Here is a 230686-nt window from a genome sequence, read left to right as displayed (position 1 = left end):
TTATTTTGTATTCGGCGTGTTTTTCGGCATGTTCATGTCCATCACACATCATCTGGAGTACGGTTCGGTTCACGCACACATCAATCTGGTAGGCTGGGTGTCGCTCTGTTTGGCCGGCTTGATTTACAGCGTATACCCGCAATCGGGAGAAACGAAGCTGGCCAAGACGCATTTTTGGCTGCATAACATCGGTTTGCCGATCATGATGATCGGGCTGGCTCTGCTCGTGAGCGGGGTGGCCGGAACGGAGCCGATTATTGCGGTAGGCGGCACTTTGACGGCGATCGGTGTTCTGCTGTTCGTCATCAATATTTTCAAGACGGTGAACGCGGCGGCTTTCATCGGCAAGACACAAGGCCAAAACAAAACGACATCGCTGTAAGGAAACGTTCAGCAGCGGAAATTGATCGGATGCCCCGGACATCCGATTTTTTTTTTTGCGCGAGAGGAGGGAATGAAAAGGCTTTCTTGCCAACTTCGTCGCTGCATTATAAAATAGGGCTACTTCATAGAATCCGTTATGAACGACATTGTAAGAGGAGAGGTCGCCGGAACACGATGCGCAAATTGATCATGGTATATGTGCTGCTTTTGGCTTGCTTTGCAAGCTATGTCTATTTCGAGTACGTGCGGGTCGCTTCGCCTGGAGCGTGGAACGAACCCAGCCAGGGACTGAAGGGGACCCATAACGAAAAATATGTCCTCGTCACATTTCAGTCGGGCATCGATTATTGGAAAAACGTCCTCAAGGGCTTCGAAGATGCGGCGGAAGCGTTGGACGTATCGGTGGAGTACCGGGGTGCCACGCAATACGACGTACACGAAGAAATTACGGTGCTGGAGCAGGTTATCGCCAAAAAACCGGCCGGCATCGCCGTGACGGCGATCAATCCCGACGAGCTGACGAGTACGATCAACAAGGCGGTCGAGGCGGGGATCCCGGTCGTCCTGTTCGATTCGGGCGCTTCCAAAAGCAAGGCGTATTCGTTCCTCGCGACCGACAATTACAGCGCGGGGGTCACGGCGGCGCGGAAGATGGCGGAGCTGACGGAGCAGCAGGGCAAGATCGCGATCATTACGTCGCCGGGTCAACTGAACCATAAGGAAAGAACGTCCGGTTTCACGGATACGATCCGTTCGGAATTCCCGAACATGCAGGTCGTGGGCGTCGAAAACGGCCAAGGGGATTCCATCGTGTCCGACCAGGCGGCGCGCAAGCTGATGGGCATGTATCCGGATTTGGCGGGTATATTCGTAACGGAAGCCAACGGCGGGGTGGGGGTGGCCGCCGCCGTCAGCGATGCGGGAAAAACCGGAAAACTTAAGATCATCGGCTTCGATACCGACAAAGGCACTCTCGATCTGGTCAAAAAAGGAGCGATCTCCGCCACTTTGGCGCAGGGCACCTGGAATATGGGATATTGGTCGCTGATGCATTTATTCCATTTGAACCATAACAAATCGCAGCAAATCCCGGTTCCGCCCCATGTCGATACAGGCATAACGGTCGTGACGCAAAGCAATGTCGATCAATTTTACGCCAAATGAATTTGAAATCGCCGGGGAGGACGGGGGACGTAAACGATGGCCAGGCTAAAGCTGCCGCTCAGACTGCCGAACATGAACAATTGGCCGATCCGGTACAAGCTGATCGCTCATTTTTTGCTGATCAGCATCTTGCCGTCGATCGGGCTCGGATTTTTGATCGGTTTATCGGTGGAGCGGGTTGTGGAGCGGAATGTCAACGACAATACGCTGCAGCTCATCGATAAAGTGAATAAATCGCTTGATTTTTACGTAAGCAATATGCAAAATATTTCCTACCTGATCTCGGCAAATCCGGAATTCAGGCAGTTTTTGGGCTCGTCCGCGCGGATTCCCGAGAGCGGGCAAGTCCCGATCAGCGAGCTGGACCGCTATAATATGGGCAAGCTGCTGCAGAGCATTTCGTCGCTTTATCCCGAGGTGGCGGGCATTTTGGTCGCCAAAAGCAACGGGGATTATTTCAGCAACGACATGTACGCGCGCACGGATCGGCCGCTGACGGAGGAGTTCTGGTATGCGGAAGCGGTGGCCAACCGCGGCATCTTTAAAAATATCGGCCATCCCGAAGGGCGTAACGTGGCCAGCCATGCGAATTACCAGAAGGACGAGGTCGTCTCGATGGTCCGCGCGATCCTCGATCCGAACACGCAAGGCGTGCTCGGCGTCGTTTTGATCGACCTGAAGCTGCGCGTCATTGCGGAAACCGTCAAAGATGTGCGTCTCGGTAAATCCGGATATTTGATGATCGTCGATAAGTACGGGGAAAAAATATATTCGCCGAGCCATCCGCTGATCGATCAGCTGCCCCGGCAGTGGTTTTCCGACGACGGCGGCAGCGGGGGTATGTTTTTGAAAAAGGTGGGCGGCGAAGAGCTGCAGTTTATTTACCGCAAATCCCCCTTTACCGACTGGACGACGGTAGGCGTATTTCCGGCAAAGGAAACGGTTGCGGAAATCCGGGAAATCCGCCTGTATGTGATCGTGTTCGTCTTTATCGCTTGCGTGCTGGGCATTGCGGCCTCCCATTATTTGTCCTATTCGATCTCGAGGCCGATTCTCAAGCTGACCGATCTGATGCGCAAAGCCGAATCCGGGGACCTCGCCATCCGCAGCGCGGACCGCCGTACCGATGAAATCGGAATGCTCGGCCGCGGGCTCAACCATATGCTCGTTCAGATCCATAAATTGCTGACGCTGACCGAGCAGCAGGAGAAGCAGAAGCGGGAGGCCGAGCTGAAAAGCCTGCAGGCACATATCAAGCCGCATTTTTTATACAATACGCTGGATACGATCCATTGGCTTTCCCGCAAGCGGGGTGCGGACGATGTGGCGGAAATGGTCGCATCGCTGTCGAAGCTGTTCAGGATCGCCTTAAGCCGGGGGAACGAAATGATTCCGCTGGCCGACGAGATCGAACACATCCGCAGCTATTTGAAAATTCAGCAAACCCGTTACCGCGAGAAGCTGCATTACGAGATCGATATGCCCGGCGAGCTCGCGCACCTGCCGGTGCTCAAAATCATTTTGCAGCCGATTATCGAAAATGCGATTTACCACGGTATCAAGGAAAGGCGCGGACCGGGACATATTTACGTTCAGGTGCGGGAAAACGAAGGCCATTTGGAGATTCGCATCGAAGACGACGGCCGCGGCATGACCGCGGACCAGCTGGCGGAGCTCAGCAAGGGGCTCGGCGCGTCATACGCCCGGCTGGAAAAGCAGGACGAGGCGCGCGCACCGGTCGGGTACGGAATTATGAACGTGCAGGACCGGATCGTTCTGTCGTTTGGCGCACCTTACGGGTTAAGCATCGTCAGCGAACCGGGCAATGGAACGGTCGTGACGGTGACGCACCCGATCATTCGCGTTTTTGGAAAGGAGGCCGGCCATGAAGCCGCTGTGGAAAGTGCTCATCACGGATGACGAGCCGATCATCCGCGAAGGGATTCGCGAATCGGTCGATTGGGAGGCGCTCGGCATGCAGGTTGCCGCCGAAGCGGAGGACGGCGAGGAAGCGCTCGAGCTGGCGCTGAAGCACGAGGTGCACCTCGTGCTTGCCGACCTCAATATGCCGATTATGGACGGAATCACCTTCATCAAGGAGATGCGGAACCGGCGTCCCGAGTGCAAGGTGATCATCGTTACAGGCCATGACGAATTTACTTATGCCCAGGAGGCGATTCGTCTCCATGTCGCCGAATACATCCTGAAGCCGGCCGAACCCGAGCAGCTTCGCAAAGTGCTGGAGAAGGTCGGAAAGGAGCTGGAGGACGAATACGCTCAGGAGCAGCATCTGCAGCTGGCATCAAGGCAAATTACGCGGAACTTTCCGCTGCTTCGCGAAAGATTTTGCCTGGAATGGGTGGAAGACCAGTTGGCATCGGAAGAAATTGCGGAACAGCTGCAGTTCCTGCAGCTGCCCGCCGAAAGTCCGCACACCCTCGGCATGATCCGCTGGGCCGAGCCGGGAATGTCGTCGCGGATGATGCCGGAGAAAGATCGGCAGCTTTTTTTGTTTGCGGTGGAAAATATCGCCACCGAATATTTGCTGCCCTGGCGCCATGTTACGTTTCGCGATTCGGTCGATTTGCTGGTATTCCTGATTTGGGGAGACGTGCCTGCGGAAGTATTTTCCCAGATTGACCAATCGATCAAGCGGTATTTGAAAATTCATACGACGCAGCATTTTGAGCCCGTCCGGGGCGGGTTAACCGGCGTTCCCGAAGCTTACCGGCAGGCGAAGTCCGAGCTGTACAAGCAGGCGGTCATCTCTCCGATCGCGCGGAGGGCGAAACAGATCATTCTGGAGCAATACGGCGATAAGGAGCTTTCTCTGGAGCGGACGGCGCAGATGCTGCAGGTGTCGCCCGTCTATTTGAGCCGCGTGCTGAAGCAGGAGCTCGGCTCGACCTTTGTGGCGCTGCTGACCGAAACACGGATCAAAAAGGCGATTCAGCTGCTCAACGCAAGCGATCTGCCGATCCACGAAATCGCCGAACGCGTCGGCTACGATACGCAGCATTATTTCAGCACCGCCTTCAAAAAAGCGACGGGCGTATCGCCCCTCCAGTACCGGCGCGGCGGCTTGGAACCGCAGCCGACCGGCGAGTAGCGCGCCTTCCCTGACATCCCGCATCCGCCCGTGAGCGAATGCGGGATGTTTCCTTTGTCATCCGTTATAGGCGGAGCGCCACCAACAAATCCACCGTTCGTAAAATAAAAAGCGCCGGTTTAACTTTTACACGTTAAACTAGCGCTTTTTTTGCCTTCGTGAGCCTAACGTCGACCAATAAATTGTGCTATGTCGATAATGAACTCATTTATGTCAATAGATGTCATATTAACCCGTCTATAATGGGCGTATCTGTAAATAGCCGCAGATCATAAGGAGACTCGGTCCGCATTCGGCCGGTTCTGCCGGAAGAGCTTTAAACACCGTTACCAAGGAGGAACTCAAGAGATGTTTAAGCGTCATGTAAACGTTCGTATGAAGGTGCTTGGTCTTGTCTTAACCGGAGGTTTAGCCTTTTCTCAGCTAGCATTCGGTTTCGGAGAATCCAAGCCGCCGGGGGTGGAGATTAAGGAATTCAGCCTGCTGGACACGGCTTCCGATCTTGTCGGATCGGATTTTTTCAAGCCGGAGGGCTATAAGGACGGCCATTTCCAATTAAAGCTCCAATTGCAAAACAAAACGGTGATCCGTTCCGTCGTCCTGCGCACGACGAACGAATACGGCAAGGATGCATCCAAGGGGATATGGCGAACGAACCGCCTTACGGCCGGCTGGCTGCTCGGAATCGTGCAGAACAAGACCGTTACGACCGAAACCGGTACTAAGGTGGAAAGCGAAATCATTAATCCCGGCTTTCGGGACGATGTAAATGAGCCGGTCGGCGAATTCGAAGGTGATCTTGTGTTCGATCTATATGCCAGCAATAACGGACACAAAGGCTCCATCACAGAGTCGCAATACTTCGTTCTCGAGATCGAAACCCCGGAAGGGACGGTTGCCTCCAAGCCGATCAAATACAAGAAGCCGATGATCGCCGAAGGCGCCTCAAACGCGCCGACAACACCTAGTGCGCCGAGCCCGAGCACGCCGTCCACACCAAGTGCGCCGGCCCCAAGCACTCCGTCCGCACCAAGTACGCCGGTCCCAAGCACGCCGAGCCCAAGCACGCCGACGGTGCCCAGCAGCCCAAGCACGCCGCCTCCGGGCTCAGGGCCGGCTGTGCCGCCGCCTTCGTCTCAACCGACGACCCCGGTACCTTCGGAGGGACCGGAGATTCGCGTTTATATCAAAGGGCAAAAGGTTCAGTTTGACGAAGCGCAGCCGCTGCTGAAGGACGGTTCGACGCTCGTCCCTTTCCGCAAGCTGTTCGAAGCGCTGGGTTTTACTGTGACGTGGAAGGAAAATGAAGGGGTTCGACAAGCGATCGGAACGAAAGACGGCCTTACCATCGAACTGACGATCGACAGCCAGACCGCCAAAGTGAACGGCCAAGAGACGGCATTAAGCGTACCGGCCCAAATCATTTCCGGACATACGATGGTTCCTTTGCGCTTTGTGGCCGAGAACAGCGGTCATAATGTGACGTACTCGAGCGCGAACGGCATTGTGACGATTCGGGTCGAAGAGGCGGCGCAAGCCCCGAGACCGGCCCCCGGAACGCCTCAGCCGACGACTCCGCAGCCAACACAGGATATGACTGTCGAGCCCTATGTAGTGAAGGGCTATGTGCGCGACTCCGAAGGGAACCCTATAGCCGGAGCCAGAGTACAAGTGGATAATACATTTACGCCCGACAGTAATATCCTCGGCGTGACCGATGAAGCCGGATACTATCGTCTCGAGCTGCCGCAGGTTGCCACGACTTGGCGGTTAAATGTCAACTTTACGAAGGTTGTTGGCAGCAGCAGCTTCAGCTACAATTTGTATGCGGACGGAGATGTGCCCTTCGCCGGGAATACCGGAGCGGTCCGTCACGTCACCTGGCAAAATAAAGACGGGTACTTATATGTATATCCTCATTACTTCTCTTTTAAAGACGATCAGCCCGAGTTTCATGTTGAGGATGTGGAGCTTACGCTCATCCCGTTGGATGGAAGCTACTCCAAGCCGATCGTCAAGCGCCTCGGTCGGATTAACGATGTAATCGGGGTGGATCAACTGCCGCTTGCACGCTACAAAGCTTCCGTCCGCTGGCTGCCGCCCGGTCATGACCCGATCCCGATGCTGATCCGGCTCAACAAAACGGGTGCCTTTGCCGAATCCGTCGAGTTTGAATTCGGGGGACAACAAAACGTGCCCGATCCCGTCAATTATAAAAAAGAGTTTGAAATCCGTGTTTAACCAAAGTGGAAAAAAGAACAAGACCTTACCGGACAGCCGGTTAAGGTCTTGTTGCCACACCGTGTAACTTAGAGATGTTACAGTGGAATCCTATGGGTGCTGAACCTGAAGCTCCATCATATAGTCATGGCTAAGGATTCCTCTGCGTTTGCTGAAATCAAATTCAACCGACTCCGCAAATTTCCCCTCGCCTTCGATTTTGATCAGCATAGGGATAGGCTTGCTGCCGCTCGGCAGCCATCTTGCAGTAGCCTTATAACGGCCGAGCGGGATTTTGTCTATCCCTTCCCCTGCAACCTCCATCGGTCCGCAGCGTTTTACGATCTTTTGACCGGCACTGCCGCCAATCATCGGGCCAACAGGCTCCAACGTCAATTCCAAATCGGTCAGATTGAACTGCGGCAGGCCGTCTTCGAAGGAAAAGTGATCGGGGTAGACGTAAATGTACCCGAGATCGTTTTTCCATGTAAAATTTCGAATCGCCCCTGTATTTCCCGCAAACGGCCGGTCCCCGTCAGCGATCAAATCGAAATCATAGGTTTTGCCGCCAACTTCCATCGAGAATTCGCCGGTCATCCTCCAAGTCGTGGCTATGGCCGGCAGCTCCAGCCGGTAGTATCCGTTATCGTCCGTGACCCCCAAAATGCTGCTGTCGTAAAGTAAGGTATTGTCGGCATAGACCGAAACGCCGGATAGCGGATTGCCCGCTGCGTCACGCACATATCCTTTGACGACGTAAGGCTCTGCCGCTTCTTGGGCCTGAGGCTGCTTCGGAGGCTGAGCCGATCCTGCAACGCCTTGTTCAATCCGGATCGTTGCCGTATGGTTTGCCTGCTCAAACGATACCTGATACCCGCTGTTCTCCGCCACAAAGCGCAGCGGGACCATCGTATGTCCTTCAATCATTTGAGCGGGAACTTCCAATGGCACACTCTTATCATTTACGGCTGCGGTAGTGCTGTTAATCGTCAATTGGATGTTCAGACCATCCTTGGTACCAACCGCCTGCCGAGCGTCGTCTTTCCAGCTTACCGAGAAGCCGAGCGTTTCAAACAGCTTCCGGAAAGGTACCAGCGTGGAGCCGTCTTTTAAAACAGGCTGGACCTCATCAAATTGCAGCTCTTGACCGTTGAACAGGACGCGAATAACGGGACCTTCCGCGTTGGATTCCGGCAATAAGACGGGGGCCGGCTGGCCTGAAGGGATGATCGTACCTAACCCCGGAGCGGCGGCTTCCACAACCGGCGTTGTTCCGGAAATGGCGAGGCCGCCCGCCAATACCAAGCTTGTAACCCGACGAAATGCGATAGAGCTTACATGGTTCATTTGCATTACCCTCTCCTCTTGATTCTTTTTGGGCCGAATGTTTCGGATCATTAGACATGACAGGTTGATTATAGATAGGGTAATACGACATCTTCTGCCATATATAGAGTCGTTATCGAAGGAAATATCGTGAAGTCGGTTGTCCGGTTGACCATAATAGAGGGGCTTCCCGATTTTAGTTGTTTTTTTATAAAAAAGGTTAAACCGTTAAAAAGACGGCCCGAGCGGGCGGGTGATATATTCATCTTGTCAAAACGAACAACACTTTGAAGGAAACGAGAGGGGAAGCGGAAATGAAAAAAGCGGTAACGATGCTGCTTGCACTTGCATTTGCCGTCGGCGTAACGGCCTGCGGCGGCGGTGCGACGAAAAACGAGGCTCAGGGCGGCGCAGCGACGGAGAACAAAACGGAGGCGAAAACCGAAACGAAGTCGGACGGCAAAAAGGTAGGCATCTCGATGCCGACCAAATCGTCGGAACGCTGGGTAAGCGACGGCTCGAACATGGTCAAAGAGTTCGAAAAGCTCGGGTACAAGACAGATCTTCAGTACGCCGAGGACGTCATCGAAAACCAGGTGTCGCAAATCGAGAACATGATCACGAAGGGCGCTAACGTGCTCGTCATCGCTCCGATCGACGGGGAGTCGCTGACGGATGTGCTGAAAAAAGCGGCCGCCGCGAAAATTCCGGTCATCGCCTATGACCGGCTTATCAAAAAAACGGAAAACGTCAGCTACTATGCGACGTTCGATAACTTCAAGGTCGGCGTGCTGCAGGCCTCCTATATCGAAAAGGCGCTCGGCCTGAAGGACGGCAAAGGCCCGTTCAACATCGAGCTGTTCGCCGGCTCCCCGGACGACAATAACGCTTATTTCTTCTTCGACGGCGCCATGTCGGTCCTGAAGCCTTACATCGACAGCGGCAAGCTGGTCGTCCGCAGCAAGCAGACGAAGATGGAGCAGGTCGCCACGCTGCGCTGGGACGGAGCCACCGCTCAGGCGAGAATGGACAATCTGCTGAGCGCGAACTATGCGAAGGATAAGGTGGATGCGGTTCTGTCGCCTTACGACGGAATCAGCATCGGCATCCTGTCCTCGCTGAAGGGAGTCGGCTACGGCAAAGACCCGAGCAAGCCTCTTCCGGTCATTACCGGCCAAGATGCGGAGCTGGCCTCCGTCAAATCGATCATCGCCGGCGAGCAGACGCAAACGGTGTTTAAAGACACCCGCGAGCTGGCGAAAAAAGCCGTGCAAATGGCCGACAGCGTGCTGAAGGGTCAGAAGGCCGAGGTCAACGACGAAAAAACGTACAACAACGGCGTGAAGGTCGTTCCGTCCTACCTGCTGGAGCCGGTCTCCGTAGACAAATCCAACTACGAGCAGGTGCTCGTCGGCAGCGGCTACTACAAGAAAGAGCAGCTCGGCAAATAACAGTCCGTGATCGGAAGTCCGGTGAATCATTAGCGGAGAGGGGCGGAATCGTTTCGGAGAAGCGCAAGCGGTCGCCTTTGTCCTCGGATTCCACCGCTGAATAGCGGTTTAATAAAGAAATCCGAGGGCAAGAGCGATCGGAGGAACGATCCGCACCCGAAGCGAGCAGTTATTCACCAGATTTTCAGATGAAATGATTTAGTGATGGGCCGCTCTGCCTTGCGGGCCGTCACTAAATCATTTATTACATTATGAAAGCTCGGTGATCGCATGGCGAAGGTCATTTTGGAGATGGCGAACATAACCAAAACGTTTCCGGGCGTCAAAGCGCTGGAAAACGTCAATTTGAAGGTCAAGGAAGGCGAAATACATGCGCTGATGGGGGAAAACGGGGCGGGCAAATCGACATTGATGAAGGTGCTGAGCGGCGTTTACCCTTACGGGACGTACGAAGGGGACATTTTGTTCGAGGGCGAGGCTTGCCGGTTCAAGGACGTCAAGATGAGCGAGCAGCGCGGCATCGTGATCATTCATCAGGAGCTGGCGCTGATCCCGTATTTATCGATTGCGGAAAATATATTTCTCGGCAACGAACGCGCCCGAAGAGGCATTATCAATTGGAACCGCACAATGGTTCAGACGAAGCAGCTGCTGGCCAAGGTCGGCTTGAACGAGTCGCCTGACACATTGATTACGAATCTCGGGGTCGGCAAGCAGCAGCTGGTCGAAATCGCCAAGGCGCTGGCCAAAGAGGTGAAGCTGCTCATTCTCGACGAGCCGACCGCCGCCTTAAATGAAGAAGACAGCGAAAATTTGCTCAAGCTGCTGCTGGAATTCAAAAAGCAGGGCATTGCGTCGATCCTCATTTCCCACAAGCTGAACGAAATTTCCAAAGTGGCGGATACGATAACGATTTTGCGCGACGGCAAGACGATCGAAACGCTCGATATGAAGGAAGTGACGGAGGACAGGATCATCAAGGGTATGGTCGGCCGCGATCTGACGCAAAGGTATCCGGTGCGTGAACCGAAGATAGGGGGCGACCTGTTCGAGATCAGCGGCTGGTCGGCATACCACCCGCTTCATCCCGAGCGAAAAGTACTGCACGACATTCATCTAAAGGTGCGGAAGGGCGAAATCGTCGGCATCGCCGGCCTCATGGGAGCCGGGAGAACGGAGCTGGCCCGCAGCATTTTCGGAAAATCGTACGGCAAAAAAATTACCGGCCGCATGATGCTGGACGGCAGGGAGATTCAGGTGAATTCGATCAGCGAAGCGATCGATCGCGGGATCGCCTATGTGACGGAGGACCGCAAAAACGACGGCTTGATTTTGATCGACGACGTGAAGCGCAATATATCGCTGGCCAGCCTGAACAAATTGTCGAAGCGTACGGTGGTCGACGAGAACCGGGAAATCGCGGAGGCGGAAACGTTCCGGAAAAAGCTCAATATCAAAACGCCGAGCATTCAGCAGAAGGTCGGCAACCTGAGCGGCGGCAACCAGCAAAAGGTCGTGTTAAGCAAATGGATTTTGGCGGAGCCCGTGCTGCTCATCCTGGACGAACCGACGCGCGGAATCGATGTAGGCGCCAAATATGAAATTTATACGATCATTCAGCAGCTGGCGGCGGAGGGCAAGGGCATTCTCATGATCTCGTCGGAGCTGCCGGAGATTTTGGGCATGTGCGACCGGATTTATGTGATGAACGAAGGGAAAATCACGGGGGAAATAGACGGCCGGGAGGCCACGCAGGAAAAGCTCATGAGGTTTATGACCAGAAGCGGAGGTTAGTCGTATGGCTACGATAGCAAATTTATTCAAAAGCAACATCCGTCAATACGGGATGATCATCGCGCTTGTGTTCATCTCGCTGTTTTTTCAAATAATGTCCGACGGCATTCTCCTGAAGCCGCTAAATATTACGAATCTGATTTTGCAAAACAGCTATATCCTGGTGCTGGCGATCGGGATGGTGCTGGTCATCATTACAGGGCACATCGATTTGTCCGTCGGTTCCGTAGCCGCTTTCGTCGGTGCGGTGTCCGCCATTTTGATGGTCACGATGAAAATGCCGGTCATCCCGGCGCTGATCGTTTGCCTGCTGATCGGCGCTCTGGTCGGGGCCTGGCAGGGATATTGGATCGCGTATGTCCGCATCCCTTCGTTTATCGTGACGCTGGCCGGCATGCTGCTGTTCCGCGGCCTGACGATGATTGTCCTGAAAGGCCAGTCGATTGCGCCATATCCGAAAATGTTCCAGGGCATCAGCTCCGGCTTCCTTCCGGCCGGGTTTCATTTGGGGGAGCTGCACGGGCTGACGATACTGATCGGCATCGTGCTGTCGGTACTGCTCATTGTCAGCGAATGGAGAACCCGCAGCGCGCAGCTCAGCTATCAATTTGAAGTGATGCCGTCCGGGCTGTTTTGGGCCAAATTGCTCGCTCTTGTCGTTATTATTAATGTGTTTACTTACGTGCTGGCCACCTATGAAGGAATTCCGAATATTTTGATTCTGATGTTTTTGCTGATTGTGATTTATACGTATGTGACGGGCAGAACTGTGATGGGCCGGCACGTTTACGCGCTTGGCGGAAACGAGAAGGCGGCGGGTTTGTCCGGGGTCAAAACAAAGCGGGTGACGTTTTGGGTATTCGTCAATATGGGCGTGCTCGCAGCGTTGTCCGGCATTATTTTTGCGGCACGGCTCAATGCGGCGACGCCGAAAGCCGGCGTCAATTTCGAGCTGGACGCGATTGCCGCCTGCTTTATCGGCGGCGCGTCCGCTTCCGGCGGCGTCGGGACGGTCGTCGGTGCGATGATCGGCGGACTTGTCATGGGCGTGATGAACAACGGGATGTCGCTCATCGGTCTCGGCATCGACTGGCAGCAGGGCATCAAAGGGCTGGTGCTGCTGCTCGCCGTAGGCTTCGACATTTACAATAAATCGAAGACCAACTGATCTGCAGCTTGTACGGTTATAGGCTGATTTCATATTCGCCATGTACATACAAGTGATCCGCTGGTATAATGAATGGAAAACAATTGCGAATGCGGGTTTTGAGGTGCGGCATGGCGGATAAGACGACTCCCAAATATGTACAACTGAAGCAGGAGATCATGCAGTGGCTGAACTCCGGCAAATTTAAGGCGAACGAGCAGATGCCTTCCGAGCACGAGATTGCCGGGATGTTCCGAATGAGCAGGCAGACGGTGCGCCAGACGCTCGGCGAGCTGGAGAAGGAGGGCTGGCTTTACCGGGTGCAGGGAAGAGGCACGTTCGTCTCCGATACGCAGACGAAGCCGGTTCATGATATGCTGCTGATCGGCATGATGACGACATATATATCGGACTATATATTCCCCCATATCGTGCGCGGAGCGGAGTCGCTGCTGCGCAGCAAGGGGTACAACCTGATGCTGTCGAGCACCGACAACGACAAGGCGAAGGAAACGGAAAGCCTGCGCCTCTTGCTCGGTCAGCCTGTACGGGGCCTGATCATCGAGCCGACAAAAAGCGCGCAGGGCAATCCGAACTTGCCGCTCTATTTGTCCTTGCAGGCGAAAAATATTCCGTTCCTGATGATCAACGAGCGGTATCCGGAGCTCGATTGCCCGTGCCTGCGGGTAGACGACGAGGTTGGAGGCTATAGGGCTGCCAGCCGGCTGATTCAGCTCGGGCACCGCAGGATCGCCGGTTTTTTCAAAACCGACGATTTGCAGGGAACGAGGCGGCTGAAGGGCTTCGTTCGCGCGCTGCGCGAGGGCGGGCTGCCGTTTCATCCCGATACGGTGATCCCGTACGCCACGGAAGAGAAAGCGACGAAGCCGTTCGAAGCGGCTTTGTCGATGCTGGCCGGCGAGGAGCGGCCGACCGCGCTTGTTTGCTACAACGACGAGCTGGCCGTCCATCTGCTGGAGGCGGTGCGCCGTCTGGGCCTGAGCGTGCCGGGCGACCTGTCCGTCATCGGCTTCGACGATTCTCCGCTGGCGACAGCGACCGAGGTGAAGCTGACGACGCTCGCTCACCCGAAAACGAAGATGGGCGAGGATGCGGCGCGCCTGCTGCTGCAGATGATCGACAAGCGGGATGCGGCCCATGCCGGCGATATCGTCTATACACCCGAGCTGGTCGAGCGGGACTCGACCGGAGCCGTATAACCCGAGGCTGTCGCATGCCCAAGCTTTGAAGTCAATTCCTTGGCCTGTCCCGCCGATTAATCGACAGCCTCAACCTGTCCGTCACAAGAGGTACGGACAGGTTATTTTTTTAGCGAAAAAAGTGTGGAATAAATGTACGTACAAGTATATAATGAAAACGGAACAGTTTTTATGCGAAGGGAGAGGGTGTACAGCATGCTGGAGCAGTTGAAGCAGGAGGTGCTGGAGGCGAATCTCGATTTGCCGAAGTACCGGATGGTCACGTTTACTTGGGGAAATGTAAGCGGTATCGACCGCAGCGAAGGGTTTGTCGTGATCAAGCCGAGCGGCGTGCCGTATGAAGAGCTGAAGAGAGACGACATGGTCGTGGTCGATCTGGACGGCAACGTGGTGGAAGGCAAGCTGAAGCCGTCCTCCGACACGCCGACGCACCTCGTTTTATACAAGGCGTTTGAGAAAATCGGCGGGATCGTTCACACGCACTCCCCGTGGGCGACGAGCTGGGCGCAGGCGGGTCTCGGCATTCCGGCGCTCGGTACGACGCATGCGGATTATTTTTACGGCGAGGTGCCGTGCACGAGAGCGATGACGGAGCAGGAGATCAAGGGCGCCTATGAGCTCGAGACAGGCAACGTAATTGTCGAAACGTTTCGCGAACTCGACCCGATGATGGTTCCGGGAGTGCTCGTGAACAGCCACGCGCCGTTTACATGGGGCAAGGATGCGCATAACGCGCTGCACAACGCGGTCGTGCTGGAGGAAGTGGCGAAAATCGCCTCGCGTACCCTTATGCTGAAGCCGAATGTGCCGCCTATGGACCAGAACTTGCTGGACAGACATTTTTTGCGCAAGCACGGGGCCAATGCCTATTACGGACAGAGCAAGAGCTGACAGCTCCAGCTGGAGGCTGCGATTTCATATAGAAGGGAAGCTGACTTATGGGGAAAAAATATGCGATCGGCATTGACTACGGTACTCAGTCCGGACGCGCCGTCCTGGTTGACCTTGCGGACGGGACGGAGGTGGCGGACCACGTCACGCCTTATCCGCACCAGGTCATCGACGAGGTGCTGCCGGAGTCGGGCGTGAAGCTGGAGCACGACTGGGCGCTGCAGCATCCGGCGGACTACATCGAGGTGCTGCGCCGCTCGGTACCGGCCGTTGTGCGCGAATCCGGCATCGATCCGGCCGATGTGATCGGCATCGGCATCGATTTTACCGCGTGCACGATGCTGCCGGTGAACGAAGCGGGAGAGCCGCTTTGCCTGCTGCCCGCCTTCAAGGACAACCCGCACAGCTGGGTGAAGCTGTGGAAGCATCATGCGGCGCAGGACGAAGCGAACCTGATCAACGAGATCGCGGCAAATCTCGGCGAAGTGTGGCTGCCCCGGTACGGCGGCAAAATTTCGTCCGAATGGATGGTCGCGAAGGTGTGGCAAATTTTGAACGAGGCGCCGGACATTTACAATCAGACGGACCGTTTCCTCGAAGCGACCGACTGGGTCGTCTACAAGATGACCGGACAAGTGACGCGCAACAGCTGCACCGCGGGGTACAAGTCGATTTGGCACAAACAGGACGGCTATCCGAGCCGGGAATTTTTCATGGAGCTCGACCCGCGGCTGGCCAACCTGACCGAGACGAAGCTGCGCGGCGAAATCGTGCCGCTCGGCACGAAAGCGGGCGAGCTGACCGCCGAGATGGCGGAGATGATGGGCCTGAAGGCGGGCACGGCCGTCGCCGTCGGCAATGTCGACGCGCATGCCGCCGTGCCGGGAGTCGGCGTCGTGACGCCGGGCAAGCTGGTCATGGCGATGGGCACCTCGATTTGCCATATGCTGCTCGGCGAAGAGGAGAAACAGGTCGAAGGCATGTGCGGCGTCGTGGAAGACGGCATTATTCCGGGTTATTTCGGGTATGAGGCAGGCCAATCGGCGGTCGGGGATATTTTCGAGTGGTATGTGGAGGAAGCGGTTCCGGCTTACGTGAAGGAAGCGGCTCAGGCGGAAGGCGTCAGCGTTCATGAATGGCTGGAGAAAAAGGCATCCGCCTACAAGCCGGGCGAGACGGGGCTGCTCGCGCTCGACTGGTGGAACGGCAACCGCTCGGTGCTCGTCGATACCGATTTGACGGGGCTGCTCATCGGCTGCACGCTGCTCACCAAGCCGGAGGAAATTTACCGCACGCTGCTGGAGGCGACCGCGTTCGGCACGCGCAAAATCATCGACGCGTTTCACTCGAACGGAGTGGAAGTGAATGAGCTGTACGCCTGCGGCGGGCTGCCGCAGAAAAACCGGCTGCTGATGCAGATTTACGCCGACGTGACGAACCGCGAGATCAAGGTTGCGGCTTCGAAGCAGACACCGGCGCTCGGCGCGGCGATGTTCGGCGCGGTGGCGGCCGGCAAGGAGAAAGGCGGCTACGATTCGATCGTCGATGCGGCCAAGCAAATGGCGCGCGTCCGCGAGGAGTCGTTCAAGCCGATTCCGGAAAACGTCGCCGTCTACGAGCAGCTGTACCAGGAGTATACGAAGCTGCACGATTATTTCGGACGCGGCGAAAACAACGTGATGAAGCGTCTCAAGGCGATGAAGGAGCAGGCCGCCCATTAAGCGGGATTTTTATATGGAAAATTAAACATAGTTCAGGAGGACTCATTCCATGTTCAAAGTGAAACCTTATCAGTTTTGGTTCGTGACGGGCAGCCAGCATTTGTACGGCCCGGAGACGCTCGAGCAGGTTGAGCGGCATTCGCGCACGATGGTCGAAGGCCTCGATCGCGACGCAAGCATCCCGTTCCATCTCGTATTCAAAGAGGTGCTGACGACGCCGGATGCGATTCGCCGTTTGATCATCGAAGCGAATGGCGACGACAGCTGCGCCGGAATCATCACCTGGATGCATACGTTCTCCCCGGCCAAAATGTGGATCGCCGGCCTGTCGCAGCTGCAGAAGCCGCTGCTGCACTTGGCGACGCAGTACAACCGCGATATTCCATGGGAAACGATCGACATGGATTTCATGAACCTCAATCAGGCTGCGCACGGCGACCGCGAGTACGGCTTTATCGGCGCGCGCATGGGCATCGCCCGCAAAGTCGTCGTCGGCTACTGGGAAGACGCCGCCGTTCGCGGGCGGATCGGCAGCTGGATGCGCACCGCCGTCAGCTTTGCGGAAAGCCGCCAGCTGAAGGTGGCGCGCTTCGGCGACAACATGCGCGAGGTGGCGGTGACCGAAGGCGACAAGGTCGAGGCGCAAATCCAGTTCGGCTGGTCGATCAATGGTTACGGCGTAGGGGATCTCGTGCAGCGCGTCAACGCGGTATCCGATGCGGATCTGAACCGTTTGATGGAGGAGTACGAGGACCGCTATGAATTCGCGGCCGATGCGCGGGAAGGCGCGAAACGCGATGCGATCCGTTACCAGGCCCGGATCGAGCTGGGGCTTAAGTCATTTTTGGAGGAAGGCGGATTCGGGGCGTTCACGACGACGTTCGAGGATCTGCACGGCCTGAAGCAGCTTCCGGGACTTGCCGTACAGCGGTTGATGGAGCAGGGCTACGGCTTCGGCGGCGAAGGCGACTGGAAAACGGCGGCGCTGGTGCGTTTGATGAAAATTATCGCGAACAACGAAGGCACTTCCTTCATGGAGGATTACACCTACCATCTCGATCCGAACAACGAGCTCGTGCTCGGCGCGCACATGCTGGAGATTTGCCCGACGATCGCGGCGAACAAACCTCGCCTTGAGGTGCACCCGCTCGGCATCGGCGGCAAGGAAGATCCGGCGCGCATGGTGTTCGACGGCCGTTCCGGCGCTGCGCTGAACGCGTCGATCATCCACCTCGGCAATCGCTTCCGTCTGCTCGTGAACGAAGTCGACGCGGTGCAGCCGGACAGGGCGATGCCGAAGCTGCCGGTCGCCCGCGTGCTGTGGAAGGTGCAGCCGAACCTGAAGGACGGCGTGGAGTCGTGGATTTTGGCCGGCGGCGCGCACCATACCGGCTTTTCGTACAAGGTGACGACGGAAAACCTGCTCGACTTCGCCGAAATGACCGGCATCGAATGCGTCATCATCGATAAAAACACGTCCCCGCTCGCGCTGCGCAATGAGCTTCGTTTGAGCGATCTCGCTTGGCGGCTAAGATAAGTTGAAGTGAAAAAGGCAGCTCCTTTCGCCTGTAATCGGGCGATCGGGACTGCCTTTTTGCTATCCGCTGCTGCCTGCATGCGCCTCCGGGCCAACCGTCCGCGTTATGCTTTCGCTTGAGGTGAATCGGGGCTGAGCTGCATGAACTCGATCCGGTTCCCGTCGGGGTCCTTGACCCAGCACTGCCAGTTCGTGTCACGGCCTTGCTTCGGCCCGATAAAGACATCGATACCGTGAGCGGTCAAATGGTCGGCGATCTTATGGATGTCGTCCACCTCGAAGCACAGATGATAATACCCAACGTTGTCGCGGTTGAACGCGTATGGATGAACGCCGTCGTAAAACAGCTCGATAAACTGACCTTCGGCAACCTTCAAATAAATAAGCGCGGGCGTTCCGTCCGGTTTGGGGAGCTCGAACACCTTTTGAAAACCGAGCACTCCGCAGTAGAAACGTAAAGACGTTTCCATGTCCTTCACAATATATGCCGCATGGCCGATACGTTTGATCATTGGCACATCGCTCCTTGTATGATTATGGACCCACCGTCTTCCTTCCGCTTTTGCTCCTTCCTCTCTTATGCTTTTGTTTCTGTCGCTTCTCCCCTCATTATAACGCCGCTTGCGGTTTCGGAATAGGACAATTTCTTTGGAAATAGAATGGTAAAAGGGTGTTTTCAACGGACAGGACCATGGAAGGAAGCAGTATAACAGTACGGCGTACAAGAACATGCTGTCCAACGAACTCCAAAAAACAGGGAGGTGCGGCCGATTGGAGACGGTTGGAAAACCGATTCCCAGAGTTGAATCGGGCGACAAGGTGACCGGTTTCGCAAAGTACACGAACGATACCGAGTCTCCCGGCATTTTGCACGGTTGGCTGGTTACCAGCCCCTACGCACATGCGAACATCATCCGTATCGACACGTCGCAAGCGCTGCAAGTCAGCGGCGTGATAGCCGTCATTACCGGCGACTATTGCCCGGTGCTTACCGGCAGCGTGCTTGCCGACCGGCCTCCTTTGGCTTACAAAAGGGTGCGCTATTACAGCGAGCCGATCGCCGTGGTGGTGGCCGAATCGGAGCATATCGCAAAGCGGGCCTCCCGCCTGATCCGCGCCGAATTCGAGCCGCTGCCGGTCGTGAATTCGCCTAGCAGCGCACTTCGGCCGGATGCCCCTTTGATTCATGAAGATTTGGGCAGCTACAAAATTTACGGCGACGTATACCCCGTTCCCCGTACAAACATCGGCAACCATGTCAAAATCCGCAAAGGCGACTTGCAGGCAGGCTGGGCGGCCAGCGAAGTGACGGTGGAAGCGACGTTCGCTTTTCCGACGTCCGATCACAGCGCCATGGAACCGCGCTGCTCCATCGCCGAGGTGATGCCGAGCGGTCTCGTTCAGGTGCAGACGTCGACGCAGGACCCATATATCATCAAACGTTTGTTTCAACGGTATTTTGGCGTTGATGAATCGAACGTCATCGTGCATGTGCCGTTTGTCGGCGGCGGATTCGGCGGGAAAGGTTCGGTTCAGCTCGAATACATCGCCTACCTTGCTTCAAAAGCGTGCGGCGGCCGCCCGGTCAAAATCAACAATACCCGCGAATCGGACATGGTCAGCTCTCCATGCCATATCGGGCTTGAAGCGAAGGTGAAGCTCGGGGCGACGCGGGACGGAAGACTGACCGCAGCGGAGATAACCTTCATGTTCGATACCGGCGGATATACCGATCAGGGGGCGGTTGTGACGAAAGCCGCAGCCGTCGACTGCACGGGGCCATACCGGATCGACAACGTATGGTGCGACTCGCTTTGCGTGTACACGAACCATCCTTATGCCACCTCGTTTCGCGGCTTCGGCCATCCGGAGGCGCATTTTTGCATGGAGCGGATGATGGATATGCTTGCGAAAAAGCTGCGGATGGACCCGCTGGAGCTGCGGCTTCTCAACGCGATCCGCCCGGGCGACACGACGCCGACGCAAGCTCCGCTGGACCGCAGCAACGTCGGCGACCTGCCTGAGTGTATCGCCAAGCTGAAAGATCTCATCGGCTGGGACGGAGGACGGGTCACCCGGGTAGGTCCGAACCTGGTGAGAGTGAAGGGGATGGCTTGCGTCTGGAAAACGTCGAGCGCCGCAATGGATGCAGGCTCCGGTGCAATCATTACGTTCAATCATAACGGCATCTTGAATTTGAGCGTCGGCTCCGTTGAGCTGGGGCAGGGCAACCGCACGATTATGACGCAAATTCTCGCCGAACGGATGAAAATGAAAGCAAACGAGATACATATCAAAATGGACATCGATACGCAGATTACGCCGGAGCATTGGAAAACGGTGGCCAGCAGCAGCACGATGATGGTCGGACGCGCCGTGCTGGCTGCGGCGGAGGATGCCATTGTCCAGCTCAAGCAAAACGCGTCGCTTGTGCTGAAGCGGTCTCCCGAGGAGCTGGAGGTCGGCCACGGCAAGGTGTACGTCAAAGATAACCCGGAAGTCAGTCTTGAAATCGGCGATGTCGCGGTCGGCTATAAAAATCCGGACGGCAGCGTCACCGGCGACCCGGTGATCGGGCGCGGAAAATTCATGTACCATTTCCTCACGATACTCGATCCGGAAACGGGTAAAGGCATACCCGGTCCGCAGTGGACCGTCGGCGCGCAGGCGGTCGAGGTCGAGTTCGACACACGCGAGTTCACGTACAGGTTCCTTAAAGCAGCATCGGTTTTCGACGCCGGAAAAGTAATCAACGAAGCGACGGCGCGGGGCCAGATCATGGGCGGCATGAGCATGGGACTGAGCTTTGCCAGCCGTGAAGCCTTTTTCTTCAACGAGGAGGGGGTGGTGCGTAATGCGCAGCTTCGCACCTACAAGCTGATCCGCTTCGGGGAAAATCCGGAGTATTTGGTCGACTTCGTGGAGACGCCTTTTGCGGAAGGTCCCTTTGGAGCGCGCGGCATCGGGGAATACGGCACGATCGGGATGGCGCCGGCGCTGGCGAACGCTTTATCCGCAGCCGCCGGAGTCGAGTTGAACCGGCTGCCGCTGACGCCGGAGCTCATTTGGCGAACACATTTGGCCGATAAGGAGGGAGGCCGGTGATTTCGTTTGATTTCGAATATTACAAGCCGGCTTCCGTCGGAGACGCGGTTCGCCTGTTTCAGCAGGCGGATATGCAGGGCAAGCAGCCGCATTATTATTCCGGCGGTACGGAAATCATCTCGCTGGCGCGGCTCGATCATCTTTACACCGGGGCTGTGATCGACATCAAAGCGATTCCCGAAATGAACGTCATGCAATTTCAGGGCGACCGGCTAATCATCGGCGGGGCGGTGACGCTTTCGGCAGTGTCGGATTCCGGGGTATTTCCGCTGCTCGGAGAAACCATACTTGATCTGGCCGATTTTACGAACCGAAACAAAATTACGGTCGGCGGCAATCTGTGCGGCAGGTTCGTTTTCCGCGAAGCGCTGCTGCCGTTTTTGCTTGCCGACAGCGAGGTCGCTTTGGCCGGACCGGGGGGCTTCCGCCGCGTTTCCATTCATGAGATTTTAAACGGCGAGCCGCGGCTCGGCAGAGGCGAGCTGCTTGTGCAAATCGCTACGGACAGGCGCTACGTCCACTTGCCTTTTGTCACGGTGAAACGAACGAAGCTGGAAAAAATCGACTACCCGATCGTCCGTATCGCCGCTTTGAAAACGCCGTCCGGCATTCGCGCGGCATTCAGCGGCGTCAGCAGGATCCCCTTTCGTTCGCTGCAGGTGGAAGGGGCGCTTAACGACCGGGCGCTGCCCCTCGCGCAGCGTGTGGAAAACGCCATCCGGCTGTGGCCTGCGCCGATTACGCAGGACATGTTCGCGTCCTCGCAATACCGGGTGTTTGTGCTGCGCAATACGCTGCTGGATGTGATGACGGCTTTGGAAGGAGTGAACGTATGATCGCACACGGAACAGGCAAAAGCGAAATCGAACTGCTGATCAACGGGCAGCGGCGTGGCGTTACGATCCGCTCCGCCGACACGCTGCTGCGCGTGCTGCGCGAGCAGCTCGGGCTGACCGGCGCCAAGGCCGGCTGCGAAAACGGCGACTGCGGCGCCTGCACGGTGATCGTGGGTAAGCTGCCGATCAAATCGTGCATGATGCTGGCGATCGAGGCGGTCGGCAGCAGCGTCACGACCGTCGAAGGCCTGCAGGGCGCGCCGATCCAGCAGGCGTTCATCGACAAATTCGCGTTCCAGTGCGGATTTTGCACGCCGGGATTTATTATGCTGTGCCATGCCTTGACGTTAAACCGCCCGGACGCGGACGAAGAAGTTATCGAGGAGTGGCTGCAGTCGAACATTTGCCGCTGCACGAGCTATCAGGAGATCCGTGCGGCCGTCCTTTCGGTGCTGGAAGGCAAATGAAGGCTCCCTTGCGTGCTTTATGGCCGTCAGCGTTTTTTCTTCCTTCTGCCGATCTCCTCGGTAACGACAAACGCCAGCTCCTCGTTGCCGTAAAGCGACAGCACGCCCAGCAGCGTTTGATCCGGAATATGCTCCGATTCTTCCTTCGGTACGGTTAGCTCGACAGCTTGCAGCAGTGCGGGGCTGACGGCTTGGTCCGGGTAAGCGCGCTCGTACAGCTCCGCCGGGTCCAGATCGTGGTTGACGCACCACTGGGCGAACACGAGGATCATCATCTGTTCGTCACGCTGGTAATTGCGGATAATCTGCGCCTCGACATCTTTCGGGTCCATTGATCATTCTCCTTGTAAGAGGTAATATGGGACATTATAGCGAAAAATGCGGGGTGTCCACAAATGATCGTTAATGAAAAAATCAAAGCGTCCGAGGTTCATCTCACCGGCGTGAACGGCGAAGATTTGGGGGTCGTTCCGACGGCGGAAGCTTTGGCGATGGCGAGGAAGCTCAAGGTGGATCTGGTGTGCACGTCTTTGATGGCCAGTCCGCCGCCATGCAGGCTGATCGGCGCGGGGGCGGCGAAGCAGGAGGCGCAGCAGGAGCGCAAGCTGGAGCGGCCGGCCAAGCTGAAGGAAATCCGTCTGACGCCGCAGATCGAAGATCACGACTACGATACGAAAAAACGTCAGGCGGAAAAGATTCTGCTTGCGGGAGATGCGGTGAATCTGGTCGTCGCGGTCCGAGGCAAGGAGGGAGCGCAGGCGAAGCAACTGCTGGAGCGACTGATGAGGGAGCTTCGCCATGCGGGACGGGCCAAAACCGGCATCCAGCTCAGCGGCAAGCAGGCGGCGGTGGAGCTGGCCCCACTGACGTAAGGGTGGAGCGGGATGCGGGCGGGCAGGTCGCAGCAGGCAGGGGCGATGCTCGTCCTGTCCGGGAATGGCGGAACTTGAACAGGCAAAAAGCGGACAGGCCGCCGCAGGCAAGGACGCAAGTTATCGGGCTAGATCCCGGTATGCTCATCCCGCTTGCCCCGCTCCTCAGGTTCATAAAGGAACTGTAGTGCGTTAAACTACCCGTTTCAGGTGGTCCGGCAACAATAAAGGAACTCAGGTGCGTTATTTGCGTTTATTGCCGGTTCAAATGCCAGTTTTCCCCGATTTAGCGCATCTCAGTTCCTTTATTTTTCCAGATATGCCCGTTTTCCCAAAATTAGCGAACGTCAGTTCCTTTAAGCCGCCGCGGCGATAACCCGGACGCTATAAAGACCTATCGACGGAGACAGGAGCCCGCGTTCCGCTGCGAAATCCGGCAACCGGACAGCGGAGCCCAGTCCCCTCGAATCATCCGGCGACAGATGCAATCGTAGTTGCACGATTATGCGCGAAATAACGTGTCCAGCCGGGACTTGCCCTTCCTCTCCAGCCATGCGTCGAAGCTCATCAAATTCGGGTGCAGCTTGCGTAAAGCGGGGATATCGACTTCGTAGCCGTCACCGTTCAACCACTCGTACAAGCGGGCGAGCACCTCGTTTTGCCCGCGAACCGTCTCGATCGGGATGGGGACGTACCGGATGGAACGGCCTAGCGCGCGGCTGATGGAAGCGGCAATATCGGGAGGCGTAACCGCGTCCCCGGCGATTTCCAGCGTTTTTCCGAGAAATTCGTCCGGATGAGCAAAGGCGAGCCGGACGAAAACGCCGATATCGTCCACGGAAATAAGCTTGACCGGCACGTCCGGCAGCGTCGGTTCGGCCAATGTGCCGTGCTGAATGCCGGAACGCGGATCCGCGTAATTTTCCATAAATCCGGACGGACGTAAAATCGTTGCCGGAAGGCGGAGCTCACGGAGATATTCTTCGATCTCCCATTTCGCGAGGGAGCGAAAGCGGGCCTGGCGGTCCGCGCCGCCGACCGACGAGTAGACAAAGTGCCGCACTCCGGCGGCTTTTGCGGCGTCCGCGGCATTTTTGCCCATGCGGATTTCCCGGGCGTCGGCTGCAGCGTTCGGAGCCCATTCGGGCGGCTGCACGCTGAACACGCCGTACGCGTCACGCATCGCCGCTTCGAGCGAAGCGCGGTCCTCCATGTCGCCCGCGGCAAGTTCGGCGCCGGCCTCTGCGAGCGCCCTGGCCGCTTCGCTGTACGCGTCCCGCGTAAACGCCCGCACATGCCAACCGTCCGCAAGCAGCTGCCTCGCCGCCGCCCCTCCTTGCTGCCCGGTAGCCCCGAGCACCAAAATCGTTTTATATTGTCCGGTCATTCCAGATTCCTCCCTATCAGGTTTAAGTGATCTCCGCCGCCATTTGGCAAATGCGGGGTCTGTTGATATAGTAAACTTACAAGCCGCGGGTCGAAAAGAACGCAAAATGTTTACGCATAGCCGCATCAAGGAGCGTTACTATATTTTAGTAAGTGAATTGGGGTGTGCAGGGTGAACGGGAATGAAGATTTCATGTGCCTAAACGCGGTTCGGGAAGCGCTCAAGGTGATTGACGGAAAATGGGCGTTTCCGGTCATCGGCCAGCTTTATTACGGTTCGCAGCGATTTAACGGGCTGAGGAGAAGCTTGGGCGGAATCAGCATCAAATCGCTGACTATCGTTTTGCGCCATCTGGAGGAGCTGCAGGTCGTCCGCCGGCAAATTTTTCCGACCGTCCCGGTTACGGTAGAGTACTCCTTGACCGAAAAAGGCCGGGAGTACAGGGCGGTTCTTATGCAGATGCGCCGCTGGGGGGAGAAATGGACGATTGACAGCGGCAAATAAAAGAGCCGGCCTGCGTTCGAGAAGGATACGCCGTTTTGTGGGAGAAGCTGCGTCGGGCCGACATCGTGATGACGTACATGTACGATCAAGGCTGCATACGAAATTTCATTTTTCCCGATAATAACGGGATTCAACTGGCAGTGGCATGGCCTAGGAAGGCGGGGAAAGCGGGGGCATGTCAGTTGCTTGCAGGCAGGGTACGCGAATTAGCACAAAAATTGGTATTATCGCTTCCGTAATCGCTATAAAGCATTCTATAAACGCAAAAACTGGTATTACTCCGATACAAACACCATCACAATCGGGCATAGGAGGCATAATAAACCAAGCGATTGTGATTATCGCATCGAATCAGAGGAATTTATCCTCGAACAAGCCAAGTTTTTCATATTATTCCGCAGCCTTCCGGTAAATGTCCGAGCCAGAGCCGGCGAATGAACAACAAACAAAGCCGCCGGCATTTGGCCTGCGGCTTTGTCGCATACAGCTTATCGAATCGATTGCAGATGCTCGGCGAGACGATCCCAAGTTTCGGAAACTCCTTGCTCCATACCCATCTCCAGAACCTTCTGGAGCGCTTCGGCGGAGGCGTAACGGGCGCGGCTCACAAGCTTTGTTTTGCCCCCTTCTTGTTCGATAAAGGTCAAAGTGACATGCGACGAAGGCATTCCTTCGATCTCATTCCCTTCGGCATCCGAGAAGAAGTCGGTCATGACGATTTTCTCCGGAACGACGATTTCATCATAAACCGCTTTGCCCCAGGACTCCATTCCGTAATAGTCTCCATGATTTTTGTCGACGCATTTCATGCAGTAGTGCCATACTCCGCCCGGACGAAAGTCGACGTTGCATACGGGCAGCTCCCAGCCGCGGGGCCCCCACCAATGTTTCAAATGCTCAGCCTTGGAAAACGCTTTGAATACAAGCTCGCGCGGGGCATCGAAAACACGCTCCAAAATCAATTCCTGTCCTTCCGCCTTAACTGACATTTTGTTCGTCATCATAGTTCCTCCGTTTTTAAGATGGTTTGTTTTCTTTCGCCCGCAGCTTTTGCAGGTAATTCTCAAGAGCGTCAAAACGTTCGTCCCAAACTCCCCGGTAAGTTTCAAGCCATGCATCCAAAGCCTGGAACGGCTCCAGACGAAGCTTGTAATTCCGGCGGTTTGCTTCAGGCTGCACCTCGACCAGTCCGGCATCCAGCAGCACGTGCAGATGCTTCGAGGCTTGGGGCTGGCGAATGCCGAGCCGGTTGGCAATATCGCCGACCGTCATAGGGCCGTCGAGCAGGAGCTCTACGATTCGCAGCCGATTAGGTTCCGCCAATGCGCTGAATGTTGTTATATCCATGATGACATCATTCCTTTACTGAACCCGGGCCGGATATTCGCATAGGGTCCGGCGCGGGCGTCCCGGTTCGTTTCCATCATATCAAGCCGCCTCGCTTTTTGGAATCATTATCTTGCTTGGATTGAATATACCATATAGAGAATATTCCTGTCAAGGAATATTATGAATGTGGCCGTTGACAGGAGACGGCCTAATAAAATTTTTCCACGCGGGAAGGAATTTACAAATGTTCAAAGAATACATTTTTAGGGAAACTTATTTTTTTCACTGGAAAAAGTAATGAAAATCGGGGTCAATATGAAAATGAGAGCCATTACATTTAATCAAGCGGCGCGAACCGGCAATCTTCAACTGATGAAAGAAATCAATCAGTCGCTGATCTTTAACGCGATTCGCGAGAAGGGCCCGCTGTCGCGTTCGCAGCTGGCGAAGGACTTGTCGCTCAGTCCGACGACCGTCACCGTCATCGTCGATCGTTTGATGGCGGGCGGTTTTTTGATGGAGGTCGGCAAAGGAGATTCAAGCGGCGGGCGCAAGCCGGTGCTTGTCCAGCTGAAGCCCGGCGCAGGCATGGTGATCGCGATCGATCTGGACCAGGAGACGGCCGCGATTCTGAACATGAACGCGGAAATACTGCTGACGCGGGATATTCCTCCGTTCGGGCCGGACAACCTGGTTGAGGTGCTGATCCGGCTCATCAGGGAAATGGTCCGCGAGTTCCGGCAGATGGACGCTTTGCGCCTGATCGGGATCGGCATCGCCGTTCCGGGCATCATCGATCTGGATAAAGGCAAGGTCATCACCGCCGCCAATATGAAAATATACCATTTGTCGCTCAAGGAAGAGCTGGCGAAGCATTTTCAGGTGCCGATTTTGCTGGAAAACGACGCGAATGCGGCGGCTTATGGGGAGTTTTTGTACGGGCGCAGCCGGGGCGTGCCGAACTTCCTTTACCTGCATGTCGGCAAAGCGGTCGGCGCAGGGCTGTTTCTATCCGGCAGCCTGTTTACCGGAGGGGGCGGCGGTGCCGGCGAATTCGGGCACGTCACGGTGGATCACGCCGGACCGGTATGCCATTGCGGCAACATCGGATGCCTCGGCGATATGATCAGCGCCCCGATTTTGATGGACAAATGGCGCGAATGGACCGGCGGCGGGGAGCCGCCCGCCCTGCCGGAGCTTGTTGCGCTCAGCAACCGGGGCGACAGCACGGCTGTGCGGATCATGGAATACGCCGGCGAGCTGCTCGGCCGGGGTATTATCACGCTTGTGCATCTGTTTAATCCGTCGTTGATCATTATGGGAGGTGAGCTCGCTTTAGACAATTCAGTGCTGATGAGCAAAGTAAACCGGCTTGTGCAATCGCGCACGATGCCGATGTTTTCCGAGCACGTGCAGATTTTGGAAAGCGTGACCCGGCTTCACGCCGGCATCGTCGGCGCCGGATCGCTTGCGTTAAATCATTTCTTCAACAATATTCAATTTGAATCCATCGAATGGGAGGACGCACATGTTTAAGATCGGTTTGGTAGGAGCCGGCGTGATGGGCCAGACGCATCACCGAAGTTACCGGCAGCTGGCGGATGTGAAGATCGCGGCGGTTTGCGATATCGACGAAGAAAAAGCGGGAAAGATCGCCGGGGAATGGGGAGCCGCCGTTTATTCCAGCCTGGAAGATATGCTGAAACATGCGGACATCGACGCTGTCGACGTTTGCCTGCCGACGGATTTGCACCGGCAGGCGGTGGAGCTTGCGGCGGCTTACGGCAAACATGTCTTCTGCGAGAAGCCGATCGCGCTTACCGTGGAGGACTCCGAAGCGATGATCGCGGCATGCCGCAAAGCGAACGTCACGTTTATGGTCGGCCATGTCGTGCGCTTTTTCCCGGAATACCGCTCGGCGAGGGAGCAGCTGCTTTCCGGCAAGCTCGGAACGCCGGGCGTCGTCCGGACGATACGGTCCGGCGCATTCCCGCTCTGGTCGGACTGGTTCGCCGATTACTCGAGAAGCGGAGGTCCGCTCGTCGATCTCGCAATCCACGATTTCGACTATTTGCGCTGGTGCTTCGGCCCGGTCAGCCGCGTCTTCAGCCGCACGCTCGGCGGCCGCCTCGAAAAAGCGGACCATTCGCTGACCGTGCTGCGCTTTGAAAGCGGTGCAATGGCGCACGTCGAAGCGAGCTGGGGATACCCGCAGGGTGCGCCTTTCCAGACGTCGATCGAAATCGCCGGGACGAAAGGGATCGTGCAGTACGACAAGGACAAATCGAACTCGATCGTACAGTTCGGCGGCAAGCAGCCCGTCTCCTGGGACAGCCCGCTGGCGATAAGCCCGTACGCGCTCGAACTGGAGCATTTTATCCGCTGCGTGCAAACGGGCGAGACTCCGCTCACATCCGGCGAGGAAGCGCTCGAGTCGCTTAAAATCGGACTTGCAGCGCTGGAATCGTCAAAAACCGGAAAGCCTGTACAACTGGAGGTCGAACCGAAATGAACGAACTGCGAATCGGACTGATCAGCTTTGCCCATACCGGCCATGCCAACAGCTACGCGAAGGCGCTGCTGGACATTCCCGGCGTCAAGGTCGCCGGCGTTTACGACGACGATGCGGAGCGGGCCGAAGCGGCGGCAAGCCGTTTCAAAACGGCGAGGTTCGGCGACTACGCGGAGCTTCTCGATCAGGTGGATGCGGTCGTCATCTGCTCCGAGAACAAGAAGCATTATCCGCTTGCGATGGAAGCTGCGCGCGCCGGCAAGCATATTCTCGTCGAAAAGCCGATCACGACCGTAGGGGAGGAGGCGCGCGAGCTGATCGATCTGTGCGCTTCAATGCGCCTTGTGCTGCAAACCGCTTTCCCGGTGCGGGTGAACGCGTCCGTGCAAAAGGCGAAGCGGCAGATCGAAGCCGGCGACATCGGCGATATCGTGGCGATTGCCGCGACGAACCACGGCAAAATGCCCGGCGGCTGGTTTACCGATCCCGAGCTTGCCGGGGGCGGAGCGGTGCTCGATCATACCGTGCACGTCGTCGATCTGATGCGGTGGTTTTTGCAAAGTGAAGTAAAGGAAGTGTACGCCGAGGCGGGCACCCTGCTGCACGACATCCCGGTGGACGATTGCGGTTTGCTGTCGATGACGTTCGAGAACGGCGTGATCGCCACGCTCGACACGAGCTGGTCGCGGCCGGAATCGTTCCCGATATGGGGCGACGTGACGATGCGTTTTATCGGCACCAAGGGTGCGCTGCATCTTGACGTCTTTTCGCAAAACGGCAGCATTTGGGAAAACGGCGCTGCGAACACTCACCGCTACATAGGTTGGGGAGACAACTCCAATGCGGCGCTCGTCGAGGAGTTTGTCGCCAGCATCCGCGAAAACCGCGACACGGCGATTACCGGCCTTGACGGCCTGCGCGCCGCCGAAGTGGCATGGGCCGCTTATGAATCCGCCCGTTCAAACGATGTCGTTCAGGTGAAGCATTATTAAATTTTAAGTTCCGTTTCGGTTTGTCCGGGCGATATGCCGATAACGGCGTATCGCCGGGCTCCGGAATTATGGCCAGCAAGCGTTGCTCAAGACGACTTACCGCAATATTCGAATCTATGCTTCGGAAAGTGGTGAACGCCTTTGAAACAAGCTTTAGCGCAGCAGGAACGATCAGCGGCAGCGGAGAGATCGCGAATCCGGGCGTCGCTTACGCCTTATTTGAAAAACTGGGAGCTTTATGTGCTCATTTCCCCCGTCATCGCCTTCTACATCATCTTCGAGTACGTGCCTATGTACGGCGTGCAAATCGCTTTTAAAAACTTCGTCGCCACAAAAGGAATATGGGGCAGCCCGTGGGTCGGCTTCCGGCATTTCGAGCGTTTTTTCGACAGCTACTACTTTTGGCGGCTGATCGTTAACACGGTCGGCATCAGCCTGTACCAGCTCGCCGTCGGTTTCCCGGTTCCGATTATTCTCGCCCTCATGATCAATGAAATCAGGCAAACGAGGCTTTGGTTCAAAAAAGTCGTCCAGACGGTCACCTATGCGCCCCACTTCCTGTCCACGGTGGTGCTTGTCGGCATGATCGTCATGTTTTTATCCCCGCAATCCGGTATCGTCAACAAGCTGATCGTCTGGCTCGGCGGGCAGCCCGTTTCGTTTATGACGGAGCCCGGCTGGTTCAAAACGATCTACGTATCGTCCGGCGTTTGGCAGCAGATGGGATGGAGCTCGATCATTTATTTGGCCGCCCTGTCCGGCATCGATCCGCAGCTGCACGATGCGGCGAAAGTCGACGGAGCCAGCCGGCTGCAGCGTATTTGGCACGTCAATTTGCCGGGCATCATGCCGACCGTCGTCATTCTCCTGATTTTGAATATGGGTTCATTGATGGGAGTCGGCTTCGAAAAAGTATTTCTCCTGCAAAACGACCTCAACCTGGAAAGCTCGGAAGTCATCTCCACCTATGTGTACAAAAGCGGCATCATCCAATCGCAATACAGCTTTTCGGCCGCCATCGGCCTGTTCAACTCAGTGATCAACTTCATCCTTCTCGTTGCCGTGAATTTTTCGGCAAAACGCTTGAATCAAGCCAGCCTATGGTAAGGAGGAATCCAGCATGGATCGAAGCCGGGGAGATCGGATATTCGACGCGATCAATACGCTGCTGCTCGTTCTTATTACGTTCGTCGTTCTTTATCCTCTGCTGTTTGTTTTAAGCGCTTCCATCAGCGACCCGTCCGCGGTGGTCAAAGGGGATTTATGGCTTCTGCCGAAGGGGGTGAACTTTTCCGGTTATGCCAAGGTGTTCGGCAATAACGAGATTTTGACCGGCTATGCGAACACGATTATGTACACGCTGGTCGGTACCGCGATCAATCTCGTCATGACCGTCTGCGCCGCCTACCCGCTTTCCCGCAAAGATTTCCGAGGCCGCCACGTCATCACGGCGATGATCGTTTTTACGATGTTTTTCAGCGGGGGGCTTATTCCGACATATCTGCTTGTCAAAAAGCTCGGCATGCTCAACTCGATCTGGGCGCTCGTCGTGCCGAATGCGGTGGCGGTATACAACATCGTCATCATGCGGACGTTTTTTCAAACGAGCATCCCGTATGAAATCCAGGAAGCGGCGTCGATCGACGGCTGCGGCAATTTCCGGATTTTGCTTCGCGTCGTATTGCCCCTCTCGATGCCGATCGTCGCCGTCATGATTTTGTTTTATGCCGTCGGCCACTGGAACGCGTTTTTTAACGCGCTGATCTATTTGTCGGACCGGTCGAAATATCCGCTCCAGCTGTTTTTGCGGGAAATTTTGATCCAGGGTCAAATGCAGGCGATGATCGACATGGCGGACGACTCGCTCGCCAAGAAGCTGATGGAGGTCGAGGTCATCAAATACGCGGTCGTCGTCATCGCCAATTTGCCGGTGCTGCTGCTGTATCCGTTTTTGCAAAAGTATTTCGTGAAGGGCGTCATGATCGGCGCGCTGAAGGGATGAACCATTGAAAAACAGGGGAGGCCAATCTATGAAAATGAAAAAATGGACGGCCATGATGTTGACGACGGCGGTATCGGCGGTTCTCGTCGCAGGATGCGGCGGGGACAGCGGCGGTGCCGGAGGCGGAGGAGATGCGAAGTCCGGGGCTGCGGGCGGAGGCGACAAGGTGAACGCCAGCGGGTTCCCGATCGTGAAGGAGCCGGTCAGCATGAAATTTTTGACCGCGAAGGCGCCGACGACGGCAAACAATTGGAACGAGACGATGCTGTGGCAGGAATATGCGAAAATGACGAATATGAACATCGACTTTCAGCTGGTGCCGTTTGACGCCTTTACGGAGAAGCGCAATTTGGCGCTGTCCAGCGGCGATTACCCGGACGCCATTTACCTTGCGAGAATGTCGACCGACGATTTGATGAAATACGGCAGCCAGGGCATCCTCATCAAGCTGAACGATCTGATCGATAAACATGCGCCGAACCTGAAGAAGCTGATGGAGCAGTACCCCGAGATCAAAAAAGGCATCACGATGCCGGACGGCAATATTTACAGCTTTCCGAACCTGCTCGCTCCGGAATTCACGTCGGTCCGCATGGGCGCGAAGATGTGGATCAAGAAAGAGTGGCTGGACGCTTTGCAGATGAAGGAGCCGACGACGACGGAGGAGTTTTACAACTATTTGAAGGCTGTGAAAAATACCGATCTCAACAAAAACGGCAAAGCCGACGAGGTTCCGCTCAGCGGCAACAAGCTGAAGGATCTGGTCAACTATTTCAAAGGGTTTTTCGGGCTGCAAAATCGCGGCGCCAACCATCCGAACGTTGACGTCGATCCGGCGACGAATCAGCTGCGTTTCATCCCGACCGACGACCGGTACAAGGAGATGCTGCAATATCTTAGCAAGCTGTATGCCGAAGGTCTGATCGACAAGGACATATTGCCGAACGAGAAGGAACAGAACAAGTTTTACGCCAAGGGAGCCGAAGGGGTGTTCGGCGCGGTGCGCGTCACAAGTCCGTTTACGTTGATGAAGCAGGAAGGGTACGTCGGCTTGCCTTCGCTGCAGGGGCCGCGAGGCGACAAGCTGTACTCGGAATTCAAGCCTGCCGTATCGGGGCCGGGTGCCTTCGTCATTACCGACAAAAATAAAAATCCGGAAGCGACCGTGCGCTGGATGGATTATTTTTACGGCGAGGAAGGCAACAAAATGTTCTTCATGGGCTTCAAGGATAAAAGCTACATCGAGAAGCCGGACGGCAGCGTCGAATATACGGACGAAATTACGAAAAACCCGCAGGGGCTGACGTTCGAGCAGGCGCTCGTCAAATACGTCACCTGGCCGGGCGGCGGATATCCGGGCATCGTGCGGCAACAATATTTCAAAGGCGCGGAAAGCTTGCCGGAATCGATCGAAGCGGCGAAGAAGGTCGAGGCGAATTTGCCGAAGGAAGTGTGGCCGTCCTTCAGCTATACGGACCAGGAAAGCGAAAGAATGATCGCGCTGAACACGGACATTACGACGTATGTGGATGAGATGACGACCAAGTTCATCACCGGTGCGGCTCCGTTCTCCGATTGGGATAAATATGTGGCGGCGATCAAGAAGATGGGGCTGGACGAATACATGAAATTATACAAAGCCGCATTTGAACGCAACGGCAAATAAACCGGCAGACCGCAATTGCATATTGACAAAAAAAGGCTCAGGAGAGATGATTTTCTTGTGAGTTAAGCGCTTAAGCGAGCAAGGTGCGTTTGCCGGACCTTTAGACCGGGGCGGAATTCCCGCCCCTTTTTTTCGCTTCAAGACAAGGGGGATTTTTTTTGGCTCGGTCGTTTTCTATGAAGCTCCGCCGATATGTGCCGTATTCGCTCAAAAACCGTCTGAGAATCGTGCTGCTGCTCAGCTCCTTGACTCCGCTCATTCTCATCGGGTACATCTCCTACAGCTCGCTGTATTCGATTTTGGTCAACAAGGCGGAGCGCGGGGTGAAAAGCAATCTCCATCAAGTGCTGATGTCGCTGGAAAATACGCTCAGCCAGCTCAACCACGCGTCCCAACAGCTGGCGTTCGACGGCCGGGTCGGCAAAAACCTGGAAGGCTATTTGACGGCAGGCATCTACGAGAAAAAACGGCTGTACGACGATATCGTGAAGGAGCTCAGCCTGATCAATTTTACGAACCCGACGCTCGGGCTTACGTTTTATTATTTTGCCGACAACGGGCAAATTTTGTTTGAAAATTACCGGGTTTCGGAGTTCGATACGGAGAAGCTTCCGCTTCTGGAGAAATACGGTAAGATCACCTATTTCGGACCCCATAAATCGCTTAACCCGATCGACGGCCATCAGGTGCTGTCGATCATGCGCTCGGTCGATCTTCCCGAACGCGATGATGCCTACGTTTACATCGAGACCAATTTCAAGCTGGCGGAAAATATTATTAAAAACGACCAATTTGACGGCAGCGCGTACCATTTGATCGTCGACAGCAAAGGGCGCATCGCATTCAGCGAAAACGAAGCGGATTTTCCGGTAGGGAGCCGCTATGCAATGTCCGGCACTTTTCCTGTAGTTTCCGGCGGATACTACATGTTCGAGGAGGAGAGCAACCAGAAGTGGAAGGTCGTTGCGGCGATTCCAAAAGCTTCGTACGAACAGGAGATCGACCGCTGGGTGAAGCAGTTCGCCTTTTTTACGGTGCTCTCGCTGGCCGTCAGCTTCCTGTTCGCCTGGGTCATCTGGAACACGGTGTATAAACCGCTGCGCCTGCTCAGCCAGGACATCCGCGACGTGAAAAACCATATTTTGCAATCGCCGGCGCGATTTTCCCGCATCCTTGAATTTGACGTCATCCATCAGGAATTCGAAACGATGAGGCTGCGCATCTCCGAGCTGATTCAGGAAATCGAACAGAAGGAGAAAGGCAAAGCGCAGGTCGAAATCGAAAAGCTGATGCATCAGATCAACCCTCATTTCATCTACAATACGCTCGATACGATCCGCTGGCTGGCCCGCGCGAACGGACAGAAGGACATCGACCGGCTCGTGTCCACGCTCAATAAGGTGCTGCACTACAATTTGGGCAAGGGCGGTCCGGCCAGCATCGGGGAGGAAATCGAAGCGCTGAAAAATTACGTGATGCTGCAGGGCATCCGGTACAATTTCGAATTCGACGTGAACATCAGTGCCGATCCCGAGGCGCTCAAAATTCCGATTCCGCGGTTTATTTTGCAGCCGCTTGTGGAAAATTCGCTCTATCACGGCCTAGCCGAAAACGGATCGATCCGGGTGCACGTCATTCAGGACGGCGGCTCGCACGTTCTGTTGACCGTGCAGGACGACGGCTACGGCATGACGGAAGAGGAGGTGCGTTCCCTGCTTGGGGAAAGTTCGGACGGCAGGCGGAAAATCGGGATGGGCATCGGGCTCAGCTATGTGCAGAGAATGATCCGGTTTCAGTTCGGAGACGAGGCCGATCTGCGGATCGAAAGCGAGGTCGGCAAAGGAACGACGATCGTGCTGAGGCTGCCGATTATACGGGAAGGAGATGTGGCCAAACATGCTTAAGGTGCTGGTTGTCGAGGACGATCACTTGGTGCGCAAAGGGTTTATCGCGATGATGCCGTGGCGGACCTACGGATTCGAAGTGGTCGCCGAAGCGGCGAACGGGCTGAAGGCGCTGGAAATGCTCCGCGAGCAAGCCGTCGATCTGCTGATTACGGACCTTGCGATGCCGATCATGTCGGGAATCGATCTGATGCGCAGGGTGAAGGAACAGTATCCCGCAATGCATATGGTGGTGCTGACGTTCCACGAGGAATTCGAATACATTCAGGAAGCTTTGCGCCTCGGTGCGCTCGATTATATAACGAAAACCGAACTGGAGCATGAGCGGATGGACGACGTGCTGGCCCGCGTGGCGGACCGCATGAGGAAGCAGGATGCGGCACAGGCGGCTTCCCGCATCGAGGCGGATGCCGTGTTTGCGCTCATCCTCATGTCGGACCGGGACAGCCGGACGCAGGCCGACGTATCGTCCTGGTGCACGGCCTTCGGGCTTTCCGTGAAGGCAGCCGACGATCGCATTCTTATTGCGGAGCAGGCGGACGAACATTCCGCAGAGAGCCTGGTTACGGCGCTGAGGCAGAACCCGGACGCTGCTTGCGGCTGGGCCGTCGTGCGGATCAAAGGCACAGCCGGCATGGAGCGGGACAATCTGTACCGGGCCGTACGCGAAGAGCTGGGGGGCGTGCTTTTTTATGTGTACCGCCGGAGCGAACGCATCTACGAATGGGATGCCGCTTTTTTCGGGCAAGGAATCGGATTGCCTGCGGACGATGTGCCGCTTAAGCGGCTGCGCGAGGAGTGGTCCGCGCTCGATTGGATGATGGACGAAACGAAGTTTGACCGGATGCGCAGCGAACTGGCAGGCTACAAAATGCCTTCGGGAAAGCTGGAAAGCATCTTTTATGCCGCCGCCGGCCGCTGGGAAAGCTTGCTGGGCAGCGGCTTCGCCGCTCCGGGAGGGACGGAGTTCGGCAGGTTTTACACTTGGGAAAGCTGGTCCGAATGGCTGGAGGGCGTTCGCAAGGCCGTGCGGGGGGATGCGCAGAAAAGCGCCTATTCCGAGGAAGTGTACGGCTGCATCATGAAATCGCTCGATTACATCGACCATCGTCTGCAAAGCGAGCTTTCGCTGCCGGATGCCGCCAAAGCCGTCAATATGAGCCGCAGCTACTTCAGCCGCTGCTTTCGGGATATCGTCGGCCAGACTTTCCATGATTACGTTCGGGAAAAACGGATCGGGCACGCCAAGGTGCTGCTGCGGCAAACCGGCAAGCCGGTCGGATGGATTGCCGCTCAGTCCGGGTATCCGAACGAAAAATATTTTTCCAAGGTGTTTCGGGAAATGACGGGCATGCTGCCGAGCGAATACCGCAAAGCGTAATGTCACGTTTCGTCTGCCGGAAGGTGCAATTTCGTCCGAAAATGTTGACATTCTCAACAAGTGAAGATGATTCGTAGGCTCAATTAAGGACTTTTTCTGGACTTGGGAAAAGCCCTTTTTCATTAATATGGGATTGTACCCGATAAGAACCGATGGAAAAGAGGGGATTCCGCTTGAAAAAACGTAATGCGGCGGCGATGGTGCTGCTGTCCACGGCGATGCTTGCCGCCTGCTCATCCGGGGAAACGGCGACGAATGCGAAACCCGGCGATACGAAACCGGCTGCGGCAAGCGAGAAGGTAGACCAATTCCGGATGCCGGGCCCCGTAGAGGTGTCGATCTTCAAAAGCGTCAACCCGACGGCCAAGCTGCCCGATGGGGATACGGTCGAAAACAACCAGTACACCAGATACATCAAGGATAAGACGAACATCAGCTTCAAGGTGCTCTGGTATGCGTCGGGGCAAGATTACGACCAGAAATACAAGCTGGCTCTGGCGAGCAACGACCTTCCGGATGCGATAATCGTCGACGAAGCGGTATTCCGCTCCCTGGCGGAAGGCGGACAAATCGAGGATTTAACCGAGGTGTACAAAAAGTACGCTTCCCCGCTCATGCAGGAGCTGTACGCCACGACGAACGGCAAGGCGCTGGAGAAGGCGACGTACAAAGGCAAGCTGATGGCGATTCCGAATATCAGCGTGCAGGGCGATGCGGTCAGCATGCTGTGGGTGCGCAAGGACTGGCTCGACAAGCTCGGCCTGCAGCCGCCGAAAACGATGGATGACGTGACGGCGATCGCGAAGGCGTTTATTGAAAAAGACCCGGACGGCAACGGGAAAGCCGACACCGTCGGCCTTACCGGCTCGAACTCCGTCGGGGCTTCCGCCAAAGCCGGGCATCACAGCTTTAAAGGGATTTACGGCGCGTTTAACGCGTATCCGGGCAACTGGCTGAAGGACGCCTCCGGCAAAATCGTCTATGGCTCCACGCTGCCGGAAACGAAGATGGCGCTCGCCAAGCTGCGCGAGATGTACGCCGCCGGTTTGATCGACAAGGAATTCGCGCTGCGCAAAGATCCTCACGAGCTTGTCGTCGGCGGCAAAGCCGGCATGTTTTTCGGACCGTGGTGGTCGTCCTCCACGCCGCTCAGGGATACGGTCAAAAACGATCCGACGGGTGATTGGAAGCCTTACATTATCGCCGATGCCAAAGGTCAGCTGAACTCGCTGATGATTCCGGTCAGCAACAAATTCCTTGTGGTGAAGAAAGGGTTCAAGCACCCCGAGGCGCTGATGATTTACATCAACACGCTGGTGGCGGCGGAGCGCAACGTCGATCCGGACGCGGCCAAGCTCGATCTGAAAGTGAGCCGTGGCGATTATTACCCGCTGTATTCCACGTACGACTATGCGGATGCGGTCACGCGCAAGCTCGATTTGCTGCAAAAAGCGATGGAAGGCAAGATGAAGCGGGAAGAGCTTAACGCCGAGCTTCAGCTGCTGTACGACCGGGCGATGCGCGACAAGGCGAATCCGAAGGCGGATTTGAACGATTGGTCAGCAACCTACGGTTACTTGAACGGCGGGGCGGCGCTGCGGCAAAAAATCAACGAAGTGTACAGCGCCTTCACGTCCACGACCAAAACGATGGAACGCCGGTGGGCGAATCTCGAAAAGCTGGAGTCGGAAACGTTTTTTAAAATCATTATGGGCGAGCAGCCGCTCGACGCCTTCGACAAATTCGTCAAGGACTGGAAGGAGCAGGGCGGCGACCAGATCGTCAAAGAGATCGAAGAGGAGCTTGCGAAAAATAAATAACGGAGCGGGAAAGCGCCACGGTGCTGCGATCTGTGGCGCTTTCGCTCTCGTTTCGGAAACGATGCCGTCTATTTATTGCGGTTAACTTGGATTGTTGGAGGCGGTATGATCGGATGAAATATAAAGCCTACGAAAAGATATACCACTTGATGCTGCTTCCCGGCGTCATTTTTCTCTTTATTTTCAGCGTCATTCCGATGTTCGGCGTCGTCATCGCATTCCAGGATTTTAAAATCGGCCGGGGCATCGCGGACTCGGAATGGATCGGTTTGGAAAATTTCCTCTACTTGTTCGAGCTGCCCGACGGCCGGACGATTTTTTACAATACGGTATACATCTCGGCGATGAAATTGATCGCAGGTCTGATCGTTCCGCTCGCGTTCGCAATACTGCTTAACGAGCTGCGGCTGGTCATGCTCAAGCGCTGGGTGCAGACGGTCGTTTATTTGCCGCATTTTTTGTCATGGGTCATTCTCGCCAACGTATTTACCGAAATGCTGTCGCTCGGCGGCATCGTCAACCGGGTTGTCAAATGGTTCGGCGGCGAGCCGGTCATGTTTTTGGCGAGCAACAAATGGTTTCCGTTTATACTGGTCGCCTCCGACATTTGGAAAGATTTCGGCTTCAGCGCGATCGTCTACCTGGCGGCGCTGGCCGGCATCAATCCCGCTCTGTACGAGGCGGCGGAAATGGACGGCGCGTCGCGGGTGAAGCAGCTGTGGTACATCTCGCTGCCGAGCCTGGCGCCGACCGTGGCGCTGCTCGCTACGCTCGGCATCGGGCATATTTTAAACGCGGGCTTCGATCAGGTGTTCAACCTGTACAACCCGCTCGTGTACGAATCGGGAGATATCATCGACACGTACGTGTACCGCGTCGGGCTCGTTCAGGCGCAGTATGGATTCGCCACCGCCGTCGGACTGCTGAAGTCGGTCATCGGCTTCGTGCTGATCATCGTCTCTTACCGTCTGGCGTACAAATACGCGAACTATCGGATTTTTTAAAAGGAAAGCAGGTGAAGAGCTCGTGGTTCGCAGCAAAACATGGTCGTCCCGTCTATCCGAGTCGGTGCTGATCCTTGTCATGATCGGCATTGCGCTGACGTCGGTGCTGCCGATTCTGAACACGGTATCGATCTCCCTGAGCGATACGGCGGCGGCGGCCGGCGGATTCGTAAATTTCTGGCCGGTCGGCTTTAATCTGGAGTCGTATGCGCAAATCGTCCAGGAGCCGCATTTTCTGAATGCTTTCGGCGTGTCGGTCAAAAGGGTGCTCGTCGGCGGCGCGCTCAATTTCATCCTGACGATATTGATGGCATACCCGCTTTCCCGAACGGGGGCGGAATTTCGTTACCGGAACGCGTACATGTGGTTTATGCTGTTCACGATGCTGTTCAGCGGAGGGGTCATCCCGCATTATATTTTGGTCAAATCGCTCGGCTTGTTTAACTCGATCTGGGCGCTCGTGCTCCCGGGGGCGGTGCCGGTATTCAACGTTATCCTGATGATGAACTTCTTCCGCAGCATTCCGAAGGAGCTCAGCGAAGCCGGCTACATGGACGGTGCGGGTCCGTGGTATATGCTGTTCAAGGTATTTGTTCCACTTTCGACGCCGGCGCTCGCAACGGTTACGCTGTTCAGCATCGTCGGACATTGGAACGCGTTTTTCGACGGGCTCATCTACATGCGCAGCTCGGAGTTTTATCCGCTTCAGACGTATATACAACAGCTCGCCGTGCCGATGGATTTGCAGACCGCGGACTCGACGCAGATTGGGCTGCTCGAGAAAATGTCCAACAAGACGCTGAACGCCGCCAAAATCGTCGTATCGATGGTGCCGATCCTCGTTATCTACCCGTTTTTGCAAAAATATTTCATTCACGGTATCATGCTGGGCTCGGTGAAGGAGTAACCGTTCCGGCCGGAACTTGTCTATATGACGCAAGCCTTAGATGAATGGGTTACAAATAATAGTTGACATGGGGACATGTGGTTGGTAGCTTGGGTATATATGCCATGCCGCCGGTATCGCGATGCTTGAAAATAGTGGGCGCCGGTATCGCGGTTGGAGCAAGGAGAGGTTGATGATGCCCAAACTTAAGGAGAGCCGTAAAACCGGGCTGTCCCCGCGCCCTTTGGCAGACGGCAAATCTTCTTCGCCGCTTCGTCCGGAGCGGCATCGTTTACCCCGGAGTGACTGGCCGCAGCCTTCATCCATCCTTCAGCTTCAGCAAACGGCCGGGAACCAGGCTGTCATTCAAATGCTGTACGGGCACGCTTTGCGACAGAGTCCGGCGGAAACGTCCGGCGGTAGCGCTCCGATTCAAATGGTGCACCCGGCTTTCAACAGCGTTAATTTTTGGCGCCCGCAGGTCATGAATGAGAATGGGGAGTATGCCGATCATCCGCTCAGCCCGGAAGGTCAGAAGAAACGGCTTACCGATACTTGCGGCACGGCGATCATGAAGCTGCTGCTTTATACGGATTTACCAGAGGACGAGGCTGCCCGGCGGGAGTTCTTGACGCTCAACTTTTTGGATAAAGGCGGGACCCGCGAGGACGCCTTGGAGATCCTGAAGGAAAATCCTTTGGATAACGCCACCCTTAAAAAGGGGTTCGAGCAAAAAAGGCTTACCGATGCTTTTGGCAAGGCAATCATGAAAGAACTGCTTAACGCGAATCTTTCCGAGGAAGAGGCGAATGAACGTGAAGGAATGGTTGCCTATTTCCTTAAAAGGGGCGTTTCCCGTCACGATGTCCATGAGATCCTGAAACTGAATATTTCGGACAACGAAACCATATACCGGATGCTCCAAAATCGATTGATTAGTGCGGATGACTCGTTTCTTTCTTATTCCCCGGAGGAGGCTGAGTCCGCTGAAGTGAAGAGTTTGATGAGGGGGATGCGGGAAGAGTCGGAAGAAGCGTTGTTCCGTCATTTCTCGAAAACGAAGGAACTCAGCAAGGAAAGTCATGTGGTGGCGGAAATGCTGAAACCTTCCTTAATAGCCATAGATCTTGAGCTCAAGGAACGCCGGCTGGCGAAGCGAAAAGCGTATTCCAAGCTAAACGGGGGCATCAATAATGAGGGCATGGTCATTGAATTTTATGGCCCGGAAAGTGAAAAAAACAACAAAAAATGGCTCGGCTGGATGAATCGGATCATGTCGGCTTTGTTTGGCGCTTCATTCTTGAGGTCCAGGCGTCCTCCGCTGCACATCAAGATTATGATTCGGGCCGGAGTCCATTCCGATGTCGCACTTACGTTCGGCCACGACGAATTGGTCTCGATATCGATCGATCGGTATCAGTTGGATGAATTTTCCGTCGGACAAATGCTTGGTTTGCTCACGCACGAGCTTGGCGTCCATTCGCTGGATGCAACCAGCCTGTCTGAAGAAGAGCTTGCTGCCGAAGCCGCAGATAAGGACAAACGCCAAACCGGCATGATTGGAAACGTGAAGTACACCGTTGGCAAAGTCGCCGGGATTGAGGGGCAGCAGGACGATCATTTGACGATTGGCCGGGCTGTTTTGGGACAGCTGAGTGCGGCGCCGAGATTGCATATATATGAGCAAACGCTGGTTTCGGTCATAGACGTTTTGGACCAATCGGAAGAACGGAAAGAAGTAGCTGCGGCGTATTGTATCGACATCGCAAGGATTGTCGTCACAAACGATGGCGAGAAACGGCTCGGGATTACAGCCATTAAGCTGATGCCCAAGATCATATCCGCCGCATTGGCGGAATGGCAAAGAATAGTAAGCAAATACGGGGGGACGCACCCCGATCTGAGGAATATCGACATGAGCGGCTACTATATCGCCGAATGCTTGACGAAACTGGTTAGGCTTTTTGCCAAGATTAAATTGTACGGCACTGAGTAGCAGCGGTTATCGAACACAGTGAAAGAGACGAAAGGTTGGGCGGAATCCGCCCAACCTTTTTTTAGAAGCTTGCCGTCATTCGGCTGACGTCAGTTCAACCTGCGGAGCGCCGTACTTGCTGAACCAGATTTTGATCGTCTCGTAATCTTTCGAGAACGAGAGGGAGAGCAGCAGCATGATGCGCGCGTGCTGCGGGTTCAGGTTATCTCCGGCGATGATGCCTTGGCCGCTCGAGTAGATGCTTCCGGATCCGGTGCGAGTCGTTGTCACGAAAATAACGCCGTTCTCGATCGCTTTGGCGCGCGCTGCGGACATCGCTTTGGAAATGCCGCCCGCGCCGGTGCCGGCGGTTACGATACCTTTGGCTCCGCCGGCAACAAAACCGTCGATCGCTTCGCCGCCCGCATCCTGGTACGAATAAGCGATTTCCACCTTGGCGAGATCGTCCTTCGAGATGGTTTTCAAATCGAACGGCGTCGCCCAATCTTCGCTGCGCAGCGCACGGGCCGGAGCGCGGTAAATGCGGATGTTATTTTCGTCGATATACCCAAGCATGCCGAGCTGCGGCGTTTCAAACGTATCGGTGCGGTAGTCGTTGGACTTCGTTACTTCCCGCACGGCGTGAATCGTATCGTTCAGCATAAGCACCGTGCCGAATTTATTCGTTTTGCCGCTGGCGGCCAGCTTGATGGCATTGTACAGGTTGGCTTGCGCGTCGCTGCCGATGACGGTCCACGGCCTCATCGATCCGGTGACGACGACCGGCTTCGGGCTGCGAACGGTAAGGTCGAGGAAATAAGCGATTTCCTCCATCGTATCGGTGCCGGTGGTGACGACAACGCCGTCGTGATCGGTCAAAACTTCGTCCACCTTCAAAGACAAATCGTACAAATCTTTTATCGTGTAGGCGGACGAACCGGAGTTTCCGAACTGGAACGTCGACACATCGGCGATTTTATCCTTGTTCGGGAGTGCGGCAACCATATCTTCGATTAACAGCGTACCGGCTTTGTAGTTTTGAAAGCTCGTTTCGTCGACGGATTTGCCGGATATGGTCCCTCCGGTTCCAATGACCTGGACTTTCGGAAGTGCGGCAGTCGCTTCGGCTGCGGTCCCGGCTTCGGCGAAGGCAACGGACGGCGGCGCTAATAGGGCGGCAGGCGGAGCTGCGGTCAGTAATAAACCTGCAGCGATAATTCCGGCAATTCCTTGTCTGGCTCGTAATAACATGATGAATTCCTCCTTGAGTGTTAATTATATGTAATAAAATATTACATAAAACAGAAATTATGATCATTATGATATGTAAAATCACATTATTGTTACAAGGTGCATATTCGCGGAGGAAAGCGTTGACATAACCTCTAACGTGTCAATTATGAGGGGTTATCTCATGTTTTCGCCAAAATGCAAATTGCTTACCGATCAAGGCCGTTCTATTGCTGATTGTGCGCCGCAATGTTACACTTGGGATACGGAACTGTTCCGTCTCGGGCGGAAACAATCTGTTTGTAGGTCAACACTTTTGCGAATGGCCAGGTGGAAAAAAATGAGCAGACCACGTTCTGCGCGCGATCGTATTTTGCAGGTTGCAGCCGATTTGTTTTACCGGGAAGGAATTCGTGCGGTCGGTGTGGATACCATCGTCGAGCGTTCAGGGGTAGGAAAAGCGACCTTGTACCGTCATTTCCCGACCAAGGACGATTTGATCGCCGCTTACCTCGAAGAGTACGATAACCGGCATTGGAAATGGTTCGACGAGGTGATCGCAAGTCATGACGGAGCGCCCAGAGACCAGCTTCTCGGATTGATGGACGCCACCGTCAAGATCATGACGGAGCCCGGGTACCGCGGATGCGCCATGCTCAATGCTTTGGCTGAATTTTCCGAGCCCGGGCATCCCGCCTATCGGGCCGCCGCCCAGTATAAGCATGCGCTGCGATTGCGCTTGGCGGAGATTTGCCGGAAAGCCGGGGCCGATGAGGAGTTGGCCGACGAGCTTATGCTGATCGTCAACGGAGCGCTTGTATCGGTGCCGTTACTCGGCGCTGCCGGTCCGGCGGCTCATCTTAAAAAGTTAGCGGCACAATTGATCGACGCGCATCTTGACAGCCAAAAGCACCCTTCGGAATAACCATTGGAGCACGTTCCAGTGGAGTTCCGGAGGGTGTTTTTCATGTTATTCCTGCATTTCGAATAGGCAGGTATTATTTTCCTTGACACGGAACAGAACTGTACTGTATCATTTGTTTCGGAACAGAACAGTTCCGTTCCGAAACGGCGGCCGCTTGATCGGTATCCATTTTAAAAAGCAAAGGAGAATGATCGATGGGTAAAGTATGGTTAATTACGGGGACTTCAACGGGATTCGGCATGCATCTGGTCCGGCAGCTGCTGCCGACGCAGCATAAGGTCGTCGCTACGGCGCGCAGCCTGGAGGCGATAGCCGATTTGAAGAAAAGCTCCCCGGAAAACGTACATATTGCGGCTGCAGACGTTACGAACAAGGAGCAGGTTGAGCGTGCCGTGAAGGAAGCGGTGGAGGTTTTCGGAAGGATAGACGTCGTTGTGAACAATGCCGGCTACGGTTTATCGGGAATGCTGGAGGAGTATACCGACGAGCAGATGAAGGAGCAATTTGAGGTCAACGTGTTCGGAGTATTAAATGTGATACGGGCGACACTCCCTGTTCTGAAACAACAACGTTCGGGGCATTATATCAACTTCTCATCGATATTGGGCGCGATCGGCGTACCGACTTTGAGTCTTTACTGCGCATCCAAATTTGCGGTGGAAGGTTTTTCCGAAGCGATGGCTCAGGAGCTGGCCGGGTTCGGCATCAAAACGACGGTCGTCGAGCCGGGTGTGTTTGCGACCGATTTTTCCGGCAGATCGATGCGCCACGCGGAGAAAAAAGAAGAATACGCGCCCGTGTACGAGGCGACGTATCGAAGCTTCAGCGCCTTGGTGCCGGGGGATCCCGCCAAAGCGATGAAAGCGGTCGTCGCCATGGCGGAAAGCGAAAATCCGCCGCTTCATTTTCCGGTAGGTGTTGGTGCTTCGCTTGGGATCAGAGACCATTTTGCCAAACGAATCGACGAAATCGCCGCCTGGGAAAAGCTCGCGCTGGACACGGCGTTCGATGCCTGAGGCAAGGCGCAGGAAGGGGAGGAAACCTTGAATAGAGGAGTCTACGTGCTGGCGCTGGCGACGTTTGTCACGGGCACGGTTGAGCTGGTCATTGCCGGCATTTTGGATATGATCGCCAAGGACCTGGATGTATCGCTCGGTACCGCGGGGTTGCTCGTATCGGTTTATTCGCTTGTTTTTGCTTTCGGTACTCCGGTATTCAGCACTTTGACTTCCAAGGCGGAGCGGCGAAAGCTGCTCATCGCGGCCATGCTCGTATTCATTGCCGGCAATATAATATCGGTGGCCAGTCCGAATTTTGCGGTTTTGCTGGCCGCCCGGGTTATCATTGCAGCCAGCTGTTCCGTCGTTGTTGTGAACTGCCTTGTTTTGGCCGCGAACATTGTCGCACCGGAAGTCGTAGGCCGCGCGATGGGGCTGGTGTTTATGGGAATCAGCGCATCTCTGGTGCTTGGCGTGCCGATGGGGACAGCGATTGCCGAACTTCTGGGCTGGCGGATGACCTTCGTTTTGGTTGCGGCGCTCAGCTTGATCGCTTTGCTCGGGATCGTGCGATTTTTGCCGAAAGTGCCGCCGCAGCCGGCGCATCCATTGGGCAGGCAGCTCGCCGCCTTGAAAAGCGCCAAGATTATATCCGCGCAGCTGATGGTCGCTTTTATGCTGATCGGCCATTTTACGATGTATACGTATTTGACGCCTTTTCTGCAGGCGACGATGGGATTGTCCGCCAATATGATCAGCCTTGTGTTCCTTGTCTTCGGCATCGCCGGCGTTGCCGGCGGCTGGATTGGCGGCTGGTCGGCCGACAAATTCGGAGGGGCGCGCACGTTTCTGCTGATTCTTATTTTGTTCGCGGTGTCCTTAAGTTTGCTGCCATATGCCGCCTCTTCGTGGATCTATTTGCTGATCGTCGTGCCGCTCTGGGGGGCGCTCGCTTTCGCTCCTGCCGCACCCGTTCAGAGCTATTTGATTAAGTCGGCTCCGGAATCGGCGGACATCCAGATCAGCTTGTTCACCTCGTTTATGCACATTGGGATTGCGATCGGATCGGCTGTCGGAGGAGTCGTGGTGAACCATTACCCTGTTGTAACCAATGCATGGGCAGGTAGTCTGCTCGCCTTTCTGGCGTTCCTGTTCGCAGTCTATTCGGTCACCCGCAGAGGGAAGAGCGGCGAACCCTCGCTCAAAGCCGCAGCCGGCAGCGGCCCAAATGCCGGATAACCTTTTAAAACCGGAAGCATTTCTTTGCCGCAACGGCAAGGAAATGCTTCAAATTCCGATCAACCCCTCATTCCACATGCTCATACAACGTCACACTTTCAATGGAATTCAAAAACCTCCGCAGCTCCCTAGCCTGCTCTCTGCTAATTTCCCCGGACTCAAACATCCCCCTGATTTCCGATCGTTCAATATCCATTACTTTCAGCCTGAGCTCCTCTTTTTGCTCCTGCTTTTTTTCGATAAATTGGGCCTGGGGTTTCGTTAATCGGGAGATCATTCTTTGATAGTCGTTCTTCACCACGTTGATCGGTTCATCGGCATCGCGTTCGCCCGCATACTGCTCCAAACTTTGCAGCGCCGCTTGCAGCGCCTTGATTTGAATCTCCAAACCTGCGTGCCGCTTGGTGATTCCAGCTTCCCGATTTTTTGATCCAGATCGTCTGCCCCGCTTCCACCCCATGAATATTTTCTTGATCAGGTATGTCGTCCCCGACCGGACGTTGTTAGCGAGCGCTTCTTCCCGAATGTCTACATATTTTTCCAGGTCTTCGAACACATCCGGTGCCATAGCTCCCTTTTCCATTTCACTATGAATATATTTTCTTTCCGATCGCAGAGCCAGCAACCGAATTTCGTTTATTCGCTGCTGGTAGTCATTCGTTTGCCTTGGGATTAGTGTGTGGTACATGAATTTATATTCATGGATGAGTTCATGTGCGGCGGCTTCATTTTCATCGTTAATCTCGAGGCGCAGCCTCTTTAATGTCGACAGCAACAGCTTTTGTTTGGCCTCGTTAATATCCATCCGTTTCTCCGCCCCCGCTTCATCGGCGGGTTTGTTGCTTAATAACGGCAGAAAAATAGCGGCTGCAAGTATCGTAAGAAGAATGACTGCGGCAGCCAGGAACAGAATCAAGGGACGTTCCGGAAACGGTTCGCCCCCCACGATTACATAAGGGATGGAGAGAACCCCCGCCATGGTCAGCGCCCCGCGGACTCCGACCAAGCTGGTGATCAAGGTTTTTTTCAAACTCGGCTTGGCCGCATCCGGCGAAGGTTCACGGCGGTATTCGTAATAAGCGTACAGATGGGACCAAACGAAGCGAATGCCGAGAATGGCCGCAGCAACGGCGAACGCATATCCGATGATCAACGAGTTCCCGATATCCGGGCTGGCTACCGCCTCGCTCATGGATGAGGGGATGTTCAGACCTAATAGAAGAAACACGATACCATTTAATACAAAGGATACAACGGTCCAAATATTTTCCGTAAGCATCTGTTCTTCGGCAATCAAAGTTTCCGTATGCTCTTTGACCAGCGCATGGACAATACCGGCGATGACCACGGCAATAACCCCCGACGCGTGAAGGAATTCCTCCGTTACGATAAAAATGATGAAGGGGGTGATGACTTGCAGCAGCGAAAGGAACGCCGCATCATGGATCCCTTGCTTCCGCAGAATAAAACGAATTCCCGTGGTCAGAAATCCGAGCACCAAACCTAAAACAACTCCGCCCAGAAACATATAGGTGAAATCGAAAATGGCGTTTTTCAGAGAAAAATATCCGGTGACCACGGCAGCTATAGCATATTTGAACGAAATTAAGCCGGTTGCATCGTTAATCAGAGATTCTCCCCTGACCAGATGCAAAATCTTGTCAGGCAGCCGGATCCGCTTGGCAATTCCGTTGACGGCCACCGGATCGGTCGGAGACAAAATAGCCGCTAATGCGAAAGCGGCCGGGAGAGGAATGGAAGGGATAAGCCAATGAATGAAATATCCCCCGCCAATCGTCGTTAGAAGAACAAGCAGGATGGCATTTCCGATTATTGCCCCTCTCAACTTCCATAGCTCTGCACGGGGAAAATGCCTTCCGTCGTTATAGAGAAGCGGAGCCGCAAAAAGAAGCAAAAACCACTCTGTTTCAATGTTGAACGATATATGCTTAAATACAAGTGCAATAACGATCCCAAACGAGATTTGAATCAACGAAACAGGGACGGAAGGCATGTAATGGCCCACGATGTTAGAGATCAATATACAAACCAACAACAAAATCACAGTGATTAATAAGTCCATCCCGACTCCCGATTCTAGCCGACACAAGGGCTGATAATTTCATCAATTAACATTTCCTATATTATGCCATTCTAATCCAAGGTGCACAGGCCGCCATTCCAAGAATGCCTGAGTCCGGACGCTCCACAAAATGAATGTTATCAGAGATTTTAACCTTAACCTCCAAAATTTTCAAGGGGCCCAAAATAGGAACGGCTATTGACTTTCCCGACGTGTGGAAAGTTTATAATAAAAACCGATAACCATCGCTTATCGCGTACAAAAAAAGGAAGGAGAGCGATCATGTTCAAAATCAGCGAGTTTTCCAAGCTGAGCCAGGTTCCGGCAAAAACATTGCGGTTTTACGACCAGCTCGACCTGCTGAAGCCGGCATTTACGGACCCTCATACCGGTTACCGCTATTACACGAGCGATCAATTGGTCCGCCTGCACCGGATTTTGGCGTTTAAAGATCTCGGGTTTACGTTGGAGCAAATCAAACAGCTGCTTCACGAAGACGTGCCGCCGGCCGAAATTCGCGGTATGTTTCGCTTGAAGCAGGCCGAGGTGCAATCGTTGATCGAGTCGGAAATCGACCGTCTGCGGCGAATAGAAGCCAGGCTGGAACAGATCGAACGGGGAGGCGGGGACACTCTTCGCCATGAGATTTTGTTTAAGAAGGTCGATCCGTTAACGGTCGTATCGGTCAGAGAGACGACGAGCAGGGCCCATATTCCCGGATTGTTCGATGAAATCGACGAATATTTGAAATGGAACGGCTTTACGCAGCCGCAACCCCATATCGTCATGTGGCATGGATGCCCGGAGTGCGAAAGCAGCGTCCATCTGGAAATCGCGTGCCCCATCCGGGGGGAATTGCCGGAAACGGACCGGTTTAAAGTCAAAACGCTGCCGGAAATGACCGTGGCTTCGGTAACCCATATAAGCAGGCCGGATCTGGATACGCCGGTCAGCATCGACCTCGGCTCCTGGATCGAGAGGAACGGCTACCGAATCAGCGCAGAGATGCCGAGCCGGGAAATTTATATATCCCCCAAGGAAGATGCCGTTTCGCAGTATGTGACCGAGAGCCAGATGCCGATTGTGTGAGTTTGGATGATCTTAAAGGAGGCGACTCTATCGTGTCTGTTGAAAAAGTCCGGTTGCCTGGAGGGCAGCCGGTTAAAAAGACGGCGGCGTTATGGCTCTTAACGCTTGCCGTATTTGCTGTCGGCACGGCCGAGCTGCTCCCGATGGGGCTGCTTCTGCCTATCGCCGGCGATACCGGCGTATCGATTTCGACGGCCGGCATGCTTGTCACCGGTTACGCGCTCGGTGTCGTATTCGGCGGTCCCGTGCTGTCCGTGATGACCGGCAGGATGCCGCGCAAAACGCTGCTCAATTTGTTTTTAGCCGTATTTGCTGCGGGCAGCATTTGCTGTACGCTGGCTTCTTCGTATGCGGTGCTGCTCGCGGGACGAATCGTCAGCTCGCTCGCGCACGGAATCCTTTTCGGCGCGATCGTCGTCGCGGCCAAAGATTTGGCGGAACCGGGCAAGGAAGGCCGGAGCATCGCGATGGTCGGATCGGGACTGACCGTAGCGGTCATACTCGGCGCACCGATCGGCACCTTTCTCGGGCAGCAGCTTGGCTGGCGGTTTCCTTTTCTGGCGATCACGCTGCTTGCGGCTGCGGCTTTGCTCGGAATCGCGAAGTGGATTCCGGCCATTCCGCGTTCGGAGGGGGTATCGCTCGGCAAACAGCTTCATTCGGTAAGCCGCCCGGCCTTCCTTATGGTGCTGCTGATCACCGTGTTCGGCAACGGGGGGACGTTTGCCGCTTTCACATATATTACGCCTATTTTGGAGCGGATATCGGGATTTTCCGGCAGTGCCGTTTCCGTCATCCTGCTCGTGTTCGGCATCGGTTCCATGATCGGCAACCTGGCCGGGGGCAAGCTTGCGGATAAACGGCTTCTGCCTGCGCTTATCGGCGGTATGCTGCTGCTTGCGGTCTCGATGGCGGCGTTCACCTGGACAAGTCATTACAAAGCGGCGGCCGTCGTCACCGTCTTTGTTTGGGGCGTCGCCGCTTACAGCATCATGGCTCCTCTCAACATGCTGGTGCTGCAGAAAGCGGGAGACGCCCAGGAGCTGGCGTCCACGCTTAATATTTCCGCGTTCAATCTGGGAAATGCCATCGGCGCATTCATCGGCGGGCGGGTGATTGAAAGTGCGCCCGGGCTTCACGCCGTACCGTGGGCGGCTTCGCTCGTCACGTGCACCGCTATCGTGCTGGCGGTCTGGGGGGCGATTCCGGTCCGACGGAATATGCTTGGCAAATCGGACTTGTATGTCGAGTAATGGTCTTGTATATATCTTTGGCAAGGCGGGGAGCGTATCCCCGTCTTTTTCGATTTCAAAGGCGCTTTTTCATGCGGCGGACAAAATTTGCGAACCTGAGCCGGTGCGGAGCGTGCACAAAAATTGTCTGTATATTGCCTATTTGCAGCCCTTTATAATGGGGCTATCAAGCGGAGCAGGAGGCGAAAGGCATGAATTGGTGGGACAAGAACAACTTGCGTCTGATCCAAAATAATTTGCGGGAAACGGACGCGACGATGGATGTCGACCTGGAGATCGAAGAGCTGAAAAAGTTCGGGGCGAACACGTGGATGATCAATGCGGGAGGCATATATGCCTTTTATCCGACCCGGCTGGAATATCAATACGTCACGCCGTATTTGAAAAAGGATTTGCTCCGCGAAGCGGTGGCGAAAGCGCATGCGAACGGGCTGAGGCTGATCGCCCGCTTCGATTTCAGCAAGGCGCACGAAAGCATTTTTGCGAAGCGGCCCGAATGGTTTTACAGAAGCAAGGATGGGAAGGAAGTCAATTACTACGGCATCGTGCATACGTGCATCAACGGTTATTATCAGCAGGAATATTCGCTGAAGATGATCGAAGAAGTGATCACCGGGTATGAGGTCGACGGTATATTTTTCAACATGTTCGGCTATCAGAACTGGGATTACAGCGGCAACCGGTACGGCATTTGCCATTGCGAAAACTGCCGCAGCCGCTTCCGCTCGATGTACGGGCTGGAGCTGCCGCAGCGCGAGGAGCCCGGCGACCCGGCATACGCCGCCTACCTCGAGTTTCAGGAGGCGACGACGCGGGAGCTGCTGGATCGCGTTCAGACGCTGACGAAGCGGCTGCGTCCGGATATAGCGATCTGCACGTACCACACGCAGGGCGTCGATATCGTCAGGAACGAGTCCAACACCGCACTGCAAAGGCCGCATCCGGTATGGCTGTATTCCGCCTCCGAGAACGTGAAGGCGATCGAAGATTCGTGGGACGACAAGCTGATCAGCAACTGCTGCATCAACGCGATAGACCTCACGTACCGGTTCACCGGAGTGTCGAAGCACGAGGTGCAGATCCGGCTGTACGAAAGCATCGCCAGCGGATCGGGCCTTGATTTTTGCATCATCGGCTCATTCGACGGCTATCCGGACCGCGACAATTTCGGCGTGGTCCGGGAAGCGTTCCGCTTTCACGCGGAGAACGAGCGGTATTTCGGCAGCCTCCGTTCGCTTGCCGACGTTGTGCTGATCAAGCCGGACGGTCCCCGGAAAGGCAAGCTGCAGGAGTACCTCGGCATATTCAAAATGCTCAAGGAGCGCCATATTTTGTTCGACGTGGTGGTCCAGTCGCAGCTCACGGCGAAAGCGGAAAGCTTGCAAAGCAAGAAGGTCGTTATCCTGCCCGGCATTCCTCAAATGGACGACGCGCAGCTAAGTGTACTGAAGCGGCTTCACGAGCAGCATAAGGTGGCGCTTCTTGCAACCGGACATTCGTTAACCGGAAACGAGCGCGGCCGGAAAACGCTTCGCGAGCTGTTCCATGCTGAGGTAACGGGCGCTCTCGCCGATACGTTCTCCGCTTACGTGCAGGTGGACGATAAAGCGGTGTTCAAAAGCTTCGCCGAGCGGGATTGGGTGATAGTCGGCGGGACGTTCGACTTCATGTCTTTCGGTGACAGCGGCCGCAAGCTGCTGCCGTTCGTATCGCCGGCGCTGTTCGGACCGCCCGAGCGGGCATACGGACACGCGTTGTCCGGAGATTTCGGCTTAAACGTGACGGCCGGCGGAGCCGCCTGCATGCCGTGGGAGGCGGGGACGCTTTATTACAAGCACGGCTACGAGGATCACAAGCTGATCGTGACCGATCTGATCGATCATTTGCTGGGGAACGGGCACCCGGTGCAAACCGATGCTCCCTCTTCGGTGGAACTGTTTTTCGATCAAGTGAGTGACGGATCTTACCTGCTGCAGCTGCTGAACTTGTCCGGGTTCAACGGAGTTACTTATTTCGAGCCGATTCCGGTGCACGAGGTGCAGGTCGCGCTGCGCGGGCTGGGGACTATGACGCGGGTCCGCAGCTTGACAGACAGGGGGGGCATATCCGTCAGAAAAGAAGACGGCGATCTCGTTTTGCGGCTGACCCGCCTTGACGCGTACGAAGCGATCGTGATCGAACCGTAAATGCCAACTACATCAAAAAAAGAGAGGTGCACTCCATGCCGCAAACGACAGCGCTGCCGAAAACCAAAAGCGGCGCGCGCACAAAATCCCGCCTGCTTACCGGCATCGCGCAGCACAAATTCATCTACTTGCTCGCACTGCCGGGCATCGCTTATTTCATTTTGTTCAAGTTTGTCCCGATGTGGGGACTGCTGCTTGCGTTTAAGATGTACAATCCATATGCCGGCTTTGCCGGAAGCGAATGGGTCGGCTTCAAATATTTCCACGAGCTGTTCACCGACCGCAATTTTTATGTGATGCTGCGCAACACGTTCGCCATCAATTTGTTCGGCCTCGTCTTCATGTTCCCGGTTCCGATCATCCTGGCGCTCATGCTGAACGAAGTGCGGCACGAGGTGTTCAAAAGGGTCAACCAGTCGATCGTCTACCTGCCCCACTTTTTATCGTGGGTCGTCGTCGTCAGCATGACGCATTTTATTTTATCGAGCGACATCGGCATCGTGAACAAAATATTGGTGGGACTCGGGGCGGAGCGGATCGCGTTTTTGTCCGATCCGAAGCTGTTCTGGGCGCTGATCACCGCGCAAAATATGTGGAAGGAAGCGGGCTGGGGCACGATCATTTTCCTCGCGGCGATCGCCGGCGTCGATCCCCAGCGGTATGAAGCGGCGGTCGTGGACGGCGCGAGCCGCTGGCGGCAAATATGGCATATCACGCTGCCGGCAATCCGCCCGACGATCATCATTTTGCTGATCCTGCGGCTCGGGCATATGGCCGACGTCGGCTTCGAGCAAATTTTGCTGATGATGAATCCGCTGGTCGGAACCGTCGCCGAAGTGTTCGACACGTATGCGTACTCCGTCGGCATTTTGAAAGGGCAGGTGAGCATCGGGGTGACGGTCGGCATGTTCAAAGGCGTCGTCGGGCTCGTGCTCGTGCTGGCTTCCAATTATATCGTGAAAAAGCTCGGCCACGAAGGCATTTACTGAAAAGGAGGGGGATCCGATGAGCTTTATCTCCGCGAAAAAATTGACCGTCTTCGATTACGTGAACTACGCGCTGCTTGCGCTCATTTCGCTCGTATGCGTCTTCCCGTTCCTCTACGTGTTCAGCGTGTCGTTTACCGACCCGAAGGCGTACGTGCCGCTGAAATTTTACCTGTTTCCCGACCAGTGGTCGCTGTCCGCGTACAAATACATTTTGTCGACGAACAGCTTCCTGAACGCGCTCAAAAGCACCGTCTTCATCACTATCGTCGGGACGATCCTCAATATTGTCGTATCGTTCTCGTTCGCCTACGCGCTGACCAAGAAAACGATGCCGGGCCGCTCGATCATGCTCGGGGCCGTCGTGTTCACGCTGGTGTTCAACGCCGGCATCCTGCCGAGCTATCTGCTCGTTAAGCAGCTCGGGCTGCTCAACTCGTATTGGTCGCTTATATGGCCGAGCCTCACCAGCGCCTGGAGCCTGATCGTGATCAAAAGCTTCCTCGAATCGCTTCCCGCGGAGCTGGAGGACTCGGCGCGCATCGACGGCTGCTCGGATATCGGCGTATTTTTACGCATCGTCATCCCGCTGTCCATGCCGGCCATCGCGGCGTTTACGCTGTTTTTCGCCGTCTCGTATTGGAACACATATTTCAATGCACTCATTTATTTGACCGATTCGAAAAAATGGACCTTGCAGGTGCTGGTCAAAACGCTCGTCATCGATTCCGATTCGACCGGAGTCGGGCAGGCGGGCTCCGGCGGCGACGACCGGCTCGTTCCGCAGGAGACGATCCGCATGGCGTCGATTATGCTGGCGATGGCGCCGATTTTGGCGGTGTACCCGTTTTTGCAAAAGCATTTTGCCAAAGGCGTCATGCTCGGGTCGATCAAAGGCTGAGCGTGCGGGCTGACGGAGCTTGACGGTACGAGTGAAAACAGGCCGCTGCAAAGACCGGGTGCTGCGGAAATGTCCGGACGGCCGATACGTGCGCGTTAGCGGAATAGGACAATATTTTCCGAGCCGGATCAGCGAAGTCGGGCTTCGGCGTGAGTAACTGCCGTCTTATCGCCCGGCGGTACGAGGTGTCATGACAAAATATGCTGCGTCCGGCGTCTGGCGGATATCGTATGAATTGTCTGTTTCCCGCCAGAGCGCATTGCCTTAAGATCGAACCGTGGATGCACAAACAGAAAAGGGAGGAAACAAACATGAGAAAAAATCGAGCAAAATTGGCATCGGCCGGATTGTCCGTCGTCGTGGCCGCTTCCTTGGTTGCCGGATGTTCTTCGGGCAGCCGGGAGGCGGGCCAGGGGGCGGCGCCGCAGCAGGGTGATGCGAAGAAAGATTCGAAACCGCTTACGATTAAAATGTTCGCCGGCCTGTACAACGACGTGCCGGACATGAACAACGCGTATTGGAGCGAATGGCAAAAACGGACGAATTCGAAGCTCGACGTCGAATGGGTGCCGGACGGCGATCTGAACACGAAGCTCGACCTGCTGCTCGCTTCCGGCGATTTGCCGGAGGTGCTGGCGTCGCCGACATCAACCCGCCCGACGCTGCTGAACGCGATCAAAAACGGCGCGTTTTGGGACCTGACGCCGTTCCTCGGCGATTTCAGCCAATACCCGAACCTGAAAAACAACATGGCGAAGGACGCTTACAAATATTTGAGCATGGACGGCAAAATTTACGCGGTGCCGCGCTCCCGCTCGCGGATCGACCCCGGCGTTAAAATCCGCAAGGACTGGCTCGACAAGCTGAACATACCGGTGCCGACCACGCTGGACGAATACGCGGCTGCATTGAAAAAAATCGTGAACGGCGATCCGGACGGCAACGGCAAAGCCGATACGCTCGGCCTGATCGGCCACGGGGTGATCGTTAGCGATGGCGACGACAGCTTCGCCGCCGGGTTCGGGGCGCTCGACCCGACGTATAACTCCGAAGGCGGCATGATCGAAACGAGGCTGACGCCGCAGTACGCCGATATGGTCGCCTGGTTCCGCGGCTTGTATCAGGACGGAGTGCTGCCGAAGGAATTCGCCGTCATGAAGAAAACGCAGGCCGAGGAGGTGTTCAAGACGGGCCGGGCCGCTTCCTACGTGAGAAGCATTTGGTGGGACGACGAGTGGGAGAAATCGATCGCGAAGACGCAGCCGAACCCGAAAATTCTCAACCTGCAGCTGAAGGGGCCGAAAGGCGATGCCGTGGCGCTGAGCACCGGCGTGTCCGGCGGTTATTTTATCTCGAAAAAGGTGCCGGAGGAGAAAGTGAAGCAGCTGCTCAAATATTTCGAGTATACCGCTTCGGAGGAAATGACGGATTTCGCTTACTACGGGCTCGAGGGAACTCACTACAAATTGGTCGACGGGCAGAAGGTGCTGACGGATCAAGGCGTCAAGGAAGTCAACACGACGAGCAAGGGAGCGGGCGTGCTCGCTTACGCGAAATGGGGCAAGGTCGAAAGCGCTTCCGGCACAAAGGCGTTCAACGATGCGAAGAAGAAGGAAGTTGAGAAGTTCGACGAGATCGGCAAGGTGAATCCGTTCGCTTACACGACGTCCGTGACGTGGAACAACACATGGCCCAAATACGATAACGAATGGAAAACGATGGTGACCAAAGCGATCGTCGGCCAAATCTCGATGGACGAGTACAAAGCTTACGTCGACAAGCTGAACAACCTGCCGGAAATGAAAACCGCTTTCAAGGAATTCGCCGCATCCTACAAGTCGTTTAGCGGCAAATAAATGCAGAGATGACCGGCGCTAAAAGTGCCGGTCACCTCATGAGGAGGTTAAAGTTATGGCAGCAAACGCCAAAACGTGGTGGCAAAAGCCGCTGCGCGTCATCCAACCGAACCTGCAGGTCAGGGATACGGACCGAATCGATCCCGAGCGGCTGGCACAGCAAATCAAAGATATGAGCGGCAATACGATCGTGTTTAACGTCGGCGGCATTTACGCCTGGTACCCGACGCAGGTGGCTTACCATACCGAAAACGAATTTTTGCCGAAAGATTTCGATCTGCTCGAGGAAGTGATCCGCGCGTGCCATAAGCGGGATATCCGCTTCATTGCCCGGTTCGATTTCAGCAAGGCGGCGGATTACGTATATTTGCAGCGCCCGCAATGGTTCGCCCGCAGCCGTTCGGGGGAACCGGAGATCATCGGCGCGAAGCGTCCCGGCGACTGGTCGCTGCTCATGTCGACCTGCATCAACGGCGCGTACAGGGGCGAAGCGGTGGCGGTGCCGGTGCTGGACGAGGTGCTGAGCCGCTACGCGATCGACGGCATTTTCTTCAATGCGCCGGGATACGTGCCTTGCTGGTGCGAAGGCTGCCGCAGAAAGTACAGAGCGGCTTACGGCACCGAACTGCCGGACGACAAGAAGGAGTTTGCGCCGGACTGGGCTTCCTCATGCATGCGGGACAACATCGATATTTTGTACGCATTTGCCAAGCAAAAAAGTCCCGAGGTTCCGATGATCCTTTATTACAACCTGTACCGCGACAACATTTTCGACCGCGCTAAAACGGCGGATATGCTGTGCACGGAGCCGCAGGACATTTTATCGCTCGGGCACCATCATATCCCGGAGTTTTGGAAGCCGGCGCTCAGCATCAAGCTCGGTCGTTCATTGCCGGACCGGCCGGTGCCTTTCGGCATCGTTCATTCAAGTCCCGGCATGGACTGGCGCCATACGGGGCTGCCTCCGGCCGAATACCGGTTCTGGCTGTCGCAAATTCCGGCGCATGGCGGAAGCATCTGGCATTCGCTGACCGGCGTGCCCGATACGATCGGCGACAAGCGCATCCTGGAAACGGTCGGCGCCTTCAATGCGCAAGTTGAGAAGGTCGACCCGTACATGGAAGGAGCCGAGCCGTTATCGGAGGTGGCGCTGATGTGGACCGCGGACGCCTCCGCCGAAGGCTGGGCCGACGGTTTGTTGGGCAGGCAAATTCCGTTCGATGTGCTGCTCGCCGAGCAGGCGGTGCCGGAGCGGCTCGCGCGGTATAAAGCGCTGATCGTTCCCGAAGGCATGAAGTATACGGAGGAGTTCGCCGCGAACCTGGCAGGCTTCGTCCGCCAGGGCGGACATGTCGTTGCCGAAGGAGCGCCGCCCGAACGAAAAGAACTTTTGTCGCTATTTGCGATTTCCGGGGAAATATATGAAAGCGAGCCGCTCGCCGCATCGTACCTAAGGTTCGAAGGGCAGGGCAATCCGCTGCAAAAGGGGCTGGAGCAGACCGAGCTGATCGCTCACCGCGGGAAGGTCGTATACTGCCGGCCGGATGGAGCGGGCTGCGAAGTGCTGGCGACGCTCGTGCCGCCGTTTTCGCCGCTCGAAAGCGTTGGCGCACCGCCGGAGAGAGCGTCGCTGCCGGTCAGCCATACCGACCTGCCGCTTGCTCTGCTTAACCGCTACGGCCAAGGCACCGTGCTGTATATGCCGTTTTCGCTCAGCCATCTGATCAACGAGTATAAGCTCGGAGAACATTACCAGCTGCTGGAAAACGCGATCGGCATCGGGCTCGGCGAAACGCGCGAACTGCGCGTGACGGGTTACCACGGACTGCAGGCGACACTGTTTGCCAAAGGTAATAACAGGCTTGTTCATCTCGTAAACGGAGTCGGCCGCCGGCCGCTGGCGACGGCCATCCCGCTGCATGATATCGAGGTGGAGCTGCGCCTGCCGGCAGACGCCAAGGTGACGCAGGTGCGGCAAATTATTTCCGGGTCACCGCTGGAATACCGGGTGGAGCAGGACAGACTGTTTTTGACCGTACCCCGGCTGGACGTCTGGGAATGCTTGCTCGTGGAATGCGATTAACGGACGGAGCGGCCTGAACCGCAGACATTTTTTGTTGTGCCGCGAGGCTAACCGGGCATGACAAAAAGTGTCTGTTTTTTGCCTGAGCGAACTCCTCTACAATAGGAGTATGACGGGATTTGTCCGAATCCCGATCAAACGTTTCGGGGGTGCCGCCATGAAAAACGTCCTGGAGAAGATTCGAAGCGTGTTATTCGCGTTGCTGCCGCGGACGAATTATTTGAACCGGCTTATCTGGTTCGGCTGCCTGTCCGTATCGATTCCGATCGTGCTTGCCGGAAGCACGTATTATCATTTTTCCATGGTCAAACTGACCGAGCAGTTTACGGCAGACAACCAGGCTTCGCTGGTGCTCGTCAAGGACAGGATGGAGAACGTTCTGTACAACGTCGAAAACGAGTCGCTGAAAATCGCCGTCAATCCACTGATCAAGGAAAACATGGGCCGAAGCGAGTTCAGCTCGGATATTATCCAGCACAAGCTGATTCTCGACACGCTGCAGCTGCATAAAAACGCAAACAGCCTGATCAGCGACATCGTTTTTTACGACAAGCAGGCGGGGTTTGTCATTTCGAACAATTACGGCTACGTGACGTACGGCCGTTACGGGGAACGCCCGGATATCGAGGAGGCGATGCGGCAAAAGGAACCGGCCAAATGGACGTATCTCCCGGAGGGGAAAGAAAACGGTTACATTTCGTACGTTCGGCTGATGAACGCGGGCAATCCGCAAGGCGTAGTCATCATTCACGTGCAGGAGAAAATGCTGCGCAATACGCTTGTGAACTATTCCGCTTATTCGAAAAACCAGTCGCTCGTCGTGCTCGATTCGTCGGGACGTATACTTCTGCATTCGGCGGACAATAAGTGGTTCGGGCAATCGGCGCAGGACGTCCCTGTGCTAAAAGACGTTGTTACGGACGATGCCAAGGAAGGACGTTATTTAAGAGACGCGGATACGCACGATCACGAGCAGATGCTGGTCAACTTCAATAAAACGACGCTGGGCAGAACGTATGTTTCGCTTATTCCCGAAAGCGACATGCTGGAACGGCTCAGCTGGATTCGCTGGATGATCGCCGGCACCGTCGCCGTTTTTCTGCTGGTCGGCATTTTGCTCAGCTTTATCGCCTCCAAGCGGGCCTATAACCCGATCGAAAAGCTGATCCGCTATGGGGAGGACCTGCAGAAGGGGCGGCTCGCGCCGAAAGGCAACGAGATAGAATTTATCAAATCGTGCCTCAGCTTTTTAAGCGATCAGGCCGTATCGCTGGAAAACGTGCTGAAGCAAATTCAGCCCGGGCTCCGGGACCGGCTGCTGCACAAGCTGCTGAAAGGCCAGGCCGGCGGCAAAACCGCCGTTTTGCAGGAATGCGGACAATTCGGCATTCCGCAGCGGGGCCGCTTTGTCGTGCTGATCGCCATCGTCGAAAATTTGTTCAAGGAAAAAAGATTTTTGCCCAGCGAAGGCGCGATCGTCATGTTTGCCGTCACGAACGTGATGAACGAGCTGCTGGCCAAGTCGGGACTGCAGGGCTTTGTCGTCGAGCAAAACGAGCGGGAAGGCGTCGCCATCCTGCATTTTCCCGAGGAAACCGCCGGGGAAGCGATGATGAAAACGGCCAAAGCGTTCGCCGAAGAGGTCCGGGCCGCGCTGCGTACGTACCTGAGCTTCTCCGTTGCGGTCGGCATCGGCGGATTGCGCGAGGACGTGCTTCGCATCGGCGAATCGTACCGGGAAGCGCAGCAGGCGCTGCAGCACCGGATATTCAAGGATGCCGAGTCGGTGCTGGCATTTGATCAGCTGGGGCAGCTCGGCAAACATGCGATGTTTACGTACCCTCGCGAGCAGGAGCAGCTGATCGTCGAGGCGCTGTCGCGGGGCGAGCTGGTCATGGCCGAGCAGGCGCTGAATGCGTTTGCCAAAAACGTCAAGGTATCGGAATCGTACAATACGATTTTTCAATGCTACCACGTGCTGCTTTCGTCGATCATCCAATCGCTGGAGGAAAAAGGTCCGGGTGTGATCGACTCGCTTGGCGACAACTGGTTCGACCAGCTCAAGGCAAGGCAGACGTCGCGCGAAATATACGAATGGTTTATCGAGATCATTTTCCCGCTGTACCAGCAAATTACCGAAGAAAGCCGGAAGTTGGGAACGCGGCACGCCGTGCAGAAAGTATGCAGGCACATCAAGGAAAACCCCGGCGCGTGCCATTCGCTCGTCGAATGCTCGGAGATGGTCGGGATGAGTCCGTCGTATTTCAGCCGTTTGTTCAAGAAGGAAGTCGGCCTTTCGTTCGTCGAATACGTGATGGAATACAAGGTGGAAAAAGCGAAGCAGCTGCTGCGCGACACGGACCGCAGCGTGATGGAGATCGCGGAAATCGTCGGTTATTCGGAGCGGAATTTGAACCGCGCCTTTCAGCGTTATGTCAATATGACCCCCAAGCAGTACCGGGTGTCGCTCAGATGAAACATCCGGGACACGCAGCGAGCAATCGCCAAACACGAGCGATCATCACACATGAGCAATCACCACACACTAGGAGGAGAGAGACATGGCAGCAAGTTTGTCCGCAGAACATACGGCAGTCGGGTTTATCGGGATTGGGGTGATGGGCAAAAGCATGGCCCGGAACCTGATGAAGAAAGGATATCCGGTTCATGTGTACAGCCGGACGAAAGCGAAGGCGGAGGATCTGGTTACGGAGGGCGCGGTTTGGCATGCGTCTCCGGCGGAGGTCGCCAGGCAGGCGAACGCAATCATTACGATGGTCGGCTACCCGCGCGACGTCGAGGAGGTATACCTCGGAGCCGACGGCATCGTTGCGGCAGCCCGTCCCGGTTCGTATCTGATCGATATGACCACATCGAGTCCGACGCTTGCGCGGCGGATTTATGAGGAAGCCGGTCGAAGGGGGCTGCACGCGCTTGATGCGCCGGTTTCAGGCGGTGACGTCGGAGCGAGGGAGGCCCGGCTGTCCATTATGGTCGGCGGCGACCGGGAGGCGTTTGACGCGGCGCTGCCCGTTTTCGAGGCGATGGGCACAAACATCGTCTATCAGGGAGTGGCCGGCGCCGGACAGCATACGAAAATGTGCAATCAAATCGCGATCGCCTCGAACATGATGGGCGTCTGCGAGGCGCTCGCTTACGCAGAGCAGGCGGGACTCGACCCGGCGACGGTGCTGCGGAGCATCGAAACCGGGGCGGCGGGAAGCTGGTCGCTCAGCAACCTTGGACCGCGCATGATCGCCGGCAACTTCGAGCCCGGATTTTATGTGAAGCACTTTATTAAAGACATGGGAATCGCTTTGGAATCGGCGGAGGAGATGGGGCTGGACACGCACGGGCTGCGGCTCGCGAAATCGCTCTACGAGCGGCTGGCGGCAGGCGGGGAGGAAAACAGCGGCACGCAGGCGCTTTATAAAATGTACAAGCGAGACTGATAAGCGGACGGAGGGAGAAGGGTGAAACTCGTCTACGATCATAAGGACGCCGTCATCCGGTTCGGCGTGGAGCAGATCAAGAAAAGCCTGGCGCTTCGCGGCGCATTTTTCGTGGAGCAATTTGCGCAATTCGGGTCTGGGGGCGCGCCAAAAGCAGGCATTGTCGTGCGGAAGGCGCAGACGCCCAAAGGGCAGCGGAGCCGCTATGGCGACCAGGCTTTCCGCATTTTCCGCTCGGGGGAGTGCATCCATATCGAAGGCGGCGATTCGCGCGGGGTGATGTACGGCTGCCTGGAATGGGCGGAACGGGTGATGCGCGGTGAGGATTTGCCGGAAGGCTCGGAGATAACCCGGGAACCGGCGCTCGGCATCCGCGGCGTCAAGTTCAATTTGCCGTATGCTCCGTTCGATTCCGGCGATCCGTTTGTTTTGAACGAAGAGACGTGCCTCGACATCGATTTCTGGAAAGCATATCTCGACATGCTGGCGCAAAACCGCTACAACTGCCTGAGCTTATGGTCCGAGCACCCGTTTCATCTGATGGTGGTTTCCCCGAAATATCGGGCGGCGAACCCCTTCAGCGACGTGGAAATGGACCGGAACATCCGGTTTTTCCGCGAGCTGTTCCGTTATGCCGGCAGCCGGGGCATCGACGTCTATTTGTTCACCTGGAACATTCGGCTGACGCCGGAGGCGGCCAGGGGCCTCGGACTGCCCGAAGCGGTGGGCGATTTCGGCAACATGTACGACGATTTGATCCACCGGGTCGGCATTCCGTTGAACCGTTTCCGCGGCCAGTCTGCGGTGATCCGCGACTATATCAAGGAAATGGTGCTGCAGCTGCTGCTCACGTATCCCGAGCTGAAGGGACTCGGCACCTCGGCCAGCGAATGGATGGACGGCAGCGGCTACGAACGCGAACGGTGGATCGTCGATACGTATGTGCAGGCGATCAAAGAGTCGGGCCGGGACATCCCGTTCATCCACCGGACGAACATGCAAAATGCGGGCAAGGAAATCAAGGAGCTTGTGCAGGGGGAATTTGCGGCGGACCGCTTTTACATCAGCTGGAAATACTCGAACGCCCACTGCTACTCGCACCCGTTTCCGCAGTTTGAGAAGCTGTGGAACGCCTGGGAGGGCATCGATCTCGATTCCACACAAATATTGTACACCGTTCGCAATGACGATGTGTTTACGCACCGGTGGGGCGATCCCGATTATGTTCGCGCCTATGTAAACGGGATGCGCAAATCGTATGTGAAAGGTTTTTATTGGGGGGCGGACGGGTACTTGTGGGGGCGGGATTTCCAGCATGTCGATTACGGCCATAAAACGTGGACCTACGACTTCGAACGCCATTTGTTCCAGTTCCAGCTGTGGGGAAGGCTTTCCTACGATCCGGGGACAGGGGACGAGACGTGGATTCATTTGCTGGCAGAGCAGTTTGGACCTGCGCACGCCCCTTTGTTCCTTGAAGGACTGCGGCAAGCTTCGAAAATCATTCCGGCCGTGAACCGGCTGTTCTGGATTGACTACGATTTCCAGTGGCACCCGGAAAGCTGTTTGTCCCAGGTGAGCGGCTTCAAGACGATCCTCGATTTCGTTGACGCTGCGCCGATGCCGGGGGCAGGCGTGATGAGCATTGCCGAATACGCCAAGGCGGAGCACGACGGCATGCTTGCGGAAGCGGCGGCGCCGTACGGCGAAACGCCGGCGGACATCATCCGCAGCCTGCGCGAAGCGGCTGTTGCGGCGGAAAAGGCGTCCGCCCGGCTTGAGGCGGACCTCGGCGAGCTGCACGGCGGCCATGCGGCGTGCGCGCTGCTCGATCTGCAGGCGTATGCGGCCATGGGCCGGTATTACGCCTGCAAATTCGCCGCCGCTCTGGAGCTATGCCGGTTCCGGCTGAGCCGGAACCGGGAGCGCATCACTCAGGCGGTGGCGCAGCTCGAGCAGGCGAGCCGCCACTGGGAGCGGCTCGGGCATTGCTGGTGCGCGCACAATAAGCCGTATTTTATGGCGCGCGTGAAAAGAACGTTCGGCTACACGTATTATATGGACGATGTACGCTGCGACATCGAGCTGGCCCGCACGTTCGAATAGGCGGGGGCATCGGCGACATGGCGGAATAGGCACTGCCGCTATCCCGCCGGCTCCCGCCATTCGAGGCGATTGAAGAAGCGAATCCGGAGCAGCGGAACCGAGGTTTCCGTTATGACTGGGGAAACCAACCGGACACAGCAAAAAAAGAGGCGATAAGCGGAACAAAATGTTTCGCTGACGCCTCTTTTTGGTGATTTCTGATAATAGCGAAATACTTTTCCGTTTTTTGGCTCCCGATCCGGGGACAGTCGAAGGAGCTCATCGACGGAAAAACCTGGCATCCCGCTTGAATCTCTATCGCGGCCAGACGGCCGGGTTAAGTCCAAACAGCTTGCCTGGCTGGTCCCGGATTCATAGAGGAACTACGGTGCGCTAAAATGGCCATTTCGAGCGGATCGTCAACAATAAAGGAACTGTGGTTCGTTATTTGCTTGTTTTTGCGGAACAGACATCATTTTCCCCGATTTAGCGAATCTCAGTTCCTTTATTTTTTCGAATATGCTCATTGGCACAATGATAGCGAACGTCAGTTCCTTTATTTTATTCGAATGTGCTGCTGTACCCAAGGAATCGAATATCGGTTCCGCCGGGCTTGCGAAAACCTATTGGTTCGCTTTGTTTGGCGGTACCGACGGCTCGCCCTCGCCCGCCCCGCCCGACGTATCATCGTCTGCAGCGGTGGCCGCGCTGCCCTCAGCCTGCCGCTTCCTGCGATAAAGAAGCACGATCAGCGTCACCGGGACGAGACACATGATGCCGCAGGCGACGTAGGCGCCGCCCGCCCCGAAGCGATCGGCTGCGTACCCGGCAAACAAGTTGCCGATCGGCGTGGAGCCGGCGAACACCAGCGCGTAAATGCTCATGACGCGCGAGCGGTATTCTTCCTTCGCATGCAGCTGCAGCGTCGAGTTGCAGTTGGTGGCGAACAGGATGTTGAACAGCCCGTTCACCGCGAACAGGAAGCCGGACAATACAAGGGAGCTGTTCAGCCCGTTAAGCACCAGAATGATGGAGACGGTGAAGGCGCTTGCGATGCTGAGCGCGAGCTTCGGCCCTTTCTTGCTGCGAAACGACATGGTCAAAGCCCCGAGCAGCGAGCCGACGCCGAGACATGACATGAGGAGGCCGTATGTTTTTTCCTCCATATGAAGCACCGTTTTGGTGAAAACGGGAATAAGCACGCTGAAATTGTAGGCGAACGTGCCGATGACCGTCACAAGCAAAATCGTTTGAGCGAGCAGCGGATCGCCCGATATATAGCGGATGCCGTCGCGGATTTCCCGCAGAACGCCGGCGCCCGCTTTCTTTTTTCTCACATAGGGGACAGGTTCGATCTGCAGCAGACCGTAGATGACGGCAATAAAGCTCAGGCCGTTCAGCAGAAAACACCAGCCGGCGCCGAGATAGGCCATCATCGCCGCTCCGATCGAGGGGCCGACGATGCGGGCCATATTAAACGTCATCGAGTTAAGGGCGATCGCGTTCATCAGATCGTCCTTGCCGACGATTTCGATGTTAAACGACTGCCGCGTCGGCATATCGAACGTATTGATGAGACCGAGCAGGAAGGCCATGACCAATATATATCCGTACTGCACCGTGCCGGCGAACACTAGCGCCGACAGCGCGAACGCGAGCAGCATGGAGCAGGTCTGGGTGATCAAAAGTATCCGTTTTTTCGGAAACTTGTCGATCAAGGTGCCTGCGAACAGCGAAAAACACGTAATCGGCAAAAACTGCATCGTCCCCACGAGACCGAGCAGCAGAGGAGAGCCCGTCAGCGTCAAGACGAGCCACGATTGGCCGATATTTTGCATCCAGGTGCCGATCAGGGAAACGCATTGCCCGAGCCAGAAGTAACGGTAGTTTCTATGGGTCAGCGCGTGAAAATGGTTGCTCACGAACCGGGCGCCTGCACTTTGCAAACTCAACTGCGGTCACCGCTTTCTTTCGTTAAGTCGGCGGAAGTTTCAGCCATATCGCCGTCGATGAAACGCGATGCGTTGTCGCCCATCCGCTCCAGAAGGGACAGAACGAGCTGCTTCTCCTCCTCGGAAAAGCCGTAGGATAACATATTTCTCCAATCGGTAAGCACTCCCCGGACTTCCTCTTTAATGCCGAGCGCTTTCTCGGTCAAAAAAAGCTGATACGATCTTTTGTCACGGTCGCTGACTTTGCGGGTCACGTAACCTTGCTGCTCCAATTTTTTGAGCGCCTTCGCCGTCGTCCCTTTATCGATTTTGAGGTACCGGGAAAGCTCTTCCTGGCTCAAGCCGTCTTCGCGGTACAACGCATTGAGAAAAATATACTGCCCTTTGCCGATGCCGTAATGCTTCAGCCGCTCGCCGATATACATTTGCCCGTACCGGTAAATAAGGGAGACCCAGCGCGGTATCGTATGTTTGGAATCGGGCAACTTGATCCCTCCTTATATAGTTGCCAATGCCACTATTTTAGTATATGCTAAAAATGGTTGCATTGGCAACGGTTGACCGGCAATAGCGAATATTTTTTCGGATAAGAGAAAAAAAGAGGTGGCATCATGGCGCTCGACCAGACCAGGATCAAACGAAAAGAAATGCTGCTCATTACCGCCGTAGCTCTCGGCACTTTGCTTAACCCGCTCAATACGACGATGATTTCGGTCGCTTTGGCACGGCTGCAGGAGGATTTTCGGCTCACGTTTGCCGACGTATCGTGGCTCATCTCCACCTATTATTTGGCCAGCGCGATCGGGCAGCCGGTTATGGGCAAGTGGAGCGACCTGTTCGGCCGCAAGCGGGTGTTTATGCTCGGGCTGCTGCTCGTCACGTTGTCGTCGAGCCTCGCTCCGCTGTCTCCGAGCTTCGGCTGGCTGATCGGGTTTCGCATCATCCAGGCTTTGGGCAGCTCGGCTTTGTTTCCGTCCGGCATGGGGATGATCCGCAGCCAAATCACTTCCAATCAGGCGAAGGCGCTCGGCGTATTGTCGATATTTTCCAGCACCTCGGCGGCTTTCGGCCCGTCGCTTGGAGGATTGCTGCTGCACTACGGGGATTGGCCGCTCATTTTTCTGTGCAATTTTCCGTTTATTATCGCTTCCTTCCTGCTCGCGTGGAAGCTGTTCCCCAGCGACGCTAAGGCGACCGGACGCGTATCGGATATGGATTGGCGGGGAGTCGTGCTGTTTTCGGCGGCTATTTTCATGTGGCTGCTGTTTTTCCTGGCGCTCGCGGACGGCTTCAGCTTCTGGAAGCTGGCGGTCAGCGCAGGTTTGTCTTATTGGCTTTACCGGTACGAGCTCGGACAAACCAAACCGTTCATCGACGTCGCTTTTTTACGGAAAAATATGAACGTAACGCTGATCTACGCTCAGTTTATTTTAACGAATGTCGCGTTTTATTCGATCATGTTCGGCATTCCGTCTTATTTGCAGAGCGTGCAGATGATGGACCCGCAGAAGACGGGCCTGGTCATGCTGTCGATCGCCGGTTTCAGCGTGCTGGTTACGCCGCTGGTCGGCAGGTGGATCGACCGGAGCGGCTCCAAACCGTCCTTGCTTGTCGGGACCGCGTCCGTCGTTGCCGGAAGCTTGCTGCTGCTGATCATTCAGGATCAGGCAAGCGTGGTGACGATTTTCCTCGTGCTATGCGTGCTCGGGATCGCCAACGGTTTTAATAATTTGGGCATGCAGACGGCATTGTACGATTTCGTCACGAAAGAGGAGACCGGCATCGCCTCCGGGCTCTTTATGACTTCCCGGTTTATCGGGACGATTCTTTCTTCCAGCCTGCTTGCGGCGCTGTTCGGCAAAAACATCACAACCGGCCATCTGCACAGCATGGCGTGGACTTGCGCCGTACTCGGCGTGCTGATGCTGGCCCTTACCGTGCGCATGCCCGGGATGAAAACTTCCGCTTTTTCGGTATCAAATGAAAAGAAACGGGGTTAAACCTAACATAGGACTGGAAATCATTCCATATTATATTTTACATAACCCAGTTTCACACAGAGAGGCGAATCAACATGATCTTTATATCCGGCGTGGAAAGAGACGTTGATACTACCTCGTGGCCACAACTCGCAAAAGCGATATATGAACAAAAACGAAAAAGTCCGGTCTCGTACCACTACTTTTCCGTTAATCATTTACGGTTTGAGATGAATTTAAGAAACGAGATTGTGACTGGGGCCAAAATGCTGAACCAAAGCGGGGCCAGATTCGCATCTTTTAAGAATGCGCATTGCAACGAAGCGTATTGGAAATTAACGGCGGAAGGTGGGTTCTCGCTTAAAGAGGGGGTATCTCCGGCTGCAGGCATTAGGGACATATTTCATAATGGCAGATTATACGGCTTTGAGTGTGCAACGGCTGTAGTTATTGTACTGTATAAGGGAGTTTTGGAATCGATCAAAGAAATTGAATTTAACAGGCTTTTCGCAAAATTGCTGATTTACGATTGGCACTACAACAGTAACCTCCGCCTTATCGATGAACACGGCAGCAATAACGCCTACCCGGGTGACATTTTATATTTTAAAAATCCCGATGTCTCTCCCGAAACACCGCAATGGCAAGGGGAAAATGTCGTTAAAATCGGGGAAGATTTATATTATGGTCACGGTATAGGCATAGTATCTTCAGAAGCGATCATAAACAAGCTGAATACATTTCGAATTCCGGGAAGCAGCAGATCGGCTTATTTATTGGAAACGATCACTTACCCGGACTTTCTTTATTTATCTCAATTCTCGGCTCGCGGCGATCGATTGGAAGAGCTCGACATTCAGAACTTTTACATGAGAAAATTTCAAGTTGTGGCGAAAATCGGGAATAAAAGGTTCATATCAAATTAGCAGCGCGCGGTAAAGAAGCGTCGATCCATCGATCCGCTCCGTGCGTGTCTACTGACTGAGGCCATCCCCCAAAGGATGGCCTTAATCTTTCCTTCTCGGATTTGCGGCTTACTTGCCGTTTGCCGTCTTATAAGCGGCGTTGTATTCCTCGATGATCTTGGTGCCGCCCTGATCCTGCCATTTTTTAACGGCGGCCTGGAAGCCGTTCTCGTCGAGGTTGCCTGTCATAAATTTATACGAGGCGTCCTTGATGATTTCCTGAAGCTGCGCGCCTTTTTCGTTGAACGTTTTCGAGTCGAGCGGCGCGGTCGGATCGGTGATGATGAAATTCACGGCGTCTCCGACCAGCTTGTCTGCCTTCTCCGCTACCGGTACCGTAAAATATTGCGGCGTTATGTTGGTCACGCGGGCCATCGTCAGTCCGGTGTAGCCCTGCACGTCTTTTTCCAGCAGCTTGGCGTCGGTGATCGGCAGCACTTTATTGTCCTTCAGCGTGTAGTGGGTGCCTTCGATGCCGTAATAGATCAGATTGGCAATCTCCGGACTGAACATTTTATCGCAGAAAGCGAGAATTTGCTTCAAGTCTTTCTCCGTTTTCACCGCCGATTTCGGAAACAAAATGACCGACCCGTACCCGGGTATCGCCCACACGCCGGGCTTTCCGCTTGGGCCGGCAATTTTATTTTCCACGTCATATTCCGCCGTCTTGATATTGGCCTGCGTTTTCGTCTGCATCGTCTGCACGTCCATGATCGACCCGATGTACATGCCCGATTTGCCGGTGTACATCAGGTTTTGCTGGTCGGTTTTGCTCGTTACGGGAAAGTCTTGATTGATCAGCCCTTCGTCCCGCAGTTTTTTGACGAATTTCAGCGTATCCATGTACCCTTTGGTCATAAATTCGGGAACGAGTTTTCCGTCCACGATGCCCCAGTTGTTCGGAGTGCCGAAATAGGAGCTGAGCGTTTTAAAGGAACCGTAGATCAAATCGTTGCGGTCGGCCAAAGGGATGGTGCGTCCGCCGCCGACCGGATCGGCTTCCTTGAATTTTTTCAGCATGTTATAAATGTCGTCGACCGTTTTCGGAGCGGATAACCCGAGCTTGTCGGCCCAATCTTTGCGAAAAATGATGCCCTGCCGGGAAAGCGGGTTTTCTTGCGGGAGGGAGTAGAGTTTGCCTTCCACCGACATGTTTTTAAGCACGTCCGGATTCAGCTTGCTCAGGTTCGGATAATCTTTGAGGTAGGGGCCGATTTCCCAAAACTGCTGGTTTTTTACGGCGTCGCGCAGCGTAATGAACGAGGCCTGGTTCACAAATGAAACTTGCGGCAGCGCGCCCGTTGCCAAAGCTGCGCGAAACTTCTCTTCATACGAGCCGTTGGGCACGAATTGAATGTCAAGCTGCGTGTTCGTTTTTTGCTCCAGCACCTTGCGGATGGCGTCGGACGGCACCTCGGGCGTGTGCAGGGCAGCCATGATGCTGATTTTTACCGGCTGTCCGGCCGGTGTCTCCTTCGCGGTTGGAACGTTCCCCGTCGTACCCGGGGCTCCCTGGCTGCAGCCGGTTATCGATACCGCTGCCGCAAGAAAAGTGATTCGCGCCGCTCCCCGCCAATTTTTTACGATCATCTGAACTCGACCTCCACATATGAAATGGTTGCGCTTTCATTATACGTGGTATCTGATATTTCATATATAATCATTAGCTCAGATGGTTGTTATTTACTGGAAGTGTCTCCGTGCGGCTGCCTTCTGTATGCGCCGGGGCTTTTTCCGACGATGCGCTTGAACACCGCCGTAAACGAATCGATGTCCTTGTAGCCGGCATTTTCGGCGATCGCGCTGATTTTTTCGCGAGTCGTGCGCAGCGCTTCACAGCTTTTGCGGATGCGCACGTTTTGCAAATAACCGCGAAACGTTTGGCCGGTATGCTGCTTGAACAGGCGCTGCAGATGGCGCTCGCTCCAGCGGCACATTCCGGCAAGCTCCGCCAAGGTGACATCTTCGGAGAAGTGCTGCTCCACATACTGCAGCACCTGCATGAAATGAAGGTTGTCCGCGTGCTGTTCCAGCGGGGATGCGGAAGCGGTCTTCAACCGGTACGTATCGACGACGAGCTGCAGCAGCAGCGAATGGAGGCAGGTCAGCGATCCGGCGCGCGGAAGGGTATATTCCCGGTGCATCCGGATGAACAAGCCTTCGATCGTACCTTCCGTGTCGAAGACGGAGTACCAGCCGGGGCTGTCCGTTTGGAGCGTGTTCAGATGAACCGCGATCGCTTCATCGGCGATGATGCCGGATATGAGATCGATGGCTTTGGGAGTAAACACGCAGTTGTACACGACCAGCGGGTTTTTCGCCGAATTGGCCGAAGCGGGCCGGAATACGTGCGACACCCCCACCGGCAAAACGAAAAGCTGCCCCTTATAAACCGGGTGCACTTCGTCCTCGATATGGTGAAATCCTCTGCCTTCGGCAATGTATGCAAATTCGATGAAATCGTGGGAATGCAGCGGCAGATTGAAATCTTCCACGGCGCGGTTCACAAATATATAGGATTCCGGCTGCAAAAGCCGGTCGGCCGTTAACGTATTCGGTGGGCGCTTCATGGCAGGACTCCTTTTTCGGGAAAACGTATGCCGGATCTCGCGTTCGAACGATGGCGCTTTCGCCCGGATAACATGTCGGATTTGGCGGGATAAGATGTAAGCGATTCCCTCTATAATTATACCTGATAACGAAGAAAAACGTATACGGGAAAGGGATGGTGGATCCTCATGAACATACACAAACTGCGCTGCGAATATATGGAAAACCCGATCGGTCTCGATGTGAAAACGCCGAGAATCAGCTGGCAGCTGCAAGCTGCGGAGAGGGGCGTCCTGCAAACGGCCTACCAGCTTCAGGTGCTTGCGGATGAAGGCGGTCAAAACGTCATATGGGATTCCGGCATCGTCGATTCCGACCAGTCCGTACATGTCGAGCCGAGCGGATTGAGCGTGCAGCCGAGAACACGTTATTACTACAGAGTCCAGGCGTGGGGAACCGGGGGAGCCGCCACCGGATGGTCCGATACGGCTTACTGGGAAACCGGGCTGATGGGAGCGGACGGGTGGAAAGCCGAGTGGATCGGCGCTCCGCAGGGGGACGGCATAGCGGAGGAGCAATCCCCTTATCTCCGGCGGGCGTTCGAAGTGCGGGGAAGTATCGCCAAGGCCCGCATTTATGCGACTGCACTCGGCCTTTATGAGCTGGAGCTGAACGGACAGCGGGTGGGGGAAAGCTATTTTACGCCCGGCTGGACCAGCTATAACCATAGGCTGCAGTACCAGACGTACGACGTCACTCCTCTGGTGCAGGAAGGCGGCAATGCGATCGGCGCGCTGCTTGGCAAAGGCTGGTACAGCGGCGCTTTGACATGGCTAAACAAGCGGGAGCTGTATGGCGACCGGCCGGCGCTGCTGCTGCAGCTGCACCTGACCTATGCGGACGGGCGGGAGGAGGTCGTCGTTTCAGACGGCGGCTGGAAGGCTGCAGGCAGCCCGATCCTTATGTCCGAACTGTACCACGGCGAAACGTACGATGCGCGGCTGGAGCGGCCGGGCTGGAGCACCGGGGCGTATGACGATGCGGGCTGGCTGCCGGTCGATATTTTTCCGCATGCGAAAACGGTCATTATCGCACAGGAAAACGAACCGGTGCGCAAGGCGGAGCATTTGAAGCCGGCTCAGCTCATCAAAACTCCGGCGGGAGAAACGGTTGTCGATATGGGCCAGAACATGGTCGGTTGGGTGAGGTTTACCGTTCGCGGCAAGCCGGGCCAGGAAGTGATGCTGGAGCACGCCGAGGTTTTGGATAATGACGGCAACTTCTATACGGAAAACCTGCGCAGCGCGAAGCAGCAAATCCGTTATATTATCGGATCCGGCGAGCCGGAGACGTATGAGCCCACGTTTACGTTCCAAGGGTTCCGCTACCTGAGGCTCACGGGTTTCGCGGAGCCGGTCCGGCTGGAGGACTTCACCGGGGTCGTGCTTCATTCGGCGATGGAACGGACCGGCCATTTCACCTGTTCCGACCCGCTTGTGAATCAGCTGCAGCACAATATTTTGTGGGGGCAAAAGGGCAACTTCCTCGACGTGCCGACAGATTGCCCGCAGCGGGACGAACGGCTCGGCTGGACCGGGGACGCGCAAATGTTCATCCGCACCGCGACGTTTCTGATGAATGTCGCCCCGTTTTTCACCAAATGGCTGCGGGACTTGAAGGCGGATCAGCGCGAGGACGGCGGAGTGCCGTTTGTCATCCCGAATGTGCTGGAGTTCGGAGAGGACGATGACAAGCATTCTTCGGCTGCCTGGGGCGACGCCGCCGTCATCTGCCCGTGGACGCTGTATGTGACTTACGGCGACAAGCGCATTTTGGAGGAGCAGTTCGAAAGCATGAAGATTTGGGTGGAATATATCCGCAGCCAAGGAGATAACCCGTATTTGTGGAACACCGGCTTTCATTTCGGCGACTGGCTCGGGCTCGATTCGAAGCCGGACAGCTACATCGGCGCAACGGACCGCGATTTGATCGCAACGGCGTTTTACGCGTATTCGACCTCTCTCGTTGTGAAGGCGGCTCAGGTGATCGGGGCCAAGGAGGATGAAGCGAAATACGCCGAACTGTATGAGAATATCGTTCGGGAATTCACCCGCGAATTCGTGACGCCGTCCGGACGTCTGTCGGTTTCCACGCAGACGGCGCAGCTGCTCGTGCTCATGTTCGGGCTGGTGGACGGAGCCGCCAGGGAGCGTGCACAAGATAAGCTGATGCAGCTGCTCGAAGGAAGCCGGTTCCACCTGACGACCGGTTTTGTCGGAACCCCTTATTTGAACCTTGTGCTCAGCGATATCGGCAAGCATGAAACGGCGTGTAAGCTGCTGTTCCAGACGGATTATCCTTCGTGGCTGTACCAGGTGACCAAGGGCGCTACGACGATCTGGGAGCATTGGGACGGCATCAAGGAGGACGGCAGCTTCTGGAGCAAGGATATGAACTCGTTTAACCATTACGCGTACGGCTCGATCGGAGATTGGCTGTACCGCCGGGTAGCCGGGATCGATGCCGACGAGAAGAGGCCGGGCTACAAGCACATCGTGCTGCAGCCGACGCCGAGTCCGGGCATGACATGGGCGGAAGCGTCGCTGGAGTCGATGTACGGCAAAATCGCGTCGTCATGGAAGATGGAAGGCGATCATATGCTCGAGATCAACGTGACGGTTCCGGCCAATACGACGGCGACTCTCCGGCTTCCCGGAGCCGGTGCGGCCAGCTGGACGGAAAGCGAAGCCCCTCTTGCGGAAGCGAAGGGCGTTATGATCGTAGAGTCGGGGGAGCAGGGTGCGGCCGTTGCCCTCGGTTCGGGCGAGTACCGCTTCGTGCGGGTTATTGGATAGCGTGCCTGCCCGGGCTCGAGAGCGCGAAAATGCGCTCTCAGGCCGGCGAAGGCCCGGCAGAGAGCGAAGCGGCAAGCCGAGAGTCGGAAAAAGCGTCTCTCGGCACGCGAAAGCGGCTCCGCCCGGGCCCGAGAGCGCGAAAATGCGCTCTCAGGCCGGCGAGGGCCCGGCCGGGAGCGAAGCGGCAAGCCGAAAGCCGGAAAAACCGTCTCTCGGCGCGCGAAAGCGGCTCCTCCCGAGCCCAAGAGCGCGAAAATGCGCTCTCAGGCCGGCGAGGCCCCGTCCGGAGAGCGGGAGGCAAGCCGAAAGCCGGTAAAAACCGTCTCTCGGCACGCGAAAGCGGCTCCGCCCGAGCTCGAGAGCGCGAAAATGCGCTGTCAGCCGGCGAGGGCCCGTCCGGAGAGCGAAGCGGCAAGCCGAAAGCCGGAAGAAAGCCGCAAAATGTCCTTTTGCTAAAAACTGTTTGAATGCACATTGTAGCTTCTGTTTGTCCCATGGTAAAATTATTTCAATCGAATATGAACCTTCGCGACAGAAAAATCGTATACATGGAAATTATAACGCCGGAAAATTCTTTATTTATAAGGACTTCCGGCGTTTTTTATTTGCTGCAACGATGATGTTCCCAAGTTTTTCATCGGAGGAGGTTTTTACCATGGGATCCGATTATATATCGGTAAAGGAGTTTGGGGCTTACGGCAATAAAACAAACGATGATACTGCGGCAATAAAAGCCGCTATTTTAGAGGCTCAAAAATCAGGTAAAAAGTTGTTTTTCCCCCGGGGAAAATATAATTTTTCCGAGCAGCTGGAATTCGATAGCATAATCGTTGAGGGTTCCGGATGGAAATCAACAGTATTGTACTTAACGAAAAACAACAATTTCCGGCGAATACCCCCGCGATAAATATCAAGAGGGCATCTTGGGAAAATAAACCTCAGTTCAAAGATCTGCAGGTAAGAGCTGATTTCGGAGTTAAACCTTGAGTGTCAAGCCGATCGAACAACATGGGGTACAACTTAACGGGGCTACCACCGTCGAGAATATAATGGTAAGAGGATTCAACGCGGGATTTGTATACAATAACGACCATAATACAATTCAAAATTGCTTCGCTACCGAAAATTTACGGGGTATATTTCTATAATTGTCAAGGTGACAACTCTATAATTAACTCTATCCTTACCGGAAATAGCTGGGCTTCTATCGGGTGCTGGAGAATGAGGGATACTTTCATCATGCGGACACATCTAGGTTATTCTCCGTTCGGTATCTATCAGGAGGCTTTCACAACAAATTTTCCAAAACAATTTATTATGTACGACGCAAGGCTGATGCACACCAGGTTCGAGGCGATTGGAAATGCCGCGATCTATTCAGAAAACTGGAATATCGGTGTCGATGGAGGAGGAATACTGAACTCCAGATTCGAAAATGTGGGCTTCAGCTGGAATTCGAACTTCAAGCTGCCGCAATACCCCAGAGATTATGCCGTGAAAATCGGTCATTGCACAGGAATTAATTATTACTATCCCGGGGCGTCGGGATTTCAGAAAGGCGATGTAAATAGTTGGTATGTTCACATGAACGACGCTTCTTGGTTCGGCGGATTCCAGATGGAAGACTTTGATTTCGGACCTTCTACGGGTTACCCTTCCGCGCTTTTCCCTGAAAAACAAAATGCAACGGTAACTAACGCTCCTGTCAGCGGAGAGGCCAGGTTAACGGTCATTAAGCAGGGCGGGACGGCAGGCAATCATTTAAAGCCTTACGCCACAATCTATATTGGCTTAACCAGGTATGTAGGCATTCCCGGCTCGCCGCAAAAACTCAACTTGCCCAAGAATCTAATATTGCCATATGGCAACATCAGTCCTATTCCATTATTTATCTCCGCAAACAGCACAGGCTTGCCAAATTCGAATATTATGATTACTTCAACTTCCAGAACCAATCAGTCCATACAAATCTCTGTTCCGGATTCTAAACCGATCACCGGGTTTATCAAGATAGAAGGTGCTTTACCGTAAAGTCAAATTGTGATACAATATGTATCATAACGGTGAATTGGAACGAAATTCGGTTAAAAAGGTGATTGGTAATGTTAACCCAAATTATCCGGGCTCTTTTTTCAGTAAATTGGAATGCGGTCAGAGGTTATCGGCTGGCGCATAAACTGCACTACAGGGATGGAAGACAGCTGCTTATGTTGTGCAATCGATTACAAGAGCGTTCACCGCGATTGAGATTGATCCGGCCGCTAAAATCGGCAAGAAATTTACCATCATGCACGGAGCGGGTACCGTTATCGGTAGTACGGCTGTCATCGGAGATAACTGCATTATATATCAAAATGTGACTATCGGCGGAAACGCCGCCCGCATCTTAAAGAAGCTCAGCGGCCACGAAGCAAGGTTGAAAAAAACCTTGCTTTTTTCATTTTTCAATGATAATATTTCGTCAATCATTCCGCGTAACAAAATGATTAAAAATGAATACGGACCTTCGGGGCAGGGTGAAAATCCCGACCGGCGGTGAGGATGCCCGCGCATCCGAGCCCGCGACTCGCGTGCCGCTTCAGGCAGCATGCGACTGATTTGGTGCAATTCCAAAGCCGACGGTACAGTCCGGATGGGAGAAGGTCCTAAACAGGCATAGTCCGGTTTTTTTTGAAAAAACCAGGACTAGGCTTGTTTGGAAATGCCCCGTTAATCCTTATGGATAGCGGGGCATTCTTCTTGCGAAGGGTCCTATTCATAAACCAAACCGGCTTTCCCGCGGAAAGCCACAGGAGGTAGATGAATATGGAGAGAGCCAATCTGTACAATCCGTCCGGTGCAACGGTGCGGGCGGAAACCACCGCGAAAAACGGGATCATGCTGGTCGTCATCGGTGCCGCTTTATGGGGCATCGACCCGCTGTTTCGCATCCTGCTGCTCAAAACGCTGACATCGGCGCAGCTGGTGCTGCTGGAGCACATCCTGCTGCTTGTCTTCGCGCTGCCGGTGCTTTGGCGCCGCCGCTCCGAGCTGCGCGGACTATTGCCGAAGCACCTGCTGGCGATGCTGTTCATCGGCTGGGGAGGCTCGGCGGTGGCCACAATGCTGTTCACGTCGGCTTTCGCACATGGCAATCCGAATACGGTGCTGCTGCTGCAAAAAATTCAGCCTCTGTTTGCCATCGGCATGGCCCGCTTCGTGCTGAAGGAGGCGCTGCCAAGGACATTCCCGGCACTGCTTATCATGGCGCTTGCCGGAGCCTACATGCTGACCTTCGGGCTTGCGCTGCCGGTTGGCCATTGGGCCGAACTGGCTGCTTGGGGCAGCTTATTGTCCGTCGGCGCCGCGGCGCTGTGGGGCGGTTCGACGGTGATGGGCCGGCTGCTGCTGGACCGGATGAGCTTCGAGACGGTGACGGCCGTCCGTTTTGTGCTCGCGCTGCCGCTGCTTGCCGCGGTGACGTGGACGGAAGGAGCTCCGTGGCACATGCCGTCCGGGGCGGTTCCTATGATGGCCACTGCCGGCAATTTGCTGCTCCAGGCGTTTTTACCGGGACTGCTCAGCTTGCTGCTTTACTACAGAGGGCTGTCCGGGACGAAGGCGTCCTACGCCACGCTGGCTGAGCTTGCTTTTCCGGCCGTAGGGGTGCTGCTGAACTGGCTTGTATTTCACCAGCCGGTCACGATGCCGCAGCTCGCCGGCTTTGCATTGATTTGGTTTGCGCTGTATTTCGTTTCGCGGGAAGAATCTCAAGCTCCATGACTCCTTTATGCGGTCCTCGTGCCAAAATGGCATAGGGCCGCTTCTCCATGCAGGAAGGAATGTCCCGGCATCCGTAGAAATAAAGGATAAGCGAAGCCAATGCAAAACGGGGAGATGATTTCGGTGAAAGGTCAATATTCGATCGGCGTGTTGAAACAGGAAATTATTAAAATTTACAATTCGATCAACCAGGAAATTTTCGGAATCGGCATCAAATCGCAAAAAATCGATATCGCCGGGGACAAGGTGTTTATTTTTGCGACCCATAAACGGATACCCGCATTGAAGATATTGGACGAATCGCACCGCAGCATTACGGCCAGCGTGGACTCGCTGCTGATGGAGGCGAACAAAAAAATGCTGAAGGAGCAGCTTGAGAAAACGCTTGGCCTGAAAGTGAGGCTTGTGCTCAAAGACTACGACCCTGTGACTGAATATTCGGGGACCGTCATTGTATTGGATCAGCCCGTCGAATGATTATATAACGCGAACATAACATAAAAGCGGTTGATTTTAAAATTTTTTCGCTGATATATTGATTATGCGGAAAGTATATGTTATGTTATATAACATAAATCGGCGATATGAACTTAAAAACTTCTAAATTGTCGAAAAAGATGTCAGGTATCGTTCTGATGTGGCATTAAGGAGTTGGGTCCTTTAGGAAAAAGAGGCCGGATTCCATTTTGCCTCCGAGCGGGTCCGACATTTTTTTAGAAAAAAAGTTGTATACAATATGCAATTGGTATGGCTATGTTTGGCGAATTGTGGTAATATACGATGTAAGCGCTTTATATCGTAGTTATTTAAACATGCTTAGGCAGCGTATGGCGTTTGAGGGCATTAAGGCGTCGATTCCTTTTTCAAAAAAAGAGATTCGCTTCCATTTTGTCCGCGCGGCGCCATACCTAAATAGCAGGTGTTAAAGAACTCCCCGGGGAGAGCTTTGCAGCCGCTACTTATGACATATTCGGGTCTGAACGGCACCCGTATGCTCATGATGGCGGTTTTTTTCATTGAAAAAAACGATATAAGAGCTTGTTCGATACCGAGCTGCAGCTCAATAAAGCAACGAGGGAGAGATGAACGCGCATGAAAATGGAACAAGCCCGCACGAACGTGGCGGATGTGCTCGAGGCGTTAAACGCGATCTCAAAAGGGCGGATGGTTATGGACTGGAACGAGGTGACTTCCGGCCGCAATCCGTACGTGGTCATGAAATCGTCCAATATACCGGGAAAAAGTGTGATCGAGATACCCGGACTTGTTTTCGGCGACAAGCTCAAGCCGGTAACCCGCATCGGGGTAGGCATGACCTTGACGGAATCGGTGATCGAGCTGGCTTCCGCGATGAAACTCGACCTGATCGTCGTCCACCATCCCGTAGCGGATGCCGCCAGCTCGGGCGGGGTGCCTTTTGCCGACTATTTGCCGCTGTACAACCTCGCCTTGATCGAAATGCACGAAGCGTTTCACGGGCTTCACCCGGGATTGACGCTGCTGCACGGGCACCGCAAGCTGAAAACGGACATTTCGTTTTGCGGGCTGCCGGGCAACGTGCTGCATAAAGGAATAGCCCTGGACGACGTGCGCACCGCCGGGGACATCCTGGCGCGAATCGACCGATTTATGGGCAGGGACATCGACCTCGGCATGCTGGAGGCGGAGCGGGCGATCCGCGGAGAGCCGTCGCTGCAGGAGGCGACGCTGGCCAACCCGGCGAAGCTGCTGAGCGGAACTCCGGACAGTCCGGTCAGGCACGTGCTGCATTTTTTCCCGCACACCGGGTTTTCGCTTGAGCATTTGGAAACGGCGCTCCGCATGTATCCGGAAACCGATACGATCATCGTCAGCATCAGCCGCGTCCGCGAAGATCATGAGTTCGTGAAGCTGGCCAGGCAGCGGGGGCTGAATTTTATCGTAGGCAATCCGCATTCGGTGGAAATTATGGAAAACGGGCTTCCTCTGGCTTACGCGCTCGAAATGCTGCTTCCGCAGGTGGAGGTGTTTTTGCTGAGAGAACGCATCACCGCCGTGGCGCTGCAGGACATCGGTCACCGGCAAATGGCCGAATACGGACGGCAAATGGCGGAAACGCATCTGGTCGCCAAGCCGCCCCGTGCGGTTCACATATAACCCATACATATGAAGAGAGGACGATGAACCATGAGAAACATGAAGAAAACCGCCAGTTTGCTGCTCTCCGCCGTGCTGCTTGCCCTTGCCGCAGGCTGCGGGTCGGCCCCCGCGGCCGAGCCCAAAACCCAGCAGGCTTCTGCGCCAAAGCCGGAACCGGGCAAAACGGGAACGCTCAAGACGGTCAAATTTTCCGAAGTCATCCGTTCCATCTTTTATGCACCTCATTATATCGCGATGCAAAAAGGTTTTTTTAAAGAAGAAGGTCTGGATGTAGACATGAACACCGCGCAAGGTTCCGATAAAGGGGCGGCAGCCCTGATTGCCGGCACCGCGGATATTTCTTTGGTCGGTCCGGAGACGGCCATTTACATTTACAACCAGAAGGGGGATAAAACGCTGAAAATTTTCCACCAGCTGACGATGAAGGACGGCTCCTTCCTGCTGTCGCGCAGCAAGCTGAACGGGTTTAAGTGGAGCGACCTGGAAGGAAAAACCGTGATCGGCTGGAGGCCGGGGAGCGCGCCGCAAATGGTGCTGAATACGAAGCTGCAGCAGGAGAAGGTGGGCAAGGCGGACGTGGTGACGAACATCGCTTCCACGGCTATGGCCGGCGCCTTCGGCAGCGGAAAAGGCGATTTTATCCAGGTGTTCGAGCCGATTGCCTCTACGCTGGAAAAGGAAGGGAAAGCCCACTATGTCACCTCGGTAGGACAAGCGTTCGGCGAGTTTCCGGAAACCTCCTACGTGGCTACGTCGGATTTTATTAAAAACAATCCCGAAACGATTCAAAAATTCGTCAATGCCGTCGCCAAAGGGACAAAATGGCTGAACACCGCCTCTCCGGACGACATCGCCGCCGCACTGGCTCCGTTTTTTGACGGCACGCCCAAAGACGTCATCATCCAATCCATCGACCGCTACAAAAAGCAGGATACATGGCCGGCCTCCCCGGAGCTTACGGCTGCTCAATTTGAGACGCTGCAGAAGGTGCTGATCGAAAACGGGGTGCTCAAGCCGGAGCAAAAAATCGCAAATATGGATGCCGTCGTCGACATGAGCTTTGTGAAAAACATCGGGAAAGCGGGGAAATAAGCCTATGGCGCAAATCGAATTAAGGGGCGTCTGCCTCAGTTACTTTACGCCGAAGCAGGAAACGGAGGCGATCCGCGACATCAACTTATCGATCGATGCGGGAGAATTCATCAGCATTGTAGGTCCGAGCGGCTGCGGGAAAAGCACGATGCTTTCTCTCATTTCCGGAATGTACCGGCCGACCAAGGGCAAGGTGTCGATCGACGGGCAGGAGGTGACCGGCACCTCCCCCAAGGTCGGATACATGCTGCAGCACGATTATTTGTTCGAGTGGCGCGATATTTTAAGCAATCTTATGGTCGGTGCGGAAATTCGCAAGCTGGACCGAAAAAAGGCGGAGCGCAAAGCGCTCGAGCTGCTTGAGCGATACGGCCTTGGCGGCTTTGCGCATCACAGCCCGTCGCAGCTGTCGGGCGGCATGCGTCAGCGGGTGGCGCTCATCCGCACGCTCGTGACGGAGCCGGATATTTTGCTGCTCGACGAGCCGTTCTCCGCGCTCGATTACCAGACTCGGCTGACGCTCGCCGACGAAATTTTCGGCATTATCAAAGATCAGGGAAAGACCGCCATCCTGGTCACGCACGACATTTCCGAAGCGATCAGCATGGCCGACCGGGTGATGGTCATGTCAAAGCGGCCGAGTACGATCTCTTCGATTTACAGGATTGAAATGGAGGAAGGCCACGCTCTCTCTCCGTGGGCGAAACGAGAAGCGGGCCGTTACAATGAGTACTTCAACAACATTTGGAGGGAGTTGGAAGGCCATGTCGCTGCCGGCTAGAGAATTGCCGATGACTGCGGAACCGACGAAGGAGCAGCCGTCCCTGGCGGTTGCCGAACGAACGAAATCCGAGCTGTACATCCGTTATTTGCAAGCGCAAAAGCGCAAGCTGTGGACCATCCGCGTTTCCCAGCTGCTGCTGCTTGTAGTCTTTTTCGGCTTATGGGAATGGGCCGCGAGATGGAAGTGGGTGGATCCGATGCTGACCAGCATGCCGTCCAAGCTCTTCGCTTCGTTCCAGCAGCTTACGTCAAGCGGGGAGCTGCTGAAGCATACGTATACGACCGGGCTCGAGACCGTCATCGGCATCGTGGTGTCGATGGCGCTCGGCACCGTTATCGCCATCGCGTTCTGGTGGTCGACTTACGCCTCCAAGGTGCTGGAGCCATACATCGTTGTGCTTAACGCGCTGCCCAAAGTCGCGCTTGGCCCGATTTTCTACATTTGGCTCGGCGACCGGTATTCGATCTACGGCATGGCGATCGCCATTTCCGTGATCGTGACGATCATCATGGTGGAAAGCGGCTTTAAGGAGGTCGGGAAAACGAAGCTCAAGCTGATGGAATCGTTTGGTGCGACACGTTCGCAAATGCTGCGGATGGTGCTGCTGCCGGCCAGCATTCCCAATTTTATCGCCACGCTCAAGGTCAACGTGGGACTGACGCTGGTCGGCGTCATCATGGGCGAGTTTCTGTCGTCCAAAGCAGGGCTCGGCTATCTGATCATCTACGGCGGCCAGGTGTTTCAAATGGACATGGTGATGGTGAGCATTGTCATGCTGGCGCTTCTGTCGATCGTATTATACGGCGTTGTCAACGCTCTCGGACGGTATGCGATGAAAAAATATCATTTTGACAATTAATTCGGTTCCTTTACCCGGGACCGGCTTTCCGAGCCTGCGTTTATCGCGGACGAGGGAAGCTTTTTTTGTTCCGGAAATAGTCGGTTAATTTAGTATACAATAAACCAAAAGACTTTTCAGAGGTCAGTATATATGATAGTATAAATGTAATCGCTTTCAGATGACTTTCTATTTTGAAATGCGGTTTTTAGCTTAGTATGGGAAGGGGTGATTATGGAAAAATCGAGAATTTTCGCTGATTTTGTTATGTTTGTGTTATATAAAATAACATAAACATCACGAAGTCTCGATGGTTTTTGATAAAATTGTATACCAAATGCTAAAAATGTCTGTTATAACTCGCCGGGATGTGCTAGAATTCAGCTTGAGGGCACAAAAAAATGGAGATGAGGGATAGGGGATGCTAACTTTTTCGCACTATATGTATGCTTTTGTGACATTGATTGTTATTGTTACAATGCTTTTTCGGCGAGGGGTTATTATACCGACCTTGGCAGGGACTTTCCTGATCGGATGGATTTACAAAGGCGATGTGATCAGCGGTTTCAAGGCGGTATACAATGCAAACTTGACGGCAGCCAAGGAGCTTTTCACCATTTTCCTGATCATCACCTTTATGGTGGCGCTGCTCGCCTCGCTGCGGGACATCGGAGCGGATCGCCGGATGATCCTGCCGATTCAAAAATGGATCGTCAACGGACATATCGCGTTTTTCGTTCTGGCCCTCGTTACATACGTCATCTCGCTGTTTTTCTGGCCGACCCCGGCCGTGCCGTTGATCGGCGCGCTGCTTGTTCCCGCGGCGATTCGTGCCGGATTGCCTGCGATGGGAGCGGCCATGGCGATCGCGCTTGCCGGTCAAGGGATGGCGCTGTCGTCCGACTACGTGATGCAGGTCGCGCCGATGCTAAGCGCGAAAGGAGCCGGCGTCTCCACCTCCGCCGTAGCGGATAAAGCGATGGTGCTGTCGCTCATAACCGGGGGCGTTTCCATTGTAGGCGCCTATCTGATGACGCGCAGACAGATTCGCAAGGCGGCTGCGCCGGATGCGGAAGCATCGGTTCATGCAGGGCAGCCTGATCTGCAGACCCGGGAATACGCGGAAGCAGCGGCAGCCGTCGAAACGCTGCATCCTTCCGTGCTCAAGTGGTCCAAGCTGTTCTCCGTTATCGTTCCGCTTTCGATGCTGGGTATCATGGCGGTGATGGCGGCGAGCAAATTCGGCGGCTCCGGCATGGGCGGGCTGGAAGGCGGCGACGGCGCTGCGTTTATCGGAGGGGTAGCGGTCATCCTGCTCATCTTATCCTGCACGGTTTTTTCGAAAATCGGCGCATTGGACAAAATCAGCGATCATTTGACGGAAGGATTCGTATTTGCATTTAAAGCGATGGGACCGGTCATCCCGATCGCGGGATTCTTTTTTCTCGGCAATGCCGACTTTTCCAAAAGCATCCTCTCGCTGGGCGAGAAAGCGGCGCCGCCGGCGTTTCTGTACGATCTCGTCATGTCGGTCCAATATGCGATTCCGTCGAACGGATTTATTACGGCTTTCGGCATTTTGCTGATGGGGATTGTAGCCGGACTTGAGGGATCGGGTTTTTCCGGTCTTCCGCTTACGGGCTCCCTGTCGGGAGCGCTCGCACCTACGGTAGGCATGGATCCGTCGACATTGGCGGCCATCGGCCAGATGGGCTCGGTTTGGTCCGGAGGGGGAACGCTTATTGCCTGGTCGTCGCTCGTTGCCGTCGCAGGTTTTGCCGGCGTATCCGCGATCGATCTGGCACGCAAAAATTTCGTGCCGGTCGTTATCGGGCTCAGCGTTTCGACCGTCATTGCGATAATGATCTGGTAACCGTCGTCCGGCATGGATCTGACCGCCTGACGCTTAGTGCCTAGCAGCATGTGCTCTCAGCTGCCGGATGACCGTTTGTTCGCCGCTTCGTGAGCGGCCGGTTCCGCAGCCGACAGATGCGGGATGATGTCCTGGCACGCCTTGACGAGAATGCGGCTCATGACAACGGCCATTTCCCCGACAAACGTCAGGCTCGTATGCTCCAGCACTTTATGGTTCAAAGGACCGTAATTGTTGATGATCCCTTTCAAATGAATATGTCCGATGGGAGGGAGCTGCTTGCCGAGACTGACCCCAGGCTCGAGTGGTTCATCCACGAGCTGAATGGTGCCGATTTTATAAAATTGCCCCAGACAGGCGTCGACGGCAATAATATAGGAACGTTTGTGGGCTTCGGCGATGGCGGCCACCGCTTTTTGCAAATTCAGCGCGTGTACAGGGCTGTCCAGCGTTCCGTATACACGGACTTGGCGATGGTTTTCGAACCGTTCGGCGAGACGGCTGCCGACCATAGGTCCGAGCGAGTCGCCGTTATACCGGTTGGTGCCGATGCAGACAACGGCAATGCCGGCGTAAGCCGGATTTTTTAAAAAATGCTTGACCAGCGCTTCGGAAAAATACGCGACCGATTTTTTGTCCAGGTAATGCTTATGGTACATCATGGTTTATCACCTGCTTTCTGTTTTTATTTTAATCGATCGGCGGCGCGACAATAAATGGTAAACCAAAAATGTTTGTGAACATTTCGTATTTTGGTATACAATATACCATATGACATACCATTTATTGAGGAGGTTGATTTGCGATGCCTAACGCTTACTTATTGACGGAGATGACTTGGCCGGAGGTGAAGACGGCGCTAAAGACGGTCAAAATCGCCATTATTCCGCTGGGGGCGCACGAGCAGCACGGTCCGCATATGGTGGAGAGCTGCGATGCCGTGCTCGCCGAAGAAATGGGCAAACGACTGACGGAGAAGCTGCATCCCGAGGCGCTGATGACGCCCACCGTGAACATGGGGATTTCCCCGCACCACCTGCATTTTCCGGGGACGATTTCGCTGGAGCCGGCCACGCTTATCGCGATACTGCGCGATATGATCAAATCGCTCAAGCAGCACGGCATCGAAAACTTCCTCGTGCTCAATTCGCACGGGGGCAACCAGGCTACGCTCGGCGTGGCCGTGGAAATGCTCACGAGAGAACTCGATGTGCGCATCTACTACGCCAAAACGACGGCGTCCGCCAAAGATGTGATGGATCGCCGCCTCGAGTCCAAGCTATACGGGCACAGCTGCGACCGCGAGGTGTCGGAGGCGATGTATTTGGCTCCGCAGCTCGTCAGGACGGATAAGCTGGAGAAAGCCGACATTAAGGAAGGAAGATGGCGCAAGCTGCGGCCGGGCAATCCGCTGCAAGGTTTTTATTATTATGAAGAAATGACCCTCAACGGCTGTCTCGGAGATGCAACCAAAGCAAGCGCCGATATCGGCAGGGAAATAGTCGAAACCGCTCTGGAGCGTCTGGCCAAGGCTGTCAAAGAAGTGCTGGAGGCATGAAGACGGCATTATTTTTCGTCGGAATTACGGCGTATTTGGCATCGGCTTTTTACCCGGCCGACGCGCTGCATTGGATGGTGTCCGCCGTGAGCTTGCTGATTGTGGCTGCGGTATTCGGCTTCGTGAAACCGTTTGTCCGTGCGCTCGGCACCATATTTGTGACGATCGGCATCGTGCTGCTTGCGGCGCATGGTGCGCCGTGGCGAAGTTTTATTTCCGGGTTCGGAAACATGATGAACATTTTGAGCTTGTTCGCCTTGATACCGCTTATCGCTTTGCCCATCGAGCTCGGAAACTATGGAGCACGCATCCAGGCGATCATTCAAAAAACGGTCAAGCATTCGGGACTGCTTTATCTGGTTACTTCCGCCCTCTCGTACATACTCAGCTCATTTATGAATTTAGCGACGCTGCCGATGGTATACCATACGATCCGCTCATCGCTGGAGCTGTACCCGATCGAGCAAAAGGAGCGGTTTATGAGCCGGGCGATCACGCACGGCTACAGCATGCCGATCGTTTGGACGCCGGTGGCGCCGATCGTGGGCATTGTCGTCGAGATGACAGGAGTGAAATGGAGTTCGATTCTTCCCGTCGCAATCCCGTTCAGCGTCCTTGGCCTTGTGCTGGACGGGATGATGGGACGCTGGATCGCGGGGCGCAGGCTGAAGCGTCTCGGCTCGGAGGCGGCTGCCCAAATTTTCGCCGCCCGGGAAAACGCGGTCCGGCCCAAGGCCGGGCAAAATGTGCGGGAGAAAGCCGGCCACCCCGGACAAATCATCGCTGCAATCGTTCTGTTTAATATATTGATTTCCGCGCTGGAAAAATATACGCATGCCGGCTTTTTGCTGCTCGTGTCGGCATCCGTCGTTCCGTTCGCATTCGTCTGGTCGCTGCTTCTTGGCAAGGGCAAGCTGTTTCTGACCAAAAGCCGGACCATGCTCCCCGCTCATTTGATGAAGATGAAGGAGCAGTTTTTCGTATTCCTTTGCGCAGGATTTATGATTTCCGCAATTCAGTCGACAGGCGCCGGGCATGTCATCGGCGAATGGATTATAGCGGCCAAAGATGTCGTCGGGCCTGGCGTATTTCTGCTGCTGATCCCGTTTATTCCGTTTCTGCTTGCTTTCGCCGGCCTTCACCCTGCGGTCGGATTGGCTTTGGCAGCCGAGTCGCTGAATCCGCAGGCTTTGGGCATTTCCGCCTGGCTCGTAGCGCTGGCGATGCTGATCGGGGCGGCCACCGCTTTCCTCATGGGGCCCTACAACGCAACGGCGGGCATGATGGCCGGGCTGTCCGGCCAGAGCGCTTTTCGCGTATCGAACTGGAATGCACCGTTTACGGCCGCGTATTTGGGGCTGGGCATCATTTTGCTGCTGATGCTTGAAAAAGTGGGTTGACAGTCGGGCTTGGATCAGTGATAATGATCACAGAAGGTATTTGGTATACAATATACCAAATGAACAAAGTGCATCCGGGGAATCTGATTGGCAGATTCCCGGCCGCACGCAGGCTGACGAGCTTCATGCCGTCATCATCCATCATTTTTACATTTTGAGAGGAGTGTATTTACATGGCACAAACGTTAACGCAAGACCGATTGATGAACAAAGAGGAGTTCCGCCACGCTTTGGAACAAGCCATCGAAGGGAATGCCGTAGCGAAAGCTCCTTTTACGACGATGTGGGCGAACGGCGAGCTGAAGAAGGAACACTTCGCCAGATGGGTGGAGCAGCATTACGCTTACGTCGGACCGTTTGCCGAATATTTGGCTTACATCTACGCGAACTGTCCGCATGAGGACGCCAGAGACTTCCTGCTGCAGAACATGTGGGAGGAAGAGCTCGGGGGCGACCGTCACACGGATCTCCTGATCCGCTTCGGCGAAGCCTGCGGCACGACCCGTGAGAGGATCGAATCGATGGAGCATCTGCTTCCGGAAACGATCGGCCTTCAGTCCTGGTGCTACCGGATGGCTTTCAAGGAAAATTTCCTGTTTGCGACAGCGGCGCTCGTCGTCGGTCTTGAGTCGCAGGTTCCCGCGATTTACCGCCGGCAAACCCCGACTTTGCGCGAGAAATACGGCTTTACGGACGAAGAGGTGGAATTTTTCGATCTGCATATTGTGTCCGATGAAATTCACGGCGAACGCGGCTACCAAATCGTCCTCGAATATGCCAGAACTCCGGAGGACCAGCAGCGCTGCATCAAGATCGTCGAAGAGGCGACGAGAATGCGCAGAATGTACATAGCGGCGATCTCCCGCGAATTTTGCCAGCAGTAACCGCGGCCGGCTCCCGGGAACGGGGGCCGGATTAACAGGCTCAGCGAAACGCCGAACCGGACGCCGGCCCGCGTTAAAGAAGCGGGATTCGGTATGCGTCAGGGTCGTTTCACCGGAGCCGGCTGCAAATTTGTGCGAAACGCGAAAGGGGATTTTTTATGGCGACGGAAACGCTTGTAGAAACCTTTAAAAACCTGATCGACGGGCAGTGGGTCGAATCCGCAAGCGGTGAAACGTTCGCGAGCACGAATCCGGCGAATGCCGCGGAGATCGTCGGCCGCTTCCAGGCGTCGGCGGAGGAGGACGTCAACCGTGCGATCGAGGCTGCGCAGCGCGCGTTTCCCGCGTGGCGGGAAACGGCTCCGAGCAAGCGCGCGGATATTTTGTACAAGGCTGCGGACTGGCTGGAGGCGGGCCTCGAGCGTTTTGCCGAGGAGCTGACCCGCGAGGAGGGAAAGACGCTGGCCGCCAGCCGCATGGAAGTGAAGCGTTCGGCGCAGACGCTGCGGTATTACGCTTCGGAAGGGATGAACGTTGCCGGCGAGACGCTGCCCTCCGACGATCCGGAGACGTTCGTGTATACGCGAAGAGAGCCATTGGGCGTTGTAACCGTTATCACCCCATGGAATTTTCCGCTTTCGATCCCTGCCCGTAAAATCGCTCCGGCGCTAGTGACCGGCAACACGGTTGTCTTCAAACCGGCGTCGGATACGCCGCTCATCGCCTGCCGCCTTGTACAGGCGCTGCATGGAGCGGGGATGCCGGCCGGCGTCATCAACTTCGTGACGGGCTCGGCCTCGAAGACCGGCACGCCGCTTGTCACGCACCCGGCGGTCAAAGCCGTGACCTTCACCGGGTCCACCGGAGCCGGAGAGAAGATCAACCGCTCCGTCCGGCTGTCGACCCGCGTGCAGCTTGAGCTTGGCGGCAAAAATCCGCTTATCGTCATGGACGATGCCGATGTGGAGCAGGCGGCGGAGCTGGCGGTCAAAGGCGGCTTCGAGCTGACCGGGCAGGCGTGCACCGGAACGAGCCGCGTCATCGTGATGGACTCGGTGCATGACCGGTTTGTCGAAGCGCTGGTAGCCCGAACGCGGGCGCTTATCATCGGCAGCGGACTGCGCAAAGGCGTCGACGTCGGGCCGCTTGCCAACGAAAGTCAGCTTCGCAACGTGCTGGATTACGTGGACATAGGCAAAAGCGAAGGCGCCGAACTGGCGTTTGGCGGCGAGCGGCTGACCGAGGGCGAGCATGCCGCAGGTTATTATGTGCGTCCGGCGATTTTCACCGGCGTCACGCCGAACATGCGCATCGCGCAGGAGGAGATTTTCGGGCCGGTCATTTCCGTCATCCGCGCCGGCACGTTCCAAGAGGCGATGGCGATCGCCAACGATGTGGAATACGGCTTGTCCGCCGCCATCTGCACGGCCGATATGAATGCGGCCCGGCGGTTTATCGCGGGCATCGAGTCCGGCGTCGTGAAGGTGAACCGCCCGACGACGGGCAATGCGGTCAACGCGCCGTTCGGCGGCGTGAAGATGTCCAGCACGGCCACCTACCGCGAGTCCGGGCGGGGCGCGCTCGATTTTTACACACAGATTAAAACTGTCTACCACGGTATGCAAGGCTAGAGACGAGAGTGAAAGGAGCCCTTGTATGAAATCGGCATTAAAGCTGGAGCTGGAGGAAGCGAAAATCATGATCGAAGCCGCCAAAAAAGCGGCGGAGGAAGTGAAGGCGCTGGAGACGATCTGCATCGTCGACGACGGAGGTTATGTGATCGCGATGGAGCGCATGAACGGCGGGCGCATCACCGGTCCTGAGATCGCGATGGCCAAAGCGTTTACCGCGAGCGGCCATAAGCGCTCCACGCATTTGTTCAACCAGCCGGGAGGGCCGGCGACGACAACCGGGGAAGCGTTCGGGATTCATGTGATGATTCCCGGCAAGTTCGCGATTTTCGTCGGCGGTTTCCCAATCGTCGTGAACGGGGAAGTCGTCGGCGGCGTCGGCGTCAGCGGCGGCAACGGCGAGCAGGACACCGCGGTCGGCACCGCGGCTTTGAAGGCGCTGCAGGAGCACCTCGGCAGCGAATACGAAGTGATGACGCAGGCGGATATCAAAAAATAGTCCGTTTCCGGCGACTTGCTTCGAACACCGGGGGAGTGGAGGAAGATGGATTACTGGAGGTTGTTCCTCGGCTTTTTTCGGATCGGTCTGCTCGGCTACGGCGGCGGTCCGACGATGATTCCTCTCGTCCACGTCGAAGCCGTGCAAAAATATGGCTGGATGACGGACGAGGAGTTCTCCGAAGTGCTGGCGATGGGCAACGCGCTGCCGGGGCCGATCGCGACGAAAATGGCCGGCTATATCGGCTACAAGGTGAAGGGAACGCTCGGTGCGTGCGTGGCGATCGCGGCGATGGTCGTGCCCGTGCTGGCCGGCATGATTTTGCTGCTGGGAGCGATCTATAAACTGAAGGATTCCGGCATCGTGGGCGGTATGACACACGGCATTCAGCCGGTCATCGGTGTGATGATGGCGGCGCTCGCATACGATTTCTTCAAGAAAGCGTGGAAAAGCTGGGTCAAAAGCAAAACGATCGCCTGGACGCTCATTTCCGTCGTAACGCTCGTGCTTTTCGACCTGAACCCGGGATTGCTGATCGGAAGCGCGCTGGCGTATGCGTTCATTGAGTCGACGTACCTGCTGCAAAGGCGCCGGAAAAAACGGAGAGAGCCGGATAGGGGAATTTCCGCATGACGCTGCTCGACATCTTTTGGGCTTTTTTCGTCCCCAATATACTCGGGTATGGCGGAGGACCGCCGATCATTCCGCTGCTGCAGGGCGAGGTCGTCGACCATTTCGGCTGGCAAAGCCTGGAGCAGTTCGGCGATGTGCTGGCGCTCGGCAACGCGCTGCCGAGCCCGATAGCGACCAAGCTGGGCGGCTATATCGGCTACCAGGTGGCCGGCATTCCCGGCGCTGCGGTCGCTTTAATCGCTACGATTGCGCCGACTGCGGTCGCGATGGTCATTTTGTTCAAGTTCCGCGAGGCGTTCAAAACGTCGCCGCAGGTTGCGGCCATGACCGAAATTGTCCGGCCGATCGTCGCCGTGCTGCTCGGTACGCTCGCCTATCAGTTTCTGGCGAGCGCCTACCAGTCCGTCGGCCTGTGGCAAACGGCGCTGCTCACGGCGCTCAGCCTTGTCGCACTGGAAAAGCTCAAGCTTCATCCGGGCCTCGTGGTCGGAGGAGCCCTTTTATACGGCGCCTTTGTACTGGGCTGAACCGGTGCGGACGCACTCCGAAAGTGGTTGATATTGCGATATCATATCGATTACACTAAAGGAAACACTTTTCGGAGGTATACCAAATGCCGGACACGCCAGTAATATGGAGAGACGAAGAACTCAGCCCCATTCGCGATAAAGTTTATCAGTATATTAAACAAGCCATCGTCCAGGGCGTTTACAAATCCGGCGAACGCATCATTGAGCGGGAGCTTGCCGACCAATTGAACGTGAGCCGGACTCCGATTCGGGAAGCGCTGTTCCGCCTGGAGTCGCAAGGTTTTGTCAAAACGCTTCCGCGCAAAGGCGTCGTCGTTTCGAAGCTGTCGCCGGAAGAAATTATTGAGATTTTTACGATTTTGTCCGCGCTGGAAAGCCTTGCGATGAAGATGGCCGCGCAGAAAGCGGATGCGTCGCAGCGCGAAGAGCTGACGCAAATCATCCAGTCGATCGACCGTTCTTTGGCGAAAAACGATTTCGCTCCGGAAGATAAAAATTATCATTTTGAAATCAACGATGTGATTTGCCGGGCCGCGCAAAGCCCGAGGCTGACGCAAATGCTCGACGGCTTGTCCGATTATATCCGCGCTTTCGCGACACTCGGCTATGAGCTGCCGGGCCGGCTGCGCAAAGCGATGGAGGAGCATCGCGATCTGGCTTCGGCTGTGCGGAACGGGGAAGCGGAGCTGGCGGAGAGCTTGACCAAGATTCACCTGGAAAATTCCAAGAGGGCTTATCTGGAAGCGCTCGAGAAAGAATGATCGCACGTTTGGCGCACCGGCTTCATGCGGCGGAGGGAGGTTTTTATGCCTACAGTCAAATTACACCAAAACGGTGAGGTTTATCAGCAGGAAGTGGACGCAAACAGCAATTTGGTTGTTTTAGCCGGGGTGAAAAAATTCCCTCATCTGAAGTACGGCTGCGGCATGGGGAAATGCACGAAATGCACGGTCAAAGTGATTTCGGGAGGCGAAAGCCTTCCCGAGCCGAACTGGAAGGAAAACAAAATGCTCGGCGATAAGCTCGGCGAAGGGTATCGCTTGGCCTGCCAGCTTTATATCAGCGAAAATATCGAAATCGTTCAGGAATAAGCCGGCATGATCCTGCCGTTTCCGGCGTGCGAATCGCATAAGGGGGAGAGCGAGTGATGCACAAGCACGGACAAGCCGCAGCGAAGCTTGCGGAATTGGACATTGTCCTCGGAGCCGCCCCCGTACCCGCGGGCAGCTACGCGCCTTACAAGATGGCGGCGTCCTTCCTGTATTTAAGCGGAGTGACGCCTAAGGAAAACGGGGTGCTGAAGTATAAGGGCAAGGTAGGGGACGATTTCACCAAAGAAGAGGGTTATCAGGCGGCCAGGTTATGCGCGGTCAATCAATTGGCCGCTCTGAATGCCGCTCTGGGAGATTTGGACCGCGTCGCCGAGATCGTGAAAGTGACCGGCTTTATTCACGCTGCGCCCGGCTTCTCCGAGCTTCCTTATGTGCTTGACGGCGCCTCTGACCTGCTGACCCGCGTATTCGGCGACCGCGGACTGCATGCCAGGTCGGCCGTCGGCGTGGCGTCGCTGCCGGGAGCGGCCGCTGTGGAAGTGGAAATGATCGTTCGTTACGAATAAACAGACGCGTTTGCAGTTCATTTTATCAAACTGGAGGTTTTGCGGATGAGCGAATACATATTGGTATCTACGACGGAACGTTACCGGACCGTAACCGACAATCCGAATCTGGAGAAAGTCGCCGATTATGAATATTATTTTTTTGGAAAAAAGAAGACGACGTTTTCCATCTGCCGGATCAAAAGCCCGGATACGAGAATCGTCATTCAAGGGGTTGCCGAAGTGTTCCCCGACAACAGCATCCCGCTGAAGGTGTTCCCGAAGTTCGATTCGACCGCGGAGATCGAAAAGGAGATTTTCGAGCTCGATATCGACGAGGAGAGCAAAATCGTCAAAGTGCCGGTTTGACGGGGGGTTCCAGTTCCGTTGGCGTGCAAAAGAAAAGGCCGTCTGAGGCCAAGCCTGCGAGCTTGGACTAAGACGGCCTTTGGCTTACGGAGAAGACGGGCTGCCGGCAGCCCGTCGGACGTCAGCCCATCCGGCGGCAGGATGCTGCAGTCCATTCGTTATTTGTGTGATTTTTCGAATACAATGGTTGGATCTGATGCAAAAAGTAATCTTCTATCTGATTTTTCACACATATTATTCGATTTTACCGTCCAGGGGTCGTTAAAACCAAATCCCGAACCGGAATTTCGGTTTGCTGCATTACCGGTCCGTGCATGTAACGGGCAGTAGCGGCACCGATGTCCGTTTTGGAGTCAATTAACATGGAAAGAATAATTCAGGATCGGTCTGCCGGGTGTGCTGCGAAGCATCGTAAAGGAGCGGATACTTCATGAAAGTATCCGCTCCTTTTACATCTTATAATACAGCTAATGAAAACGGCAGCTCAAGCGTATGTATAGACGCGGCCGGGACTACCCGCATTTCATAACGCACGTTTCACCCGCGGCGCCCACCGCCGGGCGGTCCAACCCCGCGAAGCTCCGCCGGCTTACTGCGCGGCGTTAATTCGCCGCTCCGCGATTTTGTTCAGCCGCTCGAGGTCCTCTTCGCCCCACGCAACCGTGACATCTCCGCTAATAAAGGTTTGGCATGCCAGGCGATACCCCATGTCGATCTTCTCTTTGCCCAAGCGGTCGATTTCCTTTTTCATGACCTTGCTAAGATTTTCGCCGCCTTCCACGATCCGTACCCGGCAAGTTCCACACAGCCCCCCGCCGCATTTATAAGGAACGCTGCCTTCGTAACGAATGGACATTCTTAAAAGATTCGTATCTTTTTCAATTTCGATGGATTTGCCGGACGTTTGAAAAGTCACAGATGGCATAAGACATCCCTCCCCGTCGATATAAGCCTATTATATCACAGTCATTTGGTTTATGGTATACCAAATACAATTAATTTGGTATGATGGTAAGTAGAATGTCACTTTTTTAACCTTGGGGAGGGCCTATGCTGAAAATCGGAATTATCGGATATGGAACGATTGGAGAAGATGTCGCCCAGTTTTTGCTGAAAGGAGAGGCAGGTGCGGCCCGTCTCGAAGCCGTCCTCGTGCGCGACGAAACCCGTTTTGCACGTGCGGCATCGGCTGAATATGTGATCACGGACAAAGAAGAGCTGTTCTTTGCCAAGCGGATGGACGTTATCGTTGAGTGTGCGGGCCATGAGGCCGTCAGAACCTACGGGGAAACGGTATTGTCCAGCGGAGCCGACCTCATTTTGGTCAGCGTCGGCGCGCTCGCAGACGAGGCGCTGCAGGAAAGTTTAATGGCCAAAGCCGCCGAATGCGGCCGGAAAATCATCGTACCTTCGGCAGCGATCGGTGGTTTGGACCGGATTGCCGCAGGGAGCGTAGGCCCTATGGAAGAAGTGACGCTGATCACGCGAAAGCCGGTCAAAGCCTGGTACGGCACTTTGGTAGAGCGGCAGGTCAATCTGGCAGCCTTGAGCGAGCCTTACTGCGCCTTCGAGGGCGCAGCGCGGGATGCGGCCCGGTTGTTTCCGGAAAGTGTCAACGTATCCGCGGCGCTAAGCTTGGCAGGCATCGGCTTCGACCGCACGAAGGTGAAGGTGTTCGCCGATCCCGGGATCAACCACAATACGCATGAGATTGAGGCGAAAGGCAAATTCGGGCAGATCAAGCTGCAGATCCGCAATACCCCCTCCGACCGCAATCCCAAAACCGGTTATATCGTAGCGATGAGCATCATCAAAACAATCCGAAATTTAAATTCCCCCTTTGTGATCGGCATATAGGTTGTGAAAATAAGCCGGCTGAACCCCGTGAAATGTGCCGTAATAGTGAACAATTGAGACGTGCTATTGACCGTTTCAAGCTTATGTAATACGATCGAATCAGCACAGGAAGCGTTAAACGCCGGCCTGATTCAAACAAACCCGATGGGAGGTTCGTACCGGAGAATTTGTTGTAATTGGCATATAAAAAAGTATAATGTGATAGAATGTCATTGAATCTATGAAAAAGGAGAATCTTGCGTGGCATATAACAGCATAATTTTGCGTCTTGAGCTTAATCACGCTATGGTAAACTTCGGTGATGTCGCTTCCGCGATCAGCAAAGCGGGCGGAGACATTACCTCGATCGACGTCATTCGTCCCGGACAGGAAACTTCCGTTCGCGATATCACGGTGCATGTGGAGGAAAAGGCGGAGGCGCGTGTGGTTGAAACGCTGCGGTCTCTTCAAGGGATCGAGCTTATCAACGTGTCCGACCGTACATTTTTGGTGCATTTGGGCGGTAAAATTTCCGTCCAGCCGAATTTGCCGATCAAAAACCGCGAGGATTTGTCCCGAGTATACACTCCCGGCGTAGCCCGCGTTTGTACGTCCATACATGAAAATCCGCAAAAAGCGTATTCGCTGACCATTAAAAGAAATACGGTAGCCGTCGTTACCGATGGCACGGCCGTTTTGGGCTTGGGCGATATCGGGCCGCATGCGGCTGCGCCGGTCATGGAAGGCAAAGCGATGCTGTTCAAGCAGCTCGGCGGCGTGGATGCGTTCCCGATCTGTCTGGACAGCAAGGATACGGAGGAAATTATCCGCACGATCAAGGCGATCAGCCCGATTTTCGGCGGCATCAATCTGGAAGATATCAGCTCGCCGCGCTGCTTCGAAATTGAAACGCGTCTGGCGGACGAGCTCGATATTCCGGTTTTCCATGACGACCAGCACGGCACGGCAATTGTCGTTGTCGCCGGTCTGCTTAACGCGCTGAAAGTAGCCGGCAAACGGATGGATCAGGTGCGCGTCGTCGTCAACGGCATCGGCGCGGCGGGCGTTTCGATTTGCAAAATGCTGCTGGCGTCCGGAGTGACCAAGCTTGTTCCGGTAGACCGGGAAGGCGCTATCGTGCGCGGCGGGGAATACTCCCATCCGATGTGGAAATGGCTCTCCGAGCAGCCGCAGGTGGAGGCGACTCCGGGCACTTTGAAAGAATTGATCGCAGGCGCCGACGTGTTTATCGGCGTTTCCAGAGGAGGCCTTCTGAACGCTGAGGACGTACAGAAAATGGCGCCGAACAGCATCGTCTTCGCGATGGCCAATCCGGTGCCGGAAATCGCACCCGAAGATGCGCTGCCGCATGTGCGCGTTTTTGCAACGGGACGAAGCGATTATCCGAACCAGATCAACAACGTACTCGTGTTCCCCGGCATTTTCCGCGGGGCGCTCGACTGCCGCGCGCGCCGCATCAACGAGCCGATGAAGCTGGCCGCCGCCCGGGCGATCGCCGCGGTCGTTTCGCCTAACGAGCTGAACGACCAATACATCATACCAAGCATATTCAACGAGCAGGTCGTCACCAAAGTCAGACATGCTGTCGTTGAGGCGGCGATTTTGACCGGCGTTGCGCGGAGAATTCCGCCGGACTTCAGGTGATGAGGGGGGCCCCCCTCAATCCCCTAAAAGCAATTTCAAAGTTCTAAATCGTAGGGCCACCTCCTAAGGGCATACCACCCCCTAAATCGTAGGGCCACCCCCTAAATCCCCCTAAAGGGGGACCCCAGGCGCTCGGGCGCCCTGGACCCGCCCGGTTGAGGGAGTGCTCGCTGCTAGGTCGCGTTTGTCCGGCATGGATTTATTGCTGATTGGCAATAAATCTCATTGCCGGACACGCTTTACTTTGGTGCGATGATGCAGGGAGTGGGTGCGTGCCTCGGGCCCGCGATTGCCCAGCACAGTTCGGCTGACGCCGAATTTGTGCCGGGAACGCTTAACTATTTTCATTTGCATATACGTTCCCATAAGGCAAAAAGGCATGGTTCATAGCGAACCGTGCCTTTTTTTGAAGTTAACAAAGTGGGATAGCCCCTGCTTGTCCCCACTGGCTATACACGGAGACTCGGATTAAGCCGCGGCCCGAACGCTGTTCAAAAACTGTAACGGTTGTGATAGAGCTTATTTAGCTAAAAATGCCCGTTTTCCAAATCTAACGGTCGCCAGCGAGCTTATTTGCAGGATTAACCGATAATAGGTCAGCATATTGCCCAAATAACCTCCATCAGAACCGTTACGATTTTATAATCGGCAATCTTCCTGCAATAACCTCCGTGACAACCGTTAGAATTTTATCGCATCCAATTCACCTTATCGCCAACAGCTACTCTGCGATCTGCTTCAAATAACGGATCGTGTCGTTCAGCTCATGAGGCTGGGTCGATTCGATCGAGATGTCGATAAATGGTTTGCAGGAAGCAAGCAGCTTCAGAAAGCGGGCAAGGTGGAACTCGCTTTCGCCTGGTTTCGTTTCGACCAGCTTGCCGTCTTGATAGACGAGTCCTTTAATATGGGCGAGCACGATGCGGTCGCCGAATAAAGAGAATGCCTGGTCGATGACCTCGTCCTGGCGGTCGAGGTTTCGTTCGTCCAGCAGGTTGCAGGGGTCGAGCACAACGCCGATGCAGCTGCAGGGAATTTCCTCAAGCAGCTGCATCATTCGTTCCGGCGATGACAACGTGTGGCGGCAGACGGGTTCGATGGCGGCGTAGACGCCCCATTTTTCCGCTTCCTCGGCCAGCTCCAGCACCGTTTCCCGCAGCACTTCATAGCCCTTATCGATGTAGCTGCCCGGGTACTGCTGCCGATACGTATGCAAATCGCCGGTTTCCGTGGCGACCATCGGCACGCCGAGCTGACGGGCGAAGCGCAGATGCTCCTTAAAGCGGTCGATTTCACGCCTTCTTTGCGCAGGATCGGGGTGGATCGGGTCGATGTAGCAGCCGAGCACGCCGATGCGTACGCCGGAGCGCTGAAACTGCTCGCCGATATGATGGGCGAGACCGTGGCTGAGCCGCCCCAGTCCGGTATCGATGTCGCTGATCGCCTTGGAAAGCGCAAGCTGCACGAAATCTATGTCGTAAGAGGCGAGCGTTCGCGTCAGTTCGGCGAGAGGCTTGCATCCTACGGTATGTGCCAATGTTCCGTATGCCATAGTAAGCGGATTCTCCCTTGTCAGCTGATTTTCAGACGAATGACGTTCCATGAAGCTTTGTTCAGCTGCGCCGTAACGGAGCTGCCGTCGACTGCGGCGCTGCCGCGCTGATGCGGCGTTACATTGTCCGGCCGTTCGGCGGTGTTGGCCGCCTTCAGATCGCCGTGCTCCAGCACGATGTGCTCGATCAGGCGGCAGCCTCCGAAGCTGCGCAGATCAACCTGCAGCGTGAGAGCTTCATCCAGATGGCGGTTGACGGCGAAAATCGTCACTTCGCTTTTTTCCTCGTTATGAATCGCGATCGATTCCAAATAAGGCACGTCGGTGATGGACGGCGTATCGTATTTGGGCGTTTGGATGAGCGGTACAAGCGCGGTGCCTCTGCCGTAAAGGGACGCGTGCAAGTACGGGTAATAAATCGTTTGCTTCCAGGCTTTGCCGCCGGTTTCGGTCATGATCGGCGCGATGACGTTGACGAGCTGAGCGATGCACGCCATTTTGACGCGGTCGGCGCGCTTCAGCAGGCTGATCAGCATGCAGCCGACAAGCAGCGCATCCTCGTGTGTATAAATATCCTCTAGCTGCGGCGGCGCGATCTGCCACGGTTCGAGTTTGCTGTCCGCTTCTTTGGAATGGTACCATACGTTCCACTCGTCGAAGGAAAGGTACATCGTTTTCTTGCTGCGTTTTTTCGCCTTGACATAGTCGCAGGTGGCGATGACCGAATCGATGAAGCGGTCCATTTCAACGGAACGCGCCAGAAATGTCGGCGTGTCCTTCTCCGCATTCGAGTAATATTGGTGCAGGGAAATATACTCGACGTAATTGTACGTATGGTCGAGCACGGTTGCTTCCCATTCCGGGAACGTCGGCATCGTTCGGCTGGAGCTGCCGCATGCGACGAGTTCGATCGTAGGGTCGACCCATCTCATCACTTTGGCGGTTTCGGCAGCGATGCGCCCGTATTCGACGGCTGTTTTGGCGCCGATTTGCCACGGACCGTCCATCTCGTTGCCGAGGCACCACGTCTTGATGCCGTGCGGCTGCTCGTAGCCGTGGCTTCTGCGCAAATCGCTCCAGTATGTACCGGAAGGGTGGTTGCTGTATTCGACCAAATTGCGCGCTTCATCGGGGCCGCGCGTGCCGAGATTGACCGCCATCATCGCCTGGGTGTTCGCTTTTTTCGTCCAATCGGCGAATTCGTTAAAGCCGAACTGATTCGTTTCGATCGTTCTCCATGCCAGCTCGAGACGGCGTTTGCGTTCTTCCTTCGGGCCTACTCCGTCCTCCCAATTGTAACCGGAAACAAAATTGCCCCCTGGGTAACGGACGATCGGTACATCCAGCGCGCGGACGAGCTCGAACACGTCTTTGCGGAAACCCAACTCGTCCGCTTGCGGATGCCCGGGCTCATAAATACCGCCATATACGGCGCGGCCCAAATGCTCGATAAAGGAGCCGTAAATTCGCGAATCGATGGAACCGATGGTGAAATCTTTGTCTACGATCATTTTTGCCTGAGAAGCCATTGCCAACTATCCCTCCAATGAATTAATATAAATATTAATATGATAAACAAAAACATTAACTAACTCTATTTAACTAGAAGCCCCCCCAATTTGCAACCATTAATTTTTAAAACTCGAATGACGAAAGGACTTCATACGATGAAAGCCGACATCAGCAAAAACTCGCTGCCGCTTTACGAGGCGCTGGCCAGCGAGGTTCGCTTAAACATTATCGGGCTGCTTGCCGGGCAGCCGATGAATGTGAAGGATATTGCCGCCGCATTGAATCTGAGCAGCGCGATCGTGACGATGCACATCCGCAAGCTGGAGCTCGGCGGTCTTATCCGCACCGAAATGGTGCGCAAGGATAAGGGCACGCATAAAATTTGCTCGCTTGCCGTCGACCGCATTGAGATCGCCATGCCGGTCATGGAGCAAGCAAGGCCCTCGTTTCACGAGGCGACGATTCCGATCGGGCATTACACCGAATTCGAGGTTCACCCGACCTGCGGCCTCGCGACCCGCGACAAGCTGATCGGGCAATATGACGATCCGCGTTATTTTCTTGAACCGGATCGGGTGCGCGCCGGCATTTTATGGTTCGGCAAAGGGTTTGTCGAATACAAAATTCCGAACTATTTGCTTAGCGGCCAGCAGCCGAGCCAAATCGAAATATCGATGGAGCTGGGCTCCGAGGCGCCGGGGTTCAACGAAAACTGGCCTTCCGACATCGACTTTTATTTGAACGGCGTTCATCTCGGCCAATGGACGAGTCCGGGCGATTACGGCTCGAGCCGCGGGCGCTATACTCCTTCCTGGTGGCAGAACGGGGTGAACCAATACGGCCTGCTCAAGGTCATAAGGATCACGGCGGACGGGACCTTTATCGACGGGCAGCGCATGTCGGACACGGGGATCGGCGACATCGGCACGGAGCGCAATCAATGGACGCTGCGGCTGGCTGTGCTGAGTTCTTCGGAGCATGTTGGAGGGCTCACGCTTTACGGCGAAGGGTTCGGAAATTACAATCAGGACATCGTGTTCCGGGTGTATTACGAATAAGTGCTGGAACATATGACCATTGGTCAGACAATGGCATTCGGGAGTTTTTCATAGTACAATAAAATTCGCGTTTCGGCTTTAAAAATATGTGGACGGGATTTCCCGGGCGAGGATGATCCTTATGCGCAACCGATGGTATAATCGATTGCTGTTATCCTATTTTCCGATTTTGATCGTAGCAATTTCTACCATTATTTTCATTTCTTTTTTCGTAGTCAGCGAAATTTCCAAAAAAGAAGCCGAGCGAGCGAATCAAATCTCGACGAAATACGTCGCGGATACGATGGAGTCGACCCTGCGCGGGGTCGAACAGATGATGCTGAAGGAGATGGCCTCGAATTCCGATTTTGGCGACTTTTTTGTCCCTAAAGCCAATGCCGACCCGCGCATTGTCCAATACCAGGCATCCAACGATTTGAAGCGGTTTTCCACGAATCAATTTTTGATCCATTCGGTCTATTTGTATCGGTTCAGCGATAAGCTGGTGCTTACGCAAACGTCGGCGGGCCCGCTGGACGATTTTCGCGATAAGGCATTCATTTTGAAGCAAACGTCGGATTCCCCCTATATTGGCTGGACTCCGGTACGAAAATACAGCGAGTTTCAGACCGATCCCGAGGAACAAGTGATTACGCTGAGCAAACAGGCGATGCTGCCTTTCGGCAATGAGGGCATCGTCGTCATTAACGTGCGCGTCAGCGAGCTGATGCGGATGGTCGGCGAAATGGTCAACAGCCAGCTCACGTTCATGGAAATTTGGAGCAAGGACGGGCTGATTTATCCGCCGAACTTGGACGAAAGCTCTCCCGAGCTGCACAGCGCAAGCCGCAAGGTGCTCAGCGAGATGTCGTCCGATTATCTCGGCTGGAGGTTCGTCAGCGGCCTTAAAGCGGGTCAGCTGTTCGGTTGGGTTTCTTTTATCTCCTACATGTGGATCGGCATCGGCAGTCTGATCATCATCTTATGTATTGTTTACATTATTTACATTACCCGGAAAAACTATAAGCCGATAGAGCTCATCTTGAGCCGGATTCAGGAGTATCAGCAAAAAAGCTTGCAGCAGGGGAAGGCGTTCGACGAGTTTTCCTTTATTGAGAAAGCGCTTGAGAACCTGATCGACCAGACGAACCGTTATGAAAAAAGATACAAGGAAGATTTGCTGCTGCACCGCAAGCAGTTTTTTCAAAAGCTTATTGAAGGAGACCGCGAAATTTCGCGGAATCAGTGGAAAACGCAAATGGAGCAGCTCCAATTGGAGTACGATTTCACTTCGCTTTGCGTGAGCGCGGCCGAAATCGACGGGTATCCCGGCTTTTCCAGGACGTATAACGACCGCGATCAAAATCTGCTCAAATTCGCCTTGACCAACGTGATCCAGGAGTTTGCCAAACAGGAGGGGCTATCGATTTGGGCGGAATGGATTTCCAGCCAAAGATTGGGCATTCTATACATGTTTAAACATGAGGAGCAGCGCGAAGCGGAGCATCTCGTAAGGATGAGCGAGCTGTTCCGGGAATGGGTGCAAACGAACCTTAAGCTTTCCATAACGATCGGCATCGGCAGCTTATCTGACCGGCTGGGCGGCATTCGGCCGTCTTATCTGGAAGCCGATTCGCTGCTTCGGCATAAACTGCAGCTCGGTAAGGGCAAGGTGGCGGTGTATACCGAGCCTGCCGCGAATAAAGCGGACGGAGCTTTTGAATATTATCAAAAAATTTCTTCGGCCGTTCAATATTTCCGTCTGACGAATGAAGCGTGGTCGGAAGTGCTCGGCGATGTTTTCCGGCATATGAAGGATGAATATTTGGAAGACGAAGATATTCGCACCTTGGTCGATTATTTGATTCATATGCTGAGCCGGGAGCTGGATGAGCTGCCGGATTCGCTGAAGCGGCAGTGGCAAGAAGAAATTTATCCGTCGCTTTCCAAATATATGGAAGAAGCGGAAACGGTGGACGCTTTGGCCGAAACGCTGATCGATCATCTGTCGGAATTGTACCGGCATTACGTGGAGATCCGCGAATCGAAAGGCCAGCTCGCAATGCTTGGCGAGATGCGCAAGTACATTGAAGAAAACTACGCGAACCCGGATTTGTCGCTCGCTCATCTAAGCGATAAATTCGACGTCAACGCCAAATATTTGAGCCAGCTGTTCAAGGAGCAGTTCGGCATGAAGTTCGTCGACTTTTTGGTGAACCTTCGCATGGAGGAAGCGAAACGTCTGCTGCTCGAAACCGACGATTCGATCCAGGACATCGCCGAGAAGGTCGGCTACACGCACGGCATTTCGTTCGGCCGCACGTTCAAAAAAATCGTCGGCACCACCCCCGGCGACTACCGGAAAGTGATGTAGGGATTCCCCCAACAAAAATTCACAAGATTATTCCGTGGCTAAGGCCACGGTTTTTCATTGTTATGGAACTAATAGATGATGTTGACAGAGGATATATTCTATGGCGCCGAGTGTGGGAAAGAGGCACGTTTTCAATCTCTCCACACTCGGCATCGCACAAAAAGTAGAGCGTGGCCGCACGCAATTTTGCCGTCAGGCAAAATCCGTGCAGCCAAACGCGGGCTCGAGGCACTCATGATCTCCCCAGGCATCGCACCGAAAGTGCAGCGTGCCCGGCATAGGATTTTTGGCGCGCAGCCCAAAAATCCATGCCGGGCAAACGCGAACTAGAAGCAAGCAGTCCCGTACTGCGGGCGGGTCCAGGGCGCCCGAGCGCCTGGGGTCCCCCCATGGGGGGATTTAGAGCAGCGGTACGATGTCAAGCCCCTTTGTTAACATAACATTTTTCGCTCCGAACCTTTTTAGGAGGTGACCCGAAAAAAGGCAACACCAAATCAGACCCACCCTACCACTATATCAAATGGTAAATAATACCATGTCTAATAATGGAAATAGGTGGATTTTTCTAGGGATCTATGTCTAAGCTTCTTGTCGGATCACCTCCTGGGGTTCGTAGAGTCGGTTGGTTCGCAGCAGATGATCGACCAACCGCACCAACTTACGAGCTGTAAGCGCAAGGGCACGTTTTTCGGCGTATTTAGCCGGCTCCGCTTTCTTGTGGCTGTAATATTGCGCAAATATAGTGTCGTGCACCTGGACACTCTTTGCTGCTTCTGTGAAGTAATACTTCAAGTAGCGGTTGCCGGACTTAATAAGCCGAGATTCAACGCCTTTAAAGTTACCCGATTGGTTTTCTGTCCATGCAAGTCCGGCGTATTTGGCCAGTTTCATATGGCTAGGAAAGCGCCCAATGTCTCCGATCTCGGAGAGGATGCCCGCCGCGAAGATGGGGCCCATTCCGGGGACCGAAGTGAGGGTCTGCGGAATGGACGCCAAATGATCTTCAATCGCTTTTTGCAGTGATTTGGCTTGTTCCTGTAAAGATCGGATGATGCGAATGTTGGAAGCCATCGCAAAGTTGACAGCATCCGCCATGGCCTTTGGCAGGCGGTAGGAGGAGCGCGCCGCTTTTTGCAGCGCCAAAGCCACTTCCTCCGGGTTCTCAAACTGATTCCGGCCGCGCTCCATCACAAAGGCCATCAAGTCTTCGACGGACATGTGAATAATGTCTTCGACACTGGCAAATTCCTCGATGACAGCCAAGCTGGTCGCCGACGTCTTGTGCCGGAAAGGTCCGCTGGCATAACTGCTGAACTTTAAAAATAAGTTGGTCAGCAGGAAATTGGTCTCCCGTGTCAAAGTATGTACAACGTGGAAACGGGTTCTCGTCAGGCGCTGTAGGGCGGCCATGGACTCGCTCCACGTGTAGGCACGGGGTAGATGACCGGATCGGAGCTTCGCGGCGATGAACCAGGCGTCTACCCTGTCGTTTTTTGGGGCGTACAGAAAGTGAGCTTTCTTGAACTCCTTAATCAGACTCGGGTTGAAGACGTAGACGGCATGCTCATAAGGTTCGAAGGTCAGAACGCTTTGCAAGTAACGGGCCAGATGACTGGAAAAAGGGCCTGTAGCTTCGAGTCCGAAACGAATATGCGTCAACCCGTGCTTGCTCATCAGCGCCTTGATCCTCTCCTGAAAGATCATCACGCCGGGTTCATCATTGGTGACGGTAAACCGGCTCAGAGGTTTGTGGACATCACCTTCCGGCAGGCAACAGACTACGTTGTTCTTGCTGCTTACATCGATCCCGACAAATAAGATGCTGGGCATAGGGTACACCTCCTTTCGTAAGGGACTCGGTGTTTACGGTCCTGGGATGTCCTTGGGAAACTCTCCGCTAACAGCCTTGCGAGCTATAGGAATACACCGGGGCCCGTCGGTGCACTTTCCTTCCTCTGCTATGCGGAAGGGACGGGAACGCCCGGGAAACAGTCAGCGTGTAGGAAAATACGGAAGAGGCCAAGGGAACACTCTAAATTGGAAGAACCCGCATGAAAGCAAGGTCAACAGGGGGGCAAGGAACATTCCCGTCGGTAACACCTATTGGCTATTTTCCCAAAGACACCCCAGGATCGTAAAGCACCCAGTCGAATAAATTTGCTACGTTGGCTGTGAAAACATAAGCCTCCCGCGCCTTCGCTTGGGCTACGTCCACATCCACCATAGTAAAGTGATGCATTATTCAATTTTCAAGGAGCAGCATTTAAAAAAAGCACCTCAAGATCGGATATTATGTAAACCGATCATTGAGCTGCTCTTAGTATACAAGGGGGGGCTGAACAGGAGCAGCCTGGGGTCCCCCCGGTGGGGGGATTTAGGGGGCCCTCACAGAAAATAATCAGCAATCTGAAATCGGTTTGTCCGCGGAAAAAGAGGCATTGCGACGCTTTGGTTTGTGCTGCGGAATCATGTTTATTGATGCCTAACCGGAAGCTGGGGTATAACGGAGTTGCGTCCGGTGCATGAAGATCAACGACCTCAAGAAGCGGACATCCATAGCGAATTTGAATTTCATTAAGGAGAGGGTTCAGTTGAAGAGACAGACGGTAAAAAAAGCGGTTGCTTTATCGATGAGCTCGGTGCTGACGATCGGCGTCCTGGCTGCTTGCTCGAGCAACGACAACAAAAGCGCAGGAGCAGGTTCGGGTGCGAACGATCCGAAAAAACAGGTGACGCTGCGGGTGGAAATGTTCGACCGCGGCAACGCGCCGGCCGGCCAATCGGCAACAGATAACTACTGGACGAAATGGATGCAGGAGAAGTTCGGAACGCCGAACAACATCAAGCTGGAATACGTTCCCGTACCGCGCGCCCAGGAAGTGGAGAAGCTGAACGTGCTGATGGCCAGCGGCGGCGACGCCCCGGATATCGTATTTACGTATGACAGCAACCTCGTATATAAATATGTGCAGCAGGGCGGTCTTGCCGATATCGGCCAAGCGCTCGACGAATACGGCAAAAATCTGAAAACGTTCCTCGGAACGGACACGCTCGAATACGGCAAATTTGACGGAAAGCAATATGCGATCCCGGCCAAACGCGTACAGCTCGGCAAATACGCCTCGTTTATCCGCCAGGACTGGCTGGATGCATTAGGCATGCAGGTTCCGAAAAATACGGATGAAGTGTACAGCTTCCTGAAAGCCGTGAAAGAGAAAGATCCCGGCAAAGTCGGCAAAGATTTGATTCCGCTCGGCATGGCGCTCGCGCCTTCCTCCTATGAGCCGATCATCTGGCCGTTTATCAAGAAAGATCTGACCGAAGAAGAGAAATACACCCAGCGCATGCAGCTCGGCTCCCGCGATTATCCGATTTTGACGGCCGGGCATAAAGAAGCGCTGCAATTTTTGAACAAGCTGTACAACGAAGGGTTGATGAGTGCGGATTTCGCCCTCGACAAAGACAAGAAGAAGCTCAATCAGGACGTCATGACCGGCAAAGTCGGATTGTTCAGCGAAGACAGCGTGAACCCGCTGAATGCGACTCCGGGGGTTTACAAGGTGCTGGCGACCAATGTAAAAGGAGCCAAGATTACGGCGGTGGATCCGTTCGCAGGCGCCGACGGCAAGCACACGAAGCCGAAATATATGCCTGCAGGCATGTACATCCTCATTCCGAAATCAAGCAAAAACGTAAACGAAGCGATCAAATATTTGGACTTCATGGCACAAAAGGACAATTACTTCAAGATCATGAACGGCGACGAAGGCAAAGATTACAAGCTGGAGGACGGCATCCCGGTTCGAATCGACAGCCAGGAAACGAAAGACAAGTTTTTCAATATCGGCGACTTTATCATCATCAGCAACGGGCAGGATCTGGGCAGCGAAGAGAAAAACATCAAGCTCGACTCGAAGTCGTACCCGGCCGATATCGTCAAAGAAGTGGAGGCCGCCCGGAAAATTTCGAATACAGACACCGAGCCGATGCTGCGCTTCCAGCGTCCGATTCAGGCGGAGGTCAAATACGGCACGAGCCTTGTGGACAAATATCATGAGCTGTTGGTGAAATCCGTTCTGGCCAAGCCGGCCGATTTTGACAAAACTTACGAACAGTCGCTGAAAGATTTCATGGCCGCCGGAGGTCAGGAAATTGCGAACGAAAGAAAAGCGGCTTACCAGGAAATGAAAAAGAAGTAATCCGTATATACCCGGTCCGTTCGGGCAAAAACATCCTGCATCAGGCATCTCGCGCTTGATGCAGGAGCGTTTTCCGGCGGAATAGTCGATAAGCTCATGCTTTACGAAGTCAGTTTTTGCTGACGCAAAAACGTTAAGGAGGCCCCCGATGAACACGTCCGCAGCTTCGCAAACCAACCGCCAAAATGCGGAGATCGTCCGGCAGAGCGCAATCAAAGTATACCTGCGGCGGAACTGGCAGCTGTACGTTCTGCTCGTGCTGCCGATCGCATACTTCCTGATTTTCAAATACGGTCCGATGTACGGAGTGACGATCGCGTTTAAAGATTTCAACCTGTTTCAGGGCATTAACAAAAGTCCGTGGGTCGGGTTCGACAATTTCAAGCAAATTTTCAATAACCGGCAGTTTTTTACCGCTTTAAGAAACACGCTCATGCTGAACTTTCTCGATCTTATCGTATCTTTCCCTGCACCGATTATTTTGGCGATCATGCTTAACGAACTGAAGAGTCTTTTGTACAAAAAGCTTGCGCAAACGATTTTGTACTTGCCGCATTTCATCTCCTGGGTTATCGTCGGCGGCATCGTTTACCAAGTGTTCGCAACGAAATCGGGCTTTGTCAACAACTTGCTTATGAATGCAGGCCTGGAAGCGATTCCTTGGCTTTCGGATAAAAATTACTGGGTTATCACATATCTGGCTACCGGAGTTTGGCATTCCGCAGGCTGGGGAACGATCATTTATTTGGCCGCCCTGACCGGCATCAACAAGGAATTGTACGAAGCGGCCGACGTGGACGGAGCGGGACGGCTCACCAAGATTCGCTACATTACGATTCCCGGCATCCAGTCGACAATCGTCGTGCTGCTCATCATGAAGCTCGGCGAGCTTGTGCAGATCGGATTTGAGCGCCCTTACGTGCTCGGAAACGTAACCGTATCCGAATATTCCGAGGTGATCAGCACGTTCGTGTACAAAATGGGCCTGCAGTCCGCCCAATATTCATTGGCGACCGGCGTCGGCTTTTTCCAGGCTGCGGTTGGACTCGTCTTTATCCTGACGGCCAACTATATCGCCAAGAAAACGACCGATCAGGGAATCATCTAACGTTAAGGAAAGGAGCTTCCGCTTATGAGTGCCAAAGCCGCCGACCGCACCGTCGATATGGCGATCAACGTATTTATTTTTATCGCGCTTGCGCTTTGCCTGATCCCGTTTCTGCATATTTTGTCCATTTCGCTCAGCTCCAACCGGGCGATCATGTCGGGAGAAGTGACGATCTACCCGATCGAGCTGAGCCTGGAAGCTTTCAAGAAAGTGTTCGCGGACGTTTCCATGATCCGGTCGATGGGTTTTACCGTTCTGCTGACGGTGACCTACACGATCTCGTGTATGTTAATGTCCATCATCGCCGCGTATCCGCTTACAAAAACGTATTTGAAAGGGCAAAAGTTTTTCATGGTGCTGATCATCATTACGATGTTTTTCAGCGGCGGCATTATCCCGGAGTACATTTTGATGAAGCAGCTGAATTTGATCAATTCCATGTGGGCGCTTATTTTGCCGATACTCATCAGCCCGTTTAATTTGATCATCCTGATCAACTTTTTCAAATCGATTCCGGAAAGCCTGCACGAATCCGCCGAAATCGACGGAGCGAGCCACTTCCGCGTACTCTGGCAAATCGTCGTTCCGCTTTCGATGCCGGTCATCGCGACGCTCAGCTTGTTTTATGCGGTGAATCGCTGGAACGGCTTTATGGATACGCTGTTTTACATCACGAATCCGAAGCTGTATCCGCTTCAGCTCAAGCTGTACCAGCTCGTCATGAACAATATGGCCAACGATTTGATGCAGCTCGAGGGCACGCAGGTCGTGCAGTTTTTGCCGGAAAGTTTGAAGGCGGCGAGCGTCATGTTCGCGACGATACCGATTTTGCTCGTGTATCCGTGGCTGCAGCGTTATTTCGTCTCCGGCATCATGCTGGGGGCGGTCAAAGGCTGACAAATTTTTCTTAGGGCATGCAGAAAACCTGTATAATAACATCAATGCGTTGCATCACCGTGCGGTGTGAGAGGAGAGGGACCGTTTGTTCAAGGATAAAGGGGAATATTCGTTTTCCACATGCTGGAATATCAAACGCCACGATACAGGCAGAGGTATGATCGAAGAGATCAGGCAGCTCGGCTTCCGCCGCGTGGAGCTGAATTATAACGTAACGCATGAGTTTTTGAGCACGATCGAACCGATGATCGAGCAAGGCGAAATCGGCGTCTCCAGCGTGCACAACACGTTCCCGCACATTGCGGACCCAGACTACGGCACCGATTCCGTGCTGCTCGGCTTTGACGATGAGGAGAAACGGCAGCGAGCGATCGAGCTTCTTTGCGGCTCCATCGATTATGCGCACCGTTACGGCGCGGAGGCGGTTGTCGTACATCCGGGGGAAGTGCCGTTCGACATCAACATCGATTCCCTGCTGAAAAAAATATACCGCGAGATGGGCAAGGATTCGCCGGAATACAAGCAGCTGTGGAACGAGATGCTGGCGCGCCGCGAAGCGCTGAGTCCGCACTACACAAGCAGGATTCGGGAAAGTTTGGAGCAGGTTTCCGAGTATATCGCCCGCAAAGGATACAAGGTTGTCGTCGGCATCGAAACACGCTCCCGCTGCTACCAAATGCCGACGCCGCAGGAGGCGAAGACGATCATCGACGGGCTGAAGGGCGCGCCGGTGTACCTGTGGTACGACTTCGGCCATGCGATGATGATGGACCGGATGGGGCTGTACGACAGCGTGAAAGACGCGCATGAGTTAAAAGCTTACATCTACGGTCTGCATATTCATGAAACGCTGGAGCTGTCCGACCACTATTGTCCTTACGTGCACAGCAAAACGGATGTCTTCGACGGCTTCCTGGACATCGTCCGCGATGCGCCGCTTAAAGTGTATGAGCTCAAGGCGATCTGCAAGCCGGAGGAAATCGAAGAAAGTCACGACATTTTACTGCGGAAATTGGAGGCTATGCCAAAATGAGCACAATCACAGATCCGTTCTACGAAACGCTGGTCGGCATGAACGACCGGAGTGTCCGGGCGGCGTTGGCTTTGCAGGTGACCGATTCGTCCAGCCGCCATTTCGGCGGCGTCGTCAACGAGCTGACCGGGGTGCCGAGCCCGACTCACGTCGGTACGGCCGGACATATGGCGACAATGGCGGCAGCACTTATCAACCCGGATTCGGAGTTTTACCACAGCGCTGAACTGCTCACCCGCCTGGAATGGGCGGCAGACTATATGCTGAGCCGCCAGCACGAAGACGGCACGATTTCGCTCGGCTCGACGAATTACCACTCTCCGCCGGATACCGGCTTTGTCATTACCGGCTTCGGCCAGCTTTACCGGCTGCTGGAGAGCCATCCGTGGCACGATATCAAACCCGTGACCCATAAGGTGAAGCTGTTCCTCGAACGGGCGATTCCCGCCATGCTGACGGGCGGCTGTCATACGCCGAACCACCGCTGGGTGCTTACGTCGGCGCTCGGCTGGCTGTACAGCATTTTCAAGAAGGAAGAGCTGATCGCGCGGGCGAGCGAGTGGCTCGCCGAAGGGCTCGACTGCACCGAAGACGGCGAATGGACCGAACGGAGCCACGGCATTTACAATACGGTCAACGACATTATGTTATATCATACCGCGAATCTGTTCGGGCGCACGGAGCTGCTCGAGCCGGTGCGCCGCAACCTGCGGATGATGGTGTACCTCGTCCATCCGAACGGCGACGTCGTCACCGACTACTCGGGGCGGCAGGACTTCGGCCAGCGGGCCGACCTGTCGGAATATTTCCTGTCGTACCGCCTGATGGCGGCGCTCGACCGCGACCCGCTGTTCGCGGCGATGTCCGACCTGGCGGCGGCTCATTTGTCGCGCCTCGGCCCGGTGAACAACCATGCGATGCTCGGTTACCTGACGTTTCCGGAGGCGCGCATCGAAGGGCTGGAGAGAGCCGAGCTGCCGACGCAATACGTGAAAGTGATCAACGAGCATCATCCGGTCCTTGAGGATTTGCGAAAGCGACACAGCGTCGGCCACCACGACAAAATCGAGCACAGCTCCATGCACCTCGCGTTCGGCTCGCCGGTCGCACGCCACCGCGACGGGGATACGAGCGCGACGGTCATGACGCGCGCCGCGTCGGTGTTCGCTCTGCGCCACGGCCGGGTGAACCTGCTGGCGACGCAAATGTTCACCTCGTTTACGCCGGGGCTCGTCGAGATGGAGCATTTTGCGCGGACCGAGAACGGGTATCGGATGGCTGCGCATATGGAGAAAGGCTACTACGGCCCGGTTCCGAAGGAGCACCTGCCGGAAACGGCGCGGGCGCCGATCAGCCCTTGGTACCTGCTGCCGCACCATATGCGTCCGGTGACGCACCTGCAGAAGCATACGCTTGAAGTCGAGGTCGCGCCGGGGGCGAAGGAATGGAAGCTGCGCGTGAAAGCGGACGATTTGCCGGACGTGTTCACGCAGGTCGCTTTTTCTTTCAATCTGGACAGCAAGCTTTCCGGGGAGGGGCTGCAGCCCATCGAAAATCACGCGTATTTCTGGACGGAAGGTGCGATCCGCTGCGAGAACGGCGGCGATGCGCTGGAGCTGTCCGCCGGAGCGCACGAGCACAAATTGAAGGTGATCCGGGTGAACCCGATTCAAAACGGGGTCCAGACGGTGCTCGTCAACCTGATGACGCCGCTCGATCATACGTTTACGATTCGCCTGTCATAGGTCAACATCGACCGGGGGCGGCAGCGATGGCCAATCGGATGGAAGGGAGTGCGGATGAAGATGAGCGAAGATCATACCGGAACGGTCGCAGGTATTGATGTCGGAGGCACCAAAATATCGATCGGCCTTGTGGATGCGGACGGCCGCATCGTCAGGTCGGCCCGGTACCCGATGGACCGGAGGGAGCAAGCATCCGCTCTTGGGAGCATCGACCGGGCGCTGGACGATTTCATGAGCGGCGGCAGCCGTTCGGCGCGTGAGCCGCTCGCCATCGGCCTGTGCATGCCGGGGCAAATCGATCCGGCACGCGGCGCATGGGTGCACTGCCTGAGCATCCCGATCGGCAGCGAGGTGCCGCTGGCCGCGCTGCTGCAGGAGCGCTACGGCGCGCCCGCCTTTCTTGACAACGACGTAAAGGCGGCGACGCTCGCCGAGCAGCGCTGGGGCGGCGGCCGGGGGCACGCCGACTTCGTCTACGTCAACGTCGGCACGGGTATCGCCTGCGGCATCGTCAGCGGCGGACAGCTAGTGCGCGGCGCCGGCAATTATGCCGGGGAAATCGGCCATATGTCCGTCGACCCGTCGGGAGCGCCGTGCAAATGCGGCAGCCGCGGCTGCCTGGAAAATATCGCTTCGGGCGGCGGTATGATCAGCCGGGTGCGCGAGCTGCTGCCGCAGTTTCCGGACTCGTCGCTGCATGGGCTCGAACGATCCGGCGGGCTTAACTCGTCGGCTGTATTCGCGGCTTACCGTCAAGGCGACGCGCTTGCCGCGAAGGTGTCCGAAGACGCGGTCGCTGCGCTCGAAACGGCGCTCGTCAGCCTTGTCAATTTGACGAATCCGCAGGCGGTTATTTTGGGAGGCGGCGTATTTCGCGACGAGTGGCTCGCCGGGAGGCTGCGCGAGCATGTCGCGGCGCACAGCATGCCTGCTGCGCGCAAATCGCTGGCTTCGTTTCAACTATCGCAGCTAACCGCAAGCGATGTCGGGCTGCTCGGTGCCGCCTCGCTGGCATGGGAGGGAATAAAGTGAAACTGATCGTTACCGAAACGGAGCATTTCGACCGCACCGCGGCCGGGTTTGTCTCCGGTTACATAAGGATGAAGCCGGATGCCGTTCTAGGTTTTGCCACCGGGTCCACGACCGTGGGGCTGCACCGCGAGCTCGCCCGCATGCATCTGGAGGAAGGGCTTGATTTTTCGCAAGTATACTCGTTCAATCTTGACGAATATGCCGGCATTCCCTGGGAGCATCCGAAAAGCTGCCGCTGCCGGATGGAGGAGCAGCTGTTCCGCCATGTGAACATCCGGCGCGAGCGCATCGAATTTTTGAACGGCGCCGCCGCCGATCCGGAGGCGGAATGCGTCCGGTTCGCACGGGCGATCGATGCCTGCGGCGGGATCGATCTGCAGGTGCTCGGGATCGGCACGAACGGGCATATTGCGTTTAACGAGCCGGGGACGCCGTTTGATTCCCGGCTCAGAGTCGTGCCGCTGGCGCAGCAAACGATCGGCGACAAGTCCGCCTTTTTCGGCGGAGAGGAGCTTGTACCCCGCTGCGGCATCACGATGGGTCTCATGGACGTCATGCGCTGCAAGCGCAACGTGCTGCTCGCCAGAGGCGCAGACAAAGCCGACATTATCCGACGCTCGCTCAGGGGGCCGGTCACCGTGGACGTGCCGGCTTCCGTCCTGCAGCTGCATCCGCAGCTGACGGTGATATTAGACAAAGCCGCCGCCGCCGGATTATAACCAAACCGGGGCCGGCCGGCCTAAAAGAGGGACCAGCTACCGTGAATATTCAAAACGGCAAATATTCCATGCACGTCTATATTTTTGTATTTTATTCGACGCAGGCGGTATTTCTTCCATTTCTCGGGTACTGGTTTGCCGAGCAGGGACTGAGCAGCCGGCAAATCGGCCTCCTGTCTTCGCTCGGACCGGTACTCGGCTTGTTTATACAGCCGGTATGGGGAGCGCTGTGCGACCGGTTCGGGCTGGAGCGCGCGATCCTGATGGCGAGCACGGTCTTGGCGCCGCTGATCGCTTTCGGATACCGGTTTGCCGGAGATCGCTTCTGGATGTATATGGTGACCGCGCTCGGACTCGCTTTGACGTTTTCCGCGATGTCTCCGATCAACGAAGCGATGACGGTCAGCCATGCGCAGAAGCGGGGGCTCAGCTACGGCGGTATCCGCGTGCTCGGCTCGATCAGCTTCGCCATCGTCGCCGCGCTGATCGGAGTTATTTACAAACGGATCGGCATCGAGCATATGTTTATGGTGTATGCGGGAACGATGGCCCTGCTTCTGGCATCGCTTTTTTTGCTGGAGAAGCCGCGAATCGGCAAAAACCGGAACCGCGTCCGGGGGGGCTTTAAAGCGTTTTTGTCGCAGCGGCGGTTCATCGTATTCCTGCCGCTGGTGTTCGCCGTTTCGGTCGGCTCGGCGGCATGCAGCGTGTTTTTGTCGGTTTTCGTCAACTCGACGGGCGGAGACGTATCGGGTAAAATCGGCCTGTTAAACACGGCCGCCGCTTTGTCGGAGCTGCCGTTTTTTATTTTCGCCGGCCGTCTTATCAAAAGATTCGGATATTTCCCGATTTTGTCGGCGGTTGGTGCCGCTGCGGCTCTGCGCTGGCTGCTGCTGTCTTCGGAGCCAACATTCGGCATGCTGATCGCCGCCCAACTGCTGCACGGCGTCACGTTCGCCTTGTTCGTGGCGACGGGGATCAGCTATGTGCATGAAGCGAGCCCGGAGGGCTTCCGAACGACCGGGCAAACGCTGTTTGCGATCGTCAATTCCAACTTGGCCGTGCTCGTCGCGAGCAACGCAGGCGGCTATCTGATCGATGCGCGGGGCTTCTCCTTCATGTTTCAAACCGCATCGCTCGTCAGCCTGGCGGGGGCGATCGGCTTTGCATGGCTTGCACGGTCAAGCGCCCGAACCAAAGCGGAGGCCGGGACGGGCACCCCTCCGATCTCTTCGTAAACAAGCGGCCTCCCGAAGCGGAGCATGGGCGGTGTTTTCCTGCGGAGTATGGCGCAATTCGCTTCCATGTATTAAAATGCGGATAAAGCGTGCAAAGTGGAGGTAAAAGCTATGGCCGTGCAAATTCCCGAAAAATGGCTGCAGGGCAGCTCGCTGGGGGAAAAAATATCGTTCGAGCTTCGCCTGCGCATTATTAGCGGTGCGACCGCGGCAGGGACCGTGCTGTCGGAAAACGCGCTGGCCGCGGAGTTCGGGACGAGCCGTTCGCCGATCCGCGACGCACTCAAGATGCTCGCCGGGGAAGGATTGATCCGGATGGAACGCATGGGAGCCGTCGTGCTTGGGCTGACCCCTGCGGACATGGAGGAACTGTACGATGTACGGTTTCTTTTTGAGGATTTCGCGCTGCAGCGGCTGGCGCAGCAAAACGACGAAGGGAAGATCGGCGAGCTGCGCCGGATCATCGACCGGATGGAGATGGCTGCAAAGCACGACGACCCGGTGCAGTTCGCATATCACGATCTCGAGTTTCACGAAACGATTATTATCGGCGCGCGGCATACGAGAATTTTATATATGTGGAACAATATCCGGAATGTCGTGCTTACGGCGCTGCTGGTCGCCACGGAGAGCCGGTTTTCCCGGAAGGAAGAAATACAGCCGCTTATCGACCGGCATAAGCTGCTTGTCGATGCGCTGGTGACCGGAGATACGGCGACGATCCGAAAAATCGTACAGGAGCATTTCAACGATACGAAACGTACAGTGGATGAAAGTTTGTTTGCGTCTGAAAAATAGACCGCTTTCAAAAAAATGTTTACAAGCGTCCTTGTCATGCTTATCATTAAGTTGTCGACAAGTATACAAGTGAAGGGCAAGTGATCATGGATGAGAGCGGGATTGTTTCTGGAAGTAGGACGCGTTCTGCCGGGGGAGCTGGATAAGCCGGTTCCCGGGGAAGGTGAGGCGCTGATTAAAATCTCTTATGCCGGCATATGCGGCACCGACATGATGATTTATGCCGGCAAGCATCCGCGTGCCAAAGCTCCGCTTGCGCTCGGGCATGAGTTTTGCGGCATGATCGAGCAGGTGAACGGGCAGGGCGGCTTCGCTGCAGGAGACCGGGTCGTCGTCGAGCCGACATTGAGCTGTGGAACGTGCGATGCCTGCAGGGCCGGGCAAAACCACGTATGCCGGACGCTGAAGCTGATCGGCATCGACAAGCATGGCGGTTTTGCCGAATACGTGACGGCTCCTCTGCACAGGCTGCACCGGGTGCCGGAAGAGCTTTCGGATGAGCTTGCCGCGCTCACCGAACCGCTTGCATGCGCGGTACATACGGTACGGCGCTCCCGCGTGAAAGTCGGGGATACCGTGGCGGTTTTGGGAGCGGGCCCGATCGGGCTGCTCGTCGGCTTGGTTGCAAAGCTGGCGGGGGCGCAGCGCATTATCATCTCCGACATCAGCCCATATCGGCTTTCCGTCGCAAAGCAGTTGGGCTTCACGGCATTAAACGCCAAGGAAACGAACGTCGTCGAATCTGTAAAAGCGCTTACCGAAGGCAAGGGAGCGGATGTGGTGTTCGAGGTGGCGGGCACTCCCGCGACAGCCAAACAAATGGTGGAGATCGCCAAAATCCAGGGGGAAATTTTTGTCGTCAGCGTGTTCAAAGAACCTCCCGCAGTCGATTTGGCGAATATGCATTACAGGGAAATTTCGCTGACGACAAGCCGCTGCTACAGCGGCGGGGATTTTTCGGCCGCGATGCAGATGATGGCGGCGAACATGCTCGATCTTTCCCCGCTCATATCCCATCGGATCGGCTTGCACGACATCGCCGAAGGGTTCGAGCTGATGAAAAATACGGAACAGTCGCTGAAAATATTGATTCGTCCGTAGTTAATCTTGCGGCGCGAAAGGAGATTGTCATGATTCTGGATTTATTTAAACTGGACGGCAGAACGGCCGCCGTCACCGGAGCGTCCCGGGGCATCGGCCGGGCGATAGCGATTGCTTTGGCCGAGGCGGGGGCGGACATAGCGCTGCTCCAGCGCTCGCCGGAGCAGACGGAATTGCAGGAGGAGATTCGCGGGCTCGGCCGAAAGTGCGTGATCGTCCCCTGCGATATGGAAAACAGCATGCAGGTGAAGGCCGCAGTCCCGGCGGCGATCGCTCATTTCGGCAAGCTCGACATTCTCGTCAACTGCGCAGGGATTCAAAGAAGATCGCCGGCGGTCGATTTCCCTGAAGCGGATTGGGACGATGTGATTCAGGTCAACCTGAAGAGCGTCTGGCTTCTGTGCCAGGAAGCCGGAAGGCACATGGTGGAGCGCAAACAAGGCAAGATCATCAACGTCGCGTCGCTGCTTTCCTATCAAGGCGGCATTACGGTTCCCGCTTATGCCGCAGCCAAAGGCGGAGTCGCGCAGCTGACGAAAGCGCTTGCGAACGAATGGGCGCAGCACAATGTGAACGTCAATGCGATCGTGCCCGGATACATCGCGACCGATATGAATACGGCGCTGATGCAGGATCCGGTGCGCAGCCAGCAAATATTGGTCCGCATTCCGGCGGGACGCTGGGGGACGCCGGACGATTTCAAAGGATGCGCGGTATACTTGGCGTCCGCCGCTTCCAATTACGTGCATGGCTCATTATTCGGCATCGACGGCGGCTGGATGGGCAGATAACAATTGTTAAAGGAGATGGGAGCATGGCGTTTCAATCGCAGCGTTTTGCAAGTCTGGACGAGCTCTGGAACAAGCTGGAGCAAAAAACGGACCGCATGATCGATCAAATGGGCGGCAAAAGCCCGCATGTCGCCAAAGCGGACGGGGTATATGACGATAACCCGACCGATGCGTGGACGTCCGGTTTTTGGCCCGGCATTTTATGGCTGATGTACGAGATGACCGGGAAAGAGCGCTACAAGGAGGCCGCGTGGGACTGGGACCGCAAGCTGGAGGAAAACTTCGTAAGGCCGTCCAACTTTCATCACGACGTTGGCTTCCAATTTCTCCCTACAGCAATCGTCAAATACAGGCTGACCGGGGATGCGGATGCGAAAAGAATCGGCCTTGAGGCGGCCAATTTCCTCGCGGGGCGATTTAATTTGGCCGGCCGGTTCATCCGCGCATGGAACAACGTCAAGGGTGCCTGGCATGAAGGGAACGACGGCTGGGCGATCATCGACTGCATGATGAACCTGCCGCTCCTCATGTGGGCCTCCGGCGAGCTGGGAGATCCGCGGTTCAAGCATATTGCGGTCGCACATGCCGATACGGCGCTGGCGAACTTTGTCCGCGACGACGGTTCGACCCGGCACATCTGCTGCTTCGATCCGGAAACCGGGGAGTTTTTGCACGCCCTCGGCGGACAAGGATTCGCACCGGATTCGGCCTGGAGCCGCGGCAACGCTTGGGCGCTGTACGGCTTCTCCGCGATGTACCGCCTGAGCGGACAACAGCGTTATTTGGACGCGGCGAAACGCGTCGCCCACTTCTTTATCGCGAGCGTGGAGGACGACTTCGTCCCGCTGTGGGACTTCCGCGTCGACAACCGCAGCGGGGCGCCCCGCGACAGCTCGGCGGCGGCGATCGCGGCATCCGGCCTGATCGATATTTCCAAATACGTCCCGGCCGGGCAATCCGGTCTCTATTTGCAGGCCGCCGAGCGCATGATCGCGTCGCTGACCGACCGCTACGCCACCTGGGATACTCCGGAGCATGAGGCGATTTTGCTGCACGGCACCGGCCATTTGCCGCGCGGCGCCAATATCGACGTATCGCTGATTTACGGCGATTACTACTACGTGGAAGCGGTCTCCAAGCTGAAAGGCTGGAATTGCCATATGTTTTAATCTTGACAAAAAGCAGGTTGCCGGAATAGCCTGCTTTTGTTTCATGTTGCATGTTCACGTTTGCATTGTAATATAATATGTTTACTTTTAAACTTTCGTGCGAAAAGTAAAGCGAGGCGGCATGCCGATTTGCGTCAGCAAAGCGCATGGCGCCAACCGCGAGCCCGAGGCACGCAGCGACTCCAACGGCACCGCACCAAAAGTAAAGCGAGGCGGCATGCCGATTTGCGTCAGCAAAGCGTATGCCGTCAATCGCGAGCCCGAGGCACGCAGCAACCCCAACGGCACCGCACCAAAAGTAAAGCGAGGCGGCATGCCGATTTGCGTCAGCAAAGCGCATAGCGCCAACCGCGAGCCCGAGGCACGCAGCAACTCCAACGGCACCGCACCAAAAGTAAAGCGAGGCGGCATGCCGATTTGCGTCAGCAAAGCGCATGGCGCCAGCCGCGAGCCCGAGGCACGCAGCAACTCCAACGGCACCGCACCAAAAGTAAAGCGAGGCGGCATGTCGATTTGCGTCAGCAAAGCGCATGGCGCCAACCGCGAGCCCGAGGCACGCAGCAACTCCGAACAGCACCGCACCAAAAGTAAAGCGAGGCGGCATGCCGATTTGCGTCAGCAAAGCGCATGGCGCCAATCGCGAGCCCGAGGCACGCAGCAACTCCGAACAGCACCGCACCAAAAGTAGAGCGTGTCCGGCATCCAATTTTTTGCCTGAAAGCAAAAAATCGATGCCGGACAAACGCGAACTAGCAGCGAGCAGTTCCTCACTGCGGGCGGGTCCAGGGCGCCCGAGCGCCTGGGGTCCCCCCGGTGGGGGGATTTAGGGGGGCATCCTGATTTAGGGGGGAGTAAAAATTGAAGCTATTCATCGTCGACGACGAACCGATGATTTGCATCGGCCTGTCCGCCATGGCGGAGGAATACGGCCGGTTTGACGCGGTCCGATCCTTTACGGACGGCGAAGCTGCGCTTACGGCCATTCTGAGCGATCCGCCGGAAATCGTGCTGACCGACATTTGCATGCCGCGTCTGGACGGCCTGGAGCTAAGCCGCCATATCTACGAGCGCAAGCTGCCGACCAAGGTCGTTGTGCTGTCCGGCTACAACGATTTTACATATGCGCAAAAATGCATGTCCTACGGAGTAAGAGAGTACCTGCTCAAGCCGGTCACCGAAATCGAGCTGTACCCTGCGCTGGAGAAGGTGCTGGAGGAAACGCGAGGAGCCACGGTTTCGTTTTCGCGGTTTGAAGAATGGCTGGACAACTTGGAGGAAGCGATCTGGACGGCGAGCAGCGGGCGCCTTGAAGATCTGCTGGCGCAGGGCGGCTCGGAGCTGTTCGGACAAGCTGCGGATACCGCATTTCAACAGCAAATGGTAAAGGACGGGCTCGCGCTGCTGGCCAAAAAACTGAACGCGCGCGGCGTCTATCACTTTGACGCAGTTTTGCCCAACGAAGCGGTCCGCAAGCTGGCCGCTGGCTCGCCTTACGAGATGATGCAGCGGCATATCCGCGACTGGATGGTGAGGCTGCTCGAAGTGAGGGGCGGCAACCAGATCAATGCGTTGGAAGCGTCGCTCGAATATATCGACGCCCATCTGAGCGAGGATTTGACGCTCGAAGCGGTCGCCGAAAAGCTCGGCATTACGCCGAATTACTTCAGCTTTTATTTCAAAAAAATGACGAACGAAACGTTCGTTCAATACCGGCTGCGCAAACGGATCGAGAAGGCGAAGCAGCTGCTCGCCATCCCGCATATCAAAATTATCGATATCGTCGCGAAGGTCGGTTACGACAGCTATCCGCATTTTTCGCGCGTTTTCAAAAAAGCGACCGGCATATCGCCGACCGAATACCGCCAGCAGCTGGGGATTAAATGATGAAGCATAAACTCGCTACCCGCGTTTACTTGTATTTTGTTATTATTATCGTTCTGACTTTAGTGACGGTCGGCATTTCCGGGTACTGGCGCTCCACGCGCGAGCTGGAGGACCAGTACCAGGGGCTGCTGACACAAATCGTCGACAACGTGCTGCATCAAACCGATTTGTACTTGAAAAACTGCGAGCGGGCGACCGTCTCGATTTTGACCTCCCCTTTGCTGAAGGAGGCGCTCGATTCAAGCCCGAAATCGCCTTCGGATTTTTTAACTTCCGCCAATCTCATTAAGCAGCAGGTGTTTCAGCCGGTGCTGATCAACAACCCGGAAATTTCGATGGTCTATCTCATCGGCTATAACGGGTTCCAGGCGTCCGATTTCAACCTGCATATCGCTAATTTTAACTATAAAGGCTTTCAGGAATACATCGATTTGCTGAAGGAAGATACTCGCGAGGACGGTCAGCTCACGATTCAGGATTCCGGGTTTCTGGACGGGCATTTGACGCTCGCGCGCAAGCTGTCCGACCGGCAGACATCGCGTGTCTACAAGGGCATTATGGGCTTCGAGCTGCGCATCGGCGAGCTGACGACGCTGTGGAAGGGCATCCGGCTCGGCGAGTCCGGTTATTTTTTCATCGTCAACGATCGGGGCAAAATTTTGTATCACCCGGACCCGGAACGAATCGGCATGCAGCTCGACGGACGGCAGTTCGAAACGGTGCAGCAAAACAAGGACCGGGTGTTCGAGATGCCTGACGAAAACGGGCGTATTTTTTTCGCGCGCAAATCCGACTACTCCGGTTGGACGCTTGTCGCCAGCATGTCCGTCAGCGAGCAAAGAAAGCCGATTTCGAACCTGCGGCAGACGACCATTTATGTCGGGCTCGCCACGCTGATCGTCGCTTTGTATCTCGCCTTCCGGTTCGGCCGTTCGATCGTACGTCCGGTACGCCTGCTCGAGGGAGGCATGCGGCAGACGGAAAAAGGGATCTGGACCAAGGTGCCCTTGACGGGGACGCGGGATGAGATGGATCGGCTTATTTCCAGCTATAACACAATGGTGGGCCGGCTGGAGGAGCTTGTGGATCGGGTCTATGAGACGGAGCTGCGCAATCAGGACAACCTGCTGAAGCGGCAAATTGCGGAATTTCAGTCGCTGCAGCTGCAGATCAATCCGCATTTTCTGTACAACACGCTGGAAATCATCATCTGCTACGCCGTCGTGCAAAAATCGAGCGAAATCAAGGACATCGTCCGATCGCTTTCGTATATGCTGCGTTATTCGATCCGCACCGATCTGGAGGAGATTACGGTGGCGAACGAGCTGAAGCACGTGCTTTATTTTATGGGGATCATGAAGTACCGGATCCAGCGCGAGTTTGAGATCGACGTCCGCATTCCGCCCGAGCTGCTGCTGCACCATATGGTCCGGTTGACGCTTCAGCCGCTGGTCGAGAATATTTTCAAGCATGCCTTTCCGTACGGCATTGAAAATCGTCATACGATCGTGATCGATGCCTGGGAGGACAACGATAATTTCTGCATCACGGTGGAGGACAACGGCTGCGGCATGCATCCTCAGACGCTGCAGCGGGTGCGGGAACGTCTGAACGAGGAACAGCGCGGCAAGCAGGAGCAGCATGCCGCCGGCGGCAGCATCGGCCTCGGCAATGTACATAACCGCATTCAAATGGTATTCGGCGAGCAGTACGGTCTATCGATCGACAGCATTCATGGGCAAGGTACGCGAATTACGATTCGAATGCCGGCGAAAAAACACAAAAAAAGTCATGTTGAAGTAAAATAGCGCAATGATCGGCCTTGGGACGCGTTGTATTCTTGAAGCGTGGTGAATTAAGCGAAGTGGACGGAATTGTGCTGTTAGAAGCGTTAGCGGTCGCCTTTGAGAACGGATTTCCACCGCCGAACGGCGCAACAGCCATTCCTAGGGGGTCCCCGCAAAGTAATCGGATTAAGCAGCGAAGGCATTCTTCACTTTGTGGGGCTGAGGAGCGATCGGAAGCGCAATCCGGTACGGAGCGGGATTATTCATCACAGTACGGAAGGCATGCCGTCATACCGTCAAGCCATACATGAAAAGGAGGTCATCATGGAGGTTACAGCAAGCCGTCCCGAAGCCGTTTCGCGTACAGACCGACGCAAATCCGGACTGGCCGTCCGGTTGAAAAGAAACTTCGCGGAGCGATGGCAGCTCTACATCCTTATGCTGCTGCCGCTCATCTACCTGGCCGTTTTCAAGTACGTGCCGATGTACGGTGCGCTCATCGCTTTCAAAAACTACGTCCCGACCAAGGGCGTCTGGGGCAGCGATTGGGTCGGTCTCAAGCATTTTATCCGGTTTTTCAACTCATACGAATTCGTTCGGATTATGAAGAACACGCTGCTCGTGAGCTTCTACAGTCTGATCGCCGGGTTTCCGTTCCCGATCATTCTTGCTTTATGCCTGAACTTCGTGAAGTCCGCTTCGTTTAAAAAATCGGTGCAAATGATCACCTATGCGCCGCATTTTATTTCCGTCGTCGTTATGGTCGGAATTATCGTGCAGCTGCTTGACCCGCGGGTCGGCCTGATCAATACGATTCTGAAAGCGCTCGGTTTCAGCCCGATCAATTTTATGGGAGAGCCCGGATGGTTTTCACACATTTTCGTTTGGTCGGGTATATGGCAGAACGTCGGATTTTCCTGCATCGTTTACTTGGCGGCCCTGGCCTCCGTCGATCCGTCGCTGCATGAAGCGGCGGTTATGGATGGTGCCAACAAGCTGCGCAGAATGTGGCATATCGATTTGCCCAGCATCATACCCGTGGCGATCATTTTGCTTATCATGAATACAGGGCACGTCCTGGACATCGGCTTCGAGAAAATTTTGCTGATGCAAAACCCGCTGAACATGAGCTCGTCCGAGGTCATCGATACTTATGTATACAAGGTGGGCCTCGCATCGACGGCAATCAACTATTCTTACTCGGCGGCGATCGGATTGTTCAAGTCCGTCATCAACCTGATCCTGCTCGTAACGGTCAACCGCATCGCCAAAAAAGTCGGACAAACCAGCTTATGGTAAAAGGAGGGGAGCTTTCGTGAGCAGCACCATTAAAGAATCGGGCGACGACAGACTGTTTAACATCGTCAATCACGTCATTTTGTTCATATTCGCGATAACGATTTTATATCCGCTCATCTATATCGTAAGCGCCTCCTTCAGTTCCTCGGCTGCGGTGGTGTCCGGGCGTGTTTGGCTGTTTCCGGTGGAGCCTTCGTTAGCCGGTTACGATGCGGTGTTCAAGCACAAGCTGATCGTATCCAGCTTCCTGAATTCGCTGTTTTACATGATCGTCGGCACGGCGATTAACGTCGTGTTCACGCTGATGGCGGCGTATCCGCTTTCACGCAAAGATTTTATGCCGCGCAATGCCGTCATGGCGCTGTTCGTGTTCACGATGATGTTTTCCGGCGGCCTCATTCCGTCTTACCTCATCGTCAAGCAGCTGGGCATGATCGATACGCGGTGGTCGCTGATCATTCCCGGAGCGATCGCGGTGTGGAACATGATCATCACCCGGACGTACTTTCAAACGACGATCCCGGATGAGCTGCTCGAAGCGGCGCAAATGGACGGCTGCGACGACTGGACGTTTTTGCGAAAAATCGTGCTTCCGCTGTCGGGTCCGATCATCGCGGTCATCGCTTTGTTTTACGCTGTCGGCCATTGGAACCAGTATTTCAATGCGCTGCTGTACCTCAAGCATCAGGAATTGTATCCGCTTCAGCTTGTGCTCAGGGACATCCTCGTGCAAAACGAGGTCGACGCTTCGATGATTACCGACGTCGCGGATGCGGCTGCGCGGGAAGGGCTGCGCGAGCTGCTCAAATATTCGCTGATCGTCGTATCGACGGTACCGGTTTTGATCATTTATCCGTTTATACAAAGGCATTTCGTCAAAGGCATGATGATCGGATCACTAAAAGGATAAAGGGGAGTCTCCTATGAAAAAGAAATTGGCCGTCACCGTGTCCGCACTCACTGCGGCTGCGCTTCTCGTCAGCGCTTGCTCCGGGTCAAAAACCGATGACAAATCGGACAAGGGAGCCGCAGGGCTGGTCGGAGCCGATCAAGTGTCGGAAGCGGGCGTCTTTCCGATTACGAAGGATAAAATCACGATGAAGGTGATGATCAAGGGCTCCAGCATCGTCGAAAATTTCGCAACGAACGAATTTACGAAATGGCTCGAGGAGAAGACGAACATTCATCTGGAATGGGAAGTGGCGCCGGAGAAGTCGTTTCAGGAGAAATTGAATGTGGCGCTCGCGAGCGGAGATTATCCCGATCTTTTGATCAACATGAGCGTCAGTCCCGTTCAGCAGTCGATTTACGGAAAAGACGGCGTATTCATTCCGCTCAATCCGTACATCGAGAAATACGGCGTGGAAACGAAAAAAATGTGGGACGCCGTTTCCTATGCCAAAGATTTGATGACGATGCCGGACGGCAAAATTTACTCTTTGCCGCAAATCAACCAGTGCTATCACTGCTCTTACGGCCAAAAGATGTTCATTAACAAAACATGGCTGGATAAGCTTGGCCTGCCGATCCCTCAGACAACCGACGAATTTTACACGGTGCTGAAAGCGTTTAAGGAAAAAGATCCGAACGGCAACGGCAAAGCCGATGAAATCCCGCTTGTCGGGGCGATCGGTTCGCCGTCCACGACGATTGTGCAAACACAGATCGATCCGTTCATTATGAGCGCGTTTGTCGAGAAAGATTTTACCTACAAGCTGGTGAAGGACGGCAAAATTCAGGTGGCGTACAACCAGCCTGAATGGAAAGATGGCCTTAAATATTTGAACAAGCTTTACAAGGAAGGCTTGATCGCGCCCCAATCGTTCACTCAGGACAAGAACCAACTGCAGCAGATGGGGATGAATCCGGATGCCGAAATCATCGGCGCCGTACCCGCACAAAATCAGGGCAACTTCATTACGATCGACTCTCCGCGGTTCAAGGATTACGTGACGGTGCCGCCGCTCAAAGGACCGACGGGGCTGCGTTCCGCACCTTTCCAGCCGTACTACATTCTTCAAGGGCAATTTGTCGTTACGAATAAAGCGAAAAATCCGGCTGCGGCATTCCGTCTCGGCGATCTGCTGATGTCGGAAGAGGCGGTGCTGCGCAGCACGATCGGCCGTCCCGGGCAGGAGTGGGATAAAGCCGCGCAGGGCGAGCTCGGGCTTGACGGAAAGCAGGCCAAGTGGAAGCAGCTGACGACGTTCGGCAAACTTCAGAACGTGCATTGGGCTCAAGCCGGACCGTCCGTCAGAACGAACGAATTCCGCCTGAGCCAATACGCCGATCCGAAAAATCCGCTCGAAAGCGTGCTGTACAACGAAACCAAGAAAAATTACGAGCCGTATCAGCTCGATCCGAATAAAGTCGTTCCGCCCCTGTTCTTCACCGATGAGCAGTCCGAAGAGCTTGCTACGATCGAGAAGGGCCTCGCGGATTACCGAAACGAATTTTTTGCGAAAGCCGTTACCGGGTCGCTGGATATCGACAAAGAATGGAACAACTACCTGGCCAACCTCGATAAGATGAATATTAAAAAATATTTGGAAATCCAGCAGCAGGCGTACGACTCCTGGAAAAAGAACTCTAAAAAATAAGCGAATTGGCGGCGGGACAGCTCCTTGGGCGGAGTCCCGCCTTCTTTACGAAGCGGAGAAAGGGGAATATTACGGTGATTCAAAACAATATCGACTGGCCGTCCTTTATGGCGCGGCACGACATGACCTGGTCGGTCAAGCCGGTTTCGTGGGACGAAGGGGCGTTTATCGGAAACGGCATGATCGGCGCGATGATCTACAGCGAGGAGCACCGCAATAAACGCAACGTGCTCAGGTTTGTGCTCGGGCGCACGGACGTGACGGCGCGCAGGCCGAAAGGTTATCCGCCACGCGTCCCGGTAGGCGAACTGCATTTGGAATTGGCAGGCTGGTATTACCAACCGTCGAGCATCCGGATCGACCTTTGGAATGCGGAGATGCGTGCGGAAATTACGACGACGGTCGGGACGGCGAAGGTTCGCGCGTTCGTGCACAGCCGGGAGCCGGTGCTGGCTGTCGAGCTCGAAACGAGCGAAGGTGAACAAGGCGCGAGGATGACGTGGTACCCGTACAGCGAGGTCGACCCTGTGCTGAAAAATGCCGACGGATTCAACCTCAATCAATATATTCCGAAGACGGAAGTCGTTCGTTCCGAGAAGGAGGACGGGCTGACGATCGGCGTGCAAACGTTCGAGCTTGGCGGCGGCTGCGTTACCGCTTGGACGGAAAGCGCGTCCGAAGAGGGAGCGCGCCGGCTGTGGCTGTCGATTTTTAACGGTCATGATGAAGCTGCGCAGCTTGGCGCGGAAAACGCCGTCCGCGGGGCGGCTGCGCATCCATGGGATACGTGGGTGAAGAACCATCGCAGCTGGTGGCACGACTATTACCGCCAAAGCTTCATTTCCATTCCGGATACGCTGCTCGAAGGGTTTTACTGGATTCAAATGTACAAGCTCGCATCCGCGACGCGGGCGGACGGGATGATCATGGACAATCAGGGGCCGTGGCTTGCGCCGACTCCGTGGGCCGGAGTTTGGTTCAACATGAACGTGCAGATGAGCTACTCCCCGGTGTATACGTCGGGCAGGCTGGGGATCGGCGAATCGCTCGTTCGCGGTTTCAAGAGCAATATCGATAACCTGATCCGCAATGTGCCGGAGAAGTATCGCGAGGACTCGGCAGGGCTCGGCCGCAGCATGAGCTACGATTTGGTTGCTCCGGTCGGCGACGAGGTTGGCAACTTGGCGTGGATATGCCACAATTTATGGCGGCATTACCGGCATTCGATGGACCGTGGGATGCTGGAGACGTTCTTGTATCCGCTGCTGAAGCGTACCGTGCAGTACTATTTGCACTTGCTGGAGGAAGGAGAGGACGGCAAGCTGCATTTGCCGGCGATGACTTCGCCGGAGTACGGCTCCTTCCTGCAAATGACCGTGCCGGACACGCATTACGATTTGGCGTTACTGCGCTGGGGCTGTCAAACGCTGCTGCGCATTTGTGATATATTAGACGTACAGGATGAGGCCGGCGAACGGTGGAAGGATACGCTGGAGCGGCTGACGCCGCTGCCGGTGGACGAAACCGGCTTTATGATCGGCAGAGATCAGCCGCTCGAGTTCGGTCACCGGCATTTCAGCCATCTGATGGCGGCTTTCCCGCTGCATATCATCAGCGGCGATACGCCGGAGGAGCGGGAGTTGATCGTTCGCTCGCTGCGCCATTGGCTTTCGCGCGAAGGCGACCTGCGCGGCTTTACGTTTACCGGCGCCGCCTCGATTGCCGCGACGGTCGGATTAGGCGATGAAGCTTTGAAGTATGTGAAAACGCTGATGCATATCATTAAGCCGAACACAATGTATAAAGAAGCCGGGCCGGTCATCGAGACGCCGCTCGCCGGAGCCGAAGCGATCCACGATATGCTGCTGCAAAGCTGGGGCGCGGAGATTCGCGTGTTTCCGGCTGTTCCGTCCGAGTGGCAGGATGCCGTGTTCCACGACCTGCGGGCCGAAGGCGGCTTTCAGGTAAGCGCGGTGCGCTCCGGCGGCACCACGACGTGGATCCGCGTCCAAAGCTTGGCCGGCGAGCCCTGCCGGCTCAAGACCGATCTGGCAGGCGACGTCCGACTCGCCGGTATCGATTCCGCCAAGCTGCGGACGCTTGGCGGCGGCGTGTTTGAGCTGGACCTCGCGCAAGGCGAGGAGGCGGTGTTATACTGCGCAGACGCCGAGCAGCGCGGCATTGCGTCGCCGATAGGCGGTGCGGAACCGGCCGGGGAGCGCCAGAGAGCCGGTGCGAAAGCGGCGGAAGCGCAAGGCGTCGAAGATGGGCCGGGCCGATGGGAGATTAGGCCGCTGCCGGCGACCCCGCACCTGTGCGGCTACTTCGGCGGCAAGAAACCTTGGCGGCTTTACGGGCTGCCGATCGTGTGAGCGGGTTGGGCTTGATTTTTACGTTAATGAAGGGGAAGTGATTGCGTTGACTAGAAGCTTGTATGAAAAACTGCTTCCGGCTCCGAAAAACGGAGGGTTCCGGATGGAAGGCTACTGGGTATGGTGCGGATCGGTTATCAAGGGGGAGGACGGCCGGTTTCATATGTTTGCCTCCCGCTGGCCGAAGCATCTGCCGTTTCACCCGGGCTGGCTCGTCGCCTCCGAAATCGTCAGGGCGGTATCCGATACGCCGGAAGGCCCGTATGAGTTCCAGGAAGTCGTTTTTCCGGCCAGAGGAGCCGAATATTGGGACGGCCGCAGCTCGCACAATCCTCATATTACGAAGCACGGTGACACTTATGTGCTGTACTATATGGGCTCGACCAGCCCGCTGCCGGATGTCGCTCCCGGAGAGTCCCTCGGCCTCAGCGATCCGCGCACGATCGTCGCCCGTGCAAACAAGCGGATCGGCGTCGCCACGGCGAAAAGCGTCTTCGGCCCGTGGGAGCGGAAGGATGCGCCCGTCATGCCGACCCGGCCGGGCAAGTTCGACAGCTTCCTCACGTCCAACCCGGCGCCGTGCATACACGAGGACGGCTCCGTGCTGCTGATCTACAAGGCGCGCCGTTACGAAGGAAACGTTCACGGCAAAATGACGATCGGCGCTGCACGTGCGGACCATTACCTCGGCCCGTATCGGGTCGTAAGCGAAGAGCCGGTATTTCCGCCCTCCGAATTTCATCTCGAGGATCCGTTCATTTGGAAAACGGAGCAGGGCTACGAGCTGATTGCAAAAGACATGGACGGCAACATCTGCGGAGAAAAGCATGCCGGCATTCACGCCTATTCCGCGAATGGCCTCGACTGGAAGCTGTTCGACCATCCGAAGGCGTATTCCCGGGTCGTCCGCTGGGACGACGGCTCCACGACGACGATGGGCAGCTTCGAGCGGCCGTTTTTGCTGTTCCAGGACGGGCGTCCGACGCATCTGTTCGCGGCTACGGCCGACGGCCCGGGCGGGTTCCAAAATGCTGAAAATACGTGGAATATGGTGATTCCTATCGCTCCTTAATGGCGCGTTCTGCAGGTTTAACGATTGTATAGCCGAGGATTTCCTTACGTGTGGAATATGTATGAAAAATCGTATAGAAGTTGTGCTAGGATCGTAAAACAGAGCAATTTGCACGAAAAATCATATACATATATACTCTGGGACGGTAAAGTCGAGCAATATGTATGAAAAATCAGTAATAAATTTCTTTTTGCGTTAGTTCCAAACTGTTGTATTCGAAAAATCACACAAAATAACGAATGGTCTGGTGTCCTGAGTACCAGGCGACGTAGCGATTCCCGCTACGCCGAAACGCAACTGATTGACGGCGGGAGAGGAGCAAGTACTTGAATTTTAACTCATGGGTATAATTTCCACTGCACCTGCGCACCCTATCGGTAGCTTTATCGAATCGAGCTATAAAGGAGCCGATCTACCGATGCCAAGACGAAAACAGATGCAGCAGGATTATTCGCAAAGTCAAGCAGCGAACGCAGCGCCAGGTGCAGACCGGGATTATGAAAACGCGTCTGAGCCTACGCACAACGGAAATTTTGCCTGGAATGGGGAGCCGATCCCGGACTACCGCCAGGTCGCGCAGGAAACCGGCGGAAGCCGGCAAACCCAATCGCGCGGGACGATGACCGGAGCGGGCGTGGCGTATTCGGCCTCCGGTGCGATGCTGAGCGAAGGAGCGCAGCCGACGCAAACGTACGGTGCATCGGCCGGCCAAGGAGCGCAGACGTCGCAATGGGGCGGCGGCATGGCCGGCGCAGGCTCGCAGCCGACGCAAACGTACGGTGCAACAGCCGGCCAAGGAGCGCAGACGTCGCAATGGGGCGGCGGCATGACCGGCGCGGGCTCGCAGCCGACGCAAACGTACGGCGCATCGGCCGGCCAAGGAGCGCAGACGTCGCAATGGGGCGGCGGCATGACCGGAGCGGGCTCGCAGCCGACGCAAACGTACGACGCATCGGCCGGCCAAGGAGCGCAGACGTCGCAATGGGGCGGCGGTATGGCCGGTGCGGGCTCGCAAGCGACGCCAACGTACGGCGCAACGGCCGGCCAGAGCGCGCAGACGTCGCAATGGGGCGGCGGTATGGCCGGCGCGGGCTCGCAAGCGACGCCAACGTACGGCGCAACGGCCGGCCAGAGCGCGCAGACGTCGCAATGGGGCGGCGGCATGGCCGGCGCGGGTTCGCAAGCGACGCCAACGTACGGCGCAACGGCCGGCCAGAGCGCGCACACGTCGTCGTTTATGCAGCAAGCCCGCAATTACGGAACGCAATCGTTTGAAGGCAGCCGAGGCATGCCGATTCCGGGATCGTCCGGCGATCCGAATGCGGAGTACGGCCGGCGCAACACCGGCATCAACAATGCCGACGACCGCAATGTCGGCTTCCAGGGCGGCTACACCGGCTATGGACCAAACGGCCAACCCGTCCAATACGGTACGTTTATGCGCGACGGCACGCAGTACGGCAAAGGGCCGCATACGATCGATCCGAACAAGGCGATCATCCAGGCGGTTCACTATGAAAACGGCGGCATCAGCGCCGTCAAATTCCAGGACGGCTCGGTCGTATCGATCGCCCATGCCATTGCGATGGCGGAGGCGGGCCTGATCGAAGACGTCAACACCGGCAGAAACCGGGAAGGCCAAAAAACGCTCCGATCGTACCCTGACGGCGATCCCAGCAACAACCTGTCCAACTTGCCGCGGTTTTAACGCCTAAGCACCTTATTTTTCCAAAAACTTCGCCGACGAACCGGTTTCGTTGACGGAGTTTTTTGCCGTTAAGCGCATTCTCTTGTATTATCATAGGTTCCAGTTCCGATTTCCCGCTGCATAAGCGCAAAATCTTGTACAATTCCGTTCATCCCGCCTAAAATCGACCGTTTACAGAAAGAATAAACCAAGCGGCTGCGTTTATTTGTCCCTCCGGGGGCGATTGGCAGATGGATATTTGCAATTTTTGGGCTTATTCCAAACGTCCGGCCGCCGTCCTCCTCCAGAAGATCCAAGCTCCATGTACTGCATGTACATGTCCGCGAATATATTTACCTTTGAACGCAAAAATCGGACAAGAAATCAGGACATGGAGAGATTAATGATGAGCCAAAAACAAAGCTTTGTGCAGGGTACGTTCATTTTGACGGTATCGGCGTTCGTCATACGGATGCTCGGATTTGTGAACAGCATCGTGTTGGCGCGATTTTTGGGCGCGGAGGGAATCGGACTGCTGATGATGGCGCATCCGCTCATCCCGATTGTCGTTACGCTTACCGGGTTGGGTCTGCCGGTGGCGATCTCCAAGCTGGTTGCGGAAGCGGAGGCGGAGGGGGATTCCGCGAAGGTGAAGCGCATATTGCGGGTGTCCCTGGCCGTCACCGGCACGATCGGCATCGTGCTCACGCTGCTTTTTTTGCTCGGCTCGAAAATTATCGCGTCGCACTACCTTACCGACCAAAGAGCTTATTATGCGATGCTGGCGATGATTCCGATCGTGCCGCTCGTCGCCGTTTCCTCCGTGATCAAAGGATATTTTCGCGGAAAACAAAACATGAAGCCGCTTGCTTTCTCCGAGGTCGCCGAGCAAATCGTGAGGCTGCCACTTGTGATGGCGCTGGTTCAATTTTTGCTGCCCTACGGGGTGGAATACGCGGCAGCGGGCGTGATGGCCGGCACCGTCATCGGCGAAGCGACCGGGCTGCTTTATTTGCTGCTCATGTTCCGGGCGTACAGGAAAAAAGCGGCCTCGACTGCATCCATGACCGTGGCGGCAAGTGCTTCCCCGCAGCTCCCGTCCGACAGGCGCACGCTGCTCGAGCTTCTGCATATCGGCCTGCCGACGACGGGGCAAGGGCTGTTTTATTCCATTTATCGGGCGCTTCAGCCGATTCTTGTCACCAAAAGCCTGGCCGTAGCGGGAGTCGGCACGGCTCTTGCGACCAAGCAGTACGGGCTGCTGCTCGGCTGCGCCTTTCCATTGCTCGCGTTTCCCGGCTTCATCATGCACTCGCTGTCCGACGCGCTTATTCCGGCGATCAGCGAAGCCGGCATCAGGCAAAATAAACGGCTTATTTTGCAGCGGATGGATCAGGCGATGAAGCTGGCGCTCATCGTCGGCGCGCCGATAACGATCGTTTTGTACGTGTGGGCGGTGCCTCTGACGACGATGTTTTACCGTGCGCCGGAGGCGGGCAATTTGCTAAAGCTGCTGGCGCCGGTATATTTTCTGCAATATTTCGAAGCTCCGCTTCACGCTATTCTGCTTGGTCTCGGCAAAATCAAGACGGCGATGTGGAACTTCATCATGGCGACGCTGCTCAAAGCGATCGCGATTTACATTTTCGGCTCGCATTGGGGGATTTACGGCGTGGCGCTCGGCATGAATTTCGGCATTTGCGTCATCACCTTGCTTAACTTTTTTTCGGTATCCGGTTACATCGGGTTTTCCGTGGACGCGCGTTATTTGGCCAAGGTAGGGATTTGCCTCGCGGCGACAGCGCTTTGCGGACAGGCGACGTTTGCTTTTTTGCGAAATTCGGGGGTTCAGCTCGCATGGGATGTGGCCGCTTCGGCGGGCATGGCTTTCCTCGTATACGTTAGCGCCCTGATCGCGACGAAAACGCTGCGAAGCAAAGATATAAGGCGAATACCGGTGCTGAACAAAATGTTTTCATAAACGGTCCCTTGAGAAACGAACGTACATTCGGTATAATAATCCATGGAATTATATTCCTGCGCCTATAATCGTTTCCATTCGGTTGCAGAAGGAGCCGGTACAATGCGTCTTGCCATGATTTCGGATACACATGGAAATGCCGTTGCGTTTGAAGAGGTCATTCGCGATTTGCGGGAACAAAGTCCGGATGCCGTCGTTTTTCTCGGCGATTTGGTGATGCGCGGGCCTCAGCCGGCGGAATGCGCCGAGCTGCTAAGCGGGCTCAACCCGCTTGTGTCGATCCGCGGAAACCACGACGATTATTTTGCGAGGTATGCCGAGGTTTCCGATTGGCAGCCGAAAAACGACAAGGAAGCGATGAACGTCAGATCGTTCGAATACAACAAACGGCTTCTGTCGTCGGCGGAGCAGAGATGGATCGGCGGCTGGCCGGCGGAACATACTTTTTTTGCAGACGATATGCAGACGGAGCTTTATCATGCCGCGCCGGGAGCGCTGGCCAAAATCGTTTGGCCGTGGGCGCCGCCGGAGGAGCTGGCTGCTCTCCATCGGCACGAAGCGACCCGGCTCGTATGCTTCGGGCATATTCATCATGCGTTTACGCGAAACGCCGGGGGCAGAACGATCGTGAATTGCGGAAGCATCGGCCTCCCTTTTGACGGGGATAATCGCGCCAGTTACTCGATCGTAGATATTCAAGGTGCAAATATGAGCGTGCAAATCCGCCGCGTCAGCTACGATATCGAGAAGGTCATCCGCGTTGCCAAGCAGCGGGCGATGCCGGACGTCGAGCTTTTCGAACTGGCTGTCCGCCGGGCGGAGTTTGCCTATTCCTTCAGTAAGTCGGCCGGATAGCTTTAATAGATTCGCAGATTCAAAGAGGTGCGAAAGGACAATGAAGCAGCTGACTGCAGCCGATCTGCGGGGCATTGTCTCGGAGATCATGGAGCATTCGATGGAGCAGCGCCGAAAGGCGGTAAGCGACAATCGCGGCGGCCCGGACAGATTTATCGAGGGCGAGCCGACCGATCGGGAAATCGACGAGTTTATAGCAGGAAACCCTTATCTGGATGAAGAGATAATCGGTCAACTGCTGGACCCGGGATCTTCGGGTTATTCCGGCATAATCATTTTCGGATCCGAGGAAGAGTTGATAGAATTCAGGAAAAATATACTTGCTTGGTCCATGAGCGGATCGTGGCTGGGGGGCAAATGATGAATAACGATCAGTATCAACCATGGCGGCAGCATATGCCGGAGAAGCTGAAGCGGATGACGGAAGCGTGCGTTTGGTCGCCTATCTACGCTCCTTACTCCGGAGCCTCCACATATCGGCTTGATCAGCAGGACGGATCGGCGGCATTTCTGAAAATATGTCCGGTACCGAGCCGGGAGCCGCTGTTTGCGGCGAAGCTGCGGATGGATTGGCTGGAGGGAAAAATATCTGCTCCGCGGGTATTGTTTTACGACGAAGCAGCCGGTTTCGAATACATGGTCAGCACGGCGGTGGCCGGTTTCGATGCGGCTGACAAAGCGCGGTGGGGGGGCGATCTTTCCGGTCTCGTACGCCTTGCGGCGCAAGGATTGAAGAGCTTTCACCGCTTGCCGGCGGAAGATTGCCCTTTCAATCATACGCTGAGCACCCGGCTTGCCATCGCGAGAGATAACTTGTTGAACGGGACGCTGGACCTGGAACACCTTGGTGAAAAATATCCGGGTCAGGAGCCGGAACGCCTTTTTGACCGGCTCGAAGCAGGCAGGACGGAGATGGAAGACGAAGTCGTCGTCAATCACGGTGACTACAGCATGCCAAACGTCATGGTGCAGGACGGACGAATCAGCGGTTTCATCGACTTGGGCAGCTGCGGGTTGGCGGACAAATATTTCGACCTGGCGGTGGCGGCCAAAAGCATTGTTCGTAATTACGGAGAGGAATACCTCTCCGAATTTTATCGGGAATACGGCATCGCCAACGTCGATCAAGCCAAAATTCGCTATTACCAGCTGCTGGAATGTTTTTTATGACTTTTGCGACGATAGAACTATTTCCTGAAAATGTGAATTGTCAAACAGTATTGCTTTGAAAATTGCGGTAGGATATGACTCGTCACTTGAAATTGAAGAGAGGAGAACAAATCATGTCTTATTTGCAAAAAAGCGGCGGAAGACGCTTCATGGCGCTGTTGCTTGCCGCCGTACTGGTTCTGCAAAGCTTTGTCTTGATGCAGCTGCCTGAACGCGCCGCTGCAGCGCCAGCTTTTCAAACATCAGCGGAGGCGTTGCCGTCCACGGTAGCGGCAGGGGGAACGGCGGGCTTCAATGTGTACGTCACTTCTTCCGAAACTACGTCCATTCTCGTCGACTTGGAAATATTCGACGCCTCGCTGAAAAAAGTGCATCAGGTGTTCACCGATAACGTGAAATTAAACGCGGGTGAAAAAAAGGCGGTGCCTTTTACGTGGAACGTGCCGGCTGCTCTGCCGGAGGGCAAATACATCGTCAGCTTCGGTTTGTTCGGCGCAGGTTGGAACGGTATGTATACGTGGCAGGCAGGGGCGACAAATGTGACGGTGACGAAAGGCGCACCGGTGCTCAGCTTCACGAGCAGCGCCGAAGCGGCTCCGGATTACGTCCAGCCGGGCGGAAACGTCGTTGTTGCCGCAACCGTAACCGCGAGCACTTATGCCAGCGCGCTGGCGGAGATCAGCTTGATCCGTCCGGACGGCTCGAAAGCTTTGACAACGCCGTTCAGCGCGACATTCGAAGCGGGTCAGCCGAAGACGTTCCCGGTAAGCTGGACCGTCCCTGCGGATGCTCCACAAGGTGCGTATCAGGTCGAGATCGCCATCTATAAGCCGGACCGTTCCGAGACTTACAGCCTGAACCGCAGCGCAGCGCAGTTTACCGTTGCAAACGAACCGCCGCAAAACGTTCCCGTTCCGGGCAACATTAGGGCCGCTGCGGAGGAAACGACGATTACGCTCACTTGGGACGCCGTCTCCGGCGCGACGCTTTACGAGCTTGAGGCGGACGGCGCTATCGTCCAGACGGCTTCCTCATCTTACGCCCATACGGGCTTGAAAGCCGATACGCAGCATACGTACCGGGTCCGTGCAAAAACGGCAACCGGGATTAGCGACTGGAGCTCAGCCGTTACGGTGAAAACAAAGGCACCTTCGGCTGCGCCGGCTCTCAAAATCAGCCTGGAAACAAGCTCAAGCACGAATACGCAGCAGCCTTCGGTCGCTTTTAAATTCGAAAATACAGGCAGCACGGCGCTAAACTTAAAGGACCTGACGGCCCGATATTACTTTAATATCGATTCGGAAGCGTCGCTTGCGGTAGACTTCTGGAGCACCATAACGAAATCGAACGTCACGACGAAATTCGTGAAAATGCCGATTCCGTCCGCGGATGCCGACTATTATTTGGAAATTCGCTTTAAAGATCAGGCAGGCACGCTTAATGCCGGTTCTTACGCAACGGTATCGACATGGTTCAATAAAACCGACTGGTCCGTTTTCAACCAATCGAACGATTATTCTTTTTTGAACGCGCCAAGTTATACCGCGACGGAGAAGGCGCCCGGGTATATCGCCGGCACCCGCGTCTGGGGAACCGAGCCGGTTCTGCTCGACATGCCGGCTTTCCCGGCCAACATTAAGGCGACGCCCGCCGATACATCGATTAGGCTCGCTTGGGACCCTGTGGAAGGGGCAACAGGATATGAAGTTTATGCGGACGGCAGCACGTATCAGGTAACATCCCCATCATACCTTCATGAATGGCTGCGGACGGGAACGAAGCATACGTATAAGGTAAGGGCCGTCCGGGACGGCAAATTCAGTGTGTGGAGCTCCACGTTAACGGTTAAAACAACCGGTGAGCAGGTGCTGCCGGCACCAAGCAACGTCAGAGCCGAGCGGTCGGAAACGTCGATCAAAATCACCTGGGCGAAGCTGGACGAAGATATTACCGGTTATGACATCGAAGTGGACGGAGCGGTTTTCGCAAACGGACTAACCACCTATTACACGCACAGCGGTCTGACATCGGGCTCGCAGCATACGTACCGCGTCCGGGCCAGAGACGGCAGCACGGAAGGGGCTTGGAGCGAGCTGCTCAAGCTGAGTACGATTTTTGTGCCAACCGGCACCTTTAACGTAAACTTCAATATCGACCCGACCGCGGAAAAAGCGCCGATCAGCCCGTACATTTACGGTACGAACGACGAGCTGACAGGTACGGAAAACTGGACGGCTCGCCGGATGGGCGGAAACCGGATGTCGACGTACAACTGGGAAAACAACGCATCCAACGCCGGCAAAGACGATAACTGGCGCAGCGATGGGTATGTGCCGTGGTTTTTCGGCAATATTATGGACCGGTCGAAGTGGGACATCCCGGGCATCGGAGCGACGGCTTTCCACGAGCGTTCGCTCAGCAAAGGCTCCTATTCGCTCTTGACGCTGCAAACGGCCGGTTATGTCGCCAAGGATAAAGACAACACATCGGTCACTGAAAACGCGCCTTCTTCCCGTTGGGTCGAAGTAAAACCGGTGAAAGGCGCTCCGTTCAGCCTGACTCCGGATTTGAACGACAATTACGTATACATGGATGAATTCGTCAACCTGATCGTAAGCAAATACGGTAAAGCATCGACGGCTACCGGCGTCAAAGGCTTCGAGATCGACAATGAGCCCGCTTTGTGGGCTGAGAATCACAAATATATGCACCCGGCTCAGACCAAAGGCGTCGAAGTGCTGAACAAATCGATCGAACTCGCGAAAGCGGTGAAAAACATTGACCCGACGGTCGAAATGTTCGGCCCGGTATCGTACGGCTTCAGTGAATATTTGATGATGGACAATCAAGCGGAATGGGATACGATCAAAGGAAGCTACAGCTGGTATCTCGATTATTACCTTGACAAACTGCGGATCGAATCCGAGAAAACCAACCGGAGACTGCTTGATGCGCTCGATCTGCACTGGTATCCGGAAGCGACGGGCGGCGGCGTCCGCATTTCCAACCCGTACGTGCAAAATAACCTGGAGACGCACAAAGCACGCGTGCAAGCACCGAGATCGCTTTGGGATCCGAGCTATATCGAAACAAGCTGGATCGGCGAGAGCTACAGCTCTTACCTGCCTCTTATTCCAAGAATCAAGCAGTCGATCGATATGTACAATCCGGGGACAAAACTTGCATTCACCGAATACAATTACGGCGGCGAGGACAACATTTCCGGCGGCATCGCGATGGCTGATGTGCTGGGCATTTTCGGCAAATACGGCGTGTACATGGCCAATTACTGGAAAATGATCGCGCCGGAAAAAACGGCCTACTCGAGTGCGGCAGCGAAAATATACAATAACTATGACGGCAACAACTCCAAGTACGGCGATACGAAAGTGAAGGCGGAAACGACGGATGTGGAGAACAGCTCCGTTTACAGCTCCGTTTACAAAGACGACGACAACAACCTGCATATCATCGCGATCAACAAAAATTTCGATTACGACATGAACGCGGCGTTCACCATCGCCGGAGACAAAAGCTACACTTCGGCAAAAGTGTGGGCATATGACAGCAACAGCCCGCAAATTACGGAAAGAGAAGGCATAACATCGATCAGCGGCAACACGTTCACCTTAAACATCCCCAAATTAACGGTTGCGCATATCGTGCTTAGCGCGTCGCCGTCTCAGCCGTAAGATAAGCATCCCCGAGTATTTGCCATGGGCAGTCTCGGGGATTTTTCATCTGCATTTAACTATGGCAGCACAAGGCAGCCGTCGAAGAGAAGCGCCTCAGCGCCATTGGAAAAACTTGTTGACAAACGATAATGATAACTATTATCATTTAATCTCGATGAGAATGATTATCGTTGTCTAAGAAAGCAAGGGGGCCTTTTACATGAGATTCGCTGCCATGATTTTAGTTTCGTTATTTTTGGTTATATCGGGGTGCTCTTCCAAGCCTGCCGTAACACCGGCCGTTCAAGAGAATACGAGCGGAAAAGACTCGGAGCGAAAGGTGAAACATGAGCTTGGAGAAACGTCTGTTAAAGGCACGCCCCAACGGGTTGTCGCTTTGGAATTTTCTTTTGTCGACGCGCTTGCAACCGTGGGTGTTACTCCGGTTGGGGTCGCCGATGACGGAGACGCGAACAACATCATCGAACCGATCCGGCAAAAAATCGGCAAATACACGTCGATCGGCTCGCGGTACGAGGTGAATTTCGAGCTGATCGCATCGCTGAAGCCGGATTTGATCATCGCCGATTTGAGCCGACACAAGGAAGTGTATGACAAACTCGGGCAAATTGCCCCGACGATCGTTTTGAAAAGCCTCGGGTCCGATTATAAAGAAAACATGGACGCTTTTGCCGTAATTGCCGAGGCTCTAAATGCCAAGGATGCGGCTCAAAAAAAGCTGGCTGACCACCAGACAGCGATGAACGCACTGAAGCAAAAAATGCCGAAAGACGAGAAACGGACCGTTTTGCCTGCTGTTGCGAACAGTACCGGATTTTTCGCTCATACGTCCAGAGCCTACGCCGGGTCGCTGCTCGAGCAGCTTGGCTACAAGGATGCGATTCAAAGCAACGAGGCGTACCCGAAAATAACGCTGGAGCAGCTTGTGCAAGCCAACCCGGACGTGATGTTCCTCATGACGGGCGGGGAGAAAACGATTGTGGATGAGTGGAAAAACAACCCGCTCTGGTCCCAAATCAGCGCCGTGAAAAACAACCAGGTATTCGAAGTGGACCGCAGAGTATGGTCCTTGTCCAGAGGCGTCATTTCCGCGGAAACGATAGCCGGAGAAGCGCTGCAGCTTCTTTACGGCAAGAAATAAGGAAGGGTTTGGACCCGTGGAGCCCGTTACAGTCACAAGAAATCGCAACTTGAACATCGTCAGGACCGGAGCCATCCTTCTGACCGGTCTTGTTTTATGGGCTGCAGGCATGCTGCTTAGCATGAAGTTCGGTTCGTCGGCGATCACATTCGAAGACATATGGAGCGCCGTTACCGGAGCAAGGGAAACGAAGCAGCAGCTGATTGTATATACGCTGCGTCTGCCCAGGGCGCTGCTTGCAGCGCTTGTCGGGGCCAATCTTGCGGTGGCCGGCGTGCTGATGCAGGCGGTGACCCGCAACCCGCTCGCCTCCCCGCAAATATTCGGGATCAATTCGGGGGCGGCGCTTGTCGTCGTCGGCTCGGTCGTCTTTTACCCGATGCTGACGCCGCTGCAGCTGTCCTGGTGCGCCTTCCTTGGTGCGGCTTTAGGGGCGGCGATCGTTTACTTTGTCGCGTCCGGCGGCGGAAGCTTTACGCCGGTGAAGCTGGCGCTCGCCGGAATGACCGTCGCCATGCTGCTGTCGGCGCTTACCGAAGGGATTATCGTGTTATTTGACAACAAAACGCAAAACGTGTTGTTTTGGATGGCCGGGGCGGTGGATAGCGCGGATTGGAACGACGTTCGCTCCGTGCTTCCCTGGTCTGCCGCCGGGCTGCTTGCAGCCGTTTTGCTGTCACGCTCGATGAATGCGCTTGGACTTGGAGACGAGGTGGCCAAAGGAATCGGCGTAAGAATGACATATGTTCGGGCGCTGGCAGGCATCGTCGTTGTCGTGCTGGCGGGGGCTTCCGTTTCCGTAGCGGGGCCGATCGGTTTTGTCGGGTTGATCGTTCCTCATATTTCCAGATATCTCGTCGGAATAGATCATTGGCGGCTCATTCCCGTTTCGGCGCTGTTCGGGGCCATTTTGCTCGTCTATGCGGACATCGCTTCGCGGTTCGTTTCGTTTCCATTTGAATCTCCGGTCGGCATTGTTACGGCAGCGATCGGTGCACCGTACTTTTTGTATTTGGTCCGAAAAGGGAGGCAGACGGAATGATGCGATATATAACCGTCGGCTCCGGACTCGTAGCTGTGCTGCTGGTATTGGCCATCGTCAGCATGGGCGTCGGTGCGGTCCGAATTAGCCCGGGGGAAGTTTGGCTTAGCCTCACGGGGGTGGAGGAAGGGCCGATGCAAATCATTTTGCAGCAATTCCGCTTGCCCCGGATCATTACGGGCATTCTTGTAGGGGCCGGCCTTGCAGTGGCGGGCACGCTGCTTCAGGGGATGATCCGCAATCCGCTCGTGTCACCCGACGTGATCGGTTTGACCAAAGGAGCGGGGCTTGCGGCTTCGCTGTTTATCCTGCTTTTCCCGAAGGCGGCCCCGGGGGTGTTGCCGTTTGCTGCATTCGCGGGAGCGGGACTCGCCGGGCTGCTGCTGCTCGCTTTGTCTGCGGGCAAGCGGATGAATCCGGTTGCGCTGGCACTCAGCGGCATCGGGATCAGCGCGATATTTACTGCAGGAATCCAATACATTACCGTGAAAAATGCCTCCGACGCGAATACGGCTCTGCTGTGGCTGGCCGGCAGCCTGTGGGGCAGAGGCTGGGAACATGTCATCGCGCTGGCTTGCTGGCTGCTGCCGCTGCTGCCCATCGTCTTCCTGCTTGCCCGCAGGCTCGACATCTTAAGCCTCGGGCCGGATGCGGCCGAATCGCTTGGCTTGCAGGTCGGGCGCACCCGCATCGTGCTGCTGATCTGCGCCGTGCTCATCACCGGCGTCTGCACGGCAGTGGCCGGCGCGATCGGCTTTGTCGGCCTGATTGCGCCGCATATGGCCCGGCGTCTGGTCGGTCCCCGACACAGGCTGCTGCTGCCGCTTGCCGCTTATTCGGGGGCGATGCTGGTGCTGGCCGCCGACTTGATCGGGCGGGTCCTGATCGTGCCCAAGGAGGTTCCTGCCGGCATCGTTTGCGCAGTCATCGGTGCGCCGTATTTTTTGGCGCTGCTCCGCAGGCAAAGCCGCAAAGGGGTCCTCCTTCACCGGGATGCGTAAAAGTAAAGCCAAAATCGGAGGCGTGCGGAAGTGCGTTCTCCTTTTTGGCTTTGTGTAAGCGGATTTTGCCTGCTTCAGCATGGCGCCAACCACTAGCACAATCTTGCGTCACAGCGTCTGGCTGGCATCGTGTTTAAGAGAGCCCTGTCTACTCGGCTTCACTCAGGTTAAACCGCCGGTAAAACGGCTTCAGCGCAGCCGGCGCCCACCAGTTCGCCTTCCCGGCCAGCTTCATGAACGCGGGCGCCAAAACGGCCCGAATGAGCGTAGCGTCGACGACAACGGCAAGCGCCATCCCGACACCGAGCATTTGCAAAAACACGATCTCGCCGGCAGCGTATGCGGCGAACGACAGCGCCATGATGCCCGCCGCCGCCGAAACGAGCGGGGCGCTGCGCTGAATGCCGACCGCCACGGCTTCGGTATTGTCCCCGGTGCGGTCGTATTCCTCCTTAATCCGCGATAAAATAAACACCTCGTAATCCATCGATAACCCGTACGCGATGCAAAACATAAGAATCGGGATGCTCGGTTCCAAACGGCCAAGCGGGGTGAACCCGAGAACGTCGGAAAGATTCCCGTTTTGAAAAATCCAAACGAGAGAGCCGAACATTACGGACAGGCTGAGCAGGTTAAGTACCGTCGCTTTCAGCGGGATCAGCAGACTGCCGCTCATCAAAAACAAAATGACGAAGGTGACGGCGACGATCAGCGCGCCGGCAACCGGCAGATTATCCAGCAGCAAGTCCCGAAAATCGGTAAGCTCCGCCGGATACCCGCCGACAAGAACCTCGAACGGAGCTTGCTGCGACCGTATTTCGCGCACGAGCTGCGTCATATCCGCCCGCAAAGCCGTTTCGCTCGGAATGACGGCTATCCAGGTTGCCGTTCCCGACGCAAACCGGCGGGAATAATCGCTCGGCTCCAAGATTTTACGGCCGCCTGCAAACGAGCCGGCCAAAGAATCGACCTGGTGGACGCCTTCCACTTTTGACAGCTCGGCGCTGTACTTCTCGATTTGCTGCATCCGGCTTGCCGCGCTGCCGATCGAAGGGGCGACAATGCGGACGGCATCATCTTCCTCCGCGACGAAGCCGTCGCGAATTTGCTGCTGCACGATACGGCTGGAAGCCGTTTCCGGCAGCACGCGTTCATCCGGCAAGCCGAAGCGGACGTCCAGGAACGGGGAGCCGATGACAAGCAGGATAACCAGTGCGGTTGCCGCGGAGATCGCGGGCCTTTTCATTACCTGCATCGTTGTCCGGTACCAAAATCCCTTTTGCCCGGACAGATGGTCGGCTTGCGATTGCATCTTACCGCCGCGGACGACGCGATGTCCCAAGACGGCCAGCGCCGCGGGCAGGATCAAAACCGCGCCGATGGCCGCGGTCAGCACGACGAGAAACCCTGCGTAGGCAAACGAGCGAAGAAACGGGAACGGGAAGATCATCAGCACGGATAAGGATACCGCGACGGTCAGGCCGCTGAAGAGCACGGTCCGGCCGGCCGTTTCGACGGTTTTGACGACGGCGTCCGGAACGGTCTTTCCCTTGGCAAGCTCTTCTCTGAACCGCGTGATGACGAACAAGCTGTAATCGATGCCGAGCGCCAAACCCATGACAAGGGTAAGATTCGCCGCGAATGTGGATACCATGACGAATGGGGTAATGCCGCGAAGAGCGGCCAGCGTGCCGAGCACGGAAAACAACCCGATGCCGATCGTGAGCAGAGCTGGAGACAAGCGGCGGTATACGAGAATGAGCAGCAATAAAACCGAAGGCAATATGACGAGCTCCGCACGGACAAAATCTTTTCTCGACTGATCTCCGACCTGACGAAACACTTCGTCCGAGCCCCCAACCTCTACTTTGATCGTATCGTTTTCCCGGAAAAATCGCGGAGTCAGCTCGGTCAGCTTACTGCGAACTTCAGTGGCGTTTCCTTCCATCCACGCGAGAACGACCGCTTTCCTGCCGTCATTGCTCCGCAGCACCTTGCTTTCCCGGTGCGACCAATACGAAGTTACTTCATTTACGCCCGGCTGCGCGGCAAGCTCCCGGGCGATCGCCTGTCCGGCTTGGGCAGCCTCGGCGCTGTCCACATCTCCATTTTTGGCGGTGACAAGCAAGAGCAGGTTCGGATTTCCCGTGTTGAACTGCTCGTGCAGCAGCTGCGATGCTTTGTCGGATTCCGAACCGGGCACGTCAAAGCGGGATAACGAAAGCGCGCCGAGCGTCCCGGCCCCGACAGCACCGAACAGGACCATGAAAATGACGCAGGCGATAAGCAGCATTCGGCGTCTTCGCACGATCATCCTGCCGAGACGGCGCATGCGGGGATCGTTATTTTCCGCCGCTGCCGAATTCAAACGTTTTTGCGAGGGTTCGAGGGGTGTTGGGTTCATGGAAGCCTCCTTAAATGCGGACCATGTCCGATTGTCGATTATGTACAATGCATTTGATTGAACGTTCAAACAATATCATCTAAAAAAGAGTAGCGCCAAATGACGCTCAATTAAGTTTGTCACTCATCTTTGATTGATTTCGCCCGACGATTTTCTCAATTTCTCCAGGTAGGACTCGATAATTAGTGCGAGCGTATCGTAGGCTTCGTCGTAATCGAAGTCGGGATCGCTCAGCTTCTGCAAGCCGAGACCGTCGAATGCGGCCCGAAGAATCGCGGCGAGCGGGCGGGACTGTTCCTCCGGAAGATGGAGAATCGACTCGATCAGCTTCTTCACGTGATCCCGTTTCCAGGCGAGCGCATCCTTCAAATTTTCCGATACGGCCGGATTGCGCAGACCGATGGCGAACAGCTCGTAACGAAGCTTAAGCATCGAAGGTTCATTAATGGCCCGTGTTTTTGGCACGTTCAGCATCTCTTTAATCGATTGAAGCGAGAGCTCTTTTTGCGCGTAGCTTTGAAGTTGCGGCATGGACTCGCAATATTTGATCGTTTCGTTTTTGAACACTTCGGCAAATAACAAGTCTTTGCTCGGAAAGTAATAGTTGATCAAACCTTGAGCTACGCCGGCAGCGCGCGCGATTTCCTTCGTGGACGCCTGGTCGTATCCTTTCTCGGCGAGAAGTTGGTAGGCGGCGGCGATAATTTTTTCACGCTTATCGTTTTCCGGCATAGAGCCCTCCTTGCTCAACAAAAATTGAATGAACGTTCAAACAAATATTATCACGTCGACGACAAAAATGCAAGGACTTCCAGCGGGTCCAATTGATCTGTCTTTTAGTCATCGTAGACCTTACTTTGACCAGCCCCGCTCGCAGGGCCTAATTTGATGTGTTTTCCCGGAATGACTTACTCCAATAAGTACAGTAAAGCGTGTCCGACATAGGGTTGCGCCAGCAAACCATGGCGGACAAACGCGACCCCGTGGCACGTCGTCACCCCTAAGGCATCGCGCAAAAAGTACAGCGTGCCCGGAATAGGATTTTTTGCCTGAAAGCAAAAAATCCATGCAGGGCATACGCGAACCAGCAGCGGGCAGCCTCTCCTACAGGGCGGGTCCAGGGCGCAAGCGCCTGGGGTCCCCCTACCAGGGGGATTTAGGGGCTCCATCACATGAATATAGTCATATTCAGCCTAATATTATCTGATATTAATCGGGTTTCCGTCATTGTATAATGACCATATATTCATACTACCAATGAAGAAGGAGCGATTGCTTTTGATCCGCGTCGACAAGTATTGGGAAAACCCGAATCTGCTGCAGGTGAACCGGGAAAAGCCGAGGGCCTATTACATTCCTTATGCGGATGCCGCTTCCGCCGATTCGCGGAAACGGTCGCGCTCGCCTTTTTACCGGACGTTAAACGGGACCTGGAAGTTTCGTTATTTTGCGAGCGTGAAGCTTGCGGAGGAAGGTTTTTATGAGGAGCAAGCGGATGTAAGCGGTTGGGACGATCTGCTCGTTCCTTCCTGCTGGCAGACCAAAGGGTACGACCAGCTGCACTATACGAATGTCAATTATCCGATTCCATGCGACCCGCCTTTTGTGCCTGACGAAAACCCCGCCGGTCTTTATGTGAAAGAGTTTAATGTCTCGAAGGGGTGGGAGGCGAAGGACAAATATATCGTGTTCGAAGGAGTGAACTCGTGCTTCTACCTGTGGGTGAACGGCGCATTTGTCGGATACAGCCAGGGCAGCCGGGTTCCGGCGGAGTTTAACGTATCGACGCACCTAAAGAGCGGAAAAAACCGGATCGCCGTCATGGTGCTGAAATGGTGCGACGGCACGTATTTGGAAGATCAGGACTTGTGGCGGTTTTCCGGGATATTCCGCGATGTTTACCTGCTGGCCAGAGATAAGGCGCATGTCCGGGATATATATAACAAGCAGGAGCTTTCGGACGATTATCGTCAGGCAAAGCTGATTTGCGAACTGGAAACGACGGGGCGCCGGGAAGTCAAAGCTGAGCTGAAAGATGCCGAAGGCAGCGTGATCGGTGCCGCTGCGGCGGTGATCGACGGTCAGGGGACGATCGAGTTTGAGGTTGCGGAGCCGACGCTTTGGAATGCGGAGAAACCTTACTTGTACCGGCTGTACGTTTCATCCGGCGAAGAGGTACTGTCGTTCCCGGTAGGCTTCCGGCAAATCCGGATCGAAGGCGGAGTATTCCGCATCAACGGCCGCGCCGTCAAGCTGAAGGGGGTTAACCGCCACGATTCGCATCCCGAGCTTGGGCAAACGATCCCGATCAATCATATGATCAAGGACTTAAACCTGATGAAGCAGCACAACGTGAACACGATCCGCACGTCCCACTACCCGAACGATCCGCGCTTTTTGGATCTTTGCAACGAGTACGGGTTTTATGTGGTCGACGAAGCGGATTTGGAGTGCCACGGCATGGGGTCCGCGGGCAAATGGGCGGAAGGCGCGTTTCACAAGCTGTCCGCCAATACGGAATGGGAAGCCGCTTTTGTGGAAAGAGCGAAGCGGATGGTCGAACGGGATAAGAACCATCCATGCGTCGTTATGTGGTCGATGGGCAACGAATCGGGCTACGATGTGAATCATATCGCAATGGCCGAATGGACGCGGGGTCGCGATACGTCCCGGCCGGTACATTACGAAGGAGCGGCACCGCGATATAACGGCAATCCGAACATCGAATGTCTGGACATGGAAAGCCAGATGTATGCGTCGGTGCAGTACATCGAAGAATATGCGAAAGATGAGACCAAGCTGCAGCCGCTGTTCCTGTGCGAATACAGCCATGCGATGGGCAACGGGCCGGGCGATTTGAAGGACTACTGGGATGTCATTTACAAGTACCCGAAGCTGATGGGCGGCTGCGTTTGGGAATGGTGCGATCACGGCATCAAAACGGAAACGAAGGACGGAACGCCGTATTTCGCGTACGGCGGCGATTTCGGTGATAAGCCGAACGACGGTAACTTCTGCATTGACGGCCTCGTTACGCCGGACCGCGTACCGCATAAGGGACTGCTTGAGCTGAAGAAGGTAATCGCTCCGGTGCGGCTCGAAGCTGCCGATTTGGAAAACGGCAAGGTTCTTTTGACGAATTTGTACGATTTCATCGGCTTGTCGCATTTGGCGCTGTTCTGGAAAGTGGAAAAAGACGGAGAAACGGTGCAGCAGGGCCACGTCTGGCAGCTTGATGCGGCTCCTCACGGCGGAACGCAAACGTTGTCGCTGCCGTATACGCTGCCGAAGGACGCGGCAGGACGTTATTTCCTGACTTTGTCGGTCTGGCAAAAAGAAGAGACACCGTGGTCGGCGGCAGGGCATGAGATCACGTTCGAGCAGTTCGAGCTTCCGGCAGCGAACCCGGCGGCTGTACAGGATCATGCAGCTGCTCACGGGTCAAGCGATCATGCGGTTCAAGCAAGCCAGGACGGGCATTTGCTGACGATCGAAGGCTTCGATTTCCGCCATGTTTTCGACCTGTACGACGGAACGTTCGTCAAAATTTCAAAGCATGACGTCGACATGCTTGCCGCTCCGGCCAAGTGGAGCATTTGGCGCGCGCCGACGGACAACGACCGGCGGATCAAGGCGAGATGGAGCGAAGACGGGTACGATCGGGCGACGATGAAAGTGTACCGCTGCGAATGGACGCAGCAGCCGGACGGCTCCGTGGAAATCGCCGTAGATTACTCGCTTGGCGGATATATCCGCTATCCGCTGATGCACGGAAAAACGCAGTGGCGTGTCGACGCCGCAGGATCCGTATCCGTTTCTACCAACGTGAAAGTGCGGGAGGACTTGCTGTTCCTGCCGCGGTTCGGCCTGCAGCTGACGATGCCGGAAGGTACGGAAGAAGTCGAATACTTCGGCCACGGTCCGCACGAAAGCTACATCGATAAACGTCAGAGCGTGAAGAAAAGCAAATATCTTCTGTCCGTTAACGACATGTTCGAGAACTACATCATGCCTCAGGAAAACGGATCGCGTTACGGCACGGAATGGGCGATCGTCTCGAACGAGCAGGGTATGGGCCTGAAATTTACCGCTCCGGCCGAATTTTCGTTCAACGCGGCGCATTATACGCCGGAGGACCTGACCGCCGCCGAGCACGATTACGAGCTGAAGCCGCGAAAAGAAACGATCGTCCATCTCGATTACAAAATGAGCGGCGTCGGCTCCAACTCCTGCGGTCCCGAATTGCTTGAGCAATACCGTCTGGACGAGAAGGCGTTTTCCTTCGAGCTGAACATCACGCCGGTGTTCAAGGAAGACGAGTAACGCCAACCAAAGACCTCATCCCAAGCCAAAAAGGCTCTCCCCAGGTCGTAAGACCAACGGGAGAGCTTTTTAATATGCCATAAAATGGCTTGGGAATGATTTTTTATGCCGTGTTGCTTATAATAAATATACCACTTAACTTTATCTTTTTTCCGTGCGGGAAATGTGAACCCTTTTCACACTTACCGCCTCTGATTTATAATCCTATGGATAAAACATACCGAGTTTGTTATGCACCAACAGGTGGGAGGATAGGCCATGAACAAAGAAGATCAGGTCAAGACGGTTTTCAGGGACTTATTCAACAAAATGGTTTACCTTAATAAATTTAAAATGGAAGACAGTCTTAAGGGGTATAAGCCTTCGGAAGTACACTGTATCGAATACATCGGAAAAAATGCAGATTCCAACGTGACAAAACTTGCGGAGGCTTTTTATATGACTCGCGGTGCCATAAGTAAACTAACTCAGAAGCTCATAAAAAAAGGCCTTATCGAAAGCTACCAGAAGCCGGATAACAAGAAAGAAATCTATTTTAGGATTACGGAGCAAGGGAAAGTCATTTATAAAATCCATGAGGAACTGCACGAAGAGTTTCGAAAGCGGGATAAGGTCATATTTGAGCAAGTAACCGAGGAACAATTTGACGGCATGCTTAGCTTCTTGGAAAAGTATAGCAGGCATTTGGATGCGGAAATAAAGAAACAAGGTATAGATATGAAGTCGGAATAAATTTGAATAACGAAAATGAAACCACAGGCAGCCGGGCTCTATGGAGAACGGGCTGCGTTTTTTTTGCTGTTATTTTGGTGACAAGGAAACAAAAATGTGATACGATAAATTTGTTTCCGTGGAATCAAAACCTAAACTTTTGAGGGGAGAATAGAAGTGTTCAAATTTAGATCAAACAATGAACGGAACACAGAACAAGCCGTGGATAAAAAGGCTTTAATCTTCGGTCTTATGTCTGTGTTTCTTTGCGGAATAGGCTTCAGTATCATAGCTCCTGTCGTCCCGTTCTTAGTGCAGCCTTATATAAACAATCCGGGAGATCAAGCTGTAGTTGTCACGCTGCTGACCTCTGTCTATGCAGTCTGCGTATTTTTAGCGGCCCCCGGAATCGGAGCTTTGAGCGACAAATATGGCCGTCGTCCATTGCTCTTAGTATGCCTTTTGGGTTCTGCAGTCGGGTACTTCATTTTTGGGATAGGAGGGGCGTTATGGGTACTATTTGCCGGACGCATCATTGAAGGTATAACAGGCGGGAGCATAAGCACCATCTTCGCCTATTTTGCAGACATCACTTCTCCGGAACAGAGAACCAAATATTTTGGATGGATGAGTGCGGTTGTAGGCGCAGGCACCGTCATTGGCCCAACTTTGGGCGGATTACTTGCCAAGTTTGGTTATTCTGCGCCAATGTATTTTGGAGCTATCATAACTTTATTGAATGTTGTTTTTGGAATCTTATATATGCCTGAGAGCCTTGACAAGAATAACAGACTGAAAGAGATTACCTTTGTAAGACTGAATCCATTTACACAGCTTGCCAACGTACTTACTATGAGAAATTTAAAGTGGCTGCTTGTCTCAGCGTTCCTACTTTGGATACCGAACGGATCTTTACAGGCCGTTTTTTCACAATTTACAGTGGATACTTTCAGTTGGAAGCCTGCACTAATCGGACTTATGTTTTCAATTATCGGCTTCCAGGACATCGTTTCCCAAGGTTTCATAATGCCAAAGCTTTTGCTAAAACTTGGCGATAAACAGATAGCCATTCTTGGAATGGTTTCGGAGATTGTAGGCTACAGTCTTATTGCAGCATCGGCTTTGTTCTCGTTCTATCCTCTTATTATCGCCGGAATGATTATATTTGGTTTTGGCGATTCGATCTTTGGGCCTTCATTCAACGGGATGCTTTCCAAGTCTGTCGATGCTGGCGAGCAAGGAAGGATTCAAGGAGGCAGCCAATCTATTCAGGCTTTGGCAAGAATGATCGGGCCTGTCATTGGAGGTCAAATCTATGTATCACTCGGTCATGCCGCACCCGCTTTTATGGGGATGATCCTTATAGCCGCGGCCATACCGGTTTTGTGTAAGGGTGCGCATGTAAATTAAGTAAATACTTGCTTTTTCAGCCGGGTTTTTTTGTTGCTTGGGGTCCCTATGTGTGGGGGGGATGGGAAAATAGACGATGGCTCCCATTTTCATTCCTCTTTGTGACGCTCTGTCATCTTGTTTAGGGGGAGGGGCAATGTTGTCAGGTTAGGCGGGAACATAGCGGAACTATGGTTCGCTAATTGGGTCGATTTCCGATATTTTTGGAAATTAGAGGAACTCAGGTGCGCTATTTGTCTGTTTCTCCACTCCTCAAGCCATTTTTCACCGACTTAGCACATCTCAGTTCCTCTATTTTTTCGACGTGTCCATTTTTCCTAGAATAGCGAACGTGGGTTCCGCTATTTTTATAACCGACATTAACTGTTCCTAGTGTCATGCGGTCTTCTATGGTTCAACCCTCAATTTCGTCCATGCCTGTCAACCCGTCAACATTGGGGGGAAGGGAGGGGGCGCTACCTGGTGCTCCGATATGTCTCGCGGTATTGCCCCGGGGTGACGCCCTCCTGCTTGCGGAAGGAGCGGATAAAGTTTTGCGAATTGCCGTACTGCAGCTTTTCGGCGATGTCTTTGATCGTCATGTCCGTGGTGGTGAGCCACTTTTTGGCCATACTAAACCGGTAAGCGGATAAATATTCGCTGAAGGTCTGGTTCGTTTCTTTGCGGAATACGCCGCTCAAATAGTTGGCGTTGTAATGCAGCTCCTTGGCGCACTGCTCGATGGTGAGATCTTTATCGTAATTTTTATGGATCATATCGATGATTTTTTCGGAAATGTTCTGGTACTGCGAGTTTTGCCTGTCTCTGAAAATGCCGATAAGCGGCAAAATGACGCGGTTCCAGAACCATCCTTCGATTTCCATGGCGATCGGCAGCTCGTTCAGTTCCTCATACAGCGATTCTTGGCCCGAATGCAGCTGGGTTAACGGTACGCCGGCCTCCTGCATCATGACCATCAGATTGTTCAGCAGCCGGAACATCGGAACCTGGTATTCCTGCGGAGAAAGCGAGTGGCCGAACACGACGTTCATGAAATGCTTCAGCAGAGCTCTCGCTTTATCCTCCTCCGCCAGTACGATCGCGTCGAACAGCTCGCTTTCGGTCAGGAACGGATAATCGAGGTTGTGCTGGTGTTTGCCGGCATTGATGTTCGCATATTGGATGATGACGCCTTCCCCGAGGTGAATCCGGTGCTTAAGCGCCTCGAGCCCTTCCTTGTACGCGATAGAAGCGTTTTTCGGATCGGTAAAAGGAAGGCTGATGCCGATGCTGATGCGCAGGCCGAGTACTTCCTTCACCGTATGCTGAATAGATTCCGTAATCGAATAAATGTAGCTGCTCCATTCGCCGCGGTCTTCGGTTTTTCCTCCGATCAGCGTCACCTGCGTATGATCGATGGACAGCGGCGGAAAGCGGACTTCGGGCGGGATCAGCTCCTCGATGATGTTGTTGATGGCGAACATTAAAAGATCCGTATCTTCCTTCTCATAACGCGTATTTTCCAGCGTATCGATTTGCAGCGCGATGACCGACATCACGCGCCATTCGGCGATTTTTTCGCTGAAGCCGAACTGCTCCAACTTCTCCATCAAATCTTTGCGGCGGATGACACCTTGAAACATTTTGATCAGGAAAAAGGTGCAAGCTTGCTGCAAATGGCGGTTCACTTCATGCTCAAGCTCCGTTTTCGACCTGAACAAGTCCTGTACGCCCGAGCTGATGATCTCAAATTCATTGATCGAACGGCCTTCGTTTTGCGGCGATCTGCCGCCGATCTGTCCCAGCAGTTGCCGGATCGGGGTGTACATTTGCCGCGAGCCGAGCCAGGCGATCACTGTAAATACCGCCACAATCATGAGGCAGACGAGTATGGTGTAGCGGCCGATTTTTTTCGATTCCTGCGTCAGGCTGTCGATCGATATGATGGATAAGTATACCCAATTGTTAAAAGAAGATCGGATATATGTGGCGGAATACGGCTCTCCATCGAGTTCCGTCCGGAACTGGCCCGTTGGCTCGGACAAAATCGAAGCATCGCGAATAAATCCGGTGTCGATCGCGTATTTGCCGATCATGGCCGGATTGGAGTGGTATATGATACGCTCCTGATCGTCCAAAATCATCACCGTTTCGGATTCCCGCGGCGTGTAATTCAGCAGCTCCGAAAGACTGCAGGTCGGAATGTTGGCATAGGCGAGCCCGAATTTGTCCAGACTTTGGTCCGGCAGCTTTTTCACCAGACTGATCGTATAAGGGCATGCCGCGGAGTTCGCTCTTTCCTCGCTGTAAAACCAAATGCTCGGATTCAGCACCCAGGATGTCGGATTCGGCAAAAGCATCTGATTGGCGATTTGCGAGTGATGCAAATATTCGTCGAACTTATAAAAGCCGGAGTTTTTGATCATCCAGTTTTGCTTCGTATTGACGACGACGACGTCCTCGACTTTCGTATAGGTCGACTGCGCGCCGCTCATTTCTTTTCTCAGATCTTTGTATAAAATAAAATCGTTGGCCGAGAAAGGCTCGTTCAGCACTTTATACATGACGGAGGAGTTAACCACCTGATTGAGCGCATGGTTTACCGTGCGCAGCGTCTGCTCGACGTTGGAGTTCATTTGCGAGAGCAGCTGCTGCTGGCCGCGGTTGACGTGCTTTTGAATTTCCGCGGACGATCTCAGATAAGAAAAGATGCCGAAAAAAATGACAGGAAGCGTACACAAAATGCAACCGAACACGACCAGTTTCCTTAAATAGCTTTGGTTGCGCATGAGTACCCCTCCTTTTCAGAAAATGTGGAAAAATGTCAACAGATTGTATTGTACCAATTTCCTATAGGCCAGAGCAATGTCAGGTTGCTTCCAAAATCTTTTCGAGGCGGGAATGGTCGTTTTGTTCCTCTATGGTTTTCGTGTATAATTCAAGAACAGTGACGCATTCTATGGGGAGGTTGCCATGTCGATAAGGAAAAATATGCTCCGTTCGTTCTGCGTGCGGACGTTTTGCCTGCTGACCGTTATTGCGCTGCTCGCAAGCGGTTGCAGCGATGATCAGCCGACACCGGCGGCGAAACGGGATACAGATAACACGATCAGCATCATGGTGCCGCTTCATCAGTCCAAACCTCCGAACAACGATCTTATCGAGGCTCTGCAAAAAATGACCGGGACCGCTTTGAATATCGAATGGGTGCCGAACGATATATACCGGGACCGGATGATCAATGCAATCGAAACGAATTCGTTAAAAAAGGTGACCTTTGTCAGCCAAACCGATTATGTTTTCGTCAAAAATGCGATCCGCTCCAACATGTTTTGGGAGATCGGCCCTTATCTCGATTTATATCCGAATTTGAAAACGCTGAATAAAAGCATTTTAGAGGAAACGACCATCGACGGCAAACTGTACGGACTGTACGCGGAGCGGCCTCCTTCCCGGCAGGGCATCATCCTTCGCAAGGATTGGCTGGACAAGCTGGGCTTAAAGCCTCCGGGCAGTTTGGACGAACTGTACAACGTATTGAAGCAGTTTACGTATGGAGACCCGGACGGCAATGGACGCCAGGATACGGTCGGGCTTGCCGACCGGAGCGATCTCATTTTCGGCGCTTTCAAGACGCTCAGCTCTTATTTCGGTACGCCGAACGGCTGGGCGCTGCAGGAAGGGAAATTTATTCCCGATTTTGCGACGCCGGAATATATGAACACGATGAATTATATGAAAAAGCTGTATGACGACGGGCTGATCAACAAAGATTTCCCCGTAACGAGCAAGCAGGTGCAGCGTTATATGCTGATCAGCGGCAAGGCGGGAGCGGTGATCGGGACGATGCAGGACGCGCCCAAGCTGTCCGACGAGATGACGAAAATCAATCCCCAGGCCGAGCTGACGCTCGCCAACCGCATCTTGGGTCCGAAAGGCTACGGCGTTTGGTCGATCGAAAGCTTCAGTGGATTGTTCATGTTTTCCAAAAAAGCGATCAAAACGGAGGAAGAGCTGCGAAGCATACTGGCGTTTTATGACCGGCTGATGAAGCCGGATGCAAGCAACCTTCTTCAGTACGGCATTCAGGGCGTTCATTACACCGTCAAGGACGGCAAGGCGCTGATTATCAAAAAAGCGAACGAATCCCGCAATGCCGATGTAATGCCGCTCGAAGCGCTGCTGATTGCGAATTTGAGCAATCCGGCCATTTTAAAAATCCACGAGGAAGGCCAGGATCCTCTTTTCGTGATGGCGGACCGGCTGACTGCGGACAACAACAACATGCTGATCCGCAATCCGACGGAAAATCTGACTTCGCCGACCTACGATTCGACCGGCGCCGAGCTGTGGCAGATCATCTATAATGCCACCTACAACTATATGCTTGGCCGGATCGACGCCGCGGGCTTCAGAAGCGAAATCGTCAACTGGGAGCGCAAAGGCGGCTCCAACATCATCGAAGAGTACAACGAAGCGTACGCAAAACTGAAAGCGCAGTCGATCAACCGATAAGCAGCTGAGAAAATGATTATTCCCGCGTCAGACTTGATGTCTGGCGCTTATTTGTTGTGGGCAGCCTTTCCCCTCCCCTAAATCAGATTGCCCCCCTAAATCCCCCCACGGGGGGACCCCAGGCTTCCGTAGCCGGCTTTGCTCCGCAAAGCCCTTAAGGCGCTCGGGCGCCCTGGACCCGCCCGCAGCACGGGACTGCTTGCTTCTAGGTCGCGTCTGTCGGGGCATGGCTTTTTTACCTTCGGGTAAAAAGCCTATGCCCCGACACGCTTTACTTTCGGTGCGATGCCTAAGGAGCAGATACGTGCCTCGGGCTCGCGTATGTCCGGCATCGTTTTTGCTGGCGCAAAAACTGATGCAGGACACGCTTTACTCTCGGGGAAGCAGGAGCGACGCTGGGGGCGAGGGAGCGATCTGAGAGCCGGTAAAATCGGCTCTCGGGAGCCAAGATGCCCGTCGGAGAGCGCCGAGAGCGGCAAAACAGCCGCTCTCGGGGTGGAAAGTGCGACGCCAGGGGCGAGGGAGCGATCCGAGAGCCGGTAAAAACGGCTCTCAGGCTCCAGGTTGCCCGTCGGAGAGCGCCGAGAGCGGAAAAAGCCGCTCTCGGGGGCGGAAAGCGCGACGCTGGGGGCGAGGGAGCGATCCGAGAGCCGGTAAAAACGGCTTTCAGGCTCCAGGCTGCCCTTCGGAGAGCGCCGAGAGCGGAAAAAGCCGCTCTCGGGTCGGAAAGCGCGACGCTAGGGGCGAGGGAGCGATCCGAGAGCCGGTAAAAACGGCTTTCAGGCTCTAGGCTGCCCGTCGGAGAGCGCCGAGAGCGGCACAAAGCCGCTCTCAGGTCGGAAAGCGCGACGCTGGGGGCGAGGGAGCGATCCGAGAGCCGGTAAAAACGGCTCTCAGGCTCCAGGCTGCCCGTCGGAGAGCGCCGAGAGCGGAAAAAGCCGCTCTCGGGGCGGAAAGCGCGACGCCAGGGGCGAGGGAGCGATCCGAGAGCCGGTAAAAACGGCTCTCAGGCTCCAGGCTGCCCGTCGGAGAGCGCCGAGAGCGGCAAAACAGCCGCTCTCAGTGAAGTAAACGCGGCACGAGAGAACTAAAGATGAGCGTATCCGGCACCAATTCGGCGTCAGCCGAATCGTGCCGGACATACGCGAGCCCGAGGCACGCACCCTTCTCCTAAGGCATCGCACCAAACGTGCAGCGTGTCGGGAATAGGCTTTTTTGCCAAACAGCAAAAAAGCCATTCCCGACACACGCGAACTAGCAGCGAGCAGTCTCGTACTGCGGGCGGGTCCAGGGCGCCCGAGCGCCTGGGGTCCCCCCAGTGGGGGGATTTAGGGGGGAGACCAAGGGGACGGCGGGCGGGTTACACTCATAATCATTATCTCTGATTCACCCGTAAACCCTTGATATATAAGGCTTTTTCCGTTCCGGTCATGAGACAGTGATTATTCACGGAATTCATATTTAATGATTAAATGAGGGCGTGGCAAACAAAAAACATAACCGACAACGAACCCATTTAGGAGGTCCAGAGAGATGAAACAATTATCGACACGCGCCAAAATGGCGACGGTAATCTGCACCGCGATGCTGGCGACGACCGCGCTCGCAGGATGCAGCAGCAAAGATGCAGGGCAGGCGAATACCGGCGCATCCGGCCAAGATAACGGAAAGCTTGAGCCGCTTGCGAAAATTACGATTATGGCGAACCTGCAAGCCCCGGAAGTTCCTTCAGATAATGTAAAAAAAGTGCTTGAAGAGAAGACCGGGACGAAAATCGAATTCCAATGGGTGCCGGACGGCTCCTACGACGAGAAGTTCCAGGCCGCTTTTGCGACGGGCTCGCTGCCGCAAGCCGCTTACATTAAAAACCAAACTTCCTTCATACTTTTGCGGGATGCTATGAAAAACGGGCAGTTCTGGGAAATCGGGCCTTATTTGAAAGATTACCCGAACCTCAGCAAGCTGAACCCGGACGTACTCAAGAACACAGCGGTTGACGGCAAAATTTACTCCTTGTATCAGGAAAGACCGCTGACCCGCCAAGGTCTCATTTACCGCAAGGACTGGGCGGACAAACTCGGGCTGCAAGCTCCGAAAACGACGGACGACATCTATAATATGCTGAAAAAATTCAAGGAAGCCGATCTCGCCGGCGGCGGCAAAACGATCGGTCTCGCCGACCGCAACGACCTTGTATACGGCTCCTTCAGAACGCTCAGCATGTGGTTCGGCACTCCGAACGGCTGGGGTGTGGAAAACGGCAGCCTCGTGCCGGATTTCATGACCAAAGGTTATATGGATACGATGAAGTTCATCAAAAAGCTTCGCGACGAAGGTTTGATCAACCAGGACTTCCCGGTAACGAGCAAAACGGACCAAACGAACCTGATGTACACAGGAAGAGCGGGCATGTACATCGGCTCCATGCCGGACTCCGAATCGATGCAGGACAAAACGTCCAAAAACGTCAAAGAAGCTCAATATGACGTCGTAAGCGCGATTAACGGACCGGACGGCAAACCGGCGACTTGGGCTCTTCCGGGCTACGGTACGCTCGTCGTATTCCCAAAATCGGCGGTAAAATCGGAAAAAGAATTGAAGCAAATCTTGGCGTTCTATGATAAATTCCTTGACCCGGCTGTAGCCGACTTGTTGAAATACGGTATCGAAGGAACGAACTACACGAAGCAGGACGGCAAAATCGTACCTTCCACAGACAACAAATTGTATGAAAAAGACGTGAAGGCATACCAAAGCATCGCGCTTGCAGATACGACAAACGTAACTCCGGCGAAATACACGATCCCGGTTCGCGAAAAAGCGGAGAAGCTTGCTCTCGAAGCAAACAAATACGGCATTTCCGACCCGACTTATTCGCTGGATTCCAAGACTTACAACGAAAAAGGCGCAAGGCTGCAAGATATCATCAAAGACGCAACTTACAAGTTCATGACAGGCAATCTTGACGAGAAAGGCTTCCAGGCTGCCATCAAAAAATGGCAGGACGACGGCGGCGCAAAAATCATCGAAGAATACAACGCGGCATACAAAAACGCAAAGAAATAATCGGGACAGGAATGAAGGAAGGCTGCTGCTTTTCGGCAGCCCTTCCTTCTTCCGATCCTGACGGTTTCGCCTTGCGATCCTTTACCAGAGAGGAAGAATGAATGATGAACAGCTCAGCGGTACAGCAATCAGCGGTGACGGCTTCCAATCCGAGCAGCTCGCTGATGAAACGAATCATCCGCAACCGGTACATGTATTTGATGATATTACCGGGTCTCATTTACTTTATCATCTTCAAATATGTGCCGATGTGGGGCCTTGTCATCTCGTTTCAGGATTATCAGCCGTACAAAGGCATCCTGGGCAGCGAGTGGGTAGGACTCAAGCATTTTCAGAGATTGTTTTCCGAACCGGAATTTTGGGTCATATTTAAAAACACCCTCGTCTTGTTCGTGTTCAACATCCTGTTTTATTTCCCGGTGCCGATTATATTGGCGGTCATGCTGAACGAAGTGTCCAATGCGTTTTTCAAAAGGTTCGTGCAAACGATCATTTATATCCCGCACTTTATTTCATGGGTTATCATCGTATCGATTTCGTTCGTTATGCTGACGCTGGACGGCGGTTTTATCAACGAAATGCTGCAAGCGATGGGCTTCGAAAAAATCAATTTCCTGATGAGCCCGGAATGGTTCCATCCGATGTACATCATCCAGGTTATCTGGAGGGAAGCCGGCTGGGGAACGATCATTTATCTCGCGGCGATGGCGGCGATCGATCCGGGTCTGTACGAAGCGGCCAGGATGGACGGCGCAGGGAGATTCCGCCAAATTTGGCACATCACCTTGCCTTCGATCCGCAGCGTCATTATCGTCCTGCTCATCCTAAGAGTGGGCAACGTTCTCGATCTCAGCTTCGAACACGTTTACCTGCTGCTCAATTCTATGAACCGGAATGTCGCCGAAATTTTGGACACCTACGTTTATACAACCGGTTTGAAGCAAGGGCAGTTCAGCTACAGTACGGCGGTAGGTTTCTTCAAATCGTTTGTCGGGCTCGCACTGGTCATGCTGTCCAACCGTTTGGCCAAAAAGTTTGGCGAAGAAGGCGTTTATTAAGCCGGTATAGGGTGAAAGGAGAAACATCATGGTTCAAGATAAAAACTTCGGCAGCCGGTTGTTCGACGCAGTTAACATACTGCTTCTGGCGCTCATCGCCATTGCGATGTTCATTCCGTTTCTGCACGTCGTCATGACATCGTTCGCGACGGTGGAGGAGCTGACGCGCAAGCCGTTTCTGCTTATTCCGACGGAATACAGCCTAAAGGCGTACGAGTATATTTTGTCCACCAGCACGATTTTCCGCGCACTCGGCGTATCGGTCGGAATTACCGTAGGCGGTACGGCGATCAGCATGGTGCTTACGGCGCTGATGGCTTACGGCTTGACGAGAAGAGATTTGGACGGCCGCAAGGCGATCAATCTGATGATCGTATTTACGATGCTGTTTAACGGCGGTTTGATTCCGACCTTTATCGTCGTGAAAGCGATGGGACTGATCGATTCGTATATGGCGCTTATTTTGCCGACGGCGATCAACGCGTTCAACCTGATCATCATGCGCAGCTTTTTCCAAAACCTGCCGGACGGGTTGGAGGAATCCGCCAAAATCGACGGCTGCAACGACTTCGGCATCTTATTCAGAATCGTTATCCCGCTTTCGATGCCGGCGATCGCCACAATTTCGCTGTTCTATGCAGTGACCTACTGGAACAACTTCTTCAGCGCGATCATGTATTTAAACGACGCCGACAAATGGCCGATTCAGGTACTGCTGCGCCAAATCGTCATCATGGCAAGCGGTCTTGCCGCGGATACTTCCGGAATGGGCGACGACTTCGTCAAGCCGCCGGAGCAAACGATCAAGATGGCGGTTATCGTCGTCTCGACCTTGCCGATCCTGATCGCATATCCGTTCCTGCAAAAATATTTTGCCAAAGGTGCTCTGGTCGGTTCGATTAAAGGTTAACACATGTGAAAACTGGCTCTGCCGGCTGCATCGGGTTTTCCCGGGCAGCCGGACGGGCCGTTTTTGCGCTTCAAGATTCATCCATGCCGACATTAAGGAGATGAGTTACGTTGGATAACCCCACATACAACAACCCGATTTTGCCCGGGTTTCATCCGGACCCTTCGATTGTCCGGGCCAAGGAAGATTATTATTTGGTCAATTCCACATTTCAATTTTTCCCCGGAATTGTCATTTCTCATTCCAAAGATCTCGTCCATTGGGAATATATCGGCCACGCCCTGACGCGAAGCGAGGATTTGCCTCTGCGGGATTTGCCGGACTCGTTCGGCATTTGGGCGCCGGACATTTCTTACCATGACGGGACGTATTATATTTTTGCGACACTTCGGCTGCACGGGATGGGACGGCAAAACATCATGGTCAAGTCGCGGACTCCGGAAGGCTCGTATTCCCGGCCGGTGGTGCTGAACGAAAAGGGGCTCGATCCTTCGCATTTTGTGGATGTCGACGGCACCCATTATATGGTGTATGGCGGAGGCGGGGCATGGATTCAGCGGCTGAGCGAAGATTGCGAGCGAGCGGTCGGGGAACCCGTGCTGCTTTGGCCGGGAACGGGGCGGCATTCGCCGGAAGGGCCGCATCTGCTGTACAAAGACGGCTATTATTATGTCATTTTAGCCGAGGGAGGCACGGAATACGGCCACTGCATCACGGTGGCCCGCTCGTCTTCCTTGTTCGGCGAATACGAGCCGTGCCCGTTTAATCCGGTGCATACGCAAAACGACCCTAAGGCGGCTATTCAAAGGGCCGGTCACGGTAAGCTGGTACAGACGCAGAATGGCGAATGGTGGATCGTACATTTGGGCGGCCGACCGCTGAACGGCGGATTTTGCACGCTCGGCAGGGAAACGTTTTTAGAGCCGGTGCAGTGGACCGAGGACGGCTGGTTTCGGGTGAATGAGGGCAATGGGCCAAGCGAAACGCAGCGGGCGCCCATGCTGCAGACCGTACCGTACGGCGAGCCTGCCATCGACGATTTCGACGATGCCCGGCTGCCGTTTCATTGGCAGTTCGCGCGCAACCCGTACGACGAAAACTGGTCCTTGACGGAACGGCCCGGACATGTGCGCATCTGGACAGCGGACGCCGACCTCGACAGCATCGACGCGCAAAACGTGCTGGTGCGGCGCGAGCGGCACCATAAATATACCGCCAGCCTGAAGGTGGAATTCGAGCCGCGCCATAACGGGGAACAGGCGGGACTTGTCTGCTATTACGATTCGCGCTGCTTCATCAAGCTGGCGCTCATGTATGACGACGGCTTGAAAATCAGGCTGATCGAAAACCGCGCGCGAACGATTTCGACGGTCAGCGAACAGTTTTTGCCCGAATTGGCTGGCCCGGTGTATTTGAAAGTTGTGACGGAGCGCGAAGCGCGGACGTTTTATTACAGCACGGATGAACGGGAGTGGCATCCGGTCGGCAGGATCGATGACGCGACCTTTCTCAGCGATGAAGGGACACGGGAGAAAAAAGCGTTCACCGGCACGATGGTCGGCTTATATGCGGGAAGCGGCGGTTCGGGCAGGAGAATTCATGCCGATTTCGATTGGTTCAGGTATGAGGGGGGCAAATAATCCGCCTAAGGAATCGTTTTTTGCTGGCGGGAATTTGAATTCGCCGCATTATTTTTGAGCGTGTTCAAAAAAGGCGCGTCGCTACGGAGTAGGGGTATGCTTCCGGTCGCTCTTGAGATCGTAAATATTTGAATTTACCTTTGTGGTAAATTTACGATCTCAAAGGCGAACGCTTGCGCTCCTTCAGCATACCCCTAAACTCCTTCGCTCGCTTTTTTGAACACACTTTTATCAAATTCAAAGGCAAATTCAACTTCAATACCATAAAAACCGCACGCCGGCGGCGGATTATTTGCCCAATGAGAGGAGGAGTAAGGAATGAGAAGAAGAATAGTAGCCAAGGATGGAAGCGGAGATTTTACGAGCATTCAGGCGGCGGTGGACGATGTCCGGGTGCATCAGGAGGAGCTGCAGGAAATTTTCATCAAAAACGGCCTGTACGAGGAGCGGGTGATTGTGCCCGACAATAAGCCGATGATCCGTTTCGTCGGAGAAAGCAGGGAGCATACGATCATTTCGTACGGGCTGTATGCGAAAATGAAAGCGGCGGACGGGCGCGAGCTCGGCACCTTCGGTACGGCCGTATTTACGGTTGCCGCGGACGATGTCCGCGTGGAAAATGTGACAATCCGCAATACGGCTGGGTATGGCGAAGCGATCGGACAGGCTGTGGCGGTGTATGCGTCGGGAGATCGCCTCGTTTTTGACGGCTGCCGGATGCTCGGCAACCAGGATACGCTGTATACGGCGAAGGGCAGGCAGTATTACAAAAGCTGCTTCATCGAAGGCCATGTCGACTTTATTTTCGGAGCGGCGACGGCGGTGTTCGAGGAGTGCGAGATTTCATCGCTCCGCGGAGGCTACATAGCGGCCCCTTCGACGACGGAACATACGGAGTACGGTTATATTTTCCGCGGCTGCAGGCTGACCGGGCCGGCGGCGGAGCAAACCGTGTTTCTCGCGCGGCCTTGGCGTCCGTTCGGGCAAACCGTCTTCATCGACACGTGGATGGATGCGCATATAAAGGCGGAGGGCTGGGACAACTGGAGAAACCCGGACAACGAGCGTACGGCCCGATTCGCCGAATACGGCAGTTCCGGTCCCGGAGGCGGCATGGAGCGGAGGGCCGGTTGGGCGAAGCGGCTGACCGATGAAGAAGCCGCCGCGCTGACGGCGGAACGGATTTTCGGTGCGGCGGATTTTTGGAAATATTAAACGGCAATTGCGAATCGGGAGGTCCGAGTCTGAAAAGACGGAGGGCCTCCTTTTTTTGGGGCAAACTTTAGAATATCTAAAAAAATTACAAAAAAACCTAAAATCACTTCCGTTTTAGACCGGACAGGAAGCCATTACAATACATTCATACAGAAAAAAACGCTTTCACGGAGGGGGAGAGATCAGATGGCACTTATAAAAAGAGTGCTGCTGGCTATTGACAGCTTTTTTGAAAACTTCGCGCTGATCGCGCTGACATCGATGACGATCATCGTCTTCGTCCAGGTGATTACGCGCAAGCTGTTCAACTATGTATTTTTTTGGTCGGAGGAAGTAACGCTGCTGCTGATGGTATGGTTTTCGTTTATGGGCATCGCCATCGGATTCCGGGAGAAGCTGCACATGGCGATGGACAGCGTCACGAACTTTTTCCCGGCAGTCGTTAACAAGGTGCTCGACAAAGTCATCGACGCCAGCATTTTCGCGTTTGGGCTGTATCTGATCGTCAACGGATGGCAGTTTACCGAATTGATGAATGAATCGACGCTCCCGGCGACCAAGCTGCCCACAAGCGTCATGTATGTCGTGATGCCGCTGACCGGGATTATGATCTGCGTGTATTCGTTCCTCCAATTTATCGGGGTGAATACGATTCGCCATCACGGCATCGAGGAGGAAGCGACAAAATGAACACCGCTGCAATCATCATATTAGTTGTCAGTTTTATCGCGTTAATCGTGCTTCGCTTTCCGATCTCGATCACGCTCGCAGGCTCTACGCTGATCACGCTGATGTACCTCGATATTCCGTGGGTCGTCGTCGGACAGCGCATGATTCAGGGCATGAATTCGTTTCCGATGCTGACGATTCCGTTTTTTATTCTCGCCGGCCAAATTATGAGCGAAGGCGGCATGGCGTTGCGGCTGGTTAACCTGGCGCAGCTTTTCGTCGGGACGATGCGCGGCGGTCTCGCCATGGTGAACTGCGTCGCCTGCATGTTCTTCGGCAACATTTCCGGCTCCGCCGCGGCGGACGTATCGTCGGTCGGCTCCGTGCTCATTCCGGCGATGAAGAAGAAAGGCTACGACGCCGATTACGCCGTTGCCGTCACGACATCGGCATCCATCCAAGGCGTTGTCGTACCGCCGAGCCATAACCTGGTGCTGTATTCGATCGCAGCGGGCGGCGTATCCATCTCCAGCTTGTTTTTAGGCGGCATCGTGCCCGGGTTATGCTTGCTGTTGGTGTTGATGATCGTCTCCTACGTCATCGCCCGCAAACGGCAGTATGCGAAGGGAGATCCGATCACATGGAAAGAAGTGCCGAAAATCGTTCGCGACGGCCTGCTGTCGCTCATGACCGGGGTCATCATCCTCGGCGGCATTTTGACCGGATGGTTTACGGCGACGGAAGCCGGAGCGATCGCCTGCGCTTATGCGTTCGTGCTGACCTTCTTCATTTATCGCGATGTGCCGCTCAGCCGGTTCTGGGTTGTATTGAAGCGGACATTCCGTACCGTAGCGATGGTGCTGTTCCTGATTGCCGCTTCCGACGCGTTCGGGTGGATTTTGGCTTATCTCAAAATTCCGACGCTCGTCAGCGACTTGTTCCTGAACATTTCCAGCAATCCGCTCGTCATTTTGCTGCTGATAAATATTTTGCTTCTGCTGCTTGGCTTCCCGATGGATATGGCGCCGATGATTTTGATCATGACACCGATCCTGCTGCCGGTCGTTACCCAGCTTGGCATCGATCCTGTGCATTTCGGCATCATCCTGATTTTGAACTGCGGCATCGGGCTTATTACGCCGCCGGTCGGCACCGTGCTTTTCATCGGCTGCGCCATCGGCAAAGTATCCGTCAATCAGGCGACCAAGGCTTCGCTGCCGTTTTTCCTGGCGATGTGCGTCGTATTGCTTCTGATTACCTATATACCGGGCATATCGCTGTGGCTGCCTCATTTGTACGGCAAATAAGAAAAAGGCTCCGGCTTATAGTCGTGCTTCACAGCTATGACATCATGGCTGCTTACTATATAATCCAATTATGAATCGAAGGGGAGAAGGGGTATGAAAATGAAAGGAAAAGCATTGCTGACGATTGTTTCCACCGTTATGGCAGCGGGCGTCGTACTCGCCGGCTGCGGTGGTACGCAGTCAGGGACAGGCACACCTGCCGCGGGAGGCGCTGCAAAGACGGAAGAGAAAAAAGCGACCTACACGTTCCGTCTTGCGGAAACACATCCGCCGGATTACCCGACGACGATGGGAGACAAGAAGTTCGCCGAGCTCGTTGGGCAAAAAACGAACGGCCGCATCAAAATCGACGTATTCCCGTCCGCTCAGCTCGGTGAGGAAAAAGCGGTTATCGAGCAGGTGCAGCTCGGCGCGATTGAGTTTACCCGCGTCAGCTCCGGACCGCTCGCGGAGTTCAACAAAGCGCTCGGCGTATTCAGCCTGCCGTATATTTTCGACAACGAACAGCATGAGTGGAAGTTTTTGCAAAGCGCCGACGGAACCAAGCTGTTGGACGGCCTGAGCGCTTCGAAAATGATCGGTCTGGCCTACTACGATTCCGGCGCGCGCCACTTCTATTCCCGCAAGCCGCTGAATTCCATCGCCGACGTGAAGGGACAAAAAATCCGCGTCATCCAAAACAAAGTGAACATTGACCTCATTTCCGCACTGGGTGCAAGCGCAACGCCGATGCCTTATGGCGACGTGTTCAGCTCACTGCAAACCGGCGTTATCGACGCAGCGGAAAACAACTGGCCGAGCTACGATACGTCGAACCATTACCAAGTGGCGAAAACGATCATTTTGGACGGCCACCAACGGGTGCCGGAAGTGCTGATGGTGAGCAAGGTCACCTGGGATAAATTGTCCGACGAAGACAAAAAAGCGATCAAGGATGCCGCTGCCGAATCCGTTAGTTACCAGCGCGAACAGTGGAAGGCGTTCGAGAAAAAATCCGAAGATAAAGTTCGCGCCGCCGGCGTAACGGTTGTCGAAGTGAAGGACCTCAAGCCTTGGCAGGATGCGGTGAAGCCGGTTATCGACAAGTACCGCGGCGAATTCAAGGAGCAGCTCGACGCGATCGATAAAGCGCGGAAGTAACTTTTTTGGAAAATAATAAAACATGAAGGGGGCTCTCGCTGGGCCTCCTTTTTGTAGTATCATTAAAAAATAAAGCGTTTACGAACCGGGGAGAATGGGGAGAGAACGGTTGATAAACAAAAATAACCGGCTGCTTGGCAAATGGATGCGGATATTGCTCTTGGTCGATCAGCCGCTTTCCGTCAAGCTGTTCGTATTTTCCGCGCTGCTGATTTTGATCCCGATGCTCGCGGTCGGCACCATTTCCTACCAGCGTTCATCGGAAGTGATGGAGAAGGAAGCGCAGGAATACAGCCTGCAAATTATGGAGCAGGTCAAAACCCATGTCGAATATTACGTCCGCGATTTGGAAATTCAGACGCTGAAAATTATGAACCACCCGGATATGAACCGTTTTTTGCGGATGCGTACCCGGGAAGAGGTGGAGCAAAGCGGAATCCGCAGCGAAATTCAGCAACTGCTGCAAAATGCCGCCTATTCCCGTTCCGATATAACCGGCATTGCGGTCATTTTGGACAACATACAAATCATCGATACGTCCGGCATCAAAAGCACCGAGCCGGTCGGCGACGTCATCGAACAGTACTGGTATTCCGCCGTGCCGATGAACGGAGAGCTGACGCTCATCAGCAGATACGTCAACGTGATGGGGCAGCAGGAGCCTGTGCTCTCCGTCGTACGGCGCATTTTCAGCCCGTATACGCTGCAGCCGATCGGCATGATCATTACCGACATCAATTTCAAAAGATTTCAGGATATCGCGGACAAAGTGACGGTCGGTCGCAGCGGGATGATGGTCATCTTGGATAGGCAGGGCCACTATGTGTATCACCCCGACGTTCGTCTGCTCGGTAAACAGGCGACGGAGGAGCACGCGACCACGCTGCTTGATCAGGACAGCGGATCGCTGCTATCGGAGCAGGGCAGCTTTTTGACGTACAGCCATTCATGGTTTCTCGGCTGGACGCTGGTGATTTCGCGGCCTTATAAGGATTTGATCCATAACATCAGCTATATCGGCAGGACGATTTTTTGGACGACGGCGATCACGCTGTTTGTCGCTTATGTGCTCGGAGTGCTGTTCGCATCGAGCCTGATCCGGAGGATTCGGCGGCTGCAGCAATATATGAAGCGGGTCGAAATCGGCGATTTCAGCACGCAGATCGCCGTCGAGTCGCGGGATGAGATCGGCTTGTTGGCTCGCGGCTTCAACGCGATGGTCGGGCGGCTGAAGGAGCTGCTGGACGAAATTTACTTTTCCAAGCTGAAGGAAACCGAAATGTCGCTGCGGCAGACGGAAACGGAACTGAAGATGCTCCAGTCGCAGATCAATCCGCATTTTTTGTACAACTCGCTGGAGACAATCCGGGGAATGGCGCTGGAGCACGACATGGACCATATTGCGGACATGTCGCTCGCGGTCGCCAAGCTGCTTCGTTACAATTTGAAGGAAACGGCGCCGACCGTTCCGCTTCGCAGCGAAATCGGCGTCTGTGAAATGTATTTGCGGATTCAGAAATACCGCTTTGAAGAAAAGCTGGAGTACCGGCTCGACGTCCCGGAGTGGGCCCTCGTCCAGCCGATGGTGCGTTTTTCGCTGCAGCCGATCGTAGAGAATTCCGTCGTTCACGGCATCGAGCCGAATTCGGCGAAAACGCAGATCACCGTGACGGCGCATCGTCTTTCGGACACCGCTTACTGCGTTCGGGTTGCCGATACGGGAAGCGGGATCGATCCGGAGCGGTTGAAGGACATCCAGAGCAAGCTGCAGCAGATTGACGGTGCGCCGGACGATAGCCACATCGGGATAACCAACGTCCACAGGCGCATCCGGCATTTATGCGGCGGCGAATACGGACTTTCGATCGAAAGCCGTCCCGAGGGCGGTACCACTGTAGATATCGTGCTGCCGTATTATTAGAAAGTTTACAGGAAAATTTTGGAATAATGTTAGTTTGGAGGCGATTGCATGCATACCGTACTGCTGGTCGAAGATGAACGTTGGGTGCGGGTTTCGCTTAAGCGGATTATTGAAAAAACCGGCATGCCGTTCCAGGTCGTTCATGAATGCGCGAACGGGCTTGAAGCTCTCGATTGGTTAAAACAGCATGATGCCGACGTAGTGCTGACCGATATCCGGATGCCGGTGATGGGGGGCATGGAGCTCGCCCGCCAGCTGCAGGAGGAGCGGCCCGAGCAGGATGTGGTGATCATCACCGGTCATGACGATTTTGAGCTGGTGCAATCTGCGCTGCGGGCCGGCGTCTGCGACTACTTGCTCAAACCGATCGAAGTCGGCGATATGAAGACGTCGCTGCAGCGTCTGCAAAAAAGGCTGCACCAGCGCGAAAGCAGGCCGGCGGAAGCGCACGTCGAACGGGACCCCGCCGAGCTTTCCGCAGTCGAGCAGGTCGTGCGGCTGATCAAGGAGCGCATGCCCGGAGAAATCACCCTGCAGGAAGCGGCCGCTCACGTGCATTTGAACGCGAGTTATTTGAGCCAGCTGTTCAAGCTGCAGATGAAAACGAATTTTGTCGATTACGTGCTGACGCTGCGCATGGAGGAGGCGAAGCGGCTGCTCGCCAAAACGTCGCTGCGCATCTCGGAAATCGCCGAGCGGCTCGGCTACACGGACGTCTCGTATTTCAGCAACACATACAAAAGAACGATGGGCCAGACACCTTCCGAATACCGCAAGGAGAATCAGTTATCCGCTGCGGGCCCGTCAAGTGCGGAAACGAAGTAAACACTCTCGTCAATCCCGGTATAATCGGTTATAGTTGAAGCAAACGTCCTGAAACAGGTGGACTTATGAATCTGATTACAAAAATGATACTGCTCATATTCGCGCTGATGGCTCCGGTTATCGTCATTTATTTATATTCAAATCAGAAGAGCACGCAGGTGGTCGAAGAGCAGATCAATATCGCCAACCGCAACCGGCTGTCGCATTACTTGAACGTTATCGAGGAAACGATGGAGCAGGTGTCCGTTTACGCCAATATCGTTACCAAAGACCCCGATTTTGCCGAGCTCGCGGCAGGGGCCGTTCCGGCGAACGGCTACGATTACACGGCGATGGTCGGGACCATCGAACGGAAGCTGGGATTGTTCAGCCTGTCGACCTCGTGGATGAACCGGATCAGCGTCTATTTCCCGGCTTTGAAGCTGGCCGTTTCCTCGCAAACGCCTGTATCCTATAGCGAGAAAGATTTGACCGATCGCCTCAGCACAGGCTGGACGCTGCGCAGCGTGCCGGTCGGCGGCCTCACCAAAAGAGCGTTCACCCGTTACTTCGTCGGTCCGTCATCCTCAGGCGCTGCCGACTTAAGCAAAACGTCCATCGTCGTCGAAGTGAACTTGATGGAGGACAATATCGTCTCCCTGCTCAACAGCTTCAAAACGAAAGGCAACAACGATCCTTTTTTCTACAGGTCGCCCGGGGAATATTTGCTGAACTCTTCATCGGATGAGCCGACGGTGCAGGAAATTATTCGCTCTTATAATATCGGTGAGAACAGCCGATTAAAAAATCAAGACATTATCCGGCTGCATAACAAACAGTATCTTATCTATTTGTTCCCCTCGGAAAAACTGGGCTGGACACTCGTCGACTATGTGCCGCTGCAGGACATTTTGGCGCCGGTCACGGGCAGCAAGCATCTGTTTTACTTCACCTCCGGGCTTTTGCTGCTGTTTGGGGTTGTCGCAGCTTTTCTTCTATATACTCATGTTCAAGTGCCGATCCGATCGCTCACGCAAAGTGTGCTCCAATTGAAGCAGGGACGTTTTTCCGCACGGATTACGGCTAAGCAAAACCGCGATTTTCAGCTGCTCGTAGCGCAGTTTAACGAGATGGCCGCGGAAATCCAGCATTTGGTCGAAAAAGTATACCTTGGCGACATTCGCGCGAAGGAAGCGGTTATGAAGCAGCTGCAGTCGCAGATCAACCCGCATTTTTTGTACAACAGCCTGGCGTTTATCGTCAGCATGGCCAAACTGAACCGCACACCCCCGATCGTCTCGATGGCTCATAATCTGGCTGACTACTACAGATACACGACACGCAACGACCGGATGGTCACGACGGTCCGGGAAGAGCTCGCTTTTGTCACGTCGTATGTCGAAGTGATGAACTGCCAGCTCGGCAAAATCCATTACGAGACGAATCTTCCCGATTCCATGCTGGATATGACGATCCCGCGGCTCCTCATCCAACCGATTGTGGAAAATGCGATCGTCCACGGTATCGAACCCAAATCCGAAGCCGGACAAATATATATTACAGGTGCAGACGAGCAGGACATTTTGCGGGTTATCGTAGAAGATAACGGGGTCGGGATGACGGCGTCCGAAGCGTCGGAGCTGCGGGAACGGCTGCAGGCGGCCGGGGAACCGGGGCAAAGCTGCGGGCTTTGGAACGTCAACCAGCGGCTTCGTTACCATTTCGGCGAGGATGCCGGATTATTTATCGAAACCGTCGCATCGGGAGGCCTCCGGGTCGTTCTTCAGTGGCGCGTTAAAGATGAGCTTCCACATTTTGCGAAAGAAAGGTAGGGCAATCGCATGTTCTCGATTTTAATTGTGGATGATCACAAGCATCTGGTGGAAAGTCTCGCCACGACCATTCCATGGGAACAATACGATGTGACCTGCATTTATACGGCATTTTCGGGGATGGAAGCGCTCAGCGTTCTGGAACGGCATAAGGTGGACATTTTGCTGACGGATATTCGGATGCCCGGCATGTCGGGGTTGGAGCTGATCGAACAGGCCAAGCTGCGCTGCGGCGATATCGATTGTTTGCTGGTGACCGGCTATGCCGAATTTGAATACGCGAAGCGGGCTATCGAGCTGCAGGCGGTCGACTATTTGATCAAACCGGTCCGTGACGAAGCGCTGCTTGCCTCCTTGAGCCGCATCGTGCAGCGGCGCAAGCAGCGCATCCAGGAAGAGCCGGAGGCCGAGGCGCTGCGCATCGAGCTCGAGCAGCTGAAGGCGGACCTGCTATTGGCTCAAACGCTTGCGGAATCGTCGATCCACGAAGAACGTAGCCGCATCGCCGCGGATATCCATGACTTGGTGGGACATACGCTGACGACGACGCTGGTGCAGATCGAAGCGGCCAAGCGGCTTCTCGCCAAAAATAAAGATGAAGGCTTGCAGCGGCTCGATTTTTCACAGGACCTGGTGCGGAAAAGCTTGGACAGCATCCGGGCGGCGGTACAGACCATTCAGCAGTCGGACACGGAAACCGATCTGGAAAGCGCTTTGCTTCATTTAATCCGAACGACGGAACGTGCTGCCGACATCCGCGTTACATGCCGGATAACGCCGCCGTTATCTCAGGTGAAGCCTCCGGTCAGGAAGGCGATCTGCCACGCACTGCAGGAAGGGCTGACGAACGGCATCCGCCACGGCAAAGCTTCCCGCTTCGAATTTGAGCTGCATGCGGGCGGTGACGCCGGGGACCGGCTTCATTTTGCGTTGTGGAATGACGGAGTGCCATACGACAGTTCAAAACCGGGATTCGGTCTGAAAGCGATGAATGAGCGGGTATGCAGACTGGGTGGGACGGTTGATATCGCCGCTACGGATGAGCCTAGGGGTACCAGGTTGTCCATTTCGCTGCCGTTTGACGAGCCGCAGGAAGGGGAGCGGGCATGAAACGCAAATGGATAGGCGGTATGGCTGCTGCCGCGCTGCTCTCTCTGGTTGCTGCCGGATGCAGGGAAAGCTCTTCGGAGGGCGGGCAAGCGGGAGCTTCCCGCCTCGTCAACGGCCAATTCGATCCTCCCGTCGTGATCACGACGGCCAGGGCGCTCCGGGATTCCGATTCACTGAAATTCGGCGATACGGTGGACGATAATCCGATCACCCGTTGGGCCCGGCAAAAACTCGGGATTATTCAGCAAAACAAGTGGATCGTTGCCGACCAGAACGGAGCGATGGCGACCAAAATCAAACTTGCCTTGAGCGGCGGTGAAGAGTTGCCCGACGTTTTGTTCGTCACGAATCACGATTTGCCGGAGCTGCTTCCCCAAATGGTTGAATCGGGCAAGATTATGGATGTCGCCGATGCCTTTGCCGCTTATGCATCCCCACGGGTCAAAGAGGCGTACGAAAAAAATCCCGACGTATGGCGAACGGTCGCTTTGAAAGGGAAATTGTGGGGAATGCCGCAAATTTCCGATGCGAAGGTCGGCGATCCCATTTTGTGGATTCGCCAGGATTGGCTGGACAAGCTGCATTTGAACGTGCCGGTCACACTGGACGAGCTGGAAGTGGTCATGGACGCGTTTACGAACGGCGATCCGGACGGGAACGGCGTCAAGGATACGGTCGGGCTCGCCTTTGCGGGGAAAAACAATCTGAATTCCTGGATGGGCAATGCCAGTTTTCTGTACGGCGCTTACGGCGATCAGCCGTATCAATGGAACCGCATGAATGACGGTACGCTCGCTTACGGCTCCGTCCGGCCGGAAATCAAAACCGCGCTGGGCCATTTGAACGAATGGTATCGTCGAGGGTATATCGATAAAGATTTCGGCATTCACGACGAGCAGCAAGCGGCATCCCTGTTTACGTCAGGGGCGGCGGGCATTATTTCCGGCCCGGGTTGGATGGGCGGTTGGCCGCTATCGGATATGAAGGGTACGATGCCGGACGCCGTCGTCAAGCCGATTCCCTTTCCGGCAGGACCGGGCGGCAAAATCGGCAGATTGGGCACACGTCTTTCGTACGGCAGTTATATATTCCGCAAAGGCTTTGAGCATATGGACGCGGTCATGCTGTATTGGGACAAAGTATACGGCGCGCTGATCGAGGATCCGGAGTCCGAATTCGCCTACGGTTTCGCGGAAGGCTACGATTATATCATGAAGGATGGAGAGCCCGTCTTCGATTTTCCCGGGGCGATCTACACCATCTCCAATTTTTTAATGGTTGGCCCGGGAAGCGCCCCTCCGAACGTCCTTAAAGGCGAGAGCATCGAGCGAAGGGTATACCAAGGCCAAATCTCAACCCCGTATGAGAAAAGATTGGCCTCAACGACATCACGTACGTTTCTTGAAGGTCTCATCGTCAGCGACATTCAGGCGAAGTATGCGCAAAAAGACGAATATGTAGGGCCGAATACGCCGGCGATGCAAAGCAAATGGCCGCTTTTGAAAAAAATGGAGAAAGAAACGTTCCTCAAAATCGTCTATGGCAAAGAGCCTCTTGAATCGTTCGACACGTTCGTGGAGCAGTGGCGCCGGCTTGGCGGGGACGACGTGACCGCAGAGGTGAATGAGTGGTACCGGGAGACGGGGCAGGGTGGACGTTAGACCTCCCAACCGCATGCGTCAAGCCGCCTCCAAACTATTATGCGACCATCGTTCCTGGCCGCGCCGGCGGCAAGCGGTACCTAACGGGTAAGGGGGCTCAGCCAGTCCAAACCGGACTGTTCCTCGCTCGTCAGCGGCTCTTCCAAACGAACGGATTTCGCGCCTGTGAAATGCATGAATTGCTCGAAGCATTCCCGCAGCAGGCCGAACAATCGCTCCGTTTTGGGGACCTCCGGTTCCCACCACCAGTTTTTAATGACGAGCTGCTTGTTCTTTTTGTCCATGCCGGGCTCGAAGCGGCCGACAAACCGGTCTTCGCACATGACCGGAAGCACATAGTAGCCGAATTGCCGCTCGGCGGCCGGCTTGTACACTTCCCAGCGGTAATCGAATGCGAACAGCAGCTTGATCAGCTTCCGGTCCCACAGCATATTATCCAGCGGTGCCAATACAAACGCGCGCGCCGGAACGTCGTCCTTCTTCCAGCGGATGACTTCCTGCAGAAGCGGGACATCCTCCGACCGGATGTAAAATGGGGGTTCTATTCCTTCCACCTGAACCTCAATCAATCTCCCCATGTCCTTCAGTCTTTGAAAAGCATCGTTTCGCACGCTGCTCTTCATGCCGGAAATGCCGAGCCAGGCGTCTCCCGACTTGTTCCAAAGCATCCCGATGGCGCCGACCCGGCGCAGGACGTACCATTCCCAGTATGAATCCTGGGACGGATTCGGATCCGGGGCCATAAGGCAATCCGCAGGCAGCAGCCGGCTTGCCAAATCGTAAACCTTCCGGGTCCGGGCTTTATGATGAATGAGCAAATCGCCTATGAAATACATGCTTTCAAGCACGGCGCGGGCCAAGCGGGTCGGCGCCCATGACCAATCGACCACTTCGTCGTATTCCAGATCCGCCGATGACAGCGGACCTTCCGCCTGCAATCTTTCCATGACTTGGGGAACGACTTTTTTTAAATGAGGCTTATCTTCCAGTCTGATTTTAGCCGCATTCCGGATTCTGCTGAAACAAGGCCAATCCTCCCGCAGGTAAATAGACATGTTTTTGTCCCATCCGTCGATCAGCTCCCGATCCTCGTATAGCAGCTCCTCAAGCATTTCCGGCCGAAAGCCGGGGACGCGGGACTGCAGCACCAATTGCTGATTATATCCGACGACATTAAGCGGGTCGAACTGCAGGCATCCAACCCGTCTTACAAATGCGAGTATTCCTTGCTTGCCCTCGAAGCGGCGATTCGTCAGCAAGCCTTGATAAGCCAAAATAAAATGTCTTGCCTGTTCGGCGGTCAATGTCAAAGAGGGATTGAAATGGCGCATCCGGAAGCTCCTTATTACAGCTTATCACACAAATGTTTGTAACACCCAGTATACACGAACGTACATTCTCATTCAACCTGTTTTTTTCGTGCGTGGTGATGCAGGGACATCACAATATTTTCCACCATTTTGAACAATACTTTGGGTAGCCTGCTAAGGCGCGGATTCATTATGATGTATTCGTAAGTGCTTACATCCGAATAAATGATGGATTGTGGGGTGATGCATCAAGTTTCTTGCCCGCATTCGACCGTTTCCTTTTTACGGTGGTTCGAGAAAAAATATCCCCAAGGAGGTTATTTATGTCCCATTCGTCCATGAACGTCACCAGGCGTCAGCCGCTTCTCAAACGCTGCTTCATTTCCGCTGTCTGCCTGATCCTCGCTTTGACTTTGCTGCTTACGCCGGGAGCCGCGTCAGCCTCTTCGATAAACAGCTCCTACAAGGCCTACGTCATGGCCCCGCTTACGAAAATTACGGATTGGAACGCCTTCAAAAACCAGTTGATCACGCTGAAAAACAACAACGTTTATGCCCTGACCACCGACGTTTGGTGGGGTGATGTCGAGAAGAACGCGGACAACCAGTTCGATTGGTCTTATTACAAAACGTACGCCGATACGGTGAGGGCTGCCGGATTGAAATGGGTTCCGATTCTGTCGACGCACCAATGCGGAGGCAATGTCGGGGATAACTGCAATGTACCGCTGCCTTCCTGGATATGGAGCAAGGGTACCCAGGATCAACTGACCCAGCGCAGCGAGACAGGCTATTACAATACCGAAACGCTGTCGCCATGGTGGAGCGGAACGGCTGTTCAGTACGACGAGCTGTACGCTTCGTTTGCCGCCAATTTCAGCGGATACAAGGACATCATTGCGAAAATTTACTTATCCGGCGGGCCGGCCGGCGAGCTGCGGTTCCCTTCCTATAACGGCAGCGACGGTTTTCAATATCCGGCCCGCGGCAAGCTTCAGGCGTACACGGAAACGGCGAAACAGGACTTCCGCAGCGCGATGCAAACGAAATACGGCACGATTTCCGCGGTGAACAGCGCCTGGGGAACGAGTTTGACCGCCTTTAGCCAGATCAGCCCGCCGACCGACGGCGACAATTTCTTTATTAACGGCTACAAAACGGCGTACGGCAAAGACTTTTTAACCTGGTACCAAGGCGTGTTAGAAAAACATGTGAAAGCAATTGCGGCCAAAGCGCATGCCCGTTTCGATTCCGTGTTCGGCGTTCCGATCGGGGCGAAGATTGCGGGTATTCATTGGCTCATGAACAGCCCGTCCATGCCGCATGCCGCCGAATACGGCGCCGGTTACTACAATTACAGCACGCTGCTCGACGCTTTCAAGGCCGCCGGTTTGGACCTCACCTTTACCTGCCTGGAAATGAATGACGATAACGCGTATGTTTCGCCGTATTACTCGGCTCCGAAATCGCTCGTCATTCAGGTAGCCAATCTGGCCAACCAAAAAGGCATTCGCCTCAACGGGGAAAACGCGCTGTCTATCGGTGACGTCGGCCAATACCAGAACGTGGCGGAAATGCTGTTCAACTACAATTTCAGCGGCTTTACGCTGCTGCGCATAGGCGACGTGGTCAATCCCGACGGCAGCAAAACGTCCAATCTCGATTATTTCCGCGATGCGATTGCGATGACTCCGATTCCGGTTACGTTTATCGTGAAAAATGCGCCGACCGCCAGCGGCGATTCCGTCTACATCACCGGCTCGCGTTGGGAGATGGGCAACTGGACAACCGGCTTGTATCCGTTCAAGCTGACCTATAACAGCGCTACCGCGGACTGGCGCGGCACCGCGTATATCGGAGCAAGCCGCTATTACGAATTCAAGGCGATAACGAAAACGTCCTCCGGCGCGCTGAAAGAGTGGGAGCCCGGCGACAACAACAAGTGGACCACTCCGACGGCGGGAACGACGTATACGATCAATTGGTAGGGGAAAGGAACTGAGATTCGCTAAATCGGGGAAAATGACGTGAGTTTCGGCAAAACTTGCAAATAACGCACCGGACTTCCTTTATTCGCGGCAAACTACTCGAAATGGGCATTTTAGCGCACTGCAGTTCCTTTATGAAACCGGAGGAGGCCGGAGGGAGCATAATCGGATCTAACCCGGCCACATGGCTAAGGGCACCCAGCGTCCCCATGGGGGGATGCCGGGTGCCCCATCGATTTTTAGGGGGGAGCTTACCCATGCACTTCCTTGTACCGCTGAACTCTCGCCTCGTCGGTCAAACCCGGACAAGTATAGCAATATTGGCCCTTGCCCGCACAGTAATTCAGGCAGCATTTGCTCCGCAGCATGATCTTGATGTCCGGATCGTCCGGAGCCTGGAAAACGGGAAACTCCGCCGTCAGCGGGTTGATAACGCAGCTGAAGCAGCTTCCGTCCGCACCGACCGTCAGCTGCGCGTAATCGGCCCAAAACGCTTGCAGCCGCTCCCCTTCCAATGTGCGCGTCCATTCTTTTTTCCAATAAGCGAGCAGATAGGACAAGGTCGCCCATAACGTCGTTTCCTGAATGCCCGTCAGCGCGATAATATGCCCGAACAACGGGATGGCGTTTTCGGTGTATAAGTGAGTCGCATATCGCCGTATTTTTTCATGCCGATCCAGCGCTGCGCCTGTCAGTTCCGGGTGCTCGAGAACCTTCAGGTGAAACCGCAGCGAGCCGCCGCCGCTAAGCTCCAGCTTCAGGTTGCCCGGCGATATGTTCAGCGCCGTTCCGAGGTGCAAATACGCATACACGGCACCGGCCAGCAGCGCACAATACCGCTTCACGAAAAGCGAGCCGGTCACGACGTCGCGGGTCGAACCGACGACTCCGGAGAACTTTTCCAGCAGCCGGGCCACGTCCTCCCTGGAGCTCACATCGTAATAGTCGGTATCGGATGGAAGCGCGCCGGTGCGTATATGGAATTTTTCATGCAAATTCAGGTCGAGGGGCATCATCAGCATGCGGAACGACTCCCTTAGGCTAAAATTTGTTCAAGCTCGGGACTGGCGCCGGCGGCAATCTTTCTTCCTTTTCCGTGCGGGATGCAAAGAGGCGACCCGAACAGCGGATCCGGAATGACCTGGCAATCGAGCTCGAATACGTCGCGGATGAGCTGCTGCGTCACCACTTCCTCCGGCTTGCCCTGGGCGTAAACGGCGCCGTTTTTGATGGCGACCAGATGGTGGGCGTAACGGCACGCCAGATTGATGTCGTGCAGCACCATAACGATGGTGCGCCGCTGCTTCGCGTTCAGCTCGAACAGCAGATCCAATACTTCGATTTGGTGGGTCAAATCGAGATATGTCGTCGGCTCGTCAAGCAAAATCGTGCCCGTATCCTGCGCCAGCGTCATCGCGATCCAGGCGCGCTGCCGCTGACCGCCCGACAAAGAGTCGACCGTCCGCTCGGCAAGCGCCGTTAGACGTGTCGCTTCCAATGCGGAGCGGACCGCGTGCTCATCCTCCTGCGACCACTGCTGCAGCCAGCTTTGGTACGGATAACGCCCTTGCTTCACGAGCTGAAGCACGGTCAAGCCTTCCGGGGCGACAGGCCCTTGCGGCAGGATGGCGAGTTTTTTGGCCACCTCCTTGGTCGGCAGTGTGGCGATGCTTTGTCCGTCGAGAATGACGCTCCCCGTATGGGGCTTCAGCAGCCTTGCGATCGAGCGGAGCAAAGTCGATTTGCCGCAGCCGTTGCTGCCGATGAAAACGGTAATTTGGTTGTCCGGCAGCGTCAGGTTCAGGTTTTCAAAAATAACGGCGTTGCCGTAGGATAATCCGAGCTGTTTGGTTTCGAGCGAAGACATGGCGTTCCCTCTTTTCATCCGTGTTCGGTCGTTGGTTTTTATGTCCTTTGTTGCCGGTACAGCAAGTAAACGAAAAATGGCGCTCCGATCGCCGCGGTAAAAACGCCGGCGGGAATGTCGAGCGGCGCGAACGCCGATCGCGCCACCAAATCGGCGAGCAATAAGATGAGCGAGCCGCACAAGGCGCCGACCGGCAGCACGCCGCCGAACGCCGGTCCGACCAATTTGCGGGCGAGGTGCGGAGCCATCAGACCGATGAAGCCGATCGCCCCGCCGATCGATACGGCAGCGCCGGCAAGGCCGACACTGAGCAGCAAAAGCAGCGCTCGCTGGCCCTGGATGCGGCCGCCGAGCCCTGTGCCGACATCGTCGCCGAGCTCCTGCAGATTGACGTTCCGGGCCTGCAGCAATGTAAGGGGCAGCAGCACGGCAACCCAGGGGAGCAGAGTGATCACATCTTTTTCCCAGGATACCCCGTAGATGCTTCCGGTCATAAAAGTAAGCGATTTGGCGGCAAGTACGAGCGGCCCCGAAATCAGCAGCATATACGTGACGGCGCTGAGCGCCGAAGCGAAGCCGATGCCGATCAGCACGAGCCGCAGCGGGGAAACGCCGCGCTTCCAGGCGAACGTGTAAATGATCGCCGTAATGGCAAGGGCGCCGATGATGGCGCAAAGCGGCAGCAGGTCGATCGGCGCTTTGCCGGCTCCGAAGAAAAAGAAGCTGACCGCGCCGAGCACGGCGCCTCCGGTAATCCCGACCGTGTCCGGCGACGCGAGCGGATTGCGGATCATGCCCTGCAGCACCGCGCCGGCAACCGCAAGCGACGAGCCGACGAGAAGCGCCGTGACGATGCGCGGCAGGCGCAGCTTGAAAATGATCATCGCATTCGTATCGGTGCCGCCGCCAAGCAGCGTTTTGACCACATCGAGCGGATGGATGAACACGCTGCCGATTCCCGTGCTGATGACGGCAACGGCCGCATTCGCAGCGAGCAGCAGCAGGGTGATCCCGATGACCTTTTTGCTGACCAGGTATGAAAAAGCGCGTCCCCGGAAGGTTGAATATTTGCTCATCGGCTTACCCCTCCTCTGGCCAAATAAACGAAGAAGGGAACGCCGATCAGCGCGGTCATGACGCCCACCGGCACTTCCTTGGGCATGGCGATGAAGCGGGAGCCGAGATCGGCGGTAACGAGCAAAAGGCCGCCAAGGACGGCACAGTAAGGCAGCAGCCAGCGATGGTCGCTGCCGACCAAATATCTCGCCGCATGCGGAACGATGATGCCGACGAAGGCGATCGGGCCGGCGACGGCCACCGAGCTGCCGGCAAGCAGCACGATGACGAGCGCGGCTGCGCCTTTGACAAGCGCGGTGCGCTGCCCGAGCCCTTTCGCGACGTCGTCGCCGAGCGCCAGCGCGTTCATCTGCCCGGAGAGCAGCAGCGCGCATATCAGGCCGGCGGCGATGTAAGGAAAGACCGAGACGAGCATCTGCACGTCCCGACCGGCGACCGAGCCGACCAGCCAGTACAATACCTGGTCGAACATTTTGCCGCTCGACAGCAGGATGCCCTGCGTGAGCGAAGCGAAAAATGCGGTGACGGCGGCACCGGCCAGCGTCACCTTGACGGGGGTCATGCCGTCGCGGCCGACCGACCCGAGGATGTAAACGAGCAGCGCGCCGAAGGCCGCACCGCTGAGCGCAACCCAGGTGAACGAGCGCAGCCCGTTCACCTCGAAATACGACGCAGCCACGACGATGAAGAATGCCGCGCCCGCGTTGATGCCAAGCAGGCTCGGCGAAGCGAGCGGATTGCGCGTGACCGCCTGCATGAGCGCGCCGGCCACGGCCAGGCTCGCGCCGACGCAGGCGGCGATCAGCGCCCGCGGCACCCGGGCGGTGCGGATGATCAGATGTTCGTTCGAGCCGTTGAATGCCGTATACGATTCGATGATGCGGGATAACGGGATATCCGTAACGCCGAAGATGATGCTGCAGGCGACCGAGACGGCGAACAGGGCGGCCAATGCGATCAGTCCGAACGATTTATGGCGGATAAAAGCGGTAGAAGGATTTGGCATAAGATCTTCCTGTCTATGAAGTAAGAAAAAGTTCGATTTGTTTAACATTTTAGGAGAAATTTCGCGGTTCGTCAATGAGTTTGAAAATCATTATCATTTAATGATTGACAATCTCCCTCCGTAAAAGGTATATTACTTCATGGAATGATAATCATTATCACTTCGAATGTATACAGAAAATGGCGGAGGGGTTTTTTTACATGATGAATCAGGCATTACATAATTGGAAGCGCACGTCGCTGTGGGCGATCGTCTGCCTGCTGGCGATTTCTTTGTTGTCGGGATGCGGCCGAGCGGCCGAACCAACACCGGCTCAGCAGGGCGGCAAAACGGAAGGAGCGGCTGCGTCGAACGACGCCGTGCGCAAAATCAAACACGCGATGGGCGAAACGGAGATTAAGGGTACGCCTCAGCGGGTCGTCATTTTGACGAACGAGGGCACCGAAGCGCTGCTGGCGCTCGGCGTCAAGCCGGTCGGGGCCGTGAGATCATGGACGGGCAACCCTTGGTATGAGCATATCAAAAACGACATGAACGGAGTAACGATGGTCGGCGAAGAGAGCCAGCCGAACATGGAGCTGATCGCCAGCCTCAAACCCGATCTGATTATCGGCAACAAATTGCGGAACGAGAAAATTTACGAGCAGCTCAAGGCAATTGCGCCTACGATCGAATCGGAGACGCTGCGCGGCGAGTGGAAAACGAACTTCCGTTTGTATGCCGAAGCGCTGAACAAGCAAGCCGAAGGTGAAAAGATCATCGCCGACTTTGACAAGCGTATCGCCGATTTCCGTTCGAAAGCCGGCGACAAGCTGAAGGAGACCGTATCGGTCGTCCGTTTCATGGCCGGCAAAACGCGGATTTACTATTCCGACACGTTTACGGGCGTTATTTTCAAGGAGATCGGTATCGCGCGTCCGGCTACGAAAAGCAAGGAAACGTTCGCCGATGAGATTACAAAGGAACGTCTTCCGGAGGTCGACGCGGACCGGCTGTTCTACTTCACGTACGAGACTGGCGACAGCAAGGCGAGCAAGACGGAGGAAGAATGGATCAACGATCCGCTGTGGAAAAATCTCAATGTCGTAAAAAACGGCAAAGCGATCAAGGTGGACGATGCGATCTGGAATACGGCCGGCGGCGTAAGAGCGGCCAACCTGCTGCTCGACCAGCTGTATAAGATTTACGATATCAAGTAATTCCGGCAAGCGGCGGTTCCTTTATACCCAGAATAATCAGGCGGCAATGAAAACAACAGAGCGATGGCGGAACTTTTTCGTTCCCTGTCGCTCTGTTTCTTGTTTTTACATGGAGACAGTCAGCTCCTCTGGCCGATTCCGCCGGGCCGGATGACGCATTTTTACTATACTCCCTGTTAGCGTTATATTATAATCATCCAGGTAAAATAAAGCCGAATCCGGCCGAACGGAGCGGCATGCGGAAAGCGGGGATCCACATGGCAATTTACATCGCATTGCTGCGGGGCATCAATGTAGGCGGCAAAAATAAAATCAAGATGGCCGAACTTAAGGCGGCGCTTGAAAACATCGGACTGGCCCGCGTGCAAACGTACATACAAAGCGGGAATGTCCTTTTTGAATCGGAGGATGACGAGCTCGCTTTGCGCAGGCGAATAGAGCAGGAGATTGCGACGGTGTTCGGGATTACGCTGACGGTGGTTATGCGGACGGCCGAGGAACTGGCGAAGATTATCGCGGGCTGCCCTTTCCCGGAATCGCTCTTGGCGGAGGCGGCCGCCACTTGCCAAGGAGAGAGCTTTTATGTGGCTACGCTGCCGGAAGCTCCCCCTGTTACCGGAATCGAGAAGCTGGCAGGCGCGAATAATGGGGACGATTTATACCATATCGAGGGCCGCGATGTATACCTGCTGTTCAGGCACAGCATCCGTGATTCCAAACTTGCCGTTAATATTCAGAAGCTAGGTGTCCCGGCGACCGTGCGGAACTGGAATACGATGAACAAACTTGTCCAGTTGGCTGCCGGGATGAAACATTGATCACTTCTGCATCGCTAACATTTCTCGCGCCGTATCCAGAAATGCGGCGATTGCGGGCGAAAGCCATTTTTCCTTGTGCCAAAGCATTTGCGTGACGATGTGAAGATCGGGCATTTCCCACGGAAGCACGGCCAGATCTCCCCGTTCCAGCTCCGCGGCGGCAGAGATTTCGGGAAGGAAAGCGATTCCTATTCCGGCCATCGCGCACTGCTTGATCGCTTCCGCGCTGCCGAATTCCAACGTTTCCATGCTGTCGATCCCTTCCTTCAGCAGCATCCGGTCGAACAACGTGCGGTAGGTGCAGCCTTTTTCGTTTACCAAAAACATTTCGTTGCGAAAGTGCTCCGGAAGCAGTTTGTTTACCTGAAGCGAAGGGTGATTCGGAGCGGCAAAAAGGCGAAACGGTTCGGCGATGAGCGGTTCGCTTGATATGCCGGTCGAACGAAGCGGTTCATCCAGCAAAAAAACGACGTCCGTTTTTCCGTCGCAAAGACTTTGCTTCAGATAGTCGCTCGGAAACGGACGAAACAGGAGGCGCACCCCGGGAAACTGCTCGCGGAAACGGCGGAACAGGGCAGGGAGCCGGTATGCGCACAGCACTTCGTTGGCGCTTACCGTCACGGTACCGGTCAAACGGCCGTCATCGCTCAAGCGTTCTTTCGCTTCGTCCAACAAGTTCAAAGCCTGCTCGGCGTACCCGAGAAACCTTTTGCCGGCGTCGGTAAGTACCAGCTGTTTGCCAAGCCGGTCGATCAGACGTACTCCGAGCTCCTCCTCCAGCGCCTGCATTTGCATCGATACATTCGAGGGAACGTAATTCAATGCATCGGCGGCGCGGCTGAAGTTTAGCGTCGAGGCGACGGTCCGGAAGGTGACAAGTTGGCGAAGATCCATTCGGTATCACTTCACTTTCAAAGATTTTGAACCATATGATCAATTATGATTAATTTTTCTGACGACCTCTCTATTATACAATGAAAACACGAAAAAATCGTGCGCACGGTTGCTTCGAATTTCATTTTGAAGAGGGAATGGCGATGGACTACGAAATTTATGAATTGGGCGAGGTTGCGCTCCAGTCGGGCGTGCTCCTGCCGGACGTTATTTTGGCGTACAAAACCTATGGCAAACTGAACGACGATAAAAGCAATGCGATCGTATACCCTACGGCATTGGCGGATCAGCATTACCAGAACGAATGGCTGATCGGCCCCGGAAAAGCGCTGGATCCGGAACGTTATTTTATCATCGTTCCGAACCTGCTGGGCAACGGCCTGTCGACGTCTCCGAGCAATGCCAGGCCTCCTTTTGACAGGGCCCGATTTCCTCATGTGACCGTATTCGATAATGTCCGTCTGCAGCATCGGCTCGTGACGGAAAAGTTCGGCATAAGGAAAATTGCTCTGGTGACAGGTTGGTCGATGGGCGCCATGCAGGCTTTCCAATGGGGCGCAGGTTATCCGGAAATGGTCGAGAGATTGGCTCCGTTTGCCGGAACTGCAAAAACGTGGCCTCATACTTACGTATTTCTGGAGGGCGTCAAGGCACCTTTATTGGCGGACGCCGCTTGGCATGGCGGAGATTACGGCGAGCCGCCGGCAAGCGGTTTGCGGGCGGTGGGACGCGTCTATGCCGGTTGGGGTTTGTCTCCGGCATTTTACCGCGAGGAGCTTTACTGTCAATTAGGCTACCGGACACTCGAGGATTTTCTCGCCGGATTCTGGGATCGAAACTTTGCCGGCGTCGATGCGAATAACTTGCTTGCGATGCTGCGGACGGGGCAGCATGCCGATATCAGCGCCAATCCTGTCTACAACGGCGACTTCGCAAAAGCTCTCGGCAGCATCAAGGCGCGTACGTTGGTGATGCCGGTGAGCAGCGATATGTATTTCCATACGGAAGAAAGCGAGTTTGAAGCGAAATGTATACCGGATGCCGCTTTCGTGCCGATCGAATCAAACTGGGGACATTTTGCCGGCCGCGGCATCAGCCCGGACGATTCGAAGTTCATTGACGATCAGCTTAAGCGATTGCTTATGAGCGAAGTCCGGTGATTCGGGCCTGAAGGAGCGGAAGAAGCCGGTGCTGTTCGCTACGGCCATTTCCCCGCGGGCTGCAGCCTTATCTTGCGAAGCCGGACGGCATCATCTTGTTATATGATGCCGTTTCGTGTGATTCATGGTGGCCTCGCGTTATTCCTCCGGCCGTGTCATTGTCGTACCGCCTGCATGGAAACCGCCTTGGATGCGGATGTGCTCGTAGGGCAAGGTCGGGTTGGCGATCCGCCACAGCATCCGGTCCGCCGCGCGGTAGCCGGTCTCGCGGATCGGCAGCAGCGGGCGGGTCAGCCCGGGCAGCTCCTCGCTGCGCTCGTTGAGGAAGCCGATGAACGATACGTCTTCCGGAATGCGCAGCCCAAGCTCCGCACACAACCGGTAGACCGGAGGCACCTCGCCATTGATGCCGCAAATAATCGCATCGGGGTTCTCGCGCTTGATCAGCTCCCGCAGCTCGTCCAGCCAGTTTGTTTGCGCGCTTCGCGGGCCGGTCGAATGGGCGGTCGCATCGACCTCGCACCCGAACTCGCCCATCGCGTGGCAGAACGCCTGCCAGCGCAGGAAAAAGCCGCGCTGCACGTGAATGTCCCCGACATACATGATCCGTCTGTGCCCTGTTTGCCGCAAATGGGCGACGGACTGCCACGTCGCCTCGTAAACGTCCCAGATGACGCTGTCGAGCTTTGTCCCGGGCGGCGGGAAGCTGAGCAGTATGCGCGGCATGGACAGGCTGAACAACGGCCGCTCCCAAGCTTGCGGCACGATGCTCGGAGCGATGAAAATGCCGTCGGCGAACTCCATGCCGCTGTGCTCGATCCATTCGGGCATGGCGGCTTCTTTGATGTTTTTCGGCAGCAGCAGCGTATCGATTTGATGGCCGAAGGCCGCGAAGCGCGCGTGCAGCCCTTCGAGCAGCAGACGGTTGTAATCGACCGATTCCTCGGTCTGCACGAGCAAAAAACGGCTTCGCCCGTTCGGATACGGAGCGATATGCTCCGCCTTCAGGCTGCGTATTTGCTCCATCGTGTAGTAGCCGAGCCGTTCGGCCGTTTGCGCGACGAGCCGCCGCGTCGCCTCGGACATGCCGGGTTTGCCTTTGAGCGCCTTCGATACCGTTTGTACGGTGAGGCCGAGCTCTTTCGCTATCGTTTTCAACGTAACCGCCTTGCGGACCGGCATTCCCGCCGCCTCCTCTCCATTCCGTTTACGATAACTGCCTTCATCGTATCACGTTCGCCTTTTTAGTTAAACAAAAATGAAACTGGAGCCGCAGAGCCAGCCTTCTATAATGAAGGTGAAGAGGCGAAATGTTTGAGAAAAACGAAGGAGGCGTCAACTATGGAAAAAGCGACGGTGATGATTCCGCAGCAGCAGCTGCCGGTATCGTATACCCCCGATGTCGTGGTCGTCGGAGGCGGGGCATCCGGTGTTGCCGCGGCTATTGCGGCTGCGCGGAACGGAGCGGATACGCTGCTGATCGAGCAAAGAGGGTACTTGGGAGGCATGGGCACGGCTGCGCTCGTCCCGGCTTTTTGCCCTTATACGGACGGGGAAAAACCGGTTATCCGCGGCATCGGGCTGGAGCTTCTGGAAAAGATGAAGCTGGCTTCAGGAGGCTGGTTCCTGGGCAGATATAAGGAGAAGCTCGACTGGGTACCGATCGACGTGGAAACGCTTAAACGCATGTACGACGAAGAGGTGCTGGCGAGCGGCGCGAAAATTCTGTTCCATACGTTTGCGGATCAGGTGCTGCTTGAAGGCGACCGTATTGCAGGCATTGTCATCAGCAACAAAACCGGTCGTTCGGTCGTACAGGCGAAGCTGTACATCGATGCCTCGGGCGATGCGGATTTGGCGGCGCTGGCGGGAGTGCCGTTCCACGTCGGCGGAGAGCAGGGCGAGCTGCAGCCGGGAACGATGTGTTATCTCGTGACTGGGGCCGACAAGCAGCGGTTCGATCAATTCCTTCAGGAGACAGGACAAGGCGGCCAGCTGGAAAAAACGGTCGTGGAAGCGCAGCAAAACGGCGATTTGCCGGAAGGACGAAAACGGATCTCGGGCGTCGCCTGGATTTCCGATACGGTGGCGGGCTTCAACTTCGGCCATATTTTCGGCATCGACGGGACGAAGGCGGAAGATTTGTCCCGGGCCGCTATCGAAGGGCGGAAGCTGATCGACCGGCAAATCCGGTTTTTGCGCAAATATGTGCCCGGCTTTGAGAACGTACACTTGATCCATTCCGGCGATCAAATCGGCATACGGGAGACGCGCCGCATAGTCGGGGATTATACGCTGGTTGTCGAAGATTTTTTGTCGATGCGGACGTTTGCGGACGATATTGCGCGGAATTCGTATTTCATCGATATTCATTTGGCGAACGCTGGCAGCACGATGGTCATCAAGCACCTGCCGAAAGGACAGTCGCACGGCGTTCCTTACCGCTGCATGCTCCCGCAGGGCCGCTCCAACCTGATCGTCGCCGGCCGCTCCGTCTCGTCCGACCGTCCGGTGCAGGGCTCGCTGCGCGTCATGCCGAACTGCTTCGCCATGGGGCAGGCGGCCGGTACGGCGGCGGCGATGCTGAGCGGAACCGGCGGCGGCTTCCGCGATATTTCGGTGCCGCAGCTGCAGCGCAGGCTGATTGAGCAGGGGGCATGGCTCGGCGAGCATCCGGGTCAAGCATCGGAGGTGGCGGCGGCGGTCGTTTCCGGTGCCGTTCAATACGACAGCGAGAACCATTAGGATGCGGCTTCGGCATCGTACCATATAAGCCAAGCTTGCCGTTATGCGGCTGCTTGGCTTTTCCTGCCTTAATTTTCTGCGCGGCAATACGCGGTTATCTTGTATAATTGAAAAAAGCGGTTACAAGGAGGCGGATGGCCGATGTACAAGCTGATCATAGTGGACGACGAGCCGACGGTCCGTTACGGGCTGCGCCATTATCTGGATTGGAGCGAATTCGGCATCGCGGTTGCCGGGGAAGCGGATGATGGGGATACGGGCCTCGAGGAGGTCCGGCGGATTCGCCCGGACATCGTGCTGACGGATGTACGCATGCTGAACATGGACGGCATAACGATGGCGTCGGAAATCCGTGCGAGCTTTCCGCAAACGAAAATTGTGTTCGTCAGCGGTCACGATGACGCGGAATATTTGAAATCGGCACTGCAGGTCGATGCCGTGGATTATATTTTCAAACCTGTCAACATGCAGGAGCTGCGGGCGGTGATCGAGCGGGTCGTCGGCACGCTGCAGGAGGAAGAGAGGCAGCGGGCGCTCGTCAGCGACATGCAGGTCAAGCTGACGCAAAGTATGCCGCTATTGCGCGAGAAGTTTCTTATGTCCGTCATCCGGGACGGCATAGCGCAGCCGGAGCGGGTGCAGGAGAGGTTGCAGTTTCTCGGGCTCGAGCTCCCGCCGGAAGCGGCTTATTGGGTCATCGTCGTTCGTATCGACGACAGCGCCGATATCGTGGAGACTCGCTCGGAGCGGGACCGGCAGCTCTTGTCCTATGCGGTGCTCAACGTGTGCCAGGAGCTGATCGACCGGCATATGAGCGGGTACGCATTCGAGCATCAAAACGGCGAATATGTCGGCATTTTGCGCAAGGACGATGCGCTCGAGCATCCGGAGGACATGCTGTTCGTGCTGGCCGAAGACATTCGCGGCAATTTGCAAAAATGGCTCAAGCTCAGCGTAACGATCGGCATCGGCGAGCAGGCGCCGCGGTTGTCCGCTCTGCCTGCCTCTTACGGCCAGGCGAAGGAAGCGGCCGATCATAAATGGTATCTCGGCAAAAACCGGATCATCACGATGGACAGCCTGAAGCAGGACGAAGAGCACCCTAACCGGTTCGATCAGGCCGCAAGCGACCGGCTGCTGTCCGCGCTGAAGGCGGCGGATCCCGGGCTGTTGTCGGAGCAGCTTGGCGAGTTGTTCGTACAGCTCGCGAAAAACCGCCGGGACGGCTTCCGTTATGCGCGCAACGCCGGGCTGCAAATCATTTTGCTGTCGAACCGGCTGCTGCTGGAGCTGAACGTGCGGTGCCCCAGCATCGAGGATGGGGAGAACGAACTGCTTGACCGCGTATTCCGGCTCGAAACGATCGACGATTTGCACAGATTGCTTGAATCGCATCTGGTTCAAGTATGCGGGCAAATCCGCGAGAAGCGCAGCGGCAAATCGCGCAACGTGATCGAGCGGATCCGGGCTGTCATGGATACTCGCTATGCGGAAAACATCACGGTGGCGGATATAGCGGAAAGCGTCTACTTGAGCCCGACATATGTCAGCCTCCTGTTCAAGCAGGAGACGGGCGAGACGGTGTACGAATATTTGACGAAGGTGCGCATCGAGAAAGCGAAGGAGCTGCTGCGTGACCCGAGCCGCAAATTTTACGAGGTATCCGAGGCGGTAGGTTATTCCGATCCGAGCCATTTCAGCAAAATTTTCAAAAAACACACAGGTTTCACCCCGAGCACTTACCGCGATCAAGTCATTTGAAGGGGGATGCCGAATGAGGCCGTTTTTCCGAAGAAGCTTCCGCCATCTGCTGATGCTTGCCCAAGGCTTCGCAGCGGCGAGGTATTGGCTTTTGGCCTATGTGCTCATCATTTTGCTTCCCTCGCTTGCGGTGCTTTATTTTTACCAGCAGCGGACGACGGCATGGCTTGAGGAAGAAGTGACCCGCAGCATGCTGCAAACGATCAAGCAAACTGGAATCAACCTGACGGGCCAGCTGGGCAGGATTCAGGAGATTTCCAACGCGCTGTTTATGAACCCGAACCTGTATGCCTATATAAAAGCTGCCGACAGCAGCGATCCGCTCACGAACCTGAAAAATTTCCGACCCCTGATCGACAGCGCGCAGGCCAACGACAACATTTTCCGGGTGCGGGTGTTTATGGACGATTCGAACTTGTATTCGGGCGAAAAAATCAACTTTTTCCCGCTGAGCAGCGTGCTGAGCCGTCCGTGGTACGCACGCGTGGTGGAAGCAGGGGGGTCGATCGTCTGGTCAGGCGCGTATTTGGAGCATTACATCGACCGCGACGACACTTATGTGATTTCGAGTGCCCGCATGCTGCGGGATCCGGACAATTTTGACCGGATGTTGGGATTGCTTGTGATCGATGTGAAGGAGCAAGCCGTTCTCGACATTATGACCGAGGTAAAGCTGTCCGGTGAAAACCGTGTCTATATTGTCGACGCGGACGGCACCATCGTTACCCATGCGGACAGAGCGCTGATCGGTCAAAAGGGGATTGCCCCCGGGGTAGAGCAGACGATCCGCTCCACGCAGGAGGGCATCGTGAAAACGATGTCCGGGTTGGACGCGACCTATACGATATTTACGACGATCCGTTCCACCGGGTGGAAGCTGCTTGCCGAGGTGCCGGCGGACGATATTTCGCGGCAGGCGCTCAAGCTGAACCGATTCTCCGGCGCGGCCACGCTGCTGGGCGTATCGGTGCTGTTCCTGCTGCTCGTCTTCCTGCTGCTGGCGTTTATCATCCGCAGCATGAACCGGCGGGTGCAGCTTGTCATCCGGGCCATTCGCCGGGAGGGCATCGAGCATCTGGACGAACGTCACGCTGCGGCCGACGGCGGAATCAATGTGCTGGAGCGAAGCGTCGACCACCTGATCGTCAAGGTGCGGGAGATGATGGAGGAGGCGTACCGGTCGAAAATGCAGGAGCGGGAAGCCCAGCTGCGCGCGCTGCAGGCGCAAATCAACCCGCATTTTTTGTACAATACGCTCGATACGATCAACTGGATCGCCGTAGGTCGGGGCGCGCATGACATCAGTCAAATGATCGACGCCTTGGCGAAATATTTCCGGCTCAGCCTGAACAAAGGCAAGGATACGGTCAGCGTAGAGGACGAGCTGAATTTGGCGAAAGTGTATTTGGAGATTCAGCTGAGCCGTTTTCCGCACAGCTTTGAGTTTACGGTCGAGGCGGATCCGCGGGTATACGCCTTCTTCATGCCCAAGCTGACGCTGCAGCCGATCGTGGAAAATGCGCTGCTGCACGGAATCCGCAAGGCGAAGCGGAAAAACGGCCTCATCCGCATTGAGGCCCGGCTGGACGAACAGGAGCAGGAGCTGGTTCTGTCCGTCGCCGATAACGGCGCAGGCATGGACGACGAGACGGCGGCGCGGCTCCTGACCGAACCGCAGCCCTCCGCACGCTCCGACGGCTCAGGCAGCTCATACGGCCTGTTTAACGTGAATGAACGGATCAAGCTGTTCTCGGGCGAAAACGGCGGCGTGTCGGTCCGCTCCGCGCCCGGCGAAGGCACAACCGTGACCGTTCGCCTGAAAGCGACGGATAAGACACCCGAGGCCGCAGGATAGCAGTCGGTACGTTTTCCAGTCGTCAGTCAGCCGCAGGTTTTGTGCACGTACCTATTCCCAGCATCATCGCTCCAAACGCGGGCAAGAGGCACGCACTTGCTCTCAGCATCACCGCTTCAAAGCAAAGATGCCCGGCAAACGCGAACCATCGGTGTGCATTCCCTCCAAGGCAGACCGAATGAACTAGTAGAGCGATCCTGAATTAACATTACTATCTAGTGACACGGACATCCTTGCCGCTATTGCCGTCATATGCATGGACCGCGAATGCAGCAAACGGTAATTCCGGTTCCGGATTTGGTTTTATCTACGATTCTACGTGCGGATTATGTATGAAAAATCGTATAAAAGTTACGCAAGGATCGATAAACAAAACATTATGCATGAAAAATCATATACATTCATGCCATAGGACGGTAAAATCGAGCTAGATATAAATTTTCTTTTTGCGTCAGATTCAACTATTGTATTCGAAATATCACATAAAATAACGAATGGACCGAGTCAATAAGATTACACCATAACAGAATCATTATGGTTGTAATATTTTTAGATCATTTTACTATATAGGAACTGTTATCTGCTAAAGTAAGAGTTTTTAACATAGCGGAACCCACGTTCGCTATTTTCGGATAAATAGGCAAATTGAAAAATATAGAGGAACTGAGATGCGCTAAATCGGTGAAAAATGGAAAATGTATCGGGCAAACAGGCAAATAGATCACCTGAGTTCCGCTATTTTTCAAAAACATCGGAAACCGAACTACTTAGCGAACTATAGTTCCGCTATGGTCCCGGATAACCTGACAATATTGCGTAGCATCAACGGTCCCCCCCTTTGGCGAGGGAGTTTGGCGGAACCGATCCGGGAAAAGTAAAGCGTGGCTGCACGCTATTTTGCACAAGCAAAATGCGTGCAGCCAAACGCGAGCAAGAGGCACGCAGCCGCTCTCGGCATCACTGCTCCAAAAGCAAAGCGTGCCGGGCATGTGATTTTTTACCCGAAGGTAAAAAATCCATGCCCGGCAAACGCGAACTAGCAGCAAACATTCCCTCTACCGGGTGGGTCCAGGGCGCCCGAGCGCCTGGGGTCCCCCTTGCAGGGGGATTTAGGGGGTGGACCTCCCTGGTTTAGGGTATGGACCCCTCTGATTTAGGGGGTATGGACCCCTCTGATTTAGGGAGGCCCAGCTTCTGCCCTCAGTGGATCACCCTGACCGTATCGCTGCCGATAAACCGCTGCCCGCTGCGAAGCGTTCCGGTTACGGTCAGCGGCACTTCGCCGGATTGGCCGGCAAGCGCCTCGATGAGCTTCTCGCGGTCGAATTTAACGGCGATATCGTTCGCTCCGTTGCCGTCCTGTTCGCCGGCCGAGACTGGGGAGAGCTGTGCAGGCAGCGTCCCGCCGCCGTAAACGCTCATGCTCACGGTGGAGGCGCTAAAGTCGGCGGCGTTAAAATCCGTCGGCAGCCCAATGTAGGCGGTCACCGAATTTTTGCCGCCTTTGCTTTTCAGATTCAGCGTATCCGGCTGCACATCGACGGAAGCCGGCATCGTCACATAGATGGAAGGCCTGGGCGGAGCGCTCATTCCGTCGCCGATGTAGAAGCCGGGGTGAGGCGGCTGGTTATAAGCGATGTTTTGCCAGGCAACGCCGAGCCGATAGACCGGATCGTGCATCAGCGTGTAGATGCGCGTATCGGTAACGGCCGTTGTCGTGTAAATGCGCAGGGCGGAGCTGTCCGCCGTCCGCCAAACCGCCTCTTCCCGCCAGTCTCCGAACAGGTCGGCCTGCAGCGACGGGGTTGCCTTGGTGCCGTTATTCGAGGCGGCGCCATCGGCGGTTAATAGATTGACCATTTTCGAATTCGTATAATCCCATTTATCGATCCGGATATCGTCAAGCAGCTCGCGCAGCAAGTCACCGTCCCACCAAATGCCGAAGTTGACCGATGGGATCGTGCTGCTGATTTTCGTTCCGTCCACGGAATAAAGTCCGACTCCAGAGGTCGCCCATACTTCCTCCCCTTTATATCTCGGGTCGATGTCGGCGGACATGCCGCGGCCCGTATCCTTGGTGCCATTGGCTCTCCACTGGATGCTGCCGGTCCCGGCATCCCATACGGCAGCGCCGTACGGGCTCGATTCCATCACTTTGAACACCTCGAGTCCGGGTCTGTCCGGGTTGAGGTCTCCGACGTGGAGGGCGTCGCCGTGTCCCACTCCGGTCGTGTACAACCCCTTGCCGTTGTCGTCGACCGTCATTCCGCCGAAGATGATTTCATCTTTGCCGTCCCCGTCGACATCCGCCACGCTCAGGTTGTGGTTGCCCTGTCCGGCATAACCGGAATTGCCCGGGTCCTTGCTGTCGAATCTCCATACCTGGCTGAGCTGCCGGTCGCGCCAATTGTAGGCGGCGAGCACCGTCCTCGTATAGTACCCGCGCGACATGACGAGGCTTGGACGCTGCCCGTCAAGATAAGCGATGCAGGCGAGGAAGCGATCGACCCGGTTCCCGTAGTTGTCCCCCCAATCCGTTATGCTGCCGCGGGGCGGATCGTACTGCGTCGTGGCCAGCTCTTTGCCTGTGGCTCCTTCGAAAATCGTAAGATATTCCGGTCCGGAAAGTACGCGGCCCTTGGTATTCCGGTAGTCGGCAGCAGGATCGCCGATCACCTTGCCGGTTCCGTCCGTTGTGCCGTCGGCGGTTTTCATCGCGACCTCGGCTTTGCCGTCTCCGTCCAGATCATAGACGAGAAACTGCGTATAGTGGGCTCCGGCCCGTATATTTTTGCCCATCGCGATTCTCCACAGAAGCGTTCCGTCCATTTTGTAAGCATCGACGAATACTTCTCCGGTATAGCCGTCCTGCGAGTTATCCTTGGAATTGGAAGGATCCCATTTCAAAATAATTTCATACGTGCCGTCGCCGTCCACATCTCCGACGCTGGCATCGTTGGCGTTGTACGTGTAGCTGACGCCGTCCGGGGTAACCCCGCCGTCCGGTTTTTTCAGGGGCACCGACAAGTAATTCGCCCCCCACACGGAGACGGCTTCCGAGTCCGGATGCTCTTTGCCGTTCACCACCGCACGCACGGTGTACGTCGAGTCGGCACTTCCCGCTTCATCCAAAAAGTTCGTGCCGGACGTGATGGGCTGAGCATTGGCCTTCGCACCGCTGCGGTACACGTTAAACGCGATGTCCGCCGGATCGGTCCCGAGCAGCCGCCAGCTGACGAACACGCCGCCGTCCGTTTTCACGGCCACCGGCCCGCGGGTCAAATATTCCATTTGCCGCAGCGGAGCGGAGATGCCGCCGGTCTGCGCCGCCGAAGCCGCCGGTTGTGCCGGAAGTCCGGGGGCCGCCAGCGCAAGGCAGGTCAGTGCGGCGACACCCGTTTTTCGAAGCGTGCCTTTGAATGCTTTGAACATAAGTTAGCCTCCTTTTATTATGAAATCAAGGTTAATGTAAGCGATTTCAGACTTTCCATCAATTGGATTTTTTTGATTATGCTGATTTCCGCACCTTGTACTTTCTTGAGCGTATCGTATTTTTTTGGCGTTGGCGTATCATTCGGATAACTCCATAGGATTCCACCTGAAATAAAAGTTTTACCATCTACTGCGGGGCGCCGCATTGCGGCTATAATTGGCTTACAACGAGCGGAGGTGGTAGCGATGGAAACGACAACGGCGAATGTGAAGCAGCAACCGGCACATCCGGACTTCGCCGCTAAATCCGAATCAAAATGGAAGCTGATCGTCAAAAATTACGAAATGTACGTGCTGCTGCTGCCGGGTCTGGTCTTTTTGCTGCTGTTCAAGTACACCCCGATGTACGGCATCCTGATTGCATTTCAGGATTTCAATATTTTCGACGGGATCAGCGGAAGCAAATGGGTCGGACTCGAGCAGTTCCGCAAGCTGGTTTACTCGGACGAGTTCGTTCAAGTATTTATAAATACGCTGCTCATCAGCTTGTACAAAATCGTCCTGCTGTTTCCGATTCCCATTATCGTGGCGCTGCTGCTGAACGAAGTGAAGCGCATGCTGTTCAAACGGACGGTGCAGACGATCATTTATCTGCCGCACTTTTTATCGTGGGTGATCATCTCGGGACTTTTTATCAACATCCTTTCGCCGTCCGGCGGGCTGGTCAATCAGATCCTGCAGTGGATCGGGCTCGATCCCGTATCGTTTTTGCTCGACAACCGCTACTTCCGCAGCGTGGTCGTTTTCACGGCCGGCTGGAAGGAGGTCGGCTGGAATGCGATCATCTTCATCGCGGCGATCGCCGGCATCGAGCAGGAGCAGTATGAGGCGGCGGCGATCGACGGGGCGGGACGCCTCAAGCAGATGTGGCACATTACGCTGCCGGGCATTTTGCCGACGATCGTGCTTGTGTTCATCCTGCGGATCGGCCATTTGCTGGATGCGGGCACCGAGCAAATTTTGACGATGTACAACCCGGTCGTGTACCAGACGGGGGACGTCATCGGAACGTACGTGTACCGCGTCGGCCTCGGCAAAATGGATTACAGCTTCAGCACCGCAGTCGGGCTGTTCAACTCGGTGGTCGGATTTTTGCTGATCATTCTGGGCAACACGCTGAGCAGGAAGCTGCTGAAGCGGAGCATCTGGTAGGAGGGACGAACCATGAAATCAACAAGCTTAAGCGACCGCTGCATCGATCTGTTCTCCTACACCGTATTGACGGCGATGGCATTAGCCACGCTGCTGCCGTTCGCCAACGTGCTGTCCAAATCGGTCAGCGAGGAATGGGCGGTCGTTTCCGGCAAGGTCGGCATTTTTCCGATTGGCTTTCAGCTGGATACGATGCAGTATGTCATCACGTCCAGCCAGTTCGTTCGCTCCTTCGCCGTCTCGGCGGGCATAACCGCAGTTGGCACACTGCTATCGATTCTGCTGACCGCCATAAGCGCTTACCCGCTTTCCAAACGGCATTTGCCCGGCGTCGGCGCGATCCTTGTGCTGTACATTTTCACGATGATGTTTAACGGGGGCATTATCCCGAATTACCTGCTCATTCGCAGCCTGGGACTGATTAACAGCTTGTGGTCGCTTATTTTGCCGGTCATGATCAGCGTGTTCAACCTGCTTGTGATCAAAAGCTACTTCGAAAGCTTGCCGGAGGCGCTGGAGGATTCGGCGAAAATGGACGGAGCCAGGACGTTCACGATTTTGTTCCGCATTATTCTGCCGCTCAGCGGCCCGGTGATCGCGACGATCGCGCTGTTTTACGCCGTATACTTCTGGAACGATTTCTTCAATCCGATGCTGTACATCAGCGACCCGAGCCTGAAGCCGCTGCAGCTGTATTTGCGGGATATCGTAATGGATGCGGACTCCTCGTCGGCGATCACCAAAAGCGTCGACGATATGATGAACGTATCCGGAGAAGGGGTGCGGGCCGCCACCGTTATCGCGTCAACCGTTCCGATCGTGCTTGTGTATCCGTTCCTGCAAAAATATTTCATCAAAGGCGTATTGATCGGCTCGGTCAAAGGATGAAGTTTTCTTTAACTATATAAAAACAACTGTTTAGGAGGGTCTCTATGAACAAGAAGAAATGGCTTGTGTTATCCGTCGCTGCGCTTGCGCTGACTTCCGCCGCCTGCTCTTCCAAAGATGCGGGAAGCGGCGCCCAGGCTCCGTCCGGAGGAACTTCCGCGGCCGGCAATGCCAATGCCCCGAAGCCTCAGCTCAAATCGCTGCAGATTTGGCAAAAGGATGACTACAACACGTATCCGGTCGCCAAGGTGCTGGAGGAGAGAACCGGCTACAAGGTGCAGTACGACATGCTGCCGCAGGACAAACCGCAGGATAAGCTGAACCTGCTGATCGCCTCGGCCGAGCCGTACGACGCGATTACGACGGGTGGGGGCAGCGATTTTAAAGCGCTGTATGCGGACTATGCAAAAAAAGGGGCGCTCACCGATCTGACGCCGCTCATCGACAAATTCGGGCCGAACATCAAAGCCAGCATTTCGCAGGCGACTTTTGACGCGGCCAAGGTGGACGGAAAAATATACGCGATCCCGACCAGAACGATCGAATTCGGCGGTACGAGCCTGATGATCCGCACCGATTGGCTGGAAAAGCTGAACCTGAAAATGCCGACCACGCTGGATGAGTTCGCTCAAGTTTTGAAAGCGTTTAAAGAGAAAGATCCCGGAGGCAACGGCGACAAAAATGCTCCGCTTACGATCAGAGGCGACTCGCCGTTCGTCGAAAATATCGTCGGAGCTTTCGGCATGCCCAACTCCTGGAACGATACGGGAGGCAAGCTGACGCCCCGTCTGCTTGATCCGGCTTATAAGGAATATGTTGCGTTTATGACCGACCTGTTCAAGCAAGGGCTGCTTGACAAGGAGTTCAGCGTCAACAAGGATGCGACGATGAAAGAGAAGTTTACGAGCGGCCGGGCCGGAGTTATCCCGCTCCACTGGGCGGACGTGCCGACCGTCATCGATGCGCTGAAGAAAAACCAGCCGGACGCCAAATACGCCTACATCCCGGCGCTGAAAGGCAAGGACGGCAAGATGGGCTTGTCCGTGAACGGAGGCTTCGACCGGATCACCTTTATTCCGAAAGCGTCCAAGCACGCGGAGGACGCGGTCAAATGGATGAACGCCAAGCTCGATAAAGATACGTTTAAACTGATGGCGATCGGCGAGGAAGGCAAACACTATACCTACAAGGACGGCTCCTATACTCCGATTTTGCCGATCTTTACCGACGAGCGCAATCAGGCGAACAACTTCCTGATGGGGGTTGACGAGAAAAACTATCCGGTCTATTGGCAGGCGCGCGTGCGCAAGGATCCCCGGCTGTTCGAAGCATGGGAGTATTTGAACGTGAAGCAGCCGGCGAATACGCGGGTGATTGACCCTTTGGCGTTCTCCCCGTATTTGGCGGAGTATTCCAAAAACAATCAGTCCCTGGGCACGATGATGGGCGAATACACGGTCAAGCTCATTTTTGGGGCGGAACAGATTTCCGGTTATGACGCTTTCGTGCAGAAATACAAGGCGAGCGGCGGCGATGCCAGCTATAAAGAAGTGAACGATTGGTATGCGACGGTGAAAAAGTAATAAAAGGCAGCTCTCCAACGGGCTGAAGCGGCATCCTTCCTCGACACTGGGGGAAGGATGCCTTATTTTGCCCCAAGTTTATCCTTGTAGAACCACATATAAAAGCGATGGGAGAGTCCGAAGGTCAACAACAGCGTAATCCAGGTGTAAAAGCCGTTCCAATGGATGTATTCGATCAAATCGGTATATTTTTCTATCAACATCTCGACTGCTGTCATGCAGGACGGCCATATCAAATACCATCCGACTTTGTGGGGCAGCGGCTTGCCGCTTGGAAAATGCAGAACGAACGCGACGCAGGTTGCCGGATAAATAAAGTATTCAAAGGCGAAGCTCGTCCTGATGGCGTATGCAAATTCCCGCACCGGGTAGTCGATCAGCTTTAATTCGACAACGATAATGCCGAACAACCAAGTGACCGCATGCTTGAACATAAATATGACGATGGCTTCCCGGATTTTATCACGGGGAGTGAAAAACAATAGGAGACAGGCGGCAGTCGCCCAGGAGGCAATTAAAACGATACGGTCTGCGAGCATTTGTCGGGCTCCCCGAAATTGTAGGATGACATCTATAATTCCCCATTCCGCTATGCGGCAAACGTATCGGGCGCTTGCAAAGGGCATCATTCCGGATTATGCCTTTTCATATACTCAATGGAATGGATCATATAGAGTAAGATGTATTTTTAATTATCAAACATCCGCTCTATAATCAATCTGTGCAAATGAAATGACTACTTCCCGGGAGGAGACTATTGCATGAGAGCAGCGGCGTTTGCTTCGTACGGAGGACCGGAGGTTATGAGCGTTATGGAGTTTCCGGATCCGCAAGCGGGTCCGGGTCAAGTAAGGGTCCGCGTGAAAGCAGCCGGCGTTCAGCATTTCGACTGCGCCGTGCGCAGCGGCTGGAAGCCGGCTTACGGAATTTCGGTGAAACTTCCACAAATTCCGGGCAATGAATTCGCAGGAGTCGTGGACCAGGTCGGGGACGGTGTAACCGGATTCTCCGTAGGCAGCGAAGTGCTCGGTTTCGCAGCATTGAACTGCTACGCCGAATATGTCGTTGTCAGCCCCGACCAAATCGTAAATAAACCCGGGACCATGTCCTGGGAAGAAGCAGGCGGATTGACCGGGAACGGTCAAGGGGCTCACATCGCACTGAAAGCGATCGGGGTGGCGCCGGGAGAAACGATCCTGATCAACGGCGCGGCCGGTTCGCTTGGCGCTTTCGCCGTGCAGCTGGCGAAGGAGTGGGGGGCGAAAACCGTCATCGGCACCGCAAGCGAAAACAACCACGACTATGTCAGTTCGCTGGGGGCCATACCGGTTACGTATAACGAAGGGGTGGCCGATAGGATACGAGCGGTTGCGCCGGATGGCGTCGACGCCGCTTTCGATACAGCCGGCGGTGAGGGGCTCCGGGCTGCTGTGGAATTGGTGCAGGACAAAAACCGCATCTGCACCTATTTCGCCTACGACCTCATAGAAGAGCTCGGGATTCGCCTCGTGCGAGGCGAACGTTCGGCGACCCGCCTTGCAGAACTGGCCGAGCTTCATTCACAAGGCAAACTTCGCATCCATATCAGGCAGACCTTCCCGTTGGAGCGGGCGGACGATGCGCACCGCGCCATCGAAACCAGACACGGCCGCGGGAAGATTGTTCTTATGATCGATTAAGTGACGATGATATTCCTGAAACGCTACTGTTATGATAATTTTGTTTCCGAAAATGAACCCGGCCGCATATCAGGCCGGGTTTACTGCATTTTATCGGCCGCGACCGACATTATATGAGCAGGTGTGATTAATCCTCGCGAAACTTTACAACCAGCTCGACGATTTCCGAGCGGCTGGCGATGCGGATCGGCGGCCCCCAACTGCCGAAGCCGGAGGAAACGGCCACGTGCATGTTCCCTTTCATCATATAACCCCAATCGAGCTCGAACAGTCTGCGGGTGATCAGGTGGTTCGGGGCAAATTGGCCGCGGTGCGTATGACCGCACAGCAGCAAATCGGCGCCGGCTGCAGCGGCTTGCTCGAACTTTGTCGGTTGGTGGTCCATCACGATAATCGGCAGCGACCGGTCGAGTTCGGCGATAAGCTGCTCCACGCTTTGCCGCCCCTGCGGCTCGAACGATTCGGCGGTTTTATCTTTGCGGCCGACAATGTGAAACGAGCCGTCCACCGTGACGGTTTCATCCCGCAGCACGCGGATGCCGATCCGGCTCATCTGCTTGACGTATTCCGCGATATGCCCTCCGTAATACTCGTGATTGCCAAGCACGGCAAATACGCCGAAGCGCGCTTTGAGCTGGCCGAGCACCTCGCCCATCCGGTTCCGGATGAACGGCTCGATGCTGTCGTCGATGACGTCGCCCGGCAGCAAAATGAGATCCGGCCGCATTTCGTTCATGTGCCGGATCAGCCGGCGAAGGTGGCGGCGGCCGACGATGTTGCCGAGATGAATGTCGGAAACCATCATGATGCGCAGCTCCTTTAGAGCGCCGGCCCGTTTGCCGACTTTCATCTCATACGTACGTCTGACCGTCGACCAAGCATTCCGCGAGCCCCAAGCGAGCAGCACCAGCAAAAGGGCGGCTATAACAAGCGAAGCGGCCGGCGCATAGTCGAGCGGATCGCCCCCGCCGAGAACCACTCCCAATGCCGCGATATCCGTAAGCAGGAGCAGAAGAAACGCATATTCCATCACGAAAAAATAATAAGAGCCGATCACCTTGAGGAAGCGCCCCGCCGGACCGGGAACGAGTCCGGACCGTCCGAGCAAATAGGAAAAGACGACGACCGCAAACAAAAACCAGTAAAGTCCTTGCGGGAGCGGGCTTCCCAAAAAGCCGAGAAAGATGGAGCCGTGCCAGCCAATATAGGCGTTAATGACGTTAAAAACAAGAAAAAATAAAATAAACCTTCGTCTCATCGGATGGGCTTGCTCCTTTTTGCACGCGGGTTTCGGCTTGTGCGCCTAGTGAGCATTTTAGCATTTTTTCCCGCCCATCACAAAAAGGTTAAGCCCGTCTGCGACATCGCTGCCTAATGCACGTAGCGTCCATGTTCGGGTACGGCGATGCTTTCGAAATTCACCGCCAGTTCGGACAATCCGGCGGCAAGCCGCTCACCGGACATCGGGATGCCGTGGCCGGTTACGGCAACGGACGGCTTTAACGCTTCAAGCTTAACGACCGAGTCCCGGGCCGCCTGCCAATCCGTCGTAAAATATTTCGGCGGCCCGCTGATTTCCTGCTCCTGCACGATTACCTTGTAAAGCGATTCCTGCTTCACGGTGACGAAGGCGTCCCCGGCGATCAGCGCGCGGTCCGCATCGCGGAACAGCGAAATATGACCGGGCGTATGCCCGGGAGTATGAATCCAGCGCCACCCGGCCATGCCGGGGACGGTTCCGTCTGCGGGCAGCGGATGAACGTGATCGTCCAAATCGATGCCCTCATTCGGGAAAAGCGGGGACATCTCCGTCACGAGTCCGCCATCCACCGTCGGATCGGCCGGCGGATAGTCGGCCCGTCCTGTCAAATACGGCAGCTCCAGCTCATGGGCGTATACGGGAACATTCCATTCCCGAACGAGCTCCAGCAAAGCGCCGACATGATCGAAATGGCCGTGCGTGAGGATGATAGCCGCCGGTTTTCGGCCGAAGTGATGCCCGGCGGCCAGCAAAATTTTTTCGTGGGAAGCGGGCATTCCCGCATCGACCAGAACCCATTCCGAATCCGATTCGGGATGACCGACAAGACAGATGTTCACGATTTGCAACGGCAGACAGACGAGGTCCGGCAGAACGGTTTGACTGATTCCGCTCGTCAAGGTCGTCAATGGGAAGAAAGTATCTTCAAAAGTATTTTCCACGTATCCAAAGCCCCTTCTTTCGTGTTGTTATTGCTTGGAAAATTATGCATAGCTAATTTTTGCGGTTAGCCGGGGTCTCCCCAAGAGCACCGGGAACAGGCTGCAAAGGTTCACTTTGCTTTTTGGAGATTTGCTCTTAGCTTGTCCAATTGCAGGGAAAACATATGGATCTTCCGTTCAAAGCCTTCTCCGGTCCCGGTTTCCGGAATTGCCGTTTTTTCAGATTGATTTATGTTTTTTACGGAATGGGGCTACGATTTGCTCAGTAAGCTGTGATATGATAATGGTAAAGTTTAGTAACATCCCATTTACAAGTCGTGATACTTATCTGCTAAACGGGGGATGCATGGATGGGGAAATTCGGAGGCGTACAAACACGGCTTATTTTGCTGGTTGTCATCGTGCTCATACCATTAATGACTTTGCAGGCGTATCGCTTTGAAACGCAGCTTAATCAGCGTATCGAAGCGGAAATGGCAGCCAGCGAAGAGATTGCGAAAGCGATCAGCAAGTCGTTTTTGAATTTTCTGGACACGATTTGGAGCGGGCAAACGATTATCGGCAAAACGCTTTTACTCCACCCTGAATGGACGGAAAAAGAGATCGGTGACTACCTGCAAAGCCTGAAGGTCGATAAATCGATCATATCTACATACAGCTGGATCCGGCCTGACGGAAAGGTGATCGCGACCACCCAGCAGTCGCTCAGAGGACTTACCGTGCAGCGCGGTTATATTGACAGGATTGTAAGGGGAGAAGACCGTGTCGTCTCCCCTTTAGTGGAAAGACCGTCCGACGGGTTGATCACGGTCCCAGTCGCCAAAGGAATACGTCAAAACGGACAGCTGATCGGCATCCTTGTCGCTGCCGTCGATACGAGCAGGCTGGAGGAAGTATTTCCGCTGCCCCGAATCGGCACTATGCGAAAGTTCGGGCTGGTCGACAGCTCCGGACAGCTCGTTTTCCGCGTGGGCACGCAGCTTACGGACGAACAGCGGAAATTTCCGCCGGATTCCCCGATTTGGAAAGCGCTTCAGGGAGAAATCGTGAAAACGATGAAGCGCACTTCGTATGTCGACGGGGTTGTCCGGTTTGGGATCGATTATCCGATCAAGGAGATCGGTTGGGAATGCTTCGTCATTACTTCTTACGACGATGCGCTCGCCCCTTACTGGGCATCGGTACGCAGAGACATTCTCGTATTTTTGCTCGTGTGCATCGTTTCCTTACTGGCGGCGGCCCTGCTTGGGCGTAAAATATTGAGACCGGTTATGGCGGTCAAAGAAGCGGCCAAACAAATCAAACACGGCAATCTTAACGCCAGAACGCGTATTCAAGGACGGGACGAGCTGTCTTCCACCGCCGAGCTGTTCGATCAGATGATCGACCGGGTTCAGGTAAGGCTTACCCAGGCGGAAAACCTGCTTACCGTCGGTGAAATGGCAGCCAGCATCACTCATGAGGTCCGCAATCCGATGACGGCGGTGAGAGGGTTTATCCAACTGCTCAAGCAGCAAAAAAACGATCCGGCCGCGGAACGTTATTTCGATATTATTATAGAAGAGCTCGATCGGGCGAACCAGATTATCGGCAATTTTCTCGTCCTTGCCAAAACGTCGACGAGCGACGGGCAATCCGGGCATTTAAACGAAATTTTGCTCAACATTCAGCCGATGATCCATGCGCTCAGCAACCTGAAAGGCATTCATACCGTCTATAAATTGGATGAATCCGTCAGTCCGGTTCGAATCAATATCAACGAGATCAAACAGGTGATCATCAACCTGACCCGCAATGCGGTTGAGGCGATGGATAAAAACGGCACGCTGACGATAGAGACGTACAACGCGGGCGATTGCGCCAAGCTGATCGTATCCGATACGGGATGCGGCATTCCGCGGGACAAGCTGGACCGGCTGTTCCAGTCTTTTTTTACGACGAAAACGGACGGTACGGGTCTCGGGCTGACGATTTGCAAAACGATTGTGGAAAAATACGACGGGAACATCACGGTCGAATCCGAGGAGGGAAAGGGCACCACATTTACGGTAACGTTCCCCGTCGCCGCGGCTTCATCCCACTTTTCGCAGAAAGGTTAGGTGAACGAATATGCAGCCTGTTTTCTTTAGAACCCCCTCCGATTTCCGCCGCTGGCTGGAGGAGCATCACGGGCGGGAGGCGGAGCTGCTCGTCGGTTTTTATAAAAAAGATACTGGAATACCAAGCATTACATGGCCGGAGGCTGTTGACGAAGCGTTATGCTTCGGATGGATCGACGGCGTGCGGAAACGGATCGACGATACTCGCTATATGATCCGGTTTACGCCGAGAAAACCGAGGAGCATATGGAGCTCCGTAAATATCAGCCGTGCCGAGGAACTGATCCGGCAGGGGCTCATGCGTCCCGCCGGATTGAAGGCGTTCGAGGAGCGGCTTCCGGAAAAAACGGCGGTATACTCCTTCGAGCAAAAAGACGAGATCAAGCTGGCCGATGCGGAGCTCGAGCGGTTTCAAGCTCAGCCCGCCGCATGGGAGTTTTTCCAAAGCCGGCCGGCTTCATACCGGAAAGCGGCCGTCTGGTGGGTGATCAGCGCCAAAAAAGCGGAAACCCGCGATAAGCGTCTGTCCACGCTGATCGACGACTCGGCCCACAGCCGGACGATAGCACATTTGACGCGCAAGCCGAAGCAAACGGAACAGCCGGAAACGGAATAACACGCGGAGCGCACGCCTTAAGCCGGGGCGAGGGGGAATGTTTCTGAAGTATATTGAAATCGGTTTTGGCAATACGTGGTTCATTCGGACGGAAATCGAAAAAGAGAACGGGACGGAATATGAAGTGAAGGGTATCGCCGGGCCGGTGAAATTTCACTCGATGTATATAAGGGTCTGGGTGGGGAGAACGGTTTTTATCGCCGATGTGAGGCATGGTCTGAAAGCAGGCAAAAAGAACCGCCAAGCGTTGAAACTGGTTTTCGGCGTTACTAGCTACTGAGCGCCGTGAGGGGCTGAGAGAAGGAAAAACCGCCTCTCAGCCGTAGTGGCCTACGCCGCCGAAGCCCGAGAGCAGACAAACCCGTCTCTCGGGCCGGTTATTGCGCCATGACGGGTGTCGTGGGAGGCTGAGAGGAGGAAAAACCGCCTCTCAGCCGCAGTGGCCTACGCCGGCGAAGCCCGAGAGCGGACAAACCCGTCTCTCGGGCAGGTCGTTGCGCCATATCGGGCGGCGTAGGAGGCTGAGATCGAGGTTTCTCGATGATGAAGATACATTCGTGCTTTTGCAGAAGCTTTCTTGCGTGCGGATGGTTCTTATACGCGCTTGGCAATTTTAAACTTTCTTTAACGTACAAAAAAGCTGCACCCGGCAATGGGAAACAGCTTCATAATCGGACACGGAATATCATGTTGAAATCGTTCGATGATTGTGATAGAATAAACCTTACGGTCTGGTTTCTATTATAAATTTCGCAATCAACACATTAATTCAAACTTATACTATCATAAAAGCGCCTTCCTGTCAAGGTGCTTGTTACATAGTAAAGGGGGAACGGGTGAATGGAGAAAGAGGCAGAACTTGGGTTCAATTCTCAAGATCAGAAGCAGGATGAGTTTCACGTCGATGACGCCTTTACGTTGCCGCCCGGCATTAAAATTGACGATCCCGTGCGCCTGTACCTGAAGGAAATCGGCCGCGTTCCGCTTTTGTCCGGAGACGAAGAGATCGCGCTTGCGCAAAGAATCGGACAGGGTGATGAGGATGCGAAACGAAAGCTGGCGGAAGCCAACCTGCGTCTCGTTGTCAGCATAGCGCGCCGATATGTCGGGCGCGGCATGGCTTTTCTCGACCTGATTCAGGAAGGCAATATGGGCCTGATCAAGGCGGTCGAGAAATTCGACTATAACAAAGGGTTCAAATTCAGCACCTACGCCACATGGTGGATACGTCAGGCGATCACCCGTGCTATTGCCGATCAGGCCCGGACGATCCGCATCCCGGTGCATATGATCGAGACGATCAACAAGTTCGTGCGCGTTTCCCGCCAGCTTCTGCAGGAGATCGGCCGCGAACCGACCCCGGACGAGATCGCGGAAGCGATGGAGATCAGCAAAGACAAGGTGCTGGAGATTATGAAAATTTCGCAGGAGCCGGTATCGCTCGAGACGCCGATCGGCGAAGAGAACGACTCGAATTTGGGCGATTTTATCGAGGATCAGGAAGCGATGGCGCCGGCCGATGCGGCTGCATACGAACTGCTGAAGGAGCAGCTTGAGGATGTGCTCGACACGCTTACCGAACGCGAGGAGAACGTGCTTCGGCTTCGTTTCGGCATTGGCGACGGACGCGCGCGCACGCTCGAGGAAGTCGGCAAAGCGTTCGGCGTAACCCGCGAACGGATCCGTCAGATCGAAGCGAAGGCGCTGCGCAAGCTGAGGCATCCGAGCCGAAGCAAGCGGCTGAAGGACTTCTTGGAATAAGCGACAAGGGAAGTGGGGCCGGCATGAAGATGAACGTTTTGGCCGTATCGGGCAGCTTGCGCAGCAAGTCGTCGAACTCCGCTCTGATGAAAGCAGCCATCCGATTGGCAACCGAGGGGATGGAATTTACGGTTTACGAAGGTTTGGTCGATTTGCCGCATTTTAATCCGGATCACGATACCGACGGCCAAGAGCCGCACCCCGCGGTAAAAAGCTGGCGTGAGCAGCTGAAGGAAGCTGACGGCGTCCTCATCTGCACACCGGAATATGCAAACGGAGTGCCCGGCAGCCTGAAAAATGCGCTCGACTGGATCGTCTCGTCGGGCGAATTCATGAACAAGCCGGTTGCCGTCATCAGCGCATCTCCGACTCCAATGGGCGGCGACAGGGCACACGCTTCACTGCTGCTTACACTGAACATGATGAATGCGGTCATTGCCGAAGGCGCGGCTCTGACCGTTCCTTTTATCAGCAAGAAGATCAGCGCCACAGGCGAGATCGCCGACGCGGATTTGGAACGTGCCTTAACGGCGTTAAACGAAGCACTCGCCGAAGCGATTCGCGCGAATAACGGATGATATCAGCGGGGCATCAGTCCCGTCCCATTGAGCGGCCGCCTTTTTTGGCGGAAAATACTTCTAGCGGCTGCGGGTTTGTCAGGCTCGCCCGGATAAGGAGGAGAAAGCGGATGGGATCGCGGATGATGCATTACGGCATTTCGGCGTTAATCGGCCGAAAGCTCGGCATTCGGCACATGGACGATTTATTGCTTGGCGGCATCGCGCCGGACGTTAACAAAAACATGAACGAAGATAAGCAAGCGACACATTTTATCGAGAAAAATCCGGATGGCTCCAAGTGCATAAATTATGTGCGTTTTTGCGAAAAATACCGCGATCGAATGAACGAGCCTTTTTACTTGGGGTATTTGTGCCATCTTATTTCGGACGATATTTGGTACGAACGGTTTTACAATCCCAAGGTGCGGGGGATGCCGGCCGATGCAAAAAAGGAATTTGTGAAAACGGGATACCTCGATTATTGGCGGCTGAACGGCGTGATCGCGAGGCACTACGCACTGCGGTTCGGCCGGCATGCCGTGCCCGATATGTCGATAGAGGAAATCAAAGGCGAGTTTTTGCCGGAGCTTTTGGTGCAGATGGAAAACGATTTCCATTACGAGGAAGGCATAGCTGCGGAGCCGCTCGAGCTGTTCAGCTTCGAGGAAGTTTTCCGCTATATGGAAACGAGCGCCGACGAATGTGCGACATTTATCAGGAGCTTGTGAAAAAGCAACCCCCATCGGCCACGAGTCATGATCGGCCCGACGGGGGTTTTTCCGTTCGTCTCGAATACGCCGCCTCTCGGAGCGGGAGAGCGACATCGCCGTTATGGACGAGCCCGGGCGTAACGGCTACACGCTCAGAGGCCGGTTCCAAAACCGGACGCACACACCTTGGGGCGCATCGCCCCGGTACCCGGTATCGTGCAGCCGGCCGCTGTCCGAATCGATTCGGAATACGACCAGATTGCCGGTATCCTGATGTGCGGCGACCAGGAAGCGCCCGTCCGGAGAGATGTCGAAGTTGCGCGGACGCACGCCGAGGGAGGAGCGGATTTCCACGAGCTCCAGCTCGCTGCCGGCGCCGCCTGTTTTAAAGACGGCGATGCTGTCGTGTCCGCGGTTGGAGCCGTACAAATAGCGGCCGTCCGGAGTGATGCGAATTTCCGCGCACGTATTGTCGCCGGCAAAGCCGGAAGGCAAGGTGGAGACGGTGCTAACCGGCTGCAGCGAGCCGTTCGCCGCTATTTTCAAAACCGTAATCGTGCTGTCCAGCTCGTTGATCACGTATGCATAAGGCTGCTCAGGGTGGAACGCCATATGCCGCGGACCCGCGCCGGGCGCTACGGCATATTCGATGCCGGGGATGAGCTTCATCCGTTCGGCGTCCGGCTCGTAGCTGACGATCCGGTCCAGACCGAGGTCTGGCACGTAGAGGCGGCTGCCCCGGGCGTAAGACGAATGCGGGTGCGGCCGGTCCTGCCTGGTCGGATGGGTTCCCGAGCCTTGATGATAATGGGCGTCCGCCAGCGGCGCCAGCGTGCCGTCCTCCTTGACCGGCAGAAGGCCGATAGCTCCGCCGGAGTAACTTGTCACGACGGCCATCCGGCGCTCTTTGTCGTAATGAATGTGGCATGTGGCCCGGCCTACCGTCTTTTGCTCGCTCATCAGGTTGAGCAGTCCCGAAGCAGGATCGAACGCAAAAGCCAGCGCCAAAGCATGCGGTTCGTCGTTTTCACCCGGGAGCGCTTCCGCCACGGCGTAAATTTTTCGGTTGTCATGGTCGATGTCGAGGAAACAAGGATTTTTCACGCCTCCGAAGCTGTTGATCAGCGCAAGCTCGCCCGTGGCCGTATCCAATGTGTAAGCGAAAATGCCCGGGTCGGAAGGTTCCGCATAGGAACCGATAAAAACGATATAACGACTGCGTTCGCTCTGCAACGGGATATCCTCCTCAAGCGTTTTTTTGACGGCAAATAGATTACATTACCAGTATACTACCTTCCCATTCAGCCGAACATGCCAAAAATGGAAGATTTGACGTTGAAGCGGACGTTTTTTTGGGGTAAAAGCTTGCAAGGCGAAGCGAGGTTTGATATGGATGAACATAGAGGATATTCCGGAAGGAGGGACGGGATGAACAAAGAAATCGGGAGCGCGGAGAACGGTTCGGGGGAAAATCTTGAAGTCCGGCTGGAGAAGCTGCGCGCCGTTTTGGAGCGGCTGTTGTCGGAAACGGGCGGGGCGGACCGCGAGCTCGGCGAATGTTTGGACGGGTTGGCGGATTTTTCGGGAATGGCCGATGAATTGAAAAACTTGCGTGCGGAAAATGAGCGTCTCCGGCACGAAGTGAGGAGACTGAGGCTCGCCGGGACGGCGAGGTCCGCGGAAACGATGTCCAGCAAGCTGAAGGACGCATTAAGGGAGTAATGACGAAGGATTTAAGGTCGTGCAAGAAAGTCCAATTGCCTGCAAAGCCGGAATGACATAAGGTATTGTTGTGCGGATGCGTGCAGGACGCATCCGGAATTGTCAGGAAAGCGGAAGGAGAAGACACCAGTTGAACACGACCAAACCGAACATTATATTTTTGATGACCGATCAGCAGCGCTGGGATTGTATCGGGCGCTTCAACCGGCATATTAAAACGCCGACGTTAGACAAGCTGGCGGAGCAGGGCATCGTCTACAGCCAGGCCGTTTGCCAGGCGCCGATGTGCGTGCCCAGCCGAACTTCCATGATGTTCGGCTATTATCCGTCGCAGCTCGGAGTACGGACAAATCACGGCGGATTATACGACGAGCATCTGCTGCCGAGCGATCCGCTGCCGGAGCTGATGCGGAAGGCGGGATATCAGACGGCGGGATTCGGCAAGACGCATTGGAATCACGGCGAGAAAAATCCGGATCCGCCGACGCGCGGCTTCGAGGTGCGTGCCGTCGGCCTTGCGCGGAACAGCGGACATTACGAGCAAGGCGCCGTGATGATGGGCGACGTCGAACCCGAGGGCCTCAAGGCGTATTATGAGGAAACGAAAGATTTCGGAGGCGGCGAAGAGAATGCGAACGGGTACATCGGCTGCACAAGCCGGGTGCCGATGCATTTGCACCGCGACGGCTGGGTGGCGGAGCAATGCCTGAAGTTTCTGGACGAGGGCGTCGATCCGGACCGGCCGCTGTTTTTGTATTTGTCTTTTTTGAAGCCTCATGCAGGCTTCAACGTGCCGAAGGAATTCGAGGATCTGTACAATCTGGACGACATTCCGGATATTCCCCAGCCGCCTTGGGAGGAGGAGCGGGACACCCATCTCGCGGCAACCGACGAGGTGAGCGAAACGAGCCGGCAGCAGTATGCGGAGAAACGGCAGGTGTGGGAGAACATGTCGCCGGAGGAGCGGAAACGCACGACGCTGCGCTATTGGGCGAATTGTTCCTGGCTTGACCACTACTTCGGACGGGCTCTGGAAAAACTGGAACGCCAAGGCAGGCTCGATAACGCGCTGATCGTCTTTGTGTCCGATCACGGCGAAATGCTCGGAGAGCGGCGCTTCCGGTTCAGCAAATACTGCCTGTACGAAAGCAGCGTCCGCGTGCCGATGATTTTGGCCGGCTCGTACGTACCCGCCGAGCGGCGCGGTACGATCGACGATCGTCCGGCGGAGCTGGTCGATCTCGTGCCGACGCTGGCCGAGGTAGCGGGACTTCCCCGCAACCCGATGCTGCCCGGCCTCAGTCTGCTTGGAGAGCGGCAGCGGGTCGGCACGTTTTGCGAATTCCACGGCAAGGGCGCTTCGGGCAAAACTTCGATTCATTCGGCCCCGTCTTTCATGTGGAGGAAAAAAGATTGGAAGCTGATCATTTATTTGCCGGGGGCGATTGAAGACGCCATCAGCCGCGTCGATCGCTTCGAAGGGGAGCTGTACCGTCTGGACGAAGATCCGAACGAGTGGCGCAATCGGTATGACGACGAAACGTACGCGGCCGTTCGCGAACGAATGACCGCAGAGCTGCTTATGCACCTGGCGTGCGTATGGTCGAAGGGGCCGCATTTTTACGACAGGCACGGGGTGGCGGCGCTGGAATCGGTGCATCGGGCGGCTTCGCCGGAAGCCGCAAAGGATTTCCGCTGACCTGAAGAAAGGAGCGTCGCGATGAACATTCGTTTGGGAATGATCGGCGCGGGAGGAATCGCGGTTTCCCGCCATTTGCCGAATTTAACGAAAATCGAGGGCGTCGAACTCACGGCGGTTGCGAACCGGAGATATGAGAAGGCCCTGGCGGTGTCCCGGCAGTTCGGATTCCGCAAAATATACCGGGCTTGGACGGAAGTTGCAGACGATCCCGAAGTGGATGCGGTATTTATTTGCACTCCACCTTATATGCATGCGGAAATGACCGCCTATTGCCTGGAGCGGGGGAAGCATGTTTTTTCCCAGGCGAGAATGGCGATGAATTTGCCGGAGGCGCTGGACATGCTGAGATTGGACCGGGCGACCGGGCTAACGACGATGCTTTGCCCTGCGCCCCACTATATGCAGGTGGAGAACTACGTGCTGCGTCTGCTTAAGGATGGCGGCATCGGCGACGTTCGGCATATTGTTTTGAGCCATCCCACCGCGATGTTCGCCGATCCGCACAAGCCGCTTCACTGGAGACAGCGGGCCGATTTGCAGGGAATCAACGTCCTGGACGTCGGAATTATGGGCGAGGTGCTGCAAAAATGGTTCGGCCCCGTCAAAACGGTCAGCGCAAGCGGCTCGCTGTGGACGAAGGAGCGGCCTGCGGATGCGGACGGCAAAACGGCGGTGTATTTGCCCGATTCCGTAACCGTTATCGGACAGTTCGAAGCCGGGATGACGCTGACGGCGCTGTTTACCGGCGCCGTAAAAGGCGGCGTTTCCTCGATGACCATTCACGGCAGCGAGGGGACGATCACCTGCTTTCCCGAACAAGCTTACGTTTTGCTCGGCACGAACGGCGAACAAACCCGGATCGACGTCCCTGCCGATGAACGGAAGGAATGGACGGTGGAGCGGGATTTTGTCGCCGCTATTCGCGAGGGCAGAAAAGGCACTCCTTCCTTTCAGGATGGAGCCAGGTATATGGCTTTCACCCAGGCGATCGCGGACTCGATCCGGACCGGGCAGCGCACCGGCGTATCGGCACCTTGAGATTGGGTGCCGGTGCTTATCTGAAAACGGAGCATTGGCGGAACCGCGGGTTCCGTTAAGCTCCGTTTTTTCGTTTTTCCGGGTACACTGGCGTTACAAGTTTAGTAGGCGGTATAATGAAGTAAGCAAGCGACCCAGGAGGCACAAATAGATGAAATTCAGACCCTGCATCGATATCCATAACGGAAAAGTGAAGCAAATCGTCGGCGAAACCTTAAACACCGGAGGCGGGGCGGTCGTGGAAAACTTTGTTTCCGAGCACGGCCCTGCCTACTATGCCGCATTGTTCAAAAAAGACCGGCTCGCCGGAGGCCACGTCATCATGCTCGGCGGAGGCAACGAAGAGGCGGCTCTGCAGGCGCTGCAGGAATACCCGGGCGGGCTGCATATCGGCGGCGGCATCACGGCGGAAAATGCCGCTTTTTATTTGGAAAAAGGCGCTTCGCACGTCATCGTCACGTCATATATTTTTCGCGACGGCGAGCTGAATATGAACCATTTGGACAAAATCGTGTCCGAGATCGGCAAGGAAAGGCTTGTTATCGACCTGAGCTGCAAGGAAAAGGACGGCAAATGGTTCGTCGTGACGAACCAGTGGAAAACGTTCAGCAGCTTCGAGGTGAACAAAGCGAATTTGGCCGAGCTGGAAAGCTACTGCGACGAATATTTGGTTCACGCCGTGGACGTGGAGGGCAAGCGGGTCGGCATCCATGAACATTTGGTCAAACACCTGGCCGAATGCGTGACGATCCCGACCACCTATGCCGGCGGAGCCCGTTCGCTGGACGACTTGGAGCTGTTCCGCAAACTGACGGAGGGCCGGATGGACATTACGATCGGCAGCGCTTTGGACATTTTCGGAGGCGACCTGTCTTACGAAGAGGTCATCCGATACTTTACGCGGAATAAATAGGAGCGGTCCATGTTCAATTGGTTGACGGTGAAACCGAAGCGGGAGCGGGATAAAAAGGTGGCCCTGCCGCCTGAAATATTCAGACCCTTTTACTTGAAAAAAATCGATGATAACAAGACGCCCCGGGAGATGAGCGAACTCGCAGCCTTCTTTGCGGCCGCGAGCGTTTTGATTGACGAAGGGACCATGGTCAGTCTTCCCGTCAGGAATGAAGCGGCGAGCCGAATGGTGCTCGCCGAGATCGCTCCGCATTTTAACGATGTTAAAATCGTTTATGTGGACGATGAGGCGGACGTCGTAAATATGCGGCTGATCAAGCCTGAATCCGCTGCGCTTTTTCATAACGGCCGGTCAGGGATAAGCGGGATCATGCGGGATTTTTTCAGAACGGGAGACATAAGTTTGTGGACGTCGGAGCGGCGAAGAAAAATCGGCAGCTTTACGGTGGACAACAGCAAGCTGGCTCCGTATGATGTGCCTGATACTCAATCTTTAAAGCAATACATAACGTCGGCTTATTTTAATGCCGAAGAGGACTTGTCCCTCACTCCAACGGGTTGGACGTTTGAGGACGGTCTGAGGGATTCGATCGCACTGAGATTTTTTGCGGCTTTCGTCCCGCAGATTACCTTGGTCGTAGATTTGGACGAAGGCCGGGTGATCGGGGTGGATTTGTCCAAAGAGTAAGCGCAACCAAACAAACCGGAGATGATGTTATGGCTGTCCATATAAAGCTCGCCTCCGAAGAGGACGCCGCAATCGTTCGTCGGATCATGCTGGAGGCTTTCGAGGAGTACAGGGGGAAGCTGAATCCTCCCAGCGGCGCGTTAAAGGAAACGGTCGACGATGTGCTCGGCAAAATGCGCAGCGGCGGCGCCGTAATTGCCTGGAACGGGGCGGAAGCGGTCGGATCGGCACGGTACGAAGCAAGAGAAGGATACATATACATCGGACGGGTATCGGTGCTTCCGGCGCACAGAGGGAAAGGCATCGGTAAAAGGATGCTGGAATTCATCGAAACCATAGCCCGAACCTCCGGAATTTACGAAACGAGAGTAGGCGTTCGTTTGTCGATTCCGGGCAATGTCGAGATGTACGGCAATTTGGGATACGGCATTGTCAACCGGGAGTACTATCCGGAAAAAACCGACAGCTGGTACGTCATGAGCAAACGTTTGCTTTGAAAATAAACGGACGGCAGGGTGATCGCACATGGGAGCAATTGTTTATAAAGAAATTACCGATGAGCATTTGGAGGAAGTTGCCGGCATTTATAATTATTTTGTAGAAAATACGACGATCACCTTCCATACCGAATGCGTTTCGGTCCAGGAGATGCGGGAGTCGGTTATTCATCCGAATCCGAGATTCAAATCGTTCGTCGTCGAGCAGGACGGCGCCATCGCCGGATACGTTCTGATCGCCCAGCATAAAAAGAAGCAGGCGTACGATACGAGCGGCGAAGTGACGATTTATTTGAAGCCGGACTGCGTCGGCGCGGGCATCGGGGCGAAGGCGCTGCAGTTTATCGAGGACGTAGCCAGACAAAACGGCTTTCACGTTTTGGTCGTAACGATTTGTACGGAAAACGAGCGAAGCATGCGGCTGTTTGAGAAAAACGGGTACCGGCAGTGCGCCCATTTCAAGGAAATCGGCCGCAAGTTCGGCAGATGGCTGGACATTGCAACGTATCAAAAAATTTTAGACTAAGCGATCGGAAGTGGCTTCGATTTCGGGCCGCAACTTTTTTTTAGGATAAATGCCATTAGGCGGTTGACACGGCGGCTTTGCGATAATATACTGACATCAATAAAACCGATAAAACACCTAGGAATTATATGAAATAATTCCAGCCGTAGGGCGTCAACCGGATCACCGGAGACTTTCCCGGCATTCAGCCTGAACCAAGGCGTGAATGCGATGGAAAGTCTCCTTTTTGTTTGACGGGATGTCCGGCGATTTAATTGGTTATTAAAGAGGAGAGGTGCGATCGATGAGTACTACGGAAACATGGGCGAGGCCGGTTGTCACAGCAGCCGGAACAAAAGGAAAAGAAGCGGGGGCGGACAACGGTAGGAAGGAAAAATGGGCGGTGTTTATAAGGGGAGCGATATTTCCCGCAGCCGTTCTCGCCATTTGGCAAATTGCCGGATCGCTCGAGCTGGTGAACAAAACGCTGCTGCCCGCCCCGACGGCCATTGCGCAGTCGTTTTGGGATTTGGCGGCATCGGGAGAACTGTTCAAGCATTTGCAAATCAGCGTGTACCGGGCAGCGGTCGGCTTTATTTTGGGAGGCGGGCTCGGGCTGCTGTTCGGAATAATGACCGGTTTATTTAAAAGGGTCGAGCATTCGCTCGATCCGACCGTGCAGATGCTGCGCATGATCCCCCATCTGGCGATTACGCCGCTGTTTATTCTTTGGTTCGGGTTCGGCGAGCTGTCGAAAATTTTGCTGATCGCCAAAGGCGCCTTTTTCCCGCTTTATGTGAATACGTTTCTCGGCATCCGCAATGCGGATTCGAAGCTGTTCGACGTGGCGCGTATCCTTGAGTTCAGCCGCTGGAAGCAAATTACGCGGCTCGTCATCCCGGCGTCGCTGCCGAACGTGCTGCTCGGCCTGCGCTTATCGCTCGGGGTGTCGTGGCTTGGGCTTGTCGTTGCGGAGCTGATGGGCTCGAGCGAAGGCATCGGCTACCTGATCATGGATGCAAGGCAGTTTTCGCAAACGTCAATTGTGTTCGTCGGCATCATTATTTTCGCGGTAGTCGGCAAAGCGACCGATTCGCTCGTCCGCTACCTGGAAAAGAAGCTGCTGAAATGGCGCGATACGTACAACGGTTAAAAAAATGCCTGCAGAGGGGGGACCTTTCATGAGTCATTCGAAACGCGAGCTGCATTTGAACTTATTCGTTTCTCCCATGGGGCATCATGAAGCCGCGTGGCGTCATCCGGATGCGGACGTCGACCAACTGCTCGACTTTTCCTTCTACAAACGGCTGGCGGCCAAAGCGGAAGCGGCGAAGCTCGACTCGCTGTTTTTCGCCGACCGCGTCTCGACAAGCCCCGGCGCCGTAAAATACGGAGCGGTCGGCGGTTACGAGCCGCTCACCCTGCTGGCGGCGCTGGCCGTGATGACCCGGCGAATCGGGCTGATCGCCACCGTGTCGACCAGCTTTAACGAGCCGTTTAATTTGGCCCGCCGGTTCGCTTCCCTCGATCATCTGAGCGGAGGCCGCGCCGGCTGGAACATGATTACGTCCGGCACGGACAGCGAGGCGAACAATTTTAACCTTGAGCGGATCCCGGAACATGCCGAACGTTACGAGCGCGCCCGTGAATTTGTCGATGTCGCCGTGCAGCTTTGGGACAGTTGGGAGGACGATGCGCTCATCCGCGACAAAACGTCCGGCATTTATGCAGATTCCCGCAAGGTGCACGAGCTGAACCATAAAGGAAAATATTTTTCCGTGAAAGGGCCGCTCAATATTTCAAGATCGCCACAGGGCCGGCCGGTGCTCGTGCAGGCCGGTTCGTCCGAAGACGGCAGGCAATTTGCCGCGGAATACGCAGAGGCGATTTTTACAGCGCAGCAGACGTTCGAGGAGGCTCGCAGTTTTTACCGGGACATTAAGGCACGGGCGGAGCGGTTCGGACGGGATCCGCAGCATGTCGTCGTACTGCCGGGAATATGCCCGATCATCGGGCGGACGGAGGAGGAAGCGCAGGAGAAAGAAGCGCAGCTGGCGGAGCTGATCAATCCGGAATACAGCCTGATCATGCTGTCGAATCGCGTAGGGGTCGACCTGACCGGTTATCCGCTGGACGGTCCGCTGCCGCATATCCCGCTCGCCGAAGTGCGGGGCCATAAGAGCCGGACGCACCTCATCGCGGAGCTCGCGCAACGTGAAAACCTGACGCTTCGTGAGCTGCTCCGGAGGCTCGCGGGAGGGCGCGGCCATCGGACGGTTGCCGGCACGCCGCGGCAAATTGCCGATATGCTGGAACAGTGGCACGCCGAAGGGGCCGCGGACGGTTTTAATATAATGCCGCAGCTGATGGCCGGCGGGTTGGAGGATTTTCTCGATCTGGTCGTTCCCGAGCTGCAGCGCAGAGGATTATTCCGCACCGAATACTCCGGTGTTACGCTTCGCGATCACTACGGGCTTCCCTATCCGGAAAGCCGTTTCAGGCAGGAGCTCAGCTTCGGCCAGAAATAACCGAAACAAGCGGACCGCTCGGCAGATTGCTGCAGGTGGTCCGCTTTTTCATGCAAAAAGGGGAGCCCGATATAAACAAGCGGCCATTTATGGTAATCTTAAGAAGAAAACTGTGTGCGGAGAAGCCTGCGAGGCTTTCCGAAAGGAGACGATGCAAATGAAGCTACGCTGTGCCATACTGGACGATTATCAAAACGTCGCGCAGACCGCCGCCGATTGGTCCCCCTTGTACGAACAAGCGGACATTGTTTCGTTTACGCAGCATTTTGAAAAAGAAGACGAGCTTGCCGAAGCCATCGGCAGTTTCGATATCGTCGTCATCATGCGGGAGCGCACTCCGTTCCGCGCCTCGTTGTTCGCGCGGCTGCCGCACCTGAAGCTGCTTGTGACGACCGGCATGAGAAACGCCTCCATCGATCTTGCCGCCGCTGCCGCGCATGGCGTTACCGTTTGCGGCACGTCGGGGCGTTCAGAGCCTACGGTGGAGCTGACGTGGGCGCTTATTTTGGGACTATCGCGAAATATCGTGCAGGAGCATCAGTCGCTGCGGCAAAACGGACCTTGGCAAAGCACCGTCGGAACGGATCTGTACGGCAAGAAGCTCGGACTGCTCGGGCTTGGCAAAATCGGAAGCCGGGTGGCGCGCATCGGTCAAGCTTTCGGCATGGATGTGTCGGCCTGGAGCCAAAATTTGACGCCGGAGCGGGCGGACGAGGTCGGCGTACGGCTGGCGTCCTCCAAGGAGGAGCTTCTGGAAAGCAGCGATTTCGTCTCCATTCACCTCGTGCTCAGCGACCGGACAAGAGGGCTGATCGGCGCCGGGGAGCTTGCGCGGATGCGCTCTTCCGCCTATTTGATCAATACTTCCCGCGCTCCGATCGTGGACCGGGAGGCGCTTATTGCCGCTCTTCAAAACGGCCGGATCGCCGGTGCGGGAATCGATGTGTTCGATACGGAGCCTTTGCCGGCGGACGATCCGTTCAGAAGGTTGCCCAACCTGCTGACGACACCGCATCTCGGGTACGTCACGAAAGCGAATTACGAGAGCTTCTACCGGGATGCGGTGGAAGACATAAGGTCGTTTTTGGCCGGAACGCCGATTCGGCAGCTGAGCTAGCGGGGATTTGTCGATGAGCGATGCGGGCAAAACGATCATTCGCGGCGTAAAAGTGGTAGCCCTCCATGAACGGCGGTTGGTCGTAGTAAAACAGACGAGAAAACATTCGAACCGGGTCACGTACGAGCTGCCGGGCGGCAGGGTGGAGGGCGGCGAAACGCTGCCGCAAGCCGCCTTACGGGAGCTGAGGGAAGAAACGGGGCTGGCGGCCGGCCATTTGGTGGAACTCGGCACGTTCACGGTCCCGGTAAGTCCGGTGCAGATCACATTATATTTTACCGACCGGATCACAGCGGCGGGGAAGCCGAGTCCGGACGAAGACGAGGACATCGAAGTCGTATATACGGAAGTTTCCGAGGCGTTCCGCCGCATCACCTTCGGCGAATGGCCTGACACCCGGCTTGGGTTCGGCTTGATTCTCGCCAGGTCGAGAGGGCTGCTGTAGAGGTATTTGTCAGCCGTCGCCAAAGACGGCGGACGTTTTCCATCTCAACATAAAATTTCGACAAAATTTCTTAAAATCTGCTTTAGCCTTCTTTTCACCCCGGACCATATGCGGTAACATGATACTGTTCACACAAATGGAGACCGTATGTGCGAGGGGGATTTTATTTTTATGGACCGGGACCGGAGGCAGCGTTCTTTTATGACGGAGCTGCTCGTCTGGATGGTGCTGCTTATCGTTGTGCCGCTTGCTGCGATTTCCGCTTATTTTTATAACCATGAAGCGGCGGGCTGGCGGCAAATCGAACGGGAAAAGTCGCTGCAATTAAACCAGACGGCGCAAAAGTCGTTAATCCGTCTCGGCGACAGCATTCTGGGCGTGACGATTACGAACGGCTACTGGGAGGCGAACCGGCAGGCGGTTCTTCATTCAGACCGGACGTGGCTGGAGGAAAACATCAGCGATATGCCGGGGGTCGTGCCGAACGTCGATTTTGTCGCCGAGACCGATTTGACCGGAAAAGTTCTCGTGCAGGCAGGGAACGTCGAGGAATTTCAAGGCTCCGTCCGTTATCCGTACATATTGCAAAAATTCGAAAAAACGAGGCAGTTTACCGGCTTGATGAATACGTCCAAAGGAATCGCCGTCATCGCCGTTTCGCCGGTCACCGGCGATACCGGCGAAGGGGAGCCGGTAGGGCTGCTCATTACCGGCCACCTGCTGACGAATGAAGATATTGCCGGACTAAGCGACATGCTGCAAACCGATCTGGGCATTTTAACGGCGACGCAGCAATTTTTGACCTCGTCCGGGGAGATTAAGGTCGAAGAACTGAAAAAGTACCGGCCTATAGCGGCTGCGGAGACGATGGAGCAATTTGAGCTGGAACGGCATAACAAGACGTATTTCGCCAGTACGACGGTGGCGCTGCAGGATATGGCCGGACAGCCGATCGGCATTTTGCATTCGGAGATGCCGGCACGTTCGACGCAGGAAGCGGCCGACAGCCTGCGCACGATCGGGCTTTACTCGATCGGGGTGATGCTGCTGATGATGGCGGTCGTCGTGACGCTGCTGCGCCATCGGATCATTTTGCCGCTGCGCCATTTTACGGCTACGCTGCAGGAGGTGGCCGCAGGCCGGCCGGTGACGGAGATTCCGAAGCATGTGCAGCATGCGGAAGCGCAAATTGTCGGCGCCATCCGTCAGATCATGCAGTGGAACGAGGTGCTGGAGCAGACGGTCGAGCTGCGCACGGCCGAAATCCGCAACCTGCTGGATAACGCCAAGCAGGGCTTTATGTCCGTCGGAGCCGACCGGAAGGCGCTTTACGAGTACAGCATCGAATGCGCCCGCATCTTTGGCCGAGAAGTCGGGGGAGTTCCGCTGCCGGAGCTGTTTTATCCGGAAGATGAACAGGAGCGGGCGCTGCTGGATTCGATTTTGCACGAATGTTTCCAGGAACAAGACGAGCTGAAGCGGGAGATGATCTTTTCGCTGCTGCCGGAGGAGCTTCAGGTGAACGGATTGACGGTGCGTGCCGAATACAAGTGGCTGCCGCAGGATAAGGATGGCCAAGGAGCGGTACCTGCTGGAGAAATTATGGTCATGCTGACCGATATTACCGATAAACGCAAGCTGGAAAGTCTTATGCAGCGCGAGCGCAAGACGCTGAAAATGGTCGTGTACGCGGTCACCCATCCCGAGGAATACGCGCAGGCGATGATCAGCTTCGACGCGTTCGTACATTACGATTTGCCGCAGCTGTCGGCTTCCGGGGAGGCGGCAGAGCAGATGCTGCTTCGTTTAAGCAAGACGGTTCACACGCTCAAAGGCAGCTTTGCGATGATGCAGTTTATTCACATTGTGCCGAAGCTGCACGAATTGGAGACGTGGCTGCTCGGCTTGCTGGAGAGCCGCGCCGAGCCGGACGCCCTCTGGCTGGAGCGGCAGATTCGGGAGCTCGGCATCGACCGCTGGCTGGAGGCGGATACGGATATTTTGCAGCAGGTGCTTGGCGATACTTATGCGGATTTGGGCAAAGAGTATGACGTGAAGCTGGACAAGCAGCAGTGGGATACTCTCATCCGGCATCTCGAAGCAAGGCTCACCGCTCCCGAAGATATCCGGTGGCTGGAGGAGGTCAGGCAGTGGCGACATAAGCCTGTCAAGACGCTGCTGCAGCAGTATCCGCAGTATTTGATGGAGCTGGCCGGCCAAAGCGGGCTGCTGCTGAACCCCGTCGAGCTGGAGGGCGGCGACATCCCGGTCGATCCGGACCGGCTGCAGGGGCTTGCGCAATCGCTTGTGCATATTGTGCGCAACATCGTGACGCACGGCATCGAGCCGCCGGAGGAACGTGTAAAGCAGGGGAAGGACAAATACGCCAACGTCCGGTTTACAATCGAACGAAAAGGCGAAGGGCTTGTCATCACGATTCGCGACGACGGGCGCGGCATCAATCTCGAAGCGGTGCGCCGCAAGGCGGAGGAACGAGGCATCGGTTTCGTTTCCGGCTCGGCCGCGACGGCCGATGAAGCGGACATCGCCGATCTGGTGTTCGCCGAAACGGTGACTACCGCAAGCAAGGTCACGGATTTGGCCGGGCGGGGAATCGGTTTGTCGGCCGTCAAAGCCGAGGCGGAAAAGCTGGGCGGTACCGTGAAGGTAAAGACCCGCGCCGGCAAAGGAACGGCATTTATCCTACATATTCCTTTACTTAATTCATGAGGAAAGCGAGTCGGTTCACGTATGCGGCAGCAGGAGAAGATGATCTTTGAAGCCGTGAACATATCGGCGCTGAAATATTTTAACCGGCTCGGGCTGTCTTCGGTACAGATGCTGGAGCCGGATAAGGGCTGCGCTTTTCTCGAGGACGTCACAGCGTTTATTCCGCTGAAGGGTTTGATCGAAGGCGGGCTTATTTTGACGGTCAGCGAACAGCTCGCCTGCTTTTTGGCAAAGCGCTTCTTGATCGGGGACGTCACCGAAGAGGAAGCCGCCGGCTGTGCCATCGAAGTGATCGCCGAAATGACCAATGTCATCGCGGGAAACGCATTGATGGACCGGGAAAATCACGATATTTTGCTCGGCACCCCCGTAATGGGCGTGACGCGCAAGGCGGCAATCCGCTCACATTGTAAAGCGGTATGCATACAGCCGTACTCAACTCCGTATGGGAGGCTGCAGTGCATCTACATCGGGGCGGATCGGAAGGCTGAGCTTGCCGGTCTGCTGACGATTCATTCATAATGCGTTTGGAGGTTGGACATGTGGCAAAAGTAATGATTGTGGACGACTCGACGGTCATGAGAAAAAACATTAAAACGATCCTCGAACGGGGCGGCCACGAAGTGATCACGGAGGCAGCCGACGGCCGGGAGGTGCTGCCTTTATATATCAATCATCGCCCGGATCTCGTGACGCTGGACATCAGCATGGAGACTATGGACGGCACCCAGGCACTGCAGTCGCTGCTCAAAAGCTTTCCGCAAGCAAAGGTCGTCATGATCAGTGCGATGGGACAAAAGCAGCAGGTTCTGGAGGCGATCAAACTCGGAGCAAAGTCGTATATCGTGAAGCCGTTCGAAGGGGACAAGCTGCTGGAAGTGGTCGACAAGGTGCTGCTGGCGGGAGAATAAATTCAAGGCTGGCTCTCGGATGGATTCTCCGAGATTTCGTGGCAGGAGGGGGGAACGGCATGGCCGTAACATCCCCCTTTTTTTATTACTTAGGAAATTATGCATGGTTAATTTTTATGGATAACCGGGGGCTCCCCCAAAAGTACCAGGAATAGGCTGCAAAGGTTCACTTCACTTTGGGGGGATTTGTTCCTTATTTACGGCGTGTTCATACCGTGTTGCTGTCCACAAGTGCGGCGTAATGCTGTCGGATCCGCCCGACTATCTCGGTGTCTACAGGTTTACCCAGACGTTTGAGAGCCATGATTACAGCCCCGGCAACGGCGGACAACGCAGGTTTCACCACGCGATAAGTCTTCAGTTTCCCCGCCAATAAACGCCGGGAAACTTCCTCCTTCATGTACGGACTATTGATAACGCTGCCGATGAAGGAGACGGCGACAGTCTCGCTCTCAAAATATGCGCCAAGCAGCTCGACTCCGACGGAAATTTGATGCGCCGCCCGGTCACAGACGGTTTGTGCCAGCGGACTGCCCTGTTCGGCGGCCCCCGTCACCAGAGGCCCCATTAATCCAAACTGGCGGTCACGATCCCGCCGGTCTTCAATAAAACCATATCGGGCCATTTGCCTCAGCTCGTCCATTCCCCTCACCGACCAATGCGTGAGCGTCTGATGTACGAAAGTTTCATCCGCAGCGGCGATGTTGCCGGCCAGCATCTCGTAAACTGCGTCATAGGCGAGAAAGCGGGCCGCACTGTGGGCGTAATGCTTCAGATCGTAATTTCGGATGTGAGCCCCTTCTTCAGTGATGGCAAACAGGATTGATCCTGTTCCGGAAATGACGACAATTCCCGGTTCCGCCAGGAATGCCCCGGCATGTGCGATAACCGCGTCGTTGACATGCCAGCGCGGGCAATGCAACCCGGCCATTTCTGTAAGCTCTTCAACCCATTCCAGGTCCATCTCCGAATCATAGCCGGCAATGCCTGCCATCACTCCTTTGACCGCTTCCGGAGAACATGCCGCCTCGGATAAAGCACTTGTTATTCCCTCGTGAACATGCCTCGTGGCCCCCGCATCTTTTTTGAAGGAGGAAGCCCCGGTTTCCACATAGGAAAGGATCTTGCCATCGAGATCGCTGACCATAAGCCTGGTATACGTCCCACCCCCGTCAATGCCAATAACTACCTCCGGTTGCGCTTTCATTCTTGTTCCTCCCCGGCTTCAGATTTCCTGTTTTTTCTAATCATAACCGATAGAAGGGTTTAGGGGAACTGATTGTATGTCCGGGCCCGTTTGTATTTTTCGGGCAACCTCTTCGTTTCCACATTCCGGCTTTACTTTTTGAAAATAAGCCCGGATGCCAGAATGAGGCTGTACGCCCACAGCAGCCAAGCGGCTAGCAGCGGAATGCTGTTGTCCGCCAACGTAGGAAAGACGGTGCGATGAAAGGGAAGGGAGAAAATATCCAGAAGCATTCCCGGCAGCGCGATACAGGCGGCGCAGTGCAGCCGTTCGGCCGGCGGAATATGAAGGGCGGCATATACCGGCAGTGTGCAGCCATAAATCAATGGAACGGCGGCCACAAAACTTATGACGATTTTTAACCAGTTTCCGGCTTCTATCATCCAATCCCCGAGAAAGTGAAAGATCACAGTCGCCGCCAGCCACAAAAGGAATCCCCATACCAGAAAAAACGTTCCTTTCCGATGATCCGCACGTAATGCGTTCATGAATCCACCCCACTTGAAATGTAGTCGAACAAATGCTGCAATGCATCAAAAACGGCATCTTTAGGAAACTCCTCGTCCAATAAAGCTTGCACCGCCAGGCCGTCAATCAGAGCGTTCATCAGAATACCCCAGTGCTCCATAGATATTTGCCGGATAGGCGACATTCCCCAGCGGGCGGCGAGAACCTCGCTCAAATAAACGTTTTCCTGTCGAATCATCGCGCCCAGCCGATCGCGATTCGGTTTCAAGGAAAGGCTCGCAGCCAGCGAGGTGAAAAATAATCGGTGGTAGGCGGAATTGTAATCGCACCGTTCTTTGGCGGCCTCCAGCGCTTCCTCCACGCTGCCGCGGCTGGTCTGCAAAGCTTGCCAGGACGAATCGCACAAGCTCTGCACAAGCTCAAGCATTAACTGTTCCTTCGTTCGAAAATGGTAAAATACCGTCCCTTGGCTGACATTCGCCTTATCGGCGACCGCCTTTAACGTCGTTTTCTCGATTCCTTTCTCGGCAAGGCACATCTGGGCGGCTTGCAAAAGCTCCTGCTTGGTAACAACGTTTGGTTTGGCCATTGCTCCTCTCCTCCTCCAAAGTGAGTTAGTCGAATGACTAACTTGACTGTTTTTATCATATACCACTTGCTTTTTAATTGTCAAATAAAGGGATCCCGGGCGTCCGGTCAACCCGACGAAGAAGCGCCGGCTGGGATGTGTCGGTTTATTTTGTACAAAAGATACATTTGAGACATCTTCCGCATACGGTTCGGTTGAGGTACAATAACATTGTTCACGTTTGCATAAGTTTTTTGACATAACCTGAATTTTCCACGGAGGGAGATTTCGAATGAAAGTTCTCGTATTGGGAGGCACGGGCTTGATCAGCAGCCAGATTGTGGAGCAGCTGCTCGAAGCGGGCCATGACGTATCGGTGTTTAACCGCGGTTTGCGAAGCTTGCCGTATGGCGACCGGGTGCGCAGCATTGTCGGCGACAAGACGGATGCCGCCGGCTTCCGTCAAACGATGAGCGGCGTTCAGGCGGACGCGGTCATCGATATGATCAGTTTTAATGCGGAGGATGCGCAGGTTACGGTGGAGACGTTCCGGGGCAGCGCCGGACAGCTCATTTTCTGTTCATCCTCGGCCGCTTATAAAAGACCGTACCGCTCCGTCCCTATCCGCGAGGAGGCTGAGGAGCTGTTTGACGATCCTTCCTTCGGCTACGCGTTCGGCAAGGCGGAGATGGAGCGGTATTTGCAGAGGGTCATCACGGAGGGTGAAGTGCCGGTGACGATCATTCGGCCGTCGCTCACCTATGGCATCGGGGCGGCCAATCTTGGAGTGCTGCGGCAAAATTACAACATTGTACACCGTATTCGCAGCGGCAAGCCGCTCGTTATGTTCGGCGACGGCACGACGCCGTGGAGCTTCACGTTCGCACCGGACCTGGCGAAAGCTTTCGTCGGCGCTGTCGGCAACGAGCGGACGTTCGGCCAGGCGTACCACGCTACGAGCGAGGAAGTGCACATATGGCAGGACCTGTATACCGTGTTCGGCGAGGTGCTCGGAATCGAGCCGCACATCGTGCATATCAGCTCGGATCTTCTGAAAACCGCCGACCCCGCGCTGTTTTCCCACCTGTATTACGAGAAAAGCTACTGCGGCCTGTTCGACAACACGAAGGCGAAGCGGGACATTCCCGGCTTCCGCCCGACGATTTCGCTGAAGGAAGGCCTGAAGATGATGCTCGGCTGGTACGAGCGGGAGGGGCACCGGGTGGACGAAACCAAGGACCGGTTGGAAGACCGCCTCGTCCAGCTTCACGGAGAGTGGAGCAGGCAGCTTGCCGGTTTGAAATATTAAGCTTACCATCACATTTCAGGGAGCCTCATGCTATTTTTGCGAATCGGCGCGGGGCTCTCATTTTTTATAGAATAATATGGTAGAAATGGATGACAACGCTGTTATCTTTCGGTACTATTAAGATGGACTGGCAATCAGCGGAACCATACGATGTCAGGAGATCGGTCGATGGGGACCCGGAGCTGCGCCGCCGGATCGGTACAACTTTTATGATTCAGCCGAGAACACTTGTGACTTTAGTCATGAGATGAATCGGCTTCGGATGTGATGTGCCCCAACTTTGGTGATATTCATCTGTTGGTGGACTGTACTCCACAACATTCTAATCCGAGCGTAATCAAGGCTCTTAGAGGTGTTTCAGCAAATCTTCTATTCAAAGAGTTTCCACAATTAAAGAAGAAGCTTTGGGGAGGGAACATGTGGAATCCCTCTTATTTTGTAGCAACCGTAAGCGAACACACCGAAGCGCAAATTCGACAGTATATTCAAAATCAGAAAGGTGGTGAAAACCATACAAATCCATAAAGCTTACAAAAACAAACAAGGAAGTGGGAATCGATGTTGGATTAAAAGACTTTGCGACCCTTTCTACTGGCGAAGTGTTTGCGAATCCGAAATTCCTTCGCAAGATGGAGCATAAATTAGCCCGTGAACAACGCAAGCTTTCCAGATGTAAAAAAGGTTCATCCAATTGGAACAAACAACGGGTCAAGGTTGCTTGTATCCATGAAGGGATTGCGGCTGCTCGTACCGATTACTTACACAAAATTTCAACGCAGATTGTCAAAAACCACGACATGATTGCGATGGAAGACTTGCAAGTTTCGAATATGATGCAGAACCATAAGTTAGCAAAAGCGATTAGCGAAGTGTCTTGGTATCAATTCAGAACGATGTTAGAGTACAAGGCGAAATGGTATGGAAAAAAATTAGTAGTCGTTGGAAAAACATTCGCCTCTTCTCAGTTGTGCTCTAGTTGCGGATACCAAAACAAAGAGGTTAAAAATCTGAATCTTCGTGACTGGACGTGCCCTTCGTGCCATGAACATCATCAAAGGGATATAAACGCAAGTCGAAACATTCTTGCCGAAGGCAAAAGACTATTATCAGCGTAAATCGTTACGCCAACCGTAGGAACTACGGGGGAGCCTGCTTACCTTCGCTCGTTGGAGCGTTTAGCGCAGGAATCTCGCGACTTTAGTCGTGAGAGGTTCAAGAGACCGGTTACGTCTTATAATGATGATGCTCGAGTTGTGCCCGATTGTCCGACCTGGATTGCCGCGGAACTCTTCTTGAGGAGATTGCAATTTATCTGTAAACTCGGAATAACGGGAGTGGGCTTTATGGCGCAGAAAACGATCGTTTATATGGTTCGTCATGCGGATTCTCCCTTTTCGCTGGAAAATGAAAGGTACCGGGGACTTTCCGAGCAGGGGCTGAAGGATGCGGAAATCGTCGCCGGCCGTCTGGCTTCGGAAAAGATCGACCATATTTTCTCTTCGCCGTATACGCGAGCCGTGCAAACGGTGGACCCGCTGGCCAAACGGCTGCAGCTGGACATTCTCCAGATCGAAAGCTTCCGCGAAACGTTTTGGGCCGGGCCGGACGTGCATATCGCCGAATTTGCCAAGACGGTGGAAATGTACTTTGCCGATCCCCATTTTTCCTTGCCCGGAGGGGAATCGATCAAGGAAGCGCAATACAGAGCGATGGCCGCTTTGAAGCATATATTGGCGGTTTACGGCGGGAAGCGGGTCGTCATCGGCCTGCACGGCAACATTCTCACGTTCATTTTAAATTATTTTGACGGCAAGTACGGCATCGATTTTTGGAAAAAGCTGTCCCGGCCGGACATTTATAAACTGAGCTTCGACAATATGGAGCTTAAACGCGTGACGCGAATCTGGAAGCCGCCCGCAAGGAACGAGATCGCAAAGACGTAAGCAGCG

At 55.1% G+C, this 230686-nt stretch carries 183 protein-coding genes, 3 pseudogenes and 1 riboswitch (1 of these 187 cut by a window edge); of the genes and pseudogenes, 151 read left to right on the top strand and 35 right to left on the bottom strand.

Translation table 11 applies throughout. The features are described from left to right. From MYS68_RS17190 to MYS68_RS17170, 5 genes are all read left to right on the top strand, one after another. A protein-coding gene (locus MYS68_RS17190) for a cytochrome-c oxidase (RefSeq protein WP_248927010.1) crosses the window boundary here: on the top strand, nt 1-382 show its 3' portion. It extends 32 nt beyond the left edge of the window; 382 of the gene's 414 nt are visible here — the last part of the coding sequence; the start codon falls outside the window, past its left edge; the stop codon is at nt 380-382. A 176-nt stretch (nt 383-558) separates the two neighbouring features. Next, nucleotides 559-1548 (top strand): substrate-binding domain-containing protein, encoded by a 990-nt coding sequence (locus tag MYS68_RS17185; protein ID WP_248927009.1) that lies wholly within the window; start codon nt 559-561, stop codon nt 1546-1548. A gap of 36 nt (nt 1549-1584) precedes the next feature. Next, nucleotides 1585-3468 (top strand): cache domain-containing sensor histidine kinase, encoded by a 1884-nt coding sequence (locus MYS68_RS17180; protein WP_248927008.1) that lies wholly within the window; start codon nt 1585-1587, stop codon nt 3466-3468. Continuing rightward, a complete protein-coding gene (locus tag MYS68_RS17175) occupies nt 3434-4657 on the top strand; it encodes a response regulator (RefSeq protein ID WP_248927007.1) in 1224 nt (407 codons plus the stop codon). Before MYS68_RS17180 ends, MYS68_RS17175 begins: the two co-directional genes overlap by 35 nt. Before the next feature lie 348 nt (nt 4658-5005). Beyond that, nucleotides 5006-6898 carry a stalk domain-containing protein gene (locus MYS68_RS17170; protein WP_248927006.1) on the top strand — a complete coding sequence of 631 codons (1893 nt, stop codon included), beginning with the start codon at nt 5006-5008 and terminating at the stop codon, nt 6896-6898. 90 nt (nt 6899-6988) lie between these two features. Here MYS68_RS17170 and MYS68_RS17165 read toward each other — a convergent pair whose 3' ends face one another. After that, on the bottom strand, nt 6989-8224 hold the full coding sequence (locus MYS68_RS17165) for a stalk domain-containing protein (protein ID WP_248927005.1): 1236 nt from the start codon (nt 8222-8224) through the stop codon (nt 6989-6991). Between the two features lie 293 nt (nt 8225-8517). Here MYS68_RS17165 and chvE point away from each other — a divergent pair, with 293 nt between their 5' ends. The 7 genes from chvE (at nt 8518) to araA (ending at nt 17964) form a co-directional block, all read left to right on the top strand. Continuing rightward, the gene (chvE, locus tag MYS68_RS17160; protein WP_248927004.1) at nt 8518-9654 is read left to right on the top strand and encodes a multiple monosaccharide ABC transporter substrate-binding protein; all 1137 of its coding nucleotides are present in this window, start codon (nt 8518-8520) and stop codon (nt 9652-9654) included. Nucleotides 9655-9924: 270 nt separating this feature from the next. Next, nucleotides 9925-11448, top strand: coding sequence for a multiple monosaccharide ABC transporter ATP-binding protein (gene mmsA, locus MYS68_RS17155; RefSeq protein WP_248927003.1), 1524 nt, complete (start codon nt 9925-9927; stop codon nt 11446-11448). Nucleotides 11449-11452: 4 nt separating this feature from the next. Then, nucleotides 11453-12616: a multiple monosaccharide ABC transporter permease gene (gene mmsB, locus MYS68_RS17150; protein ID WP_248927002.1), complete on the top strand. Its 1164-nt coding sequence runs from the start codon at nt 11453-11455 to the stop codon at nt 12614-12616. Between the two features lie 110 nt (nt 12617-12726). Next, nucleotides 12727-13815: a GntR family transcriptional regulator gene (locus MYS68_RS17145; RefSeq protein WP_248927001.1), complete on the top strand. Its 1089-nt coding sequence runs from the start codon at nt 12727-12729 to the stop codon at nt 13813-13815. A gap of 195 nt (nt 13816-14010) precedes the next feature. Further along, nucleotides 14011-14706, top strand: a complete 696-nt coding sequence (gene araD, locus MYS68_RS17140) for an L-ribulose-5-phosphate 4-epimerase (protein WP_248927000.1) — start codon at nt 14011-14013, stop codon at nt 14704-14706. A 47-nt stretch (nt 14707-14753) separates the two neighbouring features. Next, entirely contained in the window at nt 14754-16427 is a 1674-nt protein-coding gene (locus tag MYS68_RS17135) for a ribulokinase (protein ID WP_248926999.1), read from the top strand. A 49-nt stretch (nt 16428-16476) separates the two neighbouring features. Then, nucleotides 16477-17964, top strand: a complete 1488-nt coding sequence (gene araA, locus MYS68_RS17130) for an L-arabinose isomerase (protein WP_248926998.1) — start codon at nt 16477-16479, stop codon at nt 17962-17964. A gap of 104 nt (nt 17965-18068) precedes the next feature. On the opposite strand, the gene MYS68_RS17125 is transcribed toward araA, so the two are convergent. Further along, nucleotides 18069-18476 (bottom strand): VOC family protein, encoded by a 408-nt coding sequence (locus tag MYS68_RS17125; protein WP_248926997.1) that lies wholly within the window; start codon nt 18474-18476, stop codon nt 18069-18071. Between the two features lie 217 nt (nt 18477-18693). Between MYS68_RS17125 and MYS68_RS17120 the strand changes: the two genes are divergently transcribed. From MYS68_RS17120 to MYS68_RS17110, 3 genes are read left to right on the top strand one after another with little or no spacing between them, the layout of a single operon-like run. Further along, nucleotides 18694-21069 (top strand): xanthine dehydrogenase family protein molybdopterin-binding subunit, encoded by a 2376-nt coding sequence (locus tag MYS68_RS17120; RefSeq protein WP_248926996.1) that lies wholly within the window; start codon nt 18694-18696, stop codon nt 21067-21069. After that, nucleotides 21066-21905 carry an FAD binding domain-containing protein gene (locus MYS68_RS17115; RefSeq protein WP_248926995.1) on the top strand — a complete coding sequence of 280 codons (840 nt, stop codon included), beginning with the start codon at nt 21066-21068 and terminating at the stop codon, nt 21903-21905. The genes MYS68_RS17120 and MYS68_RS17115 overlap by 4 nt, the downstream gene beginning before the upstream one ends. Beyond that, nucleotides 21902-22372, top strand: coding sequence for a (2Fe-2S)-binding protein (locus MYS68_RS17110; RefSeq protein WP_248926994.1), 471 nt, complete (start codon nt 21902-21904; stop codon nt 22370-22372). The genes MYS68_RS17115 and MYS68_RS17110 overlap by 4 nt, the downstream gene beginning before the upstream one ends. A gap of 26 nt (nt 22373-22398) precedes the next feature. Here MYS68_RS17110 and MYS68_RS17105 read toward each other — a convergent pair whose 3' ends face one another. Next, nucleotides 22399-22704 (bottom strand): hypothetical protein, encoded by a 306-nt coding sequence (locus tag MYS68_RS17105; RefSeq protein ID WP_248926993.1) that lies wholly within the window; start codon nt 22702-22704, stop codon nt 22399-22401. Between the two features lie 63 nt (nt 22705-22767). On the opposite strand from MYS68_RS17105, the gene infC reads away from it, so the two are divergent. Continuing rightward, nucleotides 22768-23244, top strand: coding sequence for a translation initiation factor IF-3 (gene infC / locus MYS68_RS17100; RefSeq protein WP_248926992.1), 477 nt, complete (start codon nt 22768-22770; stop codon nt 23242-23244). A gap of 502 nt (nt 23245-23746) precedes the next feature. Here the strand turns inward: infC and MYS68_RS17095 are convergent. After that, entirely contained in the window at nt 23747-24631 is an 885-nt protein-coding gene (locus MYS68_RS17095; RefSeq protein WP_248926991.1) for an NmrA/HSCARG family protein, read from the bottom strand. Between the two features lie 171 nt (nt 24632-24802). Here MYS68_RS17095 and MYS68_RS17090 point away from each other — a divergent pair, with 171 nt between their 5' ends. Further along, nucleotides 24803-25135, top strand: a complete 333-nt coding sequence (locus MYS68_RS17090) for a winged helix-turn-helix transcriptional regulator (RefSeq protein WP_338043582.1) — start codon at nt 24803-24805, stop codon at nt 25133-25135. Between the two features lie 488 nt (nt 25136-25623). Here MYS68_RS17090 and MYS68_RS17085 read toward each other — a convergent pair whose 3' ends face one another. Next, nucleotides 25624-26139, bottom strand: a complete 516-nt coding sequence (locus tag MYS68_RS17085) for an SRPBCC domain-containing protein (protein ID WP_420852132.1) — start codon at nt 26137-26139, stop codon at nt 25624-25626. A 13-nt stretch (nt 26140-26152) separates the two neighbouring features. Next, nucleotides 26153-26482 carry an ArsR/SmtB family transcription factor gene (locus MYS68_RS17080; protein ID WP_248926990.1) on the bottom strand — a complete coding sequence of 110 codons (330 nt, stop codon included), beginning with the start codon at nt 26480-26482 and terminating at the stop codon, nt 26153-26155. 303 nt (nt 26483-26785) lie between these two features. Between MYS68_RS17080 and MYS68_RS17075 the strand changes: the two genes are divergently transcribed. The 12 genes from MYS68_RS17075 (at nt 26786) to MYS68_RS17020 (ending at nt 42627) form a co-directional block, all read left to right on the top strand. Next, entirely contained in the window at nt 26786-28000 is a 1215-nt protein-coding gene (locus tag MYS68_RS17075; protein ID WP_248926989.1) for an ROK family transcriptional regulator, read from the top strand. After that, nucleotides 27993-28976 (top strand): Gfo/Idh/MocA family protein, encoded by a 984-nt coding sequence (locus MYS68_RS17070; RefSeq protein WP_248926988.1) that lies wholly within the window; start codon nt 27993-27995, stop codon nt 28974-28976. Before MYS68_RS17075 ends, MYS68_RS17070 begins: the two co-directional genes overlap by 8 nt. Further along, nucleotides 28973-29968, top strand: a complete 996-nt coding sequence (locus MYS68_RS17065) for a Gfo/Idh/MocA family protein (RefSeq protein ID WP_338043581.1) — start codon at nt 28973-28975, stop codon at nt 29966-29968. The genes MYS68_RS17070 and MYS68_RS17065 overlap by 4 nt, the downstream gene beginning before the upstream one ends. A 141-nt stretch (nt 29969-30109) precedes the next feature. Beyond that, complete coding sequence (locus MYS68_RS17060; RefSeq protein ID WP_420852131.1) at nt 30110-31075, top strand: ABC transporter permease; 966 nt, start codon at nt 30110-30112, stop codon at nt 31073-31075. A 13-nt stretch (nt 31076-31088) separates the two neighbouring features. Next, on the top strand, nt 31089-31970 hold the full coding sequence (locus MYS68_RS17055) for a carbohydrate ABC transporter permease (RefSeq protein WP_248926987.1): 882 nt from the start codon (nt 31089-31091) through the stop codon (nt 31968-31970). Nucleotides 31971-31998: 28 nt separating this feature from the next. Next, nucleotides 31999-33636, top strand: coding sequence for a type 2 periplasmic-binding domain-containing protein (locus MYS68_RS17050; protein WP_248926986.1), 1638 nt, complete (start codon nt 31999-32001; stop codon nt 33634-33636). Nucleotides 33637-33794: 158 nt separating this feature from the next. Further along, nucleotides 33795-35540 carry a cache domain-containing sensor histidine kinase gene (locus MYS68_RS17045; protein ID WP_248926985.1) on the top strand — a complete coding sequence of 582 codons (1746 nt, stop codon included), beginning with the start codon at nt 33795-33797 and terminating at the stop codon, nt 35538-35540. Then, a complete protein-coding gene (locus MYS68_RS17040; RefSeq protein ID WP_248926984.1) occupies nt 35533-36921 on the top strand; it encodes a response regulator transcription factor in 1389 nt (462 codons plus the stop codon). Before MYS68_RS17045 ends, MYS68_RS17040 begins: the two co-directional genes overlap by 8 nt. Before the next feature lie 173 nt (nt 36922-37094). Then, a complete protein-coding gene (locus tag MYS68_RS17035) occupies nt 37095-38741 on the top strand; it encodes an extracellular solute-binding protein (protein WP_248926983.1) in 1647 nt (548 codons plus the stop codon). Nucleotides 38742-38854: 113 nt separating this feature from the next. After that, nucleotides 38855-39745 carry an ABC transporter permease gene (locus MYS68_RS17030; RefSeq protein WP_248926982.1) on the top strand — a complete coding sequence of 297 codons (891 nt, stop codon included), beginning with the start codon at nt 38855-38857 and terminating at the stop codon, nt 39743-39745. Nucleotides 39746-39767: 22 nt separating this feature from the next. Then, nucleotides 39768-40652 (top strand): carbohydrate ABC transporter permease, encoded by an 885-nt coding sequence (locus MYS68_RS17025; RefSeq protein WP_248926981.1) that lies wholly within the window; start codon nt 39768-39770, stop codon nt 40650-40652. Nucleotides 40653-40824: 172 nt separating this feature from the next. Continuing rightward, nucleotides 40825-42627, top strand: coding sequence for a hypothetical protein (locus MYS68_RS17020; RefSeq protein WP_248926980.1), 1803 nt, complete (start codon nt 40825-40827; stop codon nt 42625-42627). Nucleotides 42628-42702: 75 nt separating this feature from the next. On the opposite strand, the gene MYS68_RS17015 is transcribed toward MYS68_RS17020, so the two are convergent. Continuing rightward, on the bottom strand, nt 42703-43857 hold the full coding sequence (locus MYS68_RS17015; RefSeq protein ID WP_248926979.1) for an asparaginase: 1155 nt from the start codon (nt 43855-43857) through the stop codon (nt 42703-42705). Between the two features lie 319 nt (nt 43858-44176). On the opposite strand from MYS68_RS17015, the gene MYS68_RS17010 reads away from it, so the two are divergent. From MYS68_RS17010 to MYS68_RS17000, 3 genes are all read left to right on the top strand, one after another. Then, nucleotides 44177-44761, top strand: a complete 585-nt coding sequence (locus MYS68_RS17010; protein ID WP_248926978.1) for a TetR/AcrR family transcriptional regulator — start codon at nt 44177-44179, stop codon at nt 44759-44761. A 194-nt stretch (nt 44762-44955) separates the two neighbouring features. Beyond that, nucleotides 44956-45777, top strand: coding sequence for an SDR family NAD(P)-dependent oxidoreductase (locus MYS68_RS17005; RefSeq protein WP_248926977.1), 822 nt, complete (start codon nt 44956-44958; stop codon nt 45775-45777). A gap of 27 nt (nt 45778-45804) precedes the next feature. Next, nucleotides 45805-46998, top strand: coding sequence for an MFS transporter (locus tag MYS68_RS17000; protein WP_248926976.1), 1194 nt, complete (start codon nt 45805-45807; stop codon nt 46996-46998). A gap of 67 nt (nt 46999-47065) precedes the next feature. Here MYS68_RS17000 and MYS68_RS16995 read toward each other — a convergent pair whose 3' ends face one another. Beyond that, on the bottom strand, nt 47066-49081 hold the full coding sequence (locus MYS68_RS16995) for a Na+/H+ antiporter (protein ID WP_248926975.1): 2016 nt from the start codon (nt 49079-49081) through the stop codon (nt 47066-47068). A gap of 282 nt (nt 49082-49363) precedes the next feature. Here MYS68_RS16995 and MYS68_RS16990 point away from each other — a divergent pair, with 282 nt between their 5' ends. The 10 genes from MYS68_RS16990 to MYS68_RS16945 all read left to right on the top strand — a co-directional run bounded on the left by MYS68_RS16990 (nt 49364) and on the right by MYS68_RS16945 (nt 64993). After that, nucleotides 49364-50170 carry a MerR family transcriptional regulator gene (locus MYS68_RS16990; RefSeq protein WP_248926974.1) on the top strand — a complete coding sequence of 269 codons (807 nt, stop codon included), beginning with the start codon at nt 49364-49366 and terminating at the stop codon, nt 50168-50170. 32 nt (nt 50171-50202) lie between these two features. After that, nucleotides 50203-51423 (top strand): MFS transporter, encoded by a 1221-nt coding sequence (locus MYS68_RS16985; RefSeq protein WP_248926973.1) that lies wholly within the window; start codon nt 50203-50205, stop codon nt 51421-51423. 191 nt (nt 51424-51614) lie between these two features. Then, entirely contained in the window at nt 51615-53609 is a 1995-nt protein-coding gene (locus MYS68_RS16980; protein WP_248926972.1) for an alpha-amylase family protein, read from the top strand. Between the two features lie 35 nt (nt 53610-53644). After that, a complete protein-coding gene (locus MYS68_RS16975; RefSeq protein WP_248926971.1) occupies nt 53645-54598 on the top strand; it encodes an ABC transporter permease in 954 nt (317 codons plus the stop codon). A gap of 16 nt (nt 54599-54614) precedes the next feature. Next, nucleotides 54615-55496 carry a carbohydrate ABC transporter permease gene (locus MYS68_RS16970; protein ID WP_248926970.1) on the top strand — a complete coding sequence of 294 codons (882 nt, stop codon included), beginning with the start codon at nt 54615-54617 and terminating at the stop codon, nt 55494-55496. Nucleotides 55497-55807: 311 nt separating this feature from the next. Beyond that, the gene (locus MYS68_RS16965; protein WP_248926969.1) at nt 55808-57352 is read left to right on the top strand and encodes a type 2 periplasmic-binding domain-containing protein; all 1545 of its coding nucleotides are present in this window, start codon (nt 55808-55810) and stop codon (nt 57350-57352) included. Between the two features lie 55 nt (nt 57353-57407). Then, nucleotides 57408-59435, top strand: a complete 2028-nt coding sequence (locus MYS68_RS16960; protein WP_248926968.1) for an alpha-amylase family protein — start codon at nt 57408-57410, stop codon at nt 59433-59435. Between the two features lie 157 nt (nt 59436-59592). Continuing rightward, on the top strand, nt 59593-61911 hold the full coding sequence (locus tag MYS68_RS16955; RefSeq protein ID WP_248926967.1) for a helix-turn-helix domain-containing protein: 2319 nt from the start codon (nt 59593-59595) through the stop codon (nt 61909-61911). Between the two features lie 85 nt (nt 61912-61996). After that, the gene (locus MYS68_RS16950; RefSeq protein WP_248926966.1) at nt 61997-62887 is read left to right on the top strand and encodes an NAD(P)-dependent oxidoreductase; all 891 of its coding nucleotides are present in this window, start codon (nt 61997-61999) and stop codon (nt 62885-62887) included. 21 nt (nt 62888-62908) lie between these two features. After that, the gene (locus tag MYS68_RS16945; RefSeq protein ID WP_248926965.1) at nt 62909-64993 is read left to right on the top strand and encodes a hypothetical protein; all 2085 of its coding nucleotides are present in this window, start codon (nt 62909-62911) and stop codon (nt 64991-64993) included. 602 nt (nt 64994-65595) lie between these two features. On the opposite strand, the gene MYS68_RS16940 is transcribed toward MYS68_RS16945, so the two are convergent. Further along, entirely contained in the window at nt 65596-66894 is a 1299-nt protein-coding gene (locus tag MYS68_RS16940) for an MFS transporter (RefSeq protein ID WP_248926964.1), read from the bottom strand. A 26-nt stretch (nt 66895-66920) separates the two neighbouring features. Then, a complete protein-coding gene (locus MYS68_RS16935) occupies nt 66921-67409 on the bottom strand; it encodes a MarR family winged helix-turn-helix transcriptional regulator (RefSeq protein WP_248926963.1) in 489 nt (162 codons plus the stop codon). A 126-nt stretch (nt 67410-67535) separates the two neighbouring features. On the opposite strand from MYS68_RS16935, the gene MYS68_RS16930 reads away from it, so the two are divergent. Together MYS68_RS16930 and MYS68_RS16925 are read left to right on the top strand one after the other, a co-directional pair. After that, the gene (locus MYS68_RS16930; protein WP_248926962.1) at nt 67536-68924 is read left to right on the top strand and encodes an MFS transporter; all 1389 of its coding nucleotides are present in this window, start codon (nt 67536-67538) and stop codon (nt 68922-68924) included. A gap of 74 nt (nt 68925-68998) precedes the next feature. After that, entirely contained in the window at nt 68999-69829 is an 831-nt protein-coding gene (locus MYS68_RS16925) for a protein-glutamine gamma-glutamyltransferase (RefSeq protein WP_248926961.1), read from the top strand. A 108-nt stretch (nt 69830-69937) separates the two neighbouring features. Here the strand turns inward: MYS68_RS16925 and MYS68_RS16920 are convergent, their stop codons facing one another. After that, a complete protein-coding gene (locus MYS68_RS16920; RefSeq protein WP_248926960.1) occupies nt 69938-71458 on the bottom strand; it encodes an extracellular solute-binding protein in 1521 nt (506 codons plus the stop codon). An 89-nt stretch (nt 71459-71547) separates the two neighbouring features. Then, the gene (locus MYS68_RS16915; RefSeq protein ID WP_248926959.1) at nt 71548-72438 is read right to left on the bottom strand and encodes an AraC family transcriptional regulator; all 891 of its coding nucleotides are present in this window, start codon (nt 72436-72438) and stop codon (nt 71548-71550) included. A 168-nt stretch (nt 72439-72606) separates the two neighbouring features. Here MYS68_RS16915 and MYS68_RS16910 point away from each other — a divergent pair, with 168 nt between their 5' ends. From MYS68_RS16910 to MYS68_RS16860, 11 genes are all read left to right on the top strand, one after another. Further along, nucleotides 72607-75273: a family 78 glycoside hydrolase catalytic domain gene (locus tag MYS68_RS16910; protein ID WP_248926958.1), complete on the top strand. Its 2667-nt coding sequence runs from the start codon at nt 72607-72609 to the stop codon at nt 75271-75273. 655 nt (nt 75274-75928) lie between these two features. Then, a complete protein-coding gene (locus MYS68_RS16905; protein ID WP_248926957.1) occupies nt 75929-76180 on the top strand; it encodes a glycoside hydrolase family 55 protein in 252 nt (83 codons plus the stop codon). A 332-nt stretch (nt 76181-76512) separates the two neighbouring features. Next, complete coding sequence (locus tag MYS68_RS16900) at nt 76513-77304, top strand: hypothetical protein (protein WP_248926956.1); 792 nt, start codon at nt 76513-76515, stop codon at nt 77302-77304. A gap of 181 nt (nt 77305-77485) precedes the next feature. After that, on the top strand, nt 77486-77812 hold the full coding sequence (locus tag MYS68_RS16895; RefSeq protein ID WP_248926955.1) for a serine O-acetyltransferase: 327 nt from the start codon (nt 77486-77488) through the stop codon (nt 77810-77812). Continuing rightward, a riboswitch (FMN riboswitch) is annotated at nt 77772-77921 on the top strand. Its footprint overlaps the gene before it by 41 nt. A gap of 157 nt (nt 77922-78078) precedes the next feature. Continuing rightward, the gene (locus tag MYS68_RS16890) at nt 78079-79035 is read left to right on the top strand and encodes a DMT family transporter (protein ID WP_248926954.1); all 957 of its coding nucleotides are present in this window, start codon (nt 78079-78081) and stop codon (nt 79033-79035) included. A 114-nt stretch (nt 79036-79149) separates the two neighbouring features. Continuing rightward, nucleotides 79150-79512, top strand: a complete 363-nt coding sequence (locus MYS68_RS16885) for a Na-translocating system protein MpsC family protein (RefSeq protein WP_420852229.1) — start codon at nt 79150-79152, stop codon at nt 79510-79512. 615 nt (nt 79513-80127) lie between these two features. Next, nucleotides 80128-81171, top strand: coding sequence for a Nif3-like dinuclear metal center hexameric protein (locus tag MYS68_RS16880; RefSeq protein ID WP_248926952.1), 1044 nt, complete (start codon nt 80128-80130; stop codon nt 81169-81171). A gap of 30 nt (nt 81172-81201) precedes the next feature. Beyond that, nucleotides 81202-82266: an ABC transporter substrate-binding protein gene (locus MYS68_RS16875; protein ID WP_248926951.1), complete on the top strand. Its 1065-nt coding sequence runs from the start codon at nt 81202-81204 to the stop codon at nt 82264-82266. A gap of 4 nt (nt 82267-82270) precedes the next feature. Next, nucleotides 82271-83047, top strand: a complete 777-nt coding sequence (locus tag MYS68_RS16870) for an ABC transporter ATP-binding protein (RefSeq protein WP_248926950.1) — start codon at nt 82271-82273, stop codon at nt 83045-83047. Then, complete coding sequence (locus MYS68_RS16865; protein ID WP_248926949.1) at nt 83031-83909, top strand: ABC transporter permease; 879 nt, start codon at nt 83031-83033, stop codon at nt 83907-83909. The genes MYS68_RS16870 and MYS68_RS16865 overlap by 17 nt, the downstream gene beginning before the upstream one ends. A 400-nt stretch (nt 83910-84309) precedes the next feature. Next, entirely contained in the window at nt 84310-85761 is a 1452-nt protein-coding gene (locus MYS68_RS16860; RefSeq protein WP_248926948.1) for a hypothetical protein, read from the top strand. Between the two features lie 56 nt (nt 85762-85817). Here the strand turns inward: MYS68_RS16860 and yyaC are convergent, their stop codons facing one another. Further along, nucleotides 85818-86423: a spore protease YyaC gene (gene yyaC, locus MYS68_RS16855; RefSeq protein ID WP_248926947.1), complete on the bottom strand. Its 606-nt coding sequence runs from the start codon at nt 86421-86423 to the stop codon at nt 85818-85820. Between the two features lie 143 nt (nt 86424-86566). Between yyaC and MYS68_RS16850 the strand changes: the two genes are divergently transcribed. From MYS68_RS16850 to MYS68_RS16800, 11 genes are all read left to right on the top strand, one after another. After that, the gene (locus tag MYS68_RS16850) at nt 86567-87319 is read left to right on the top strand and encodes a creatininase family protein (RefSeq protein WP_248926946.1); all 753 of its coding nucleotides are present in this window, start codon (nt 86567-86569) and stop codon (nt 87317-87319) included. Further along, nucleotides 87316-88719, top strand: coding sequence for a hypothetical protein (locus MYS68_RS16845; protein ID WP_248926945.1), 1404 nt, complete (start codon nt 87316-87318; stop codon nt 88717-88719). Before MYS68_RS16850 ends, MYS68_RS16845 begins: the two co-directional genes overlap by 4 nt. A gap of 173 nt (nt 88720-88892) precedes the next feature. After that, entirely contained in the window at nt 88893-89603 is a 711-nt protein-coding gene (locus MYS68_RS16840) for an iron-containing redox enzyme family protein (protein ID WP_248926944.1), read from the top strand. 158 nt (nt 89604-89761) lie between these two features. After that, nucleotides 89762-91234 (top strand): aldehyde dehydrogenase family protein, encoded by a 1473-nt coding sequence (locus tag MYS68_RS16835; RefSeq protein ID WP_248926943.1) that lies wholly within the window; start codon nt 89762-89764, stop codon nt 91232-91234. A gap of 25 nt (nt 91235-91259) precedes the next feature. Further along, the gene (locus tag MYS68_RS16830; RefSeq protein ID WP_248926942.1) at nt 91260-91733 is read left to right on the top strand and encodes a GlcG/HbpS family heme-binding protein; all 474 of its coding nucleotides are present in this window, start codon (nt 91260-91262) and stop codon (nt 91731-91733) included. 45 nt (nt 91734-91778) lie between these two features. Continuing rightward, complete coding sequence (locus MYS68_RS16825; RefSeq protein WP_248926941.1) at nt 91779-92366, top strand: chromate transporter; 588 nt, start codon at nt 91779-91781, stop codon at nt 92364-92366. Then, nucleotides 92363-92893, top strand: a complete 531-nt coding sequence (locus MYS68_RS16820) for a chromate transporter (RefSeq protein WP_248926940.1) — start codon at nt 92363-92365, stop codon at nt 92891-92893. The genes MYS68_RS16825 and MYS68_RS16820 overlap by 4 nt, the downstream gene beginning before the upstream one ends. Nucleotides 92894-92979: 86 nt before the next feature. After that, a complete protein-coding gene (locus MYS68_RS16815) occupies nt 92980-93657 on the top strand; it encodes a GntR family transcriptional regulator (protein WP_248926939.1) in 678 nt (225 codons plus the stop codon). A 45-nt stretch (nt 93658-93702) separates the two neighbouring features. Then, nucleotides 93703-93987, top strand: coding sequence for a 2Fe-2S iron-sulfur cluster-binding protein (locus MYS68_RS16810; protein WP_248926938.1), 285 nt, complete (start codon nt 93703-93705; stop codon nt 93985-93987). Nucleotides 93988-94043: 56 nt separating this feature from the next. Next, nucleotides 94044-94514 (top strand): RidA family protein, encoded by a 471-nt coding sequence (locus MYS68_RS16805; RefSeq protein ID WP_248930935.1) that lies wholly within the window; start codon nt 94044-94046, stop codon nt 94512-94514. Between the two features lie 45 nt (nt 94515-94559). Then, the gene (locus tag MYS68_RS16800) at nt 94560-94862 is read left to right on the top strand and encodes a hypothetical protein (protein WP_248926937.1); all 303 of its coding nucleotides are present in this window, start codon (nt 94560-94562) and stop codon (nt 94860-94862) included. 589 nt (nt 94863-95451) lie between these two features. Here the strand turns inward: MYS68_RS16800 and MYS68_RS16795 are convergent. Then, nucleotides 95452-95787 (bottom strand): 2Fe-2S iron-sulfur cluster-binding protein, encoded by a 336-nt coding sequence (locus MYS68_RS16795; RefSeq protein ID WP_248926936.1) that lies wholly within the window; start codon nt 95785-95787, stop codon nt 95452-95454. Nucleotides 95788-95912: 125 nt separating this feature from the next. Here MYS68_RS16795 and nadX point away from each other — a divergent pair, with 125 nt between their 5' ends. Then, on the top strand, nt 95913-96719 hold the full coding sequence (gene nadX / locus MYS68_RS16790; protein ID WP_248926935.1) for an aspartate dehydrogenase: 807 nt from the start codon (nt 95913-95915) through the stop codon (nt 96717-96719). 240 nt (nt 96720-96959) lie between these two features. Continuing rightward, the gene (locus MYS68_RS16785; protein ID WP_248926934.1) at nt 96960-98363 is read left to right on the top strand and encodes an NAD-dependent malic enzyme; all 1404 of its coding nucleotides are present in this window, start codon (nt 96960-96962) and stop codon (nt 98361-98363) included. 721 nt (nt 98364-99084) lie between these two features. On the opposite strand, the gene MYS68_RS16780 is transcribed toward MYS68_RS16785, so the two are convergent. Further along, nucleotides 99085-99915: a sugar phosphate isomerase/epimerase family protein gene (locus MYS68_RS16780; RefSeq protein ID WP_248926933.1), complete on the bottom strand. Its 831-nt coding sequence runs from the start codon at nt 99913-99915 to the stop codon at nt 99085-99087. Nucleotides 99916-99935: 20 nt separating this feature from the next. Next, a complete protein-coding gene (gene arfA / locus MYS68_RS16775) occupies nt 99936-101444 on the bottom strand; it encodes an arabinosylfuranosidase ArfA (protein WP_248926932.1) in 1509 nt (502 codons plus the stop codon). A gap of 138 nt (nt 101445-101582) precedes the next feature. Between arfA and MYS68_RS16770 the strand changes: the two genes are divergently transcribed. Together MYS68_RS16770 and MYS68_RS16765 are read left to right on the top strand one after the other, a co-directional pair. Further along, the gene (locus tag MYS68_RS16770) at nt 101583-102485 is read left to right on the top strand and encodes an ArsR/SmtB family transcription factor (protein WP_248926931.1); all 903 of its coding nucleotides are present in this window, start codon (nt 101583-101585) and stop codon (nt 102483-102485) included. A 121-nt stretch (nt 102486-102606) separates the two neighbouring features. Continuing rightward, the gene (locus tag MYS68_RS16765; RefSeq protein ID WP_248926930.1) at nt 102607-104838 is read left to right on the top strand and encodes an AraC family transcriptional regulator; all 2232 of its coding nucleotides are present in this window, start codon (nt 102607-102609) and stop codon (nt 104836-104838) included. Nucleotides 104839-105417: 579 nt separating this feature from the next. On the opposite strand, the gene MYS68_RS16760 is transcribed toward MYS68_RS16765, so the two are convergent. Continuing rightward, on the bottom strand, nt 105418-106668 hold the full coding sequence (locus tag MYS68_RS16760; RefSeq protein ID WP_248925944.1) for an IS110 family RNA-guided transposase: 1251 nt from the start codon (nt 106666-106668) through the stop codon (nt 105418-105420). A gap of 692 nt (nt 106669-107360) precedes the next feature. Here MYS68_RS16760 and MYS68_RS16755 point away from each other — a divergent pair. The 29 genes from MYS68_RS16755 (at nt 107361) to MYS68_RS16615 (ending at nt 144254) form a co-directional block, all read left to right on the top strand. Next, nucleotides 107361-109037 carry an extracellular solute-binding protein gene (locus tag MYS68_RS16755; protein WP_338043580.1) on the top strand — a complete coding sequence of 559 codons (1677 nt, stop codon included), beginning with the start codon at nt 107361-107363 and terminating at the stop codon, nt 109035-109037. Between the two features lie 148 nt (nt 109038-109185). Further along, entirely contained in the window at nt 109186-110145 is a 960-nt protein-coding gene (locus MYS68_RS16750; protein WP_248926929.1) for an ABC transporter permease, read from the top strand. Between the two features lie 24 nt (nt 110146-110169). Then, on the top strand, nt 110170-111042 hold the full coding sequence (locus MYS68_RS16745; protein WP_248926928.1) for a carbohydrate ABC transporter permease: 873 nt from the start codon (nt 110170-110172) through the stop codon (nt 111040-111042). 85 nt (nt 111043-111127) lie between these two features. After that, complete coding sequence (locus tag MYS68_RS16740) at nt 111128-112075, top strand: sugar phosphate isomerase/epimerase family protein (protein ID WP_248926927.1); 948 nt, start codon at nt 111128-111130, stop codon at nt 112073-112075. Then, nucleotides 112072-113820 carry a hypothetical protein gene (locus MYS68_RS16735; protein WP_248926926.1) on the top strand — a complete coding sequence of 583 codons (1749 nt, stop codon included), beginning with the start codon at nt 112072-112074 and terminating at the stop codon, nt 113818-113820. Before MYS68_RS16740 ends, MYS68_RS16735 begins: the two co-directional genes overlap by 4 nt. Nucleotides 113821-113880: 60 nt before the next feature. Beyond that, nucleotides 113881-114852: an ROK family protein gene (locus MYS68_RS16730; RefSeq protein ID WP_248926925.1), complete on the top strand. Its 972-nt coding sequence runs from the start codon at nt 113881-113883 to the stop codon at nt 114850-114852. Further along, a complete protein-coding gene (locus MYS68_RS16725) occupies nt 114849-115571 on the top strand; it encodes a glucosamine-6-phosphate deaminase (RefSeq protein ID WP_248926924.1) in 723 nt (240 codons plus the stop codon). Before MYS68_RS16730 ends, MYS68_RS16725 begins: the two co-directional genes overlap by 4 nt. A 41-nt stretch (nt 115572-115612) precedes the next feature. Beyond that, the gene (locus MYS68_RS16720; RefSeq protein WP_248926923.1) at nt 115613-116809 is read left to right on the top strand and encodes an MFS transporter; all 1197 of its coding nucleotides are present in this window, start codon (nt 115613-115615) and stop codon (nt 116807-116809) included. Nucleotides 116810-116920: 111 nt separating this feature from the next. Next, nucleotides 116921-117607 (top strand): GntR family transcriptional regulator, encoded by a 687-nt coding sequence (locus MYS68_RS16715; RefSeq protein WP_275983482.1) that lies wholly within the window; start codon nt 116921-116923, stop codon nt 117605-117607. Nucleotides 117608-117697: 90 nt separating this feature from the next. After that, nucleotides 117698-118708, top strand: coding sequence for a zinc-dependent alcohol dehydrogenase (locus MYS68_RS16710; RefSeq protein WP_248926922.1), 1011 nt, complete (start codon nt 117698-117700; stop codon nt 118706-118708). A 29-nt stretch (nt 118709-118737) separates the two neighbouring features. Further along, a complete protein-coding gene (locus tag MYS68_RS16705) occupies nt 118738-119499 on the top strand; it encodes a glucose 1-dehydrogenase (RefSeq protein ID WP_275983481.1) in 762 nt (253 codons plus the stop codon). 23 nt (nt 119500-119522) lie between these two features. Further along, nucleotides 119523-120668, top strand: coding sequence for a glycoside hydrolase family 88 protein (locus tag MYS68_RS16700; RefSeq protein ID WP_248926921.1), 1146 nt, complete (start codon nt 119523-119525; stop codon nt 120666-120668). 121 nt (nt 120669-120789) lie between these two features. Continuing rightward, nucleotides 120790-121356, top strand: a complete 567-nt coding sequence (locus MYS68_RS16695; RefSeq protein ID WP_248926920.1) for a hypothetical protein — start codon at nt 120790-120792, stop codon at nt 121354-121356. Nucleotides 121357-121526: 170 nt separating this feature from the next. Next, nucleotides 121527-122552 carry a response regulator transcription factor gene (locus tag MYS68_RS16690; RefSeq protein WP_248926919.1) on the top strand — a complete coding sequence of 342 codons (1026 nt, stop codon included), beginning with the start codon at nt 121527-121529 and terminating at the stop codon, nt 122550-122552. Beyond that, nucleotides 122549-124360 carry a cache domain-containing sensor histidine kinase gene (locus MYS68_RS16685; protein ID WP_248926918.1) on the top strand — a complete coding sequence of 604 codons (1812 nt, stop codon included), beginning with the start codon at nt 122549-122551 and terminating at the stop codon, nt 124358-124360. The genes MYS68_RS16690 and MYS68_RS16685 overlap by 4 nt, the downstream gene beginning before the upstream one ends. A gap of 303 nt (nt 124361-124663) precedes the next feature. After that, a complete protein-coding gene (locus MYS68_RS16680) occupies nt 124664-125638 on the top strand; it encodes an ABC transporter permease (protein ID WP_248926917.1) in 975 nt (324 codons plus the stop codon). A 16-nt stretch (nt 125639-125654) separates the two neighbouring features. After that, complete coding sequence (locus MYS68_RS16675; RefSeq protein ID WP_248926916.1) at nt 125655-126548, top strand: carbohydrate ABC transporter permease; 894 nt, start codon at nt 125655-125657, stop codon at nt 126546-126548. A gap of 13 nt (nt 126549-126561) precedes the next feature. Beyond that, nucleotides 126562-128238, top strand: coding sequence for an ABC transporter substrate-binding protein (locus MYS68_RS16670; protein WP_248926915.1), 1677 nt, complete (start codon nt 126562-126564; stop codon nt 128236-128238). Nucleotides 128239-128312: 74 nt separating this feature from the next. After that, nucleotides 128313-130610, top strand: a complete 2298-nt coding sequence (locus MYS68_RS16665; RefSeq protein ID WP_248926914.1) for a glycosyl hydrolase family 95 catalytic domain-containing protein — start codon at nt 128313-128315, stop codon at nt 130608-130610. 37 nt (nt 130611-130647) lie between these two features. Continuing rightward, entirely contained in the window at nt 130648-131682 is a 1035-nt protein-coding gene (locus MYS68_RS16660) for a glycoside hydrolase family protein (RefSeq protein WP_248926913.1), read from the top strand. A gap of 418 nt (nt 131683-132100) precedes the next feature. Beyond that, complete coding sequence (locus MYS68_RS16655) at nt 132101-133390, top strand: DUF3892 domain-containing protein (protein ID WP_248926912.1); 1290 nt, start codon at nt 132101-132103, stop codon at nt 133388-133390. A gap of 385 nt (nt 133391-133775) precedes the next feature. Further along, complete coding sequence (spoVB, locus tag MYS68_RS16650; RefSeq protein WP_248926911.1) at nt 133776-135350, top strand: stage V sporulation protein B; 1575 nt, start codon at nt 133776-133778, stop codon at nt 135348-135350. A 102-nt stretch (nt 135351-135452) separates the two neighbouring features. Then, nucleotides 135453-136205: a metallophosphoesterase family protein gene (locus MYS68_RS16645; RefSeq protein ID WP_248926910.1), complete on the top strand. Its 753-nt coding sequence runs from the start codon at nt 135453-135455 to the stop codon at nt 136203-136205. Between the two features lie 40 nt (nt 136206-136245). Then, nucleotides 136246-136566, top strand: coding sequence for a hypothetical protein (locus MYS68_RS16640; protein ID WP_248926909.1), 321 nt, complete (start codon nt 136246-136248; stop codon nt 136564-136566). After that, nucleotides 136566-137375, top strand: a complete 810-nt coding sequence (locus MYS68_RS16635) for an APH(3') family aminoglycoside O-phosphotransferase (RefSeq protein WP_248926908.1) — start codon at nt 136566-136568, stop codon at nt 137373-137375. Before MYS68_RS16640 ends, MYS68_RS16635 begins: the two co-directional genes overlap by 1 nt. A 113-nt stretch (nt 137376-137488) precedes the next feature. Next, nucleotides 137489-141067, top strand: coding sequence for a glycoside hydrolase family 44 protein (locus MYS68_RS16630; protein ID WP_248926907.1), 3579 nt, complete (start codon nt 137489-137491; stop codon nt 141065-141067). Between the two features lie 202 nt (nt 141068-141269). Continuing rightward, complete coding sequence (locus MYS68_RS16625) at nt 141270-142211, top strand: ABC transporter substrate-binding protein (RefSeq protein ID WP_248926906.1); 942 nt, start codon at nt 141270-141272, stop codon at nt 142209-142211. Nucleotides 142212-142227: 16 nt separating this feature from the next. Next, nucleotides 142228-143253 (top strand): FecCD family ABC transporter permease, encoded by a 1026-nt coding sequence (locus tag MYS68_RS16620; RefSeq protein ID WP_420852128.1) that lies wholly within the window; start codon nt 142228-142230, stop codon nt 143251-143253. Further along, nucleotides 143250-144254 carry a FecCD family ABC transporter permease gene (locus tag MYS68_RS16615; RefSeq protein ID WP_248926905.1) on the top strand — a complete coding sequence of 335 codons (1005 nt, stop codon included), beginning with the start codon at nt 143250-143252 and terminating at the stop codon, nt 144252-144254. Before MYS68_RS16620 ends, MYS68_RS16615 begins: the two co-directional genes overlap by 4 nt. A gap of 148 nt (nt 144255-144402) precedes the next feature. Here the strand turns inward: MYS68_RS16615 and MYS68_RS16610 are convergent, their stop codons facing one another. Further along, nucleotides 144403-146658, bottom strand: a complete 2256-nt coding sequence (locus MYS68_RS16610; RefSeq protein ID WP_248926904.1) for an MMPL family transporter — start codon at nt 146656-146658, stop codon at nt 144403-144405. 123 nt (nt 146659-146781) lie between these two features. Then, a complete protein-coding gene (locus tag MYS68_RS16605; RefSeq protein ID WP_248926903.1) occupies nt 146782-147390 on the bottom strand; it encodes a TetR/AcrR family transcriptional regulator in 609 nt (202 codons plus the stop codon). A 546-nt stretch (nt 147391-147936) separates the two neighbouring features. Between MYS68_RS16605 and MYS68_RS16600 the strand changes: the two genes are divergently transcribed. The 3 genes from MYS68_RS16600 (at nt 147937) to MYS68_RS16590 (ending at nt 153102) form a co-directional block, all read left to right on the top strand. Beyond that, on the top strand, nt 147937-150981 hold the full coding sequence (locus MYS68_RS16600) for a glycoside hydrolase family 2 TIM barrel-domain containing protein (RefSeq protein WP_248926902.1): 3045 nt from the start codon (nt 147937-147939) through the stop codon (nt 150979-150981). A gap of 258 nt (nt 150982-151239) precedes the next feature. Beyond that, nucleotides 151240-151713 carry a MarR family winged helix-turn-helix transcriptional regulator gene (locus MYS68_RS16595; protein WP_248926901.1) on the top strand — a complete coding sequence of 158 codons (474 nt, stop codon included), beginning with the start codon at nt 151240-151242 and terminating at the stop codon, nt 151711-151713. Nucleotides 151714-151869: 156 nt separating this feature from the next. Further along, nucleotides 151870-153102, top strand: coding sequence for an MFS transporter (locus tag MYS68_RS16590; RefSeq protein ID WP_248926900.1), 1233 nt, complete (start codon nt 151870-151872; stop codon nt 153100-153102). A gap of 455 nt (nt 153103-153557) precedes the next feature. Here MYS68_RS16590 and MYS68_RS16585 read toward each other — a convergent pair whose 3' ends face one another. Further along, nucleotides 153558-155870 (bottom strand): AraC family transcriptional regulator, encoded by a 2313-nt coding sequence (locus MYS68_RS16585; RefSeq protein ID WP_248926899.1) that lies wholly within the window; start codon nt 155868-155870, stop codon nt 153558-153560. Between the two features lie 184 nt (nt 155871-156054). Between MYS68_RS16585 and MYS68_RS16580 the strand changes: the two genes are divergently transcribed. The 14 genes from MYS68_RS16580 (at nt 156055) to MYS68_RS16515 (ending at nt 175929) form a co-directional block, all read left to right on the top strand. Beyond that, nucleotides 156055-157596, top strand: a complete 1542-nt coding sequence (locus MYS68_RS16580) for an extracellular solute-binding protein (RefSeq protein WP_248926898.1) — start codon at nt 156055-156057, stop codon at nt 157594-157596. A gap of 1533 nt (nt 157597-159129) precedes the next feature. Continuing rightward, nucleotides 159130-160662, top strand: coding sequence for an extracellular solute-binding protein (locus MYS68_RS16575; protein WP_248926897.1), 1533 nt, complete (start codon nt 159130-159132; stop codon nt 160660-160662). 104 nt (nt 160663-160766) lie between these two features. Beyond that, a complete protein-coding gene (locus MYS68_RS16570; protein WP_248930930.1) occupies nt 160767-161720 on the top strand; it encodes an ABC transporter permease in 954 nt (317 codons plus the stop codon). Nucleotides 161721-161748: 28 nt separating this feature from the next. Further along, on the top strand, nt 161749-162630 hold the full coding sequence (locus tag MYS68_RS16565) for a carbohydrate ABC transporter permease (RefSeq protein WP_248926896.1): 882 nt from the start codon (nt 161749-161751) through the stop codon (nt 162628-162630). Between the two features lie 110 nt (nt 162631-162740). Beyond that, nucleotides 162741-164270 carry a glycoside hydrolase family 43 protein gene (locus MYS68_RS16560; RefSeq protein WP_248926895.1) on the top strand — a complete coding sequence of 510 codons (1530 nt, stop codon included), beginning with the start codon at nt 162741-162743 and terminating at the stop codon, nt 164268-164270. 318 nt (nt 164271-164588) lie between these two features. Beyond that, complete coding sequence (locus MYS68_RS16555; RefSeq protein WP_248926894.1) at nt 164589-165485, top strand: pectinesterase family protein; 897 nt, start codon at nt 164589-164591, stop codon at nt 165483-165485. A gap of 186 nt (nt 165486-165671) precedes the next feature. After that, nucleotides 165672-166175, top strand: a complete 504-nt coding sequence (locus tag MYS68_RS16550) for a TRAP transporter small permease (protein WP_248926893.1) — start codon at nt 165672-165674, stop codon at nt 166173-166175. Continuing rightward, complete coding sequence (locus MYS68_RS16545; RefSeq protein WP_248926892.1) at nt 166172-167461, top strand: TRAP transporter large permease; 1290 nt, start codon at nt 166172-166174, stop codon at nt 167459-167461. Before MYS68_RS16550 ends, MYS68_RS16545 begins: the two co-directional genes overlap by 4 nt. 93 nt (nt 167462-167554) lie before the next feature. Next, entirely contained in the window at nt 167555-168601 is a 1047-nt protein-coding gene (locus MYS68_RS16540) for a TRAP transporter substrate-binding protein (RefSeq protein ID WP_248926891.1), read from the top strand. A gap of 109 nt (nt 168602-168710) precedes the next feature. Beyond that, nucleotides 168711-170522, top strand: a complete 1812-nt coding sequence (locus MYS68_RS16535; protein ID WP_248926890.1) for a cache domain-containing sensor histidine kinase — start codon at nt 168711-168713, stop codon at nt 170520-170522. Nucleotides 170523-170570: 48 nt separating this feature from the next. Beyond that, nucleotides 170571-171347, top strand: a complete 777-nt coding sequence (locus MYS68_RS16530) for a response regulator transcription factor (RefSeq protein WP_248926889.1) — start codon at nt 170571-170573, stop codon at nt 171345-171347. A gap of 65 nt (nt 171348-171412) precedes the next feature. Beyond that, nucleotides 171413-173158 carry a sensor histidine kinase gene (locus MYS68_RS16525; protein ID WP_248926888.1) on the top strand — a complete coding sequence of 582 codons (1746 nt, stop codon included), beginning with the start codon at nt 171413-171415 and terminating at the stop codon, nt 173156-173158. Between the two features lie 9 nt (nt 173159-173167). Further along, nucleotides 173168-174268: a response regulator gene (locus tag MYS68_RS16520; RefSeq protein WP_248926887.1), complete on the top strand. Its 1101-nt coding sequence runs from the start codon at nt 173168-173170 to the stop codon at nt 174266-174268. After that, complete coding sequence (locus MYS68_RS16515) at nt 174265-175929, top strand: extracellular solute-binding protein (protein WP_248926886.1); 1665 nt, start codon at nt 174265-174267, stop codon at nt 175927-175929. The genes MYS68_RS16520 and MYS68_RS16515 overlap by 4 nt, the downstream gene beginning before the upstream one ends. A gap of 80 nt (nt 175930-176009) precedes the next feature. On the opposite strand, the gene MYS68_RS16510 is transcribed toward MYS68_RS16515, so the two are convergent. Beyond that, nucleotides 176010-177260: a winged helix-turn-helix domain-containing protein gene (locus MYS68_RS16510; RefSeq protein WP_248926885.1), complete on the bottom strand. Its 1251-nt coding sequence runs from the start codon at nt 177258-177260 to the stop codon at nt 176010-176012. Nucleotides 177261-177562: 302 nt separating this feature from the next. Here MYS68_RS16510 and MYS68_RS16505 point away from each other — a divergent pair, with 302 nt between their 5' ends. After that, nucleotides 177563-179227, top strand: a complete 1665-nt coding sequence (locus tag MYS68_RS16505; RefSeq protein ID WP_248926884.1) for a family 14 glycosylhydrolase — start codon at nt 177563-177565, stop codon at nt 179225-179227. Between the two features lie 251 nt (nt 179228-179478). Here the strand turns inward: MYS68_RS16505 and MYS68_RS16500 are convergent, their stop codons facing one another. Genes MYS68_RS16500 through MYS68_RS16485 form a run of 4 tightly spaced genes read right to left on the bottom strand, consistent with a single transcriptional unit; the run spans nt 179479 to nt 183177 of the window. Further along, a complete protein-coding gene (locus tag MYS68_RS16500; RefSeq protein ID WP_248926883.1) occupies nt 179479-180249 on the bottom strand; it encodes an IucA/IucC family C-terminal-domain containing protein in 771 nt (256 codons plus the stop codon). Nucleotides 180250-180263: 14 nt separating this feature from the next. Further along, entirely contained in the window at nt 180264-181094 is an 831-nt protein-coding gene (locus tag MYS68_RS16495) for an ABC transporter ATP-binding protein (RefSeq protein WP_248926882.1), read from the bottom strand. Nucleotides 181095-181132: 38 nt separating this feature from the next. Beyond that, nucleotides 181133-182170, bottom strand: coding sequence for a FecCD family ABC transporter permease (locus MYS68_RS16490; protein WP_248926881.1), 1038 nt, complete (start codon nt 182168-182170; stop codon nt 181133-181135). Beyond that, entirely contained in the window at nt 182167-183177 is a 1011-nt protein-coding gene (locus tag MYS68_RS16485; RefSeq protein ID WP_248926880.1) for a FecCD family ABC transporter permease, read from the bottom strand. Before MYS68_RS16485 ends, MYS68_RS16490 begins: the two co-directional genes overlap by 4 nt. A gap of 200 nt (nt 183178-183377) precedes the next feature. On the opposite strand from MYS68_RS16485, the gene MYS68_RS16480 reads away from it, so the two are divergent. Together MYS68_RS16480 and MYS68_RS16475 are read left to right on the top strand one after the other, a co-directional pair. Continuing rightward, nucleotides 183378-184376: an ABC transporter substrate-binding protein gene (locus tag MYS68_RS16480; protein ID WP_248926879.1), complete on the top strand. Its 999-nt coding sequence runs from the start codon at nt 183378-183380 to the stop codon at nt 184374-184376. A gap of 257 nt (nt 184377-184633) precedes the next feature. Then, nucleotides 184634-185194 carry a DUF1697 domain-containing protein gene (locus MYS68_RS16475; protein WP_248926878.1) on the top strand — a complete coding sequence of 187 codons (561 nt, stop codon included), beginning with the start codon at nt 184634-184636 and terminating at the stop codon, nt 185192-185194. On the opposite strand, the gene MYS68_RS16470 is transcribed toward MYS68_RS16475, so the two are convergent. Then, nucleotides 185195-186088: a LysR family transcriptional regulator gene (locus MYS68_RS16470; protein WP_248926877.1), complete on the bottom strand. Its 894-nt coding sequence runs from the start codon at nt 186086-186088 to the stop codon at nt 185195-185197. It abuts the gene before it with no gap. A gap of 143 nt (nt 186089-186231) precedes the next feature. On the opposite strand from MYS68_RS16470, the gene MYS68_RS16465 reads away from it, so the two are divergent. Next, nucleotides 186232-187248, top strand: coding sequence for an alpha/beta fold hydrolase (locus MYS68_RS16465; RefSeq protein ID WP_248926876.1), 1017 nt, complete (start codon nt 186232-186234; stop codon nt 187246-187248). Nucleotides 187249-187386: 138 nt separating this feature from the next. Here MYS68_RS16465 and MYS68_RS16460 read toward each other — a convergent pair whose 3' ends face one another. Next, on the bottom strand, nt 187387-188430 hold the full coding sequence (locus tag MYS68_RS16460) for a LacI family DNA-binding transcriptional regulator (RefSeq protein ID WP_248926875.1): 1044 nt from the start codon (nt 188428-188430) through the stop codon (nt 187387-187389). Between the two features lie 159 nt (nt 188431-188589). On the opposite strand from MYS68_RS16460, the gene MYS68_RS16455 reads away from it, so the two are divergent. The 3 genes from MYS68_RS16455 (at nt 188590) to MYS68_RS16445 (ending at nt 193609) form a co-directional block, all read left to right on the top strand. Continuing rightward, nucleotides 188590-189993, top strand: coding sequence for an FAD-dependent oxidoreductase (locus tag MYS68_RS16455; RefSeq protein WP_248926874.1), 1404 nt, complete (start codon nt 188590-188592; stop codon nt 189991-189993). A gap of 141 nt (nt 189994-190134) precedes the next feature. Then, nucleotides 190135-191754 carry a response regulator gene (locus MYS68_RS16450; protein ID WP_248926873.1) on the top strand — a complete coding sequence of 540 codons (1620 nt, stop codon included), beginning with the start codon at nt 190135-190137 and terminating at the stop codon, nt 191752-191754. Between the two features lie 13 nt (nt 191755-191767). Next, a complete protein-coding gene (locus tag MYS68_RS16445; RefSeq protein WP_248926872.1) occupies nt 191768-193609 on the top strand; it encodes a sensor histidine kinase in 1842 nt (613 codons plus the stop codon). A 1200-nt stretch (nt 193610-194809) separates the two neighbouring features. Here MYS68_RS16445 and MYS68_RS16440 read toward each other — a convergent pair. Further along, nucleotides 194810-197041: a rhamnogalacturonan lyase gene (locus tag MYS68_RS16440; RefSeq protein ID WP_338043579.1), complete on the bottom strand. Its 2232-nt coding sequence runs from the start codon at nt 197039-197041 to the stop codon at nt 194810-194812. 246 nt (nt 197042-197287) lie between these two features. Between MYS68_RS16440 and MYS68_RS16435 the strand changes: the two genes are divergently transcribed. From MYS68_RS16435 to MYS68_RS16425, 3 genes are read left to right on the top strand one after another with little or no spacing between them, the layout of a single operon-like run. Beyond that, nucleotides 197288-198253 carry an ABC transporter permease gene (locus MYS68_RS16435; RefSeq protein WP_420852126.1) on the top strand — a complete coding sequence of 322 codons (966 nt, stop codon included), beginning with the start codon at nt 197288-197290 and terminating at the stop codon, nt 198251-198253. Between the two features lie 12 nt (nt 198254-198265). Further along, a complete protein-coding gene (locus tag MYS68_RS16430; protein ID WP_248926871.1) occupies nt 198266-199141 on the top strand; it encodes a carbohydrate ABC transporter permease in 876 nt (291 codons plus the stop codon). Between the two features lie 44 nt (nt 199142-199185). Continuing rightward, a complete protein-coding gene (locus tag MYS68_RS16425; RefSeq protein ID WP_248926870.1) occupies nt 199186-200724 on the top strand; it encodes an extracellular solute-binding protein in 1539 nt (512 codons plus the stop codon). A gap of 62 nt (nt 200725-200786) precedes the next feature. Here MYS68_RS16425 and MYS68_RS16420 read toward each other — a convergent pair whose 3' ends face one another. Next, a complete protein-coding gene (locus MYS68_RS16420) occupies nt 200787-201263 on the bottom strand; it encodes a CBO0543 family protein (protein WP_248926869.1) in 477 nt (158 codons plus the stop codon). Between the two features lie 222 nt (nt 201264-201485). Here MYS68_RS16420 and MYS68_RS16415 point away from each other — a divergent pair, with 222 nt between their 5' ends. Next, nucleotides 201486-202403, top strand: coding sequence for an NADP-dependent oxidoreductase (locus tag MYS68_RS16415; protein WP_248926868.1), 918 nt, complete (start codon nt 201486-201488; stop codon nt 202401-202403). 127 nt (nt 202404-202530) lie between these two features. Here MYS68_RS16415 and MYS68_RS16410 read toward each other — a convergent pair whose 3' ends face one another. Together MYS68_RS16410 and MYS68_RS16405 are read right to left on the bottom strand one after the other, a co-directional pair. Beyond that, nucleotides 202531-203661, bottom strand: coding sequence for a metallophosphoesterase (locus MYS68_RS16410; protein WP_248926867.1), 1131 nt, complete (start codon nt 203659-203661; stop codon nt 202531-202533). A gap of 113 nt (nt 203662-203774) precedes the next feature. Next, nucleotides 203775-204605 carry an MBL fold metallo-hydrolase gene (locus tag MYS68_RS16405; RefSeq protein ID WP_248926866.1) on the bottom strand — a complete coding sequence of 277 codons (831 nt, stop codon included), beginning with the start codon at nt 204603-204605 and terminating at the stop codon, nt 203775-203777. Between the two features lie 350 nt (nt 204606-204955). Here MYS68_RS16405 and MYS68_RS16400 point away from each other — a divergent pair, with 350 nt between their 5' ends. From MYS68_RS16400 to MYS68_RS16375, 6 genes and pseudogenes are all read left to right on the top strand, one after another. Then, nucleotides 204956-206704, top strand: coding sequence for an ATP-binding protein (locus tag MYS68_RS16400; protein WP_248926865.1), 1749 nt, complete (start codon nt 204956-204958; stop codon nt 206702-206704). Between the two features lie 10 nt (nt 206705-206714). After that, nucleotides 206715-207320 carry a YdeI/OmpD-associated family protein gene (locus MYS68_RS16395; protein WP_248926864.1) on the top strand — a complete coding sequence of 202 codons (606 nt, stop codon included), beginning with the start codon at nt 206715-206717 and terminating at the stop codon, nt 207318-207320. A 37-nt stretch (nt 207321-207357) separates the two neighbouring features. Continuing rightward, nucleotides 207358-207600, top strand: a complete 243-nt coding sequence (locus tag MYS68_RS16390; protein WP_420852125.1) for a DUF3977 family protein — start codon at nt 207358-207360, stop codon at nt 207598-207600. Between the two features lie 605 nt (nt 207601-208205). Further along, nucleotides 208206-209081 (top strand): annotated as a pseudogene (gene rpoD, locus MYS68_RS16385) (RNA polymerase sigma factor RpoD); the annotation flags it as partial. A 23-nt stretch (nt 209082-209104) separates the two neighbouring features. Continuing rightward, on the top strand, nt 209105-209659 hold the full coding sequence (locus tag MYS68_RS16380; RefSeq protein ID WP_248926863.1) for an NADPH-dependent FMN reductase: 555 nt from the start codon (nt 209105-209107) through the stop codon (nt 209657-209659). A 110-nt stretch (nt 209660-209769) separates the two neighbouring features. After that, nucleotides 209770-210369 carry a hypothetical protein gene (locus MYS68_RS16375; RefSeq protein WP_248926862.1) on the top strand — a complete coding sequence of 200 codons (600 nt, stop codon included), beginning with the start codon at nt 209770-209772 and terminating at the stop codon, nt 210367-210369. A gap of 126 nt (nt 210370-210495) precedes the next feature. On the opposite strand, the gene MYS68_RS16370 is transcribed toward MYS68_RS16375, so the two are convergent. Further along, on the bottom strand, nt 210496-211584 hold the full coding sequence (locus tag MYS68_RS16370) for a lactonase family protein (protein ID WP_248926861.1): 1089 nt from the start codon (nt 211582-211584) through the stop codon (nt 210496-210498). A 195-nt stretch (nt 211585-211779) separates the two neighbouring features. Between MYS68_RS16370 and MYS68_RS16365 the strand changes: the two genes are divergently transcribed. The 14 genes from MYS68_RS16365 (at nt 211780) to MYS68_RS16300 (ending at nt 225146) form a co-directional block, all read left to right on the top strand. Continuing rightward, on the top strand, nt 211780-212073 hold the full coding sequence (locus MYS68_RS16365) for a hypothetical protein (RefSeq protein ID WP_248926860.1): 294 nt from the start codon (nt 211780-211782) through the stop codon (nt 212071-212073). A 130-nt stretch (nt 212074-212203) separates the two neighbouring features. Continuing rightward, nucleotides 212204-213772: a sulfatase family protein gene (locus MYS68_RS16360; protein ID WP_248926859.1), complete on the top strand. Its 1569-nt coding sequence runs from the start codon at nt 212204-212206 to the stop codon at nt 213770-213772. A 21-nt stretch (nt 213773-213793) separates the two neighbouring features. Beyond that, nucleotides 213794-214813 carry a Gfo/Idh/MocA family protein gene (locus MYS68_RS16355; protein ID WP_248926858.1) on the top strand — a complete coding sequence of 340 codons (1020 nt, stop codon included), beginning with the start codon at nt 213794-213796 and terminating at the stop codon, nt 214811-214813. Nucleotides 214814-214964: 151 nt separating this feature from the next. Further along, entirely contained in the window at nt 214965-215726 is a 762-nt protein-coding gene (gene hisA, locus MYS68_RS16350; protein ID WP_248926857.1) for a phosphoribosylformimino-5-aminoimidazole carboxamide ribotide isomerase, read from the top strand. 9 nt (nt 215727-215735) lie between these two features. Continuing rightward, nucleotides 215736-216413 carry a hypothetical protein gene (locus tag MYS68_RS16345; protein WP_248926856.1) on the top strand — a complete coding sequence of 226 codons (678 nt, stop codon included), beginning with the start codon at nt 215736-215738 and terminating at the stop codon, nt 216411-216413. 29 nt (nt 216414-216442) lie between these two features. Next, entirely contained in the window at nt 216443-216910 is a 468-nt protein-coding gene (locus MYS68_RS16340; RefSeq protein WP_248926855.1) for a GNAT family N-acetyltransferase, read from the top strand. A gap of 28 nt (nt 216911-216938) precedes the next feature. Then, on the top strand, nt 216939-217436 hold the full coding sequence (locus tag MYS68_RS16335) for a GNAT family N-acetyltransferase (RefSeq protein WP_248926854.1): 498 nt from the start codon (nt 216939-216941) through the stop codon (nt 217434-217436). A 283-nt stretch (nt 217437-217719) separates the two neighbouring features. Next, nucleotides 217720-218568: an ABC transporter permease gene (locus MYS68_RS16330; protein ID WP_248926853.1), complete on the top strand. Its 849-nt coding sequence runs from the start codon at nt 217720-217722 to the stop codon at nt 218566-218568. 28 nt (nt 218569-218596) lie between these two features. Next, complete coding sequence (locus MYS68_RS16325; protein ID WP_248926852.1) at nt 218597-219943, top strand: LLM class flavin-dependent oxidoreductase; 1347 nt, start codon at nt 218597-218599, stop codon at nt 219941-219943. A 157-nt stretch (nt 219944-220100) separates the two neighbouring features. Beyond that, entirely contained in the window at nt 220101-221060 is a 960-nt protein-coding gene (locus MYS68_RS16320) for a D-2-hydroxyacid dehydrogenase family protein (RefSeq protein ID WP_248926851.1), read from the top strand. A 13-nt stretch (nt 221061-221073) separates the two neighbouring features. Next, entirely contained in the window at nt 221074-221505 is a 432-nt protein-coding gene (locus MYS68_RS16315) for an NUDIX hydrolase (protein ID WP_248926850.1), read from the top strand. A 171-nt stretch (nt 221506-221676) separates the two neighbouring features. Next, entirely contained in the window at nt 221677-224235 is a 2559-nt protein-coding gene (locus MYS68_RS16310) for an ATP-binding protein (RefSeq protein WP_248926849.1), read from the top strand. Between the two features lie 39 nt (nt 224236-224274). Further along, nucleotides 224275-224757 (top strand): chemotaxis protein CheX, encoded by a 483-nt coding sequence (locus MYS68_RS16305; protein ID WP_248926848.1) that lies wholly within the window; start codon nt 224275-224277, stop codon nt 224755-224757. A 20-nt stretch (nt 224758-224777) separates the two neighbouring features. After that, the gene (locus MYS68_RS16300) at nt 224778-225146 is read left to right on the top strand and encodes a response regulator (protein WP_248926847.1); all 369 of its coding nucleotides are present in this window, start codon (nt 224778-224780) and stop codon (nt 225144-225146) included. Between the two features lie 208 nt (nt 225147-225354). Here MYS68_RS16300 and MYS68_RS16295 read toward each other — a convergent pair whose 3' ends face one another. The 3 genes from MYS68_RS16295 to MYS68_RS16285 all read right to left on the bottom strand — a co-directional run bounded on the left by MYS68_RS16295 (nt 225355) and on the right by MYS68_RS16285 (nt 227449). After that, on the bottom strand, nt 225355-226353 hold the full coding sequence (locus MYS68_RS16295; RefSeq protein WP_248926846.1) for an N-acetylglucosamine kinase: 999 nt from the start codon (nt 226351-226353) through the stop codon (nt 225355-225357). A 131-nt stretch (nt 226354-226484) separates the two neighbouring features. Next, nucleotides 226485-226880, bottom strand: a complete 396-nt coding sequence (locus MYS68_RS16290) for a DUF5367 family protein (protein WP_248926845.1) — start codon at nt 226878-226880, stop codon at nt 226485-226487. After that, complete coding sequence (locus MYS68_RS16285) at nt 226877-227449, bottom strand: TetR/AcrR family transcriptional regulator (protein WP_248926844.1); 573 nt, start codon at nt 227447-227449, stop codon at nt 226877-226879. The genes MYS68_RS16290 and MYS68_RS16285 overlap by 4 nt, the downstream gene beginning before the upstream one ends. Before the next feature lie 271 nt (nt 227450-227720). On the opposite strand from MYS68_RS16285, the gene MYS68_RS16280 reads away from it, so the two are divergent. The 4 genes and pseudogenes from MYS68_RS16280 (at nt 227721) to MYS68_RS16265 (ending at nt 230680) form a co-directional block, all read left to right on the top strand. Continuing rightward, the gene (locus MYS68_RS16280; protein WP_248926843.1) at nt 227721-228737 is read left to right on the top strand and encodes an NAD-dependent epimerase/dehydratase family protein; all 1017 of its coding nucleotides are present in this window, start codon (nt 227721-227723) and stop codon (nt 228735-228737) included. A gap of 288 nt (nt 228738-229025) precedes the next feature. After that, nucleotides 229026-229262: pseudogene (gene tnpA, locus MYS68_RS16275) on the top strand (IS200/IS605 family transposase); the annotation flags it as partial. Beyond that, nucleotides 229262-229852 (top strand): annotated as a pseudogene (locus MYS68_RS16270) (RNA-guided endonuclease TnpB family protein); the annotation flags it as partial. The pseudogenes tnpA and MYS68_RS16270, both read left to right, overlap by 1 nt. Nucleotides 229853-230080: 228 nt before the next feature. Further along, the gene (locus MYS68_RS16265; protein WP_248926842.1) at nt 230081-230680 is read left to right on the top strand and encodes a histidine phosphatase family protein; all 600 of its coding nucleotides are present in this window, start codon (nt 230081-230083) and stop codon (nt 230678-230680) included. Nucleotides 230681-230686: the final 6 nt, after the last annotated feature.

Source organism: Paenibacillus hamazuiensis, assembly GCF_023276405.1.
In the GTDB taxonomy this organism is placed as follows: domain Bacteria; phylum Bacillota; class Bacilli; order Paenibacillales; family NBRC-103111; genus Paenibacillus_AF; species Paenibacillus_AF hamazuiensis.
The sequence above is the reverse complement of the archived record's forward strand: the minus strand, read 5'-3'. Positions and strand labels throughout refer to the sequence as shown.

Bases quoted from the DNA above. Each gene is read 5' to 3' on its own strand.
- MYS68_RS16355 (WP_248926858.1), top strand. From the start codon at position 213,794: ATGAACATTCGTTTGGGAATGATCGGCGCGGGAGGAATCGCGGTTTCC.
- MYS68_RS16955 (WP_248926967.1), top strand. From the start codon at position 59,593: ATGAAAAACGTCCTGGAGAAGATTCGAAGCGTGTTATTCGCGTTGCTG.
- MYS68_RS16875 (WP_248926951.1), top strand. From the start codon at position 81,202: ATGAGAAACATGAAGAAAACCGCCAGTTTGCTGCTCTCCGCCGTGCTG.
- MYS68_RS16840 (WP_248926944.1), top strand. From the start codon at position 88,893: ATGGCACAAACGTTAACGCAAGACCGATTGATGAACAAAGAGGAGTTC.
- MYS68_RS16805 (WP_248930935.1), top strand. From the start codon at position 94,044: ATGCACAAGCACGGACAAGCCGCAGCGAAGCTTGCGGAATTGGACATT.
- MYS68_RS16685 (WP_248926918.1), top strand. From the start codon at position 122,549: ATGATGAAGCATAAACTCGCTACCCGCGTTTACTTGTATTTTGTTATT.
- MYS68_RS17175 (WP_248927007.1), top strand. From the start codon at position 3,434: ATGAAGCCGCTGTGGAAAGTGCTCATCACGGATGACGAGCCGATCATC.
- MYS68_RS16845 (WP_248926945.1), top strand. From the start codon at position 87,316: ATGAAGACGGCATTATTTTTCGTCGGAATTACGGCGTATTTGGCATCG.
- MYS68_RS16835 (WP_248926943.1), top strand. From the start codon at position 89,762: ATGGCGACGGAAACGCTTGTAGAAACCTTTAAAAACCTGATCGACGGG.
- MYS68_RS16545 (WP_248926892.1), top strand. From the start codon at position 166,172: ATGAACACCGCTGCAATCATCATATTAGTTGTCAGTTTTATCGCGTTA.
- MYS68_RS16310 (WP_248926849.1), top strand. From the start codon at position 221,677: ATGGACCGGGACCGGAGGCAGCGTTCTTTTATGACGGAGCTGCTCGTC.
- MYS68_RS16320 (WP_248926851.1), top strand. From the start codon at position 220,101: ATGAAGCTACGCTGTGCCATACTGGACGATTATCAAAACGTCGCGCAG.
- MYS68_RS16630 (WP_248926907.1), top strand. From the start codon at position 137,489: ATGTCTTATTTGCAAAAAAGCGGCGGAAGACGCTTCATGGCGCTGTTG.
- MYS68_RS16920 (WP_248926960.1), bottom strand. From the start codon at position 71,458: ATGATCGTAAAAAATTGGCGGGGAGCGGCGCGAATCACTTTTCTTGCG.
- MYS68_RS16580 (WP_248926898.1), top strand. From the start codon at position 156,055: ATGTCGATAAGGAAAAATATGCTCCGTTCGTTCTGCGTGCGGACGTTT.
- MYS68_RS16850 (WP_248926946.1), top strand. From the start codon at position 86,567: ATGCCTAACGCTTACTTATTGACGGAGATGACTTGGCCGGAGGTGAAG.
- MYS68_RS16930 (WP_248926962.1), top strand. From the start codon at position 67,536: ATGGCGCTCGACCAGACCAGGATCAAACGAAAAGAAATGCTGCTCATT.
- MYS68_RS16410 (WP_248926867.1), bottom strand. From the start codon at position 203,661: ATGAGACGAAGGTTTATTTTATTTTTTCTTGTTTTTAACGTCATTAAC.
- MYS68_RS16870 (WP_248926950.1), top strand. From the start codon at position 82,271: ATGGCGCAAATCGAATTAAGGGGCGTCTGCCTCAGTTACTTTACGCCG.
- MYS68_RS16330 (WP_248926853.1), top strand. From the start codon at position 217,720: ATGAGTACTACGGAAACATGGGCGAGGCCGGTTGTCACAGCAGCCGGA.
- MYS68_RS16750 (WP_248926929.1), top strand. From the start codon at position 109,186: ATGAACACGTCCGCAGCTTCGCAAACCAACCGCCAAAATGCGGAGATC.
- MYS68_RS16810 (WP_248926938.1), top strand. From the start codon at position 93,703: ATGCCTACAGTCAAATTACACCAAAACGGTGAGGTTTATCAGCAGGAA.
- MYS68_RS16960 (WP_248926968.1), top strand. From the start codon at position 57,408: ATGGCAGCAAACGCCAAAACGTGGTGGCAAAAGCCGCTGCGCGTCATC.
- MYS68_RS16915 (WP_248926959.1), bottom strand. From the start codon at position 72,438: ATGAAGCGCCCACCGAATACGTTAACGGCCGACCGGCTTTTGCAGCCG.
- MYS68_RS16390 (WP_420852125.1), top strand. From the start codon at position 207,358: ATGTTTCTGAAGTATATTGAAATCGGTTTTGGCAATACGTGGTTCATT.
- MYS68_RS17180 (WP_248927008.1), top strand. From the start codon at position 1,585: ATGGCCAGGCTAAAGCTGCCGCTCAGACTGCCGAACATGAACAATTGG.
- MYS68_RS16420 (WP_248926869.1), bottom strand. From the start codon at position 201,263: ATGCTCGCAGACCGTATCGTTTTAATTGCCTCCTGGGCGACTGCCGCC.
- MYS68_RS16375 (WP_248926862.1), top strand. From the start codon at position 209,770: ATGGGATCGCGGATGATGCATTACGGCATTTCGGCGTTAATCGGCCGA.
- MYS68_RS16485 (WP_248926880.1), bottom strand. From the start codon at position 183,177: ATGCCAAATCCTTCTACCGCTTTTATCCGCCATAAATCGTTCGGACTG.
- MYS68_RS16475 (WP_248926878.1), top strand. From the start codon at position 184,634: ATGGCAATTTACATCGCATTGCTGCGGGGCATCAATGTAGGCGGCAAA.
- MYS68_RS16645 (WP_248926910.1), top strand. From the start codon at position 135,453: ATGCGTCTTGCCATGATTTCGGATACACATGGAAATGCCGTTGCGTTT.
- MYS68_RS16745 (WP_248926928.1), top strand. From the start codon at position 110,170: ATGAGTGCCAAAGCCGCCGACCGCACCGTCGATATGGCGATCAACGTA.
- MYS68_RS16680 (WP_248926917.1), top strand. From the start codon at position 124,664: ATGGAGGTTACAGCAAGCCGTCCCGAAGCCGTTTCGCGTACAGACCGA.
- MYS68_RS16455 (WP_248926874.1), top strand. From the start codon at position 188,590: ATGGAAAAAGCGACGGTGATGATTCCGCAGCAGCAGCTGCCGGTATCG.
- MYS68_RS16500 (WP_248926883.1), bottom strand. From the start codon at position 180,249: ATGCTGATGATGCCCCTCGACCTGAATTTGCATGAAAAATTCCATATA.
- MYS68_RS17095 (WP_248926991.1), bottom strand. From the start codon at position 24,631: ATGACCGGACAATATAAAACGATTTTGGTGCTCGGGGCTACCGGGCAG.
- nadX (WP_248926935.1), top strand. From the start codon at position 95,913: ATGCTGAAAATCGGAATTATCGGATATGGAACGATTGGAGAAGATGTC.
- MYS68_RS16495 (WP_248926882.1), bottom strand. From the start codon at position 181,094: ATGTCTTCGCTCGAAACCAAACAGCTCGGATTATCCTACGGCAACGCC.
- MYS68_RS16380 (WP_248926863.1), top strand. From the start codon at position 209,105: ATGAAGATGAACGTTTTGGCCGTATCGGGCAGCTTGCGCAGCAAGTCG.
- MYS68_RS17085 (WP_420852132.1), bottom strand. From the start codon at position 26,139: ATGATGACGAACAAAATGTCAGTTAAGGCGGAAGGACAGGAATTGATT.
- MYS68_RS16515 (WP_248926886.1), top strand. From the start codon at position 174,265: ATGAAACGCAAATGGATAGGCGGTATGGCTGCTGCCGCGCTGCTCTCT.
- MYS68_RS16290 (WP_248926845.1), bottom strand. From the start codon at position 226,880: ATGAACGCATTACGTGCGGATCATCGGAAAGGAACGTTTTTTCTGGTA.
- MYS68_RS16595 (WP_248926901.1), top strand. From the start codon at position 151,240: ATGAACAAAGAAGATCAGGTCAAGACGGTTTTCAGGGACTTATTCAAC.
- MYS68_RS16550 (WP_248926893.1), top strand. From the start codon at position 165,672: ATGGCACTTATAAAAAGAGTGCTGCTGGCTATTGACAGCTTTTTTGAA.
- MYS68_RS16995 (WP_248926975.1), bottom strand. From the start codon at position 49,081: ATGGACTTATTAATCACTGTGATTTTGTTGTTGGTTTGTATATTGATC.
- MYS68_RS16555 (WP_248926894.1), top strand. From the start codon at position 164,589: ATGAGAAGAAGAATAGTAGCCAAGGATGGAAGCGGAGATTTTACGAGC.
- MYS68_RS16465 (WP_248926876.1), top strand. From the start codon at position 186,232: ATGGACTACGAAATTTATGAATTGGGCGAGGTTGCGCTCCAGTCGGGC.
- MYS68_RS16885 (WP_420852229.1), top strand. From the start codon at position 79,150: ATGATTTCGGTGAAAGGTCAATATTCGATCGGCGTGTTGAAACAGGAA.
- araD (WP_248927000.1), top strand. From the start codon at position 14,011: ATGCTGGAGCAGTTGAAGCAGGAGGTGCTGGAGGCGAATCTCGATTTG.
- MYS68_RS16910 (WP_248926958.1), top strand. From the start codon at position 72,607: ATGAACATACACAAACTGCGCTGCGAATATATGGAAAACCCGATCGGT.
- MYS68_RS16865 (WP_248926949.1), top strand. From the start codon at position 83,031: ATGTCGCTGCCGGCTAGAGAATTGCCGATGACTGCGGAACCGACGAAG.
- MYS68_RS16490 (WP_248926881.1), bottom strand. From the start codon at position 182,170: ATGAGCAAATATTCAACCTTCCGGGGACGCGCTTTTTCATACCTGGTC.
- MYS68_RS16315 (WP_248926850.1), top strand. From the start codon at position 221,074: ATGAGCGATGCGGGCAAAACGATCATTCGCGGCGTAAAAGTGGTAGCC.
- MYS68_RS16440 (WP_338043579.1), bottom strand. From the start codon at position 197,041: ATGTTCAAAGCATTCAAAGGCACGCTTCGAAAAACGGGTGTCGCCGCA.
- MYS68_RS16430 (WP_248926871.1), top strand. From the start codon at position 198,266: ATGAAATCAACAAGCTTAAGCGACCGCTGCATCGATCTGTTCTCCTAC.
- MYS68_RS16710 (WP_248926922.1), top strand. From the start codon at position 117,698: ATGAGAGCGGGATTGTTTCTGGAAGTAGGACGCGTTCTGCCGGGGGAG.
- MYS68_RS16815 (WP_248926939.1), top strand. From the start codon at position 92,980: ATGCCGGACACGCCAGTAATATGGAGAGACGAAGAACTCAGCCCCATT.
- MYS68_RS16635 (WP_248926908.1), top strand. From the start codon at position 136,566: ATGAATAACGATCAGTATCAACCATGGCGGCAGCATATGCCGGAGAAG.
- MYS68_RS16980 (WP_248926972.1), top strand. From the start codon at position 51,615: ATGAATTGGTGGGACAAGAACAACTTGCGTCTGATCCAAAATAATTTG.
- MYS68_RS17120 (WP_248926996.1), top strand. From the start codon at position 18,694: ATGCTGTCCAACGAACTCCAAAAAACAGGGAGGTGCGGCCGATTGGAG.
- MYS68_RS16335 (WP_248926854.1), top strand. From the start codon at position 216,939: ATGGGAGCAATTGTTTATAAAGAAATTACCGATGAGCATTTGGAGGAA.
- MYS68_RS16755 (WP_338043580.1), top strand. From the start codon at position 107,361: ATGAAGATCAACGACCTCAAGAAGCGGACATCCATAGCGAATTTGAAT.
- MYS68_RS17170 (WP_248927006.1), top strand. From the start codon at position 5,006: ATGTTTAAGCGTCATGTAAACGTTCGTATGAAGGTGCTTGGTCTTGTC.
- MYS68_RS16445 (WP_248926872.1), top strand. From the start codon at position 191,768: ATGAGGCCGTTTTTCCGAAGAAGCTTCCGCCATCTGCTGATGCTTGCC.
- MYS68_RS16265 (WP_248926842.1), top strand. From the start codon at position 230,081: ATGGCGCAGAAAACGATCGTTTATATGGTTCGTCATGCGGATTCTCCC.
- mmsA (WP_248927003.1), top strand. From the start codon at position 9,925: ATGGCGAAGGTCATTTTGGAGATGGCGAACATAACCAAAACGTTTCCG.
- MYS68_RS16505 (WP_248926884.1), top strand. From the start codon at position 177,563: ATGTCCCATTCGTCCATGAACGTCACCAGGCGTCAGCCGCTTCTCAAA.
- MYS68_RS17185 (WP_248927009.1), top strand. From the start codon at position 559: ATGCGCAAATTGATCATGGTATATGTGCTGCTTTTGGCTTGCTTTGCA.
- MYS68_RS17030 (WP_248926982.1), top strand. From the start codon at position 38,855: ATGAAATATAAAGCCTACGAAAAGATATACCACTTGATGCTGCTTCCC.
- araA (WP_248926998.1), top strand. From the start codon at position 16,477: ATGTTCAAAGTGAAACCTTATCAGTTTTGGTTCGTGACGGGCAGCCAG.
- MYS68_RS17075 (WP_248926989.1), top strand. From the start codon at position 26,786: ATGAGAGCCATTACATTTAATCAAGCGGCGCGAACCGGCAATCTTCAA.
- MYS68_RS16800 (WP_248926937.1), top strand. From the start codon at position 94,560: ATGAGCGAATACATATTGGTATCTACGACGGAACGTTACCGGACCGTA.
- MYS68_RS16655 (WP_248926912.1), top strand. From the start codon at position 132,101: ATGCCAAGACGAAAACAGATGCAGCAGGATTATTCGCAAAGTCAAGCA.
- MYS68_RS16365 (WP_248926860.1), top strand. From the start codon at position 211,780: ATGAACAAAGAAATCGGGAGCGCGGAGAACGGTTCGGGGGAAAATCTT.
- MYS68_RS16460 (WP_248926875.1), bottom strand. From the start codon at position 188,430: ATGCCGGTCCGCAAGGCGGTTACGTTGAAAACGATAGCGAAAGAGCTC.
- infC (WP_248926992.1), top strand. From the start codon at position 22,768: ATGATCGTTAATGAAAAAATCAAAGCGTCCGAGGTTCATCTCACCGGC.
- MYS68_RS17135 (WP_248926999.1), top strand. From the start codon at position 14,754: ATGGGGAAAAAATATGCGATCGGCATTGACTACGGTACTCAGTCCGGA.
- MYS68_RS16345 (WP_248926856.1), top strand. From the start codon at position 215,736: ATGTTCAATTGGTTGACGGTGAAACCGAAGCGGGAGCGGGATAAAAAG.
- MYS68_RS16530 (WP_248926889.1), top strand. From the start codon at position 170,571: ATGCATACCGTACTGCTGGTCGAAGATGAACGTTGGGTGCGGGTTTCG.
- MYS68_RS16605 (WP_248926903.1), bottom strand. From the start codon at position 147,390: ATGCCGGAAAACGATAAGCGTGAAAAAATTATCGCCGCCGCCTACCAA.
- MYS68_RS17145 (WP_248927001.1), top strand. From the start codon at position 12,727: ATGGCGGATAAGACGACTCCCAAATATGTACAACTGAAGCAGGAGATC.
- MYS68_RS16975 (WP_248926971.1), top strand. From the start codon at position 53,645: ATGCCGCAAACGACAGCGCTGCCGAAAACCAAAAGCGGCGCGCGCACA.
- mmsB (WP_248927002.1), top strand. From the start codon at position 11,453: ATGGCTACGATAGCAAATTTATTCAAAAGCAACATCCGTCAATACGGG.
- MYS68_RS17125 (WP_248926997.1), bottom strand. From the start codon at position 18,476: ATGATCAAACGTATCGGCCATGCGGCATATATTGTGAAGGACATGGAA.
- MYS68_RS16705 (WP_275983481.1), top strand. From the start codon at position 118,738: ATGATTCTGGATTTATTTAAACTGGACGGCAGAACGGCCGCCGTCACC.
- MYS68_RS17040 (WP_248926984.1), top strand. From the start codon at position 35,533: ATGCTTAAGGTGCTGGTTGTCGAGGACGATCACTTGGTGCGCAAAGGG.
- MYS68_RS16770 (WP_248926931.1), top strand. From the start codon at position 101,583: ATGAAAGCCGACATCAGCAAAAACTCGCTGCCGCTTTACGAGGCGCTG.
- MYS68_RS16900 (WP_248926956.1), top strand. From the start codon at position 76,513: ATGCGGACACATCTAGGTTATTCTCCGTTCGGTATCTATCAGGAGGCT.
- MYS68_RS16950 (WP_248926966.1), top strand. From the start codon at position 61,997: ATGGCAGCAAGTTTGTCCGCAGAACATACGGCAGTCGGGTTTATCGGG.
- MYS68_RS17065 (WP_338043581.1), top strand. From the start codon at position 28,973: ATGAACGAACTGCGAATCGGACTGATCAGCTTTGCCCATACCGGCCAT.
- MYS68_RS16730 (WP_248926925.1), top strand. From the start codon at position 113,881: ATGAGCGAAGATCATACCGGAACGGTCGCAGGTATTGATGTCGGAGGC.
- MYS68_RS17070 (WP_248926988.1), top strand. From the start codon at position 27,993: ATGTTTAAGATCGGTTTGGTAGGAGCCGGCGTGATGGGCCAGACGCAT.
- MYS68_RS16795 (WP_248926936.1), bottom strand. From the start codon at position 95,787: ATGCCATCTGTGACTTTTCAAACGTCCGGCAAATCCATCGAAATTGAA.
- MYS68_RS17080 (WP_248926990.1), bottom strand. From the start codon at position 26,482: ATGGATATAACAACATTCAGCGCATTGGCGGAACCTAATCGGCTGCGA.
- MYS68_RS16905 (WP_248926957.1), top strand. From the start codon at position 75,929: ATGGGATCCGATTATATATCGGTAAAGGAGTTTGGGGCTTACGGCAAT.
- MYS68_RS17165 (WP_248927005.1), bottom strand. From the start codon at position 8,224: ATGAACCATGTAAGCTCTATCGCATTTCGTCGGGTTACAAGCTTGGTA.
- MYS68_RS16615 (WP_248926905.1), top strand. From the start codon at position 143,250: ATGATGCGATATATAACCGTCGGCTCCGGACTCGTAGCTGTGCTGCTG.
- MYS68_RS16575 (WP_248926897.1), top strand. From the start codon at position 159,130: ATGAAACAATTATCGACACGCGCCAAAATGGCGACGGTAATCTGCACC.
- MYS68_RS16990 (WP_248926974.1), top strand. From the start codon at position 49,364: ATGTTCAAAATCAGCGAGTTTTCCAAGCTGAGCCAGGTTCCGGCAAAA.
- MYS68_RS16780 (WP_248926933.1), bottom strand. From the start codon at position 99,915: ATGGCATACGGAACATTGGCACATACCGTAGGATGCAAGCCTCTCGCC.
- MYS68_RS17050 (WP_248926986.1), top strand. From the start codon at position 31,999: ATGAAAATGAAAAAATGGACGGCCATGATGTTGACGACGGCGGTATCG.
- chvE (WP_248927004.1), top strand. From the start codon at position 8,518: ATGAAAAAAGCGGTAACGATGCTGCTTGCACTTGCATTTGCCGTCGGC.
- MYS68_RS17105 (WP_248926993.1), bottom strand. From the start codon at position 22,704: ATGGACCCGAAAGATGTCGAGGCGCAGATTATCCGCAATTACCAGCGT.
- MYS68_RS16525 (WP_248926888.1), top strand. From the start codon at position 171,413: ATGAATCTGATTACAAAAATGATACTGCTCATATTCGCGCTGATGGCT.
- MYS68_RS16765 (WP_248926930.1), top strand. From the start codon at position 102,607: ATGCGCAACCGATGGTATAATCGATTGCTGTTATCCTATTTTCCGATT.
- MYS68_RS16480 (WP_248926879.1), top strand. From the start codon at position 183,378: ATGATGAATCAGGCATTACATAATTGGAAGCGCACGTCGCTGTGGGCG.
- MYS68_RS16280 (WP_248926843.1), top strand. From the start codon at position 227,721: ATGAAAGTTCTCGTATTGGGAGGCACGGGCTTGATCAGCAGCCAGATT.
- MYS68_RS16695 (WP_248926920.1), top strand. From the start codon at position 120,790: ATGCCGATTTGCGTCAGCAAAGCGCATGGCGCCAACCGCGAGCCCGAG.
- MYS68_RS16565 (WP_248926896.1), top strand. From the start codon at position 161,749: ATGGTTCAAGATAAAAACTTCGGCAGCCGGTTGTTCGACGCAGTTAAC.
- MYS68_RS16520 (WP_248926887.1), top strand. From the start codon at position 173,168: ATGTTCTCGATTTTAATTGTGGATGATCACAAGCATCTGGTGGAAAGT.
- MYS68_RS16325 (WP_248926852.1), top strand. From the start codon at position 218,597: ATGAGTCATTCGAAACGCGAGCTGCATTTGAACTTATTCGTTTCTCCC.
- MYS68_RS17010 (WP_248926978.1), top strand. From the start codon at position 44,177: ATGAGCAGACCACGTTCTGCGCGCGATCGTATTTTGCAGGTTGCAGCC.
- MYS68_RS16285 (WP_248926844.1), bottom strand. From the start codon at position 227,449: ATGGCCAAACCAAACGTTGTTACCAAGCAGGAGCTTTTGCAAGCCGCC.
- MYS68_RS16640 (WP_248926909.1), top strand. From the start codon at position 136,246: ATGAAGCAGCTGACTGCAGCCGATCTGCGGGGCATTGTCTCGGAGATC.
- MYS68_RS17015 (WP_248926979.1), bottom strand. From the start codon at position 43,857: ATGTTATTACGAGCCAGACAAGGAATTGCCGGAATTATCGCTGCAGGT.
- MYS68_RS16340 (WP_248926855.1), top strand. From the start codon at position 216,443: ATGGCTGTCCATATAAAGCTCGCCTCCGAAGAGGACGCCGCAATCGTT.
- MYS68_RS16760 (WP_248925944.1), bottom strand. From the start codon at position 106,668: ATGCCCAGCATCTTATTTGTCGGGATCGATGTAAGCAGCAAGAACAAC.
- MYS68_RS16970 (WP_248926970.1), top strand. From the start codon at position 54,615: ATGAGCTTTATCTCCGCGAAAAAATTGACCGTCTTCGATTACGTGAAC.
- MYS68_RS16715 (WP_275983482.1), top strand. From the start codon at position 116,921: ATGGCCGTGCAAATTCCCGAAAAATGGCTGCAGGGCAGCTCGCTGGGG.
- MYS68_RS16735 (WP_248926926.1), top strand. From the start codon at position 112,072: ATGAGCACAATCACAGATCCGTTCTACGAAACGCTGGTCGGCATGAAC.
- hisA (WP_248926857.1), top strand. From the start codon at position 214,965: ATGAAATTCAGACCCTGCATCGATATCCATAACGGAAAAGTGAAGCAA.
- MYS68_RS16825 (WP_248926941.1), top strand. From the start codon at position 91,779: ATGGATTACTGGAGGTTGTTCCTCGGCTTTTTTCGGATCGGTCTGCTC.
- MYS68_RS16820 (WP_248926940.1), top strand. From the start codon at position 92,363: ATGACGCTGCTCGACATCTTTTGGGCTTTTTTCGTCCCCAATATACTC.
- MYS68_RS16395 (WP_248926864.1), top strand. From the start codon at position 206,715: ATGCAGCCTGTTTTCTTTAGAACCCCCTCCGATTTCCGCCGCTGGCTG.
- MYS68_RS17020 (WP_248926980.1), top strand. From the start codon at position 40,825: ATGATGCCCAAACTTAAGGAGAGCCGTAAAACCGGGCTGTCCCCGCGC.
- MYS68_RS16830 (WP_248926942.1), top strand. From the start codon at position 91,260: ATGAAATCGGCATTAAAGCTGGAGCTGGAGGAAGCGAAAATCATGATC.
- MYS68_RS16925 (WP_248926961.1), top strand. From the start codon at position 68,999: ATGATCTTTATATCCGGCGTGGAAAGAGACGTTGATACTACCTCGTGG.
- MYS68_RS16415 (WP_248926868.1), top strand. From the start codon at position 201,486: ATGAGAGCAGCGGCGTTTGCTTCGTACGGAGGACCGGAGGTTATGAGC.
- MYS68_RS16585 (WP_248926899.1), bottom strand. From the start codon at position 155,870: ATGCGCAACCAAAGCTATTTAAGGAAACTGGTCGTGTTCGGTTGCATT.
- spoVB (WP_248926911.1), top strand. From the start codon at position 133,776: ATGAGCCAAAAACAAAGCTTTGTGCAGGGTACGTTCATTTTGACGGTA.
- MYS68_RS16700 (WP_248926921.1), top strand. From the start codon at position 119,523: ATGGCGTTTCAATCGCAGCGTTTTGCAAGTCTGGACGAGCTCTGGAAC.
- MYS68_RS16880 (WP_248926952.1), top strand. From the start codon at position 80,128: ATGAAAATGGAACAAGCCCGCACGAACGTGGCGGATGTGCTCGAGGCG.
- MYS68_RS16540 (WP_248926891.1), top strand. From the start codon at position 167,555: ATGAAAATGAAAGGAAAAGCATTGCTGACGATTGTTTCCACCGTTATG.
- MYS68_RS16470 (WP_248926877.1), bottom strand. From the start codon at position 186,088: ATGGATCTTCGCCAACTTGTCACCTTCCGGACCGTCGCCTCGACGCTA.
- MYS68_RS17005 (WP_248926977.1), top strand. From the start codon at position 44,956: ATGGGTAAAGTATGGTTAATTACGGGGACTTCAACGGGATTCGGCATG.
- yyaC (WP_248926947.1), bottom strand. From the start codon at position 86,423: ATGATGTACCATAAGCATTACCTGGACAAAAAATCGGTCGCGTATTTT.
- arfA (WP_248926932.1), bottom strand. From the start codon at position 101,444: ATGGCTTCTCAGGCAAAAATGATCGTAGACAAAGATTTCACCATCGGT.
- MYS68_RS16890 (WP_248926954.1), top strand. From the start codon at position 78,079: ATGGAGAGAGCCAATCTGTACAATCCGTCCGGTGCAACGGTGCGGGCG.
- MYS68_RS16305 (WP_248926848.1), top strand. From the start codon at position 224,275: ATGATCTTTGAAGCCGTGAACATATCGGCGCTGAAATATTTTAACCGG.
- MYS68_RS16435 (WP_420852126.1), top strand. From the start codon at position 197,288: ATGGAAACGACAACGGCGAATGTGAAGCAGCAACCGGCACATCCGGAC.
- MYS68_RS16610 (WP_248926904.1), bottom strand. From the start codon at position 146,658: ATGAACCCAACACCCCTCGAACCCTCGCAAAAACGTTTGAATTCGGCA.
- MYS68_RS16570 (WP_248930930.1), top strand. From the start codon at position 160,767: ATGAACAGCTCAGCGGTACAGCAATCAGCGGTGACGGCTTCCAATCCG.
- MYS68_RS17110 (WP_248926994.1), top strand. From the start codon at position 21,902: ATGATCGCACACGGAACAGGCAAAAGCGAAATCGAACTGCTGATCAAC.
- MYS68_RS16670 (WP_248926915.1), top strand. From the start codon at position 126,562: ATGAAAAAGAAATTGGCCGTCACCGTGTCCGCACTCACTGCGGCTGCG.
- MYS68_RS16965 (WP_248926969.1), top strand. From the start codon at position 55,808: ATGAGAAAAAATCGAGCAAAATTGGCATCGGCCGGATTGTCCGTCGTC.
- MYS68_RS16295 (WP_248926846.1), bottom strand. From the start codon at position 226,353: ATGAAAGCGCAACCGGAGGTAGTTATTGGCATTGACGGGGGTGGGACG.
- MYS68_RS16510 (WP_248926885.1), bottom strand. From the start codon at position 177,260: ATGCGCCATTTCAATCCCTCTTTGACATTGACCGCCGAACAGGCAAGA.
- MYS68_RS16425 (WP_248926870.1), top strand. From the start codon at position 199,186: ATGAACAAGAAGAAATGGCTTGTGTTATCCGTCGCTGCGCTTGCGCTG.
- MYS68_RS16860 (WP_248926948.1), top strand. From the start codon at position 84,310: ATGCTAACTTTTTCGCACTATATGTATGCTTTTGTGACATTGATTGTT.
- MYS68_RS16450 (WP_248926873.1), top strand. From the start codon at position 190,135: ATGTACAAGCTGATCATAGTGGACGACGAGCCGACGGTCCGTTACGGG.
- MYS68_RS16400 (WP_248926865.1), top strand. From the start codon at position 204,956: ATGGGGAAATTCGGAGGCGTACAAACACGGCTTATTTTGCTGGTTGTC.
- MYS68_RS16625 (WP_248926906.1), top strand. From the start codon at position 141,270: ATGAGATTCGCTGCCATGATTTTAGTTTCGTTATTTTTGGTTATATCG.
- MYS68_RS17055 (WP_248926987.1), top strand. From the start codon at position 31,089: ATGGATCGAAGCCGGGGAGATCGGATATTCGACGCGATCAATACGCTG.